Annotated in this window: 176 protein-coding genes, 4 tRNA genes, 1 other RNA gene and 1 pseudogene; 84 read left to right on the forward strand and 98 right to left on the reverse strand. The window is 73.0% G+C overall.

What is annotated here, in order from left to right:
• Together ACZ3YL_RS07855 and pulA are read right to left on the reverse strand one after the other, a co-directional pair.
• The coding region (locus ACZ3YL_RS07855) for a M4 family metallopeptidase (RefSeq protein WP_465656123.1) at positions 1 to 1931 on the reverse strand (1931 nt) is incomplete at its 3' end.
• 557 nt (positions 1932 to 2488) lie between these two features.
• Positions 2489 to 8029 (reverse strand): pullulanase-type alpha-1,6-glucosidase, encoded by a 5541-nt coding sequence (pulA, locus tag ACZ3YL_RS07860; protein ID WP_465656125.1) that lies wholly within the window; start codon positions 8027 to 8029, stop codon positions 2489 to 2491.
• 317 nt (positions 8030 to 8346) lie between these two features.
• Between pulA and ACZ3YL_RS07865 the strand changes: the two genes are divergently transcribed.
• Positions 8347 to 9312 carry a phosphatase PAP2 family protein gene (locus tag ACZ3YL_RS07865; RefSeq protein WP_465656127.1) on the forward strand — a complete coding sequence of 322 codons (966 nt, stop codon included), beginning with the start codon at positions 8347 to 8349 and terminating at the stop codon, positions 9310 to 9312.
• A gap of 55 nt (positions 9313 to 9367) precedes the next feature.
• Here ACZ3YL_RS07865 and ACZ3YL_RS07870 read toward each other — a convergent pair whose 3' ends face one another.
• Both ACZ3YL_RS07870 and ACZ3YL_RS07875 read right to left on the reverse strand, forming a co-directional pair.
• Positions 9368 to 12388, reverse strand: a complete 3021-nt coding sequence (locus ACZ3YL_RS07870) for a bifunctional [glutamine synthetase] adenylyltransferase/[glutamine synthetase]-adenylyl-L-tyrosine phosphorylase (RefSeq protein WP_465656129.1) — start codon at positions 12386 to 12388, stop codon at positions 9368 to 9370.
• 118 nt (positions 12389 to 12506) lie between these two features.
• Complete coding sequence (locus tag ACZ3YL_RS07875; protein ID WP_188302579.1) at positions 12507 to 13733, reverse strand: glycosyltransferase family 2 protein; 1227 nt, start codon at positions 13731 to 13733, stop codon at positions 12507 to 12509.
• A gap of 338 nt (positions 13734 to 14071) precedes the next feature.
• Between ACZ3YL_RS07875 and ACZ3YL_RS07880 the strand changes: the two genes are divergently transcribed.
• Complete coding sequence (locus ACZ3YL_RS07880; RefSeq protein WP_188302578.1) at positions 14072 to 14863, forward strand: LamG domain-containing protein; 792 nt, start codon at positions 14072 to 14074, stop codon at positions 14861 to 14863.
• A 38-nt stretch (positions 14864 to 14901) separates the two neighbouring features.
• On the opposite strand, the gene ACZ3YL_RS07885 is transcribed toward ACZ3YL_RS07880, so the two are convergent.
• Together ACZ3YL_RS07885 and glnA are read right to left on the reverse strand one after the other, a co-directional pair.
• The gene (locus ACZ3YL_RS07885; protein WP_465656132.1) at positions 14902 to 15618 is read right to left on the reverse strand and encodes a class E sortase; all 717 of its coding nucleotides are present in this window, start codon (positions 15616 to 15618) and stop codon (positions 14902 to 14904) included.
• Positions 15619 to 15758: 140 nt separating this feature from the next.
• The gene (gene glnA, locus ACZ3YL_RS07890) at positions 15759 to 17120 is read right to left on the reverse strand and encodes a type I glutamate--ammonia ligase (protein WP_188302577.1); all 1362 of its coding nucleotides are present in this window, start codon (positions 17118 to 17120) and stop codon (positions 15759 to 15761) included.
• Between the two features lie 175 nt (positions 17121 to 17295).
• Between glnA and ACZ3YL_RS07895 the strand changes: the two genes are divergently transcribed.
• Positions 17296 to 19050, forward strand: coding sequence for an NAD+ synthase (locus tag ACZ3YL_RS07895; protein ID WP_188302576.1), 1755 nt, complete (start codon positions 17296 to 17298; stop codon positions 19048 to 19050).
• Positions 19051 to 19101: 51 nt separating this feature from the next.
• Here the strand turns inward: ACZ3YL_RS07895 and ACZ3YL_RS07900 are convergent, their stop codons facing one another.
• From ACZ3YL_RS07900 to ACZ3YL_RS07910, 3 genes are all read right to left on the reverse strand, one after another.
• Positions 19102 to 20145: an endonuclease/exonuclease/phosphatase family protein gene (locus tag ACZ3YL_RS07900; protein WP_465656134.1), complete on the reverse strand. Its 1044-nt coding sequence runs from the start codon at positions 20143 to 20145 to the stop codon at positions 19102 to 19104.
• Positions 20146 to 20349: 204 nt separating this feature from the next.
• Positions 20350 to 20976 (reverse strand): TetR/AcrR family transcriptional regulator, encoded by a 627-nt coding sequence (locus ACZ3YL_RS07905; protein ID WP_188302574.1) that lies wholly within the window; start codon positions 20974 to 20976, stop codon positions 20350 to 20352.
• Positions 20977 to 21169: 193 nt separating this feature from the next.
• A complete protein-coding gene (locus ACZ3YL_RS07910) occupies positions 21170 to 22786 on the reverse strand; it encodes a DHA2 family efflux MFS transporter permease subunit (RefSeq protein WP_188302573.1) in 1617 nt (538 codons plus the stop codon).
• Between the two features lie 279 nt (positions 22787 to 23065).
• Here ACZ3YL_RS07910 and panB point away from each other — a divergent pair, with 279 nt between their 5' ends.
• Complete coding sequence (panB, locus tag ACZ3YL_RS07915; RefSeq protein WP_188302572.1) at positions 23066 to 23935, forward strand: 3-methyl-2-oxobutanoate hydroxymethyltransferase; 870 nt, start codon at positions 23066 to 23068, stop codon at positions 23933 to 23935.
• Between the two features lie 1026 nt (positions 23936 to 24961).
• Here panB and ACZ3YL_RS07920 read toward each other — a convergent pair.
• The 5 genes from ACZ3YL_RS07920 to ACZ3YL_RS07940 all read right to left on the reverse strand — a co-directional run bounded on the left by ACZ3YL_RS07920 (position 24962) and on the right by ACZ3YL_RS07940 (position 28972).
• Entirely contained in the window at positions 24962 to 25807 is an 846-nt protein-coding gene (locus ACZ3YL_RS07920; RefSeq protein WP_465656137.1) for a GNAT family N-acetyltransferase, read from the reverse strand.
• 165 nt (positions 25808 to 25972) lie between these two features.
• Positions 25973 to 26518 carry an HAD domain-containing protein gene (locus ACZ3YL_RS07925; protein WP_465656138.1) on the reverse strand — a complete coding sequence of 182 codons (546 nt, stop codon included), beginning with the start codon at positions 26516 to 26518 and terminating at the stop codon, positions 25973 to 25975.
• A 27-nt stretch (positions 26519 to 26545) separates the two neighbouring features.
• A complete protein-coding gene (locus ACZ3YL_RS07930; protein WP_465656140.1) occupies positions 26546 to 27220 on the reverse strand; it encodes a class I SAM-dependent methyltransferase in 675 nt (224 codons plus the stop codon).
• Positions 27217 to 28131, reverse strand: coding sequence for an aminoglycoside phosphotransferase/kinase family protein (locus ACZ3YL_RS07935; RefSeq protein WP_465656142.1), 915 nt, complete (start codon positions 28129 to 28131; stop codon positions 27217 to 27219). Before ACZ3YL_RS07935 ends, ACZ3YL_RS07930 begins: the two co-directional genes overlap by 4 nt.
• Before the next feature lie 94 nt (positions 28132 to 28225).
• On the reverse strand, positions 28226 to 28972 hold the full coding sequence (locus ACZ3YL_RS07940; protein ID WP_465656144.1) for a hypothetical protein: 747 nt from the start codon (positions 28970 to 28972) through the stop codon (positions 28226 to 28228).
• Positions 28973 to 29503: 531 nt separating this feature from the next.
• On the opposite strand from ACZ3YL_RS07940, the gene ACZ3YL_RS07945 reads away from it, so the two are divergent.
• Both ACZ3YL_RS07945 and ACZ3YL_RS07950 read left to right on the forward strand, forming a co-directional pair.
• Positions 29504 to 30841, forward strand: a complete 1338-nt coding sequence (locus ACZ3YL_RS07945; RefSeq protein WP_465656145.1) for a helix-turn-helix domain-containing protein — start codon at positions 29504 to 29506, stop codon at positions 30839 to 30841.
• A gap of 57 nt (positions 30842 to 30898) precedes the next feature.
• Positions 30899 to 32080 (forward strand): helix-turn-helix domain-containing protein, encoded by a 1182-nt coding sequence (locus ACZ3YL_RS07950; protein ID WP_465656147.1) that lies wholly within the window; start codon positions 30899 to 30901, stop codon positions 32078 to 32080.
• A gap of 139 nt (positions 32081 to 32219) precedes the next feature.
• Here ACZ3YL_RS07950 and ACZ3YL_RS07955 read toward each other — a convergent pair whose 3' ends face one another.
• Complete coding sequence (locus tag ACZ3YL_RS07955) at positions 32220 to 32627, reverse strand: ATP-binding protein (protein ID WP_465656148.1); 408 nt, start codon at positions 32625 to 32627, stop codon at positions 32220 to 32222.
• 228 nt (positions 32628 to 32855) lie between these two features.
• Between ACZ3YL_RS07955 and ACZ3YL_RS07960 the strand changes: the two genes are divergently transcribed.
• The 4 genes from ACZ3YL_RS07960 to ACZ3YL_RS07975 all read left to right on the forward strand — a co-directional run bounded on the left by ACZ3YL_RS07960 (position 32856) and on the right by ACZ3YL_RS07975 (position 36456).
• Complete coding sequence (locus ACZ3YL_RS07960; protein ID WP_465656150.1) at positions 32856 to 33725, forward strand: helix-turn-helix domain-containing protein; 870 nt, start codon at positions 32856 to 32858, stop codon at positions 33723 to 33725.
• Entirely contained in the window at positions 33718 to 34008 is a 291-nt protein-coding gene (locus ACZ3YL_RS07965) for a DUF397 domain-containing protein (RefSeq protein ID WP_465656152.1), read from the forward strand. The genes ACZ3YL_RS07960 and ACZ3YL_RS07965 overlap by 8 nt, the downstream gene beginning before the upstream one ends.
• A gap of 595 nt (positions 34009 to 34603) precedes the next feature.
• Positions 34604 to 35629: an ATP-binding cassette domain-containing protein gene (locus ACZ3YL_RS07970; RefSeq protein ID WP_188302571.1), complete on the forward strand. Its 1026-nt coding sequence runs from the start codon at positions 34604 to 34606 to the stop codon at positions 35627 to 35629.
• A complete protein-coding gene (locus ACZ3YL_RS07975; RefSeq protein WP_465656154.1) occupies positions 35626 to 36456 on the forward strand; it encodes an ABC transporter permease in 831 nt (276 codons plus the stop codon). The genes ACZ3YL_RS07970 and ACZ3YL_RS07975 overlap by 4 nt, the downstream gene beginning before the upstream one ends.
• A gap of 105 nt (positions 36457 to 36561) precedes the next feature.
• On the opposite strand, the gene ACZ3YL_RS07980 is transcribed toward ACZ3YL_RS07975, so the two are convergent.
• Positions 36562 to 40029: an AfsR/SARP family transcriptional regulator gene (locus tag ACZ3YL_RS07980; protein ID WP_465656156.1), complete on the reverse strand. Its 3468-nt coding sequence runs from the start codon at positions 40027 to 40029 to the stop codon at positions 36562 to 36564.
• A 192-nt stretch (positions 40030 to 40221) separates the two neighbouring features.
• Here ACZ3YL_RS07980 and ACZ3YL_RS07985 point away from each other — a divergent pair, with 192 nt between their 5' ends.
• On the forward strand, positions 40222 to 41037 hold the full coding sequence (locus ACZ3YL_RS07985) for a site-2 protease family protein (RefSeq protein ID WP_188302568.1): 816 nt from the start codon (positions 40222 to 40224) through the stop codon (positions 41035 to 41037).
• A gap of 24 nt (positions 41038 to 41061) precedes the next feature.
• Here ACZ3YL_RS07985 and ACZ3YL_RS07990 read toward each other — a convergent pair whose 3' ends face one another.
• Both ACZ3YL_RS07990 and npdG read right to left on the reverse strand, forming a co-directional pair.
• Entirely contained in the window at positions 41062 to 41253 is a 192-nt protein-coding gene (locus ACZ3YL_RS07990; RefSeq protein WP_188302567.1) for a hypothetical protein, read from the reverse strand.
• 145 nt (positions 41254 to 41398) lie between these two features.
• Positions 41399 to 42091 carry an NADPH-dependent F420 reductase gene (gene npdG, locus ACZ3YL_RS07995; protein WP_465656159.1) on the reverse strand — a complete coding sequence of 231 codons (693 nt, stop codon included), beginning with the start codon at positions 42089 to 42091 and terminating at the stop codon, positions 41399 to 41401.
• Positions 42092 to 42138: 47 nt separating this feature from the next.
• Between npdG and ACZ3YL_RS08000 the strand changes: the two genes are divergently transcribed.
• Positions 42139 to 42828, forward strand: coding sequence for a hypothetical protein (locus tag ACZ3YL_RS08000; RefSeq protein ID WP_465656160.1), 690 nt, complete (start codon positions 42139 to 42141; stop codon positions 42826 to 42828).
• 46 nt (positions 42829 to 42874) lie between these two features.
• Complete coding sequence (locus ACZ3YL_RS08005) at positions 42875 to 44203, forward strand: MFS transporter (protein ID WP_465656162.1); 1329 nt, start codon at positions 42875 to 42877, stop codon at positions 44201 to 44203.
• A gap of 32 nt (positions 44204 to 44235) precedes the next feature.
• Here the strand turns inward: ACZ3YL_RS08005 and ACZ3YL_RS08010 are convergent, their stop codons facing one another.
• From ACZ3YL_RS08010 to ACZ3YL_RS08020, 3 genes are all read right to left on the reverse strand, one after another.
• The gene (locus tag ACZ3YL_RS08010) at positions 44236 to 44499 is read right to left on the reverse strand and encodes a type II toxin-antitoxin system RelE family toxin (RefSeq protein WP_465656164.1); all 264 of its coding nucleotides are present in this window, start codon (positions 44497 to 44499) and stop codon (positions 44236 to 44238) included.
• The gene (locus tag ACZ3YL_RS08015; RefSeq protein WP_188302563.1) at positions 44492 to 44761 is read right to left on the reverse strand and encodes a type II toxin-antitoxin system Phd/YefM family antitoxin; all 270 of its coding nucleotides are present in this window, start codon (positions 44759 to 44761) and stop codon (positions 44492 to 44494) included. Before ACZ3YL_RS08015 ends, ACZ3YL_RS08010 begins: the two co-directional genes overlap by 8 nt.
• 66 nt (positions 44762 to 44827) lie before the next feature.
• Positions 44828 to 45058 carry a hypothetical protein gene (locus ACZ3YL_RS08020; RefSeq protein ID WP_188302562.1) on the reverse strand — a complete coding sequence of 77 codons (231 nt, stop codon included), beginning with the start codon at positions 45056 to 45058 and terminating at the stop codon, positions 44828 to 44830.
• Between the two features lie 116 nt (positions 45059 to 45174).
• On the opposite strand from ACZ3YL_RS08020, the gene map reads away from it, so the two are divergent.
• A complete protein-coding gene (gene map / locus ACZ3YL_RS08025) occupies positions 45175 to 46020 on the forward strand; it encodes a type I methionyl aminopeptidase (protein ID WP_465656167.1) in 846 nt (281 codons plus the stop codon).
• 407 nt (positions 46021 to 46427) lie between these two features.
• Here the strand turns inward: map and ACZ3YL_RS08030 are convergent, their stop codons facing one another.
• The gene (locus tag ACZ3YL_RS08030; protein ID WP_188302560.1) at positions 46428 to 47126 is read right to left on the reverse strand and encodes a bifunctional DNA primase/polymerase; all 699 of its coding nucleotides are present in this window, start codon (positions 47124 to 47126) and stop codon (positions 46428 to 46430) included.
• Positions 47127 to 47555: 429 nt separating this feature from the next.
• Between ACZ3YL_RS08030 and ACZ3YL_RS08035 the strand changes: the two genes are divergently transcribed.
• Together ACZ3YL_RS08035 and ACZ3YL_RS08040 are read left to right on the forward strand one after the other, a co-directional pair.
• Entirely contained in the window at positions 47556 to 47786 is a 231-nt protein-coding gene (locus tag ACZ3YL_RS08035) for a hypothetical protein (protein ID WP_188302559.1), read from the forward strand.
• A gap of 42 nt (positions 47787 to 47828) precedes the next feature.
• Positions 47829 to 48038: a hypothetical protein gene (locus ACZ3YL_RS08040; protein ID WP_188302583.1), complete on the forward strand. Its 210-nt coding sequence runs from the start codon at positions 47829 to 47831 to the stop codon at positions 48036 to 48038.
• A gap of 73 nt (positions 48039 to 48111) precedes the next feature.
• On the opposite strand, the gene ACZ3YL_RS08045 is transcribed toward ACZ3YL_RS08040, so the two are convergent.
• Positions 48112 to 48786 (reverse strand): PadR family transcriptional regulator, encoded by a 675-nt coding sequence (locus tag ACZ3YL_RS08045; protein WP_465656170.1) that lies wholly within the window; start codon positions 48784 to 48786, stop codon positions 48112 to 48114.
• 157 nt (positions 48787 to 48943) lie between these two features.
• Here ACZ3YL_RS08045 and ACZ3YL_RS08050 point away from each other — a divergent pair, with 157 nt between their 5' ends.
• On the forward strand, positions 48944 to 49342 hold the full coding sequence (locus ACZ3YL_RS08050; RefSeq protein WP_465656172.1) for an ACT domain-containing protein: 399 nt from the start codon (positions 48944 to 48946) through the stop codon (positions 49340 to 49342).
• Between the two features lie 154 nt (positions 49343 to 49496).
• Positions 49497 to 49754: a Prokaryotic metallothionein gene (locus tag ACZ3YL_RS08055; RefSeq protein ID WP_188306583.1), complete on the forward strand. Its 258-nt coding sequence runs from the start codon at positions 49497 to 49499 to the stop codon at positions 49752 to 49754.
• An 85-nt stretch (positions 49755 to 49839) separates the two neighbouring features.
• Here ACZ3YL_RS08055 and rnpB read toward each other — a convergent pair.
• The 5 genes from rnpB to ACZ3YL_RS08080 all read right to left on the reverse strand — a co-directional run bounded on the left by rnpB (position 49840) and on the right by ACZ3YL_RS08080 (position 54204).
• Positions 49840 to 50237, reverse strand: an RNA gene (gene rnpB, locus ACZ3YL_RS08060) — RNase P RNA component class A.
• 13 nt (positions 50238 to 50250) lie between these two features.
• The gene (locus ACZ3YL_RS08065) at positions 50251 to 51744 is read right to left on the reverse strand and encodes an MFS transporter (RefSeq protein ID WP_188306589.1); all 1494 of its coding nucleotides are present in this window, start codon (positions 51742 to 51744) and stop codon (positions 50251 to 50253) included.
• A gap of 179 nt (positions 51745 to 51923) precedes the next feature.
• Complete coding sequence (locus tag ACZ3YL_RS08070) at positions 51924 to 53399, reverse strand: RNB domain-containing ribonuclease (protein ID WP_465656174.1); 1476 nt, start codon at positions 53397 to 53399, stop codon at positions 51924 to 51926.
• A gap of 95 nt (positions 53400 to 53494) precedes the next feature.
• Positions 53495 to 53869 carry a type II toxin-antitoxin system death-on-curing family toxin gene (locus tag ACZ3YL_RS08075; RefSeq protein ID WP_465656176.1) on the reverse strand — a complete coding sequence of 125 codons (375 nt, stop codon included), beginning with the start codon at positions 53867 to 53869 and terminating at the stop codon, positions 53495 to 53497.
• Positions 53866 to 54204 carry a hypothetical protein gene (locus tag ACZ3YL_RS08080; RefSeq protein WP_188306507.1) on the reverse strand — a complete coding sequence of 113 codons (339 nt, stop codon included), beginning with the start codon at positions 54202 to 54204 and terminating at the stop codon, positions 53866 to 53868. The genes ACZ3YL_RS08075 and ACZ3YL_RS08080 overlap by 4 nt, the downstream gene beginning before the upstream one ends.
• 284 nt (positions 54205 to 54488) lie before the next feature.
• On the opposite strand from ACZ3YL_RS08080, the gene ACZ3YL_RS08085 reads away from it, so the two are divergent.
• Together ACZ3YL_RS08085 and yaaA are read left to right on the forward strand one after the other, a co-directional pair.
• Entirely contained in the window at positions 54489 to 54974 is a 486-nt protein-coding gene (locus ACZ3YL_RS08085) for a DUF3995 domain-containing protein (protein ID WP_465656179.1), read from the forward strand.
• Between the two features lie 10 nt (positions 54975 to 54984).
• Positions 54985 to 55770, forward strand: a complete 786-nt coding sequence (yaaA, locus tag ACZ3YL_RS08090) for a peroxide stress protein YaaA (protein WP_188306505.1) — start codon at positions 54985 to 54987, stop codon at positions 55768 to 55770.
• Positions 55771 to 55800: 30 nt separating this feature from the next.
• Here yaaA and ACZ3YL_RS08095 read toward each other — a convergent pair whose 3' ends face one another.
• Genes ACZ3YL_RS08095 through ACZ3YL_RS08105 form a run of 3 tightly spaced genes read right to left on the reverse strand, consistent with a single transcriptional unit; the run spans position 55801 to position 58557 of the window.
• A complete protein-coding gene (locus ACZ3YL_RS08095; protein WP_465656181.1) occupies positions 55801 to 56949 on the reverse strand; it encodes a bifunctional RNase H/acid phosphatase in 1149 nt (382 codons plus the stop codon).
• 4 nt (positions 56950 to 56953) lie between these two features.
• Positions 56954 to 57697: a zinc ribbon domain-containing protein gene (locus tag ACZ3YL_RS08100; protein WP_188306503.1), complete on the reverse strand. Its 744-nt coding sequence runs from the start codon at positions 57695 to 57697 to the stop codon at positions 56954 to 56956.
• A 23-nt stretch (positions 57698 to 57720) separates the two neighbouring features.
• The gene (locus tag ACZ3YL_RS08105) at positions 57721 to 58557 is read right to left on the reverse strand and encodes a Nif3-like dinuclear metal center hexameric protein (RefSeq protein WP_465656184.1); all 837 of its coding nucleotides are present in this window, start codon (positions 58555 to 58557) and stop codon (positions 57721 to 57723) included.
• A 555-nt stretch (positions 58558 to 59112) separates the two neighbouring features.
• On the opposite strand from ACZ3YL_RS08105, the gene ACZ3YL_RS08110 reads away from it, so the two are divergent.
• The 3 genes from ACZ3YL_RS08110 to ACZ3YL_RS08120 all read left to right on the forward strand — a co-directional run bounded on the left by ACZ3YL_RS08110 (position 59113) and on the right by ACZ3YL_RS08120 (position 63808).
• Positions 59113 to 61203 (forward strand): class III lanthionine synthetase LanKC N-terminal domain-containing protein, encoded by a 2091-nt coding sequence (locus tag ACZ3YL_RS08110; protein WP_465656186.1) that lies wholly within the window; start codon positions 59113 to 59115, stop codon positions 61201 to 61203.
• Entirely contained in the window at positions 61200 to 63191 is a 1992-nt protein-coding gene (locus ACZ3YL_RS08115) for an alpha/beta hydrolase family protein (RefSeq protein ID WP_465656188.1), read from the forward strand. Before ACZ3YL_RS08110 ends, ACZ3YL_RS08115 begins: the two co-directional genes overlap by 4 nt.
• A 443-nt stretch (positions 63192 to 63634) precedes the next feature.
• Positions 63635 to 63808: a hypothetical protein gene (locus ACZ3YL_RS08120; protein WP_188307354.1), complete on the forward strand. Its 174-nt coding sequence runs from the start codon at positions 63635 to 63637 to the stop codon at positions 63806 to 63808.
• Positions 63809 to 63874: 66 nt separating this feature from the next.
• Here ACZ3YL_RS08120 and ACZ3YL_RS08125 read toward each other — a convergent pair whose 3' ends face one another.
• Positions 63875 to 64960, reverse strand: coding sequence for an alcohol dehydrogenase catalytic domain-containing protein (locus ACZ3YL_RS08125; protein WP_465656189.1), 1086 nt, complete (start codon positions 64958 to 64960; stop codon positions 63875 to 63877).
• Positions 64961 to 65149: 189 nt separating this feature from the next.
• On the opposite strand from ACZ3YL_RS08125, the gene ACZ3YL_RS08130 reads away from it, so the two are divergent.
• The 4 genes from ACZ3YL_RS08130 (at position 65150) to ACZ3YL_RS08145 (ending at position 69401) form a co-directional block, all read left to right on the forward strand.
• A complete protein-coding gene (locus tag ACZ3YL_RS08130; protein ID WP_188307351.1) occupies positions 65150 to 65803 on the forward strand; it encodes a class I SAM-dependent methyltransferase in 654 nt (217 codons plus the stop codon).
• Between the two features lie 184 nt (positions 65804 to 65987).
• Entirely contained in the window at positions 65988 to 67241 is a 1254-nt protein-coding gene (locus ACZ3YL_RS08135) for a hypothetical protein (protein ID WP_465656191.1), read from the forward strand.
• A gap of 7 nt (positions 67242 to 67248) precedes the next feature.
• A complete protein-coding gene (locus tag ACZ3YL_RS08140; RefSeq protein ID WP_317621176.1) occupies positions 67249 to 68256 on the forward strand; it encodes an N-acetylmuramoyl-L-alanine amidase in 1008 nt (335 codons plus the stop codon).
• Positions 68257 to 68465: 209 nt separating this feature from the next.
• On the forward strand, positions 68466 to 69401 hold the full coding sequence (locus ACZ3YL_RS08145; protein ID WP_188306152.1) for a hypothetical protein: 936 nt from the start codon (positions 68466 to 68468) through the stop codon (positions 69399 to 69401).
• 85 nt (positions 69402 to 69486) lie between these two features.
• On the opposite strand, the gene ACZ3YL_RS08150 is transcribed toward ACZ3YL_RS08145, so the two are convergent.
• The 3 genes from ACZ3YL_RS08150 to ACZ3YL_RS08160 form a co-directional block, all read right to left on the reverse strand.
• Positions 69487 to 70548, reverse strand: coding sequence for a prenyltransferase/squalene oxidase repeat-containing protein (locus tag ACZ3YL_RS08150; RefSeq protein ID WP_188306151.1), 1062 nt, complete (start codon positions 70546 to 70548; stop codon positions 69487 to 69489).
• Positions 70545 to 71294 carry a class I SAM-dependent methyltransferase gene (locus ACZ3YL_RS08155; protein ID WP_188306150.1) on the reverse strand — a complete coding sequence of 250 codons (750 nt, stop codon included), beginning with the start codon at positions 71292 to 71294 and terminating at the stop codon, positions 70545 to 70547. The genes ACZ3YL_RS08150 and ACZ3YL_RS08155 overlap by 4 nt, the downstream gene beginning before the upstream one ends.
• A 172-nt stretch (positions 71295 to 71466) precedes the next feature.
• Positions 71467 to 72777 (reverse strand): glycosyltransferase family 4 protein, encoded by a 1311-nt coding sequence (locus ACZ3YL_RS08160; RefSeq protein WP_188306149.1) that lies wholly within the window; start codon positions 72775 to 72777, stop codon positions 71467 to 71469.
• 291 nt (positions 72778 to 73068) lie between these two features.
• On the opposite strand from ACZ3YL_RS08160, the gene ACZ3YL_RS08165 reads away from it, so the two are divergent.
• The 8 genes from ACZ3YL_RS08165 (at position 73069) to ACZ3YL_RS08200 (ending at position 81331) form a co-directional block, all read left to right on the forward strand.
• Positions 73069 to 73668 carry a TetR family transcriptional regulator gene (locus ACZ3YL_RS08165; RefSeq protein ID WP_188306148.1) on the forward strand — a complete coding sequence of 200 codons (600 nt, stop codon included), beginning with the start codon at positions 73069 to 73071 and terminating at the stop codon, positions 73666 to 73668.
• 324 nt (positions 73669 to 73992) lie between these two features.
• Positions 73993 to 75237 (forward strand): prenyltransferase/squalene oxidase repeat-containing protein, encoded by a 1245-nt coding sequence (locus ACZ3YL_RS08170; RefSeq protein WP_188306147.1) that lies wholly within the window; start codon positions 73993 to 73995, stop codon positions 75235 to 75237.
• Positions 75237 to 75938 (forward strand): SCO2322 family protein, encoded by a 702-nt coding sequence (locus tag ACZ3YL_RS08175; protein ID WP_465656195.1) that lies wholly within the window; start codon positions 75237 to 75239, stop codon positions 75936 to 75938. The genes ACZ3YL_RS08170 and ACZ3YL_RS08175 overlap by 1 nt, the downstream gene beginning before the upstream one ends.
• 91 nt (positions 75939 to 76029) lie before the next feature.
• Positions 76030 to 77136, forward strand: a complete 1107-nt coding sequence (locus ACZ3YL_RS08180; protein WP_465656197.1) for an energy-coupling factor transporter transmembrane component T — start codon at positions 76030 to 76032, stop codon at positions 77134 to 77136.
• The gene (locus ACZ3YL_RS08185) at positions 77133 to 78734 is read left to right on the forward strand and encodes an ABC transporter ATP-binding protein (RefSeq protein ID WP_188303740.1); all 1602 of its coding nucleotides are present in this window, start codon (positions 77133 to 77135) and stop codon (positions 78732 to 78734) included. The genes ACZ3YL_RS08180 and ACZ3YL_RS08185 overlap by 4 nt, the downstream gene beginning before the upstream one ends.
• Entirely contained in the window at positions 78731 to 79570 is an 840-nt protein-coding gene (locus ACZ3YL_RS08190; protein ID WP_188303741.1) for an ECF transporter S component, read from the forward strand. Before ACZ3YL_RS08185 ends, ACZ3YL_RS08190 begins: the two co-directional genes overlap by 4 nt.
• Before the next feature lie 53 nt (positions 79571 to 79623).
• On the forward strand, positions 79624 to 80610 hold the full coding sequence (locus ACZ3YL_RS08195; protein WP_188303742.1) for an RICIN domain-containing protein: 987 nt from the start codon (positions 79624 to 79626) through the stop codon (positions 80608 to 80610).
• A gap of 58 nt (positions 80611 to 80668) precedes the next feature.
• Positions 80669 to 81331 carry a hypothetical protein gene (locus ACZ3YL_RS08200; RefSeq protein ID WP_188303743.1) on the forward strand — a complete coding sequence of 221 codons (663 nt, stop codon included), beginning with the start codon at positions 80669 to 80671 and terminating at the stop codon, positions 81329 to 81331.
• Positions 81332 to 81416: 85 nt separating this feature from the next.
• On the opposite strand, the gene ACZ3YL_RS08205 is transcribed toward ACZ3YL_RS08200, so the two are convergent.
• The gene (locus tag ACZ3YL_RS08205; protein WP_188303744.1) at positions 81417 to 81722 is read right to left on the reverse strand and encodes a putative quinol monooxygenase; all 306 of its coding nucleotides are present in this window, start codon (positions 81720 to 81722) and stop codon (positions 81417 to 81419) included.
• Positions 81723 to 81863: 141 nt separating this feature from the next.
• Positions 81864 to 82310, reverse strand: coding sequence for a hypothetical protein (locus ACZ3YL_RS08210; RefSeq protein ID WP_188303745.1), 447 nt, complete (start codon positions 82308 to 82310; stop codon positions 81864 to 81866).
• Between the two features lie 358 nt (positions 82311 to 82668).
• On the opposite strand from ACZ3YL_RS08210, the gene ACZ3YL_RS08215 reads away from it, so the two are divergent.
• Together ACZ3YL_RS08215 and ACZ3YL_RS08220 are read left to right on the forward strand one after the other, a co-directional pair.
• Positions 82669 to 83547 carry a LysR family transcriptional regulator gene (locus tag ACZ3YL_RS08215; protein ID WP_465656203.1) on the forward strand — a complete coding sequence of 293 codons (879 nt, stop codon included), beginning with the start codon at positions 82669 to 82671 and terminating at the stop codon, positions 83545 to 83547.
• Positions 83548 to 83615: 68 nt separating this feature from the next.
• Positions 83616 to 83795, forward strand: a complete 180-nt coding sequence (locus ACZ3YL_RS08220; protein WP_465656204.1) for a hypothetical protein — start codon at positions 83616 to 83618, stop codon at positions 83793 to 83795.
• Between the two features lie 69 nt (positions 83796 to 83864).
• On the opposite strand, the gene ACZ3YL_RS08225 is transcribed toward ACZ3YL_RS08220, so the two are convergent.
• On the reverse strand, positions 83865 to 84191 hold the full coding sequence (locus ACZ3YL_RS08225; protein ID WP_188303748.1) for an antibiotic biosynthesis monooxygenase family protein: 327 nt from the start codon (positions 84189 to 84191) through the stop codon (positions 83865 to 83867).
• Between the two features lie 99 nt (positions 84192 to 84290).
• A complete protein-coding gene (locus ACZ3YL_RS08230) occupies positions 84291 to 84701 on the reverse strand; it encodes a cupin domain-containing protein (RefSeq protein ID WP_188303749.1) in 411 nt (136 codons plus the stop codon).
• 62 nt (positions 84702 to 84763) lie between these two features.
• Here ACZ3YL_RS08230 and ACZ3YL_RS08235 point away from each other — a divergent pair, with 62 nt between their 5' ends.
• Positions 84764 to 85240 carry a MarR family winged helix-turn-helix transcriptional regulator gene (locus ACZ3YL_RS08235; protein ID WP_317620964.1) on the forward strand — a complete coding sequence of 159 codons (477 nt, stop codon included), beginning with the start codon at positions 84764 to 84766 and terminating at the stop codon, positions 85238 to 85240.
• 55 nt (positions 85241 to 85295) lie between these two features.
• Here ACZ3YL_RS08235 and ACZ3YL_RS08240 read toward each other — a convergent pair whose 3' ends face one another.
• The gene (locus ACZ3YL_RS08240; RefSeq protein ID WP_465656205.1) at positions 85296 to 87398 is read right to left on the reverse strand and encodes an MDR family MFS transporter; all 2103 of its coding nucleotides are present in this window, start codon (positions 87396 to 87398) and stop codon (positions 85296 to 85298) included.
• Positions 87399 to 87724: 326 nt separating this feature from the next.
• On the opposite strand from ACZ3YL_RS08240, the gene ACZ3YL_RS08245 reads away from it, so the two are divergent.
• Positions 87725 to 88807 (forward strand): peptidoglycan-binding domain-containing protein, encoded by a 1083-nt coding sequence (locus ACZ3YL_RS08245; protein ID WP_465656207.1) that lies wholly within the window; start codon positions 87725 to 87727, stop codon positions 88805 to 88807.
• A 100-nt stretch (positions 88808 to 88907) separates the two neighbouring features.
• Here ACZ3YL_RS08245 and ACZ3YL_RS08250 read toward each other — a convergent pair whose 3' ends face one another.
• The 4 genes from ACZ3YL_RS08250 to ACZ3YL_RS08265 form a co-directional block, all read right to left on the reverse strand.
• A complete protein-coding gene (locus tag ACZ3YL_RS08250; protein WP_465656209.1) occupies positions 88908 to 89492 on the reverse strand; it encodes a TMEM165/GDT1 family protein in 585 nt (194 codons plus the stop codon).
• 205 nt (positions 89493 to 89697) lie between these two features.
• Positions 89698 to 90480 carry an ABC transporter permease gene (locus ACZ3YL_RS08255; protein ID WP_188303792.1) on the reverse strand — a complete coding sequence of 261 codons (783 nt, stop codon included), beginning with the start codon at positions 90478 to 90480 and terminating at the stop codon, positions 89698 to 89700.
• On the reverse strand, positions 90480 to 92099 hold the full coding sequence (locus tag ACZ3YL_RS08260; RefSeq protein ID WP_465656210.1) for a dolichyl-phosphate-mannose--protein mannosyltransferase: 1620 nt from the start codon (positions 92097 to 92099) through the stop codon (positions 90480 to 90482). The genes ACZ3YL_RS08255 and ACZ3YL_RS08260 overlap by 1 nt, the downstream gene beginning before the upstream one ends.
• Before the next feature lie 201 nt (positions 92100 to 92300).
• The gene (locus tag ACZ3YL_RS08265) at positions 92301 to 93596 is read right to left on the reverse strand and encodes an MFS transporter (protein WP_317620965.1); all 1296 of its coding nucleotides are present in this window, start codon (positions 93594 to 93596) and stop codon (positions 92301 to 92303) included.
• A 155-nt stretch (positions 93597 to 93751) separates the two neighbouring features.
• Between ACZ3YL_RS08265 and ACZ3YL_RS08270 the strand changes: the two genes are divergently transcribed.
• On the forward strand, positions 93752 to 94336 hold the full coding sequence (locus ACZ3YL_RS08270; protein ID WP_188303756.1) for a MarR family winged helix-turn-helix transcriptional regulator: 585 nt from the start codon (positions 93752 to 93754) through the stop codon (positions 94334 to 94336).
• A 179-nt stretch (positions 94337 to 94515) separates the two neighbouring features.
• On the opposite strand, the gene ACZ3YL_RS08275 is transcribed toward ACZ3YL_RS08270, so the two are convergent.
• The 3 genes from ACZ3YL_RS08275 to ACZ3YL_RS08285 form a co-directional block, all read right to left on the reverse strand.
• On the reverse strand, positions 94516 to 96333 hold the full coding sequence (locus ACZ3YL_RS08275; protein WP_188303757.1) for a glycosyl hydrolase family 18 protein: 1818 nt from the start codon (positions 96331 to 96333) through the stop codon (positions 94516 to 94518).
• Positions 96334 to 96661: 328 nt separating this feature from the next.
• On the reverse strand, positions 96662 to 97270 hold the full coding sequence (locus ACZ3YL_RS08280) for a hypothetical protein (RefSeq protein ID WP_223241973.1): 609 nt from the start codon (positions 97268 to 97270) through the stop codon (positions 96662 to 96664).
• Positions 97271 to 97390: 120 nt separating this feature from the next.
• Positions 97391 to 97951, reverse strand: a complete 561-nt coding sequence (locus tag ACZ3YL_RS08285; RefSeq protein WP_188303758.1) for a DoxX family protein — start codon at positions 97949 to 97951, stop codon at positions 97391 to 97393.
• Positions 97952 to 98189: 238 nt separating this feature from the next.
• Here ACZ3YL_RS08285 and ACZ3YL_RS08290 point away from each other — a divergent pair, with 238 nt between their 5' ends.
• Positions 98190 to 98825 carry a MarC family protein gene (locus ACZ3YL_RS08290; protein ID WP_188303759.1) on the forward strand — a complete coding sequence of 212 codons (636 nt, stop codon included), beginning with the start codon at positions 98190 to 98192 and terminating at the stop codon, positions 98823 to 98825.
• A 54-nt stretch (positions 98826 to 98879) separates the two neighbouring features.
• Here the strand turns inward: ACZ3YL_RS08290 and ACZ3YL_RS08295 are convergent, their stop codons facing one another.
• Entirely contained in the window at positions 98880 to 99434 is a 555-nt protein-coding gene (locus ACZ3YL_RS08295; protein WP_465656214.1) for an NADPH-dependent FMN reductase, read from the reverse strand.
• A gap of 94 nt (positions 99435 to 99528) precedes the next feature.
• Positions 99529 to 99963: an Lrp/AsnC family transcriptional regulator gene (locus ACZ3YL_RS08300; RefSeq protein WP_188303761.1), complete on the reverse strand. Its 435-nt coding sequence runs from the start codon at positions 99961 to 99963 to the stop codon at positions 99529 to 99531.
• Between the two features lie 219 nt (positions 99964 to 100182).
• Here ACZ3YL_RS08300 and ACZ3YL_RS08305 point away from each other — a divergent pair, with 219 nt between their 5' ends.
• From ACZ3YL_RS08305 to ACZ3YL_RS08320, 4 genes and pseudogenes are all read left to right on the forward strand, one after another.
• The gene (locus ACZ3YL_RS08305) at positions 100183 to 101013 is read left to right on the forward strand and encodes a tryptophan 2,3-dioxygenase (RefSeq protein ID WP_465656217.1); all 831 of its coding nucleotides are present in this window, start codon (positions 100183 to 100185) and stop codon (positions 101011 to 101013) included.
• 35 nt (positions 101014 to 101048) lie between these two features.
• Positions 101049 to 102281, forward strand: a complete 1233-nt coding sequence (gene kynU / locus ACZ3YL_RS08310; RefSeq protein WP_188303763.1) for a kynureninase — start codon at positions 101049 to 101051, stop codon at positions 102279 to 102281.
• 325 nt (positions 102282 to 102606) lie between these two features.
• Positions 102607 to 102834 (forward strand): annotated as a pseudogene (locus tag ACZ3YL_RS08315) (SDR family NAD(P)-dependent oxidoreductase); the annotation flags it as partial.
• A gap of 111 nt (positions 102835 to 102945) precedes the next feature.
• Positions 102946 to 103449, forward strand: coding sequence for a F0F1 ATP synthase subunit B family protein (locus ACZ3YL_RS08320; RefSeq protein WP_465656219.1), 504 nt, complete (start codon positions 102946 to 102948; stop codon positions 103447 to 103449).
• An 89-nt stretch (positions 103450 to 103538) separates the two neighbouring features.
• Here ACZ3YL_RS08320 and ACZ3YL_RS08325 read toward each other — a convergent pair whose 3' ends face one another.
• Positions 103539 to 104981: a choice-of-anchor A family protein gene (locus ACZ3YL_RS08325; protein WP_465656222.1), complete on the reverse strand. Its 1443-nt coding sequence runs from the start codon at positions 104979 to 104981 to the stop codon at positions 103539 to 103541.
• 312 nt (positions 104982 to 105293) lie between these two features.
• On the opposite strand from ACZ3YL_RS08325, the gene ACZ3YL_RS08330 reads away from it, so the two are divergent.
• The 3 genes from ACZ3YL_RS08330 (at position 105294) to ACZ3YL_RS08340 (ending at position 107568) form a co-directional block, all read left to right on the forward strand.
• Entirely contained in the window at positions 105294 to 106001 is a 708-nt protein-coding gene (locus ACZ3YL_RS08330; RefSeq protein ID WP_188303766.1) for a 4'-phosphopantetheinyl transferase family protein, read from the forward strand.
• Positions 106002 to 106183: 182 nt separating this feature from the next.
• Positions 106184 to 106666: a DUF2269 family protein gene (locus ACZ3YL_RS08335; protein ID WP_188303767.1), complete on the forward strand. Its 483-nt coding sequence runs from the start codon at positions 106184 to 106186 to the stop codon at positions 106664 to 106666.
• Positions 106667 to 106740: 74 nt separating this feature from the next.
• Entirely contained in the window at positions 106741 to 107568 is an 828-nt protein-coding gene (locus ACZ3YL_RS08340; RefSeq protein ID WP_465656223.1) for a helix-turn-helix domain-containing protein, read from the forward strand.
• 23 nt (positions 107569 to 107591) lie between these two features.
• Here ACZ3YL_RS08340 and ACZ3YL_RS08345 read toward each other — a convergent pair whose 3' ends face one another.
• Together ACZ3YL_RS08345 and ACZ3YL_RS08350 are read right to left on the reverse strand one after the other, a co-directional pair.
• Positions 107592 to 108020, reverse strand: coding sequence for a hypothetical protein (locus tag ACZ3YL_RS08345; protein ID WP_465656225.1), 429 nt, complete (start codon positions 108018 to 108020; stop codon positions 107592 to 107594).
• A gap of 190 nt (positions 108021 to 108210) precedes the next feature.
• The gene (locus ACZ3YL_RS08350) at positions 108211 to 109200 is read right to left on the reverse strand and encodes an Lrp/AsnC family transcriptional regulator (protein WP_465656226.1); all 990 of its coding nucleotides are present in this window, start codon (positions 109198 to 109200) and stop codon (positions 108211 to 108213) included.
• Positions 109201 to 109314: 114 nt separating this feature from the next.
• On the opposite strand from ACZ3YL_RS08350, the gene ACZ3YL_RS08355 reads away from it, so the two are divergent.
• Positions 109315 to 110127, forward strand: coding sequence for an inositol monophosphatase family protein (locus ACZ3YL_RS08355; RefSeq protein WP_465656228.1), 813 nt, complete (start codon positions 109315 to 109317; stop codon positions 110125 to 110127).
• Here ACZ3YL_RS08355 and ACZ3YL_RS08360 read toward each other — a convergent pair.
• The 6 genes from ACZ3YL_RS08360 to ACZ3YL_RS08385 form a co-directional block, all read right to left on the reverse strand.
• Positions 110120 to 111022, reverse strand: coding sequence for an amidohydrolase family protein (locus tag ACZ3YL_RS08360; RefSeq protein WP_465656229.1), 903 nt, complete (start codon positions 111020 to 111022; stop codon positions 110120 to 110122). The genes ACZ3YL_RS08355 and ACZ3YL_RS08360 overlap by 8 nt on opposite strands.
• Before the next feature lie 17 nt (positions 111023 to 111039).
• Positions 111040 to 112674: an acyl-CoA dehydrogenase family protein gene (locus tag ACZ3YL_RS08365; RefSeq protein ID WP_465656230.1), complete on the reverse strand. Its 1635-nt coding sequence runs from the start codon at positions 112672 to 112674 to the stop codon at positions 111040 to 111042.
• Complete coding sequence (locus tag ACZ3YL_RS08370) at positions 112658 to 113374, reverse strand: TetR/AcrR family transcriptional regulator (RefSeq protein WP_465656232.1); 717 nt, start codon at positions 113372 to 113374, stop codon at positions 112658 to 112660. Before ACZ3YL_RS08370 ends, ACZ3YL_RS08365 begins: the two co-directional genes overlap by 17 nt.
• Before the next feature lie 191 nt (positions 113375 to 113565).
• On the reverse strand, positions 113566 to 115059 hold the full coding sequence (locus tag ACZ3YL_RS08375; protein WP_465656234.1) for a S28 family serine protease: 1494 nt from the start codon (positions 115057 to 115059) through the stop codon (positions 113566 to 113568).
• Between the two features lie 293 nt (positions 115060 to 115352).
• Positions 115353 to 116240 (reverse strand): S1 family peptidase, encoded by an 888-nt coding sequence (locus tag ACZ3YL_RS08380; RefSeq protein WP_465656236.1) that lies wholly within the window; start codon positions 116238 to 116240, stop codon positions 115353 to 115355.
• Between the two features lie 163 nt (positions 116241 to 116403).
• Positions 116404 to 117033 (reverse strand): TetR family transcriptional regulator, encoded by a 630-nt coding sequence (locus ACZ3YL_RS08385; protein WP_465656238.1) that lies wholly within the window; start codon positions 117031 to 117033, stop codon positions 116404 to 116406.
• Between the two features lie 120 nt (positions 117034 to 117153).
• On the opposite strand from ACZ3YL_RS08385, the gene ACZ3YL_RS08390 reads away from it, so the two are divergent.
• The 3 genes from ACZ3YL_RS08390 (at position 117154) to ACZ3YL_RS08400 (ending at position 118801) form a co-directional block, all read left to right on the forward strand.
• Positions 117154 to 117309: a hypothetical protein gene (locus ACZ3YL_RS08390; protein WP_188303803.1), complete on the forward strand. Its 156-nt coding sequence runs from the start codon at positions 117154 to 117156 to the stop codon at positions 117307 to 117309.
• 102 nt (positions 117310 to 117411) lie between these two features.
• Complete coding sequence (locus ACZ3YL_RS08395; RefSeq protein ID WP_465656240.1) at positions 117412 to 117795, forward strand: DUF4190 domain-containing protein; 384 nt, start codon at positions 117412 to 117414, stop codon at positions 117793 to 117795.
• Positions 117796 to 117910: 115 nt separating this feature from the next.
• Complete coding sequence (locus tag ACZ3YL_RS08400; RefSeq protein ID WP_317620966.1) at positions 117911 to 118801, forward strand: metallophosphoesterase family protein; 891 nt, start codon at positions 117911 to 117913, stop codon at positions 118799 to 118801.
• Between the two features lie 93 nt (positions 118802 to 118894).
• On the opposite strand, the gene ACZ3YL_RS08405 is transcribed toward ACZ3YL_RS08400, so the two are convergent.
• The 6 genes from ACZ3YL_RS08405 to ACZ3YL_RS08430 all read right to left on the reverse strand — a co-directional run bounded on the left by ACZ3YL_RS08405 (position 118895) and on the right by ACZ3YL_RS08430 (position 125484).
• Positions 118895 to 119116, reverse strand: a complete 222-nt coding sequence (locus ACZ3YL_RS08405; RefSeq protein ID WP_465656242.1) for an SHOCT domain-containing protein — start codon at positions 119114 to 119116, stop codon at positions 118895 to 118897.
• A 340-nt stretch (positions 119117 to 119456) separates the two neighbouring features.
• Positions 119457 to 120134 (reverse strand): response regulator, encoded by a 678-nt coding sequence (locus ACZ3YL_RS08410; protein WP_465656244.1) that lies wholly within the window; start codon positions 120132 to 120134, stop codon positions 119457 to 119459.
• Positions 120131 to 121258, reverse strand: a complete 1128-nt coding sequence (locus tag ACZ3YL_RS08415; protein WP_465656246.1) for a sensor histidine kinase — start codon at positions 121256 to 121258, stop codon at positions 120131 to 120133. The genes ACZ3YL_RS08410 and ACZ3YL_RS08415 overlap by 4 nt, the downstream gene beginning before the upstream one ends.
• A gap of 325 nt (positions 121259 to 121583) precedes the next feature.
• Complete coding sequence (locus ACZ3YL_RS08420; protein WP_465656454.1) at positions 121584 to 124157, reverse strand: ATP-dependent Clp protease ATP-binding subunit; 2574 nt, start codon at positions 124155 to 124157, stop codon at positions 121584 to 121586.
• A gap of 122 nt (positions 124158 to 124279) precedes the next feature.
• A complete protein-coding gene (locus ACZ3YL_RS08425) occupies positions 124280 to 124984 on the reverse strand; it encodes a VIT1/CCC1 transporter family protein (RefSeq protein WP_188303778.1) in 705 nt (234 codons plus the stop codon).
• Between the two features lie 428 nt (positions 124985 to 125412).
• Positions 125413 to 125484, reverse strand: a tRNA-Val gene (locus ACZ3YL_RS08430).
• 148 nt (positions 125485 to 125632) lie between these two features.
• Between ACZ3YL_RS08430 and ACZ3YL_RS08435 the strand changes: the two genes are divergently transcribed.
• Both ACZ3YL_RS08435 and ACZ3YL_RS08440 read left to right on the forward strand, forming a co-directional pair.
• Entirely contained in the window at positions 125633 to 127003 is a 1371-nt protein-coding gene (locus ACZ3YL_RS08435) for a coiled-coil domain-containing protein (RefSeq protein ID WP_317620968.1), read from the forward strand.
• Between the two features lie 32 nt (positions 127004 to 127035).
• Positions 127036 to 127251 (forward strand): FmdB family zinc ribbon protein, encoded by a 216-nt coding sequence (locus ACZ3YL_RS08440; protein ID WP_188303787.1) that lies wholly within the window; start codon positions 127036 to 127038, stop codon positions 127249 to 127251.
• Between the two features lie 11 nt (positions 127252 to 127262).
• Here ACZ3YL_RS08440 and ACZ3YL_RS08445 read toward each other — a convergent pair whose 3' ends face one another.
• The 3 genes from ACZ3YL_RS08445 to ACZ3YL_RS08455 all read right to left on the reverse strand — a co-directional run bounded on the left by ACZ3YL_RS08445 (position 127263) and on the right by ACZ3YL_RS08455 (position 132219).
• Positions 127263 to 128111, reverse strand: a complete 849-nt coding sequence (locus tag ACZ3YL_RS08445) for an HAD family hydrolase (RefSeq protein WP_465656248.1) — start codon at positions 128109 to 128111, stop codon at positions 127263 to 127265.
• A gap of 107 nt (positions 128112 to 128218) precedes the next feature.
• A complete protein-coding gene (locus tag ACZ3YL_RS08450) occupies positions 128219 to 130804 on the reverse strand; it encodes a phosphoribosyltransferase (protein ID WP_465656250.1) in 2586 nt (861 codons plus the stop codon).
• 221 nt (positions 130805 to 131025) lie between these two features.
• On the reverse strand, positions 131026 to 132219 hold the full coding sequence (locus ACZ3YL_RS08455) for an HpcH/HpaI aldolase/citrate lyase family protein (RefSeq protein WP_465656456.1): 1194 nt from the start codon (positions 132217 to 132219) through the stop codon (positions 131026 to 131028).
• 387 nt (positions 132220 to 132606) lie between these two features.
• Between ACZ3YL_RS08455 and ACZ3YL_RS08460 the strand changes: the two genes are divergently transcribed.
• The gene (locus ACZ3YL_RS08460) at positions 132607 to 133875 is read left to right on the forward strand and encodes a TerD family protein (protein ID WP_465656251.1); all 1269 of its coding nucleotides are present in this window, start codon (positions 132607 to 132609) and stop codon (positions 133873 to 133875) included.
• Positions 133876 to 134011: 136 nt separating this feature from the next.
• On the opposite strand, the gene ACZ3YL_RS08465 is transcribed toward ACZ3YL_RS08460, so the two are convergent.
• Entirely contained in the window at positions 134012 to 134767 is a 756-nt protein-coding gene (locus ACZ3YL_RS08465; RefSeq protein WP_188302460.1) for a Tellurium resistance, read from the reverse strand.
• A gap of 396 nt (positions 134768 to 135163) precedes the next feature.
• On the opposite strand from ACZ3YL_RS08465, the gene ACZ3YL_RS08470 reads away from it, so the two are divergent.
• A complete protein-coding gene (locus tag ACZ3YL_RS08470) occupies positions 135164 to 136336 on the forward strand; it encodes a DUF2637 domain-containing protein (protein WP_465656252.1) in 1173 nt (390 codons plus the stop codon).
• 113 nt (positions 136337 to 136449) lie between these two features.
• Here the strand turns inward: ACZ3YL_RS08470 and ACZ3YL_RS08475 are convergent, their stop codons facing one another.
• The 5 genes from ACZ3YL_RS08475 to ACZ3YL_RS08495 all read right to left on the reverse strand — a co-directional run bounded on the left by ACZ3YL_RS08475 (position 136450) and on the right by ACZ3YL_RS08495 (position 140495).
• Complete coding sequence (locus ACZ3YL_RS08475; RefSeq protein ID WP_188302462.1) at positions 136450 to 137544, reverse strand: DUF475 domain-containing protein; 1095 nt, start codon at positions 137542 to 137544, stop codon at positions 136450 to 136452.
• A gap of 175 nt (positions 137545 to 137719) precedes the next feature.
• Entirely contained in the window at positions 137720 to 138298 is a 579-nt protein-coding gene (locus ACZ3YL_RS08480; protein ID WP_188302463.1) for a TerD family protein, read from the reverse strand.
• A gap of 206 nt (positions 138299 to 138504) precedes the next feature.
• Positions 138505 to 139080 (reverse strand): TerD family protein, encoded by a 576-nt coding sequence (locus tag ACZ3YL_RS08485; protein WP_188302464.1) that lies wholly within the window; start codon positions 139078 to 139080, stop codon positions 138505 to 138507.
• 207 nt (positions 139081 to 139287) lie between these two features.
• On the reverse strand, positions 139288 to 139746 hold the full coding sequence (locus ACZ3YL_RS08490; RefSeq protein ID WP_188302482.1) for a peroxiredoxin: 459 nt from the start codon (positions 139744 to 139746) through the stop codon (positions 139288 to 139290).
• Positions 139747 to 140054: 308 nt separating this feature from the next.
• Positions 140055 to 140495, reverse strand: coding sequence for a DUF3052 domain-containing protein (locus ACZ3YL_RS08495; protein ID WP_188302465.1), 441 nt, complete (start codon positions 140493 to 140495; stop codon positions 140055 to 140057).
• 519 nt (positions 140496 to 141014) lie between these two features.
• Between ACZ3YL_RS08495 and aceE the strand changes: the two genes are divergently transcribed.
• Both aceE and ACZ3YL_RS08505 read left to right on the forward strand, forming a co-directional pair.
• A complete protein-coding gene (gene aceE / locus ACZ3YL_RS08500) occupies positions 141015 to 143765 on the forward strand; it encodes a pyruvate dehydrogenase (acetyl-transferring), homodimeric type (protein WP_188302466.1) in 2751 nt (916 codons plus the stop codon).
• A 105-nt stretch (positions 143766 to 143870) separates the two neighbouring features.
• Positions 143871 to 144020 carry a hypothetical protein gene (locus tag ACZ3YL_RS08505; protein ID WP_188302467.1) on the forward strand — a complete coding sequence of 50 codons (150 nt, stop codon included), beginning with the start codon at positions 143871 to 143873 and terminating at the stop codon, positions 144018 to 144020.
• 56 nt (positions 144021 to 144076) lie between these two features.
• On the opposite strand, the gene ACZ3YL_RS08510 is transcribed toward ACZ3YL_RS08505, so the two are convergent.
• Entirely contained in the window at positions 144077 to 145681 is a 1605-nt protein-coding gene (locus tag ACZ3YL_RS08510; RefSeq protein WP_465656256.1) for an MFS transporter, read from the reverse strand.
• Between the two features lie 216 nt (positions 145682 to 145897).
• Here ACZ3YL_RS08510 and ACZ3YL_RS08515 point away from each other — a divergent pair, with 216 nt between their 5' ends.
• The 9 genes from ACZ3YL_RS08515 (at position 145898) to ACZ3YL_RS08555 (ending at position 157733) form a co-directional block, all read left to right on the forward strand.
• Complete coding sequence (locus ACZ3YL_RS08515; RefSeq protein ID WP_188302469.1) at positions 145898 to 146572, forward strand: TetR/AcrR family transcriptional regulator; 675 nt, start codon at positions 145898 to 145900, stop codon at positions 146570 to 146572.
• A gap of 116 nt (positions 146573 to 146688) precedes the next feature.
• The gene (locus tag ACZ3YL_RS08520) at positions 146689 to 147993 is read left to right on the forward strand and encodes a sensor histidine kinase (protein ID WP_188302470.1); all 1305 of its coding nucleotides are present in this window, start codon (positions 146689 to 146691) and stop codon (positions 147991 to 147993) included.
• The gene (locus ACZ3YL_RS08525; RefSeq protein ID WP_188302471.1) at positions 147990 to 148664 is read left to right on the forward strand and encodes a response regulator; all 675 of its coding nucleotides are present in this window, start codon (positions 147990 to 147992) and stop codon (positions 148662 to 148664) included. The genes ACZ3YL_RS08520 and ACZ3YL_RS08525 overlap by 4 nt, the downstream gene beginning before the upstream one ends.
• Positions 148665 to 148838: 174 nt before the next feature.
• A complete protein-coding gene (locus ACZ3YL_RS08530) occupies positions 148839 to 149963 on the forward strand; it encodes an alpha/beta hydrolase (protein WP_465656258.1) in 1125 nt (374 codons plus the stop codon).
• Between the two features lie 42 nt (positions 149964 to 150005).
• The gene (locus ACZ3YL_RS08535; RefSeq protein ID WP_465656260.1) at positions 150006 to 151235 is read left to right on the forward strand and encodes an acyltransferase family protein; all 1230 of its coding nucleotides are present in this window, start codon (positions 150006 to 150008) and stop codon (positions 151233 to 151235) included.
• Between the two features lie 271 nt (positions 151236 to 151506).
• On the forward strand, positions 151507 to 153417 hold the full coding sequence (locus ACZ3YL_RS08540; protein WP_465656262.1) for a galactose oxidase-like domain-containing protein: 1911 nt from the start codon (positions 151507 to 151509) through the stop codon (positions 153415 to 153417).
• A gap of 32 nt (positions 153418 to 153449) precedes the next feature.
• Entirely contained in the window at positions 153450 to 155858 is a 2409-nt protein-coding gene (locus ACZ3YL_RS08545; RefSeq protein WP_465656265.1) for a Dyp-type peroxidase, read from the forward strand.
• 125 nt (positions 155859 to 155983) lie between these two features.
• Positions 155984 to 156331: an MmcQ/YjbR family DNA-binding protein gene (locus ACZ3YL_RS08550; RefSeq protein ID WP_465656267.1), complete on the forward strand. Its 348-nt coding sequence runs from the start codon at positions 155984 to 155986 to the stop codon at positions 156329 to 156331.
• Between the two features lie 187 nt (positions 156332 to 156518).
• The gene (locus ACZ3YL_RS08555; protein ID WP_317620868.1) at positions 156519 to 157733 is read left to right on the forward strand and encodes an alpha/beta hydrolase; all 1215 of its coding nucleotides are present in this window, start codon (positions 156519 to 156521) and stop codon (positions 157731 to 157733) included.
• 31 nt (positions 157734 to 157764) lie between these two features.
• Here the strand turns inward: ACZ3YL_RS08555 and ACZ3YL_RS08560 are convergent, their stop codons facing one another.
• Complete coding sequence (locus ACZ3YL_RS08560) at positions 157765 to 158754, reverse strand: helix-turn-helix transcriptional regulator (RefSeq protein WP_465656271.1); 990 nt, start codon at positions 158752 to 158754, stop codon at positions 157765 to 157767.
• A 110-nt stretch (positions 158755 to 158864) separates the two neighbouring features.
• Between ACZ3YL_RS08560 and ACZ3YL_RS08565 the strand changes: the two genes are divergently transcribed.
• On the forward strand, positions 158865 to 159443 hold the full coding sequence (locus ACZ3YL_RS08565) for a TIGR03086 family metal-binding protein (RefSeq protein ID WP_465656273.1): 579 nt from the start codon (positions 158865 to 158867) through the stop codon (positions 159441 to 159443).
• A gap of 64 nt (positions 159444 to 159507) precedes the next feature.
• Here the strand turns inward: ACZ3YL_RS08565 and ACZ3YL_RS08570 are convergent, their stop codons facing one another.
• Together ACZ3YL_RS08570 and ACZ3YL_RS08575 are read right to left on the reverse strand one after the other, a co-directional pair.
• The gene (locus ACZ3YL_RS08570; RefSeq protein WP_188302479.1) at positions 159508 to 160521 is read right to left on the reverse strand and encodes an aldo/keto reductase; all 1014 of its coding nucleotides are present in this window, start codon (positions 160519 to 160521) and stop codon (positions 159508 to 159510) included.
• Positions 160518 to 161021 (reverse strand): MerR family transcriptional regulator, encoded by a 504-nt coding sequence (locus ACZ3YL_RS08575; protein WP_188302480.1) that lies wholly within the window; start codon positions 161019 to 161021, stop codon positions 160518 to 160520. Before ACZ3YL_RS08575 ends, ACZ3YL_RS08570 begins: the two co-directional genes overlap by 4 nt.
• Positions 161022 to 161139: 118 nt before the next feature.
• On the opposite strand from ACZ3YL_RS08575, the gene ACZ3YL_RS08580 reads away from it, so the two are divergent.
• Positions 161140 to 161973, forward strand: a complete 834-nt coding sequence (locus tag ACZ3YL_RS08580) for a serine hydrolase domain-containing protein (protein ID WP_465656277.1) — start codon at positions 161140 to 161142, stop codon at positions 161971 to 161973.
• Between the two features lie 27 nt (positions 161974 to 162000).
• On the opposite strand, the gene ACZ3YL_RS08585 is transcribed toward ACZ3YL_RS08580, so the two are convergent.
• Positions 162001 to 162777, reverse strand: coding sequence for a pirin family protein (locus ACZ3YL_RS08585; protein ID WP_465656279.1), 777 nt, complete (start codon positions 162775 to 162777; stop codon positions 162001 to 162003).
• Positions 162778 to 163030: 253 nt separating this feature from the next.
• Between ACZ3YL_RS08585 and ACZ3YL_RS08590 the strand changes: the two genes are divergently transcribed.
• The 5 genes from ACZ3YL_RS08590 to fabF all read left to right on the forward strand — a co-directional run bounded on the left by ACZ3YL_RS08590 (position 163031) and on the right by fabF (position 168086).
• Positions 163031 to 164227, forward strand: coding sequence for a PucR family transcriptional regulator (locus ACZ3YL_RS08590; protein WP_188304323.1), 1197 nt, complete (start codon positions 163031 to 163033; stop codon positions 164225 to 164227).
• Positions 164228 to 164318: 91 nt separating this feature from the next.
• Complete coding sequence (locus tag ACZ3YL_RS08595) at positions 164319 to 165278, forward strand: ACP S-malonyltransferase (RefSeq protein WP_188304321.1); 960 nt, start codon at positions 164319 to 164321, stop codon at positions 165276 to 165278.
• A complete protein-coding gene (locus ACZ3YL_RS08600) occupies positions 165275 to 166318 on the forward strand; it encodes a beta-ketoacyl-ACP synthase III (RefSeq protein WP_188304320.1) in 1044 nt (347 codons plus the stop codon). Before ACZ3YL_RS08595 ends, ACZ3YL_RS08600 begins: the two co-directional genes overlap by 4 nt.
• A gap of 80 nt (positions 166319 to 166398) precedes the next feature.
• Positions 166399 to 166647 (forward strand): acyl carrier protein, encoded by a 249-nt coding sequence (locus ACZ3YL_RS08605; protein ID WP_188304319.1) that lies wholly within the window; start codon positions 166399 to 166401, stop codon positions 166645 to 166647.
• Between the two features lie 176 nt (positions 166648 to 166823).
• Positions 166824 to 168086 carry a beta-ketoacyl-ACP synthase II gene (fabF, locus tag ACZ3YL_RS08610; RefSeq protein WP_188304318.1) on the forward strand — a complete coding sequence of 421 codons (1263 nt, stop codon included), beginning with the start codon at positions 166824 to 166826 and terminating at the stop codon, positions 168084 to 168086.
• Positions 168087 to 168166: 80 nt separating this feature from the next.
• Here the strand turns inward: fabF and ACZ3YL_RS08615 are convergent, their stop codons facing one another.
• Together ACZ3YL_RS08615 and ACZ3YL_RS08620 are read right to left on the reverse strand one after the other, a co-directional pair.
• A complete protein-coding gene (locus ACZ3YL_RS08615; RefSeq protein WP_188304317.1) occupies positions 168167 to 168661 on the reverse strand; it encodes a DUF3145 domain-containing protein in 495 nt (164 codons plus the stop codon).
• 352 nt (positions 168662 to 169013) lie between these two features.
• Complete coding sequence (locus ACZ3YL_RS08620) at positions 169014 to 170039, reverse strand: NADP-dependent oxidoreductase (RefSeq protein WP_465656283.1); 1026 nt, start codon at positions 170037 to 170039, stop codon at positions 169014 to 169016.
• A gap of 108 nt (positions 170040 to 170147) precedes the next feature.
• On the opposite strand from ACZ3YL_RS08620, the gene ACZ3YL_RS08625 reads away from it, so the two are divergent.
• Together ACZ3YL_RS08625 and ACZ3YL_RS08630 are read left to right on the forward strand one after the other, a co-directional pair.
• Positions 170148 to 170612, forward strand: coding sequence for a MarR family winged helix-turn-helix transcriptional regulator (locus tag ACZ3YL_RS08625; RefSeq protein ID WP_188304315.1), 465 nt, complete (start codon positions 170148 to 170150; stop codon positions 170610 to 170612).
• A gap of 120 nt (positions 170613 to 170732) precedes the next feature.
• A complete protein-coding gene (locus ACZ3YL_RS08630; protein WP_188304314.1) occupies positions 170733 to 172232 on the forward strand; it encodes an LCP family protein in 1500 nt (499 codons plus the stop codon).
• 58 nt (positions 172233 to 172290) lie between these two features.
• On the opposite strand, the gene ACZ3YL_RS08635 is transcribed toward ACZ3YL_RS08630, so the two are convergent.
• The 7 genes from ACZ3YL_RS08635 to ACZ3YL_RS08665 all read right to left on the reverse strand — a co-directional run bounded on the left by ACZ3YL_RS08635 (position 172291) and on the right by ACZ3YL_RS08665 (position 177686).
• The gene (locus ACZ3YL_RS08635) at positions 172291 to 173199 is read right to left on the reverse strand and encodes a 1-aminocyclopropane-1-carboxylate deaminase/D-cysteine desulfhydrase (protein WP_465656286.1); all 909 of its coding nucleotides are present in this window, start codon (positions 173197 to 173199) and stop codon (positions 172291 to 172293) included.
• Positions 173200 to 173275: 76 nt separating this feature from the next.
• The gene (locus ACZ3YL_RS08640; protein ID WP_188304312.1) at positions 173276 to 173944 is read right to left on the reverse strand and encodes a GOLPH3/VPS74 family protein; all 669 of its coding nucleotides are present in this window, start codon (positions 173942 to 173944) and stop codon (positions 173276 to 173278) included.
• A gap of 51 nt (positions 173945 to 173995) precedes the next feature.
• Positions 173996 to 174223 carry a type II toxin-antitoxin system antitoxin gene (locus tag ACZ3YL_RS08645; RefSeq protein WP_188304311.1) on the reverse strand — a complete coding sequence of 76 codons (228 nt, stop codon included), beginning with the start codon at positions 174221 to 174223 and terminating at the stop codon, positions 173996 to 173998.
• Positions 174224 to 174233: 10 nt separating this feature from the next.
• The gene (locus tag ACZ3YL_RS08650; RefSeq protein ID WP_465656288.1) at positions 174234 to 175181 is read right to left on the reverse strand and encodes an SPFH domain-containing protein; all 948 of its coding nucleotides are present in this window, start codon (positions 175179 to 175181) and stop codon (positions 174234 to 174236) included.
• 178 nt (positions 175182 to 175359) lie between these two features.
• Positions 175360 to 176109: a hypothetical protein gene (locus ACZ3YL_RS08655; protein WP_188304309.1), complete on the reverse strand. Its 750-nt coding sequence runs from the start codon at positions 176107 to 176109 to the stop codon at positions 175360 to 175362.
• Between the two features lie 115 nt (positions 176110 to 176224).
• Positions 176225 to 176644 (reverse strand): hypothetical protein, encoded by a 420-nt coding sequence (locus ACZ3YL_RS08660; RefSeq protein ID WP_465656290.1) that lies wholly within the window; start codon positions 176642 to 176644, stop codon positions 176225 to 176227.
• Positions 176645 to 177612: 968 nt separating this feature from the next.
• A tRNA-Ile gene (locus ACZ3YL_RS08665) sits at positions 177613 to 177686 on the reverse strand.
• A 190-nt stretch (positions 177687 to 177876) separates the two neighbouring features.
• On the opposite strand from ACZ3YL_RS08665, the gene ACZ3YL_RS08670 reads away from it, so the two are divergent.
• Positions 177877 to 178728, forward strand: a complete 852-nt coding sequence (locus tag ACZ3YL_RS08670; RefSeq protein WP_188304307.1) for a trypsin-like serine peptidase — start codon at positions 177877 to 177879, stop codon at positions 178726 to 178728.
• A gap of 142 nt (positions 178729 to 178870) precedes the next feature.
• Positions 178871 to 179620, forward strand: coding sequence for a trypsin-like serine peptidase (locus ACZ3YL_RS08675; protein ID WP_188304306.1), 750 nt, complete (start codon positions 178871 to 178873; stop codon positions 179618 to 179620).
• 118 nt (positions 179621 to 179738) lie between these two features.
• Here the strand turns inward: ACZ3YL_RS08675 and ACZ3YL_RS08680 are convergent.
• Positions 179739 to 179811 (reverse strand) — tRNA-Asn (locus ACZ3YL_RS08680).
• 62 nt (positions 179812 to 179873) lie between these two features.
• Positions 179874 to 179946 (reverse strand) — tRNA-Asn (locus ACZ3YL_RS08685).
• Between the two features lie 244 nt (positions 179947 to 180190).
• Here ACZ3YL_RS08685 and ACZ3YL_RS08690 point away from each other — a divergent pair.
• The 4 genes from ACZ3YL_RS08690 (at position 180191) to ACZ3YL_RS08705 (ending at position 185114) form a co-directional block, all read left to right on the forward strand.
• Entirely contained in the window at positions 180191 to 180484 is a 294-nt protein-coding gene (locus ACZ3YL_RS08690; protein WP_223242116.1) for a hypothetical protein, read from the forward strand.
• A 133-nt stretch (positions 180485 to 180617) separates the two neighbouring features.
• Positions 180618 to 182054, forward strand: a complete 1437-nt coding sequence (locus ACZ3YL_RS08695) for an FGGY family carbohydrate kinase (protein ID WP_465656293.1) — start codon at positions 180618 to 180620, stop codon at positions 182052 to 182054.
• Positions 182055 to 182171: 117 nt separating this feature from the next.
• The gene (locus tag ACZ3YL_RS08700; RefSeq protein WP_465656295.1) at positions 182172 to 183575 is read left to right on the forward strand and encodes a glutamate decarboxylase; all 1404 of its coding nucleotides are present in this window, start codon (positions 182172 to 182174) and stop codon (positions 183573 to 183575) included.
• Positions 183576 to 183992: 417 nt separating this feature from the next.
• Positions 183993 to 185114 carry a helix-turn-helix domain-containing protein gene (locus ACZ3YL_RS08705; protein ID WP_465656297.1) on the forward strand — a complete coding sequence of 374 codons (1122 nt, stop codon included), beginning with the start codon at positions 183993 to 183995 and terminating at the stop codon, positions 185112 to 185114.
• A gap of 7 nt (positions 185115 to 185121) precedes the next feature.
• On the opposite strand, the gene ACZ3YL_RS08710 is transcribed toward ACZ3YL_RS08705, so the two are convergent.
• The 5 genes from ACZ3YL_RS08710 to ACZ3YL_RS08730 all read right to left on the reverse strand — a co-directional run bounded on the left by ACZ3YL_RS08710 (position 185122) and on the right by ACZ3YL_RS08730 (position 191988).
• A complete protein-coding gene (locus ACZ3YL_RS08710) occupies positions 185122 to 186291 on the reverse strand; it encodes an RNA polymerase sigma factor (RefSeq protein ID WP_223242622.1) in 1170 nt (389 codons plus the stop codon).
• A gap of 144 nt (positions 186292 to 186435) precedes the next feature.
• Complete coding sequence (gene dnaG, locus ACZ3YL_RS08715) at positions 186436 to 188352, reverse strand: DNA primase (RefSeq protein WP_188306286.1); 1917 nt, start codon at positions 188350 to 188352, stop codon at positions 186436 to 186438.
• A 58-nt stretch (positions 188353 to 188410) separates the two neighbouring features.
• Positions 188411 to 189721, reverse strand: a complete 1311-nt coding sequence (locus ACZ3YL_RS08720) for a deoxyguanosinetriphosphate triphosphohydrolase (protein ID WP_188306287.1) — start codon at positions 189719 to 189721, stop codon at positions 188411 to 188413.
• A gap of 180 nt (positions 189722 to 189901) precedes the next feature.
• Positions 189902 to 190915, reverse strand: coding sequence for an SGNH/GDSL hydrolase family protein (locus ACZ3YL_RS08725; protein WP_465656300.1), 1014 nt, complete (start codon positions 190913 to 190915; stop codon positions 189902 to 189904).
• Positions 190916 to 191043: 128 nt separating this feature from the next.
• On the reverse strand, positions 191044 to 191988 hold the full coding sequence (locus ACZ3YL_RS08730) for a PAC2 family protein (protein ID WP_188305258.1): 945 nt from the start codon (positions 191986 to 191988) through the stop codon (positions 191044 to 191046).
• Positions 191989 to 192662: 674 nt separating this feature from the next.
• Between ACZ3YL_RS08730 and ACZ3YL_RS08735 the strand changes: the two genes are divergently transcribed.
• Positions 192663 to 193397, forward strand: coding sequence for a GNAT family N-acetyltransferase (locus tag ACZ3YL_RS08735; RefSeq protein WP_188305257.1), 735 nt, complete (start codon positions 192663 to 192665; stop codon positions 193395 to 193397).
• A 4-nt stretch (positions 193398 to 193401) separates the two neighbouring features.
• Here the strand turns inward: ACZ3YL_RS08735 and ACZ3YL_RS08740 are convergent, their stop codons facing one another.
• Positions 193402 to 194652 (reverse strand): ADP-ribosylglycohydrolase family protein, encoded by a 1251-nt coding sequence (locus tag ACZ3YL_RS08740; RefSeq protein ID WP_465656302.1) that lies wholly within the window; start codon positions 194650 to 194652, stop codon positions 193402 to 193404.
• A 112-nt stretch (positions 194653 to 194764) separates the two neighbouring features.
• Between ACZ3YL_RS08740 and ACZ3YL_RS08745 the strand changes: the two genes are divergently transcribed.
• Positions 194765 to 195760: a hypothetical protein gene (locus tag ACZ3YL_RS08745; RefSeq protein WP_465656304.1), complete on the forward strand. Its 996-nt coding sequence runs from the start codon at positions 194765 to 194767 to the stop codon at positions 195758 to 195760.
• 12 nt (positions 195761 to 195772) lie between these two features.
• On the opposite strand, the gene ACZ3YL_RS08750 is transcribed toward ACZ3YL_RS08745, so the two are convergent.
• The 3 genes from ACZ3YL_RS08750 to ACZ3YL_RS08760 all read right to left on the reverse strand — a co-directional run bounded on the left by ACZ3YL_RS08750 (position 195773) and on the right by ACZ3YL_RS08760 (position 197143).
• Positions 195773 to 196084, reverse strand: a complete 312-nt coding sequence (locus ACZ3YL_RS08750; RefSeq protein WP_465656306.1) for a transcriptional regulator — start codon at positions 196082 to 196084, stop codon at positions 195773 to 195775.
• Complete coding sequence (locus tag ACZ3YL_RS08755; RefSeq protein ID WP_188305253.1) at positions 196084 to 196557, reverse strand: hypothetical protein; 474 nt, start codon at positions 196555 to 196557, stop codon at positions 196084 to 196086. The genes ACZ3YL_RS08750 and ACZ3YL_RS08755 overlap by 1 nt, the downstream gene beginning before the upstream one ends.
• Positions 196558 to 196651: 94 nt before the next feature.
• Entirely contained in the window at positions 196652 to 197143 is a 492-nt protein-coding gene (locus tag ACZ3YL_RS08760; protein WP_188305252.1) for a ribonuclease, read from the reverse strand.
• Positions 197144 to 197347 lie beyond the last annotated feature (204 nt).

Here is a 197347-nt window from a genome sequence, read left to right on the forward strand (position 1 = left end):
GCCGCCGAACCGGTCTCGAAGCCCGCGTTGCCGAGCAGCTGCGCCGGGGTGCAGGACCCGCCACCACCACCGGTGACCGTCCAACCGAAGCTGGTCGTGCCGGACTTGCCGGCCGAGTCCTTCACCGTGACCGTCACGTTGGAGCTGCCCGCGGCGGTCGGGGAGCCGGTGATCACGCCGGTGCCGGCGTTGATCGCCAGGCCGGCCGGCAGCCCGCTGGCCGAGTAGGACAGCGGGGCCGTCCCTCCCGAGGCCTTGATCTGCAGGTTGACCGAACCGCCCACCGCGGTGGACTGGTTGCCCGGGCTGGTGACGCTGACCCCGCCCGGGTTGGGCAGCGAGCCGACGTTGACGGCGGCCCAGGCGGTGGCGACCGCGTTGTACTCGGCGCTGTTGGCGCCGTACAGGTCGGTGGCCGCGCTCAGGGTCGCGGTGCGGGCCGCGGCGTAGTCGGTGGTGGAGGTCATGTAGGCGGTCAGCGCCTTGTACCAGACCTGCAGCGCCTTGTCCCGGCCGATGCCGGAGACGGTGATGTTGTTGACCGTCGGGCTGTTGTAGTTGAAGCCGTTGATGGTCTTCGCACCGCTGCCCTCGGACAGCAGGTAGAAGAAGTGGTTGGCCACGCCGGACGAGTAGTGGACGTCCAGGTTGCCGACGCCCGAGTACCAGGAGTCGGCCGAGGTGCCGTCCTTGGAGGGCTTGTCCATGTAGCGCAGCGGCGTGCCGTTGCCGTTGATGTCGATCAGCTCGCCGATCAGGTAGTTCGGCGGGTTGGCGGGCAGGTTGGCGTAGAACTCGACGCCGGTGCCCATGATGTCGGAGGTCGCCTCGTTGAGGCCGCCGGACTCACCCGAGTAGTTCAGGTTGGCGGTGGCCGAGGTGACGCCGTGGCTCATCTCGTGGCCGGAGACGTCGAGTTCGGTGAGCGGGTGGGTGTCGCCGCTGCCGTCGCCGTACGTCATGCAGAAGCAGCTGTCGTCCCAGAAGGCGTTGACGTAGCCGGTGTCGTAGTGCACCCGGCTCATCGCGCCGACGCCGTCGTTCTTGATGCCGTTGCGGCCGAAGTTGTTCTTGTAGAAGTCCCAGGTGACGGCCGCGCCGTACTGGGCGTCGACGGCCGCCGACTCACGGTTGCTGGCCTGGCCGTTGCCCCAGGTGTCGGAGGACTTGGAGAACAGCGTGCCGTTGCCGGAGGTGCCGTTCTTCATGTCGGTGGTGTACTGGCCGCCGCGGGTGGCGTCCTTGAGCGAGTAGGTGGAGCCGCTCTGGGTGGTGGTCAGCGGGACGGTGCCGACGAAGACGCCGGTGCCGCTGCCGCGCTTGATGCCGTCGGCCCTGCTGAGCACGGTGCCGGTCTTGGCGTCGGTGACGACGTGCAGCTTGCTCGGGGTGCCGTCCGACTCGCGGCCGTTGACCACCGTCTCCCAGGCGAGCTTCGGGGTGCCGTCGGCGGCCCAGACGACCAGCCGGGGCGCGCCGTCGACGGTGCCCTGCTCGGCGGCGAGGGCGGCCTCCTGGGCCTTCGGCGCGGCCAGCGCGGGGGTGGTGTCCACGCCGGCGAGGTTGGCCTCGCTGGCCTTGGTCACGCTCTTGGTGGCGCCGGCGGCGTCCTGGTGGACGATCAGGTCGCCACCGAGGACGGGGAGTCCGGCGTAGGTGCGCTCGTAGCGCAGGTGGCGACCACCGTTGGCGTCCTGGACGACGTCCTTGGTGACCAGCTGCTCCTTGCCGCTCAGGCCGAGCGCCTGGGCCAGGGAGGTGGTCTGCTGGTTCGCCGAGGCGATCAGCGCGGCCCGGCTCGCCTGCTGGCTGGCGACGGCGGTCGGCGCGTCCGGGGCGGCCTGTGCCATCACCGGTATGCCGGTGACCAGCAGCGCCGTGGTGGCGGCCATGACGACTGCCGCCTTCCGGACGTGAGCGTGACGTGACATGCGGACTCCTTTTCCGACCGGCGCGGGTGCGCGCACGGTGGAGAGAACCTGGGCCGCGGGGTTGCGGCGCAGTGGGGGCCCCCGTCGGGTGCGACGGGGGTGCGATGGCAGTGCTCACGAGTCGTGCGGGGTTTCTCTGCAGGTTGGGACGCGCTGCACCTGAACTGGAGCTGCTGCACCGGGGGGTGGGGCCCCCTCGTCTGCAGCCGGAGGAATCGTGGCAGCAAACGCGCCGTTAATGACAGATGCATGCCACCGATTGGCCGATTATTTACCGAAACCGTATGCACGACGTTCCGTCAGTTGTGTTACGTCATGACGAAGTCTTGAACACGGTTTTCATGCCCCCGGAAAAGTTCGATCACCACCGGAGGTGACTGACCAGCACTCAGGCCCGCCACCCGCCCCGCCGGGGCACGGCCGGCACCGGACCGGACCGGCACGTCACAGTTCCGGCCGTGCCACCACCGGATTCCGGCCATACTCCGCCCGGAACGGAACCGGGCCCCGCACCGCCCGAACGGCGATGCGGGGCCCGGGAGTCGGGGCCGACGGAATCAGCCCTGCACGAACACCGCCACGGTACGACCCGGCACGGTGAAGGTGCCGGTCGCGGCGTCGAAGCCGGACTGCTTCACCACCCCGTCCACCCCGCCCGCCTGGACGGGGTGCAGCGCCTGGCTCGTCCCCTTCAGGGCCGCCACGGTCTGTGCCTGCGCGGTGGGCGTGGCGTTGAACACCACGGTGACGCCCTTCTGGGCCCCCGCCAGCCCGGTGCCGTCCAGGTGCAGGGTGATCACCCCGGGCGTCTCACCGGGCGTGCCGGAGAGCGGGTACGACAGCCGCTGCTGGACGTCGGCCAGGGTCGGCAGCGAGAACAGCGGCGAGGACTGCTTGATCCGCAGGAAGTCCTGGAACTGCGCGCTGGTCGCCCGGATGTCGGCCGCGCCGACGGTCAGCCGCGGGTCGGCCAGCAGGGACTTGGCGGCCGGCCAGAGCTCCTGGTTGTCCTTCGCCATCGGCAGGCCGCGGCCCCAGCCGTTGCCGTCCGACGCCCCTGTCGACGGGTCGGGCCAGTGGATCGCGTTGAACCAGTCCCCCGAGTCGTAGGAGTTGGAGTCCAGCGACTTGGAGCGCAGCAGGTCGCTGCCGGCCTGGGCGAAGCCCGCACCCTGGGTGAGCGCGGTCAGCGACAGCCCGAGCGCCTGCATCCGGCCCCGGTCGGCGGGCGAGGTGCCGGTCGGCAGCTTGTACGCGAGCGCGTCGAACAGATCGGTGTTGTCGTGGGCGTCCACGTACTCCACCGCCTCGCCCGGCTTGGCCGCGTACCCGGTCGGGGCGCCGTTGTAGTCGACCTGGGCGCCGGTGACGGCCTTCCCCGCGCTGTCGGTGAAGGAGTACCCGGCCAGGTTGCCGGTCAGTCCGACCTGCAGCTGGTCCATCTGGTGCAGCAGCCGGGCCTTCTGCTCCGCCGGACTGCCGTTCGCGGCCGAGCCGTTGGGGTCGGTGTACAGGCCCGAGGCGAAGCCCTGCTGGGGCGCGGAGCTCAGCATGAAGTTGCCACCGCGGGCGGCGTCGCGGATCCGGTCGTCGAAGGTGGCGATGCCGGTGCCGGCCATGGTGGCCTGGGTGGCCTGCTCGAACCGGGCGTTGTTCGCGACGGTGCCGAAGTTCCAGCCCTCGCCGTAGAGGAAGACGTTCTTGCCGTCCACGCCGTCGGATTCGGGCGTCATCTTCCGCAGTGCGGCCTGCACGTCCATCATGGTGGACTTCGGGTCCAGGCCCATCAGGTCGAAGCGGAAGCCGTCGACCTGGTACTCGCGGGCCCACAGCGTCACCGAGTCGACCACCAGCCGGTTCATCATGGCGTGTTCGGGCGCGGTGTCGGCGCAGCAGCTGTCCGTGGTCACCTTGCCGTCGGCGTCCAGCCGCTGGTAGTAGCCGGGCACCACCTTGTCCAGGACGGAGTGCTCGGCCTGGCCGGCGGCCGCGGTGTGGTTGTAGACCACGTCCAGCACCACCCGCAGCCCGGCGGCGTGCATCGCCTGGACCATCTGCCGGAACTGCACGGTACGGGCCGTGCCGTTCGGGTCGGTCGCGTACGAGCCCTCCGGCACGTTGTAGTGCAGCGGGTCGTAGCCCCAGTTGTAGGCGTCGTCGGCGGCGACGGCCGCCACGCACTCCTGTTGCTTCGGGCCGTCCGGGGGAAGGGACTTGAGGTCGCAGGCGGGCAGCTTCTGGTCCGCCCGGTTCTCGTGGACGGTGGCGATGTCGAAGGTCGGCAGCAGGTGGACGGTGGTCACGCCGGCCTTGGCGAGGTCCCGCAGGTGCTGCATCCCGGCCGAGTTCGACTCGGTGAAGGCCAGGTAGGTGCCGCGCTCGGCGGCCGGGACGCTGGTGTCCTCCACCGAGAAGTCCCGGACGTGGAGTTCCTGGATCTGCTGCTGCGCGGGCGGGACGGCCTTCGGGCGGGCCTGGTCGTCCCAGCCCGCCGGCTTGAGCTCCTTGGCGTCGAGGTCGGCGACCAGGCTGCGCTTGGAGTCGGTGGACAGCGCGACCGAATACGGGTCGGTGACGGTGTTGACCACCAGCTGCTGCACCGAGGGCGCCCAGACCTTCACCTGGTACAGGTAGTACGCGCCGTCCAACTCCTTCCTGTCCCGGACGACTTCCCACACGCCGGTCTCGTCGTCCAGCTTCATCGGCAGCGTCCTCGGGTTGCCCCCGGTGGCGCTGTCGAAGACCTGGACGGACACCTGCTGGGCGGTCGGTGCCCAGAGCGAGAGCGCGACCTTGCCGTCGTAGTACGCCGGGCCGAAGTCCACCTTTCCGGTCCGGCGGGCGTACAAGTCGTCCAGCACGCCCGGGGTCTGGACTCCGGTGCCGGCCGACACCGCGCCGCTGGGCAGGTGTTCGGTGAACAGCAGCTGGCCGCGCAGCGCGGCCGGGACGCGGGCGGTGTCCCGGGCGTCCACGGTGAAGGCCCGGTATCCGGCCAGATGGGGGTACTTGGCCTTCTGGGCGTCGGTGAGCCCGCCCGCGACGGGGGTGAGCCGGATCCACCGGCCCGGCTTGGTCAGCACGCCCTTGTCGGCGCGGATGCCGCCCTCCGGGTCGTAGACCAGCTGGGCGCTGGTGCCGCCGGCCAGGGCGGCGTCACCCGCGCCGTAGCCGGCGGGGACGACGACGGTCTTCGCGTCGATCCACTGGGCCTTGGCGCTGCCGAGGTCCAACTGCGAGGAGGCGGCGGGGTTCTGCGGCAGCAGGTAGCCCTCGCGGCCGCCGAGGATCCACACCTCCTTGCCGTTGACGGCGAAGTCCAGCGACTGGTCGGCGGGCAGGTCCTTGTCGTTGCCGTGGTGGAGGATGTAGCTGAGGCTGGTCGCCCCGGGGGCGAGCGGCACCTCGAAGACGGCGCCGAAGGCGTCGCGGCGCACCGGCGTCAGCGGCTTGCCCCAGTCGGTGGGGGTGGCGGCGCCGGTCCAGTCGTGCAGGCCCCAGCCGTCGTAATCACCGTCGGCCCGGTTGTAGTGGATGACGGCCGTGTCGGCGGGCTGGCTGTTCGCCGGGCCGGGGTCGGCCGTACGGACGGTGGCGTCGCCCTGCTTCAGCCAGACCTCGCCGGTGGCGCCGACGTCGACGTGGCGGTCGGCGTCCACATCCTTGACGCCGTTCTTCTCCACGATGAAGCCGACGTCCGAGGCGCCGGGCTTGAGCCGCACGTACGCGAAGGCGCCGTACGCGTCCCGCCCGGTGAAGGCGTGCCCGGCGGGCCACTGGGTGCCCTCGCCGTCGGCGAGGTCGCCCCAGGCGTAGAGGTTCCAGCCGTCGTAGTCGCCGTCCGGACGGTTGTAGTGGACGACGGCGTACGGGCGGGCGCCGGCGGTGGGCACCGGCTTGGGCGCGGGGGTGCCGGTGGTGAAGCTCGCGGTGGCGGAGCGCAGGTGGCCGCTGGAGTCCTGGACGACGGCCTTGTAGCGCACCACCGTGCCGGGGGCGACGGCGCTCAGGTCCTGGGTCACCGCGAAGAGTCGTTGGCCGTCGGAGCCGGACGTGCCGGTGTCGGCCGTGCCCAGCGTCTGCCAGGGCCCGTTGCCGGTCTGGGCGGCGAAGCTCACCCGGTTGAAGCCGCCGTCCGTCCTGGCGCCGATGGTGACCGGCCCGGTGGACCCGTCCGCGGGCGGCCGCACCGACAGCTGCGGCGCGGCGGCCACCGGGGCGAGCCGGGCCCCGGCCTTGAACACCACGGAGGACAGCGCCGGCACGGTCACCGTGACCTTGCGGTCGGCGCCGCTGGTGATCCGCGCGCCCGTCGACGGGTAGACGGAGTCGAAGCCCATGCCCGCCGAGAAGGTGTCCAGGGTGGCGGTCTTCGCCTCGGTGGCGTTGTTGACCGCGACCAGGTACTCGACCTGCTGCCCGGCGTCGATCCGGGAGAAGGCGTACACGCCCGCGCCGTCGGCGGCGTAGCGCTCGATCTGCGCGCCGTCGGCCAGCGCCGGGTTGTCGCGGCGCAGCTTGGCCAGGCCGGCGATGCCCTGGTAGAGCTCGCCGCCCTGCCCGTAGCGGTCGGCGGGGCCGGAGGGGCCGCCGAGCACCCGGTCGCCGTTGTACGAGGCCGTCCTGGAGGCGAACATGTCCTGCCGGGCGTCCTTGTCGCCGCCCGCGCCGGTGAAGCCCTGCTCGTCGCCGTAGTAGACGACGGGCTGGCCTCGGGTGAGGAACTGCAGCTCGTTGCCGAGCCGGTCCTTCTTCAGCAGGGTGGCGTCGTCGGCGCCCGGGTTGTCGGCGAGCAGGAAGGAGCCGAAGCGGCCCATGTCGTGGTTGCCGAGGAAGGTCGGCAGCTCGTAGGCGTCGGTGTCGGCGCTGGTGTAGCGGTAGTCCTGGCCGTAGACGTCGGCGAGGTTCCTGGCCGAGCCGCCCTGGGAGACGTAGGAGCGGGCCGCGCCCTGGAACGGGAAGTCCAGGGTGGCCTGGAGCTTGCCCTTGGTGACGTAGGGCGAGGTGACGGCCGGGTCCCCGGAGTAGACCTCGCCGAACATGAAGAACCGCTTGTTGCCCTGCTTGGCGGCGAAGTCCTTGAGCGCGGGCGCCCACTGCTGCCAGAACGCCATGTCGACGTGCTTGACGGTGTCGATCCGGAAGCCGTCCACCCCGGTGTCCTTGACCCACTGCTGGTAGACCTGCTCGAAGCCCTGGACCACCCGGGGGTTCTGGGTGTCGAGGTCGTCCAGGCCGTTGAAGTCGCCCTCGGTGGCGGACTCGCCGACGAAGGTGGAGTCGCCCCGGTTGTGGTAGAGCGCCGGGTCGTTGAGCCAGGACGGGCTCTTGGCCTTGGCGTCGGCCGGGGTGCGGAAGACCGGGGTGTAGGGGAAGGAGTCCTTGGTGATCTTCGGCCAGGGGGCTCGGGCGTCGGCGATCGCGGTCTCGTCGACCGGGTTGCCGTCCACGTCGAGGGTCGGGTAGGCGCCGGTGGAGCGGTAGCCGTGCTGCTGCTCGGCGTCGTCGATGACGTCGGCGGTGTGGTTGGTGATGACGTCGAAGAAGACCTTGATGCCGCGCGCGTGCGCCTTGGCTATCAGCTCCTTGAGCTGCTCGTTGGTGCCGAAGTGCGGGTCGACCTGGGTGAAGTCGGTGATCCAGTAGCCGTGGTAGCCGGCCGAGGCGTCGGCCCCGCTGCCCTGCACCGGCTCGTTCTTGAAGATCGGGGCCATCCAGATCGCGGTGGTGCCGAGGTTCTGGATGTAGTCGAGCTTCTGGATCAGGCCGGCCAGGTCACCGCCGTGGTAGAAGCCCTTGTCGCTCGGGTCGAAGCCGTTGTCCAGCCGTCCGCCGGTGATGCCGCCGGTGTCGTTGCCGGTGTCGCCGTTGGCGAAGCGGTCGGGCAGGACGAAGTAGTACTGCTCGCGGGTGAGGTCGTGCCGCCCGGCGGTGGCCGCCAGTGCGGCGTCCGAGGGCGGGGCCGGCGGGGCGGCGGCGAGGGCCGCGGGGGCGCCGCCGAGGGTGGCGGCGGTCAGCGCGGCGGCCAGCAGGGCGGCCGTGCGGCCGGGTCTGCGTCGGATACGGCTCCGTCGGGGGCGGAGCGCGGCATCGGTCACTGAGGGGCTCCCTTAGGGGAAGGGGCGATCGATTTCCCAGGAAGCTAGCGGCCTGCAATATGTTTCAGCAAGATGCAGAAAGGGTTTCGTGCCGGGAAAATCCAGGTCGACGACCCTCCCGGCCACCCCGGTTACGTCCCAACGGCGGACAGCGTGACAATGGGACGTATGTCCGTCCCACCGGTAAGCACCAGACTCGATCGCACCCCCTACCCCGGTGGGATCCGCCCCCTACCCCTGGAGGGGGACATCCGGTGAAGAATCCACTTCCAGAGGATGAGCAGACGGCTACGAGCGGTCTGGCAGACTTCTCGTCCATGGGGGAACCGACCGAGATCCAGCGAGGCGACGCCGGGCGCGCCGACGCGGCCCACGGTGGCGGTTCCGAGGCAGCCAGGGCCACTTCGGCCCGGCAGCCCGAAGGAGCCACCCGTGCCGCCCAGTCCCGCACCGCCGCCCTGCGCAACCGCATCCGGAACCAGCGCCGCTCACCGGCCCGGCCGCGGATCTGGATCGAACTCGCGCTGATCGGCATCAGCTACTGGATCTACTCGATCGTCCGCAACGCCGTCCCCGAGCAGGAGGCGGTGGCGCAGCGGAACGCGCGCTGGATCTGGGAGTTGGAGCAGCACCTCGGCATCGCCGTCGAGCGCTCGATCAACCACGCCATGGACAGCGTCGGGTGGCTCATCACGGGGATGAACTACTACTACGCGACGCTGCACTTCATCATCACGATCGGCGTGCTGATCTGGCTCTACCGCTGGCACCCCGGCCGCTACGTCGCGGCCCGCACGGTGCTGTTCGTCACCACCGGGATCGCCCTGGTCGGCTTCTACTTCTTCCCGCTGGCCCCGCCCCGGCTGATGACCGACGGCGGCTTCATCGACACCGTGAAGGCCCACGGCACCTGGGGGTCGTTCGCCTCCGGTCCGGCCGCGCACGTCTCCAACCTGTACGCGGCGATGCCCTCGATGCACATCGGCTGGTCGATGTGGTGCGGCCTGGCGATCTTCTTCCTGGCCCGCCGGACGTGGGTCAGGGCGCTCGGCCTGATGTACCCGCTGGCCACCCTGACGGTCATCATCTCGACCGCCAACCACTTCTGGATGGACGCCGTGGGCGGCGAGATCTGCCTCACGGTCGGCTTCCTGACCGCCCGCTGGCTCTACCACGAGTGGGTGTACAAGCTGCCCCAGGTGCCCGCCCGGGAGGCTTCCGAGGAGCCGGTCACCGTCCCCGAGCAGTGGAGCGAGCCGGCCGTCAGCAGCGCCCGCCGCTAGGACCTGGCCGCGACGAGGGGCCCCCGCGGGGCCCCTTTCGCATGGCCGCGCAGGCTCAGCCCGTCCCGTAGAACAACCGGTCCACCACCGCCCGGGCCCGCCGGGTGGTGCGCCGGTAGTCGTCCACCAGCTCCCCGCTGTGCCCGGCGCCGTACCCGAGGTAGCGGGCCACCCCGGCCAGCTCCCGGGCCTCCCCGGGGAAGCTGTCCCCCGGCCGCCCGCGCACCAGCATCACCGCGGAGCGCACCCGGGAGGCCAGCACCCAGGCCGCCTCCAGCACCTCCGCGTCGGCGGGCTCCACCAGCCCGGCCCCGGCGGCGGCCGCCAGCGCGGCCCTGGTCCGGGTGGTGCGCAGGTTCGGCACCTCGTGCCCGTGCTGGAGCTGGAGCAGCTGCACCGTCCACTCCACGTCCGCCAGCCCGCCCCGGCCGATCTTGGTGTGGGTGGTCGGGTCGGCGCCGCGCGGCAGCCGCTCGGCCTCGATCCGCGCCTTGATCCGGCGGATCTCCATCAGGTCCCGCTCCGGCACCCCGGCGCCCGGGTAGCGCAGCGGATCGATCAGCTGCCGGAACCGCGCGCCCAGCTCCTGGTCCCCGGCCACCGGCTCGGCCCGCAGCAGCGCCTGGCTCTCCCACGCGTGCGACCAGCGCCGGTAGTACGCGGCGTACGAGGCCAGGGTGCGCACCAGCGGGCCGCTGCGCCCCTCGGGCCGCAGGTCGGCGTCGACCAGCAGCGGCGGCTCGGTGGAGGGCGCGGCCAGCAGGGTGCGCAGTTCGTTGCAGATCGCCTGGGCGGCCCTGGCCGCCTCCTGCTCCAGCGAGCCGAGCAGCGGCTCATGGACGAAGAGCACGTCCGCGTCCGAACCGTAGCCCAGTTCGTGCCCGCCGAAGCGGCCCATCGCGATCACCGCGATCCGGGTGGGCAGGTCCCCGTTCTCGGCCTCCCAGCCGGCCGTGCAGGCGCGCAGCGCGCCCTGGAGGGTGGCGGCGTTGAGGGCGGTGAGCGCCTCCCCGGCGACGTCCAGCGCCTCGGCCGGGTGCTCCCCGAGGCGGCCGAGCACGTCGGCGGCAGCCGTCCGGAACAGCTCCCGGCGGCGCACCGAGCGGGCGGCGGCCACCGCGGCGCCGGTCGAGCCGGCCCGGCCGACGGCGGCCAGTATCTCCGACTGCAGGGCCGCCCGGCCGCGCGGCGCCAGGCCCTGGGGGTCGCCGAGCATGGCCACCGCCTCGGGGGCGCGCAGCAGCAGGTCGGGGGCGAGCCGGCCGGCCGACAGCACCCGGGCCAGCTGCTCGGCGGCGGCGCTCTCGTCGCGCAGCAGCCGCAGGTACCAGGGGGTGCGGCCGAGCGCGTCGGAGACCTGGCGGAAGTTGAGCAGCCCGGCGTCCGGGTCGGCGGATTCGGCGAACCAGCCGAGCAGCACCGGCAGCAGGGTGCGCTGGATCGCGGCCTTGCGGCTGACCCCGGAGGCGAGCGCGCTGATGTGCCGCAGCGCGGCGGCCGGGTCGGCGTAGCCGAGCGCCTCCAGCCGGGCCCGGGCCGCATCCGGGGTCAACCCGGCGGCGCCGGGCGGCAGTTCGGCGACGGCGTCGAGCAGCGGCCGGTAGAACAGCTTCTCGTGCAGCCGCCGGACCTCCACCGCGTGCCGCTTCCACTCGCGCTGCAGGGCGGCCACCGGGTCGGAGCGGGTGTCGTCGTTGATCAGCGTGGCGAGCGAGCGGGCGAGGCGGCGCTGGTCCTCCTCGGCGGTGGGCATCAGGTGGGTGCGGCGCAGCCGGTGCAGCTGGATGCGGTGCTCCAGCGAACGCAGGAAGCGGTACGCGGTGTCCAGCGAGACGGCGTCGGCCCGGCCGACGTACCCGCCGCGGGAGAGCGCGGCCAGCGCCTCCAGGGTGTTGCCGCTGCGCAGCGCCGGGTCGGTGCGGCCGTGCACCAGCTGGAGCAGCTGGACGGAGAACTCGACGTCGCGCAGCCCGCCGGGGCCGAGTTTGAGCTGGCGGTCCAGTTCGGGGGCCGGGATGGAGTCGATCACCCGGCGGCGCATCTGCTGCACGTCGGTGACGAAGTTCTCCCGGGCGGCGGCCTGCCAGACCATCGGGGCGAGCGCCTCGACGTAGGCGGCGCCGAGTTCGGCGTCCCCGGCGACCGGGCGGGCCTTGAGCAGCGCCTGGAACTCCCAGGTCTTGGCCCAGCGCTGGTAGTAGGCGAGGTGGCTGGCCAGGGTGCGCACCAGTGGCCCGTTGCGGCCCTCGGGGCGCAGGTTGGCGTCCACCGGCCAGATGGTGCCCTCGCCGGTGGTGTCCGAGCACAGCCGGGTGAGCGCGGCGGCCAGCCGGGTGGCGGCCTGGACCGCCTCGTGCTCGGCCACGCCCTCGCGCGGCTCGGCGACGAAGATGACGTCCACGTCGGAGACGTAGTTGAGTTCGCGGCCGCCGCACTTGCCCATCCCGATCACCGCGAGCCGGCAGGCCGCGGCGGCCTCCGGGTCCTGGTCGGCGGCGAGGTCCAGGGCGGTCTGCAGGGTGGCGCCGGCCAGGTCGGCGAGTTCGGCGGCGGTCTGGGCGAGGTCGGTGGTGCCGGTGAGGTCGCGGGCGGCGATGGCCAGCAGGCAGCGGCGGTAGGCGACCCGCAGCGCGTTCTCCGGGTGGTGCTGGGCGCCTTGGACGCCCTCGGCGAGGGCGCGGCGGAAGTCCGCCGGGCCGGGGTGCATGTCGCGCAGTTCGAAGGTGACCAGCACGTGCCAGTCGTGCGGGTGCCGGGCCAGGTGGTCGGCGAGCGCGGTGGAGACGCCGAGCACGCCGAGCAGCCGGTCGCGCAGCGGTTTGGAGGTGGTGAGGGTGTCGCGCAGGGTGTGTCGTTCGGCGTCGTCGGCGGCCTCCAGCAGCCGGGCCAGGCCCAGCAGTGCGAGGTCGGGGTCGGCGGTGGCGCCGAGCGCGTCCAGCAGCACCGGATCGTCGGCCAGGCCCTCCAGTCCGGGGCCGTCCAGCAGCCCTACGGCCTTCGCGGGATCGGTGAACCCGCGCCGGACCAGCCTGATCTCGGGCCGGCTGACCCGGCTCCCGGCTCGCTGCTCCTCCACGCCATCGCCCTCCCAGCACGCCCGGCGGCCCGCGCACGTGCCCGGGCCCTGGACCTACCTTCCCAGGAGCCGGTCCGCCCGCGCCACGGGGGCCGTGGCGCGGGCGGCCGTAACGGTGTCAGGCCCGCTCCGGCATCCGGTTCACCAGGTGCCAGAGCAGCGCCGACAGCAGTACCGAACCGGTCGCGGCGGTGCCCGTCAGCAGCAGGGACTCCCGGTCGAGCAGGCTGCCGGAGACCGCGCCGAGCACGCCCAACCCGGCACCCGTCAGGGCGAGGCCGAGTCGCCGTCGTTCCGACATCCGGGTGATGACGCCCCGGCGTCCTTGACGGCCGGTCCAGGACGTCAGATGCCGGCCCAGCACCCATTCCCGGAACATCACCCAGAGGGAAACGACGGTGCCCATGGTGCCCACCACGAGATAGGCCGGATAGCAGCTGAGCGTCCGCCGGATCCCGATTTGCAGGGCCGCCGTTCCGAAGGTCAGCGCCACCATCATCAAGAACCACACACCCATCCAGCGGAAGGCGTCGAAATGGGCGAACCTGGTGACCAGCTGATAAAGCAGCGAGACGTATCCGGAGGCCATCAGGACACTGTCCACGAGCATCGCACCGAATACCCGGGTGAATCCCCAGTTGCGGAAGAACAGACCGCGGTGCTTGTACAGCGCCTGCGCCCAGCCCGCCGCCCACCGGTGGGTCTGCGCCCAGTAGACGGACCAGCTGCCCGGGTCGCGCACGCACACGTACGCGCCGGGCACGAATCCCGCCTTCCGCCCCGCCCGGTTCATCTTGAGCGCCAGTTCGACGTCCTCGCAGAGGCTGTCGGTGGACCAGCCGCCGACCGCCCGGACCGCCTCCGTGCGGTAGACGCCCGCACAGCCGGACAGTACGGCGACCCAGCCGTGCCAGGACTCGACCGTCCGGGACATCCGGTGGGCCGCCGCCCACTCGATCACGCGCGAGCGCTGGAACACGCCCTTGACGGCGTGCGGCGTGACGGACATGCAGACGCCGCCGTAGTCCTTGGCGCAGATCCGTTCCAGGCACATCTCCAACGCCCCGTCGGAGGCGAAGTAGCCATCCGCGTCGAGCAGGGCGACGAACTCGGTGGTCACCTCCGCGAGGGCGAGGTTGAGCGACTCCGGCTTGCTCCTCCGGTCGACCTCCAGCACGTCGGCGCCGCACCGCCGGGCGATCGCCACCGTGTCGTCGGTACAGGAGTCCGCGATGACCAGCACGGTGCGCGGCCGCGCCGTCTGACCGAAGGCGGACTCCACCGCGGACGCGATGAAGTCCGCCTCGTTGTGTGCCGGAATCAGCACGGTCAGCGACTCGGTCACCGCCGGGCGAACCACTTCACAGCCGCACCGATCGCGGCGGCGGCTCCGCCGGTCGCCAGCAGCGCCAGGGAGGCGACGCCAGTATGCGCGAGTCCGTACATGATTATTCCTCACTGACTGGTCCGACTTCTTGTCCGGTGAATTCATGCGCAAATCCGAAGGAATCGGCGAGCATCGGGCCACCGCCATAAAACCCACGCGAGATCTATCACGAACCGGCCGATGCGCCTCAATAACACACCAATCCGGGGCACGCGATCCGGGGTGCTGGTACGAAATTCATCCGGACGGCTCCGTCTGATGCGCGGAGTGACCGCGCGCCCCGGATGCTGGGCGTCATGGCAATGCGACTCCTGCTGGCAATGGCGGTGACGGCCGTCGCTGCGGTGACCGGCGCCCCCGCGTCAGCCGCGCCCGCCGCCCCGCTCGCCCGGGACACCTCCGTGCTGCTGGAACGGTTCGAGACCCTGGATCTGGGCCCGGGTCACCGGTGGGGCTGGCAAACCGCCGCGTACGCGGACTGCACCGAGAACCCGGACAGCTGGAAGCTCGACCGGTTGACCACCGACGCGCTGAGCACCGCCGACGGACGCCTGACCATCACCGCCACCCACCGCCCGGACGGCGCCTGGGACACCGGCCTGCTGACCACCGGCGACTCCTGCGACTCCGGTGGTTCCGGAGTCCAGGTCCGCACCGGCGACCTGGTCACGGTGCACGTCCGGCTGCCCGCCGCGAACACCGGCGCCTGGCCGTGCCTGTGGACCTGGCGCGACGGCGGCAACGAACTCGACCTGTTCGAGTGGTACGCCGACCACCCGGACCGGATCGAGTTCGTCAACCACGTGCGCTCGGGCAGCACCGTCTACTCCGGCCCGGAGATCGGCCCCGAACGCTGGGTGTACGTGGCAGTGCGCCTCGGCGACCAGAACGACACCTGGTACGTCGGGCCGTCCCAGGACGAGATGACGCCGGTCTGGTCCGACGGGACCGGCGTCGGGCCGGACTTCGCCGCCTACCTGATCCTCAACCTCTCGATCGGCGACGGGACCTTCCACGACCCGCCGTCGCGCACCGACCCGGTCACCATGCAGGTCGACCTGCTGAGCATCGACCGTCCCAGGCGGTAGGCGGGCCCGGCCGCCGGACGCTCCGGGCGGGCGGCCGCTCAGCGCAGCTCCGGCGGCGGCACCCGCCCGGGCGTCATCGCCTCCTCCCGGACCAGGCTCCCCCAGACCACCAGCCGGTAGAGCGAGGTGTACGCCGGTGTGCACGTCGTCAGGGTGATGTAGCGCCCCGGCGAGCGGTACGGCGAGCCGACGGGGACGGGTGCGATCACGCCCACGTCGTCGGGAGAGGTCTCCGGCAGCACGCCGTCGACCCGGTAGACGTACCAGCGGTCCCTGGTCTCGACCACCAGGGGGTCCCCCGGGCCCACCTGGTCCAGGTCGTGGAACTTCGCACCGTGGCCGTCCCGGTGCGCCGCCAGGGCGAAATTGCCCGCACCCTCCCAGGGCGGCACCGAGCGGTACGGCCACGTGTACACGCCGGCCACTCCCGCCGCCAGGGTCTCGTCGTCCGTGCCGAGCCTGATCAGCACCTGGTAGTCCCGGCCCATGGCGGGCACGTGCAGGAAACCGAGGTCCGCCCCGCCCAGCCCGGCAACCGGCGCCGAGGGCTCCGCAGTCGGCGCCGGGGCGGCGACCGACCAGCTGTCACGCAGCCGCCCGGCGGCCCGGCCCGCCTCCCGGTCGGACACCACGTTGCTCCACCAGAGCGAGTACGCCGCGAAGAGGGCCACCAGGAGGCCGAACGTCAACAGCACGTCCCCGAAACCCCGGGCGGCCGCCCGCACCACCATGCCGATCCGCTGCCGCTGCGCCACCCCGGTCCTCCTCACCACGGCTCAGGCGGCAACTCCAGCGCTCCGCCCGACCCGTGGCAAGCCAACACACTCCGGCGCGGCGCTCCTCCCCCGAACGGAGTAGGGCCGCGGCCCGCGCCGGAACCCCCGCCGCACGCCCCCTACAGCACCTGGAGGTTCTTGCGCAGCTCGAACGGGGTGACCTCGGAGCGGTACTCCTCCCACTCCTGGCGCTTGTTGCGCAGGAAGAAGTCGAAGACGTGCTCGCCCAGGGTCTCGGCGACCAGTTCGCTGCGCTGCATCAGGTCGATGGCCTCGCCCAGGTTCTGCGGCATCGGCTGGATGCCGAGGGCGCGGCGCTCGGAGTCGGACAGCGCCCACACGTCGTCGTCGGCGCCGGGCGGCAGCTCGTAGCCCTCCTCGATGCCCTTGAGGCCGGCCGCGAGGGTGACGGCGTAGGCGAGGTAGGGGTTGCAGCCGGTGTCCAGCGAGCGGACCTCGATCCGGGTGGAGCCCTGCTTGCCCGGCTTGTACATCGGCACCCGGATCAGCGCCGAGCGGTTGTTGTGGCCCCAGCAGATGTACGAGGGGGCCTCGCCGCCGGCGCCGGCGGTGCGCTGGGAACCGCCCCAGATGCGCTTGTAGGAGTTCACCCACTGGTTGGTGACGGCGGCCGTCTCGGCGGCGTGCCGCAGCAGGCCGGCGATGAACGATCTGCCGACCTTGGAGAGCTGGTACTCGGCGCCGGACTCGTGGAAGGCGTTGCGGTCACCCTCGAACAGCGAGAGGTGGGTGTGCATCCCGCTGCCGGGGTGCTCGGAGAACGGCTTGGGCATGAAGCTCGCGTGCACGCCCTGCTCCAGCGCGACCTCCTTCATGACCAGCCGGAAGGTCATGATGTTGTCCGCGGTGGACAGCGCGTCGGCGTAGCGCAGGTCGATCTCCTGCTGGCCGGGGGCGCCCTCGTGGTGCGAGAACTCGACCGAGATGCCCATCGACTCCAGCATGGTGATCGCCTGGCGGCGGAAGTCGTGGCCCACCCCGCGCGGGGTGTGGTCGAAGTAGCCGGACTGGTCGGCGGGGATCGGCGGGGTGCCGTCGCCGGGCAGGTTCTTCAGCAGGAAGAACTCGATCTCGGGGTGGGTGTAGAAGGTGAAGCCCTGGTCGGAGGCCTTCTCCAGGGTGCGCTTGAGCACGAATCTCGGGTCGGCGTAGGAGGGCGAGCCGTCCGGCATCAGGATGTCGCAGAACATCCGCGCGGTGCCCGGGGTCTCCGAGCGCCACGGCAGGATCTGGAAGGTGGTCGGATCCGGCTTGGCGATCATGTCGGACTCGTACACCCGGGCGAATCCCTCGATCGCCGAGCCGTCGAACCCGATGCCCTCCTCGAAGGCCTGTTCCAGTTCGGCCGGCGCCACCGCGACCGACTTCAGGAAGCCGAGCACATCGGTGAACCACAGCCGGACGAACCGGATGTCACGCTCTTCGAGCGTCCGAAGCACGAACTGCTGCTGCTTGCCCATGGGGACAGTCTCACCTCTGCTCTTTACGCTCGTGTTACGCCCGGGAGGCCCCCGAAAGACCACGTAAAGCGATTGCCCCCATCATGGCCGATCCCCGCCCGGCGCGGCAGGGCCGACCCCCGGTCCGATCGCCCGCACGGGACATCGCGTCAGTTAGACGATTAGACTTCGGGGCATGCCCAATCTCCGTCTCGCCCTGAGCCAGATCGACCCCTGGGTCGGTGACCTCGCCCGCAACAGCGCTGAGGTGGTGCGCTGGACCAAGCAGGCCGTGGAGGCCGGCGCCCAGCTGGTCGCGTTCCCCGAGATGGCCCTGACCGGCTACCCGGTCGAGGACCTCGCGCTGCGCCGCTCCTTCGTGGAGGCCTCGCGCGGCGCCCTGGTCGAGCTGGCGGGCCGGCTGGCCGACGACGGACTGGGCGAGGTGCCGGTGGTGGTCGGCTACCTCGGGCGCTCCGAGCACGCCTCGCCGCGGTTCGGCCGCCCCGCGGGCTCGCCGCAGAACTGCGCCGCCGTGCTGCACCGGGGCGAGGTGCTCACCCGCTTCGCCAAGCACCACCTGCCCAACTACGGCGTCTTCGACGAGTACCGCTGGTTCGTCCCCGGCGACCAGCTGCCGGTGCTGCGGCTGCACGGGGTGGACGTCGCGCTGGCGATCTGCGAGGACATCTGGCAGGACGGCGGCCGGGTCACCGCCGCCCGCGAGGCCGGGGCCGGACTGCTGCTGGTGGTCAACGGCTCGCCGTACGAGCGGAACAAGGACGACCAGCGGCTGGAGCTGGTGCGGCGCCGGGCGGCCGAGGCGGACTGCGCCCTGGCGTACGTCAACATGGTCGGCGGCCAGGACGAGCTGGTCTTCGACGGAGACTCGATCGTGGTCGGCGCGGACGGCGAAGTCCTCGCCCGAGCACCGCAGTTCGAGGAGCACCTGCTGGTCCTGGACCTCGACCTGCCAGCCGCGAGCAGCGACCACACCGACGGCCTGCTGCTGAGCGACGGGCTGCACCTGGTCCGCACCGAGCTGAGCGACCGGCCCGCCCCGGCCCCGGCCGGGAAGCCCGCCGCCGGCATCGCGCCGCGACTGTCCGACGAGGCCGAGATCTGGGCCGCGCTGGTCGCCGGCACCCGGGCGTACGTGGCCAAGAACGGCTTCCGGTCCGTGCTGATCGGCCTCTCCGGCGGCATCGACTCGGCGCTGGTCGCCGCGATCGCGGTGGACGCGGTCGGCGCCGACAACGTGCACTGCGTCTCGATGCCCAGCCGCTACTCCTCCCAGCACTCCCGGGACGACGCGGCCGAACTGGCCCGCCGCACCGGGCTGCACTTCCGGACGGTCTCCATCGCCCCGATGTTCGACGCCTACCTCGGCGCCGTCGAACTGACCGGCCTGGCCGAGGAGAACCTCCAGTCCCGGCTGCGCGGCACCCTGCTGATGGCGATCTCCAACCAGGAGGGGCACATCGTGCTCGCGCCCGGCAACAAGAGCGAGCTGGCGGTCGGCTACTCGACCCTGTACGGGGACTCGGTGGGCGCGTACGGCCCGATCAAGGACGTCTACAAGTCGCTGGTCTTCCGCCTCGCCCACTGGCGCAACGAGGAGGCCGAGCGGCGCGGCGAGGTGCCGCCGATCCCGGAGAACACCATCACCAAGCCGCCGTCCGCCGAGCTGCGGCCGGACCAGGTGGACAGCGACTCGCTGCCGGACTACGACCTGCTGGACACCGTGCTGGCCCGGTACATCGAGGACGACGAGGGCCGGGACGCGATCGTCGCGGCCGGCTTCGACCCGGCCGTGGTGGACCGGGTGGTCCGACTGGTCGACACCGCCGAGTACAAGCGGCGCCAGTACCCGCCGGGCCCGAAGATCTCGGTCAAGAACTTCGGCCGGGACCGCCGGCTGCCGATCACCAACCGCTGGCGGCGCGGCTAGCCGAACTCGGTCCGGCCGCACCCGGCCGCACCCGGCCCAACTGCGCTCTGCCTAGCCGAACTTGTAGGCGGCGACCACCGCGAGGTGGTCGCTGCCGTCCCGGGGCAGGGTGCGCGAGTCCACCGGCCGGAGCCCGCCCTTGCTCATGATCTGGTCGATCCGCGCCATCGGGAAGGCCGCGGGCCAGCTGAAGCCGAAGCCGTCCCCGGCCGCGCCCTGGGCCGAGCGCATCTGCGAGGTGACGGGCGCCAGGCTGCGGTCGTTCATGGTGCCGTTGAGGTCGCCGAGCAGCAGCACCTTCTTCACCGGCTCGGCCTGGATCGCGTCGCCCAGCGCCTGGGCGCTGACGTCCCGCTGGTTGACGGTGAAGCCGCCCTCGGCCTTGAGCCGCACGGACGGCAGGTGGGCGACGTACACCGCGACCGGGCCCTGCGGGGTGGTGACCTGGGCGCGGAACGCCCTGGTCCAGCCCATCTTCAGGTCCACCGGAGAGACGTCGCCGATCGGGTACTTCGACCAGAGCCCGACCGTCCCCTCCACGGTGTGGTGCGGGTACGTCCCGGCGAGCCCGGTCTCGTACTCCCGCAGCTGTGGGCCGGCCAGCTCCTGCAGGGCGACGATCTCGGCGCCGGAGGCGACGAGGCCGCGGACGGTGCCCGGCACGTCGGTGTTGCCGGCGGCGACGTTGTGGCTGACCACCGTCCAGTCGCCCTTGCCGCCGCTCTTGTCGGACACCAGCCCGCCGAACAGGTTGACCCAGAGCACGGTGGGCAGCAGCAGGACGATCAGCGCGGTGGCGGAGCGGCGCAGCAGCGCGGGCACCAGCAGCACCGGGACGGCCAGGCCCACCCAGGGCAGGAAGGTCTCCAGCAGGCTGCCGAGGTTGCCGACGCTGTTGGGCACCTCGGCGTGGAAGGCCAGCAGCACCGCGGTGAGCAGGGCCAGCAGGGCGGTCAGCAGCCCGCGTCGCCAGGTGTTGGCACCGCGGGCGTCCCGGCCCCAGTGCCGCAGGCCGAGGAAGCCGCCGGTACGGCCGGTCGCCGCGCTCGCACCGCCACGGGCCGTGGTCCGTTCGGTGCTGTCCGCCTGCGCCATGCCGTGGCTCCCGTCGCTCGTGCCGTCGCCGGTCCGGCGTCCGGTCCGTACGGGTACGGGTGCGGCGCCGGACTGGTGCCGGTTTGATCGGATACCCGGCTCAGCCTATGCCGGGACAGACGCGCGGCCCGGAGAGCGGGTTCCGGCGTGGCCCGCTTTGGTGAGCCAGGCCACGTCCGGGCACGAAGCAGTGGGCCACCGGCCCTAGCGGGGCGCGAGGCCGTCGAGCACGGCGTCGACCATCTTGCGGGCGAGGTCCGGGTCCTCCAGGTCGGAGTCGTCCCACAGGATGCTGCGGTAGAGGATCGGGCCCATCAGCAGGTCGCCGAGCAGGTCGAGGTCGACGTCGTCGCGGATCACGCCCGCGGCCACGGCCTGGCGGATCAGGCAGAACCCGGCCTCCCGGCGCGGCCTGATCACCCGCTCCCGGTAGGCGGCGGCCAGCTCGGGGAGGGTCTGCATCTGGCCGAGGGCGGCCTTGAGCACCCAGCGGGTGCGCTTGGCGAGGCCGCGTCGGCGGACGTGGTCGACCATCGCGATCAGGTCGTCCCGGGCGGCGCCGGACGGCTCCGGCATCGGCACCTCCAGCCGGCTGACCACGTCGACCAGCAGGGCCTCCTTGTTGGGCCAGCGCCGGTAGATGGTGGCCTTGCCGACGCCGGCGGCGGTGGCGATGCCCTCGACGGTGAGCTCGGAGAGCGCGGTGCCGGCGGCCATCATCTCCTCGACGGCGGTGAAGATGGCCTGCTCGGCGGCCTCGCTGCGGGGTCTGCCGCGGCGTACCGCCGCGCAGGGCTGCCCGGTGTCGGCGCTCGGCGTGTCCGTCCTCATCCCCGCCGTCTCTCCCTCGGTGGTCCCGGCGCGCGGGCGCCGTCGGTGGTTCCGTCGGTCCGGCCCCGGGGCGGGTCTCCCCCACCCCGGACCGGGGCCCTGCCGGTCGGATTCACCGGCCGACAGGGCCATTGTCGCTCAGCCGACCCCTGGTCAGGCGCCCGCGGGTCGAGCGGGCAGCGGCGGGCAGCGGTCAGGCGGCCGCGGCCTCGTGCGCCTGGTCCTGCTGCTCGGGCGCCTTCCCGCCGCGGACGCCCGGCCCGCCGGGGGCGGCGGTGCGACGCGGGAGCAGGAACCAGGCGACCAGCGCGCCGACCAGCGAGATGCCGACGGAGAGCGAGGCCACCACGTGCATGGCGTGGATGAAGGCGTCGTTCGCCGGGGCGATCAGCGCCTGCCCCTTGCCGTCGGGGATCCGGCCGGCGATGGCCAGGGTGGCCTCCAGTGACTCGCCCGCCTTGTCGCGCAGGTTCTCCGGCAGGTGGGTGAGGGTGTCGGCCATGCCGTCGCGGTACACGGTGGAGAGCACCGCGCCGAGCACGGCGACCCCGAGCGAGCCGCCGACCTGGCGGAAGGTGTTGTTGACGGCCGAACCGGCGCCGGCCTTCTCGCGGGGCAGCGAGCCCATGATCGCGACGGTGACCGGCGGCATGACGTGCGCCATGCCCGTACCCATCACCAGGCCGAGCACGATCAGCACCCAGATCGGGCTGGTCGCGGTCAGCACGGTGTAGCCGACGAAGCCGAGCGCGACCAGCACCATGCCGCCGGCGGCGGTGGCGGCGACGCCGAGGCGGTCGACCACCAGCCGGGCCCGCGGGGCGAACATCAGCTGGGCGACGGCCAGCGGCAGCATCAGCAGACCGGCCTGCAGCGCGCTGTAGCCGCGCACGCTCTGGATGTAGAAGACGCCGAAGAAGGAGACGCCCATCAGCGCGAAGAAGATCACGCCGACCACCACCACGGAGGCGCTGAACACCTTGTTGCGGAACCAGGTGACGTCCAGCGCGGGGAACGGGATGCGGCGCTCGTAGAGGACGAAGGAGACCAGGGCGACCACGCCGAGCAGGGTCGGCCCCCAGGCGGCGAAGGCGGTGAAGTCGGCCAGCTCGCCGCCCTTGATGATGCCGTAGATCAGCGCGACCAGGCCGACGATGGACAGCAGCACGCCGACCGGGTCGAGCGCGCCCGGGCTGGGGTCCTTGGACTCGGGGACCAGGATCGCCATCGCGATCACCGCGACGATCACGATCGGGACGTTGATCAGGAAGACCGAGCCCCACCAGAAGTGCTCGATCAGCACGCCGCCGGTGATCGGGCCGATGGCGATGGCCAGGCCGACCGCACCGGCCCAGATGCCGATCGCCTTGGGCTGCTCCTCGCGCTCGAAGACGTTCATGATGATCGCCAGCGTGGCGGGCATCGCGAGCGCGGCGCCGACGCCCATCAGGCCGCGGTAGCCGATGAGTTCACCGGGCGAGCCGGACATCGAGGACAGCAGCGAGGCGATGCCGAAGACCACCATGCCGATCAGCAGCGCGAGCTTGCGGCCGAAGCGGTCGCCGAGCAGGCCCGAGGTGAAGAGCAGCCCGGCGAACACCAGGGTGTAGGAGTTGATCGCCCATTCCAGGTCACTCTGGGTGGCGCCCAGTCCGACCGGGGCGGGGGTCGCGATGGTCTTCATCGCGACGTTGAGGATCGAGTTGTCGAGCACGACGACGAGCAGGGCGAGCACCAGGGTGCACAGGATCGCCCAGCGCCTGCGGTGGATGGCTTCCGGCACACGGGGTGGCGCGGCTGCGGTGGTCATTGGTCTTCCCGTCCGTGTTGGCGTGGCACTGGCGGGCATTTGCGAGTCGCGGACGTCTCGTAACCCCCCGGGAACAGATTAGCGGCCCATACGATACGAGACGTGGCCGTTTCGTAAAATCGAGGCAAAGCCCGGACCGGCCCCAGGGGCCCGTGTGGCGTGGATCGCACCCCGGCGACCGCACCCCTCTTTGCGCTCACGCCGGGGCGTGCAAGCATGGAGGTGATCCGGGGACGCCGTACGGCGCCACGAGACGACAACCCTTCAGGAGCCCGTTCGATGAACGCTTCTTCGCCTTCGCCTGCCCAGAACCAGGCGTCGACCGCCACCCTCTACGGCGGGGTCACCAACCGCCGTATCACCGTCCGCGACCTCGCCGGCGCCAAGCAGCGCGGCGAGAAGTGGGCGATGCTCACCGCCTACGACGCCCTGACCGCGGGCGTGTTCGACGAGGCCGGGATCCCCGTCCTGCTCGTCGGCGACTCGGCCGGCAACTGCCACCTCGGCTACGAGACCACCGTGCCGGTGACCATGGATCAGATGGTGATGCTCTCCGCCGCCGTCGTCCGCGGCACCCAGCGCGCCATGATCGTCGCCGACCTGCCGTTCGGCTCGTACCAGGAGTCGCCCGCCCAGGCCATGCACAACGCGGCCCGGCTGATGAAGGAGGCCGGGGTCGGCGCGGTCAAGCTGGAGGGCGGCGAGCGCAGCGCCCGCTCGATCGAGCTGCTGGTCGAGGCCGGCATCCCGGTGATGGCCCACATCGGCCTCACCCCGCAGTCGGTGCACGCCTTCGGCGGCTACCCCGTCCAGGGCCGCGGCGACGAGGCGGCCCACCAGCTGCTCCGCGACGCCAAGGCCGTCCAGCAGGCCGGCGCCTTCTCGGTGGTGCTGGAGGCCGTCCCGGCCGAGCTCGCCGCCCAGGTCACCGAGCAGCTGGCGATCCCGACCGTCGGCATCGGCGGCGGCCCGGAGACCGACGCCCAGGTGCTGGTCTGGACCGACATGGCCGGCATGACGGCGGGCCGGGTGCCCAAGTTCGTCAAGAAGTACGCCGACCTGCGCGGCGTCCTCGGCGAGGCCGCCCGCGAGTTCGCGGCCGAGGTCCGCAGCGGCGCCTTCCCGGCGGAGGAGCACAGCTTCCACTGACACCCGCCCGTCGCATCCCGTCGCTGCTTCGGCACCGCCGAAGCGGCGACGGGCCCCAGGCTTAATGCGATAAACGCCTTTACCCGAAAAGGCAGTTGCGTCGATAGCCGTCGTGCTACGTTCTGTGCTCAAACAGAAAAAGGCGACCCCGGCGGTGCTACCAACACCCCGGGGCCCGGCACCAGGAGCAGGACTCCCGATGCGCGTCCATCGTACCGAACACGCACGCCACTTCACCGTGTTGCCCAATGCCGTTCTGCAGTACCGGAAGTTGAGCTACACCGCCCGAGGCCTCCTCGCCGACCTCCTCTCCCGCCCGGACGGCTGGCGCGAGGACGGCCGACACATGGCCGACACCAGTCCCCAGGGCCGGGGAGCAATTCGCAAGGCCCTCAAGGAACTCACCGACGCCGGCTTCTACCGCGTCGAGACGATCCGGATGCCCGACGGCACCGTCCGCACCGAGAACCACGTCTACGACGCCCCCTGGCCGAGGACACCGGCTGTCACCCGTCCGGCGCCCGGTGAACCGGCCACCAGGCGCGCAGACCTCCCAGTAGTAAAGAAACCGGGCCAAGAAACCACCCTCCCTCCTGCGCTGGACGAACAGCTCCGGGAAGCGGTGGCCACCCTGTTCCGGGTGATCCGTCCCGAACCCCGCCTGCACCTGGGCCAATCCGAGGCCGAAGAGCTGGCGCCCTTGGTGGCCCAATGGCTGCAACGCGGCAGCACCCCGACGGATCTGGCCCAATCCCTGCTCCCCGGCCTGCCCACCCCCATGTACTCGGCTGCGGCCGTGCTCGGCTACCGCCTGCGCCACAAGATGCTGCCTCCCCGCAATCCGGCGAGCCCTCCCGCTACCCGGTACACCGAGTGCACGGAATGCCGCGATCCCGTTCCCCGACCAGGCACCTGCCGCGCCTGCGCCAGCCCCGCGAAGTGGCCTGCCACCAACGGCTGCGCCGCTCCCGTAGCGATCAGAGGCGCCAGCCGTGCTCGTAGCGCCCTGCGGACGGGTCGATCTGCTCAGGCGTCCGACGTGCAGACGAAACCGAGGTCGACCAGCCCCTCGCTCCGGCAGAGGCGGTCGGACGCTCCGCCGACCGTGGTCTGCAGCAGCTGGTAGTCGGCGCCGTGCTCCTGGCCCCAGTGCATGGCAGCACGCCAGAGTCGGCGCCCGAGTCCGAGCCCTCGGTACTCCGGCAGGACTCCGAAGTATTGGGGCAGGAGCCGGACTTGCCCGATCGGGTCGGGCATCGTCTCCATCGGGCCGATGGCACCAGCCACCTGCCCGTCCCGCACGGCGACCAGGACGGGCCCGACGGTGTCGAGCCTGGAGTTCAGGAAGGCGAATCCTTCGCCGGCCAGCTTCTCTGCGAAAATCTCGAAGGACTCTGCCACCTGTGCGGGCGACTCGGACAGAACGTCGACCCCGTCCACGGCAGGAGCGGGGCGATCGAAGGTCCTGAGCTGGACCCGGTTGAATCCGGCAGAGGCGTCCGGGAGATCCTGGAACCATACGACGCGGGCCTTCGCGGCTTCGTGGAGAGCGGCGAGCTCAGCGGCTGCCTCCCGGGCTTCGGGCAGGTGCTCCGCTGCCCCGTAGAGGTGCACCCGTAGGATTCCACGGCCGGTGATCGTCGGGATCAGAGTCCGGTCCCGATCCTGGACGATGTCGTCCACCACGACCCACTCGTCCTTGCGGTACGCCCATCGCCGGTCCTTGTCGTGGGGCAGAAGGCCACCGGTGCCGGCCACGGCGAACACGTCCTCCAACAGCTCCGGGCCCATCACATCAGGGTGAAGGGGGCCAAGCGTCGGCAGGTACGGCACGGAGATGCGGGAGCGCATCCAGTCCCAGCGGAATCCCATGCACGCACGCTACTCGGCTGCCACACCGGGCTCAGGCCCTGACTCGAACCGTGTCAGGGCCTGGGCGTTGCTGACCGATCGCGATCAGTGCGGGTTGTCGTCGCCCGCAGAGCACGAGCACGTAGCCGAGCTGGCCCTTCTCCGGTGCTGTATGTCGGGCGGGCATCAGGCCGCCCGAGCCGTTGGAGTGAGAGCGGAGGCCCATTCCAAGGCGGTCATGATGTGTTCGGGCTGGATGCCGGCGTGCGGATCGGGCTCGATCAGCAGGGTGGGGTTGCCGAAGGCCGTGCGGTCGGCGGCCCACCTGTGGTCGAGGGGCGTGAAGTCGTCATCGATCCAGATGGCCGGGGAACCGACGAGCCAGTCCGCGACGTGGTTGCGCTTCCACAGGTAGCCGTCGGGGTGGCTGGTGGTAATGGGCAGATTGGGAAGCTCGATGTGGTCGAAGTCGGGAACGCCCAGCAGCGGTGCGACGATGCGGCGAGCGTCTAAGCGCCAGCTCGTGCACCAGACCGGCCGCACGAGGTCGGTCTGGATGGCGTCGGTGATCAGCTTGCCGTGGGCCGGGTTGAGCCAGATCCGGAACGGCTCGGCGACGGCATCAGTGCGCACCTGGTGGCCGGCATGGCTGGCGGGGGTGCTGCCGTCGGCGGCCGGGAACGGGATGAGGACGCCGTCTATGTCCAGGAGCAGGAACGGGGCGTTGTGCATCGGTGCCTCCCGGGAGGTAGTCGGGTGTCAGGGCTTCCGTGCGGTAATGAGAAGTGTGGTCGGCCAGCGTGCATCGGCTGGCGCGAAGAGGTTGTGTACGCCGGTGACGAGCAAGCCGGCGCGGTTGAGCGCCCGTACCCAAGAGGCCGGGTCGATGTCCCAGCGCTGCACCACGATTGGGGCGCCGTTGGGCAGGGACACCTGGGTGCGGGTTCGAGGGCGGGCGGGGATCGTGCCGGTCCGTTGGGGATGCGGGACGGAGAAGGCGAGGACGCCCCTGCGGGCAAGTCGGCGAGAGCAGGAGCAGAGGAGCTGGGATGGTTCAGTCAGGCCGATCGCGCCGAAGACGGACACGATGGTGTCCAACTGCTCGCGTTCGCGGTTGAGGTAGGCGCTCGCGGTGGAGCTGACGAACGAGGCTCCGGTGTGCGCGTAGTGGGCCGTCGCGCGGTGGATCTGACCACGGGAGCTGTCGATCCCGGTGACGCGGGCGCCGAGGCTGGCCAGGTGGGCGGCATTGTGCCCAGGACCGCAGCCCAGTTCGACGGTTCGCCGTTCGACCAGGTCCTCACCCAGCAACTCGGCGCCGGGGCCGACGCCGAGTTGCTGGGTCCACTCCATTCGGTGTGGCGGTTCCAGCTGCTGGGGCTGGCCGTCTGCCAGGCGTTGGGCGGCGTGGGCGTCCCAAAGGTTCACCGTCACGCTTCCAGGAGCCGGACGGCCGTAGTCAGGTGGCGGCGGACGACCTTGATGTAGACCGGGTCGTCCTCGAGGTTGTTGATCCACTTGATGGCCTGCTCCATGAACCACTCGCTGGCCCAGACACGGTGCCAGCCGAGTGCCCACTGTTCGGCGGGCAGGCCGCCTCGTTCGGCGAGCGCGTCCTTCGCCCCACCGGCGGCGACGTACGCCTCGATGAACGCCCGCAGGCGGGCCGGGTCGGGGGCGTCGACGGTGCCGTGCCAGGAGGCGAGGTCGAGCAGGCCGGGGCCGGTGAAGGCTCGGGCGAAATCGAGCAGGCACCAGCCGCCCTCGCCCATGTGCAGGCTGGTGGGGTGAAACTCGGAGTGCACCCAGCCGAACGGGGCCAGCTCGGTACCGACGGCGCGCTTCGAGGCCGCATCGGCGAGCGCCTCCAGCATCGCGGCGATGTCCGCGGCGTCCTCCGTCCAGCGGCCGACCGCGCGCAGGTGGCGAAGGTGCCCGAGCGCCAGCTTCGGCAGGGCGGTGAGCGCGTCCTCCTCCATCACAGGCAGCGATGCGTCGGCGGGTGCCTCGTGGAGGGCGACGGCAGCCACGACTCCGTCCGTGTCGCCCGCTTCGCGGGCCGGCTCTCCGAGGTCTTCGATGATCATGCCGAGAGCGCCTTCGCGGGCCTTTGAGGCGATGACCTGCGGCACCCGAATCCCAGCGCGGTTGGCGGCCTTGAGGATCCGGTCCTCGCTGTCGAACGGCTCGACCGCGTACTTGTAGATCACCGTACGGTCGGTGTCGAAGCGCAGGCGCTCGACACCGGACATGCCCCACACCCGGATCGGCTCGCGGATGGGCTGGGAGTCGCCGGTGTCGGTGAGGAGGCTGGTGAGGATGGCGGTGACGAGGGTGCTGTCCACGGGGAGGAGTTCCGTTCGTTCGATCTTGTCAGCGGGGGGCGGGGGTCCGGGGCGGCGGCGCGCTTGCCGCCCCGGACGGATGTCAACGCGAGGCTCAGACCGCAGTCACCCGGTAGGAGTTGACCTGCTCGATCCACTCTGCCTTCATGCCTGACAGCTCTTCGCGGAAGCGGGACATGGAGGCACCGTAGGGGGCGACGACGCCGCCGGACTGGTCCGGGACGGACTGGCAGCCGTGGACCAGCCGACCGCCGAGGGCGGTGTGGGCCTTGATGCCCTCGATCCGGCGGTGCTCGTTGAACCAGCCGCCGTGGTAGACCTCGTCCAGCATCTGGCCGTCCTCCTCGGAGAGGTCGAAGACCACGCCGGTGGCGGACGGGAAGAACCAGCACGGGCCGACGTTGCTGATGTGACCGTTGAGCTCGACCTTGTTGAGGGCCATGAGCGTGGCGGCCTCGCGGAGCATCTTCAGGTGCTCGACGGTGACCTTCGGCAGACCCAGGGTGGCCAGGTGCTCGTTGCGGAACAGGTACGAGTAGACCTGGTAGGCGATGGCCAGGACCTCACCCGCGTCGCTGGTCGAGCGGCTGTGGGACTTGATGAACTCCAGTGCCATCTGCTCTACGGCGGACTCCTCGGTCTCGTCCACGTCCAGCAGGCCGTCCTTCACGGTCTGCCAGTCGATGACGAGCCAGGAGTTGGCCTCGAACCGGAAGAAGTACTTCTCCGGGTCGAGGGTGATCTTCTTGCCGTTCACGGTGATGCCGGGCAGGCGGTTCCAGCGCGGGTCGAACGCCTCGGGCAGTTCGACCGCGATCGTCGCGGTTTCGACGGTGGTCACTGTGTCTCCATTCCGGGTCGCGGCACCCTGACGGGTGCCGATCGGCTTGGCCGGCCGCCTGGAGCGCGAAGGAAGCGGCTGCCCAGGCGGCCAGTAACTACGGTGGCCGCCCGGCCCCGTTGCTTCCATGCCGGACCGGGGTGCCCCGTATACGTGCGATACATAGATCGCCGGACACCGATCGTGGCGGTTCATATACTGCTCGTCAGGTTGAGGTCTCGGTCGAGCGGACCAGGGGCGACGGTGTCAGTTGGGCAAGGGTCAGCGTTCACGTGTCGCCGGTGTGGCGCACGGCTGGCCGTGGACCAGCGAGGCACCCTGTGCTCGCCGTGTCGATCAGCAGGTCGATCACAGACGGTCGACCAACCCCCGGAGGTCCCACCAGAGTTCTGGAGTTCGCGGGAATTTGTCTCAGCCTTCGGAGAGCGCCACATCGGTCGCATCGTGCGGGCCTACCGGTTTCACCCCTACCACCGAGTTGAGTTCGGGCCGCGAGGAATCCCGCAGAGCACCGTTGGCCGGTGGCTGGGCTTGACTCAGGCTCAGATCAGCAGAATTGAGACCGGACCGCCTGTTACCGATCTCATCTCCCTGATCCACTATGCCCGGGTGCTGGGTGCGCCGGCGGAGCGCCTGTGGTTCAGCATCCCGGGAGCGGTGTCGCCTCAGCATGTCGAGCGACCTCCGAGTTCCGAGTTCAGCTCAACCGTCAATGAAGTGACTGACAGTCAAAATGCTTGGCGAAACGTACGCCGCTACCTCAACACCCACCGGAGTGAGCTTTCTCGCGCGGCCAGCGCGCTCTACCCGATCGAGATCCATGTCCCCGGTACGGCACTTCTGATGCCGCCCGAATGGTCGCCATCGGCACCGGTGGAGATCGAGCGCGTGCGTCTCAGGTGGATGGGCGGCGCTACGACGAAGGTTCCCCTGGTCGACGGAAGCGAGCCCGAAGCGCGTCAGATCCTGCCGATGTACAGCCCCAGCCGTTCGTTCGATCGATACACCCAGGCAATCCGGTACATCGACTCGCCGTCGCTCTTCGAGAATCGGCCGAGCTATCGACTGACCGGGGTTGAGTGGGGCCGGGATGGAGACGGCAAGCTCTCCTTCGGCCTGGCCACCTATTTCGACAAGCTCGACGTCTCCGAGGCCCTCGGTCATGAATTTGCGGCCGTTACGACCGAGGGGCTCGCGAACTGGGCCCGGCTGCCCCTCCGGCGACTGGTGAGTGATCCGTTCGACATGGATCTGCGCGCAGTCGTGCCGGCTATCACCACCTTGCTGATCCGAGTCCGAACCTCCGGCGAGGCGACCTTTCTGCTGCACTGGCGCGATCCAGGCAAGGTGGCCACCGCCGGCGGCCTTTACGACACCATTCCGGCCGGGGAATTCCAGCCGAGCGCCATCGCCAGCGACCCTGCGGGCAGCGACTTCGACCTGTGGCACAACATCGTCAGAGAGCTCAACGAGGAACTGCTGGGCGCGCCTGAGTACGACGGTTCCGGGAGCCGGCCGCTGGATTACGATCGATGGCCGCTCTACCGTGCGCTTGAGCGAGCCCGGCGAACCCGGAGGATCCGGTTGTACTGCTTCGGCGTGGGCTGTGACGCGCTCACGTTGGCGGCAACCATCCCGACAGCGCTCGTGATCGAGGATGAGGTCTTCGAGGAGTTGTTCGGCGAGGTCGTGAAGACCAACGCCGAGGGGGTGACCGTCACAGAGTGGAGCGGCCAGGACACCTCTGCCGGTATTCCGTTCACTGAACAGAACATCCTACAGTTCATCAGGAATGAACCCATGGCGCCGCCGGGCGCGGCATGCTTGGCTCTGGCCTGGAAGTACCGCGACCTGCTGCTCGGCTCGTAGCCGCGTACAGGGCGTCTCGCCCACATGCAAAGAAGGAGCATCGTGCCCAGCGCGCCCGTGGCAGATGAGCAGCCCACCCCATATGACAGTGGAGAGCAGTGGCGACGGGTACGCGGCTTCCTGAACGATCACCGTTTCGCGTTGACTGCTCGGATTCTGGCCGAGCACACGCCCGAGAATCTCGTTCCGGGGACGCCTCTTCTGGCTCGACAGCACTGGATTCCGGAGCAGCCGGTGCCACTGGAGCACGTCCGGCTGAGCTGGAAGCCAGACGCGCCCGCAGCGCCGTTGAACGGCAGTGAGCCCGAGCTCGATCACATCCGACCCCACCGGGAGGACGGGAGCGTCTACCGAAGCTATGCGGACGCAGTTCGGGATCTCGCCAAACCAAGGCTGTTCGAGAACCGAAGCTGCTACCGCCTGCTCGATGTTGAGGCATCTGCCGCCGGTCCGATGCTGACCTTCGGCCGTGGCCAGTACTTCGATGTCATCAACATCTGCGAGGCCGCCGCGCACGAGTACGCTGCGGCAGTCCTGGCTAGCTCGGACAAGCCGGTGGATCCTTCGACAACGCCCTTCCGCGCATCCATCGCCGATCCGACCGACCTCGCCCGTCGGCCCGTCATGGCGGCCACCAGCACGCTGACCATCCGGAACGATCGAACAACCGGCGAAGCCGAGTTCGTGCTGCACTGGCGCGACCCTGAAAAGGTCGCCAGCGGTGGAGGCCTCTACCAGGTCATGCCTGTCGGGATGTTCCAGGCGTCACACGACGCACCATGGAATGAGGGGAACGACTTCGATCTCTGGCGAGCGATCCTCAGGGAGCTGAGCGAGGAACTCCTCGGTGACACCGAGGACTACGGAAGCGACAGGGCGCCTATCGACTACGCGGCCTGGCCGCTCAACAAGACGCTCACCGCTGCTCGCGAGGACGGGAGACTACAGGTCTTCTGGCTGGGTCTCGGCATGGATCCGCTGACCTTCGTCACCGACATGCTGACCGTGGCCGTGTTCGACGCCGACTTGTTCGACGAGACGTTCCAAGGGATCGTCTCCACCAACAACGAAGGTCACCGCGTCGGGCAGGAGGACGCGACCGGGCGATCGACCGGGATTCCCTTCACCGCTGAGCAGGTAGACCGCCTCACGAGCGCGGAACCGATGCAGCCCGCCGGCGCGGCCCTTCTGCGGCTCGCCTGGCGGCACCGGCATGCTTTGCTGGGCGGTTCCTTCTAATAGTGCGCCTCTGCTTCACGAATGCCCTGGCCACTCCTGTGAAGCGGCCAGGGCATTCGTTGGCTCGCTGTGGCCCTCTCGTCAGGGGCAGCTACGCGGAGCCGCCGGGTCACGGCCCGGCGGCTCCGGTCGTCACAAGCTAAGCAACTTCCTTCGGGGTGAAACAGAGAACCTTGCCGTTCGCCCGCTTCTCCATGTGGTGGTGGGCCAGCTCGTTGATCAGGAGAAGCCCGCGGCCGTGTTCGCTCTCGGCACCGGATTCTCGCCGCACCGGCAACTCCGGCGAGTAGTCCAGCACTTCGACACGTATGCGTCCGGGTTCCCACTCCACGCAGGTCACCACGCAGTCGGTGCCCGCGTGAACGACCGAGTTACTGACGGCCTCCGAGACCAGAAGCTCCAGGACTTCGGCATCCACACCGATGGCCACGCACGCCAGGCGCACCTGTCGGCGTGCCATGGCAACGGCTGTGGGCTCGGGGGAGAACCGCCGGGAGACGGTCAGTCCGGTTGTCTCCCCGCAGGCGTGTTCGTGAACGGGTTGCACGACTCCTCCAAAGGCGGCAAGGCGGGGCCTGGCCGCGTAAGGGGCGAGAACGACACGTACAGCGACACCAGCGCTGCATCGTGCGAATGCCTAGAGTGTGATGCGCGCGCAGTTGCGCGCGCAAGCCAATCGTGATGATCCATCAGGAATCACTCTTTGGGGGGTATGCGTCCGGATCCCGGGCGCTACGCTGCGCAGAAGCCGACGTGTCGTGGAGAAGGAGTGACTGTGGCCGTAGACGCGCGGGAGGCCCGATCCCTGCGGTCCTTCGGCAGGATGCTTGCCGAGGCTCGCAAGGCCGCGCCCACCAGGCCCACACAGAAGGACGTTGGCATCGCATTGGGGAGGCCTCGGGACCTGGTGTCGTTGTTTGAGCGCGGAGGCCAACGTCCGGATCTCGATCAACTCACCATCATGCTGGACCTCTTCCAGGTCACCCCGGAGCAACGGGCCGGCATCATGGCGCTCTTTCATGCGGCCAGGGAGGCTGCGGATCTCTGGTGGATGGCCTACCGGGATCTGCCGAAACCTCTCGTGAAGCTCATCGAATACGAGGATGTCGCCGAGAGGATCCGGATGTACGCCAGTGGGTCGGTACCTGGCCTCCTGCAGACCTCGGACTACATCAACGCGATCTTCGGGTTCGGCATGCAGGAGTACGGGCGTAGCCACATGGATGTCATGGCTCAGGTGAGACTGCGTCGGGGCGAGGTTCTGGTCCGGAGTGAGCGTCCGCCGGCCCTCGATGTGGTCATCGCCGAAGGTGTGCTGCGCGAGCACACGGGCGGCCGCGAGACCATGACCCGTCAGCTGCGCCATCTCGCCGAGATGGCGCAGCGGTCCAACGTCGACATTCGCATCATTCCGAAGGAAGCGGAAGTCGCCGCTGGAAGCATCCCAAATTTCACCATCTTCGAATTTCAACGCGATCCGAGCGTTCGGAGCTCGGACAGTTGGGATGGCATCTCTTTCGCCGACGATCCCAAGGCGCTTCGATCCTCACGCCGCCTGCATGAGTATCTGGCCGGATACGCTCTGAGCGCACCAAAATCGGCAGAATTTATCGAATCAGTGATCGAGGAGATGGCACATGGTTGACCGGCGGAGTTCTGATTCCTTCAAAATATCCGCGAAGGAATCACTTCGAGCGACTGATCTCTCCGGGAATATCTGGGCGAAGTCTGATCTCAGTGGTGGCGGTGGCGCAAGTAGTGACTGTATTGAGGTGACCAGGGTCCTCGTAGATGGAGTTGTCCTCGGTTATGTCATGCGAGACTCGACTGACCCCGGTGGCCCCAAACTGTATTGGACTCCAAGCGAGTACAGGGCGTTCACCGAGGGTGTCCTAGCAGGTCAGGAGGGGCTGCTCCCCATTGATTAGCGGGAGTTGCCCCCAGGGCCCTCAGCTGTGCCGCTCGGCTGGCCGAGGGGCACAGCTGCTAATCGATTGAAATTCTTGTGGCTCCTTATAGTGGCGGCCTCCTCATCGGAGGAGGCCGCCACCTTCTACATTCCCCTGCCTGTATTCTTTCCCATCCCTCCGCCCCACCGCCCCAGGTGGGGTGGAGGGATGGAGCCAAGGCTTTTCCTTCTTCTCGAATATTGACCAGAGCGTCCTTGTGGCGGCTCCCCTTCGGCATCGCCGAGGGGAGCCGAAATCCTTGCCCTGGCGACTGCTCTCTAATTTCGGCGCGGTCCTCCTCCGCAGAGGAGGACCGCGCCGGAATTTCTCTGCTCCGACATCTCCACATCGCCAGAAGCTTCCCCGGTAGGCCGCGAGTCTCTTTTCAAGCCTGACCCCTCGGGTCACCGAGGGGTCAGGCTCAATCTTTCCCTGTCTGTTCAAATTATTCTTTCAGCACCTTTTCTACGTGTAGGCCCACACCCGTACGCGGTGACAGCCCGGTGACAGCGGGCTGACAGTAGAGGCGGGCGGGCGACAGGGGGGTGACAGGCGGGGCGGACAGCCTGGGGGCATGACAGGAATCGCCACCGCCCCGAACACGCGGGGAACAGTCGGGAACGCCGTCGAGGTGCACGGCATCGTCAAGCACTTCGGCGACACCAAGGCCCTCGACGGCGTCGACCTCACCGTCCGCGAGGGCACCGTCCTCGCCCTGCTCGGCCCCAACGGCGCCGGCAAGACCACCCTGGTGCGGGTGCTCTCCACGCTGATCAAGCCGGACGCGGGCACCGCGTTCGTCGGCGGCTACGACGTCCTGCGCCAGCCCAAGCAGCTGCGCCGCACCATCGGCCTGACCGGCCAGTACGCGTCCGTGGACGAGCTGCTCTCCGGTTACGAGAACCTCTACCTGATCGGCCGGCTGCTCGACCTCTCCAGCCGCGACGCCAAGGCCAGGGCCACCGAGCTGCTGGAGCGCTTCTCGCTCACCGAGGCCGCCAAGCGGATCGCCAAGACCTACTCCGGCGGCATGCGCCGGCGCCTCGACCTGGCCGCCAGCATGATGGGCCGCCCCCGGGTGCTCTACCTGGACGAGCCCACCACCGGCCTGGACCCGCGCACCCGCAACGAGGTCTGGGACGAGGTGCAGCGGATGGTCGCCGAGGGCAGCACCGTGCTGCTGACCACCCAGTACATGGAGGAGGCCGAGCAGCTCGCCGACGAGCTGACCGTCATCGACCGGGGCAAGGTGATCGCCAGCGGCGGCGTCGCCGAGCTCAAGGCCAAGGTCGGCGGCCAGATCCTCCAGGTCCGCCCGGCCCACCCGGCCGAGCTGGCGGAGATGGCCCGCTGCCTCCACGAGGCCGGGATCGCCGCCGCCACCATCTCCCCCGACGAGGGCCTGCTCGCGGTGCCGATCACCGGCGAGGAGCAGCTCACCGCCGTGATCGGGGTGCTCGGCGGACGCGGCTTCGCGATCGCCGGGATCGACACCAAGGTCCCCAGCCTGGACGAGGTCTTCCTCGCCATCACCGGCAAGCCCACCGCCGGCGCGGCCGACGCGCCCGCCGACGCCCTCGTCAAGGAGCCCGTCGCATGACCACCGCCACGCTCACCCCCGCCCGGGCCGAGGGCTCCCCGGCCGACGACACCCGGATCGGCCTGGCCGGCACCCTGCGCCACATCGGCGCGCTGACCCGCCGCAACCTGATGCGGATCAAGGCCGACCCGGAGTCGATGTTCGACGCCGTGCTGATGCCGATCGTCTTCACCGTGCTGTTCGTCTACGTCTTCGGCGGCGCCATGTTCGCCGGGGACCAGGACAAGTACAAGCAGTTCATGATCCCCGGCCTGCTTGGCCAGACCGGCATGACGCTGGCGCTGGCCGTCGGCACCGGTCTGAACAGCGACTTCCAGTCCGGGGTGATGGACCGTTTCCGCACCCTGCCGATCGGACGGGCCTCCGTCCTGCTCTCCAAGATCGTCGCCGAGACCCTGCGCGCCCTGCTCTCCTCCGCGATCCTGCTGACCTTCGCCTTCATCCTCGGCTTCGAGCTGAAGACCGGCGTGCCGGAGCTGCTCGCCGCGGTCGGTCTGTCGCTGGTGTTCGGCATGTCGATCGTCTGGATCTCGATGCTGCTGGGCATGTCGATGAAGAGCGCCCAGGCCGTCCAGGGCGTCTCCATGCTGGTCCTGATGCCGATGCAGTTCGGCAGCTCGATCTTCGCGCCGACCGACACCATGCCGGGCTGGCTGCAGGCCTTCACCAAGGTCAATCCGCTGTCCGCGCTGGCCGACGCCTCCCGCGCGCTGCTCAACGGCCAGGGCGCGGTGGCCCACCCGGTGATGATCGTGCTGATCTGGTCAGCCGTCTCGACCGCGATCTTCGCCCCGCTCGCGGTGGCCCGCTTCCGCAAGCGGACCTGAGCGAGCCGGGGACGAGGTCCGGCCGGCGGCCGTGGACAGGACGCCGGCCGGTACGAAGGGCCGGTCGTACGGGTGACCAGGGGACGGGCACCCGTACGACCGGCCTCAACCGATCAACTCCCCGAGCATCTCCTGGGTCTGCCGCTGGTTCAGTTCCTCGCCGGCGGCGTGCGCCGCCGCGTAGTCGGCCGCCCCCAGCATCTCCCGCAGGACGGCTTCCGAGCGCTCGCGCTCCACCCGGTCCAGGTAGCCGCCCTTCGGGCCGTTCAGCCGCTTGTGCGCGCCGATCAGCACGGCCGCCTGCCGACCCCGCTCCAGGTCGCCGTCCCGCTCCGCGAAGGCCCGCAGCACCCCGACCACGGCTGGCACCACCATGACCGTCATCTGCTCGGCGAACCCGCTCGCGGCCGTCATCGAGACCAGCAGCCGGCGGCCCTCGCGCAGCAGGGCGAGGCCCTCGTCCGGGTCCCCCGCCCGGGCGACTATCCAGCCCCGGGCGCTGAGCAGCATCCCGCGCACGATGCCAGGCACGAACCCGCCTGTGGTGATCGCGTCGAGTGCCTCCAGCCCCGCCAGGGCCTGCGGGTACTCGCCGCGCTGGGCGTGGAGGCCGCAGAGCGTCAGGTGGCCGAACAGCAGGGCGCCGGTGGTGGCCTGGTCGAGGCCCGGGCCGTCGATGGCGGCCAGCGCCTCCCGGATGATCCGCTCGCCGCGCTCCAGGTCCTGTTCCAGCAGGGCGCTGCCGAGGTTCACCTGCAGCATCGGCACCTCCTGCGGTGCGCCCAGCTCCTCGGCCAGTTCGATCGCCCGCGCGTACGCGGCGGCGGCGCCTTCGGCGTCGCCCCGGTTGGCCAACGACTCGCCGCGGGCCGTCAGCGCCTGGGACACCCCCCAGAGGTCGCCGGCCTGCTCGAACAGCTCCAGGGAGCGCACGCCGTCCCGGATGCTCTGCTCCTCGCCGTCCGGCCAGTCGTTCAGCATCCTGGCCCGGAGCTGCAGGGCGAACGCCAGGTCGTTCGGATCGCCGTGCACCTCGCAGCCGCGGACCGCGTCGTCCACCAGCTCCCGCATCGCCTCCAGCCGGCCGGCCAGGAAGGCGCCGAACACCCGCATCAGCGCCGGGAAGCGGTAGGCCTGCGGGAGGTCCGGGGTGTAGGTGTCCAGCAGCACCTCCGCGGTCCGGACCGCGTCCGCGTTGCCGAGCACGTCGAGGTTCCCCTCGAACAACCCCATCAGCCGGAACATCGCGACCAGTCGGCGGGCCTCCTCGACCACCCCCTGGGGCATCGGGACGCCGTACGCGAGCACGTTGCGCTCCAGCGGCACCGGTCGCGGGGCGCCCGGGCCGAACGGGTCCGGGCCGAGCGCGCCGATCGCGGTGTACCAGCCGCGGGCCTCCATGCTGTAGCCGCGCAGCGACCAGTACCAGCCCATGCCGACGGCGATGACCAGCGCCTGCTCCTCGTCCGCCCGGTCGACCGCGCGGCGCAGCGCGGCCCGGATGTTGTCCTGCTCGCGCTCCAGCACGGTCAGCCAGTGCAGCTGCTGCGGGCCGTGGATGTTCAGGTCGGCGGTGGCGACCAGCGCGCGGAAGTGTGCCAGGTGGCGGGCCTCGGCGGCGTCGCGCTCGGCGGCGGACTCGGCCAGGCGCTCGGTGGCGTACTCGTGGATGGTCTCCAGCATCCGGTAGCGCGGCAGGCCGCCGTCGTCGGCGAGGTCGGCCACCAGCAGGGACTTGTCGACCAGGGAGAGCAGCAGGTCGGCGACCTCCGGACCGACCACCGCGGTGCCGTCGGCGCAGATCGCCTCGGCGTCCTCCAGCTGCCAGCCGCCCGCGAACACCGAGAGCCGGCTCAGCACCGCCCGTTCGCGCTTGCCCAGCAGCTCCCAGCTCCAGTCGACCACCGCGCGCAGCGTCTGCTGGCGCGGCAGCAGGGTGCGGCTGCCGGCGGTGAGCAGGGCGAACCGGCCGTCCAGGCGGTCGGCGATCTGCCGGGCCGTCATCACCCGCAGCCGGGCGGCGGCCAGTTCGATGGCCAGCGGCAGGCCGTCCAGGCGGCGGCAGATCTCGGCGCAGGCCTCCGGGTCGCTCTGCGGGTCGAAGCCGGGGCGGGCGGCGGCGGCCCGCTCGGTGAGCAGCCGCAGCGCCACCGGGTCGGGCAGCGGCTCGACCGGCAGGACGGTCTCGCCGGGCACGCCCAGCGGCTCGCGGCTGGTGGCGATCACGGTCAGCCCGGGGCACTCGGCGAGCAGCGTGTCGACGAGGTCGGCGGCGGCCTGGATCAGGTGCTCGCAGTTGTCCAGGACGAGCAGCATCCGGCGGTGGCCGCAGTGCTCGACCAGTCGGCGCAGCGGGTCCTCGGCGCGCTTCTCCAGCACCTCGGCGACCATGCCGCCGCTGTGCAGCACGATCTCGCGCAGGCCGAGCGCGGAGACCACGGCGGCGGGGACGGCCTCCGGGCTCTCCAGCGGGGCGAGTTCGGCCAGCCAGACGCCGTCCGGCCAGTGCCCGGCGGACTGTTCGGCGCGGCCGGCCTCGACCGACAGCCGGGTCTTGCCGGAGCCGCCGGGGCCGATCAGGGTGATCAGTCGACGGTCCGCCATCAGCTCGCGCAGGGCGGCGAGATCGCCTTCCCGACCGACGAAGCTGGTCAGCCGGCCGCGCAGATTGCCCGTGGTGCGCGGGAGTTGGGCGGTGGGCGGGGGTGCGGGAGCGGCGGGCGCGGCGGGTGCGGGCGCGGGTGCGGGTGCGGGTGCGGCGGCGGGCTCTGCCGGTACGGCGGGTGCGGATGGGTCGGATGGAGCGGATACGGCGGGTGCGGGCGGCGTCGGCTCGGCTGCCGACACCGGCGCTATCTCCTCCGACTTGAGCAACTCGGCGTGGAACGACCGGAGTTGCCGGCCAGGGTCGGCGCCGAGTTCGTCCGCCAGGGCGCGCCTGGTGCGCTCGTAGTGGCGCAGCGCCTCGGCGGTGCGGCCGCTCCCGTGCAGGGCCCGCAGCATCAGCAGTTGCAGGGGCTCGTCCAGCGGCTGCCGTTCGCAGAGTTCGGCGAGTTCGGCGACCAGTTCGCCGGCCCGGCCGAGTCCGAGGTCGGCGGTGATCCGGTGGCGGCGGGCCTCGTCCCGCTGGGACTCCAGCCGGGCGGCCGGTCCGATGCGGTCCGGCAGGTCGGCCAGGGCGGGGCCGCGCCACAGTGCCAGGGCGGCGCGCAGCCGTTCGGCGGCCAGCACGTGGTCGCCGGTGTCGAGGGCGCGGCGGCCCTCGGTGCTCAGCCGGTGGAAGTCGGCGAGGTCGGTGGCCGGGTCGGTCAGCCAGTAGCCGGCCGGGCCGGAGCCGATCCGCTCCCGCCCGATGGTGCGGCGCAGCCGGCCGACCAGGGTCTGCAGCGCGGCCGAGGAGTCCTGCGGTGGCTCGGCGTCCCACACCTCGTCCACCAGCAGGTCGGCCGGGACCGGCCGGCCCTGCCGCAGGGCCAGCGCGGTCAGCAGCGCCCGCAGCCGGGCACCGCCGAGCGGGACCGGCGTGCCGTCGTCGTGGTGGGCCGTGGTGGTTCCGAGGATGCCGTAGTGCACCGGTCCATTCTGATCGATCGGCGGCGGCGTGGGCGCACAATTGTGCTGACCCCCACCGGGCACCGCCGCCCGAAGGAACCGGGCACCGCCCCTCGGGCGTTCACCCTGGGCGGCTTGTCCGGCCACCGGCCCGCCCGGCATGATCGGTCCCTGCCGGTAGTCCCCCGTCCCTCTGTCACGGAGCACCCACAGATGACCTTCGCCGCCACGCCGCGCACCCGCAGCGAGGACCGCCGGATCAGCCCGGTGTTCTGGGTGCTGCTCGCCACCCTCGGCACCTCCGCCTGGGCGGTGTACTCCGGCTACGGCAACGCCCGGTTCGGGGTGTTCCTGTTCGTGGTGTCGGGCTGGATGGTCTCGCTCTGCCTGCACGAGTACGCCCACGCGCGCACCGCGCTGCACGGCGGCGACATCACCGTCGGTGCCAAGGGCTACCTCACGCTCAACCCGCTGAAGTACACCAATGTGCTGCTCAGCTTCGTGCTGCCGATCGTCTTCGTGATCCTCGGCGGCATCGGCCTTCCGGGTGGCTCGGTGTGGATCGAGCGCAGCCGGATCCAGGGCCGACTCAAGCACAGCCTGATCTCGGCGGCCGGGCCGCTGGTGAACCTGGTGTTCGCGGCGGCGCTGCTGATCCCGGTCGGCGCGGGCTGGCTGGACGGCTCCGACCTGCACGCCTCGTACTACGGCTACGAGCTGAACGTCTCCCCGTTCGCCTGCGCCCTCGGCTTCCTCGGCCTGCTGCAGCTCAGCGCGGCGCTGCTGAACCTGCTGCCGGTGCCCGGCCTGGACGGCTACGGGATCGTCGAGCCCTGGCTCTCGGCCAAGACCCGGCGCTCGGTCGAGCCCTTCGCCCCGTACGGGATGCTGGCGGTGTTCGCGCTGCTGTGGCAGCCCCAGGTGAACTCGTTCTTCTTCGGGATCGTCCACGACCTGATGAGCCTGTTCGGCGTGGACACCGACTACGCGACGGTCGGCCGGTACCTGTTCAGCTTCTGGAAGAGCTGAGGCTCCGGAGGGACCGCCCGCCGCTCAGCCCTGCTGGGCGGCGGCCGCCGCCTCGGCCAGCTTCGCCTTGCGCCGGTTCAGCCACAGCACATTGCTCGCCACACCGGCGAGCGGGAGCCAGATCAGCCCGATCCAGAAGCCCTCGATCATCGAGACCACGGCGGCCACCAGCGCGAGGACGACGACGAGCAGGGCGAAGAGGGACGTGCGAGGCATGGCGCGGGGCTCCTAGGACCGGGTACGGACGGCCGGGTTGCGGCCGGCCCCCATTGTCGCCGACCTCACCCCCGGACGACTCCAGGGGTGAGGCCGAAGGGGTGAGGCCGACACGACGTCGATCACTACACGTCACTACACGTCACTACACGTCGGTGATCCGCAGGCCCGCGTGGGCCTTGTAGCGGCGGTTGACCGAGATCAGGTTGGCCACCAGCGCCTCCACCTGGTGGGCGTTGCGCAGCCGGCCCGAGTAGATGCCGCGCATGCCGGGGATCAGGCTCGCCAGTGCCCGGACCACGTCGGTGGCCTCCCGGTCGTCGCCGAGCACCATGACGTCGGTGTCGATCCGCTCGACCGACTCGTCCTGCAGCAGCACCGCCGAGAGGTGGTGGAAGGCGGCGGTGACCCGGGAGTCCGGCAGCAGGACGGCGGCCTGCTCGGCGGCGCTGCCCTCCTCCGGCTTGAGCGCGTAGGCGCCCTGCTTGTCGAAGCCGAGCGGGTTGACGCAGTCGACGACGATCTTGCCGGCCAGTTCCCCGCGCAGCGCGGTCAGGGTGGCGGCGTGGCCGTCCCACGGGACGGCCACGATCACCACGTCGCTCTCCCGGGCGACGGTGGCGTTGTCCGCGCCGCGCACGCCGAGGCCCAGCTCGGCGGCCGAGGCCTCGGCCCGGGCGGCGTCGCGGGAGCCGATGATCACCTGCTGGCCGGCCTTGGCCAGCCGCAGGGCCAGGCCGCGCCCCTGGTCGCCGGTGCCGCCGAGGACGCCGACCACCAACTGCGAGACGTCCGGCAGCTCGTGGGCCGGGTTTGTCGCTGAATCGAGGGAAGTCATGGGCCGATCTTCCCAAATCGCGGGCCCGGCGCGACATCCTGGCCCGCATGGACGCAGTGAGAGTTTCGGCACTCCGGGAACGGCTCGCGGGCACCGGGTGGCTGGAGGCGGTCGGCGGCTTCGCCGGCGCGCTGCGGCGCTCGGTGGAGCGGCGCGGGGCGGGCGAGCTGCTGCTGGTCGGCACCGAGGGGTACGAGCCCTGGCACCTGGCCGCCCATCTGGAGGACGAGGCCGCCTGGTCGGCCGTCCCCCGACTGGCACCCACCCTGCTGCGGCACGCACCGCCCGCCGCGGCCCCGGCCCACCTGGCCCACGACCTGCGGCGGCTCAGCGAGGCCGGGCGCGGCGCCACCGTGCTGGTGGTGGCACCCGGGGCGGCCGGCGTCCCGCTGCTGGAGCGGGTGCAGGACGCCCGCCGGCACGGCGCGACGGTGCTGGCGCTGGACGGCGGCGCCGCCGACGGCACTCCAGGCGGCCTCGACGGCCCCACCGACGTCACCGACGTCACCGACGTCACCGGCCTCGCCGATCTCGCCGATCTCGCCGACGTCACCGACCTCGCCGGTCTCGCGCACGAGCGGCTCGGCGTCGGCACCGCCGCCGAGGAGCCCTTCGACCTCGCCCAGCACCTGGTCAGCGCCGCCGCCGGGCAACCGCCCCGCCGCCGCTCCACCCTGGACCGGCTGGCCGGACTCGCCGGGCGGCTGACCTCGGGGCCCGTGTTCAACCGCTGGTGAAAAACCCGTTGCCGACAGGGAACCGGCCGTCCCAGGATGGTGGTTCGTGAACGATGACGAACCACCGCATACCGGTCGACCGCGCACCCTACTGCGCTCGCTGACGCCCGATCTGACGCCCTGGCGCGCCTCCCGCGACTTCCGCTACCTGTGGACGAGCGGCTGCGTCACCAGCTTCGGCAGCTTCCTGACGTACGTCGCCGTACCGATGCAGATCAAGGAACTCACCGACTCCTCCTTCGCGGTGGGCCTGATCGGCGCCGTCGAACTCGTTCCGCTGATCGCCTTCGGCCTCTGGGGCGGCGCCCTCGCCGACGCCCTGGACCGCCGCCGGCTGGTGCTGCGCTCCGAGGCCGGACTCGGCCTGCTCGCCGGGCTGCTGCTGCTCAACGCCCTGCTGCCGCACCCGGTGCTCTGGCCGATCTACCTGGTCGCCGCGCTGGTCGCGGCCTGCGACGGCCTGCAGCGCCCGGCGCTGGACTCGCTGCTGCCGCGGATCGTCCCGCACCAGCACCTGACGGCCGCCTTCGCCCTCAAGTCCCTGTACCACAACGTCGCTTCGGTGGCCGGGCCGGCACTGGCCGGTGTCGTGGTGGCCTTCTCCGGGGTGCAGACCGCGTACGCGCTGGACGTGCTGACCTTCGCCGTCTCGCTGCTGCTGCTCGTCCGGATCAGGGCGGTGCCGCCGCCCATCGGCGCCGAACGACCGTCCGTGCGAGCGGTGTTGACGGGTGTGCGGTACGCGTGGAGCCGCAAGGACCTGCTGGGCACCTACGCGATCGACCTCTGCGCCATGCTGTTCGCCTTCCCGGTGGCCGTCTTCCCGTTCCTGGCATCGGAGTTGGGCGCGGACTGGGCGCTCGGCCCGATGTACGCGGCCTCCGCCGCCGGCGCCCTGCTGGTCGGCGCGACCAGCGGCTGGGCGTCCCGGATCCACCGGCACGGGCGGCTACTGGTGGCCGCCGCGGTCGGCTGGGGCGCGGCCATGACGCTGGCCGGGCTGTCCGGGAACGTCTGGGTGGTGCTGCTCGGGCTGGCGCTGGCCGGCGGCGCGGACGAGATCAGCGGACTCGCCCGCTCCACCATGTGGAACCAGTCCATCCCGGACGAGGTCCGCGGCCGGATGGCCGGCGTCGAGCTGCTGAGCTTCTCCGTCGGCCCCCAGCTCGGCCAGGTCCGGGCCGGCACCATGGCCGGCCTGCTCGGGGCCCGCGCGGCCGTCTGGACCGGCGGCCTGGCCTGCGTCGCCGCCGTGCTCGCGGTCGCCGCCGCCCTGCCGCGGCTGCTCGCCTACGACGACCGCACCGACCCGCACACCGCGGCCGTGCGGGCCGAGCACGAACGCACCGCCCGCGAGGCCGCCGCCCCGGCGTGACGCCGGGGCGGGGGCGGCGGGGCGGCGTTCCGTCAGGTGCCGTAGACCGTGGAGCGGTGGCCGACGTGGACGACCCACACCACCAGCTGTCCGTTGTCGATCGTGTAGACGATGCGGTAGTCGCCGACGCGCAGGCGCCGGCGATCGGGCTGCGACACGAGTGCGGTGGTGTTGAAGCCGAGCGGATCGCTCTCCAACTCGGTCAGCTTGGCCAGGATGCGGAGCGCCGTGTCACGGGGGAGCTTCCGGAGTTCGTCCCGCGCCTCGGGCCGGAAGACGGTGCGGTACTCACTCACTGCGGGCCAACGTCTCCCTCATGACATCCTCGATGGGGACGCCGGGCGAGGAGTCGGCCATCCGCTCGTCGATGATCCGGTTGATCTCGCGCTCTTCCCACTCCTGGTACTTCCGCAGGACATCGATCGACACGACGGCGGCGACCTCCTTGCCACGGCGCGTGATCACGGTGGGCACGTCGTCCCGATCGGCCCGCTCGACGACCTCGGCGAGGTGCGCGCGGACATCGCGGATCGACTCTACGGGCAACGGCTGCGTCATGCGCCCAAGAGTACCCGATGCCCCAGGTGTACACACGGGCCCGATCGCAGCGCCCGCGCGGTCCGGCTACTCGGCTCCCTCGTCCTTGGGCTGGTCGCTCCAGCGCGGATCGTTGCGCCACTCCCGGTTGCGCTCGTCCGCGATCCGCAGCGCCTGGGCGGCCTCCTCGGGGCTGGCATACGGGCCGAGGCGGTCCTTGGCCGGGCACTCCGGGCCCTCCTCGACCTTGCCGTGCTTGATGCAGTAGAACCACTCGCCGGGCTTGCCGGTCGGCTTGCGGTTGAATCCGAGGGGCATGGCCTTCTCCGTCCAGACATCAGGGGTCGGTACCGATCATTCCCCGGGCCGGGCCGCCGTGCACACCGCACGGGGACCCGCCGGGTGGGGGCGGGAGCGCGACTAGACTCGCCGCCATGGCTCTCGTACCCGGCATCCAGTCCCCCACCCGCAAGGTCCCGGCGAACATCGCGCGCCCCGAGTACGTCGGGAAGCCCGCCCCGACGCCGTACACCGGGCCCGAGGTGCAGACCGCCGAGACGATCGAGAAGATGCGGATCGCGGGCGGGATCGCCGCCCGGGCGATGGCGCAGGCCGCCAAGCTGATCGCCCCCGGCGTCACCACCGACGAGCTGGACGCCGTCGCCCACGCGTACATGTGCGACCACGGGGCCTACCCCTCCGACCTCGGCTACCGCGGCTTCCCCAAGTCCGTCTGCACCTCGATCAACGAGGTGATCTGCCACGGCATCCCGGACTCGACCGTGCTGCAGGACGGCGACATCGTCAACATCGACGCCACCGCGTACATCCACGGAGTGCACGGCGACCTCAACGCCACCTACCTGGTCGGCGACGTGGACGAGGAGTCCCGGCTGCTGGTCGAGCGCACCCGGGAGTCGCTCGACCGGGCGATCAAGGCGGTCAAGCCGGGCCGTCAGGTCAACGTCATCGGACGGGTCATCGAGTCCTACGCCAAGCGCTTCGACTACGGCGTGGTGCGGGACTTCACCGGACACGGCATCAACACGTCGTTCCACTCGGGCCTGATCATCCCGCACTACGACAGCGAGCGGGCCACCGAGGTCATCAAGCCCGGCATGACCTTCACCATCGAGCCGATGCTCACCCTCGGCACCTACGACTACGAGATCTGGCCGGACGGCTGGACGGTCGTCACCAAGGACCGCAAGCGCACCGCCCAGTTCGAGCACACCCTGGTGGTCACGGCGGACGGCGCGGAGATCCTCACCCTGCCGTAGGACCTGTCGCGACCGCCCCGGCGCGCTCCGAGCCGAAGGGGCGCGCCGGTGCCGAAAGGGAGAAGCGACCAGCGGGGTACGAGCACTGGAGCCCCGACCGTCGGCGCCGGTTCCGAGCGGCCCGGAGGCGAGCGGGCGAGTCCCCGCCCCGAACCGAAGGGACGCGCCGGTGCCGAAAGGGAGAAGGGCCCAGCCGCCGACGAAGGAGGTGGCGCAGCGCCCGCCGACCGTCGGCGCCGGACCCGAGCGACCCGGAGGCGAGCGGGCGAGCCCCGCCCCGAGCCGAAGGGCCGCGCCGGTGCCGAAAGGGAGAAGGGCCCAGCCGCCGACGTAGGAGGTGGCGCAGCGCCCGCCGACCGTCGGCGCCGGGTCCGAGCGGCCCGGAGGCGAGCGGGCGAGTAACAGCCTCAGCCGATCAGCCACTGCTCCTCGGCGACGGCGCCCACCTCGGTGCAGGCGTCGGTGAGCACGTCCAGGACGCGCAGCGGGTCCGGCAGCGGCAGTTCGGGCCCGCGCAGCCACCGCACCTCGGAGCCGTCCGGCAGCGCGGCCGGCGGGAGCAGGGTGTACGAGCCCCGGCAGTGCCAGCGCAGGCCGGGGTGCTCGGACACGGTGTCAGGGGTGGAGTCGAGCGCGCTGTCCCACCACTCGTCCTCGTCCTGGGGGGTGCCCCGGGTGGCGGTGAAGAACAGGTAGCGGTCCTCGCCGACGGCGGCGACCGGGCCCTCGACGCCCAGTGCGGTCAGCCGTTCCAGGGCCAGCCGGCCGGCCTCGGCCGGGACGTCCAGCACGTCGTGCACCCGGCCGGTGGCGGTGACGAAGTTGGCCTGGGGGTCGCGGGAGAGCCAGCGGGAGAGCTGTTCGGGGTCGGTGGTGGCCTGGGTCTGCCAGGCGAAGGAGACCGGGTGCTGGGCCGGGGCCGGACAGGCCACCCGGTCGCAGGAACACCGGTAGCCGGCCGGGTGGGCGGCGGGTGCCAGGGGGAATCCGGCGCGTACCGCGCCGAGCAGCTGATCGAGTCTGGCGGCCGGGTCCGCGCCCCCCGGGCGGGTCCGCTGTCGGTCACGCTTCTGCCACCAGGTCGTCCACCTGCCGCCGGCTTCCATCGGGCCCCTTCCGCGCAACTGCCGTGCCTGGTGCGGCACAGCGTTCGACGTACCACTCCGACGCAACGCACGGCGCCCCCCGCTGCTTCCCCGGGGCGGTGCTCGGCCCTGCTGTCCCGCGCCCCGTCGACCGCGGCCCGGGGTCACCGGACGGCCGACGCCGGGTCTCGGTACGCCTGTCGCGGCAGCACGCTGTCCGCGCCGGTGACGGCCGGAGGGCGCGCTGACACGCGCCCCGCCCGGCCCGTACGGGCCCGCTGACCCGGGGTGGACCCCGAGGGCGTAACAGGAAGGATAAGGGTGCGCGGGGCCTCCGGATGACCGGGGGCGGTGCCTCTCCGGTCACACTCCGGGCACTCGGCCCTCACCGGGCCTGCGCCCCGGGGTGCTCCCGCCGTGGCCGCCGCGTGGAGGTGAGACCCTGGAGGGGTGAAGAGCGCGGACACCGAATTCGTCGGCGGCCCCCTGGACGGGAGGATCCTCCCGATCCCGCTGGGGCCGATGCTCGGCGTGCCCAAGAAGTACAAGGTCCCGGTCCCCGCGCAGGGTGACTTCCCCGCGCGCACACTGGTGTACGTCCGGAGCAAGCAGGTGCGGGGGCTGAGCTGGTTCTGGCGCTACGAGTACGACGAGGCGGCCTCCACCGGACCCTCGGACTGATCCGGCCGCCCGTTCCCTCCTTCGCCTCCCCGGGAGGTCGGCATGGCCAGGACGGTACGGCACCCCGTACGGCGTTCCAGGAGCCGCGCGCAGGCGGCCGCCCACCACAACCGGCAGGTCGCCGGGGTGACGGGGGTGCTGCTGCTGGTGGTGTGCCTCTACAGCGTGACGATCGGCCCGGACGGCTGGCTCTGGTTCGGCTGGGCGGTGCTGCTGCTCGCCTGCGTGGCCCTGTTCCAGGTCCGCCCCTGAGCAGCGGCACCACCCCTGGGCAGCCGCACCGCCCGTGTCACCGGCTGCCGCCGGGACCGGCCCCCCGTACCGGTCAGTCATCCTCGGCGAGGATGAGGTAGAGCTTCTTGCGGGCCTCGGTCAGCACCGCCAGGCCCTTGGCGCGCTGCGCCTCGGTGCCCGTCCGCATGACCTGCTGGACCGCCTGCTCGACCGCGCCGAGCGCCTGTCCGACCTCCTGGACGGCCTCCCAGTCGACCTCCCGGCCGGCCTCGGCCCACGGCTCGGCGGGCCCGGCCTCGGCCTCGGCGCGGCCCGCCTCGGTGAGCGAGACCAGTCGCTTGCCGCCGACCTCCTCCGCCGTGATCAGGCCCTCCTCCTCCAGCAGTTGGAGGTTCGGGTAGATCGAGCCGGGGCTGGGCCGCCAGGCCCCGTTGGTCCGCTCGGCGATCTCGGCGATCATCTCGTAACCGTGCATCGGCCGCTCCTTGAGCAGCGCCAGCAGCGAGGCCTTGACGTCGCCGCGCCGGGCCCGGCCGCCGCGCCGCCCGTGCGGGCCACCGCGCCGGCCGCCGTGGCCGCCGAAGCCGTGCCCGAACGGGCCGCCCATCGACCGGCCGGGGCCACCGCCGCCGAACGGCGGGCCGAAGCCGCCGAAGGCCTCCCGCCCCTCGAAGCCGCCCCCGGGCATCCCCCGGAACTCCGGGCCCGGCCCACGGCGCCCGCCGCCGCGCGGGCCCTCTCCGCGAAATCGCATTCCTGAGCGCATGGCGCCCACCTCCTTGAGGTTCCATCTGGTTCTCCGAGACAGTCGAGTCACTGTCTCGATAGTTCGACGATATATCGGTGACTGTCGCTCGTCAACGGGTACCGACACGGCTCCGCCGGACGGCACGGGCCCAGGACGAACCGATACGGTGACGGGCATGGCCGGTGAACGAGACCTTGCGACCCTGCTCCGCGGGATGCGCCCGCAGCTCAACCCGGGGCGGTACGTCTACTGCACCCTCCCCGCGAAGGTGCCCGCCGGAATGCGGCCGGTGGTGACCGTCGCCGAACCCGAAGGGGTGACGGTGGTCGTCACCCAGGACGAGGCGGACGCGCTCGGGCTGCGCTACGAGTACGTGGCGGCCTGGATCACCCTGCAGATCCACTCCGCGCTGGAAGCCGTCGGACTGACCGCGGCCGTCGCCACCCGGCTCGCCGAGCAGGGCATCAGCTGCAACGTGGTGGCCGGCTTCCACCACGACCACCTGTTCGTCGCCGCCGACGACGCCGAGGACGCCGTCCGGGCCCTGGAGCAGCTCTCCGCCGACTCCGCCTGAGGGGCCCGCCCGCCCCGGCCGACCACCCTGACCGCACACCCCGGCCGACCGTCCCGCCGGACGGGCCCGCCGGGTGGCCACCGCCCGGCGGCCCTTCGACACTGGAAGGAGCCGCCCCGCCAGGGCCGGCCCCCACCGGAAGGAGACGGCCGCCATGGCCATCTGCGTCACCTGCGGCAACGACTACTGGCTCGCCTTCGAGATCAAGACCGTCACCGGCGACACCTACACCTTCGACAGCTTCGAGTGCGCGATGGAGAAGCTCGCCCCCCGCTGCGAACAGTGCACCGTGCGCATCGTCGGCCACGGCGTCGAGGTGGCCGGCATGTTCTTCTGCTGCGCCAACTGCGCCCGCGTCAACGGCGGCCTCGGCGAACAGATCCGCGACGCCGTCGGCGCCCACCCGGCCTGAGCCCCGCCCCTCCGGGGCCGGAACGCACGAAGGCCCTCCGGCCCGCGCTATTCGCGCGGGCCGGAGGGCCTTCGACGGTCAGGGGCGGAAGAGTCGGCCTGTACGCCGGGTTCTGTCGCCCGGGTTGCTTGCGCGGCCCGGGGAGACGGCCATCCATCTAGGGCTGCCGTTGCCGACAGCCTCGTGCGGTCTACCCGCGAGCTCGGGCGAGCAGCCCTCGAACACTCGCGCACGGCGCCCGAAGGCACCGATCTTGACCTTGCTCCAGGTGGGGTTTACCTAGCCGGCCGGGTCACCCCGGTCGCTGGTGGTCTCTTACACCACCGTTTCACCCTTACCCACGCGCCGAAGCGGTGGGCGGTCTGTTTTCTGTGGCACTGTCCCGCGGGTCACCCCGGGTGGGCGTTACCCACCACCCTGCTCTGTGGAGCCCGGACGTTCCTCGGCGGGTCTGGGACCCGTCGCGACCGCCCGGCCGACTCTTCCGCCGTAGTGGTCATGGTAGCCGCTCGGACGCGGCCTCCCGCACACCGGACCGGGCCACCGGCGGCTCCGCACCGAGGCGGGCGGCCACCCGGGCGGCCGTACCGGTGGCCCAGGCGCCGGTGGTGAGCACCCCCAGGGCGAGGATCGCCCCACCGAGGCCGACCAGGATCCACCAGCCGGCGTGACTGGCCGGGGCGAAGCCGGTCGCCACCGGGCCCACCACGGCCGAGGTGACGACCGTACCGATCACCGCGACGCCCAGCGACTGGCCGACCTGGCGGCTGGTCGAGGCGACGGCCGCGGCCACGCCCGCCTGGGCCCGCGGCATGCCGGAGACGGCCGCGTTGGTGATCGGCGCGTTCACCATGCCGAAGCCGAAGCCGAACAGCGCGTACGCGACCAGCAGCAGCGCCGCCGGGGAGTCCGCGGTCAGCCGGGTCAGCAGCAGCCCGCTCGCGGCCAGCCCCAGCCCGGCCATCACCAGCGGCAGCCGCGGCCCCCGGCTGCCGACGATCCGTCCGGACAACGGCGCGCAGACCAGCATCAGCCCGGCCATCGGCAGCGTCCACAGGCCCGCCTCGACCGGGCCGTAGTGCCGGACGTCCTGCAGGTAGAGGGTGTTGAGGAAGAGGAAGCCGCCGAGCGCGGCGAACGCGCAGACCGCGGTGACGGTGGCGCCGGTGAACGGCGCGCTGGCGAAGAACCGCGGGTCCACCAGCGGCTCGGCGACCCGCCGCTCCCACAACGGGAAGGCGATCAGCGCGGCCAGCGCGGCCGAGGCCAGGGCCAGGATCATCGGGGACGTCCAGCCGCTGCCCGGGCCCTCGATGATCGCGGCGGTGCCGCAGCCCAGCAGGACGACCATCAGCAGCTGCCCCACCGGGTCGAGCCGCCGCGGTCGCGGCGCGCGCGACTCGGGGACGTAACGGACGGTCAGCAGTATCGCCAGCAGCGCCACCGGAACGTTGATCAGGAAGATCGACGGCCAGCCGGCACCGTCCACCAGGAAGCCGCCGAGCAGCGGGCCGAGCGCCATCGAGATGCCGACCACCCCGCCCCAGACGCCGATCGCCCGGGCCCGCTCCTTCGGATCGGTGAAGGTGTTGGTGATGATCGACATCGCCACCGGGTTCAGCATCGAACCACCCACCGCCTGCAGCGCCCGGAAGGCCACCAGCCACTCCAGGCTCGGCGCCAGGCTGCACAGCAGCGATCCCAGCGCGAAGCAGGTCAGCCCGATCTGGAACACCCGGCGGCGGCCGAAGCGGTCGGCCACCGAGCCGAACAGCATCAGCAGCGAGGCCAGCACCAGGGTGTAGGCGTCGATGATCCACTGCAGGCCGGAGGCCGGGGCGTCCAGGTCCTTCTGGATCACCGGGAGCGCGATGTTCACCACGGTGTTGTCCAGGCCGACGATGAACAGGCTCAGGCAGCAGATCGCGAGGACGAGCAGACGGCGGCGGCGCCCGGCGTCGGGGGCGGCGGGGGGCTGGGGATCGGGCACGGACCGATCCTCCCACCACCGGGCCGGGGCGGCGGTGCGAACGGTCACCCGGACGGACGCTCGGGTGGGGCGTTCGGATGGCCGCTCGGACGGGCACTCGACGGTTACTCAGGCCATCGCTCGGACCGCCCCGGAGCCACCGCTCAGGCCACCGCTCGGACCGCCGCTCAGGACTCCACTCAGACCGCCTCGAAGCGGACCGTCCGGGTGGCCGGGTCGGCCCTGGTGAGCCGGACGTCGATCTCCCGGCCCAGCGGCAGCCCGACGGGCACCCCGCCGGACGAGCCGTTCACGGCCGCGTCGCAGCGGGCCCGGACGGCGGGCTCGCGCAGCTGGACGGTGCCCGAGCCGGGGCGCTTCCCGTCCACATCGATGACCACCGCCGGGAAGTCCTCGCCCTCCCGGCCGACCAGCAGCTCCGCCTCCACCAGGTCCACACAGGCCCGTTCGACCTCGGCCGCCCGCCGGTCCCCGCTCGCCATCAGCGCCGGCACGGCCGGCAGCGCCTCCCGCGCCCAGTCCGGCACGTCCTCGCCCGCCGCCACCGCCGCGCACACCTCCTGGGCGAAGCGGTCCCCGAGCCGGCGCAGCGGCGCGGTGCAGTGCGCGTACGGGGCGGCCAGCGCGGCGTGCCCCGGCTCGGCGGGGGCCGGCCGGCCGCGGGACTCGTCGAAGGCGTGGTAGCCCGCGCCGCGCAGCAGACCGGTGCAGGCGTTCAGGAAGGCGGCGTTCAACGGCACCTCCGGATCCAGCGATCGGATCAGCTCCGGGTACGGGACGGCCTGCGGCCAGTCCACGTCCAGCGCGGCGGCGATCCGGCGCAGCCGCTCGTACGCGGCGGCGGGCGCGGCTGGCAGGGTGCGCAGCAGGCCGACGCCCGCGTCCAGCATCAGCTCGGCCGCGGCCATGCCGGTGAGCAGCGAGATCTGGGCGTTCCAGCCGTCGGCCGGGCCGAGCGCGCGGTAGCCGAGGACGTAGCCGTGCAGGGTCTCCGCGACCTCCTGCTCGGGCACCGGCAGGCTGATCCCGCCCCGTGCGCGCTCCTGCTCCTCGCGCAGCCGGCCGACGGTGGCGAGCAGGGCGAGCTGCTCGTCGGCACCACCGAGGTCCACGGCGCGCTGGACGGCGGCGTAGTCCAGGCGGCGGTGCGAACGCACCAGGGCGCGGCGGACGTCCGCCAGCACGACGGCGCCGTCGGCGTCCAGGTCCAGCTGCCAGAGCAGGGCCGGGCGGGGTTCGCCGGGCAGCAGGCTGGCGGCGTCCTCGGAGATCCGGGCCGGGTGCAGCGGGACGCGGTGGTCCGGGAAGTAGAGGGTCTCGACCCGGCGGCGGGCCTCGGCGTCGATGGCGCCGCCGGGGCGGACGAAGGCGGCGACGTCGGCGATCGCGTAGTGCACCCGGTAGCCGCCGCCGGGGCGGTGGGTGAGGTGCATGGCCTGGTCGAGGTCGCGGGAGCCGGGCGGGTCGACGGTGAACAGCGGCAGGTCGGTGGCGTCGTGCTCCGGCAGCCGGGGCCGCTCGGCCGCCTCCTCCGCCTCGGCGAGCACCGCCTCGGGCCACTCGGTGTGGATCTCCAGGCGGGTGCGGAGTTCGGTCAGCTCGGTGTTGATCCGGGCGGAGTCGACGGCCTTGACGCGCAGTTTTCGGCGAGGCATGCAGGCCAGCGTAGGGCGAATCGGGTGATTCCGGACGGAGGCCCCCGGCGCGTCCGCCGGGGGCCTCCGTCCCTCGGGGCTCGACAGGTCGGGCCTCAGCGCCCCAGCAGGGACCTGAGGTCCTTGGCGGCGAGGGCGATCGCGTCGTCGTAGCCGCCGGTGGCGAGCCGCAGCATGAAGGCCACGGCGTCGTCCGGGTGCGGGTCGCTGTAGGGCTCGGCGTTGTAGTCCAGGAACAGCAGCATCGCCTCGAAGGCGGTGCGCTTGTTCCGGTCGACCAGCGGGTGGTTGCGGGCCAGGCTCTGGCCGAGGGCGACCGCCTTCGTCCAGAGGTCCAGGTAGGCGTCGTCGCCGAACAGGCTCGCCTGCGGGCGGGCGATCGCCGAGAGCAGCCCGCCCAGGTCGCGGACGTTCTGCGGGCCCCCGGCGAGGTAGGTGACGTCGTCGAGGTCCAGGTACTCGGTGGTCACAGGTCCTTCAGCCTCTCCAGCGTCTCCGCGTTCGCGGCCCGGATCCGGGCCACCATGGCGGCCCGGCGCTCGGCCTTGCCCTGCGGGGCCTGCTCGGTGAGCGCCTCCGGGACCTCCGACTGGCGGACCTCGAAGGCCAGTTCGGCGGTGTCCGACCCGGCGGCCGACTCCGTCACGCGTACCCGCCCGGCCATCACGGCCTCGGCCGCCGCCCGCACCGCGAACTCCAGCGCCTGCCGCGTCTCCGCCGGCAGGCCCACCGGCAGCCGTACGGACAGGGACTCCTCCACGGCATCGCCGTCGCCGGGCACCAGGTCCAGGGGTCGCATGGTCATCTCGCTCACTCTCCTTCGCCACTCACGGTAGTGGGGAACGCCGGCCGTTCCCACCGATTTGCCCGTGCCCCCGGGACCACCCGGTCCCCGGACCTGCGACGATCGCGCCCGGCCCCGGTTCGTCCGACGGCGCCTCGCGGGCCGCCCGCGAGGCGGCGGAGACGCGGGTGCGGACGCTCGGGCACCGTCCGCCGGCCCGCGGGATGCGGGCGCAGCACGACCGGAGCGGCGGGCGGCGGGTCGGGGTGGGGTGAGGGCTCGTACGGTGGGGGGAAGGGCGGGTCGTGGAAGGGGTGCGGGTGGTGGGTGCGGTGCGGGTGGTGGGTGCGGTGCGGGTGGTCGGGGCCGGGGTGACGGCCGGGCTGGCGGTGGCGGGGGCGCTGCACGTGGTGTGGGCGGTGACGCCGTGGCCGTTGCGGACGGCGGAGGAGTTCGCGGACACCGTGGTGGGGGCGGGTGCGGGGGTGCCGCCGGCGGGTGCCTGTCTGGCGGTGGCGGGGTTGCTGGGGACGGCCTCGTACCTGGTGGCGGCGGAGGCCGGGGTGGCGGCGCCGGTGGGGCCGCCGGGGTCGCGGCGGGCCGGGGTGCGGGCGGTGGCCGGGGTGCTGCTGGCGCGCGGGCTGGCCGGGCCGATGGTGTTCGGGCGGTCAAGCGGGCGCTCGGCGCGGTTCCGGCGGCTGAACGTCCGGTACTACTCGCCCCTGTGCGTGGCGTTGGGGGCCGGAGCGGCCGCAGTAGGGTGGCGGGGTTCGTCCGCCACAAACTGTTGAGGAGTCCGCTGTGCTGGTGCTGTTGCCGCCCTCGGAGGGCAAGGCCGCGTCCGGGGACGGCGAGCCGGTCGCGCTCGACCGGCTGTCGCTGCCGGGGCTGACGGCGGCGCGCGGTGCGGTGCTGGACGCGCTGGTCGGTCTGTGCCGGGGCGACGAGGACACGGCCGCCGAGGTGCTCGGGCTGACCCCCGGCCTGCGCGGCGAGATCGCCAAGAACGCGGCCCTGCCCAGCGCCGGGGCCCGTCCGGCGGCCGAGGTGTACACCGGGGTGCTGTTCGACAACCTGGGCCTGGCCACCCTGGACGCCGCCGCGTACGCCCGCGCCGAGCGCTCGCTGCTGGTGTTCTCCGGTCTGTGGGGCGCGGTGCGGATCTCCGACCGGATCCCGTCCTACCGCTGCTCGATGGGTGTGAAACTCCCGGAGCTGGGGGCGCTCGGTGCGTACTGGCGGGGCGCGACGGCCGCCGCACTCCCGGAGGTGGCGGACGGGCTGGTGCTGGACCTGCGCAGTTCCGCGTACGCGGCGGCCTGGAAGCCGGCCGGCGAGGTGGCCTCCCGTACGGCGACCGTCCGGGTGCTGCAGGAGCGGAACGGCAAGCGCACGGTGGTCAGCCACTTCAACAAGGCGACCAAGGGCCGGCTGGTGCGGGACCTGCTGGTCGCCGGGGCGGAGCCGAAGACGCCGGGCGAGCTGATGGACGCGCTGCGGGAGCTGGGCCACCGGGTCGAGCCGGCCGCCGAGGGCACGGCGCGCAAGCCGTGGCAGCTGGACGTGGTGGTCACCGAGGTGCACTGAGCCGGGCCCGGCGCACCCCGGTGGGGAGGGTCAGCGCAGGTGGGAGCCGTCGTTGAGCAGCCGCACCGAGGCGTTGCCGTCCGCGTAGTACTGGACGGCGCAGATCGAGGCGGCGGACAGCTCCATCCGGTACATCGAGTCCGGCGGGGCGCCGAGCGCGAGCCGGACCAGCGTCTTGATCGGGCTGACGTGCGAGACCACCAGCACCGTCTTCCCCGCGTACCGGGCGAGGATCCTGTCCCGGGCGGCGCCGGCCCGGTGGGTGAGGGTGGTGAAGCTCTCGCCGCTGCCGGTCGGCTTGGCCTTGGCGGAGCCCAGCCAGGCCGACAGGTCGTCCGGGTAACGCTCCTGCACCTCGGCGAAGGTCAGGCCCTCCCAGGCGCCGAAGTCGACCTCGCGCAGCCCGTCCTCGTACCGGACCTCCAGGCCGAGCCGGGCGGTGACGATCTCGGCGGTCTGCCGGGTGCGGCGCATCGGGGAGGCGACGACCGCCTGGATGCTGCCGCGCGCGGCCAGCGCCTCGGCGGCCCGCTCGGCCTGCCAGCGGCCCTTGTCGGACAGCTCCGGGTCGGTGCCGCCGCTGCCGGAGAAGCGCTTCTCCGGGGTGAGCGGGGTCTCGCCGTGGCGCAGCAGGACGAAGGTGGTCGGGGTGCCGAGGTCGGCGGGGGCGGCCCAGCCGGCCTTGGGGGCGGGGGGCTTCGGCAGCGGCTCGGCGGCCGCCTGCCCGGCGACGGCCTCGGCGGGCTTCCGGGGCTCCCACTGACGCCCGTCGCGGTCGGCGTCCATCGCCTCGTTGGCCAGCCGGTCGGCGTCCTTGTTCCGCTCGCGCGGGATCCAGGTGTACGTGACCCGGCCGCGCGGGAGGACGGTGCGCGCCTCGGCGGCGAGCGGCTGCATGTCGGGGTGCTTGATCTTCCAGCGCCCGGACATCTGCTCGACGACCAGCTTGGAGTCCATCCGGACGTCCACCGAGGCGTCCGGGTCGAGGTCGCGGACGGCCTTGAGTCCGGCGATCAGGCCCTTGTACTCGGCCACGTTGTTGGTGGCGTGGCCGATGAACTCGGCGGCCTCGGCGACGAGCTGCCCGGTGTCGGCGTCCCGGACCACCGCGCCGTAGCCGGCCGGCCCCGGGTTGCCCCGGGACCCGCCGTCCGCTTCGACGATGAAGCGCGCCGCCACCGGGTCAGACGCCCGAGTCGGCGGTGCGGACCAGGATCCGCGAGCAGTTCTCGCAGCGGACGACCTTGTCGGCCGGCTCGGCCTTGATGGCGTTCAGCTCGGTGATCGAGAACTCGGTGCGGCAGCCCTCGCAGCGGCGCTGGAAGAGGCGGGCCGCGCCGACGCCGCCCTGGGTCTCGCGCAGCTTGGTGTACACCTTCAGCAGGTCGGCCGGGATGACGGCGGCGACGGTCTCGCGGTCGCGCTTGACCTTGTCGGCCTCGCGGTCGATCTCGGCGAAGGCGGCGTCGCGGCGGCTCTCGGCCTCGGTGAGGACGACGGTGGAGTGCTCCAGGCGGGCGGACAGCTCCTCGACCCGGCTCTTGGCGCTCTCCTGGCGCTCCATGATCTCCAGCACGACGTCTTCCAGGTCGCTCTGGCGCTTGGCCAGCGAGCCGATCTCGTGCTGGAGGTTCTCCAGGTCCTTCGGCGAGGTGATCGCGCCGGAGTCCAGACGCTGCTGGTTGCGTGCGGCACGGGCGCGGACCTGCTCGACGTCCTGCTCGGCCTTGGTCAGCTCGCGGGCGGTGTCGCCCTTCTGGGCCTCGGCGGCGACGACGAGGTCCTTGAGCGCGGTGTGGTCGGCGGTGGCCTTGTCGATCTCGGCGTGCTCGGGCAGACCCCGGCGCCGGTGGGCCAGCTGGTCGAGCTTCGAGTCGAAGGCCTGGAGGTCGAGCAGGCGGATCTGGTCGGCGGGCGCGGCGTTCAAGGGGAAAGCTCCTGTGAATCGGGTCAGGCGGTGAAGGACATGGGGGCGTGCGCGGTCCACGGGTCGGTGACCCGGTGGGAGACCTTGGTCTGCACGGCCCAGCCGTGCTGGTCGGCGGCGGCCCGCAGGGCGCGCTCGGCCAGGCCGAGCCAGGGCCACTCGGTGGCCCAGTGGGCGGCGTCGACCAGCGCGACCGGCGCGGCCTCGGTGGCCTCGGAGGCCGGGTGGTGGCGCAGGTCGGCGGTCACGTAGGCGTCCACCCCGGCCGCCCGTACGTCGGCGAGGAAGCCGTCGCCCGAGCCGCCGCACACCGCCACCCGGCTCAGCAGCCGGTTCGGGTCGCCGGAGACGCGCACGCCGGCGGCGGTCGCGGGCAGGCCCGCGGCGACCTGCGCGGCGAAGGCCGACAGTGTCAGAGGGGGCTCCAGCAGACCGATCCGGCCGGTGCCGCGACGGCCCAGCGGGTCGGTCGGGTCCGGCACCAGCGGGCCGGTGACCTTGAGGCCGACCGCCTCCGCCAGCGCGTCCGAGACGCCGGGGTCGGCGTGGTCGGCGTTGGTGTGGGCGACGTGCAGCGCGATGCCGTTGCTGATCAGCGTGTGCACCACCCGGCCCTTGAAGGTGGTGGCGGCGACGCTGGTGGTGCCGCGCAGGTACAGCGGGTGGTGGGTGACCACGAGGTCGGCGCCCCACTCCACGGCCTCGTCGACGACCGCCTGGACGGGGTCGACGGCGAAGAGCACGCGGCTGACCTCGGCCTGAGGGTCCCCGCAGACCAGGCCGACGGCGTCCCAGGACTCCGCCCACTGCGGGGGGTAGACCTCTTCGAGCGCGGTGATGACGTCGGACAGTTTCGGCACCTGTCGAGACTACCGTGCGCGCGGGGGCGGTCGGGCCTCGGCCGATCGGGGGACGGGGGTGGGGACAGGGGATGGGGACGGGGGTGAGGACAGGGGCTGGGGCCGGGGACGGGGGTGGAACGTGACTGGGGGACGTGACTGGGGGGCGGGGGTGGGGGCGTTCGGGCGCGGGCGCCGGGGGCGTACAGGTGCGCGTCAACCTGCTGCTGGGGCGCGTGTCCGGGCTCGCGCGCGTCGTACGCGCTCGGGGCGCCGGGCGCCCGTTACTCACAGCAGTGTTCTCGTACGAATTCGAAACCGCCACTGGATCATCCTTACGAGTGAAGTGACCGGCTCGGCGTTGAGGCTTCGGTTTTCTCGAAACTAACTTCAGTCCTGCGAACGGGAGTTGCCCCGGCCGCCCCGACCGATCGGTCGACGGCCCGGTTGAGGACTCCCGTCCAGGAGCGGGACTCCCGCTCCTTTCGAGGAAACCGATCAGGCCGGGCCATCGCGCCGCGGATGCCGAGCAGGGCACCCGCGGCCGGGAGCCGAGACGAAGGGGTGTGGCGGCGGATGAGGGCGAGCACATCCCTCCGTACGGCCGGGGGCCGGGGATCGGCGGGGCATGGACCGGAGGCGACCGGTGCGTGGCCGGAGACGACGCGGGCGGCGCCGGCCGGCGCCGGAGGCCGGGGAGGCGGAAGCGACTGGGAGGTCACCGTCGGGGGCTTCTGGTGCACGGCCCGGCCGTCCGCGTCCGCACCCTTCTCCTCGCCCTTACCGGTTCCGCTCCAGGGGTGGAAGCTGCACGTCAGTGCGGCCTCGATGGTGGGTGGGGAGGTACTCGCGGCAGTGGTCCGGGTGCTCGCCGCGGACCCGTGCGGCTTCACGTTCGCCGCCACGGAGCAGCGGCTGCGTGAGCTCAACTCCCGTAACAGCGACCGGGGCTCCGCGGGGAAGTTCATCACCGTCCACCCGGCGGACGACGCGCAGTTCCAGCGGCCGGCGGCCGAACTGGACCGGGCCACGGCCGGACTGCCCGGGCCGGTGGTGCTGTCCGACCGGCCGTACCGGCCCGGCAGCCGGGTGCACTACCGCTACGGCGCGTTCGCGGCGCGGGCGGAACTGGGCACCGACGGGGAGTACCGCTCGGTGCTGCGCGGGCCCGGCGGGGAACGGGCCGAGGACGGGCGCGGCGGGTCGTTCCGGGCGCCGGGGTGGGTGCGGGATCCGTCCGCTGCTTCTGCTGCTGCTGCCCGGAGTCGCGGGGCCCGTGGGGTCCTGCCGGCCGGGCGCTACGCGGTGACCGCCGCCGTGCGGCACGGCGCCAAGGCGGGCGTGTTCCTCGGGCGGGAGGCGGCGAGCGGCACGGAGGTCGTGGTCAAGCAGGCCCGGGCGCACATCGAGGTCGACCGCGCCGGGACGGACGCCCGCGACGCGCTGCGGCGCGAGGCCGAACTGCTCGCCCGGCTGGACGGCCAGGAGCTGGCGCCGCGCGCCGTCGAACTGATCGAGCAGGACGACTCCGTCTTCCTGGTGCAGGAACGAATCGCCGGACAGCCGCTGGGCGCCTGGGTCGCCGCCCGGCTACGGCGCGACGGCAGCCCGGACGTCGACTGGGCCGAGGCCGGACCCGTGGTGCACGGGCTGCTCGACCTGGTCGAACGGGTGCACGACCAGGGGCTGGTACTGCGCGACCTCTCCCCCGGCAATGTGATGGTCCGCCCGGACGGCGGCCTGCGCCTGGTCGACCTCGAACTCGCCACCGAGACCGGCCGGGCGGCCGGAACCGCCGGCACCCCCGGCTACCGCGCCCCCGAACAGGGGCGGCTCGCCCTCGCGGGCACCAGCGTCGCCGACCCGGCCGTCGACCTGTACGCCCTCGGCGGGCTGCTCTTCCTGCTCGCCACCGGGCACGACCCGCTGCTGCCGGAGGACCTGCCGCACGCCCGACCGGTCACCGAACGCCTCGGCCGCTGGCTCGCCCTCGCGGCCCGCTCGGGCGCGACGGCGCGACGGCTGGCGCCCGTGGTGCTGGGGCTGCGGGCGGAGGAGCCGGAGCTGCGGTGGGGGGTGGCGCGGGTGCGGGAGGCGCTGGGCGGGCGGGACGGCAACGGGTTCGGCGCGCGCGACGGCGGCGGGCGGCAGGGCAGTGGGTGGCAGGGCAGTGGGCGCCAGGGCAGTGGGTGGCAGGGCAGTGGGTGGCAGGGCGGCGGCCTTGCGCGGCGGCCCGCGACCGCGTCCGCCGTCGTCGCTCCGCTGTGGCGCGCCGCCGGCGACACCGACGCGCTCGACCTCGCCCGGGCCGCCGCTCGGGCCGTACCGGCCGGCCGCTGGCACAGCGGGGTGAGCGCCTGCCACGGCCTGGCCGGCGACGGCGAGTACCTGCTGGACCTCGCCGAGGCCACCGACGATCCCGAATTCCTCGCCGGGGCCCACGAGTCGGGCCGCCTGATCGCCGCCCGCGCCGCCCTGCGCGACGGCCTGCCGACCCTCCCCGACGAGACGGGTACGGGCTGCGCCGCGGCCTACGGCACCGGCACCGCAGGGCCGTTGGCCTTCCTGCTCCGACTCCGTCACGGCGGCCCCCGGCTCCGGCTGGACCCGGTCTCCCCCGGCATTCGTCAACTCCCTTTCCGCACCACCGGGGTGAGCGAGGCATGAACGTGGCCACCCGCACCACCACCCGGGCACTGCGCCGGCTGAGCTTCTCCTTCTCCGCCGACGGCGGCCACGCGGCCTGCCTGGCCGCGGCCGCCGACAGCGGCTGGTACGTGGAGAGTTGGCGGCTTCCCGCAGACGGCTCGCCGGCCGCGCCGACCGCGCTGCCGCTGTCCGGCAACCGGTCGGAGCAACTGCGCTCACAGCTGGTCGCCCTGCCCGACGGTTCGGTCCTGGTCTGCCGGCACGACGGCGAACGGCACGACCTGGTCCGCCTCTCGTACGGCGAGAACGGCACCGTGGAACAGCAGTTGACCACACTCCGGATGCCCGGACTGCGGCTGCTGCCGCTCCCCGTACCACCCGGCGCCGACCCGCACAGCCCGGTGGCGATCGCCCTCGGCACCGACACCCGCCCGGCGACCAAAGCCTGGCTGGTCCGGGCCGACGGCAGCGAGCCCGTCCAGGTCGCTGAGATCCCCGGCCTGCACGGCGGCGGCGCCTGGCTGGACCACGCGGGCGCGCTGCTCGCGCTGGACCGGGTGGCCGGCGGGCTCGTCCGCAGCGTCGCCCTGGACCTGCGCAGCGGCACCACCACCCCGCTGCTGGAGATCGGCGAGCACAGCAACGACCGGCTGGTGCTGTTCGACCCGGACAGCCGCTTCGCGATGGTGCGCAGCGACGCACCCGGCACCGACCGGCTCGGCTGGGGCGTGCTGGGCGGCGGGGAGCCGCTGCGGTTCCCGGAATGCCTGCACGTCACGGGCATGGTCCTGCGCCCGGTCGCGCTGCGGCAGGCGGCGGACGGCCCCCGGGTCGCGGTGCAGATCGACCACGGCGCCGGGTCGGCGCTCGCCCTGTGGCGGCCCGCCGTCGGGCGACTGGACCCGCTGCCCGTCCCGCCCGGGCGGCTCGGCGCGGTCGGCCACTGGGACGGAGCGGGGCTGCGGCTCCCGTACTCCTCACCCGACCACCCGGCGGCACTGGCCACCCTGGACGTGGACGCCCTGCTGGCCCACGGCCCGGCCCCGACCGGCTCCACCCCGATTCCACTGCCGCTCCAACTCGCGCCCCTGGGCTCGGGGCTGCCCGGCCCGTGGCGGGACACCGCCCTGCCCTGGCAGCCCGGCGCGCAGCGCGCCCCCCGCACCCAGCCCGCCGGCTGGCGCCTGGACGGCAGCACCCCACCCGGCGACGGCGGCCGCTGGCAGCCCGCGCAGAGCCTCGAACTCGCCGGACCGGCCGGCCCGTTGGAGGCCGTGGTGTACGGCGGGGACGCCTGGCTGAGCAGCCCGCACCTGGTGCTCGCCCTGCACGGCGGCCCGGCCGACGCCTGGCGGCTGGAGTTCGACCCGGCCCTCCAGCGGATGGCCGCCGAGGGCCTGGCCGTGGTCGCCCCCAACCAACGCGGCTCCACCGGCTACGGGGTGCCGCACGCACTGGCCATCCGCGGCGCCTGGGGCGGACCCGACCTGGACGACGTGCTGTACCTGCTGGAAGGCATCGCCGGCCAACGGGCCGCGCTCGGCCTGGAACCACCCGCCCTGTTCGGGGTGAGCTACGGCGCGTTCCTGGCGCTCCTGGCGGCCGCGCACGCACCGGCCGAGCAGGTCGCCCGCTGCGCGGTGGTCGCACCGTTCCTGTCCGGCGCCCGACTGCTGGCCGAAGCGGCCACCCCCGTACGGGCGTTGACCACCCGGCTCGGCGGCGGCGAACCGATCCTGGACGCCCGCGGACCGCGCGACGTGCTCCAGCTCGCCCACCGGCTGAGCGCACCGCTGCTGGTGGTGCACGGCAACCGGGACGAGGTCGTACCGGTGAGCCAATCCCGTTCGCTGCGCCACGAGTTGCTACGGATCGGACGGGTCGAGGGCACGGACTTCCGGTACGTGGAGGCGGCCGGCTCCGGGCACGAGGTCCTGGCCGAGGAGGGCGCCGCGGTGCTGCACGAACTGCTGGCCGCGTTCCTGCGGACCGGCCGGCCGGGCTGACCCGCCCGACGCCCCCGGATCCCCAGTGGATCCCCAGTGGATCCGCTGCGGGCTCTCTCGGATCCGTTGACGGATCCCTCGCAGTTCCCAGACTCCCGGGCCCGTCACGGCCCGGGGCACCACCCCCGGTGCGGGCGGACCGGGTGCTGGTGTTGGACGGCGGGCGGGGGGGTGTCGGCGCGGCACGGCGATCTGCAGGTGCTGTCCCCGTTCTACCGCGAACTCGTGGGCCACTGGTTGGGTTCGACGCCGCCGGGCGGGGCGGGGCCCGCCTCGTGAGGTCGATAGGATCTCGTCGGTCCCGGCCGTTATGGTGGCCGGGGCACGGGCCGCGATCACCGGCTGTGGGCGCGTACCGGGCGCCCGATCGGGGACCCGACCGTGTGCCGCAGGCGCCGGACGGGCGCCGATGACCTGCACCCTCGCACGGAAGACGATCTCTCATGTCCGACACCCTCACCGACACCACCGGACCCGCGGTCAACGGGACCGACGCCGACGAGATGACGGCCGAGGACGCCGCGTCGCACGGCCGCCACCGGGGTGGCTCCGCCGCCGACGACTCCCCCGGGTCGGGCCCGCACGGCCGGCACCGCGCGGGCGGCGCCCGGGGCTGAGCCCGGCGGATCAGAACCGCGAGGGCCCGCCGGGGGCACACACCCCGGCGGGCCCTCGCGCGTCGGTCACGAGTCCAGCGAGACCACCGTCCGCAGTGCCTCGCCGCTGCGCATCTGCTCGATGGCCCGGTTCACGTCGGCGAGCCCGACCCGGTGGGTGATCATGCCGTCGAGGTCGATCCGCCCGGCCCGCCACAGGTCGACGACGAGGCCGATGGTGCGCGCCACCGGCGCCCCGCCGTACAGCGAGGGCAGTAGCCGCTTCTCGTTGAAGAACAGTTCTCCCATGGTGAATTGGGCGAGGTCGTCCTGGGCGCCGGCGCCGATGACGACGACCGCGCCGCCGCGCCGGGCCGCGTCGTAGCCGGCCCGGACGGTGGCCGCGCGGCCGACCGCTTCGAAGACGTAGTCGAAGCCGCCGCCGGGCAGGCCCTTGGCGAAGGGCTTGAGTTCCTCGGGGGCGATCGCCTCGGTGGCGCCGAAGGCGAGCGCCCGTTCGCGGCGGGAGGCCACCGGGTCGACGACGGTGATCCGGGCGGCGCCGCAGACCCGGGCGCCCTGGACGGTGGCCACGCCGACCCCGCCCGCGCCGATCACCGCGACCGAGGAGCCGGGCTCGACCCGGGCGGTGTTGACGGCGGCGCCGATGCCGGTGGTCACGCCGCAGCCGATGAGCGCGGCGGCCTCGTACGGCAGGTCGGCCGGCACCTTGATCACGGCGTCGGCGGTGACCACCACCTCCTCGGCGAAGGCACCGGTGCCGTAGAAGCCGGAGGCCTCGGTGCCGTCGCCGGCGAGCCGGAAGCCGGGGGCGCCGAGCCGCCGCAGGCTGGCGATGCAGAGGTGGCCGCGGCCGCGCTCGCAGTGGGCGCAGCGGCCGCAGGGGGCCATCCAGCAGAGCACCACACGGCCCCCGGGCTCGACGCCGCTCACGCCCTCGCCGACCTCGACGATGTCGCCGGCCCCCTCGTGCCCGGGGACGAACGGCGCGGGCTGCGGCAGTACGCCGTTCATCGCGGAGAGGTCCGAGTGGCAGAGGCTGGCGGCGCGCATCCGGACCCGCACGGTGCCCGGTCCGAAGCCGACCGCCGTGACGTCCTCGCGGACGTCGAGGGTGTCCTGGCCGGTCTTGTGCAGGACGGCTGCGCGCATGGGGCTGCTCCCGGTGTGCCTCGGGTCAAGGGTCGGGCCGATTCTGGCACGGCCGCCGGCACCCGACGAGAACGCGTTCCAGAACGGCCGAACGGGCAGGTGGGGCAGGAGGGGGACGGCGGCCGGCCCGCTACCGTCGAGTAGGGTCCGAGCACGTCCCGTCCGTCGTCCGAGCCCGAGGAGCACCGCATGTCCGACCTGCTGGAGGGCGCCCGACCGGCGCCGGAGGTACTGGCGGCGTTCGAGGCGGCCACCGGGTTCATGCCGGTGGACGAGGGCCTCGCGCTGTACGGGGCGGCGGTGGCGGCGGCGCGGCGCACCGGGCTGCCGGTGCTGGAGATCGGCACCTACTGCGGCCGCTCGGCGGTGCTGCTGGCCGCCGCGGCGCGGGAGGCCGGGACGGTGGCGCTGACCGTGGACCACCACCGCGGCTCGGAGGAGCAGCAGCCCGGCTGGGAGTACCACGACCCGACCCTGGTGGACCCGGAGGTCGGGCGGATGGACACCCTGCCCCGGTTCCGCCGCACCCTGCACGCCGCCGGGCTGGAGGAGCACGTGGTCGCGCTGGTCGGCCGCTCGCCGCAGATCGCCGCGCTGTGGGGCCGGCCGCTGGCCCTGGTGTTCATCGACGGCGGGCACACCGACGAGCACGCGACCGGCGACTACGAGGGCTGGGCGCCGCACCTGGCGCCGGAGGGCCTGCTGGTGGTGCACGACGTGTTCCCGGATCCGGCGGACGGCGGCCAGGCGCCGTACCGGGTGTACCTGCGGGCGCTGGCCGAGGGCTTCGAGGAGGTCTCGGTGACCGGCTCGCTGCGCGTCCTGCGCCGGGCCGCCGCGTAACGGACCGGGCAGCCGCGGGATCGCCCCCACCGCCCGGCCAGGATGCTCTAACGTCGTGCCGGGGCCGTCGGGCGGGGCTCGAACGGTACGGTGTCCGCGCGGCACCAGGCAGAGCACGGGACCAGGCAGAGCACGGCGCCAGGCAGAGCGCGGCGCATCGGCGGACGGTGGGGGCTAGCGGCACATGACGGACCAGCACAACACCGCTCCGGCGGTCTGGGACCCGACCGCGCGCGGCGGCGGCGGCGGCTGGGTCCGCAATCCGCAGCACCCGGACGCCGAGTCCGCCCCCGGCGCGCCGACCGCGCCCCCCGCCGCGGGCGCGGTCGGCGACCAGGGCCCGCCGCTGGGCGGCCGCCCGTACCTGTCCACCGCCCCGGGCTTCGGCCCGCCGCCGGACATGTCGGCGGCGGCCCCCGGACCGGCCGCCGGCCCCGGGGCGCCGACCACGGCCCTCCCCCGGGTCACCCCGCCGCCCCCGGGCGCGCCGCCGGCGGCCACGGCGTTCCCCACCCACGCGACCCCGCAGGACCGGGGCTCCCAGGGCGGGCCGCTCCCCGGCCCGGGGTACGTCTACCCGCCGCCGCCCCAGGCCGGCCCGTACCCGCAGGCCCCGAACCCGCACGCCCCGAACCCCCAGGGCGGCTACGGGTACCCCCCGCCCCCGTACCGGACCCAGCCGGACCACCCGACGGCCCACCCGGTCGACGGCGGGGACGACGAGGACCGCCCGGCCAACCGCAGGGCCCCGCTGCTGATCGGCTTCGCCGTGCTGCTGGTGCTGGCGGTCGGCGGCGGCCTGCTGTACGCGACCCAGGGCGGCGACAAGAACGGCCAGGCCGCGCCCGCCCCTTCGGCCGCCACCGCGACCGGCTCCGGCAATCCGCAGCCCGCCCCGGCGCCCACCGGTACGGACGCCGGGCCGAGCACCGCCGCGCCCACCGACTCGCCCGCCCCGACCGCGACCACCGCCGGTCCCGACGCCAAGGCCCAGGCGCAGGCGCTGGACGCGCTGCTGACCGAGGGCGGGAACGCCAGGACGCAGATCGGCAACGCGGTCGCCAAGGTGTCCAGTTGCCCCGCGAAGACCGACATCGACAGCGCGGTGCAGGTCTTCGACAGCGGGGCCAAGCAGCGCGACGGCCTGCTGACCAAGCTCTCCAAGCTGAGCGTCACCGACCTGCCGGGCGGCGCGGACGCGGTGAACTCGCTCAAGTCCGCCTGGCAGTTGTCCGCCGACATCGACCGGGCGTACGCGAGCTGGGGGCGTGCGGTCGCCGGCCAGGGCTGCTCCGGCAACGCGCCCACCACGGCGGACAAGAAGCACGCGGACGAGCTCAACCCGCAGGCCACCCAGGCGAAGAACGACTTCCTGACCAAGTGGAAGCCGATCGCCACGACGTACGGTCTCACCCCGCCCACCTCGGACAGGATCTGAACCACCCGTGACCGGCCCCACCTCCCGCACCCCCCGCCGTTCCGCCCTGCTGCGCGCCGCCACCGCGGTGGCCGTGGCCGTTCCGCTCTGCACGGCGGGCTGGCTGGGCTGGCACGCCCTGGACGACTCCGGCCCGGTGGGCGCCGCGACCTCCGCGTCGCCCACCACCGCCCAGTCCACCACCGCCCAGTCCACCGGCGTCCAGTCCACCGCCGTGACGCCCACCCAGCCCGCCACCCAGCCCACCGGCCAGGCCCCGGCCACCCCGGAGGCCCCGCCCACCGGCAGCACACCCACTGGCGGCGCCGCGACGACCACCCCCACCCCGGAGAGCTCGGCCGCCGACCTCACCGGCCGCACCGTCGTGATCGACCCCGGCCACAACCCCGGCAACGCCGCCCACCCCACCGAGATCAACCGTCAGGTGGACGTCGGCAACGGCCGCAAGGAGTGCGACACCACCGGCACCGAGACCAACGCGGGCTACACCGAGGCCGACTACACCCTGGACGTCAGCCGCCGGGCCCGGGCCCTGCTGGCCGCCCGGGGCGCCAAGGTGGTGCTGGTGCAGGACGGCGACCGCCCCTGGGGCCCGTGCGTCGACGAGCGCGCCCGGGCGGGCGCGGACGCGCACGCCGACGTCGCGGTCTCGGTGCACGGCGACGGCGGCCCGGCGAGCGGCAGCGGCTTCCACGTGATCATGCCCGCCAAGGTGGTGGCCGGAAAGGCGGACAACTCGGCGATCGTCGAGCCCTCGCACCGGCTGGGCCTGTTGCTGCGCGAGCACTTCCACGCCGCGACCGGCGAGCCCTACGCCGACTACATCGCGAACGACGGCCTGGACACCCGCTCCGACCTGGGCGGCCTCAACCTCTCCGCGGTTCCCAAGGTGTTCATCGAGTGCGGTAACATGCGCAACTCCGCGGACGCCGGACGGATGACGGACCCTCAGTGGCGCCAGCAGGCCGCCCAGGGGATCGCCGATGCGCTGGCCGCCTTCCTGACCACTCACTGAGTGGGCCCGGCAAGGGAGTTGGGACGTACGAGCCCGGTGGACGACAGCCCACCGCGTCCGCACGGTTTGCAACGACTTCGACCCATTGCCGAGCCCGCCGTGCACCGGCGGGACGGTTGGGCCTAGGCTTCTGGTCCGTTCGGGAGTTTCGGCCGGTCAGCACGACCGCGCGAAGCACCGTCCACGACACGTCAACGAGGGGAACGTAAGTGAATCTGCGCGCTCTCACCAGGGGAGACGCCGCCGTCGCAGGCGGGGCCGTCCTGCTCTTCATCGCCTCCTTCCTGCCCTACTGGACCGTCGACTGCAGCGGCCGGTACTGCGGGAACACCTCGCAGAACGCGTGGAGCACCGAGCTGTTCCCCATCCTGCCCTCGATCTACCTGCTGGGCATCGCCGCGGCCGTGCTGATCCTGGTGCAGCGTTTCCAGGGCCCGGCCGGCGCCAACCGCCAGGTGCTCGGCCTGCGGCTGGACCAGTGGGGCATCGCGTTCGCCGTGGCGGCGCTGTGGACCTCGCTCTGGGCGCTGGGCGGCGGCCCGTCCGCCGGCAGCATCAGCCACGGCTTCGGTGCCTGGCTCGGTCTGATCTCGCTGATCGTGCTGGCGGGTGCGGCCGCGGCCGCTCCGCTGGTGCCGGCGCTGAAGGCCCCGCTGGTCAGCGACCGCCCGGCGGCCGTCCCCTACCAGGGCGGCTACCCGATGCCGGGTCAGCCCGGCCACCCCGGCGCCCCCGGTCAGCCCGGCCCCGGCCAGTACGGCTACCCGGGCCAGGCCCACGACCCGGCCTTCGGCGGCCAGCCGGCCGGTGGCTACGGCTACCCGGCCGCCGGCCAGCCGCAGCCCGGCCAGATGCAGCCCGGTCAGCCGGCGCAGCCGCAGGACGCCGGTGTCCCGGCCCCGCAGCCGATCCCGGCCGCCCAGCAGCAGGCCGCCCCGGCGGCGGACTTCCAGCCGTTCTGGTTCGCCGTGCCGGCCCCGCGCCAGCTGGCCCCGAAGGACAACCCGGCCGGTGCCCCGGTCGGCGAGGTCGTGCCGGGCACCTGGTACCTGGCCGTCGAGCAGCGCGGCGCGGCCCTGGTCGCCCAGCTGCCGGACGGCAGCCAGGGCGTGCTGGCCGACACCGCGGGCATCCAGCGCGGCTGACGCCGTCGTCCGACGGACGTCCGGACATGACGAAGGGGCGGGACCGGTGATCCGGTCCCGCCCCTTCGTCATGCTCCGGAGGCCCTCAGCAGCAGTCCTGGACCACCAGCCCGGCGGGCAGCTGCTCCCCGCCGAAGACCGCGACGGTCGCCGGGTCCCCGCCGAGCGCGGCCACCGCGAGCAGCAGCGCCCCGGCCGTCCAGGTGGTGCGCTCCTCGGGCCAGATCGCGTCGTCCTCGAAGACGTACCCGGTCCAGTACGAGCCGTCCTCGTGCCGCAGGTGCCGCTGGATCCAGCGCAGGATGTCCACCGCGCGGTCGGACTGGCCGATCGCCCAGAGCGCGAGGGCCAGCTCGGCGCTCTCGCCGCCGGTCACCCACGGGCGGTCGCTGACGCAGCGCACGCCGAGGCCGGGGACGACGAAGCGCTCCCAGTCCCGCTCGATCCGCGCCACCGCCGCGTCGCCGCGCAGGCCGGTGCCGAGCACCGGGTAGTACCAGTCCATCGAGTAGCGGCCCTTGTCGAGGAACCGCTCGGGGTGGTGGGCGACGGCGTGCCCCAGCCGGCCGGCCGCGAGCTCCCAGTCGGGCTGGGGCTCCTCCAGGTAGTCGGCGACGGCCAGCCCGCAGCGCAGCGCGTGCAGGATGCTGGACGAGCCGGTGAGCAGCGCCTCCTGGGTGGCGGCGCCGTCCTCGTCGACCCGCCAGGCGATCGGGCCGCCGGTCAGCCGCAGGCCGACGATGAAGTCCAGCGCCCGCCGGACCACCGGCCAGATCCACTCCAGGAAGGCGTCGTCGCCGGTGCTGAGGTGGTGGTGCCAGACCCCGACCGCGATGTACGCGCAGAAGTTGCTCTCCTTGGCGTGGTCGGTGACCTCGCCGTCGGTGTACGCGGCGTACCAGGAGCCGTCCGGGTTCTGCCGGGCGGCGAGCCAGCGGTAGGCGGCCTCGGCCGCGGCGTGCTCGCCGGCGGTGTCGAGGGCCATCGCGGCCTCGGTGTGGTCCCAGGGGTCGAGGTGGTGGCCGGCGAACCAGGGGATGGCGCCGTCGGGGCGCTGCTCGGCGAGGATGCTGCGGACGGTGTCGGCCGCCTGCTCGGCGTCCAGCACCCCGTCGAGCAGCAGCACCTCGGGGACGGCGGCGGTCATGCGCCCGACCGACCGGACTCGGCGCGGTGCGGCTTCGTGGCGTAGGCGACGAAGCTCTTGCCGATGACCGGGTTGAGCGCCTTCTCGGCGGCCTTGGTGATCGAGCTGATCACCGGGGTGCCGACGATGTCCCAGACCAGTAGCTGGTGGTAGGCCTTGACCGGCAGCGCCTTGTCGTTGTCCACGCCGAGGGCGCACTTGATCCACCAGTACGGCGAGTGCAGCGCGTGCGCGTGGTGGGTGCCGTACGGCTCCAGGCCGGCGTCCTTGAGCTTGCCGAGCAGTTCGTCGCCCCGGTAGATCCGGATGTGGCCGCCCTCGACCTCGTGGTACTCGTCGGACAGCGCCCAGCAGATCTTCTCCGGCAGCCAGCGCGGCACGGTGACGGCGAGCAGGCCGCCCGGCTTGAGGACCCGGAACATCTCGTTGAGCACGCCCTTGTCATCGGGTATGTGCTCCATCACCTCGGAGATGATGATCTTGTCGAAGTAGTCGTCCTCGAACGGCAGCGCCAGCGCGTTGCCCTCCATCGCGACCGCCGACGCGCCCTCGGGGGCCTCGCCGGCCAGCTCCATCGCGGCGAACCACTTCTTGACCTCGGCGATCTCCTCGGCGTTCTGGTCGAGGGCGATCACGTTGGCGCCGCGGCGGTAGCACTCGAACGCGTGCCGGCCCCCGCCGCAGCCCAGGTCGAGCACCCGGTCGCCGGGGGCGAGCGGGAAGCGCGAGAAATCGACGGTCAGCACTGCAGGGCTCCCATTCCTATTGCTACCAAGCGATCCTGACGCTTCGTCAGACCGCTTCGTCAGGTCAACGCTCCGCCGGTCCGGCGCCTCTCGCCCGGGCTCGGCCTCGGAGCCGCGCCCGACTTCGACACCACGCCCGGCCTCCACACCGCGCCCGGCCTCGACACCGGGCTCAGGGCACGTACCGCCAGCCCGGCCCGGAGCGGGCCCGGGCACCGACGCCGGTGGCGATCGCCGCGCGGTACGCCTCGGCGGTCAGCTCGGCGGCCCGCTCCCAGGTGAACCGGGCCAGCACCCGCTCCCGGCCGGCCGCGCCGAGCTCGGCGCGCAGCTCCGGGTCGTCCAGCAGCCGGCCGAGCGCGGCGGCCAGCGCGTCCGCCTCCCCCGGCGGCACGGCCAGGCAGGTCTCACCGTCCGGCCCGGCCACCTCGGGGATCGCCCCGCCGGTGGTCGCGACCAGCGGGGTGCCGGTGGCCATCGCCTCGGCGGCGGGCAGCGAGAAACCCTCGTACAGCGACGGGACGCAGGCCACCTCGGCCGAGCGGTAGAGGTCGACCAGCTCCTGGTCGCTCAGGCCGGTGCGGAACTCGATGTGCTCCGCCAGCCCGAAGCGGCGCACCGCCTCGGCCACCGGCCCGTCCTCCTTCTGCGGCTTGCCGACCACCACCAGGTGGGCCTCCCGCTCGGTGCGGACCTTGGCCAGCGCCTCGACCAGGAACACCAGGCCCTTGAGCGGCACGTCCGCGCTGGAGGTGGTGACGATCCGGCCGGGGACCCGCTCGATCTCCGACGAGGGCGACCAGAGCCGGGTGTCGGCGCCGATCGGCACCACCGAGATCGCGCGGGGGGCGGCGCCCAGGTGCTCGGCGATCTCGCGCTGCGAGGTGCCGGAGACGGTGATCACGTGGTCCAGCCGGGCCGTGACCCGGCGCTGCATCCGGGTGAAGGCGTACCAGCGGCGCAGCGAGAGCCGCTTGACCCGGGTGGTCGCCGCGTCCAGCTCCAACTGCCGGTCCACGGTGATCGGGTGGTGGATCGTGGTGACCAGCGGGAAGCCGTGCCGGGCCAGACCGAGCAGTCCGTAGCCGAGGGTCTGGTTGTCGTGCACCACGTCGTAGCGGCCCTTGTGCCGGGCCAGGTACCGGCGGGCGCGCAGCGAGAAGGTGAGCGGCTCGGGGAAGCCGCCGGTGCGCATGGTGGCGAACTCCAGCACGTCCACCGGCCCGCGGAACTCGTCGCGGGCGGGCGTGCGGAACGGGTCGTCGGCGCGGTAGAGGTCCAGGCTGGGCAGCTCCACCAGGCGGACCGTGCCCGGGCCCTCGACCTCGTCCAGCACGGGGTAGGGCTGGGCGCCGATCACGTCCACGTGATGGCCGAGCCGGGCCAGCTCACGGGCGAGGTGCCGTACGTACACGCCCTGACCGCCGCAGAACGGGTCCCCGCGGTATGACAGCAGGGCAATCCGCAGCGGCTGCGCGGTCATCCTCGGCCCTCATCTCTGGCTGCTATCGGTGCGAGCGGCGCCAACGGCGACGCTGGTCGCTAAAGTAGATCAGGTTTCAGTGGCGGTGGAACTCGTCATCGACCGTGTGAACAATGAGAGACCTCGAAGATACCGGCCCGTAGCTTTCGCTCAGGAGCCAGGGCTGGTGATTCCCGCCACGCCGGGCCCGACCGACCGCGACCGACCGCCGGCCGCTCCGGGCCGACCTTTCTGGAGCACGCCGCCACCCACGCGCCCCCGGGAGCACCCTTGCCGTCGCCGACCACGCCCGTGAGTCCCGCCACCCCTCCGCAGGGCGAGCCGCCGCTGTCCGCGCGCCAGGCCGAGCGGCGCCGGCGCATCCTGCGCGCCGCCACCGCGCTGGCCGCCCGCGGCGGGTACGAGGCCGTGCAGATGCGGGAGGTCGCGGAGAGCGCGCAGGTCGCCCTCGGAACGCTGTACCGGTACTTCCCGTCCAAGGTCCACCTGCTGGTCGCGGTCATGCTGGAGCAGTTGCAGGAGCTCCAGGAGCACATCCGGCGGCACCCGCCGGCCGGCCCGGAACCCGCGCCCAGGGTCGCCGACACCCTCACCCGGGCCTTCCACGCGCTGCAGCGCGAGCCGCTGCTGGCCGAGGCGATGGTCCGCGCGATGTGCTTCGCGGACCGCTCGGTCGGTGCCGAGGTGGACCTGGTCAGCGCCGCCACCGGACAGCTCATCCTGGACGCGATCGGGCAGTCCGGCCCACCCAGCGACAGCCAGCGCGCGGCCGTCCGGGTGATCGAGCACACCTGGCACTCGGCCCTGGTCGCCTGGCTCTCCGGGCGCGCCTCGATCGCCGAGGTCCGGGCCGACCTGCACACCGCCGCCCGGCTGCTCACCCTGCCCTGACCCCGCGCCGAGGAGCCCGGCCGGCGGCCGATTACTGGAACCTGTTCCTGTCCCCGCCCGCTCCCGCGACCCGCGCGCCGCGACCCGGCGGCTAGAGTCGACGGGCAGCACAACTCCATCCCGCTCCTCCCCCGGGGAAAGCCGGTGCGAATCCGGCGCTGACCCGCAACCGTGAACCCGAGCGCGCCCCCGCGCGCCGGACGAGCCGGAACACCCGGGGAGGGACGAGCGGCGAGCCGGACGCCCACGCGCCCGGCACCCGTCGAGGACTACGGAACGGCCCCGCCCGGGCCCCCACCGCTCACCGAAAGGCACACCCGCACCATGCTGACCGCCGCCCGCCTGGGCGCCGCCGCCCTGTCCGCCGCGCTGCTCACCGGCCTCGCCGCCGCACCGGCCCTCGCCGACGCCGCCCCGCCCACCGTCCCGGACGGCCTGTACGGCAAGAGCGACCCGACGTACGACGGCGTCTGGCGGCAGTCCCTCGCGCTCACCGCGCTGACGACCGCCAAGATCACCCCCGCCGACTCCGCCGTCGGCTGGCTCACCGGGCAGCAGTGCGAGGACGGCGGCTGGCCCTCCTACCGGGCCCCCGGCGCCGCCTGCGACGCCAAGTCCGAGGACAGCAACGCCACCGCCGTCGCCATCCAGGCCCTGGTCGCCCTCGGCGGGCACCAGCCCGCCGTCGACAAGGGCGTCCAGTGGCTCAAGGCCAACCAGAACACCGACGGCAGCTGGGCCTACAACCCCGGCAGCCCGGGCGACGCCAACTCCACCGGACTCGTCGTCAACGCCCTGTTCGCCGCCCGGACCGACCCGGCCGGCGTCGCCAGGCCCGGCAACGGCGGCGCCGGCAAGAACGCCTTCGACGGCCTCGCCCGCTTCCAGCTCGGCTGTACCGCCCCCGCCGACCAGCGCGGCGCCTTCGCCTACCAGCCCGACCCGGCCGCCGGCACCCTCGCCCCCAACACCCTCGCCAGCGCCCAGGCCGCCCTCGCCGCCGCCGGCGGACACCTGCCGGTCGCCGGCTCGGTGCGCGCCGACGCCACCGCCAAGCCCCTCGCCTGCGCCGACGGCTCCGCGCCCGCCACCATCCCGCACGCCGAGGCCGGCGAGGCCGTCAGCGCCTACCTCTCCACCCAGCTCGAGGCCGGCGGCGACCACCTCACCCTCACCACCCCGGGCGCCGACCCCAAGCCCGACTACACGGCCACCGCCTGGGCCGCCCTCGCCCTCACCCAGAGCGGCCACCCCGACCAGGCCACCGCCGCCGTCGGCTGGCTGGAGGGGCAGGGCGCCACCTGGACCAAGAACGGCACCGACGCCGGAGCCACCGCCACCCTGCTCCTGGTCTCCCAGGCCGCCCACCACGAGGACGCCGCCCTCACCGGCCAGCTCACCGCCCTCGGCCCGGCCCCCAAGGCCAACGCCGCCGCCGCGGACACCGCCCCGGCGCAGAAGAAGGACGAGGGCTTCGGCAAGCTCTGGCTGATCGTCGTCGGCGCCCTCATCGGCATCGGCGGCGGCCTGCTGCTCAGCCTCCAGCGCAAGCGCAACCCCAACCTCTGATGGGTCACCTCCCCGACGCCCCGCCGGCCGGGGCCCCGGCCCGCCGCCCCGCGCGGCGGGCCCTGGCCGCCGTACTGCTGCCGCTGGTCGGGGCGCTGGTGCTGCTCGCCGCCGCCGCGCCCGCGCAGGCCGCCGGGTACCGGTACTGGTCGTTCTGGCACGGGGCCGACGGCGGGGCGTGGACGTACCAGCAGCAGGGGCCGGCGATCGCCGTGCCGCCGGACGGCTCGGTGGACGGCTGGCGGTTCGCCGTCAGCCCGGACGGCGGGCAGGACGCCGCGAAGCCGCGCACGGCGGCCCGGTTCGACGAGATCTGCGCCGCCACGCCCGCCCAGGACGGCCGCAAGCGGGTCGCCGTGGTGCTGGACTTCGGGACGGCCGAGGACGCCGGCGCGTCCGCCGCGCAGCCGCCCGAGCAGCGGACCGCCTGCGCCAGCCTGGCACCGCGCGCCACCTCGGCCGAGCTGCTGGCCGCCGTCGCCCCGCCGCTGCGCTACGAGTCCAACGGCATGCTGTGCGCCATCGCCGGCTACCCCACGGCGGGTTGCGGCGACCAGCTCGGCGCGCCGGCCGCCCAGCCGGACGGTCCGAAGGGCGCGGCCGGCGGCGGCCCGGACCTCGGCCTGGTCGCCGGTGGCGCGCTGGTCGTCGTCCTCGCCGGTGGCGCCGTCTGGCAGGCGCGCCGCCGCCGCTCCTCCTAGGGAGTGTCCTGTGGACCTTTGCCGGGTCCGCGACGCCCTGCGCCGACGAGATCCACGAGACACTCCCCGACCCCGTTCCCAGGACAGATCCGTGAGCAGCCCCACCCGTAGCACGCGCCCACCCGTCGGCCCGCGCCAACTGCACCCCGGGGCCTGGTGGTTGTGGGCGCTCGGGCTGGGCGCGGCGGCGACCCGCACCACCAACCCGGTGATCCTGCTGCTGCTCGCCGCGACCGCCGGGTACGTGGTCGCGGCGCGCCGCGGCGACGCGCCCTGGTCGCGTTCGTACGGGGCGTTCCTGCGGCTCGGCCTGCTGGTGCTCGGCATCCGGCTGGTCTTCGCGGTGCTGCTGGGCTCGCCGATCCCCGGCACCCATGTGCTGTTCACGCTGCCCGAACTCCCGCTGCCCGCCTGGGCGCAGGGGGTGCGGATCGGCGGGCGGGTGACGCTCGAAGGGCTGCTGTCGGCCCTGTACGACGGGCTACGGCTGGCCACCCTGCTGGTCTGCGTCGGCGCCGCCAACTCCCTGGCCAGTCCAGCCCGGCTGCTGCGCGCCCTGCCGGGCGCGCTCTACGAGGCGGGGGTGGCCGTGGTGGTGGCGATGACCTTCGCGCCGAACCTGGTCGCCGACGTCCGCCGGCTGCGCGCCGCCCGGCGGCTGCGCGGCCGTACCGACCGGGGCGTCGCGGCCGTACTGAGCGTCGGACTCCCCGTCCTGGAAGGCGCGTTGGAGCGGTCGATCGCCCTGGCGGCGGCGATGGACACCCGCGGCTTCGGCCGCACCGCCGACGTCCCGCGCCGACTGGCCCGGGCCACCGCCGCGCTCACCCTGGCCGGACTGCTCGGGGTCTGCCTGGCCGCGTACGGGCTGCTGACCGCCGGGGGCGCCGGCTGGGCGCTGTCGGTGCTGCTGCTCGGCCTGGCCGCGGCCTTCGCCGGACTGCTGCTCGGCAACCGGCGGTCCGTCAGATCACGCTACCGGCCGGACCCCTGGGCACTGCCGGAGTGGCTGACCGCCGGCTCCGGCGCGGCCGTGGCGGCCCTCGTCACCCACCTGGCCTCGCGGGATCCGGCCGCCTTCGCCCCCACCGTCGTCCCGCCGACCGTCCCCGCGCTGCCGCTGGCCGCCGTCCTGGCCGTACTCCTCGGCCTGGTACCGGCGTTCGCCGCCCCGACCCCGCCCCGGAGGGCCTCGTGATCACCTTCGAGCAGGTCTCCGTCCGGTACGCGGACGCCGCCGCACCCGTGCTCTCGAACCTCGACCTCACCGTCCCCGAGGGTGAACTCTGCCTGCTGGTGGGCCCGTCGGGCTCCGGCAAGTCCACCCTGCTGGGGACGGTCAGCGGCCTGGTGCCGCACTTCACCGGCGGGGTGCTGCACGGCCGGGTCACCGTCGGCGGCCGGGACACCCGCGAACACCGGCCTCGCGAACTCGCCGACCTGGTCGGCACGGTGGGCCAGGACCCGCTGGCGCACTTCGTCACCGACACCGTCGAGGACGAACTCGCCTACGGCATGGAGTCCCTGGGCCTGCCGGGCGACGTCATGCGGCGCCGGGTCGAGGAGACCCTCGACCTGCTCGGCCTCGCCGACCTGCGCGACCGCGCCCTCGGCTCGCTCTCCGGCGGCCAGCAGCAGCGCGTCGCCATCGGCTCGGTGCTCACCGTGCACCCGCGCGTACTCGTCCTGGACGAGCCCACCTCGGCGCTCGACCCGGGCGCGGCCGAGGAGGTGCTGGCCGTGCTGCAGCGGCTCGTGCACGACCTGGGCACCACCGTACTGATGGCCGAGCACCGGCTGGAGCGGGTCGTCCAGTACGCCGACCAGGTGCTGCTGCTGACCCCGGGCGAAGCACCCGTACTCGGCGAACCGGCCGAGGTGATGGCCCACTCCCCCGTGCACCCGCCGGTGGTCGGCCTCGGCCGACTCGCGGGCTGGCGGCCGCTGCCGCTGTCCGTCCGCGACGCCCGGCGCAAGGCTTCGTCGTTGCGTGCCGAGCTGGACGGGCGGGCGCCCGCCGCCGTCGGCGCCCCGAGCGGTGCCCCGATCGCCGCCACCGACCGCCTCGCCGTCCGGCGCGGCACGGTCCAGGCCCTGCGCGGGATCGACCTCACGCTGCGCCCCGGCGAGATCGCCGCCCTGATGGGCCGCAACGGCGCGGGCAAGTCCACCCTGCTCGGCAGCCTGGTCGGCCTGCACGCCCCCACCTCCGGCACCGTCACCGTCGGCGGCCGCGCCCCGCACCGCACCCGCCCGGCCGAACTGATCCGCCACGTCGGCCTCGTCCCCCAGGACCCGCGCGACCTGCTGTACGGCGAGAGCGTCACCGCCGAGTGCGCCGCCGCCGACGCGGACGCGGGCGCCGTCCCGGGCACCTGCCGCGCCCTGGTCGAACGGCTGCTGCCCGGCATCGCCGACACCACCCACCCCCGCGACCTCTCCGAGGGCCAGCGCCTCACCCTCGCCCTCGCCGTCGTCCTCACCGCCCGGCCCCCGCTGCTGCTCCTGGACGAGCCGACCCGCGGCCTGGACTACGCCGCCAAGGCCCGGCTGGTGCGGATCCTGCGCACGCTGGCGGCCGAGGGGCACGCCGTCCTGCTGGCCACCCACGACGTCGAGCTGGCTGCCGAACTCGCCCACCGCACCCTGATCCTGGCCGAGGGCGAGATCGTCGCGGACGGCCCCACGGCGTCGGTGGTGGTCTCCTCGCCCGCGTTCGCGCCCCAGGTGTCGAAGGTGCTGACGCCCGGGCCGTGGCTCACCGTCCAGCAGGTCGCGGAGGCGCTGAGCGCATGAACAGCCGTCCCGTCCCGCTCGGCCGCCGCTCCGCCGCCGCCCTGCTGCTGGTCTCCCTCGTCGGCGTGACGGCCTTCGGCTGGCCGCTGCTCGCCTCCACCGGGTCCGCGCTGGTCGGCCACTCCGCCGACGCGCCCTGGCTGTTCGCGCTGCTGCTGCCGCTGCTGCTGGCCGTCGTCATCGCCCAGATCTCCGAAGGACGTTCGGCGGGCGGCGGCGCACCCGGGCTGGACGCCAAGTCCGTCGCCCTGCTGGGCGTGCTGGCGGCGGCCGGTGCGGCCCTGCGCCCACTCGGGGCGGGGACGGCGGGCCTGGAGCCGATGTTCTTCCTGATGGTGCTGTCCGGGCGGGTGCTGGGGCCGGGGTTCGGCTTCGTCCTCGGCTCGCTGTCGATGTTCGCCTCCGCGCTGCTCACCGGCGGGGTCGGGCCCTGGCTGCCGTTCCAGATGCTCGCCATGGGCTGGGTCTGCCTCGGCGCGGGCCTGCTGCCGGGATCGGCCACGCTGCGCGGGCGGCGCGAACTCCTGCTGCTGGCCGGGTACGGGGCGCTGGCCTCGGTGGTGTACGGCACGATCATGAACCTCCAGGGCTGGCCGTACATCGGCGGGCTGGCCGGCTCCATCTCCTTCCACCCCGGCGACCCGCTGCCCGCCAACCTGGTCCGCTTCGCCGCCTACTGCCTGACCACGTCGCTGGGTTGGGACCTGCCGCGCGCCGCGCTCACCGTCGTGCTCTGCCTCACCCTCGGCACGCCGGTGCTGCGCGCCCTGCGCCGGACGACCCGGCGGGCGGCCTTCGACGCGCCGGTCGACTTCCGTCCGCCGCCGGCCGGGTGAACACTCCGCGCCGCACACCGCCCCGATGCCGTTCGTCCACGATCATCGCGACCGTGATCCGAACCCTCGCCCGCACCACCGCCGTCACCGCGACGGCCCTCGCCCTGGCCGTCGCGCTCGCCTCCCCGGCCGCCGCCGTCACCTTCATCGGCCGCGACGTCCCCCGGCCCGCCACCATCGCCCCCGGCCGGAGCGCGCCCGTACCGTGGACGTACCAGAACACCGGCGGCACCGGCCTGCTCCCGCCCGCGGGCATGACCGCCGTCTTCACCGCCCCCCACGGCACCACCTTCGCCCCGCAGACCACCGTCCCCACCGAGTACGCCGGCGACGGCCACTCATGGACCGGCAACAACGTCGGCCTGCGCAACTGCGCGCTCAGCAACGGCAACCAGACCCTCAGCTGCGAGGGCTACGGCCGCAACGGCGGCAACAGCGGCTGGCCGGCCAACGGCTACTTCCGCTTCTCACCGACCGTCACCGTCGACCCGTACACCCCGTACGACACCTCGCTCCCCCGGGGCACCGGCAGCTTCCGCTACGCCCGCCCCGACAACGGGACGATCTACACCATCGACGACGGCACCCTCAACGTCCACACCCCGCCCCTGGCCACCACCGCCAAGTGCCTGGACGTCGGCAACGCCCGCTACAACGCCGACGACGTCCGCATCTGGCAGTGCCTCGACCACACCAACCAGCGCTTCGTCCTGGACGAGGGCCGGGTGAAGGTCGCCGACACGGTGGGCACGGCACAGGAGATGTGCCTCGACGCCGACTACACCGGTGAGAACGGCGACAACGTCCGGATCTGGGCCTGCGAGTACACCCAGGCCGGCCGCGCCAACCAGACCTGGCTGCTGCGCGCGGGCTCCTTCGTCCTGCAACGCACCGTCGGCACCGCCGACGAGATGTGCATCGACGTCGGAGCCGACCGCGACGACGGCGACACCGCCTTCCTCGCCACCTGCGGCGCCACCGACCCCGACCAGAAGTTCGTGGTGGAACGCGGCTACATCAGGGTCCGCGACACCCTCTGAGCGGGCCCGGCACTAGGGTGAACGTTCGAACCGCCAGCCAGAACGGGAGTTCACCCCAGTGCCCGACGAGCCCCTCGACCTCGACCTCGACGAAGACGAAGACGAAAACGACGAGGACGAGGACGCATACGAGGACGATCCCTGGATCGTCGCGTACTGCCCCGTCGGTCCCGAACTCGCCGCGCAGCTCGTCGAGATGGCGGAACTCGACTGGACGGACGACGACGCCGGCCGGCAGGCCCTGACCGACGCCGGCTGGCGCTCCCGCCCCCTCCCGGACGACCTCGACGGGACGGCCTACACGCCCGCCGGCCACGTCGGGTACGGCGACGACTGCCTCTTCCTGCCCTTCGCGTACGAGTACTACGTGCACCCCGCCGGGGCGATGGCAGAGGACTTCTGGGGCACCCTCCCCGGCTGGCAGCGCAGCACCGACCAGGAGACCGACACCTTCAACGACCAACTGGACGCGGTCGCCGCCCAGTTCACCACCCTGCTCGGCCCGCCCGACCACGACGTCAGCCACGACCGACGACCGCACTCCAACGGCGTCTGGCGCTACCGCGTCTGGCGCCGCGGCTCCAACGCCCTGGTGGTGGCCCCGGGCCTGGACCCCTTCTCGTACTCCCAGTTCGAGCACGCCTTCATCCAGATCCGCCCCCTCCCGGCCGACGCCCCGCTGCCGCCCGCCGACGAGCTGCCCGACTTCTTCATCTGGTAACCGCCCGGCGGCCGCCGCGCGCTCGCCCGGCCCTCGCGCGGGAAGTCGGCCGGGCCGACTTCCCGCACAACGGGAACGGCACCGGTCAGACGAGGCCCTTGGCCGGCTCGCCGGCCGGGAAGGCGTCGAGGACGGCGACGTCGGCGGGCTCGGCGAGGGCGGCGGCGAGGACGGCGCCGAGGGCCGCCAGCGGAGCGCCGGCGCTGTGGGCGTCGAGGGTGGCCTGGTCGCTCCACTTCTCGACCACGGTGACGCGGTCGGGGCCGGCGTGGACGGCGTAGAGCTCACAGCCGGGCTCGGCATGGATGGCCGGGGTGTGCTGCTCGAAGGCCGCGAGGACTTCGTCGCGGTGGCCGGGCTTGGTCCTGAGGGTGGCGATGACGATGGGCATGTGGCTCTCCTCCTGGGTCAGGTGATCACACTAACGAGGGCGATCGGCGCCGTTCTGGCGGCCCGGCGGCGGTCGGAACCGCGCCGGCCACCCCGTACGGCTGCGACGGCCCCGACGGCCCCGGGCGGCAGCCGTAGCGCCTCACCAGTCCAGGGCGGACCGGGCAAGGGCCGTCAGCGCGAGCGAGGCCGGGAGTTCGACGAGCAGGGCCATCGCGAGGGCGGTGTACCAGGCGCCGCCGCCCTCGGCGGTCATCACGTCGAACCAGGCGTCGAGCAGGAGCAGGGTGGCGGCCGCGGCGGCGGCCAGGGCGGTGAGACGGGAGCGCCGGACGAGCAGTCGGCCGGTGGCGACCAGCCCGGCGACCTGGAGGACGTCCAGGCCGACCCACGCCGTGGACCAGTTCCTGACCTCGGCCTGCCCCCGAGTGATCGATCCGAGCACCAGGATCCAGGCGAAGAGCAGGGCCGAGACGGCGAGCAGGGCTCCGGCGAGGAGTCTGCGCGTGCGGTCGGCCGCCGGGTGTTCCGATCCCACGTGGCCGAGCGCCGCGCGCAGCGACCGGCCGTCCCCCGTTGATGCTTTCATGATCCAAAATCTACCCACCTCCCCCGCGACACGCGACGGGCAGGGCGCACCGAGGGCCGGATCCGCGAGTCACAGTGACGTTCGGCCGCGAACGACGCCCACTCCGCGCCGCCGCCCGGAATCCGCTCCACCGGGGTTCCTCACGAACCGTTCGGATTACCCGAACGCAGCCGTACGCTGTCCCGCAACACCGGCAGCATCATCGCGAACACAACAACGCCCTGACGCACCACACGACAACGCACCACACGACAACGCGACACATCGACACGAGCCGCACCACGAACCGCAAGCGGGCCGGGCGCGCCGAGCGAGCCATCCGACCACAGGCGGGCGTTTCGGGGAACCGGAGAAACCAGTGGAACTTCGTCAGTTGCGGGTCTTCGAAGCCGTGGCCACCCACCGCACCGTCACCGCCGCCGCCGTGGCGCTCGGCCTCGCCCCCTCCTCGGTCTCCGAGCAGATCCGCACCCTCGAACACAGCCTGGCCGTCGAGCTGTTCGACCGGGCCCCGCACGGCATGCCCCTCACCGCGGCCGGCGAACGGCTGCTGCCCTGGTCCCGCAGACTGCTCGACCAGGCCGAACTGGCCCGCCGCGAGGTGACCGCCGACCGCGCCCGGCTCCGGCTCGGCGCGCTGGAGACCATAGCGGCGACCCACGTACCGGCCGTGCTGGCCCGGCTCGCCGAACGCCGCCCCGACCTCGACGTCTCCCTGCACACCGACACCGCCCGGGACGGTCTGCTCGGCGGCGTCGCGGCCGGGGCCCTGGCGGCCGCGCTCATCCTGGACAGCGCCGGCCCGCTCGGCGAACTCGGCTTCTACCTGCCGCCCGCCCCGCTCGACCACCTCGACCTCAAGGAAGTCCCGCTCGCCCTGGTCGTCGCCCCGACCCACCCGCTCGGCGGCGCCACCACCCTCACCCGCGAGGACCTGCGCGGCCGGCGCCTCCTGGTGAACGCCCCCGCCTGCTCCTTCCGGCTCGCCGGCGAACGCCTGCTCGGCAACGACGTCGAACGCGTCCGCACCGGCGGCATCGCCGTCACCCGCGCCTGCGCCGAACAGGGCCTCGGCGTCGCCCTGCTCCCCGACTTCGCCGTCCAGGACGCCCTGACCGCCGGCACCCTCGTCCGTCTCCCGCTCGCTCCCCCACCCCTCCGCCTCCGCCTCGTCTGGCGCGCCGACCGCGACACCGTCCCCGGCCTACGCGAGGCCCTCTACGCCGCCGCGGCCTGAACTCCCGTGCCCGACGGGCAGGTTGGTGGCATGCTGGACGAACGACCAACGGGGGAAGGGGAACCAGCATGAAGCGCACCATCGCCGGGACGCTCGCCGCCGCAGCGCTGGCGGCACTCGGAGCACTCCTGCTCGGCGGGGCCGCCGTCGCCGACACCGGCGAGTACGTCCACCAGAACGCCTGGATGGGTTCGCCGTTCAGGGCGCACCCGGTCGGCCCGGACGGGATCGAGTGGCCCGACGACTGACGGACCGGACGGCGAACGGCGCGCCCCGCAACCCCGGGACGCGCCGTTCATCAAGCCCGGCCCGCCGGATCAGGCCTTCGGGCCCGCCGACTGGACGACCTCGAAGGACCACAGCGTGGACCCGGAGGCGGCCGGCCGCTTCGGGGCCTCGCCACCCTCACCGCCACCGCGGTGGGCGGCCTGCATCGGGCCCTCCATCCAGGCCTTGAAGTCCTCCTCGCTGCGCCAGCGGGTGTAGACCAGGTACTGGTCGGTCCCCTCGACCGGACGCAGCAGCTCGAACCACTCGAAGCCGTCGGAGTTCTCCACCGCGCCGGCCCGCGAGGCGAAGCGCTGCTCCAGCACCTCGCGCTGCTCGGCGGGCACCGTCAGTACGTTGATCTTGACGACGGACATGCCGCTCCTCACTGATCCGCCGGGGCCCGTACGGCCGTCGGCTCGGTTGCTCCCGAGCAGTCTGCTACACCTCACGCGCTGCACCTCACGCGCTGCGGCTCAGGCGATCCACGGCGGGAGGAGGCGGTCGGCGTCGCGCGGGGCGAGGGCACAGGCGTCGGCGGGGGTGCGGGCGTCGGGGTTGTAGGCGTGGGACGGGGAGGGGGAGGCGACGAGGGCGGTGAAGCCTTCCGCGGTGGTGAGGCGGCGGGGGGCGTCGGCGGGGAGGACGAGGGTGTCGCCGGCGGTGACGGTGAGGACTTCACCGGCCAGGTGGACGTCGGCCGAGCCGGCGAGGAGGGTCCAGATCTGCTCGGTGTCCATGGCGTGCAGCGGGCCCTGCCGGTCGGCGGGCATCTCGACCCGCCACTGGGCGAGGGCGGTCGCGCCCTGGGTGGGCGAGGCGAGGGTGGTCATGACGGCGTTCGGGGTCTCGGTGCGACGGGCGTCGGCGGAGCGGATCACGGGCATGGTGAAGGAACCCCTTAAGATGGACAATGTCGTTGTCTATATGGTCAATGAGGTTGTCTATCGTGTCAAGTGACCCCGCCCCGCCCGGCTTCGAGCTGCCGCTGCGCCTGCTGCTCGCCTTCCGGACGATCATCGACGAGCTGCACGAGCGCATCGCCCGCGAGGGACACCCCGACCTGCGCCCGATGCACGGCTTCGTCTTCCAGGCCATCGGCCCCCAGGGCACCACTGCCGTCGAGCTCGGCCGCCGGCTCGGCGTCTCCAAGCAGGCTGCGGGCAAGACCATCGACAACCTGGAGCAGCTCGGCTACGTCGAACGCGGCAGCGACCCGGGCGACGCCCGGCGCAAGGTGGTCCGGCTCACCGACCGGGGCGTGGACTGCCTGGTGCGCTCGGCCCGGATCTTCGACGAGCTGCGCGCCGAGTGGTCCGCCACCCTCGGCGAGGAACAGCTCCGCCGGATCGAGGACGGCCTGCGGCAGCTCGCCCCCGGGGACCCGTTCCGGCTCGACACCCCGCGCTGGTTCGGCGGCCCCTGAGCGGCGACCCGCGAACGGCGGCCCCTGAGCGGCGGCCCGCGAACGGCGCCCAGGGCTAGAACGACCGCCCCTCCCCCCGGTACGGCGGCTGGGGGCCGAGCGGCGGGTCCGGCCGGTCGCGCCGGTCGGCGCAGAGCGCGGAGCTGAGCCGGGTGAGCAGGGCGGCGAGGTCGTCGTACTGCTGCTCGTCCCAGTCCCCCAGCAGGTCGGCGAGCTGGGCGCGCCGGGCCGCGACCAGGCGCAGCGCCGTCTCCTCCCCCGGCTCGGTGAGCCGCAGCGGCAGGCCGCCGGAGCGGGCGGCGAGGCCGCGGCCCTCCACCTCCCGGACGGCCTCCTCGACGACCGCGACCGGGACGATCCGCCGCTCGGCCAGTTCGGCGGGCTCCACCGAACCGTGGTGGTGCATCTGCAGCAGCAGCCAGCTGGAGGCCGGCAGCAGGTCGAGTCCGGCGGTGGCGGTGATCCGCCGGAAGAGGTCGCGCCGGGCCTCCCGGGTGCTCAGTACGGACAGGGCGCGGGCGATCTCGTCCAGGGAGGAGCGCTCGACGGGGTTGATCCCGATGGACTCGCTCAGGTCGGGCGCGGTCACCGTGGAGCGCAGTTTCTGCTCGCGCAGGAACAGCGACAGCACGAAGGCGACCACCGCGACGGGCACCGCGTAGAGGAACACCCGGGTGATCGACTCGGCGTACGCGTGGTGGACGCCGGCCTGGGCGGCGGCGGGCAGCCGGGTGATCAGGCGGGGGTCGGCGGTGATCGCCTCCGCCCGGAAGCCCGGTGGCAGCGGCTGCCCGGCCAGGGCGTCGGCGAGCCGGGAGCGCAGGCCACTGGCGAAGACCGTCCCGAAGATGGAGACGCCGAAGGAGGCGCCGATGGAGCGGAAGAAGGTGACGCCGGCGGTGGCCACGCCGAGGTCCTCGTAGCCGACCGAGTTCTGCACGATCAGCACCAGCACCTGCATCACCAGGCCCAGTCCGAGGCCGAAGACCAGGAAGTAGAGGCTCATCTCGGCGGTGCTGCTGTGCTCGTCCAGCCGGGAGAGCAGCAGCAGCCCGACCGTGGTGACGGCCGTCCCGGCGATCGGGAAGATCCGGTAGTGACCGGTGCGGGCGACGATCTGGCCGGAGCCGATCGAGGTGAGCAGCATGCCGAGCACCATCGGCAGCATGTGGATGCCGGACATGGTGGGCGAGACCTGCTGGACCACCTGGAGGAAGGTCGGCAGGTAGGTGAGGGCGCCGAACATCGCGAAGCCGACCACGAAGGAGATCACCGCGACCAGGCTGAAGGTCCGTGAGCGGAACAGCCGCAGCGGCAGGACCGGCTCGGGGGCCGACCGCTCCACCTGGATGAAGACGACCAGCAGCACCAGGCCGAGCACGCCCAGGCCGACGACCTGCCAGGAGTTCCATGCCCAGGTGGTGCCGCCGAGCGAGGTCATCAGCACCAGGCAGGTGGCGACGGCGGCGATCAGCGCGGTGCCCAGGTAGTCGATCCGGTGCTCGCGCCGGACCTCCACGCCGTGCAGCACCGCGGCGATCACCACCAGGGCGACGACGCCGATCGGCAGGTTGACGTAGAAGACCCAGCGCCAGCTGAGGTGATCGACGAACAGGCCGCCGAGCAGCGGTCCGAGCACGCTGGTGACGCCGAAGACGGCACCGAAGAGGCCCTGGTACTTGCCGCGGTCCCGGGGGGCGACGAGGTCGCCGACGATCGCCTGGGAGAGCACCATCAACCCGCCGCCGCCGAGGCCCTGGAGAGCCCGGAAGGCGATCAACTCGCCCATGTTCTGGGCGATTCCGCAGAGCACCGAGCCGATCAGGAAGATCACGATCGAGGCCTGGAAGAACCGCTTCCGGCCGTACATGTCGCCGAGCTTGCCCCAGAGCGGGGTGGCGGCCGTGGAGGCCAGCAGGTAGGCGGTGACCACCCAGGACAGGTGGTCCAGGCCGCCGAGGTCGCTGACGATGGTGGGCAGCGCGGTGGAGACGATGGTCTGGTCGAGGGCGGCGAGCAGCATCGCCAGCAGCAGGGCGCCGATGGGCACCCACAGGTTGGGGACGGTGACCTCGGGCGGGCCGGGCTCGTGCGCCGGGCTCCGGTCGGGCGCGGAACGGGGGTACCCCGGGCCGGAGGTTGGGGGAGGGTCCGTCATGGCGTCTCCGTAGGGTCGCGGGGTCGCGGGGCTGCGGGGTCACGGGGCTGCGGGGCTGCGGGGCTGCGGGGCCGGACGGCCGGACGCCCGGTGGATGATCACTCCCGGTTCCCCATGCTGGCAGATATATCCCGTTTTGCGCCGCCCGGTTGAGCCGAACGTAAGCACCCGGCCCGTCCCACGCATTCCAGCGGTTTCCCCGGGTGCCAACCGCCACCAACCGGCACAACAGCCCCGCCGGGAGCCGGACGCCCCTGTCCACCCTCCGGGACGTCCTGCATAATCAGGCCCGATCCCGCGACCCGAGAACCGAGGAGGACCGGCCGATGCCGGACCAGCACTGCCCGACGTGCGGCACCGCCCGCTCCACCGGGTGCGGCTGCCTCCCCGACCGGAGCCTCGACGAGACTGCCGTCCTCCCGCACCTGGAGGGCCCGCCGCTGGTCCGCCCGTACGTGCCGCAGGCGCCCGACCAGGTCGCGGACGAGCCGCCGCCGGCCACCGACCCGTTCGCGACCACCGTCCTGCCGCCCGTTCAGCCGGGCTCCCAGGGCAGACCGGGCACGCCCCCGCTCGGGCCGGACGCGGACGCCTACGCGACGACCGTGCTGCCGCCCGTCCCGGGCCCCGCCCCGGACGCGTACGCCACCAGCGTCCTGCCACCGGTCCAGCCGGGCCCGCCGCTCCAGTCGGGCCAGCACGCCCCGCCCGGCACCGGGGACGACCTCGGCTACTTCCCCTTCGACAACGGCGCGCCCGAGCCCGGTGCCGCCCCCGCCACCGGACGGGCCGCGCGCCGAGCCGCCGAGCAGGCCGGGCGCAGCCCGTTCGCCGGGCGCAAGGGGCTGATCGCGGGCGTCGGCGCCGGACTGCTGGCGCTCACCGTGGGCCTCGCGTACGCCGTGACACCCTCCTCCGAGCCGACCGGCCGGGCCGCACCGGCGCCCACCACCTCGCTCGCCCCCGCCCCGGTGGACCCGCCGACCCTGGCCGCCCCGCCGACCGGCTCCCCCGCGCCGACCACCGAGGCGCCCAGCCCGACCCCGACACCGACACCGACCCGCAAGCCGAGCCCGACGCGGACGGTCACCCCGACACCGACCCCCACGCCGACGCCCACCCCCACCCCGACGCCCACACCGACCCCGACGCCGACCCCGACACCCACGGCCACGCAGACCCCGCGGCTGCTCCAGATGGGCATGAGCGGGCCCGACGTCAAGGCGATGCAACAACTGCTCGTCAACGCCGAGTGCGGATACGTCGACAAGTCGCTCGTCACCGGCACCTTCGACTCCTGGACCCGGTCGACATTGCAGGACTACCAGAGCCAGAACCGCATCAAGGGCGAGAACGGCGTCTACGGCCCCAAGACCCAGGCCGTCCTCACCGCCGACCCCGGCTGCTGATTCCCCCTGCCGACCAGCGCCCACCACAGGCGACCGCAGGCGACCACCGCCCACCACCCACCGCCGACCGCCGACCGCCGGCGACCGCAGACGCCCCGCGTCAGCCGGTGATCGCCCCGAAGATGCTGACCCCGGCCAGCACCACCATGATCGCCGCCGCCATCCGGATGATCAGCTTCATCGGCACGTACTTGAGCAGCTTCTGCCCGCCCACGATGGCGATCCCGCCGACCGCGCACAGCGCCAACCAGGAGCCGAGGCCGACGGCCAGCGGATCGGCGTACTTGGCGGCCAGGTTGGCGGTCATGATCTGGGTCAGGTCGCCGAACTCGGCAACCGCGACGACCACGAAGCTGGTCCCGGCCACCTTCCAGAAGCGGTTCGAGGACGGCTCCTTGGCGGCGTGCTCCTCCTCGTCCTCGCCGCCGTGGAACAGCAGCATCGCCGCACCGACCAGGAACAGCACGCCGGTGACGCCCTCCACCCAGCGGTGCGGCAGCAGCGAGAGCAGGTGCCCGGCGACCAGCGCCAGCACCACCTGGACCAGCATGGCGGCGGCGACGCCCGCGAAGACGTAGCCGGCCCGGTACTTGGTGCCGAGCACCAGGCTGGCCAGCGCGGTCTTGTCCGGCAGTTCGGCCAGGAAGATGATGCCGAACGTCAACGCGGCAACGGTCAAACTCATCGGAGGAATCCCTCGGTCGGGCTGTCCGGCCTCCGCAGGTCCGTCAGGGGACGCTTCGGCCCGACAGCACTGGAAACGGTCACAGCACTGCGGCCGAAGGTCTCGCCGGCAGCCGCCAACCGCGCGGTGCCCCGGGCGCCGGGCCCGTGGGGGCCAGTATGTCGACGGTCCGGTGGAGGGCTACTCCCCTTCAACGGGCCCCAGCCTACCCGACGCCGTCGACCGCCCCCGCCGTCACCAGACCCCGCCCGACCAGCTCCAGCACCACCACGATCGCCACCGACTCCACCGCCAGCAGCGCGATCAGCACGAACAGCTGCACCGTCCCCGCCTGGACCGGCGAGGCGCCGCCGAGCAGCATGCCGACGAACGCGCCGGGCAGGGTGACCAGGCCGACCGTACGGGTCTGGTCCAGCGCCGGGACGAGTGAGGTCGCGGCGGCCGGGCGGCAGATCTCCAGCCGGGCGTCCCGCTCCTCGAAGCCGAGCGCCAGCGCCGCCTCCACCTCGCCGCGCCGCTGCCGCAGCTCGTCCAGGGCGCGCCGCCCGGCGAGCGAGGTGGCGGTGAGACCGCCGCCGATCAGGATGCCGGCGACGGGGATCACCGAGAGGCCCTTGGGCGGCAGCAGTCCGACGCCCAGCAGCAGGGCCAGCACCGGCAGCACCCCGGCACCGATCGGGGCCGCCGCCCAGACCCAGCCGGGGCCCGGGGTCATCCGCCGCCCGGCGGTGCGCACCGCGACGGTGAACATCAGCAGCACGAACAGCGCCGACCACCACAGCGAGGCGACCACCCAGGAGATCACCGCGGCGACTGCGGCCAGCTGGACGACCGCGCGCAGTCCGGCCCGCGCCACCGCCCGCCCGTGACCGAGCAGCCCCCAGCCGGCCACCGCCACGGCGGCCAGCAGCAGCACCGCGGTGACCACCCCGAGCACCGGGGTGACCGGCAGCAGCTGTCCGCCGGACGCCGCCGACGGCACCGGCATCAGATCCAGCTGGTGAACCACATCCGGTCCTGCCAGGACGACATCGGGATCACCTCCGCCGTGTACAGCGGATAGAAGAAGGCGAAGCAGCCGACGATCGCGAGCACGATCAGCCCGGCCGCCACGGCCCCGTACCGGCGGCGCTCGGGAGTGCAGCCCACCGGGCCGAGGATCGCGCCGAGCATCTGGGCGACGGCCAGGCACAGGAACGGCACCAGCACGACCATGTAGAAGGAGAAGATCGTCCGCTCCTGGTACTGGAACCAGGGCAGGTAGATCGCGGCCACCGCGCACAGCACGGCGCCCGAGCGCCAGTCCCGGCGGAAGAACCAGCGCCACAGCAGGTAGACCAGCGCGAAGCAGGCCGCCCACCACAGGAAGGGGGTGCCCAGGCCGAGGATCTGGGACGCGCAGCCGCCGGAGGAGGTGCAGCCGCGGGTCCCGCCCTGCGCCGGCTCCCAGTACATCGAGACCGGGCGGCCGTCGACCAGCCAGGCGAAGGGGTTGGACTGGTAGGTGTGCGGGGTGCTCAGGCCGGTGTTGAAGTCGTACATCTGCGCGTGGTAGTGCCACAGGCTGCGCAGCGGCGCGGGCACCCAGCTCATCGAGACCTGCGGCAGCGGGATGCCGAAGGCGTGGTCCGGGGAGAGTCCGGCGCGGCCCTCGGCCCAGTGCCGGTCGTAGCCGCCACCGCCGTTCGCGCCGCTCGCGAGCCAGCCGCTCCAGGCGCCGACGTACACCACCACGGCGGAGCCGACCATGGCGAGGAAGGCGGGTACGGCGTCCCGGCGCAGCATGGAGCGCCAGGGGTGGCGGGCTCCGGCGCCGCGGCGGCCGGACTGGTCCCACAGCACGGTCAGCACGCCGAAGGCGGCGAGGATCGGGGCGCCGTTCCACTTGACCGCGCAGGCGGCCCCGATGAGCACCCCGGCGGCGATCCGCCAGGGGCGCGCTCCGAGCCGCACGGTGTCGCCGTCGGTCGCGGCGGCCAGCCGGGCGCGGGCGTGGTCGCGGTCGACCAGCAGGGCGCCGAAGGAGGCGAGCACGAAGAACATCTGGATGCCGTCGAGCAGGCCGACCCGGCTCATCACCAGCTGGAGGCCGTCGACGGACATCAGCAGGGCGGCGGTGCAGCCGATCAGGGTGGAGCCGAAGAGCCGGCGGCCGATCCGGGCCAGCATCAGCACCGCGAGGGTGCCGAGCAGGGCGGTCATGAACCGCCAGCCGACGGGGTGCAGCCCGAACAGCTGCTCGCCGACCGCCATCACCCATTTGCCGAGCGGCGGGTGGGCGATGAACTCGGGCGCGGAGCCGAGCGGGACGGACTGCGGGACGGCCAGGATGTCGGCGTTGGCGTGGTCGGGCCAGGTGCCCTCGTAGCCCTGCTGGAGCAGGGACCAGGCGTCCTTGGGGTAGTACGTCTCGTCGAAGACGAAGGCGTTGGGGTAGCCGAGGTTCCAGAACCGCAACAGGCCCGCGAAGACCGCGACGCCGATCGGGCCGAGCCAGCCGGAGTGGTCGGCCGCCCCGCGGAGCAGACCCCCGCGCGGGGCCGGTGCCGGGTCCGGGTCGGCGGTGGCCCGGGCCGCCGGGGGGTGCGTGAGCGCCGCTTGCGTCATAGCCTCGCCGATTTCGCCTGTCTGCGGGGCCCTCGGCTGCTGCGCCGGGCCCGGGTCCGCTGCCCTGGCCGGGGCCGGGCGGTCAACAGCCACTGACACTATGTGGCGGTGCCCGGGAAGCCAAGCGCGACGGGCGCCGACCAGGTGACCTGGCCGGCGCCCGCCTCGAACGCCCTTGCGTGACCGCGGAGCGCGGGCCCGTCAGGCGGCGGTCTGCAGTTCCCGGACCGGGGCCGGGGTGCGGACCACGGCCGGGGCCGCGTTGTCCTGCTCGGCCGTGAGGTACGGGCGCAGCCGCAGCGCCAGCAGGACGATCAGCAGCGTCGAGCCCGTCATGGCCGCGAGGTAGAGCGGCCAGGTGCCGGAGCCGACCAGCAGCACGCCGACGGCCGGGCCGACCGCGATCGCGATCTGCTTCACCAGGGCGTACCCGGCGTTGTAGGTGCCGAGCAGCCGGGCCGGGGCGAGCTCCGCGACCATCGGGCCCATGGTGGGCGCGAGCAGCGACTCGCCGACGCCGAACAGGGCGTAGATCGAGACGATGGCGACCGTGGCGGCCATGGTCTCGGTCCGGATCAGGCCGGCCACCAGGGCCATCGCCCAGGCGCCCAGCCAGACCAGGCCGGCCGCGGCCATCGCGGTGGTGCGGCGGCGGCGCGCGGTGATCCGCACCATGAACATCTGCAGCACCACGATGGTCACCGCGTTGGCGCCGATCGCGAGGCCCAGGGTGGACGGCGCGGTGCCGACGGTGTCGGTGGCGAAGGCCGCGACGCCGGACTCGAACTGGCCGTAGCAGGTGAAGAAGATCAGCCCGGCGAGGATGCAGAGCCGCACCATCGCCTTGTCGGCGAGCAGGGCGCGCAGGCCGGTCGGGCCGTCGTTCCGCCCCTGGACGGCGCTCAGCTGGGCCTTCGGTATCCGGGCGGTGCCGGTGACCAGGGCCAGGCCGAGGAAGGTGACCGCCTCGATGGTGAACAGCCGGGTGAGGCTGGCCGGGTCGGCGACGTTCACGATCTGCCCCCCGACCAGCGCGCCGATGCCCATGCCCAGGTTGACCAGGGTGAACTGCAGCGCGAAGGCGTGCGAGCGGGTCGCCGCGGTGGAGCAGCGGACGATCATCGTGGCGAGCGCCGGCTGGCAGGTGGTGACACCCGCGCCGAACAGGAACGAGGAGACCAGCAGGGCCGGGGTGCCGGTGGCGTGGCCGAACGCGAACGCGCCGGTGGCGGCCAGGGCCGCACCCGCCAGCAGCACCGGACGGGGACCGTAGCGGTCGATGCCGCGCCCGGTGAACGGGAGCACCGCGAGCGCCGCCAGCGCGAAGACGGTGAACACCATCCCGGCCGCCAGCGAACCCAGGCCGCGCACCTGGTCCACGTACACGAACATGTACGGCATCGTGAACCCGCTGCCGAACGCACTGAGCGCGTTGCCGATCTGGACGCGGCGCAGCGGGCCGCCCGTCCCACGTCGCTGCTGCCTCTGCTGCTTCACCGTGCCGGTCACCGTGCACATCCCTTCCCTGTTTCGACTGGAACTCTTAAGCCCAGAAGATTTCAGACCTAAACTGTGACGAGATAAAGTCTTAGCACCGGAAGACTGCGGAGTCAAAGGCTTAAGGAGTGCACGCCCGTGCGACACTGGTCCGCATGACTACGGACAAGCCGTCGCCGGCTGCCGACAAGCCTTCGCGGGCCACCCCCCTGGAGCTCGGCATCGCCGAGCAAGTGGCCCTCTACCAGCGGGAGTTCCCCACCGTCGACCCTCAGGTCGAGACGATCGTGCAGACCCTCAACCGGGTCTCCCGGCGGATGGGCGTGGCGTACGACCGGCAGCTGACTGTGCTCGGAATCACCTCCGCCGAGTGGGAGGTGCTCAAGGCGCTGGTGGTGAGCGGCAGCCCCTACCAGCTGGGGCCGGGCGAGCTGGCCAAGCGGCTGGGGCTCACCCCGGCGGCGATGACCCACCGGATCGACCGGATGGTCGCCGAGGACCTGGTCACCCGGGAGCGGGACGAGTCCAACCGGGTGCGGGTGATCATCGAGCTGACCGAGAACGGCCGCGACAAGTGGCTGGAGTCGATGCGGATGGCGGCGGTGTTCGAGGAGGAGCTGCTGCAGGACATCGCGGGCGAGGAGCGCACCGCGCTCTCCGCCCTGCTGGCCCGGATGCTGCGGCGGATCGAGGAGAGCCAGCCGGACGCGCTCGGGCGCACGGCCGACCTGGCGCCGTGAGCCGGGGCGGGTGAAACGACGGGTCCGGCCCGCCGGGGGAGGTGCTCCCCCGGCGGGCCGGACCCGTTCAGGTACTGCGACTTCGGGTACCGCGAGTTCAGGTACTGCGGCTTCGGGCACCGCGAGGCCCGTCAGGCGCTCGGGCGGCCAGCAGATCAGCAGATCGGCAGGTCAGCCGCTCAGCAGGGACCGTTGTCGGTCCAGACGCCCCACTGGCCGCTCTGGGTCGGGTCGTCGCCCTTGGTCCACCACTTGTTGGTGTAGTAGTGGCCCTTCCACGAGACCTTGGTGCCGCCGGCCGCGTAGGTGGCGTTCGCGTCCCAGCTCGGGGCGGCCGGGCAGGTGGCCGGCGAGGACGGGGTGCCGGTGGGCGTACCCGTCGGGGTCCCGGTGGGCGTGCCGGTCGGCGTGCCCGTGGGGGTGCCGGTCGGGGTCTGGGTCGGGGTCGGGGTGCCGGTCGGCGGGGCCGGGCAGCCGGCCGCGGAGCCGTTGGTGGCGTTCACCATCGTGTCGAACAGGGTGGTGTTGGTGCCCAGGTCGTACAGCGAGAAGGCGAAGGAGCCGCCGAGGCCGTTGCAGTGCGCGTAGTCGAGCTTGGCCTGGATGGACTTGGCGTTCTCACCGCTCCAGAAGGTGTTGCCGTCGTAGAAGTAGGCGGCCTTGGCGTCGTCGTCCCAGTAGGTCTTGGACGGGTTGTCGACGAAGCCGGCCAGCTCCTTGTACATCTGGATGCCCGCGACGTTGCCGGACATCGCGGCGCCGGTGGCCGGAGCGGTGGCGGGCTGGAAGAGGCCGTTCTTGCCGTTGTTCTGGACGCCGGTCCAGCCGCGGTAGTAGAACGGCACACCCATGTTGATCTTGTTGGCCGGGAAGCCGCCGGGGATGCCGTACTGGGCGTCGCCGACCGTCCACGCCTTGACGGCGTTGTCGATCGAGTACTTGCCGTTGCCCGGCTTGGCCGGGGTCGACGGGTCGTTCGGGCCGGAGTACAGCGGGGCCTGGTGGTTGGTCGGCCCCTGAGGGTCCCAACCGCCGTGCATGTCGTAGGTCATGACATCGAGGAAGGTCAGGTACTGACCGATCTTGTCGGTCTCGACGTTCATGATCTTGTCCTGGCCGGCGCCGACCGCCGCCGACAGGGCGTAGGTCTTGTTGTCGGCCTTGCCCTGGGCGTTCAGCTGGTTGCGGAACTCCTGCAGCAGCAGGGTGAAGTTCTGCTTGTCGGCCGGGCTGGAGATGTTGCCGGTGTGGCCGCCGCCGCCCGGGTACTCCCAGTCGATGTCGATGCCGTCGAAGATGCCGGCGCCCGTGCCCGGACCGCCGTAGCCCGCGTCGGACGGGAGGTTGCCCTTGATGAACATGTCGAGGCAGGACGAGACCAGGTGCTTGCGCGAGGCGTCCGTGGCGGCCGCCGACGAGAAGTACTTGGAGTAGGTCCAACCACCGATCGAGAGCAGGATCTTGAGGTTGGGGTTCTTCGCCTTCAGCTTCTTCAGCTGGTTGAAGTTGCCCGCGATCGGCTGGTTCCAGACGTCGCCGACGCCGTCCACCGAGATGTCCGCGCCGAAGCTCTTCTGGTAGTCCGCGAACGCGTCGGCCGCGCCGTCACCGGCGTTGGGGTTGTTGTCGTTGGTGTCGGCGGCCTTGGTCGCCTCGAAACAGCCCAGGTCGGTCGGGGAGATGTTGGCGAAGTCGTAGATCAGGTAGTCCAGCTTCCCGGCCACGCCGGTGTCCTGGATCGTCTTCGGGTAGTACGCGTTGGCGTAGACCGACCACTGGTCGTAGTAGGCGACCTTGATGCCGCCGCTGGTGGCGGCCGCGCCGGTGGAGTTGGTGGTCGCGGCGTTGGCCGCGCCGCCGCCGGTCAGCGCGAGGCCCGCGCCGAGCAGCAGGGAGGCGGCGGTGCCGGCCGCGATGGCGGCCAGGCTCTTCGGGCGGCGCCGGCGGGGCCCGTCCGGAGCCGGGGTCCCGGCCCTTTCAATGCGTGAGCGCAGCATGGGTGCGTGACTCCTGGGTGTGGGGGGGTTCCGTCGCCCGGTGGGGTGGCACATCCGGGGTGGGGCCGGACGACCGGGACATGACAGACAGGGGGTGGGAATCGAGCGGGCAGGCCTTTGACGGACACCGGGATGCGCCGAACCGGCGCCCCCGGCGCGAGGCCGGTGACGCCGGTTCAGGGGCTCCCTGCACCTGGGCAATAAAAATGGACTAGACCAACTCGCCCGTCAAGGGGTGCTGTTGGGCCTTGAGACCCGCTTAAGGTTCCGCCCCCGCCCGCACACCCACCCGCACCCCGGCCCCGGACCGGGCCTGAGCTGCGGCGGTTCAGTAGCGGACGGCGTTGGCCACCTCCGCCTTGACCGTGCCGGTGAGGTCCCGATTGGCATGCGCGGTGGCCTGGGAATTCCCACCCGCGGCCACGTCGTCGACCGTCACCGCGGTCGCGTCCAGCAGCTTGCCGCTGCCGTCGGTGAAGTTCACCTGCACCACGTACTTGTACGACTGCTGCCCGTGGTTGGTGACGGTCAGCTGCACCTGCGGCTTGCCGTCCGAACCGGTCGACACCGACCCGACCGACACGTCCCCCTTGGCGTCCAGCCCGCCCTTGATCCCGGCGACCGCCGAGGCGGCCGAGGAGATCGCCGACGAAGCCTCCGCCTCCGCCGAGGAGATCGCCCCGCCCACCCCGCCGGCCGCCGAGGCCAGCGCCGACGCGGCGGAGGCCGCAGCGCTCGCCAGCTTCTGCGCCTCCCCGGCCGCCGAGGAGGCCGCACTGCTCGCGCTCTTGCCGGAGGAGCAGCCGGCCAGCGCCACCGAACCCAGTACGGCGGCGGCCAACACGCCTGCGGCAAGCCGGTGTCGACGCCTCACCGGTGCGGTGGGGCGCGGCCCGGAGGCGGCGCGGGTGGGCGGCTGGCGGTCCGTGCGGTCCATGGGAGTCCCTCGTTCCTTGCCGGCGCCGGACTGCCCGGCACACCTCCCCGCCCACCCTCCGAGCCGCCCGCCACCCCCGCCAGCAGGGGTGCTGCCTCCGGGTGACGCCCAGGCCACGCGCTACGACAGCCCGGAGCCCTCCTGCTCGTCCGCCTCCACGGCCGCCCGCTCCTCGCGCAGCCGCACCAGGTGACGGCGCCGCGCCACCACCCCGTACGCGCCCGCCGCGCTCGCCACGAAGGCCAGCGCACCGACCCACGGCCGGTCGAAGACGTGCCCGGTGAAGTGGTCCAGCGAGTACCGCCCCGAGCCGGCCAGACCGATCGCCAGCCCGGTCGCACCGAGGAACGCCGGGTACTCGTAGCCGCCGCCGGTCATGAAGAAGCCTGCCGGGGCGTGCACCGACACGGCTCCGGCCATCGTCCCGGCCACCACCGCGCCGGCCGCCGGGGTGGCCAGCCCGGCCACCAGCAGCGCCCCGCCGCCCGCCTCGCCGAGACCCGCCGCGATGGCGCTCTCCCGGGCCGGGTGGAAGCCCATGTGGTCCATCGCCTGGGTGGTCGCCTCCAGCCCACCGCCACCGAACCAGCCGAACAGCTTCTGGGTGCCGTGCGCGATCAGCACCCCACCGACCGCACTGCGCAGGGCCAGCAGGCCCAGGTCCCTACGGTTCAGGCACATGTCGCATCCTCGTTTCCGCCAAGGAGTCTCCGCCAAGGAGCGGTCGTACCGCCACGGAGTGGTCGTACGTACTTCCATGGCACCCGAGAGCGCGCACCTGTTCGAGCCGGGACCGCCATCCGGGCGAATCCGCCCGTGGCGAGGAATGAACCGGCGGGCCGGGGATCCCCGCCGCGCCCGACCGCGGAGCGTGGCGTGGCGGGCCGGTCGCACCGGGCACCGCGGTCATGCTGGGCCCATGTTCGTCTTCAACCTGAGCAGCGCGTTCATCACCTTCTTCGCCGTGGTCGGCCCGCCCAAGACCCTGCTGACCTTCGCCCAGCTGGCCGCCGACCGGAGCGACCGGGAACTGCGCCGGCTGGCGGCCTGGAGCACGCTGATCTCGGCGCTGATCGGCCTGGTGCTCGGCTTCGGGGCGGACGCGGTCACCACGCTCTTCCACATCAGCGACGAGTCGCTGCGGCTCGCGGGCGGGGCGATCTTCTTCTTCTACGCGGTCGCACTGGTCTTCGGCATCCACCTCGGCCGGGACGACGACGGCGACGAGGGGCACCTGGCGAACCCGCTGGCCGAAGGCATCCGCGAACTGCTGCTGCCGTACATCGCCAGCCCGCTCGCGGTCAGCGCCGTCCTGGTCGCCTCGCTGAACCGGGACGACGTGGGCTGGAAGGCGGCCGTCGCCGGGGCGTACGTGGCTGTGGTGGTACTCAACTACGTCTGCGTGGCCGTGCTCGCGCCGCTGCTGCGGCGCACCCACCAGACCTTGCTGGAGGTGCTGTCCCGACTGCTCGGGCTGCTGCTCGCGGCGGTCGGCATCGAGCTGTTCCTGGAGGGCCTGGCCGGGCTCGGGGTACACCTGACCTCGGTGCACTAGGAGGGCTGGGCTCAGGGGGCTGGGCTCAGGAGGGCTGGGCTCAGGGGGCTGGGCTCAGGAGGGCTGGGCCCCGCCCGCAGCCAGGCGGGTCAGCACCTCGCCGATCCGCCCGCGCACCAGCGGATCGGCGACCAGCCCGTCCGGACCGACCGCGCCGCGCTCCAGCGGGATCCGGACGCAGGCCTGCGCCACGACCGCCGCGCCGGTGTAGCCGAGCACGGTGCGCAGGGTGGCCTCGGCGCCCTGGCCGCGGCCGGGCCCGGCGCAGTTGATCCAGGCCGCGGGCTTGTCCGAGATCTCGACCCCGCCGACCGTCCAGTCCAGCAGGTTCTTGAAGGCGCCGGGCAGCGTCCCGGCGTACTCGGGGGTGCAGACCAGCAGTGCGTCGGCCGCCTCGATCGCCGCCCGCAGCGCGGCCACCGGCTCCGGCACCGGGTCGGTGTCGTGGTCCGGGTTGAAGTGCGGCAGCCCGGCGAGGCCCCGGTAGTACGTGGTCCGGACGCCGGGCAGGGTGTCGGCCACCGCGGCGGCGGTGCGCAGCACGGCCTCGTTGGCGGAGCCGGCCCGCAGGCTCCCGGGCAGCAGCAGGATGTGGCGCTCGTTCGGCATGCCGAGGAACCTACTCCTTGACGTGCGCGTCAACGCACGGCCGTCGGTGCCGCACGGCGATCAGTGCGGCACCGACGCCGGTGCCGCGGGGCGGTCAGTTCGGCAGCAGCGGCCGCCAGGGCACCGGGCTGGAGAGGATCATCGAGCTGGACGGCGGCCCGTACCCGCCGAGCCGGTCGCAGAGCGCCTCGAACCCGGCCATCGTCGACACCGCGACCAGCAGCACGCAGCACGCCCCGCCGGTGACCCGGTGCAGCTGCAGCACCTCCGGCCAGGTCGCCACCTCGGGGTCGCGCAGCACGCAGCGCGGGCCGTAGCACTGGACCTGGACCAGCGCGGTGATCGGCAGTCCGGCCCGGGTGGGGTCGACGTGGGCGTGGTAGCCGCTGATCACCCCGTCCGCCTCCAGGCGGCGGACCCGTTCGGCCACCGCGGGTGCGGACAGGCTCACCCGGCGCGAGAGTTCGTTGTACGAGAGCCTGGCGTCGGCCTGGAGTTCGGCCAGCAGGCGGCGGTCTACGGCGTCCATGACGGCTCCCGGGATCCGTTGCGATCAGCGGTTTTACATTCACAAAGCAGATCGACCGAACGCCTCGCGAACGACAACCCGAAGCACGGTTGCGGTGCTCATCGGCCATTCAACCGGGGGGCCACGGCGCCGCACAATGGGCTCCCCGGTGGAACCAGGACGTCCGTCCGCTCCGCCGGCCCCGGGCCACGAGGCCCGGACGGATCAGGAGGGATCGGGATGGGGCACGACACGGTGGAGACACCCAACCTGTCGTTCGGTCGGGGCGGCCGGCCGGGTCGGGGCACCCCGTACGCGCAGTACGCGCGCCTGGAGGAGTTGCACAGCCTCCAGCACCCGCTCAGCAAGGAGCCGGCCGAGCTGTCGTTCATCGTCACCACCCAGGTGATGGAGCTGCTCTTCGACCTGCTGCGGCACGAGTGGACGATCGCCCGGCAGGCGCTGCGCGAGGACGACCTGACCGCCGCGCTGGCCGCACTGCGCCGCGGCACCCACGTGCAGGACGTGCTGGTGGAGTCCTGGGAGCTGCTGGCCACCATGACGCCGCAGGAGTTCAACTCCTTCCGCGCCCTGTTCGGCGAGGCCTCCGGCTTCCAGTCCTCGGCCTTCCTGCACCTGGAGTTCCTGCTCGGCAACAAGAACGCCGCGCTGCTGAACATGTACGCGCAGGTGCCGGAGATCCAGGCCGAGCTGACCGAAGCACTGCGCTCCCCCGGCCTGTACGACGAGGCCGTCGGCCTGCTGGCCCGGCGCGGCCTGGCGGTGCGCGCGGAGGTCTCGGAGCAGCGCTACCGCCCCTCCGAGGAGGTCGCCGCGGCCTGGCGGCGGGTCTACACGGAGCCGGAGCTCGCGGACCTGCAGCCGCTCGGCGAGGCGCTGTTGGACGTGGCCGAGCGGGTCACCCGCTGGCGCCAGCGGCACCTGACCTCGGTCAAGCGGACCATGGGCGGCAAGCCCGGCTCGGGCGGTTCCAGCGGGCTGACCTGGCTGCGCAAGGCGGCCGAGCAGGACGTGTTCCCGGAGCTGTGGACGATCCGGGACGAGCTGTGAGCAGACCAGCGGTGAACAGGGGCGACGAACGAGGGATGGGCATGATCACGCGCGAGGAGTGCGCGGCGCTGGACGCCGTCGACCCGCTGGCGGCGTTCCGCGAGGAGTTCACCCTGCCGGACGGGGTGATCTACCTGGACGGCAACTCGCTGGGCGCGCTGCCGGTGCGCACCCCGGAGCGGGTGGCCCGGGTGGTCGAGCAGGAGTGGGGCCGGGAGCTGATCCGCAGCTGGAACGACGCCGGCTGGTTCGAGCAGCCGTACCGGCTGGGGCGGCGGATCGCGCCGCTGATCGGGGCCGATCCGGCGGAGGTGGTCGTCTGCGACACCACCTCGGTGAACCTGTTCAAGGTGCTCGCGGCCGCGCTGCGGCTGCGCCCGGAGCGGCGCACGGTGCTCGGCGACGTCGAGGCCTTCCCGACCGACCTGTACATCGCCGAGGGCGTGACCGGCCTGGTCGAGGGCGGGCGCAGCGTGCTGATCCACCCCGAGGAGCTGGACCGGCACCTGGACGGCGACGTCGCCGTGGTGGTGCTGTCGCACGTGGACTACCGCACTGGCGAGCTGCTGGACATGCCCGGGATCACCGCCCGCGTGCAGGCCGCGGGCGCCCTGATGATCTGGGACGTGTGCCACTCGGTGGGCGCGCTGCCGATCGAACTCGGCGCCGCGAACGCGGACTTCGCGGTCGGCTGCACCTACAAGTACCTGAACTCCGGCCCCGGCTCGCCGGCCTTCCTGTACGTCGCCGAGCGGCACCTGGCGGCCGCCCCGCGGCAGCCGCTGAGCGGCTGGTTCGGGCACGCCCGCCCGTTCGCCTTCGAGCCCGGGTACGACCCGAAGCCGGGCATCGGGCGCTTTCTGACCAGCTCGCCCTCGCTGCTCGGCCAGGCCTCACTGGAGGTCTCCCTGGACATCTGGGAGCGGGCCGACCTGGCCGCCGTCCGGGCGAAGAGCCTGGCGCTGACCGACCTGTTCGTCTCGCTGGTCGAGGGCCTGGACGGGGTCGAGGTGGTGACCCCGCGCGAGCACGCCCGGCGGGGCAGCCAGGTCGCGCTGCGGCACGCGGACGGCTACCCGGTGGTGCAGGCGCTGATCGCCCGCGGGGTGATCGGGGACTTCCGCGCACCGGACCTGATGCGCTTCGGCTTCACTCCGCTCTACCTCTCGTACACCGAGGTGTGGGACGCGGCCCGGCAGCTGGCCGAGGTGCTGGCGAGCGGTGAGTGGCGGGAGGACCGTTTCTCCCGCCGGGGCGAGGTGACGTAGCCGGGCCACGGGGGTCGGTCGGCCCTCAATGATGCGCAGCATTGATCTGGTGCGGGCGCAGGGCAAGGACACCGGCGGGCCATCGAGCTGATCGAGGAGCGGATCACCGCACTGCCGGAGCCGATCCGGCTGGAACGGATCGACCTGGTCCTCACCCTGATCGGCGCGGCCCTGCCCGACCGGGCGCGGCAGTACCTCACCGGGTCCACCCCCCTCACGGACGGGGAGACCTTCCTCGCCGACCTGGTGACGGTGTCCGCCGCCATGCTCTGCGCCCCCACCCCCGAAAGAGCACGTCGGGAACGACCCCACCGGCAGGACCGCCATCATCACCGGCGGCGCCCGCGGCCTCGGCGCCGAGGCCGCCCGGCTCGCCGTCGCGGCCGGCGCCAACGTGGTGATCACCGACGTCCTGACAGACGACGGCAGGGCCACCGCCGCCGAACTCGGCGAGCGGGCCCGGTTCATCCGGCACGACGTGACCTCCGAGGCGGACTGGCAGCAGGTGGTGGACTTCGCGACCGCGGAGTTCGGCGCACGTCATGGGGCAGTGACGCCTCAGGACCCGTGACGTGACGCAGGTCATGGCCGGGCCGGAGTTCGACCGCCATCACCCCAGGAAAACCTCCTATTTGACGATCCGTCATACCACGGGGAGGTTGACGTGCACATCGAACTCGGTCCGCTCAAGCCCGATCCCTCCATGCTGGTCCTCGGCCTGACCCTGCTCTTCCTGCTGATGTTCGTGCTCGGCGTCCTGCTGTTGCCGCGCGTCGAGCGGATCCAGGCCCAACGGTGGGACGCGACCGAGGGCCGCACCGAACGGGCGGAGGCCGTCCTCGCCGAGGCCGAGGCGGTCCGGGACGCCGCCCTGCACGAGATCACCGAGGCCCGGCACGAGGCCGCCCGGATCCGCCAGGAGTACACCGAGCGGGGCTCGGCGGCGATCGCCTCGGCCCGCGCCGACGGCGCCCGCGACCGCGACCTGCTCCTGCGCACCGGCCGCGCCCGGATCGTGGCCGACCGGGCCGAGGCCGCCCACGTCCTGCGGCAGGACGTCGGCGACCTGGCCGTCACCCTGGCCGGCCGGGTGATGGGGGAACCGGTGCACACCGTCGCCGCCGAACGCCGCACGGTGGAACGGTTCTTCGCCTCGGCGTCCGACTGACGCCCCGTCACCTCAGCCTCCGTTCACCGCCGACGACGAAGGCCGCCCGGGTCGATCCGACCGGGGCGGCCTTCGCATCGGCACGACCGTCAGCTGTGGCGGCCCCGGCGACGGCGGGCGGCCAGGACGGCGAGACCGCCCAGTCCGAGCAGGCCGACACCGGCCAGCCCGAGGACCACCGGCGCGTCACCCGCACCGGTCGAGGGCAACTCACCACCGCCACCGGGGTGATGGCCGGTCGGGTACCCGGACGGGTGGTGGCTGGTCGGAGCGGGGCCCCCGCTCGACGTGGACGCGCCGGCCGACGGCGAGGTGGTGCTCGCGCTCGGGGACATCGGGGAGGGGGACGTCGGCGACGGAGAAGTGGGCGGCGGGGACGTCGGGGAGGGCAACGTCGGCGACGGGGAGGTGGGCGACGGAGAGGTGGGACTCGGCGAGGGCGAGGTCGGCGAGGGGCTCGGGGTCACCTTGCAGTCCGGCAGGTCCCCGTCGAACGGGTAGCTGTGGAGCTCGTAGCCGCCCGTACCGGTGTGGATCAGGTTGCCCGCGAGGTACACCCGGCCGTTCATGCCCGGCTGGGCCAGGGTGGTGGTCCCGCCCGGGTTGCCGGCCAGGACCGAGCCCTGGAACTGGGCGCTGCCGAGGATCTGGGCGTTGGTCGCGGTCGGGAAGTTGTACATCAGCTTGGAGCGCATGTCGGTGGTCCGGTCGCCCGCCAGGCCGGTGCCCGTGTAGGTGTTGATGATCGGGCTGTCCCCGAGCATGTTCACCACCACGGTGGCCCCGGCCGGGATGTTGTCGAAGACCAGGCCGATCTGGCCTCCGCTCGGCGAGGCGAGGTTCTGGGAGACGTTGAAGACCTGCTTCATGCTGGTCCCGTCACCGGTGAAGGTGGCCTGGCTGGAGGAGACGTCGACGGTGCCGGTCGCGGTGGCCCGCCCGACGCAGTCGGAGACCTCCTCGATCCGGGTCAGCACGTCCTGGTACGGCGCGGCCGCGTTCGGGTCCTGGATCGCCTGGCCGGTGGGGTCGATGGCGACGGTGCCGGTGACGCCGCCCGCGTGGCGCAGGTTGCCGAAGGCCGGGCCGTGGGAGTCGCTGCCGCCGATCAGGATCGAGTTGCCGCCCTTCACGTCGACGTCGCCGCCGGTGGTGACGAAGTCGCTGCCGTTCGGCGGCACCACGCGCGAGCCGACGCCCACGACGCCCATGTTGTAGACGCCGCCGCCGTTCTTGTCCACGGTCAGCTTCCCCAGCGTGACGATCTTGCCCTCGGCCTCGGCCGCGCGACCGTTGACGGTGTAGTCGCCACCGGTGAAGACGTTGATGGTGGCGTCCCGCCCGGTGAAGTCACCGTTGTTCGGCGACGGCCAGGTGGAGGGGCAGTCGGGCCCGGAGCAGGCACCCAGCGGCGGGGCCAGCGGAGCAGCCGAACCGACCGTCAGCACGGCGGCCAGCGGCACCGCCGCGACGGCGGTGGCCACGGCGATCCGGACGGCCCGGCGCCGTCCACTGGCGGGCGTTCTTCTCACGGCGGTCGTTCGGTGATCCGGCGAACCGGCGGCCTGACCCATCGACAATTCCTCCGCGCATAGAAAAAGGACAGGCCCGGAGGACCTGCCGCGTTCCGTGTCATTGCTGGCGATCCCACAGATCCGTGGCATCCAACCTTAAAGCGGACTATTCACACCCTATAGACCATCAGGTCCGATCCGAAAACCATTCGAACGGCGCAGGATCCCGACCTGCCCGCCCAGCCGCCCCGCCCTCGGCCCGCTCCCCGAGGTCCGGCTCCGCGAGGTCCGGCTCCCCGCCCGGTCACCGGGCGGGCTAGGTTGGAGGACATGACCACCGAGGCCCAGGAGCAGGACGCACCGCTCGTCGCCGTCGCGTCCGCAGACGCCGTACTGCGGCACCCCGAGGTGGGCGAGCACCTGCTCACCGACATCGAACGGGCCCGCGCCGCACGCTTCCGCCATGAGTCCGGACGGGCCGACTTCGTCGCCGGGCACGTCCTGGTCCGGCTCTGCGCCGCCCGGCTGCTCGGCGTCCCCACCGCCGGACTGGTCCTCGCCCAGCAGTGCCCGGACTGCGGCCTCGCCGACCACGGCAAGCCCTATCTGCCCGACCATCCCGGGGTGGAGGTGAGCCTGTCCCACACCCGGGGCGTGGTCGCTGCCGGGGCGGGCCGCCGGCCGGTCGGCGTGGACGTGGAACTCGCCGCCCGGGGCGGCTCGCTGCGCGCGGTCGCCCGCCGGGTGCTCACCCCGGCCGAGCTGGCCCTGGTCGAGGCGGCGCCGGAGCCGGACCGGGCGTTCCTGCGGCAGTGGGTGCGCAAGGAGTCGCTGATCAAGATCGGGCGCGCCACCCTGGACACCCTCGGGCAGGTCGACCTCTCCGCCCTGCCGCTGGACGTCCCGCCCGGCGCCCCGCTGCGCGGCCGCTTCGAGGACCTCTACCTGCTCGACTGGACCGACCCCGGGCACGGCGCCGCCGTCGCGGCCGTCAGCACCGCCCCGCCCCGCCTGGTGGAGCTGCTCCCGGCGGACTGAGTTCCGGGCGGGCTCTCGGCTTCGGCCGGTTCCGGGCAGGCGGGCCGCCCGGCGGGCCGAGCGGGGGCCACCCGAGCGCGGGGCCGGTGAATAAGCGGTGTTAGCGTGCCTGGTCGTGGGCACGCCGACCGCGCACGCCCGCCGACTCCCAGCTGCCCACCGGATTCAAAGGGTGCCCCGCCATGGCCAAGTTCCTGCTGAGCCTGCACGTCCTCGCGTCGGTCCTGTTCATAGGCCCGGTCGCGGTGGCCGTCAGCATGTTCCCGCGCCGGGCGAAGGCCGCCCTGGCCGGCGGGCCGGACCAGGCCTCGGACGCGGGCGTGCTGCGCGTCCTGCACCGGATCACCCAGGTCTACGCGCTGCTCGGCGTCGCGGTGCCGGTGCTGGGCATCGGTGTGGCCCAGGTGATGGACGTGCTGAGCCAGTCCTGGCTGATCGCCTCGATGGTGCTCACCGCGATCGCCGCGCTCTCCCTGCTGCTCTTCGTGCTGCCCGGCCAGCAGGCCGCCGTGGACGCGCTCGGCCTCGACCCGGCGGACGAGAAGCACACCAAGGCCGTCAGCGGCCTGCGGATGCTGCCGATGACCGCCGGGGTGTTCAACCTGCTGTGGGCCGTGGTCGTGGTGCTGATGGTGATCCGCCCGGGCTCGACCACCGGCGCCTGATCGACGTCTGATCGATGCCCGGTCCCCGAGGCCCCCTGCCGCGGGCCCGGCTCGTTCGAGTACCGTCCTTGCCCATGACGATCGTGGCGGGCATGGGCAGCCCCACCGGGACCGGCGTCGGCCCGCTGATCCGCGGCTGGCGGGAACGCCGACAGCTCAGCCAGCTGCAACTGGCCCTGCGGGCGGACTCCTCGGCCCGGCACCTCAGCTTCGTCGAGAACGGCCGCGCCCGGCCGGGCCGGGACCTGCTGCTGCGACTGGCCGAACAGCTGGACGTCCCGGTGCGCGAACGCAACTCCCTTCTGCTGGCGGCCGGTTACGCCCCGCACTACCCCGAGACACCACTGGACGACCCGTCCATGGAGGCGCTGCGCGGCGGCGTCGAGCGGCTGCTCGCCGCACACGACCCGTACCCGGCGGTGGTGGTCGACGGGACCTTCCAGGTGCTGGCGGCCAACCGCTCACTCACCCTGCTGCTGGACGGCGTCGACCCGCAGCTGGTCCGGCCGCCGTTCAACGCCGTCCGGGTCGCCCTGCACCCGGGCGGGCTGGCGCCGCACATCGTCAACTTCCGGCAGTGGCGGGGGCACCTGCTGGCACGGCTGGAACACCGGCTGGAGCTGGTCCGCGCGGAGCCGCTGCGGCGGCTGTACGAGGAGGTCCGCGGCTACCCCGAACCGGCGCAGGAGGGACCGGCCGGGGACACCGCCGAGTACGGGCACCCCTTCGCGCTGCCGCTGCGGGTCCGGCACGACGGACGGGTGCTCTCCTTCCTGTCCACCATCGCCACCTTCAACACGCCGCTGGACGTGACCGTCTCCGAACTCGCCATGGAGACCTTCCTGCCCGCCGACCGGGAGACCGTCCGCTACCTCCAGTCCGTGGTCGGCCCGGAACGGTAGTCGGCTGCCGGCGGGCCCGGGCGCTAACCCCGGCCTCCGCCGCGGCGCAGCGCGGCGAGCTGGAGGACCACGAACAGGGCCACGGCGGCGGCCTGCAACGGGATCCAGACCGCACCGACCGCGGTCGGCTCGAACCACACCGCGAGCGCGCCCAGGCTGAGCGCGACCCAGGCCGCGTTGACGCCCACCACCACCTCCACTGCGGCGCGCGGGGGACGGCGGGCGGCCAGCGCGCCGACCACGAGGCCGTGGCCGGCGAGGAGCAGCCCGAGCAGCAGCAGGGTGACGCGGCCGACCCCGAGCAGCCGGCCGAGCGGTCCGGCGAGGACCAGGTAGGCCAGGCCGTTGCCGGCGGTGACAACCGCGTCCAGGGCGAGGACCCCGCGGACCGTCCACGGGGAGAACACCGGACCGGGCCGGTCGGGGGTGCCGGTGTACGCGTTCGCGGGCATGCGGATCGCCTCCTGAGCGGGGTGGTGGTGGCCCGGTGGCGCCGACGGCCCTGACCGGACGGCTCCACCCTGCCGGGCGCGGCGCCGGGCGTCGATTACCTCGCGGGTAAGGGCCCCGCCGGCCTCGCGGGGCAAGGACCCCGGGGAACCGCCACGCAGGCAAGGGCCCGCGCCGCCCGGGCCCGGCCGCTCACGGCCTGCGGGGCCGCCCGAGCAGCACACCCGCCCGCTTCACCGCGCGGGCGGTGATCGTGGTCTCGGCGCGGGTGACGCCGAGCGGGCCGAGGGTGTCGGTGAGGAAGCGGTAGAGGCCGCCGTGGTCGGGGCAGAACAGCGTGGCCAGCAGGTTGGTCGGGCCGCTGGTGGCGAAGACGCCGTGCACCTGGGGATGGCGGCCCAGTTCGGCGCCGACCTCGGCGAGCCGGCCGGGCGGCACGTCCAGCCAGAGGTTGGCGTCCACGGCCATGCCGAGCAGCTGCGGGTCCACGGTGGCGTGGGTGCGCAGCAGCCCGAGCCCGTCCAGCCGGTGCAGGCGGCGCCGGACGGTCGACTCGGGGGCGCTGGCCGCCGCGGCCAGTACGGCATGGGACTGCCGGGCGTCCTCCTCCAGCCGGTCCAGCAGCGCGCGGTCGAGACCGTCCAGCGGCGGGGGTGTGGCCGGGCGCGGGACGAGGGGCCGGGCGAGCGCGGCGGCCTCCTGGTCGGTCAGCGAGCCGGCCCGCCACTGCCCGGCATCCGCGAAGGCGTGCAGCACGGCATGGGTGGTGGTCTCGGTGACGGCGTCGGTCGCGGGCAACTGCCCGTACAGCAGGCGGTCGCGGGCGCCGGCGTCGCTCAGCATCACGGCGCCGACCTCGTGGCCGCCGAGCATGATGTCGACGAACGGGACGTCTGGCCGGTCGGCCAGCGCCCGGGCGATGGCGTCCACCCGGCCGCGCAGCACCCGGACCCGCAGCAGCAGCGCGCCCACGGCGGCGTCCTCGACATCGGGCATCCGGACCACCCGCAGGACCCCGGCCTGCCGCATCCGGCCCAGCCGGCGGGTGACCGTCCGGGCGGAGACCCCCAGCACCTCGGCGATCCGGCCGGGCTCGGCCCGTCCGTCCACCTGGAGGGCGCCGACCAGGCGGCGGTCGAGGGCGTCCAGCACGGTGTCCGGATCGTTCGTGGCGAGGTCCATGGTGTCCGATCTCCGTCGTTCAAGGCTAATTGAGCGTCCTGTTCGGCAGCCCTGACGGTACTCCTTGTCCTGTTCGGCCGGAGCGGACCGGCCACCGGGGAGAGGGAGAGCGCGATGACGACGACGGAGCTGTGGACGCTGGCGGAGGCCGTGGAGGCGGCGGTGCGGGAGGTCGGCGCGAAGCTGGCCGCGAACCGGCCCGCCGAGCCGACCCCGGCGCGGACCGTCGACGAGGCGATGGCACGGTTCGCCGAACTGGACGGCCCGGCCGCCACCGACCTGCGTGAGCGACTGACCGCGCTGCGCCCGCAGGCCGGCTGGCTGCCGGAGGAACTGGACGGCTCGGTGCCCGCCGAGGGCGAGTGGTGGGTGTGCGACGCGACCGACGGCGCGGTGCAGTACCTGCTCGGGCAGCCGCACTGGGCGGTGACGGCGGCCCTGGTACGCGACGGCGTGGCGGTGCTGGCCGTGGTGCACGCCCCGCAGCTGTTCGGCGCGGGCCGCACCTACCGGGCGGTGCTGGGCGGCGGGGCGCAGTTGGACGGGCGGCCGGTCGCGCCGCTGGAGCGGGAGTTGGCGGCCACCGTGGCCGCCACCAGCCAGCCGCCGCTGGTGGCCGCCGACCCGGTGGCGCTGCGCCGGGCCGGCGAGTCGCTGTCCGCGATGGCCGGCGCGGTGCTGGCGGTGCGCAACCTCGGCCCGACCGCGCTGCAGGTGGCGCAGGTCGGCTCCGGGCACCTGGCGCTGTTCTGGGAGTACGGGCGGGACGCGGGCAACCTGCTGCCCGGCGCCCTGATCGCGAGCGAGGCGGGCGCGACGGTGACGGACGCCGCCGGGGCGGCCTGGACGGCCGGCTCGGACAGCTTCCTCGCCGCCGCGCCCGGACTGCACCGGGACGCGGTGGGGGTGCTGGGCGCCGTCAGCTGAGGCCGAACAGCGCGGCCGCGTTGTCGTGGCAGACCGCCCGCAGCCACTCCTCCCCCAGCCCCAGCCCGGCCAGCGCCTCCAGCTGGTGGACGTACCGGTACGGGATGTTGGGGAAGTCACTGCCCAGCAGGACGCGCTCGCCCAGCCCGCGCAGCCGCGGCAGCTCCTCGCGCGGGAACGGGACGTCGGCCTCGGCGAAGTCGGTGAACGCGATGGTGGTGTCCAGTCGGACGGCCGGGTGGCGTTCGGCCAGGTCGAGGAAGTCGCGGTACTCGGGCATGCCGAGGTGGGCGACCACCAGGACCAGGCCCGGGTGCCGGTCCAGCACCGCGCCGATCGGGCCGGGGCCGGTGAACTTGCCCGGCATTGGCCCGGATCCGCAGTGGGTGACCACCGGGGTGCCGGTGTCGGCCAGCAGCCCCCAGACCTTGTCCAGCCGGGCGTCCGTCGGGTCGTAGCCGCCGACCTGGAGGTGCGCCTTGAACACCCGGGCGCCGTCCTCGATCGCCCGCGCCACGTAACCGGCCGCCTCCGGCTCGGGGAAGAAGGTCGCGGTGTGCAGGCAGTCCGGGGTGCGGGCGGCGAACTCGGCCGCCCAGGCGTTCAGCCAGCCGGCCATGCCCGGCTTGTGCGGGTAGAGCATCGAGGTGAACGCCCGGACGCCGAAGTCCCGCAGCCGCTGGACGCGCTGCTCCTCGGCCTCGCGGTAGGTGATCGGCCAGGGGCGGTTCACCAGCGGGCCGGCCGCGTCGAAGTACGCCCACACCTTGTCGAGGACGTTCTTCGGCATGAAGTGGGTGTGCACGTCGATCAGTCCGGGCAGGCCGAGGGCCTGCCAGAACTCCCGTACGCTCCGGGCTTCCTGGCCGTCCGCGCGGGCCTGTTCGTCGTTCACGCGGGCCCCTCGGTCGTTCACGCGGGCACCGGGCGGGCGCGGTCGATGATCTCCGTGGTGTCGACGCCGGAGGGCAGGGTGCCGAAGGCGGCGCCGTGGTCGCCGCCGAGCCGGCTCGCACAGAAGGCGTCGGCCACCGCCGGGCTGCCGTACCGAACCAGCAGCGAGCCCTGGAAGGCCAGCGCCATCGACTCGACCAGCCGCCGGGTGCGGTACTCCAGGTCGCTCACGTCGCTGAGCTGCTTGCGCAGTTCGGCGACGGCCGCGTCCAGCCGGCGGTCCACCCCGGCGGCCGCGTCCAGTTCGCCGAGGAAGGCCTCGACCGTCTCCGGGCGCTTGGCCATGGCGCGCAGGGCGTCCAGCGCGGCGACGTTGCCGGAGCCCTCCCAGATCGACACCAGCGGCGCCTCGCGGTAGAGCCGGGGCATCCCGGACTCCTCGACGTAGCCGTTGCCGCCCAGGCACTCCAGCGCCTCGGCGGAGTGCGCCGGACCGCGCTTGCACACCCAGTACTTGGCCACGGCCAGGCCCAACCGCCGTACCAGCGCCTCGGTTTCGTCCCCGGCCAGGGCGAGGTCGGTGGCCCGGGCCAGCCGCATCGCCACGGTGGTGGCCGCCTCGGACTCCACCACCAGGTCGGCCAGCACGTTGCGCATCAGCGGCTGGTCGACCAGCGCCTTGCCGAAGGCCCGCCGGTGCAGGGCGTGGTGGACCGCCCGGGTGGCGCCGTAGCGCATCCCGGAGGCGGCCCCGACGGTGCAGTCCAGGCGGGTCATGTTGACCATCTCGATGATGGTCTGCACACCCCGGCCCTCCCCGCCGACCAGCAGGCCCACCGCGCCGTCGTACTCCAGCTCGGCGGAGGCGTTGGACTTGTTGCCGAGCTTGTCCTTGAGCCGCATCAGGCGCAGCCGGTTGCGGCTGCCGTCCGGGAGGACGCGCGGCAGCACGAAGCAGCTCAGCCCGCCCGGGGCCTGGGCGAGGGTCAGGAAGAGGTCGGACATGGGCGCCGAGGTGAACCACTTGTGGCCGGTGAGCCGGTAGCTGCCGTCCGACTGCGGGACCGCCGTGGTGGTGTTGGTGCGGACGTCCGAGCCGCCCTGCTTCTCGGTCATCGACATGCCCGCGATCAGTCCGCGCTTGGTGTGCGGCTCGCGCAGCCCGTAGTCGTACTCGGTGGCGGCCAGCAGCGGCTCCAACTCGGCGGCCAGGTCCGGGCTCTGGCGCAGCGCCGGGACGGCGGCGTAGGTCATCGAGATCGGGCAGGTGTGGCCGGCCTCGACCTGGCCCCAGACGAAGAACTTGGCGGCGCGGGCGGAGTGGGCGCCGGGCCGGTCGTCCCGCCAGGGCGCGGCGTGCAGGCCGTACGAGACGGCGGTGCGCATCAGCTCGTGCCAGTACGGGTGGAACTCGACCTCGTCGATCCGGTGGCCGAAGCGGTCGTGGGTGCGCAGCACGGGCGGGTTCTCGTTGGCCAGCCGGCCCCAGTCAGCGGCCTGCTCGGAGCCCGCCAGGCGGCCGAGTTCGCGCAGTTCCGGCTCGGCCCAGCCGGCGCCGGCCCGGTGCAGGGCGGCGAGCAGGGTCGGGTCGGCGGCGGTGTCGTGGCCGTACGGCAGGGGCACCTGGTTGGTGACCTCATGCGTCGCTGTCATCGCGTCCTCCCAGGGCACGCAGGGTGAAGGAGACCAGGGCGGGAACCACCTCGGCGGTGGCCCGCTGGGGGTCGGAGGGTTCGGCCGTCTCGGCCGTCTCGGCTGTATCGGCCTTTTCGGCTGCCTCGGTCGGCTCGGCTGGTGCGGCCGTCTCGACCGGTGCGGCAGGTGCGGCCGCGAGCGGGCCGGCCAGCGCCTCGCCGACCGCGCCGACCAGGGCGGCGGCGGTCAGCACCGGGTCCTGCGCGGGAAGTTCGCCGGCCGCCACGGCGGCGGCGATCTCGGTGGCGATCACGTCCCGGAACGCCCGCCGGAAGACCAGGCGCTCGCCGTCCACCACCGCGTCGGCAGGCTCGACCAGCAGCGCGTACGCCAGCCGGGGCGCGCGCAGGGCGCGGGCCGCGAAGGTCTCGACCACGGCGGCGATCCGCCGCTGCGGGGTGTCCCGGAGGGCGACGGCGGTGTTCACCGCGGCCATCTCCCGGGTGACCACCCGGCGGAACAACTCCACCGACAGCTCGGCCTTGTTGGCGAAGTGCTGGTAGACGCTGCCGGTGGCGATCCCGGCGCGGTCCGCCACGGCGGCCATGGTGCAGCCACCGTAGCCGCGCTCGGCGAGCAGGCCGACCGCCGACTGCAGCACCGCCTCGCGCTGGGCGTCCAGGCGGGCTTGGACGGCGGGGGTACGACGGTAGGCCATGGAAGCATTGAAGCACTGATTCACTGCTTCGGGGAGGGGGCGGCGTCTCACCGCTCGTACCGCTCGGTCGGCCCGTTCCGCTCGGTCCGCCCCTTCCGTGCGAACGACGGGAGGCCGCCCCGGGCGGGGCGGCCTCCTGGTCCTGCTGGTCCTACTGATCTTGCTGGTCCTGCTGGTCCTGCTGCGGGGCGTTACAGCGGGCGGCGCTCCTGCTCCAGCCGCTGACCCTCGATGTCGAGCGGGCCGAAGGGCGCCCCCGTCTGCGGGGACTTGGCCAGCGAACGGGCGTCGCCCTGGTCGCCCAGACCGGCCCACTCCAGCACCTTGGCGGTGGCCTCCCCCGACTGCGCGGCCGGCAGCTTGCCGATGTTGGAGCCGTGGTTGCCGCCGGGCACCACGTAGACGTAGCTGTCGTCACTGCCCCGGCCGAGGTGGAACGGCTTGGCGCCCCACGGGTCGTTGCCGCCGTAGACGAACATGATCCGCTCGCCCTCGCGCTTCACCCAGCGGTCGATGTCGGGCATCGCGTGCGGGTTGAAGACGGTCGGGATCTCCTTCGGCACGTAGGAACGGGCCGAGTAGAGCTCCTTGTAGTCGTAGTGCAGCTGGTCCTTCAGGTACGAGACGTCGAAGTACGGCGCACCCAGCTCGGTGGCGGCCTGGTAGTAGTACGCGGTGTACTTCGCCAGCGACTGGTCGCTGTTGCCGGTGATGCCCGACTGGGCGTCGTACCACGCGTACAGCTCGTCGTCGGTCGCGGTGGCGGCCACCGGGACCTTCGCGCAGTCCGACTCCAGGCTGTACTGCCAGAACGCCCAGACCACGTCGAGCACACCGGCCTCGTAGGCGCGGTCCGGGGTGCCGAGGGTGTTGAAGGTGGAACCCGCCGCCTTGTTGTCGGCGATGTAGCGGGGCTCCAGACGGTCACGGCGCACCAGCAGTTCGCGCTGGGCGGCGTTCAGCTTGGCGCGGCACTCGGGGGTGCCGACGGTGCGGAAGAAGTCGGTGTAGGCCGAGTAGTCGCTGACATCGGTGTTGTTCGGCGCGACGTAGGCGATCGTGCCCGCCACGTCGTCCGGGTAGAAGCGCCGGTAGAAGGTGGAGGACATGCCGCCCTTGCTGGCGCCGGTGGAGAGCCACTCCTGCTGGTAGATCCGCTTGAGCGCGGTCACCAGCTTGTGGGAGTCGGCGGCCTGCTGGCGGATGCCCGCCTTGGACCAGTCGGCCGGCTCGGGGCGGGAGGGGGTGAAGAACCGGTACTCGATGGAGACCTGGTTGCCGTCCACCAGCCGGGTCGGCTCGGTGCGGGACGGCGTGGTGCCCAGCGTGTAGCCGTTGGTGTAGAAGACCGTCGGGCGGTCATAGCCCCGGTGCAGCACGCTGAAGCGCTGCTGGAAGGTGCCCAGCCAGGGGCGGAAGTGGTCGATCGGCTGGGTGTAGGTGGCCAGGAAGTAGCGGTGGCCGGTGGTGGTGGGCTGCTCATCGGTGATCGTCACGCCGGGGATCGCCGCCAGGCGGTCCTTGATGTCGGCGGTCGGGTCGTCGGCGGGGCTCCGGCCGTGCGCGGCCTCGGCCGCCTCGGCCCCCTGCCCGGTGGCGGCCGAGGCCGGGGCGGCCAGGACACCGATCGCGAACATCGGTATCAGCAGGACGGAAACCAACAGCCTCTTCAGCTTGGTGGTCATCAACTCTCCATCTGGTCAACGAACATGACAGCTGCCTCATCGGCACAACACTGCGGTGCGGATGGTGCGGCGGCCGCCCGGTGGACGGCCGAATGGGCCACCCGCCTGGTCGCGGGTGGCCCATCGGGGGAAGGTGCTGGTCAGGGGGCTTGCCTCGGTTCCGTCGGCGGCTCGGGCGGTCGCCCGCCGAGGGGGTGCGGCGCGGACGGACCGGGGCTCAGGAGTGGGCTGGGGCTCAGGAGTGGGCTGGGGCTCAGGAGTGGGCTGGGCTGGTCAGGACAGGCCGATGAGGCCTACGGGCGGGGCAGGGTGCAGCCCGCCAGGGTGAGGTCGAGGCGATTGCCGGGTGCGAAGCAGGCGGGGATGCCGTAGGTCTCCTGGGCGTAGCCGATGCCCTGGTGCACCGTGACCGCGCCGGTCTCGTCGACCTCGCACGGGTTGTCGAGGGTGCAGGACTCGCCGCTCTCGTTGATCGTGTTGTTCACCGCGACGAGCTGACCGGTCGAGGCGTCGACCACCGGCGAGCCGGAGGTTCCGCCGATGACGTTGCAGCCGGAGGTGTAGCGGACCGAGTCCTTGAAGGTCCAGTCGGCCTCGTTCAGCTGGTAGGCGAAGCCGTCGATCGAGCAGGAGTAGATCTTCTTCCAGTAGCCGGAGACGACCCGGATGTCGGCACCCTGGGTGGGGTGGGTGTCGGCGATGGTCAGCGGCGAGATCCCGTACTTCGACTTGATCGAGGCGTAGCTGGTGTTCAGCTGGTAGATCGACACATCGGTGTCGGTCATGGCGCCGTAGACCACCTTGGTCGCGCGCAGTGTCGCGAGGCGGCCACCAGTGGCGCTGAGCAGGGTGAAGGTCCGGCTGGAGGACTGGTCGAGCACGACTTCACCGGGGCCGGGCATACCGGATTCCAGGCAGTGGCCGTTGGAGAGCACGAGGGCCGGGTCGGACGCGGCCGAATTCGGCATCCGTACCAGTGAGCCGGAGCAGTTGCTGAGCGCGACTGTCCCGGCGAAGGTGACGGCGGCGGCCCGGGCCTTTGCCGGGGCCGCCGGGGCGGCGGCCTGGGCCGGAGCGGCAGCCCGAGCCGGAGCGGCAGCCTGGGCCGGGAGGGCGCCGACGAGGGAGGTGGCGCCTACGGTCAGGAGCGTTGCGAGCATGCCTATGAGCGGCTTCTTCATGAGAGACCTCTCGGTGTGGGGGTCCCCCAAAACTGTCGCGGACATGACTTACTGTCAAGAGTCAAAACGAGACCAAGAAAACACCCCTGGCCACGAGGGCCGGCCCACTCCCCCGCCGAGCCCACCAGGAGCCCGCCAAGATCCCACTAGAGGCCCGGAGTGCTCAACTCCCCTGCCAGTGAAGCCGACCGAGGCTGATCAGCCGCAGTTGCAGCTGGGCAGTGGCGGCGATCCGCTGCTCGCGGGCAGGGTCCGCCTCCTGGGCCTCCAGGAAGGCGGAGGCCGTCGACACCATGTGGTCGACATACAACTCGGCGAGCATCCGCAGGTCCTGCTCGCTCCAGCCCTTCGAGACCGGCTGGAGCGCCAGGGCGGAACCGACCTCGGCGGCGAAGCGGCCGAGCTCCGCGTCGATCGCCTCGCGCACCTGCCGGACCCCGCCGTGCCGCTCGCGCGCCAGGAAGCGCACGTGCGGCCGGTGCTCTCGGACGTGCCGCCGGATCACGTCCACCGCACGGTCGATCAGCTCCTCGGCGCCGTCGGCCTCGGCCAGCACCGAGCGGATCATGACGTGCAGGCTGGCCAGCGACTCCTCGACCAGCGCGACGCCGAGGGTGGCAAGGTCGGGGAAGTGCCGGTAGAAGGCGGCCGGGGACAGCCCGGCCTCCCGGGTGACCTCGCGGACGCCCAGGCTGGCCAGGTTCTGATCGGCCAGCAGGTGCAGCCCCGCGTCCATCAAGGCCCGCCGACTCTGCTGTTTCTGGGCCTGTCTGGCCCCTACGGTGTGACTCACGCCATTCAGTAAACAGTCGTTTGCCGAAATTGGCCAGCCGGCGTACAGTGGGACCCGAAGTCAGTGAACACTTGTCAACCGAAACCGGCGCAGCACCAGCCGTAGCTGAAGGAGCCAGCCGTGATCCTGTTCTCCGCACTGGTCGCCATGGGAATCCTGATCGGCACCGCCGCCCACCTCCCCCTCCCGGTGTTCCTCGCCGCCTCCGCCGCCATCACCGCCTGGCTGCTCGCCTTCGGCGCCCGCGAGGGCATCGCCCGCCTGCGGCACCGCTGACCCGGCCGACCGTCGCAGGCCCCAGCAGGCCGCTGCAGCCCGCCACCGGTCACCAGAAGCCCCGCCGACCCGTCCACTCCCGCTGAGAGGACCGCCACCGCCATGAGCACCGCCACCAACCGTGCAGTCAACAGCCGTGCAGTCAACGGCCGCGCCTTCGCCCGTCGCGGCACCACCGACCGTGCCGCCATCGCCCACGCCATGACCGAGCGCACCGCCACCGAGCGCACCGCCGACGACCGTCAGAGCACCGCCGAGGCCGACAACCTGGCCATCGCCTCCTTCCTCCTCGGCCTCCCCGGCCTGCTGCTCTTCAACATCGTCCTGGGCCCGATCGCCATCACCCTCGCCACGCTGGCCCTGGTCCGCGGCACCGACCGCCGCATCCGCGCCTTCCTCGGCCTGGCCCTCGGCATCACCTCCCTGGTCATCCTCGCCGTCACCACCGCGACCTCCCACGGCGTGCTCATCGACCTCGGCTCCTGAACCACGCTCAACTCCCCGGCCCCCGCGCCGAACCACTGATCACCTCAACCCTGCCCACGACCCCCGCCCGCCACGTAGGGTGGCCTCATCGGCCGGGTGACCACAGGGGGCAGGAGTGAGTACCGAGATCCGCAGCGACGCACCGCCGGCGCCCATCGAGGCGGGCGGGGGCGGACGGCTGCTCGCGGTGAGCGATCTGCACATCTCCTACCAGGAGAACCGCGAACTGGTGGAGAAGCTCCGGCCCACCCACCCCGACGACTGGCTGCTCGTCGCCGGGGACGTCGCCGAGCTCACCACCAGCATCGAGTGGGCGCTCGGCCTGCTCGCCGACCGCTTCGCCCGCGTGGTGTGGGCGCCCGGCAACCACGAGCTGTGGACCCACCCCGAGGACCCGGTCCAGCTCCGCGGCGTGGCCCGCTACGACCACCTGGTGGAACTGTGCCGCGCCCTCGGCGTCGTCACCCCCGAGGACCCGTACCCGATCTGGCAGGGCGCGGGTGGCCCCGTCCGGATCGCCCCGCTCTTCCTCCTCTACGACTACTCCTTCCGTGCCCCGGGCACGACCACCAAGGAGGAGTCCCTGGCGGCCGCCTACGAGAGCGGCATCGTCTGCGCGGACGAGCGGATGCTCTACCCGGACCCGTTCCCGGACCGCGACTCCTGGTGCCGTGAGCGCGTCCGGCTGACCGAGCAGCGGCTCGCGGCCTGTGACCCGGAGGTCCCGCTGGTCCTGGTCAACCACTATCCGCTGGTCCGCCACCCCACCGAGATCCTCTGGTACCCCGAGTTCGCCCAGTGGTGCGGCACCGAGCTGACCGCCGACTGGCACCGCCGCTTCAACACCGCCGCGATGATCTACGGCCATCTGCACATCCCGCGCAAGACCAGCTACGACGGCGTCCCGTTCGAAGAGGTCTCGCTCGGATACCCGCGCGAGTGGCGCAAGCGCGGGCTGCCGGACCCGCTTCTGCGGGAGGTGTTCCCGCAGGTCACGGTGGGCTGAGCGTCGGCGCCCGGATCCCGGTGCCACCGACGCCGTGGACCTCCACGGCGTCGGCAGCCCAGGCGGCGGTGCCGCGTCCGGCGGCGAGGATGGTCACCTGGCGCCACCGCCCCGGTCGGTGTCCCTGGTCGGCTCCGTGAGCACGGCCCGCTTGGCCCGGTACTCCTCGGCGTCGATGTCGCCCTCGGCGTAACGGCGGCCCAGGACGGCGAGCGGGTGCTCCGCCGCGCCGGCGGCGCCGGCCCCGGCCGCGAAGCCGCAGGCTCCGCGCCGCCGCCAGACCGTCCGGCGCAGCAGCGCGATCACCAGGACCACCACGGCGATCCAGACCAGGGGCGCCAGCAGGATCCAGGCGCCCGGCCCGTGCCAATCTGCCAGCTGCGTGTACATCGCGCTTCATCTCCTCGCGGTCGGCTCCACACCCCCGGGGTTTCCCGAGGTGCCTTGAGCGTCCCGCCAAGGGATCTCATCGCGCGTCCTCCCAGTAGCGGCAGTTGGGCTACTCCCGCGAGAGTACGAACGCCCCACGACACGCCGGGCCGGAAGTAGCCGTCGAGGCCGGCCGCCGCCACCGAAAACAGGCCACCGAAAACAGGCCACCGGCAGCAAGCCGCCGGCAGCAGGCCGGCCGCCCGGGGAGCCGAGCCGCGGGCCGTCAGCCCAGCCAGCCCGGCCGCACCAGCCCCGACTCGTACGCCAGCACCACCAGTTGCGCCCGGTCCCGGGCCGCCAGCTTCACCATCGCCCGGCTGACGTGGGTCTTCGCCGTCAGCGGGCTGACCACCAGCCGCCGGGCGATCTCGTCGTTGGACAGCCCCATCCCGACCAGCGCCAGCACCTCGCGCTCCCGCTCGGTCAGCATCGAGATGTCCGAGAGCCCCGCCGGGGCGGCCTCGGGCCCCTTCGAGCGGGCCGCGAACTCGCCGATCAGCCGCCTGGTCACGCCCGGTGAGAGCAGCGCGTCCCCGGCGACGGCGACCCGGATCGCCCGCAACAGGTCGGCCGGCTCGGTGTCCTTGACCAGGAAGCCCGCCGCCCCCGAGCGCAGCGCCTCGAAGACGTACTCGTCCAGCTCGAAGGTGGTCAGCACGACCACCCGTACGGAGGACAGCGCCGGGTCCGCGGCGATCCTCCTGGTCGCCTCCAGCCCGTCCATCCGGGGCATCCGGACGTCCATCAGCACGACGTCCGGCACCAATTCGCGGGCGAGCCGCACCGCCGCCTCGCCGTCGTCCGCCTCGCCGACCACCGTGAGGTCGTCCTGGAGGTCCAGCAGGGCGCGGAAGCCCGCCCGGACCAGCAGTTGGTCATCCGCCAGCAGTACCCGAATCAATCGCTCTCCGCCTTCGGTGTCGGCAGCTCCGCCCGGACCCGGAAGCCGCCGTCCGGCAGCGGCCCCGCCGTGATGGTGCCACCGAACGCGGACGCCCGTTCCCGCATCCCGACCAGCCCGCTGCCCGACCCGCCGGCGTCCCCGACCACCGCCGGCCCCGGGTCCTCGACCAGCACCACCAGGACGGCGACGTCCCGCCAGTCGAGCACCACGACCGCCTCCCGGGCCACCGAGTGCCGGATGACGTTGGTCAGCGCCTCCTGGACGATCCGGAAGGCGGTGAGGTCGACGGTGGCGGACAGCGGGCGGCGCTCGCCGTCCTCGTGCACCTCGACCGCCAGGCCCACCCGGTCGGCCTGCTCGGTGAGTTCGTCCAGCCGGGCGAGCCCCGGGGCCGGCCCGCGCGGCGCCGCGTCGGGCCCGCGCAGCGTGGCGAGCACCTGGCGGACCTCGCCGAGCGCCTCCTTACTGGTCGACTTGATGGTGACCAGCGCGGTGCGGGCCTCCTCCGGCCGCCGGTCGAGCAGCGCCAGCGCGACCCCGGCCTGGATGTTGATCAGCGACAGGCTGTGCGCCAGGATGTCGTGCAACTCCCGGGCCATCTTGAGCCGTTCCTCGTTGGCCCGGCGCTGCTCCAGCTGCTGCCGGTAGGCCCGGTGGGCGGCGATCCGCTCGCGCCGGAAGCGGATCAGCTCGGCGACCGCCAGCACCAGCAACAGCCAGGCCAGCAGCCCGAGTTCGGCCTGCCAGACGAACCTGGTCGGCGCGGCGCGCTGCCAGCTGTCCGGCAGCACGAAGGTGGTCAGGACGTGCACCAGGTACACCCCGGCGACCCCCGCCCAGGCCGCCCGGCGGTGCCCGCAGCCGATCGCGAAGCAGCAGGCGATCACCCAGCTCAGGAACACCGGCCCGTACGGGTACCCGGCGGCCAGGTACCCGGCGGTGACCACCGACGTCCCCGCCACCGCCGCGACCGGGCGGCGCCCGAACAGCGCCAGCAGCGCCGGACCGAGCAGCAGCAGAACGTAGCCGAACACGTCCAGCGGGACCCGGCCGCCCTGGTGGCGCGCGGCGACCCCCGACCCGACCACCTGGACCACCGCGGCCGCCAGCGCCACCTGCACCGGCAGGCCCGACCGCGCCGACCGACCCGACCGACCCGACCGCGCCCACGGTGGGCGCCACGGCCCGGGCGGCGGCTCCGGCGCCGGGGGCGTCGCAGCGGACGGCGCAGCGGACGTCGCCGGGGGCCTCGCAGCGGACGGCGGGCCCGACGGCTCCGGGGGCTGGGACGTGGGCGGCATCATGCCCGGAAGGCTAGACCCGCGCCGCGCCCCCACGCGTCCTCCACCAGTGGCGTTCGGGCGTACTCCCGCTGGAGTACGCCCGCACCCGTCACGCCCTCGGCCACCCCGCCGACAACCCTGCCGTCCACCCCGCCGACGACGCTCAGCCCTCGGCGCCGACCGCGGCCCCGGCCGCCTGCGCCGCCTCCTCCGCCTCCCCGTGGGACACCGACGCCTCCGCCGGCCGCTTCAGCGTCACCACCAGCTCCCCTTCACGGACGTCCGCGAGCAACGTGTCCCCCTCCCGCACGGAACCGTCCAACAGCAGGTTGGAGATCCGGTTGTCCAGCTCCGACTGGATCGTCCGGCGCAGCGGCCGGGCCCCGAACTCCGGCTGGTAGCCGCGGTTGACCAGGTACTCCTTGGCCGCCTCGGTGACCTCCAGCCGCACGTCCTGGGCCCGCAGCCGCCGCCGGGTGCGCTCCAGCAGCAGGTCGACCACCGACAGCAGGTCCTTCCGGGTGAGCGCGTGGAAGACGATCACCTCGTCGATCCGGTTGAGGAACTCCGGCCGGAACTGCTGGCGCAGGTCCCGCATCAGGTCGTCCCTCAGTGCCTGGTCAGGAGCTCCGCTCCGGGCGTCGACGTTGCCCGCGCGCTCCAGGATCCGCTGCGACCCGATGTTGCTGGTCATGATCACCACGGTGTTGCGGAAGTCGACCGTACGCCCCTGGGAGTCGGTGAGCCGCCCGTCGTCCAACACCTGGAGCAGCAGGTTGAAGATGTCCGGGTGCGCCTTCTCCACCTCGTCGAAGAGCAGCACGCTGTACGGCTTGCGGCGCACCGCCTCGGTCAGCTGCCCCGCCTCCTCGTAGCCGACGTACCCGGGCGGGGAGCCGACCAGCCGGGAGACGGTGTGCTTCTCCTGGAACTCGCTCATGTCGAAGCGGATCATCCGGTCCGGGTCGCCGAACAGCAGCGCCGCCAGCGCCTTGGCCAGCTCGGTCTTGCCGACGCCGGTCGGCCCGAGGAAGAGGAAGGAGCCGGTCGGCCGGTCCGGGTCGCCCATCCCGGCCCGGCCGCGGCGCACCGCCTGGGCGACGGCGGTGACCGCCTCGTCCTGGCCGATCACTTTCTGGTGCAGGTGGTCCTCCAGCTTGAGCAGCCGCTCCTTCTCGGTCGCGTTCAGCTCCGCGACCGGGATGCCGGTCCGGGAGGACAGCACCTGCGCGATGTCGTCGGCGGTCACCTCGACGACCTCCTCGCGGGACTCCGCGATCGCCGCCAGCTCCTCCTCGGTCTGCCGCAGCTCGGTCTTCAGGTTGGCGGCCCGCACGAACTCCTCGTCCGCCACGGCCTCGTCCAACTCCCGCTTCAGCTTGGTGATCCGGTCCTGCACCGAGGTCGCCGCGGTGGAGCCGCTGAGGCTGCGCAGCCGCACCCGGGCGCCGGCCTGGTCCAGCAGGTCGATCGCCTTGTCGGGCAGGAAGCGGTCGCTGACGTACCGGTCGGAGAGCGTCGCCGCCGCGTCCAGCGCCTCGTCACTGAACCGCACCTGGTGGTGCGCCTCGTACGCGTCGCGCAGCCCGCGGAGGATCTCGACCGTCTCCTCGACGCTCGGCTCCGGCACCAGCACCGGCTGGAAGCGGCGCTCCAGCGCGGCGTCCTTCTCCACGTGCCTGCGGTACTCGTCCAGCGTGGTCGCGCCCACCACGCTCAACTCGCCGCGCGCCAGGGCCGGTTTGAGGATGTTGCCGGCGTCCATCGAACCCTCGCCGCCACCCCCCGCGCCGACCACGGTGTGCAGCTCGTCCAGGAACAGGATCACGCCCTTCTCGGCCGCCGTGACCTCGTCGATCACGCTCTTCAGCCGCTCCTCGAACTCGCCCCGGTACTTGGACCCGGCCACCAGGGCGGTCAGGTCCAGGGCGACCACCCGCTTGTCCTTGAGACTCTGCGGCACGTCCCCGGAGACGATCCGCTGCGCCAGCCCCTCGACGATCGCGGTCTTGCCGACGCCCGGCTCACCGATCAGCACCGGGTTGTTCTTGGTCCGCCGGGAGAGGATCTCCACGGTCTGCTCGATCTCCTCGGCCCGCCCCACCACCGGGTCCAGCCGGCCACCGCGCGCCGCCTCGGTGAGGTCCTGGCCGTACTCGTCCAGCGTCGGCGTCTCGCTCGGGTGGGCGCCCGAACTGCCGCGCTCGCCACCGGTACCGCGCCCGTCCAGCACCGACTTCAGCGCCTCCTGCGAGGGCGCCGCGTTGCGCAGCGCCGTGCCGGCGCCGGACCGCTCCTGCTCCAGCAGCGCACCGAGGATGTGCTCCGGGCCGATGTACGAGGCACCGGCCGCCTGCGAACGGGCGTGCGCGGCGAGCAGCGCGCGCTTGGCCGAGGGGGTCAGCGCGGGCTTCCCATCCAGCGACTCCGGGTTGCCGACGGGCAACGCGTGCTCCAGGTCCCCGGACAGCCGGTCCGGGTCGATGCCCGCCCGCTCCAGCATCCGCCGCGAGGGCTCCACCCGGGTGGCCGCCCAGGTCAGGTGCGCGGTGTCGAGGTCACTGCTGCCGTCCTCGGCCGCGCGCTGCGCGGCGAGCCCCAACAACTCCTGGGAGGACTCGCTCAGCAACCGCCCGATCGGCACCCGCTGTACGGCGGGCGGGGAGGCCAGTGGGCTCATCCCGAAGAACCGGCTGAGCAGGTCGGAGAACGGGTCGTTCGATCCGAACGGGGGCATGGTCACGGAGGTTCACCTCTCCAAGCGGTTTGCAGCCACACAAACACAGCGCGCGTGCGCCCGCCTCCCGGGCGAACCGTCCGGAGCGCGCCGGCCCTCCGGCCTCCCGGGACCCCGCCCGCTCAACCGGTGAACTGCTCCAGCACCACACCGCCGCTGTACGTCACCGCCATCGCCAGCAGCCCGCCCACGACGTTGCGCGACACCGCCCGCCCCGGCCCGGCCCCGCCCAACCGGGCACTCGTCCAGCCCGACAGGGTCAGCGCCAACACCACCGCGACCACCGTCACCCCCAGCCGCCAGGACTCCGGCGGCAGCATGACCGCCAGCAGCGGCACCAGCGCGCCCAGCGTGAACGCGGCCGCACTGGCCAGCGCCGCCTGCCACGGATTGGTCAACGCCTCCGGGTCGATGCCGAGTTCGGTCTGCGCGTGGGCCGCCAGCGCGTCCTGCGCGGTCAGCGCCGTCGCCACCTCCCGGGCCAGCCCGTCGGTCAGCCCGCTGTCCCGGTAGTAGTCGGTCAGTTCGTCGAGCTCCCCCTCCGGATCGTCCGCCAGCTCGCGCCGCTCCTTCGCCAACGCCGCCCGCTCGGTGTCCCGTTGGGTGCTGACCGAGACGTACTCGCCGGCTGCCATCGACATCGCCCCGGCCAGCAGCCCGGCCACCCCCGCCGCCAGCAGCGCGGTACGGGACCCAGCCGCGCCCGCCACTCCGGTCACGATCCCTGCGGTGGACACCACCCCGTCGTTCGCGCCCAGCACGGCCGCCCGCAGCCAGTTCAGCCGCGCCGACAGCTCCGCCCGGCTCTCCCCCGTCTGCTCCGCCATCCGCGCCACACCGCTCTCAGGGGTCCGTACGGTCCCCCCGATCCTCGCCCGCCGCCCCCGCCACCGCCACCGCCACCGCCACCCGCTCCAACGTCGCCGCCCCGGCCCCGTCGAGGAACCGGATCACACCGTCCACCTCACACCACTGCGTCGAACGCCCGGGCAGCCACCCACCTCTCCCACCACGCAAGATCACCGCCCCCGCGGCAGGAGGCCGGCGGTGACGACCGCCCGCCGTCCACCGACAGGGGCGGGGGCCCGCAGGTTCCCCTATGACCATTGAGGAGAAGTATGGGAGATCGACTTCTGCGCCGAGACTGCACCGAGGCCATCCGAGGCTGTGTCGAGACAGCGAAAACGACTGCGGCCCAAGTCGGGATCATGATCCTGACCTGGGCCGCAGTGGGCGTTCTCAACTGTTCACGGGGTGGGCGCGGACGGTTTCGAACCGCCGACATCTGCTTTGTAAGAGCAGCGCTCTACCACTGAGCTACGCGCCCCCGTTCGTGGCCGGTGGGCGCACGACGAGAGCCTAGGGTACCTGGTCCGGCGGGGTGGTGTGGTGTGGGGCGAGCCCCGGGGTCCCCGTGGGGCGGGGGGATCGGGGAGAATGGGCGCGGATCAGCGGGTCGGAGCAGGGAGCGCGCAGTGGCGGTGGCCGGCGGGAGCGGGCGGCGGGGGCGGCGTCGGGCGGGGAGTGCGCTGGGCGACGCGCTGGTGGTGCCGGTGGTGCTGGCGGGTGCGTTGGGGGCGGTCGCGCTGGCGTCGGCGGGCAGTGGTGGCTGGTGGGGTCGGCGGGGTGCCGGGGACGGGGTGCGGGCGGAGGCGCGGGAGGCGCGGGCCGCCGCGCAGGAGGCGTTCTACGAGCTGGAGGAGACGCAGCGCGAGCTGCAGTTGGCGGTGGAGACCGTCCGGGCGGCGGAGGAGGGCGCGGCGGCGCAGCGGGTGCTGGCCGAGTTGCCGGCGATCTCCGGCCGGGTCGAGCAGGTCACGGTGAACTACCTGGCCGCGCTGGACGCCCACAATCTGGACGACGAGGCGCTGGACGCCGGTTCGGTGGCCCAGGCCCGGCGTCTGCTGGCGGACGTGCAGGGCCAGCTCCGTTCGGCCCGCGCCGAGCTGACCGACTTCCTGGGCCGTCTCCAGCCGACCCTGCAGCACGCCGAGCAGCAGCTGATGCGGGTCACCCCGGCCGTGGAGCAGGCAAAGCGCGCATTGCTGCGGGCGACGACCACGCTGGACGAGGTGCGCGGCGCGGGCCTGCGGGCCGACGATCTGGCGGCCCGGCTGGCCGAGTTGGCGCCCGAGTTGGGGCGGTTGAACGAGGGCGCGGCGCGGCACGGGGTGGCGGCGACGCTGCGGCGTGCCGACGACGTGCGGCTGCGGGCGGAGGCGATCACCGCCGATGCCGCGCAGTTGCCCGAGCGGGCGCGGGAGCTGGACCGGCGGGTGTCGAGTCTGCGGACCCGGATCCAGGCGCTGGAGACCAAGGCCGGGACGGTGGATCCAGCGCTGAGCGAGCTGCGCCGCCGGTTCAGCACCGCCTGCTGGCAGGACCTCCAGCGGGTGCCCGAGCAGGTCGCCGAGGCCGGCCGGGCCGCCGAGGGCAAGCTCGCGGAGGCGTCCCGGGCGCGGGACGAGCAGCGCTGGGCGGACGCGACGGCGGCGATCGGCACCGTCCGCGCGCTGCTGGACACCGCGGACGGTTCGGTGGTGGCCGTGAACGAGCGGCTGCGGCAGTTGAACGAGGTGCAGCACGATCCGAACCGGGAGGTCGAGCGCGCCCGTTTCGCCGTACGGGACGCCCAGCGCCTGGCGATGGCGGGCCGCAGTGCGCCGGATCCGCGGCACGCCGCCCCGCTGGACGAGGCGGTGGCCCGGCTGGACCGCGCGGTGGCGACCCTCCAGGCGGCGGGCCGACACCCCGACTACTGGTTCTTCCTGACCGAGCTGGCGGCGGTGCGGGACGCGGCGGCGCGGGTGATCGGCATGATCCGCGGCGATCTCGGCCACCGGTGACGGTGCGGACCGAGCATCGGTACTCTGCGGGTATGCCACGCTACGACTTCCGCTGCCGCTCCTGCGGCGCCACCTTCGAGCTCCGCCGCCCGATGGCGCAGGCCAACGACCCCGCCGTCTGCCCGCAGGGGCACCCGGACGCGGTGAAGCTGCTGTCCACCGTCGCCGTGACCGGCGCGGCCGGCGGCGCCCCGCAGCAGGCCCCGGGCGGGGGCGGGGGCTGCTGCGGCGGCGGGTGCTGCGGCTAACCCACCGACGGCTAACCCACCGCCGGCAGCCCCGCCGACGACCCGCCGCGCGCGACCGCCAGGAACCGACGGACGATCTCCTCCCCCGCCGCCACCCCCGTCTCGGCGAGGGCGGTGACGCCGGGGGCGGCCCATCCGCTGTCGGCGAGTTCGCCGTGCCCGGGGCGCCATCCGGCGTCGGCGGCGAGCAGCAGGTCGGCGTCGAGCAGCGAGTCCCCGGCCGCCAGGACAGTGCCCGCGCCGCTGCGCCGGACGGCCTCGGCGAGCGCGGCGCTCTTGGTGAGCGGCTGCGGCACGGCGTACACCTTGCGGCCCTGCAGCGAGACCCGCCAGCCGCGTTCGGCGCACCAGCCGGTCAGCTCGGTGAGCCAGCCGTCCGGCAGCCGGTCGCGTTCGACGACGAGGTAGGCGAACTGCTCGTCGGCGATCCGCCGCTTGCGGGTCCACTCCGGGTCGGCGCAGAGTGCGAGCTGGCGCACCACCTCGGCGAGCGGCGCCGAGCCGGCCGCGATCCGGGTGGTGATCTCGTGGCGCCAGTCGTGGTCCGGCTCGCCGTCCACCAGCAGTTGCCCGCCGTTCGCGCAGATCGCGTAAGTCGGCTGTGGGCCGGGCAGGTTGACCCGCCGGTACTGCTCGACGGTCCGGGTGGTGGCGGGTACGAAGCGGGCTTCCCGGCCCAGGTCGGCGAGCAGCGCGGCGGCCCGCTCGGTCAGGAAGGACAGCGGCCGCCCGCCCAGCACCTCGACGCAGAGCAGCCGCGGCGCGCGGTGGTCCGGGCCGTCCAGTGCCAGGGCCCGGTCCGAGTAGATGAGCGTACGGTCCAGGTCGCTCGCCACCAGCACACCAGCCGTACCAGCCATACCGGCGGCACTGGCGGCGCCGGCAGAACCAGCCGTACCGGCCGCCCCGGACGCACCCATCGCACCGATCGCTCCGGACACACCCATCGCCCCGACCCCGTCGGCCATCAGGACTCCCTCCCCGTCACGGCCCGCCCGCTCGCCCCCGTCGCGCCCCGACTGTAGCGGGGGTGGATGAGGCCCACGCAGCTGTACGGCAGTCCGTCCACCTCCTCGACCGGAACGCCGCGCTGCGCGGCGAGCAGCCGCACGTGGCCGAGGTCGGCTCCGGCGCCGCGCCGGGCCAGTACCCGCCAGGGCACCCGGCGCAGCAGCACCCGGGTGGTCTCGCCGACGCCGGGCTTCACCAGGTTGACGTCGTCGATCCCGTACTCGGCGCTGATCCGCTCGACGGCGGCCCAGCCGGCCCAGTCGGGGGTGCGGTCCGGGTCGGCGGCCAGCCGTGCGGCTTCCTCGACGGCGTGGGCGCGGACGTCGCCGAAGCAGTCGGCGACCGTGGCCAGGAAGGCCTCCGACACGTCGCCGCCCGCGAGTTCGGCGTAGTGCTTGGCTCCGTGGAAGTCTCCGGGGCCGATCAGTCCGGCGCGCAGTACCGTGCGTGAAACCAGCCCGGACACCGTGGAGTTGAGGCAGGCGGAGGGGATCAGGAAGTCGTCCCGGGTGCCGTAGGTGCGGACGCAGCGGCCGGGGTCGGCGAGCACCGCGAGGTCCGGTGTGAAGGCGGTGCCGGCCAGCGCGTCGGTGAGTTCGCGGGTGATCGCGCCCTTGCCGGTCCAGCCGTCCACGAACACCACGTCCGCCGCCGGGTGGTGGGCCGCCAGGTAGCGCAGGGCGACCTGGTCGATGCCCCGGCCGCGGACGATCGACACCGCGTAGTGCGGCACGTCCAGACCGTGGGCGAAGGCCAGCCAGCGGCGGACCAGGATGCCGACCGGCGTTCCGGCCCGGGCCAGCGAGGCGAGCACCAGCCCGGGCCCGCGCTCGCGCAGCAGGGTCTCGGCGACGGTGCCGACGGCGAGGGCGATCCGGCGGGCGGAGCCGCGCAGCGCCTGGTGGAACAGCTCCTGGTAGTCGGGGCTGGGCCGGTACTCGACCGGCAGCGATTCGGCGTAGTGCGCGCCGCCCTGCTGGACGGCCTCCTCGCGCTCCTCGGTGGGGGCTTCGAGCGCCACCTCGGAGAGGTCCTTGAGCAGCCAGGCCACGTCCTCCCTGCGGTACGAGGAGAACTCCGGCCCGTACAGCGGGGTGGGCAGTGCCGGCCGGTGCGAGGGCAGCACCGCGAGGACCACCCGGTCGGTGACCTGCCGCAGCTGACGCAGCAGCGCGTACTCCCCCTGGTGTAGGGCCGGGGTGTCGGCTACGTCGTCCACCACCAGCACCACGGCGTCGAAGCGGCGGGTACCGTCCGCGCCGGGGGCGACGTTGTAGACGTAGCGCTCGCGCGAGGCGCCGTCCTGCGGATCGTCGTGGGCCGGGAAGGCCAGCCGGGTACGGATGGCGTAGCCGGGGTCGTCCACGGCGAGGACGGGCGAGCGGGTGGTGGTGGAGTAGCGGACGCGGTCGCCGCCGAGCCGCTGGGCGAGCGCCTCGGCCAGCCGCAGCGGGGCGTACATCAGCTCCTCGAAGCCGAGCACCAGCACCCGCTCCGCCGCCCCGGCCGCCACTTCCCCGCCCTCGCGCAACGCCGACGCCTCCTTGCCCTCGCGCAAAGCCGTCGTCTCCAACGCCGTTGCCCCCAGCGCCGTTGCCCCCAGCGCCGACGCCTCCAACGTCGACGCCTCCAACGCCGTCGCCAACTGCCCGGCCAGCGCGGGCAGTACGGCGTCGAGCCGCTCCCGGTCCTGCGCGGTGAAGCCGTGCCGCCCGCCGTCCGGCAGTCCGGCGGGCCAGTCCAGCTCGACCCGGACCAGCGGGGCGGGCTCGACGGCCGGGGGCAGCGCGGCCGGGGGCACCGAGGCGATCAGCCGCTCGGCCCTGGCCACGATGTCCTCGGGCAGGTCGACGCCGCCGCTCGCGGTGGCCACCACGTCCAGCCGGACGCCGAGTTCGGCGGCGGCCCCGGCGAGCCGGCGCCGGTCGTCGGCCGAGCGCAGGTCGACCAGCGCGACCACCACATAGTGCTCGCGCGGGTGGCGGCCGTGCAGTTCGCGGATGGTGTTGAGGACGGTACGGCCGGTCGAGAGTTCGTCGTCCACCAGCACCAACGGCCCGCCACCGGAAAGGAGTTCGGGGTCGGCGGGGAGCAGCAGGTGCCCGGTGGCGTGGGAGTGCTCCTCCTCGAAGCCGCCGAGCGGGGGCACGCCGGGGACGGGGCGGCGGGTGGAGTGGAGACAGGCCGCGTCGAGGCCGTCGGCGACGCTGTGGCCCAGGCCGGTGGCGGTCTCCGCGTAGCCGAGCACGACGGCCCGGGCGGCCGCCTCGGGGCCGAGCAGCGCGCGGACCCGGCGGCCGAGTTCGACTCCGGTGCCGTGCACCACGGCGGGCCGCTGCGGGACGTGCTTGCCGAGCACGCTGGAGACCAGCAGGTGGGCGCGCTTGGGATTGCCGGATCGCAGGGCCAAACCGACGAGTTCGGGCAGGCGCTCCGATCCGGTCAGCGCGATCCCGGCCCGCTCGGCGACCCAGCTCCCGGTCCACGCACCCTCCGACGCACCGGCCCGCGCACCCTCCGACGCACCGGCCCGTGCATCCACTGACGCACCGGCCCGCGCGCCCTCCGACCCGCCGCCCCGCGCACCCTGCTCCGCGCCGGTCCGCCGCTGTTCCGCTCTCATCACTGCTGGTCCCGCCTTCGGTGGTGCTGGTCGGTGGTGCTGGTCGGTCGGATCACACGTGTCGGCCGGAGGTCGCCCGGAGCTCGACCAGAGGGTCGGCCAGAAAGTCGGCCGGAGGCCGCCCAGAGCCCGGCCGGGCGTCAGCCGCACAGGCAGGCGGACAGCAGCTCCGCGAAGCTCACGTCCTCCCGGGCGACGCCGAACACCTCCGCCCGCAGCAGCACCCGCTCCGCCCAGGCGCGGTGCGGCCGAGCCTCGTTCATCTTGTTCGTGTACGCCGAGCGGAGTACCCCGCCGCCGCCCCGCTCCTGCCGGAGGATGTCGCGGGCGTCGCAGTACTCCTCGTGGGTGACCACGGAGAGGGCGTGCACGGCGGGGACATGGCCGGGGTGGATGCAGGTCTTGCCCAACAGTCCGTTGGCGCGGTCGAGTTCGACCTCGCGGATGAGCCCGTCCAGGTCGTGTTCGATGATCCGACGGCGGACCTCCTCGCCGGTGGCCCGGGCGGTGCCGGCGGTCGCGGCGAACGGGGTGCGCCGCAGCTGTGGCTTGAACATCCGCTCCTGCACCGGGAAGTACTCCCAGACCGGTCCGGTCACCGTGTACCCGGTGCCGTCGGCCCGGCCGAGCACGTTGACCACGTCCCCGATCACGGCTGCGACCAGCGCCACGTCGTAGGCGGTGAGGTCGGGCGAGCGCCGCAGCCCGTAGGCGGAGCACAGGTCGGTGACGCCGAGCCGGACGGCGAGCACCCGTTCGCGGTGGCCGGCGAGCAGGTCGGCGATGCCGAAGAGCTGGTCGCGCCTGGTCTCCAGGTGGGCGAGTTCGGGTGATTCCAGGACGGGCATGGCGAACAGTCGCCGCCCGGTGGCGGCCTCGGCGGCGGCGAGGGCGGCCAGGTAGCCGGCGCCGCTGCGCGGGGTGAACTTGGGCAGCACGAAGCCGCTCAGCAGCCCGACGGCCGGGCCGAGCCGTTCGGCCAGGTCGGGGATCTGCTCGGCGGCGCGAACCCTGATGAAGAGAAGTGGATGATCCTGTGTGTGGTCGGTGAAATCATTGACCAGGTCTGTCAGCTGTTCGACCAGGTTCCGCTCGCCCGCGCCCACCTCGTGGTCGGCGATCGCGTCCTCCAGGCAGAGCACCATCGACACCACACCGCGCGCCGCCTGTTTCCGGATGTCGGCCGCCAGCGCGGGCCTGGTGGCGGGGCTGTAGAGGGTGCCGCCGAGGGCGGTGGCGAGCACCGCCGGCTCGCTCCGCGCGGTGAACGTCCGCGGCTGCTCCAGGAACAGCCGGGCGCGGACGTCGTCGGCGAGGTGGCCGAAATGGCGCACGGTGCTCTCCTCGGGGGTGGACGGCGGGACGGACGGCGGGACGGACAGCCTCCGGCCAGCGGTTTCACCTGCACGCACCGCCGACGGACTCCCCTCGAACAGGCCCCCGGGGGCCTGTTCGAACGTCCATCGTACGGACGGATTCCGGCCGTTCCCGGCGCCGGGGCACTGAACTCACGGAACATCCCGCGCGAGCCCGGTCCGACTCCCACCGCCGCCCGCCGGCGCCCGGCCCGCCCCGGCACGCCCCCGGACCGATCACCCGACGGTCGAGGGGAGGACGCCCGCAAACCTCGATCCGGCGCAAGTCTTGGCAAAGTCCGCCCCCACGCCGACGGTCCCGGTCACGTTGTCCGAAGGGGTGGCGAACAGGCAGGATGGTCCGCTATGACGCACGTGATGGCCAAGGGCGCCAACATCGCACTGCCGGCGGCGGCGGTCCGCGCCGTGCTGCGCTGGAGCGCCACGCCCGGTGCGCCGGACGTGGACGCGTCCGCGCTGCTGCTCGGCGCCAACGGCAGGGTCCGTTCGGACGCCGACTTCGTCTTCTACAACCAGCCGCGCCACCCCTCCGGGCTGGTGCGCCACCTGCCCAAGCAGCACACCTCCGGCGGCGCCGAGATCATCGACACCATCGAGGTCGAACTCGCCAAGCTGCCCGCCGGGGTGGACCGGGTGGTGCTGGCCGGTTCCTCCGAGGGCGGCCCGTTCCGTGCCGTGCCCGGACTGCGGCTGCTGCTGTTCGACGCCGCGACCGGTGAAGGGGCCGTCCCGCTCGCCGAGTTCGCGATCGTGGACGCCGAGAGCGTCTCCGCCCTCGTCGCGGGCGAGCTCTACCGGCGCAGCGGCTCCTGGAAGTTCCGGGCGATCGGCCAGGGCTACACCTCGGGACTGATCGGCCTGGCCACCGACTTCGGCATCACCGTGGACGACGAGGCGCAGGACCAGGCCGCCCAGACCCCGCCGCCCGCGCCGGCGTCCACCGCCACCCCCGCCGGCGCGGTCGACCCGCGCGCCACCCCGCTGCCCGACCCGCGCTCCGAGGCCCGGCCCGAGCCCGGCACCTTCACCCTGACCCCGGCCGTCCCGCAGGCCCAGCCCCCGGCGCAGCCCACCGCCACCCCGGCCCCGGCCACGAACCCGGCCGCCGCGAACGGCCCGGCGGCCCAGCTGCCCGCCGCACCGCCGACCCCGCCCCCGCCGTCCCGGCCCCCGGCACCGCCCGCGACCCCGCCGACCATGACACCCCCGCCGGCGGCCCCGCCCAGCGCGCCCCCGAACGTCCCGCCGGCCCCGCCCGCACCGCCGGCCCACCACCCGGGCGTCCAGCAGCCCGGCGGCTACGGCTACCCCCAGCAGCAGCCCGGCACAGGGTACGGCTACCCGCAGCAGCAGCCCGCGACCGGCTACGGCTACCCCCAGCCCAACCAGCCGTACCCGCCGCAGCAGCAGCCGGGCGGCCAGCCGGGCACGGGGTACGGCTACCCCCAGCACCCCCAGGCCGTCCCCGCCCAGCAGCACCCCGGCGGCTACGGCTACCCGCAGCACCAGCAGCCCGGCACCGGCCAGCAGCCGCCCGTCCCGCCGCAGCCCCCGGAGGCGGCCGGCGAGGAGTTCGCGCTGCCCCCGCAGGGCCCGCAGTTCCAGCCCCACTGAGCCACCCGGCGGGGCCGCCGCACCGAACGACGCGGCCCCGTCGGCAGAGCAACTACGGCCCCACCCGGGGAAGCACCGCGGACCGCCGACGGGGAGCCTCACTGCCCCGCCCGCCAGGCACCGCGGCCGAAGGGCCTCAGTCCCGGCCCCCCGGCTGCTGCCCCTTGTACCCCCGCTGCCACTGCATCCCGAACCCGTACAGCCGGTCGATGTCCGCCTGGAACCCGTTGACGTAGCGCACCTCGCGGCGCACCGTCAGCTGGTTGTCCCCGCTGTTCTCGATCAGCACCACCGCGCAGGAGCGCGCCGCCCGGGCCCGTTCGTCCAGCTTGATCTCGATCCGCGGCCCGGTCTGCGGCACGATCGTTATCACCGCGTGGGTCTGTTCGAAGGCCGGGGTGCCGTCGTAGATGTAGACGAAGATCAGCAGCCGCTTGAACTTGTCCTTCTTCTCCAGGTTGACGTACATCGTCTCGCCGGAGGGCGCCCCGTACTGGTCGTCGCCGCTGAGCTTGATGAACGGCGGTTCCCGCAGGTCTCCGAAGAGTTCACCGAGCGGCTGCACCACGCCCCTGGTGCCGTCGGAGAGTTCGTACATGCAGGCCAGGTCGAGGTCGACGTTCACCTGCTCGTTGCTCCCCGGCGAGTCCGGCTCCAGCGGGGAGAGGATCCGCGGGCTGAAGAACCGCTTGACGGTGTCCCGGGTGCTGGGCCGGGAGGCGCCGGAGCGCGTGGTCCAGTGCAGGTTGACGTAGAGGTAGCCGGTGGTGGCGGCGGAGCCGGTGATCGCGTGCTGCGGCGCCGACTTGGTGAGCGTGACCTTGTGCTGTGCGCCCGGGTTGTCGAAGGTGTAGCTCCTGTCCCCGCGCAGGTACTCCCAGATCGAGACCATCCAGTCCTCTCCCCCTGCCTCCGCCCGGCGATCCGACGATCGGGTCCGGCCATCTGACGATCCGCCGGTCCATGATCGGGCATCGACCCGGCCGACGGATACCCGGACTTCCCTTTCCCTACCCCGCCCGGCCGTTCACGCCCACCCGTGACGCCCACCCGTGACGCGAACCGGTGGGTCGATTGGCCCGTGGAAGCCGCCCTCCCGTAACATGCCGCCCCTTCGGACGCGATATCGTCTAGCCGCACAGGTGTCCCGTCCGCCCCTGCGCGGGCACGGCGGGCACGCCGTGCGGCGACGAACGAACCGTCAGGCGATTCCCGCCCCGCGGGACCTGATCACCCGTGTCGCACCGTGAAAACCCGTCCCCTGCGGAAACCCGAGGCCCGACCCGCAATGAACCTGACCTCCATACAGCTGGTCTGGACCGTCATCGGCGGCGCAGCCCTGCTGTTCGTCTCCGTCCTGATGGCGACGCTGCGATTCAAGAGCTCGAAGAAGGACGAGTCCGGCGACTCCTGGGAGCGCAGCGAGGAGCGCCGCCGCCGCAAGGAGATGATCTACGGCATCTCCTCGTACACCCTGCTGTTCTGCTGTGCCGGCGTGGCCGCCGCGCTGTCGTTCCACGGCCTGGTGGGCTTCGGCATCGAGAACCTGGGCCTGTCCAACGGCTGGGAGTACCTCGTCCCGTTCGGCCTGGACGGCGCCGCGATGTTCTGCTCGGTGCTCGCCGTCCGCGAGGCCAGCCACGGTGACGCCGCGCTCGGTTCCCGCCTGCTGGTCTGGGTGTTCGCGATCGCCTCGGCCTGGTTCAACTGGGTGCACGCCCCGCGCGGCATGGGCCACGCCGGCGCCCCGCAGTTCTTCTCCGGCATGTCGATCTCGGCGGCGATCCTGTTCGACCGGGCGCTGAAGCAGACCCGCAAGGCCGCGCTGCGCGAGCAGGGCCTGGTGCCGCGTCCGCTGCCGCAGATCCGCATCGTCCGCTGGCTGCGCGCCCCGCGCGAGACCTACGCGGCCTGGTCGCTGATGCTGCTGGAGAACGTCCGCAGCCTGGACGAGGCGGTCGAGGAGGTGCGCGAGGAGCGCCAGGCGAAGATGGACGCCAAGGTGCGCGCCCGTTCCGCCGACCGCCGCGAGCGGGCCGAGCTGAAGGCCATCTCCCGCCAGGGCGGCATGCTCGCCCGGGCCCGCGGCGGGCGTCAGGTGCCCGCGCTCACGGCGGCCGGCGACGGCCCGAGCGCTACGGAGCCTGCCCTAGCCCCCGAGAGCGACCACGCCGCCTCGACCGCGCACGACCCGTACCTCTCGACGACTTCGTACGGCTCGTCCGCCTCGACCAGCCCGCAGGAGCGGTCCGCCCTGGACGCCGGACGCGCCCGCGCCGCCGTCGGCTCGTCCTACTCCTCCTCGGCCACCGGCTCGTCCTACTCCTCCTCGGCCACCGGCTCGACCTCGTCCTACCGCAGCTCGACCATCGACCTGACGGCCGACGACGACACCCTGTCGATGCCGAAGCTGGACTCGCTGGAGCGCAAGCTGCGCGCGATCGAGCAGCAGCTGGGCTGACCCCCGGCAGCACCCGGCCGGCTCCGACCCGGCACTGGCCCGGCACCGCAGGAGCAACGCGAACGGCCGCCCCTGGAACCCCGGGGGCGGCCGTTCACGTCAGCGGCACCGCGCTACTGGCCGGTGCCGACCAGTTCCTTGTCCTCCGACGCACCCTCGCGCTTGTTGCGGACCATCGAGGAGGCCAGGGCCAGCCCGATGAAGGCGACGCCGATCAGGCCGGTGACGATCTCCGGGATGTGGTACTTGATCCCGACCAGCAGGATCACCGACAGCGCGCCGATCGCGTAGTGCGCGCCGTGCTCCAGGTAGACGTAGTCGTCCAGGGTGCCCTTGCGAACCAGGAAGACGGTCAGCGAGCGGATGTACATCGCGCCGATGCCGAGGCCCAGGGTGATCTGGAAGATGTCGTTGGAGATGGCGAAGGCCCCGACCACGCCGTCGAAGGAGAACGACGCGTCGAGCACCTCCAGGTAGAGGAACAGGAAGAACGCGGCCTTGCCGGCGACCTGGACGACCGACTTGCCGGACTTCTCGGCCTCCTCCTCGCGCTCGGCCTCCTCCTCCAGGCCCGATTCGAAGATCGAGGAGAGGCCGTTGACGACGAGGTAGGTGATCAGGCCGAGCACACCGGCCAGCAGAACGGTTTCGGCGTGCTCCGCCGCGAGGAAGCGCGAGGCCAGCACCAGCGCGACCAGGGCGACGACGCTGGAGAGGGCGTCCAGCTTGCCCACCTTCTCCAGCGGACGCTCCAGCCAGCTCAGCCAGTTGTGCTCCTTCTCCTCGAACACGAAGTCCAGGAAGATCATGAGCAGGAAGACGCCGCCGAAGGCCGCGATGGCCGGGTTGGCGGCCTCCAGGTACTGGCCGTAGGTGAGGCCGGCGTGGGTCTTGTCGGAGTGCAGTGCGAGGTCGATCACCGTCGCCGGGCTGAGCTTCGCGGTGAGACCCACGACCAGCAACGGGAAGACCAGGCGCATCCCGAAGACGGCGATCAGCACACCGACCGTCAGGAAGATCTTCTGCCAGTACGGGTTCATCCGCTTCAACACCGTGGCGTTGACCACCGCGTTGTCGAAGGAGAGGGAGATCTCCAGGATGGAGAGGATCAGCACGATGCCGAAGCCTTGGGCTCCCCAGAGCAGTCCGGCCGCGATCAGGCCCAGTGCGGTGATCGCGAACGACCAGCCGAATGTGCGGAGGAACACGGGAGTTGGCTACCTTTCGGGTTCTGGCCGTGCCGGGGCGGCCTGGTCCCGAGCTGCCTGACCGGGCCGGGCCCGATCAGGTCACCCCCGCACTGCCCTCTGTTCTCATGATCGTTTGATCGTTCGACCGTTGATCGTGATCGTCGAATGGGTGTGATAAGTCCGTTTTACGCCCTCACTGTACGTTGACGCCGAAGTCGAGCGCGATTCCGCGCAGGCCGGAGGCGTAACCCTGGCCCACCGCGCGGAACTTCCACTCGCCCGCGTACCGGTACAGCTCGCCGAAGATCATCGCGGTCTCGCTGGACGCGTCCTCGGACAGGTCGTACCGCGCGATCTCCTCGCCGTCGACGGAGTTGACGACCCGGATGTAGGCGTTGCGCACCTGTCCGAAGTTCTGCAGCCGGGCCTCGGCCTCGTAGATCGAGACCGCGAAGACCACCTTGTCCGCCTGGGCCGGGACCAGCTCCAGGTTGACCAGGATCAGCTCGTCGTCACCCGCGTCGTCGCCGCCCACGAGGTTGTCACCCTGGTGCTCCACCGAGCCCTCGGGGCTCTTGAGGTTGTTGTAGAAGACGAAGTACTCGTCGCCGAGCACCCGTCCGCCACCGCAGAGCAGGGCGCTCGCGTCGAGGTCGAACGGTGCGCCCGTGGTCGAACGGGCGGACCAGCCGAGGCCGATCTGGACCTGCGTCAGGTTCGGTGCGGCCTTGGTGAGCGAGACGTTCCCGCCCTTGGCGAGCGTGACCACCATGGTGTTCTTCCTCCCTTGCTTCTCCCGGGGCGCCATACAGGTGTATCCCCCGTGGCCCCGGCCGGCCCGCTTCGGCCGGCTGAACTTCCTGAACTCACATCCTCGCAGCGCGGCGGACCCCGACGAAGCCGGGGCGGCCGCGGACCCGCGAAGGGTCCGGGGCCGCCCCGGGAGTCAGGCACAAGTCCCTTGCGCCGCAGGAGGACTCAGACGTTGACGCCGAAGTCCTGGGCGATGCCGCGCAGGCCGGAGGCGTAACCCTGGCCGATGGCGCGGAACTTCCACTCGGCGCCGCTGCGGTACAGCTCGCCGAAGACCATCGCGGTCTCGGTGGAGGCGTCCTCGGAGAGGTCGTAGCGGGCCAGCTCGGCGTTGTTCTCCTGGTTCACCACCCGGATGAAGGCGTTGCGCACCTGGCCGAAGTTCTGGCCGCGGTTCTCGGCGTCGTAGATCGACACCGGGAAGACGATCTTCTGCACGTCCGCCGGGACGCCGACCAGGCTGACCTTGATCGCCTCGTCGTCGCCCTCGCCCTCGCCGGTCCGGTTGTCGCCGGTGTGCTCGACCGAGCCGTCCGGGCTCTTGAGGTTGTTGAAGAAGACGAAGTTCCCGTCCGAACCGACCTTGCCCTGGTCGTTGCAGAGCAGCGCGCTGGCATCCAGGTCGAAGTCCGTGCCGGTGGTGGTCCGGACGTCCCAGCCCAGGCCGACCACGACGGCCTGGAGCCCGGGGGCCTCCTTGGTGAGCGAGACGTTGCCGCCCTTGCTGAGGCTGACTCCCACGTGTCCTCCAAGAATCGGGAGGCACGGCTGGTGCCCCCGGTGGTGCGGTTCGCGGCGTCGACCGACGAAAACGGACGTACGCCCCACCCGCCAACGGCCCGAGCGTAGTACCGGGTTCCCGTACGCACGCCCGAACGGGCGGGACCGGTGCGTCGCGACGGGCCCCGCGGAAGCCCCGGGACGGCCCGCGGGAGCGCCCCGGGGGCCTCAGAGGCCGGCCAGGACCTTCAGGTACTCCTGCTCGTCCCGGGCGTCCGGGAGGCCGTTGACGACGCTCCAGCGCACCGTACCGGCCCGGTCGATCACGAAGGTGCCGCGCAGCGGGCAGCCCTTCTCCTCGTCCAGGACGCCGTAGGCGCGGGTGACCGCGCCGTGCGGCCAGAAGTCGGCCAGCAGCGGGAACTCCAGGCCCTCCCGGTCGGCGAGGACCCGCTGGGAGAACTGCGAGTCGCAGGAGACGCCGAGCACCTGGACGTCGTCGTTCTGCAGCCCGGCCAGCTCGCGCTGGATCGCGCCCAGCTCGCCGGTGCACACGCCGGTGAAGGCGAACGGGTAGAAGACCAGGACGACGTGCTTGCGGCCGCGGAAGTCGGCCAGCCGGACCGTCTCCCCGTGCTGGGTGCGCAGCTCGAAGTCCGGAGCCGGGGTGCCGACCCCGATGGCCAGGTGCGGGACCTTCTCGACGGCCATGTGCGGGACCTTTCTGAGGCGAGCGGGCCGGGCGGCGCGCGGCCCGGCAGGCGACATCCTCGCATCCGTTGACCGGCGTTGGGCCGAACGGATGACCCGGCCTGCCGGACGGCCCAGCCCTTCCGCTCTGAGCGAACGCGGCGGGCGGTCCCGGATCCGGCACCGGACCGGCACCGGAACCCCGCCGGCTCCCCACGGAAGAACCCCCGGACCCACCCGCGAAAGCGCCGGGCCCCGCCGGAGGAGATCCTCCGACGGGGCCCGGCGAGGGGCTCACGGCCCGTTCAGCGCTGCTTGGGCTGCTTCGCCGTGGACTTGGTGGCCAGGCGGGTGGCCGCCCAGTCCTTGGCGACCGCGATCGAGCTGGTCTGCGACAGGCCGGCGGTCTTGGCCGCGTCGGCGATGTCCGAGGCCTCGATGTGGCCGTCCCGGCCCGTCTTGGGCGTCAGCAGCCAGATCAGCCCGCCCTCGGCCAGGTACTCCAGGGCGTCGACGAGGGCGTCGGTGAGGTCCCCGTCGTCGTCGCGGTGCCACAGCAGGACGGCGTCTGCGACGTCGTCGTAGTCCTCATCGACGAGTTCCGTCCCGGTGATCTCCTCGATGCCGTCGCGGAGATCCTGGTCAGTGTCTTCGTCGTACCCCAGCTCCTGGACGATCTGACCTTCCTCGAAGTTCAGACGGCTCGCCGGGTTGGACTTGTCCGCGGGGTCCGCGGTCGCGCTCACGGGAATAACCTCCAGTATTCGGCCCGGCATCCATGCCGAGGCTGTGGCCGTAGTCCACACGGGCGCGGCGGTTCGCGCAAGTACCCGACCCCCGATCCCCCCCAAAGGTTGACGTGCCACACCGGTGACACGCCGCTCGACGTGTCGCGAATCACACCGATTTGCCCTTCTCTGCGTGGGACAAGGATGCTTCGAGTGGTCCCGGCCCACAGGCCGTACGCGTGCCCGAGATGCGAACGGCATTCGGGGTCCGCGCGTACGCGGGCGTAGAGTCTCCTGTTGGCCCTCACCCCGGCCGCCCGCCATCGGGCGGACGGGACACCAGGTCGGACCACCTCTTTTCGTAACACCCGGGGGTGTACGGAACGGACGAAGACGCCCGTGCCGTGCACCACCAGACCGGCCCGCCCAGCAAGCGGAACGGTTACCGATCGGTAGAGATGACGGATCTCCGAGCGCGGTAGCACGATGGAGGCGGCGCGACACACCTCTAGTTTCGACCGACAGTGAAGGAACAGCGTGGCTTCCGGATCCGATCGCAACCCGATCATCATTGGCGGCCTTCCGAGTCAGGTCCCGGACTTCGATCCCGAGGAGACCGCGGAATGGCTGGAGTCGCTCGACGCGGCCATCGACGAGCGGGGGCGTGAGCGTGCCCGTTACCTGATGCTGCGACTGATCGAGCGCGCCCGCGAGAAGCGTGTCGCCGTGCCCGAGATGCGCAGCACGGACTACGTCAACACCATCGCGACCAAGGACGAGCCGTTCTTCCCCGGCAACGAGGAGATCGAGCGCAAGATCCTCAACGCGACCCGCTGGAACGCGGCCGTCATGGTCTCCCGGGCGCAGCGCCCGGGCATCGGCGTCGGTGGGCACATCGCCACCTTCGCCTCCTCCGCGTCGCTCTACGACGTCGGCTTCAACTACTTCTTCCGCGGCAAGGACGCCGAGGGCGAGTCCGGCGACCAGATCTTCTTCCAGGGCCACGCCTCCCCCGGCATCTACGCCCGCGCCTTCCTGCTGGACCGACTGTCCGAGCAGCAGCTCGACGCGTTCCGCCAGGAGAAGTCGAAGGCCCCGTACGGCCTGTCCAGCTACCCGCACCCGCGGCTGATGCCGGACTTCTGGGAGTTCCCGACCGTCTCGATGGGCCTCGGCCCGCTCGGCGCGATCTACCAGGCCCGGATGAACCGGTACCTGGAGCACCGGGGCATCAAGGACACCTCCGACTCGCAGGTCTACGCCTTCCTCGGCGACGGCGAGATGGACGAGCCCGAGTCGCTCGGCCAGCTCTCCCTGGCCGCCCGCGAGGGCCTGGACAACCTGACCTTCGTGGTCAACTGCAACCTGCAGCGCCTGGACGGCCCGGTCCGCGGCAACGGCAAGATCATCCAGGAGCTGGAGTCCCAGTTCCGGGGCGCCGGCTGGAACGTGATCAAGCTCATCTGGGACCGCTCCTGGGACCCGCTGCTCGCGCAGGACCGCGACGGCGTCCTGGTGAACAAGATGAACACCACGCCGGACGGCCAGTTCCAGACCTACGCCACCGAGACCGGCGACTACATCCGCGAGCACTTCTTCGGCGGCGACCTGCGCCTGCGCGCCATGGTCGAGAACATGACCGACCAGCAGATCCAGCACCTGGGTCGCGGCGGCCACGACCACAAGAAGATCTACGCGGCGTTCAAGGCGGCCCGCGAGCACAAGGGCCAGCCGACGGTCATCCTGGCCCAGACGGTCAAGGGCTGGACGCTGGGCCCCAACTTCGAGGGCCGCAACGCCACCCACCAGATGAAGAAGCTGACGGTCGAGGACCTGAAGCGCTTCCGCGACCGGCTGCACCTGCCGATCACCGACAAGCAGCTGGACGAGGGCTACCCGCCCTACTACCACCCGGGCCGCGACTCGGAGGAGATCCAGTACATGCACGACCGCCGCCAGGGTCTCGGCGGCTTCGTGCCCACCCGCAAGGTGCGCCCGCGCCAGCTGGTGCTGCCCGGCGAGGACGCGTACAAGGCGGTCAAGAAGGGCTCCGGCAACCAGACCATCGCCACCACCATGGCGTTCGTCCGGGTGCTCAAGGACCTGATGCGGGACAAGGGCATCGGCAACCGCTTCGTGCCGATCGCGCCGGACGAGTACCGCACCTTCGGCATGGACTCGCTGTTCCCGTCGGCGAAGATCTACAACCCGCTGGGCCAGACCTACGAGTCGGTCGACCGCGACCTGCTGCTGGCCTACAAGGAGTCGCCGACCGGCCAGATGCTGCACGACGGCATCTCCGAGGCCGGCTGCACCGCCTCGCTGATCGCCGCCGGTTCGTCCTACGCGACCCACGGCGAGCCGCTGATCCCGGTGTACGTCTTCTACTCGATGTTCGGGTTCCAGCGCACCGGCGACCAGTTCTGGCAGATGGCCGACCAGCTGGCCCGCGGCTTCGTGATCGGCGCCACCGCCGGCCGCACCACCCTGACCGGTGAGGGCCTGCAGCACGCCGACGGCCACTCGCACCTGCTGGCCTCGACCAACCCCGGCGTCGTCGCGTACGACCCGGCGTACGGCTTCGAGATCGCGCACATCGTCCAGGACGGTCTGCGGCGGATGTACGGCACCAGTGCCGAACACCCGCACGGCGAGGACGTGTTCTACTACATGACCGTCTACAACGAGCCGATCAAGATGCCGGCCGAGCCCGAGAACGTGGACGTCGAGGGCATCCTCAAGGGTCTGCACAAGTACGCGCCGGCCACCGCCGGCCAGATCCCGGCCCAGATCCTCGCCTCCGGCGTGGCCGTGCCGTGGGCCCTGGAGGCCCAGCGCATCCTCGCCGAGGAGTGGAACGTCAAGGCCGACGTCTGGTCCGCGACCTCCTGGAACGAGCTGCGCCGCGACGCGGTGGAGGCCGAGGAGTTCAACCTGCTGCACCCCGAGGAGCAGCAGCGGGTGCCGTACGTCACCCAGAAGCTCCAGGGCGCCGAGGGCCCGATCGTCGCCGTGTCCGACTGGATGCGCGCCGTTCCGGACCAGATCGCCCGCTGGGTGCCGGGCCAGTACCAGTCGCTGGGCGCCGACGGCTTCGGCTTCGCCGACACCCGTGGCGCGGCCCGTCGCTTCTTCCACATCGACGCCCAGTCGGTCGTGCTGGGGGTGCTCACCGAGCTCGCCAAGCAGGGCAAGGTCGACCGCTCGGTGCTGAAGGACGCGATCGACCGCTACCAGCTGCTGGACGTGGCCGCGGCCGACCCGGGCGCCGCCGGCGGCGACGCCTGATCACCCGCTGACGCCTGACGGGGCCGGACCTCCACCCGAGGTCCGGCCCCGTCGGCGTTCCCCCGGTTGACCCTCACACCGGTGTCAGGTCCCAGGCTCGACGGCATGACGAACCGGAGGACGCCCGGGGCCGCCGCCGTCGACCCGGCCGAGCACGACGCGCTCTGGGCCCGCCAGGTCGCCGCCCAGCCCCGGTTCGCCGGCTTCCGCACCACCGAGCGCACCGTCCCGCTGGTGGCGCTCGTCCGGGCCTGAACGGCGCGACGGCCCCGGACTCAGCGGAGTCCGGGGCCGTCGGGTACGGGCGTCCGTCAGATGTGCACGGCCGGGCCCGCTTCGGTCTCGCCGCGGCGGGTCAGCAGGGCCAGCAGGGCGGCGCCGAAGGCCACCACGGCGGCCACCGCGAAGGCCAGCGACATGCCGCTGACGAAGGACTGGTGCACGGCGCCGGCCATCGCGTCCACCGCCTGCTGCGGGGTGCCGGGCGGGGCCGGCGGGGCGATGCCCAGCTGGGCGGCCTGCTTGAGGCCCTCGGCCTGCGGGCCCTCGACCGGCGGCAGGCCGGCCTTGGCCCAGTTGCCGGGCAGCACGTCGCCGACCTTGGCGGCCATCAGGGCGCCCAGCACCGCGGTGCCGAGGCTGCCGCCGACCTGCATCGCGGCCTGCTGGAGGCCGCCGGCCACGCCGGACAGCTCCAGCGGGGCGTTGCCGACGATGACCTCGGTGGCGCCGACCATGACCGGGCTGATGCCGAGGCCCATCAGGACGAACCAGAGCGACATCACGCCGGTGCCGGAGCCGGTGTCCAGGGTGGACATGCCGAACATCGCGGCGGTGGTGATCAGCATCCCGGCCATGATCGGGATCCGCGGGCCGAGCTTGCCGATCGCGATGCCCGCCAGCGGCGAGCCGACGATCATCATCCCGGTCATCGGCAGCAGGTGGACGCCGGCGTCGACCGGCTTCATCCCGTGCACGTTCTGCAGGTAGAAGGTCACGAAGAAGATCGCGCCGAAGAACGCGAAGGCCATCAGCGCCATCAGCAGCACGCCGGCCGACAGCGGCACCGAACGGAACAGGCTGAGCGGGATCAGCGGCTCCTTCGCCCGGCCCTGCCAGAGCGCGAAGAGCACCATCAGCAGCACCGCGCCGCCCAGGAACAGCAGCGTCCGGGCGTCGCCCCAGCCCCACTCGGGGGCCTTGATGATGCCGAAGACCAGCGCGAACATCCCGGCCGAGAGCAGCGCGATGCCCGGCACGTCGAAGGACTTGGCGGAGTTCTCGGCCCGCACGTCCTTGAGGATCCACAGGCCGAGGGCCACCGCGATCAGGCCGACCGGGATGTTGATGAAGAACACCGACTCCCAGCTGACGTGCTCGACCAGCAGGCCGCCGACGATCGGGCCGGCCGCGGTGGAGGCGCCGATCACCCCGCCCCAGATGCCGATCGCCATGTTGAGCTTCTCGGCCGGGAAGGCCCCGCGCAGCAGGCCGAGCGCGGCCGGCTGGAGCAGCGCGCCGAACAGGCCCTGGAGGACGCGGAAGGCGATCACGGTCTGGATGTTGCCGGCGAAGCCGATCGCGGCCGAGGTGGCGGCGAAGCCGACCGCGCCGACCAGGAAGGTGCTCTTGTGGCCGAAGCGGTCGCCGATCTTGCCGGCGGTGATCAGGAAGACCGCGAGCGCCAGCAGGTAGCCGCTGGTGACCCACTGGATCTCGGAGGGCGCGGCCTTCAGCTTCTCCTGGATCACCGGGTTGGCGATGGCGACGATCGTGCCGTCCAGGGCGACCATCATCACGCCGACCGCGACGGTCAGCAGGGTCAGCCAGGGGTGTCCCTTGAGCCCTCCCCCGGGCGTCGGGGGCGGCGGTGGCGGTGCGTCCGCCTCGGAGTTCTTGACGACGGACTGACTCATCTGGGCCCTCCGGGGGCGTGACAGAGATCGGAACGTGACGGTGGCGCCGCGACGGCCCACCCGTCCCCACGAGTGCCCGGCCGACGAGCGCCACTCCGGGCAGATTATGTCAGTCACTGACAATCGGCAAACAATGACTTCTGACCTGCACTGACATTTGTCACGCCGCTAAGGTTGTGCTCCCACCCGCCCCACCAGCGCCCGGAAGGCCCCGCCATGGCCGCTCGCACCCCCCACCCCGCCCCTGCGGACGCCGACCGGGCACCCGGCCTGCGGGAGCGCAAGAAGCAGCAGACCCGGGACGCCCTGGTCCAGGCCGCCCACGTGCTCTTCCTCAGCCAGGGCTTCGCCAAGACCACCGTCGACGAGATCGCCTCCGCCGTCGACGTCTCCCAGCGCACCTTCTTCCGCTACTTCGCCAACAAGGACGAGGTCGCCCTCGCCGTGATGGCCGACGCCGAGGACTACTTCATCGAGTGCCTGCGCCACCGCCCCGCCGAGGAGACCCCGCTCCAGGCCCTGCGCGCCTCGATCGTCAAGGCCTGGCGCGACCTCGGGAACGCCCGGACCTCCGGCCCCGGCTCGATCAGCAGCGCCCTCGAACTGCTGCGGATCATCGAGGAGACCCCGCCGCTGCTCGCCGCCCACCTGCGCCGGGTCACCGAACAGGAGCGGCTGGTGGGCCAGGTGCTCGCCGAACGCGAAGGGATCGACCCGGCCCGGGACCTGCGCCCGGTCGTGCTCGCCGCCGTCTTCGGCAGCCTGCTGCGCTCCGCCCACCTGTCCTGGACCGCCGAACAGGAACCGGCCGGCCCCGAGGGCATGGTCACGGTGATCGAGCGCCACTTCGACCAGCTCGGCCCCGCGCTGGCCGGCCACTGGCGGCCGTAGCACCCTCCCGCGGCGCCCCGTCATACCCAGGTATCACCCGGTACCGGAGTAGCCCCCGGAAGTTCGCGCTCCAGTCCGACGCCCGTCGTGGGCCCGTCCTCCTAGGCTGGCCCACGATGAAGACGCCCACCACCGCCGACGCCCGCGAGTTCGCCCTACGCCAACTACGCACCCTGCGGCACCACCTGACCACCCCGAGCGACGACGGGGCCCCACTGCTCGGGGACTCCCGCCGACGATGGGTGCGCCGGGTGCCGTACGTCATCGCGCTGATTCTCCAGGCCTCGCTGATCCCCACCGGAATCGTCTGCCTGAACCACTTCTACGACATGGTGCTGCCGGTGGCCGCCGCGCTCACCATCGCGCAGACCACGCCGCTGTTCCTCGCGATCACCCGCCCCCTGGCCGCCTGGTGGATCAGCGCCGCCGCCCTGGTCACCACCGCGGCCATCACCGCCCGCCACACCCAGGTGACGGGCAGCTGGCCGTGGACGGCACCGATGGTCATCGCGTACGTCTTCCTGCTGCTCGCCCTCGCCCTGCGGGAGAGCCTGGCCACCCTGATCTCGGTCTGGATCGCCACCGTCCTGCTCACCGTACTCACCACCACCATCGGGCTGCCCCGTTCCGGCGACGGCACCACCGTGCTGCTGATCGCGCTCAGCGGCGCCGTCCTGCTGCTCGGCTGGGCCGTCCGGGACCGCGCCCTCGCCCGACGGCTGCTCACCGAGCAGGAACAGATCAGCGAGGTCGAACGCGAGCGGCGCACCCTGCTGGAGGAGCGCGCCCGGATCGCCCGGGAGTTGCACGACGTGGTGGCCCACCACATGTCGGTGATCGCGGTACAGGCCGCCAGCGCGCCGTACCGGATCGAGGACGTCCCGGCCGACGCCGCCGAGGAGTTCACCGCGATCGCCGGCACCGCGCGCGAGTCACTGTCCGAGATGCGCCGGCTGCTCGGGGTGCTGCGCAGCGAGGACACCGCCGGGGAGAAGGCCCCGCAGCCGGGTGTGGCCCAACTCGCCCAGCTGGTCGAGACGGTGGGGCGGGCCGGGGTGCCCGCCGAACTGACCGTGGACGAGGGGCTGGCCGACCGGGTGCCGCAGGCCGTCAGCCTCTCCGCCTACCGGATCGTCCAGGAGGCGCTGGCCAACGTGGTCCGGCACGCCCCCGGCGCCCGGACCTGGGTGTCGCTGTCGGCGGACGGCCCCGAACTGCGGCTCACCGTGGTCAACGCGCCCCCGCCGCAGCGCACCGAGTCGCTGGAGGCCTCGGCCGAGGGCACCGGACAGGGCCTGGTCGGAATGCGCGAACGCGTCCGGCTGGTCGATGGCAGGCTGGACACCGGCCCGCTGCCCGACGGCGGCTTCAAGGTGGCCGCCGTCCTCCCGCTCGACCCACCCCAGGAGACACCCGCATGACCATCCGCGTGATCATCGTCGACGACCAGGCCATGGTGCGGGCCGGATTCGCCGCCCTGCTCAACGCCCAGAGCGACATCGACGTGGTGGGGGACGCGGCGGACGGCGCCCAGGCCCTGGAGGTCACCGGCCGCACCCACCCCGACCTGGTCCTGATGGACGTCCGGATGCCCGTCATGGACGGCCTGGAGGCCGCCCGGCGACTGCTCGACCCGGCCGTCCCCGGCGCCCACCGGCCCAAGGTGCTGATGCTCACCACCTTCGACGTCGACGACTACGTGTACGAGGCGCTGCGCGCCGGGGCCAGCGGCTTCCTGCTCAAGGACGCCCCGCCGGCCGACCTCATCGCCGCTGTCCGGGTGGTCGCGGCCGGCGAGGCGCTGCTCGCCCCCTCCGTCACCCGGCGGCTGATCGCCGACTTCGCCCGCAACCGGCCCGCCAAGCGCCGCGACCCCAAGCTGCGGCTCAACGGCCTGACCCCGCGCGAGACCGAGGTGCTGGAGCTGATCGCCCGCGGCCTGTCCAACCAGGAGATCGCCGCCCGGCTGGTGCTCGCCGAACAGACCGTCAAGACCCACATCGGGCGCATCCTCGCCAAGCTCGACCTGCGCGACCGCGCCCAGGCGGTGGTGCTGGCCTACGAGTCCGGCCTGGTGGCACCAGGTCAGTAGTCTCGCCCGTTTCTGATACCTGGGTAGCACCCGGTACTTGGCCCCGCGGAGTGACGTCCGCGGGGCCGTCGCATTCCTACCTTCCTCCTCGTCGAAAGCCGAACCGGCTCGATGGCCGGGCCGGCTCGAGACCGAACCGGCCCGGCGGCCGAACGGACGAGGGAGAACAGGGACATGCGCAGGTTCCGGACCAAGCGGGCGATCGCCGCCGCCGCGGTGGCCCTGGCGGCGGTGCTCGGCGCGGGCGGCTGGACCGCCGACACCCAGAGCGCCGTCACCGGCCCGCCGCCCGGCAGCGCCGGCTGGACCGCCGACACCGCGCTCGGCCTCCGGCTGCCCGACCCGGCCACCAGCACGCCCGCCCAGGTCGCCGCCTTCTTCGCCGACCTGACACCGGCCCAGCAGGACGCCCTGGCCGTCCGGCACCCCCTGGTGGTCGGCAACCTGGACGGCGCCCCGGTCGGACTCCGGTACCGCGCCAACACCCTGGCCCTCACCGCCGAACACGACCGGGAACTCGCCCGGACCACCGACCCGGCCCTCACCCCGCAGGACCACCAGGCCGCCCGCACCCGCGCCGAGCGCTACCGCACCCTGCTGGACGGCGGCCGGCAGATCCTCGCCTTCGACCCGCGCGGCCGAGGCCAGGTCGCCGAGGTGTTCGGCGACCTCACCACCGCCCCCCACACCGCCGTGATCGTCCCCGGCTCGGACATCGACCTGCTCACCTTCGACCGCGCCACCGAGCCGTACGGCACCCCCGCCGGCATGGCCCGCGCCCTCCGGCAGGCCACCGACGGACGGACCGCCGTGATCGCCTGGGCCGGCTACACCACCCCGCTCGGCCTCGGCGTCGACGCCGCCACCGAGGACCTCGCCCGGGCCGGCGCCACCCGCCTCGACCGGCTGCTCGACGGACTCGCCGTCAGCACCCGCCCCGAGGCCCCGGCCACCGTGTTCTGCCACAGCTACGGCTCGGTGGTCTGCGGCCTGGCCCGCCCCACCCCGGCCCGGGCCTCCGGCCTGGTGGTGCTCGGCTCGCCCGGCATGGGCGTCGACTCGGCCGCCGACCTCGACCCGGGCGTCCCGCTCTGGGCCACCGCCCGCAACGACTCGGACTGGATCGGCGACGTGCCCAACGTGCGCTTCCTCGGCCTCGGCCACGGCGCCGACCCGACCGACCCCGGCTTCGGCGCCCGCCCGCTGCCCGCCACCGGATCCCACGGCCACACCGGCTACTTCACCCCCGGCACCGCCTCGCTCACCGCCTACGCCGCCATCGCGCTCGGCCGCGGCTGACCCGCCCCGCACCCCGTACCCCGCACCGGAAGGAGCACCGCCATGGCCCACCCGCTCACCACCCTGCGCCGCGCCGCCGAGAAGGTCGACGCGAAGACCCCCGAGAGCCGCGACCGCGCCCTGGACGGGCTGCGCGCCCTCGCCCTGCTGTCCGTCCCGATCGGCCACTGGATGCTCGGCGGCCTCACCCTCACCCCCGACGGCGCCCTGCACAACGCCAGCCCGCTCTCCTCCCTCGGGTCCCTCGCCCCGGCCAGCTGGGTGCTGCAGATGCTCGGGGTGTTCTTCCTGGTCGGCGGCCACTCCTCGGTCCGCTCGCTGGACCGGGCCCGGGAGAAGGGCCTGTCGTACGGGAGTTGGCTGCGGACCCGGACGGTGCGGCTGCTGCGCCCGGTGCTCGGGGTGACGGCGGTGTGGGCGCTGCTGATCCCGCTGCTGCCCCGGCTCGGCGTGCCCGCGGACACCCTGCGCACCGGGGCGACGCTGGTGGTGCAGCCACTCTGGTACATCGGGGTGTACCTGGCGCTGACCGCGCTGACCCCGCTCTGTGTGGCCTTCGGGCGGCGGCTCGGCGGCTGGTCGGCGGGCCTGCTGGTGGCCTCGGTCGCGCTGGTCGACCTGCTGCGGTACGGGCCGTGGGCCGACGCGGTGCCGTCCTGGCTCGGCCTGCTGAACCTGCTGCCGGGCTGGATGTTCGGCTACCAGCTGGGCGTGCTGTGGGCGCAGGGCCGGCTCGGCCGGTCGGCGGCCCGGGTGCTGCTGTTCGGCGGCGGGGCGCTGTTCGCCGTCCTGCTGGTGGTGTTCCACTACCCGGCCAGCATGGTCGGGGTGCCGGGCGTCGAGCGGACCAACTCGCACCCGCCGTCCCTGCTGGTGCTCGCCCTGGCGGCGGTGCAGTGCGGCGCCGCGGTGCTGCTGCGGGAGCGGCTGGGCCGGCTGCTGAGCCGCCGTCCGCTGCTGTGGCTGCCGGTGGTGGTGGTCAACCTGTCGGCGATGACGATCTTCTGCTGGCACCAGAGCGCGATGCTCGCGGTGGCGGTGCCCGGCGCGGCCGGCCTCGGCGCCGTCCCCGGGCTGACCACCGCCCCGGACTCGCTCGGCTGGGTGGCCGCCCGGCTGGCCCTGCTTCCGCTGTTCGGCGCCGCCCTGGTGACGATCGGGTGGTTCACCCGGCGCTTTGACGGGCCCTGGACGTCCTTCTCCCGGGTGGGCAAGGCGCTGGCCGGCGCGGCGGCGGCGCTGTTCGCCGCGTACGCGCTGGGGGTGGTGTGACCCACCCCGGCGATCACAGCACCGAAGGGGCGTGGACCGACCGGTCCGCGCCCCTTCGGTCGTTCCGCGCCCGGCTTCGGCCCGCGTGCGGGTTCGGCCGTTCCACGCGCACCCGCCGTACCGGACCGCTCCAAGAGGCCAATCCGCATGCGAAGCACCACGCACTGTGATGTCGTGTGACGGTCGGCGACCATCGCTGGACCGCCCGCCCACGGCCCGTCCGTCCGCATTCGCCCGCCCTCCGCCGAACGCCTCCCGCCCTAGGAGACCCATGCCCCCGTCCCCACCACGCCCGCGGCCCCGGGCCGGCCGCCGACTGCCCGCCGCCGTGGTCCTCGCCGTCACCGCCGGCACCCTGCTGGGCGCCGCCACCCCGGCGCTCGCCCACGGCGGGGACGACCTCGCCCCGCACGTCGACTCCCGCCGGGTCGCCGAGGAACTGCGCCAGGACGAGGTCGCCGCCCTCGGCCGGGAGCACGCCGAGGAGCACGCCCGGATGCGCGCGGCCGTCCGCGGCGTCGGCGACTACCCGCAGACCACCCGGACCAACCGGTACAACGCCCTGACGGCCTCCCAGGCCGACCGCAACAAGGCGTTCGCACCGGAGACCTGGGGCGCGTTCAAGGAGTACTTCCCCTCCCCCGACTTCGGCGACCACGTCGCCCTGCTGCCCACCGGCAAGGTGCTGCTGTTCTCCTTCGAGCGGATCGAGACCAACCCGGAGAAGGAGCCCGCCCCCACCCAGACCACCGGCAAGGAGAACGCCGGCCGGGCCTTCCTCTGGGATCCCGGCAAGGGCACCGGCAAGGAGGCGTTCAAGCAGGTCAACCCGCCGGTCTCGGACATGCCGGACGGCCTGGACGAACCCCGCCCGGTGCCGTTCTTCTGCTCCGGCCACTCCTTCCTGCCCAACGGCATGCTCGGCGTCTTCGGCGGCAACCTGGGCGGCAACGGCGGCACCGGCGCCAAGCTCTCCCTGGTCTTCGACCCCTGGACGGAGACCTGGACCCGCAACCCCGACATGTCGGTGGGCCGCTGGTACCCCTCGGTGGTGACCGGCGCCGACGGCCGGCAGCTGATCATGTCCGGCCAGTCCGAACTGGGCTACGGCACCCCGACCCCGGTGGTCGAGCGCTTCCCCGCCAAGGCCTTCCCGGTGCCGGTGAAGAAGACCGACACCCCCAAGGACACCCCGGTCGAGCGCTTCAAGGCGGACGCGCCGTTCAGCTTCGACTACCCGCACCTGTTCTCGCTCAACGACGGCAACGTCTACGGCTTCGGCCGCGCGGCCGACGAGCAGTGGAGGTTCGACCCGGTCGCCGAGACCCGCACCGACCTCACCGCCCGCCCCGACGGCCGCAAGCGCAACTACGGCTCCGCCGTGATGCTGCCCGGCGGCGCCAACGGCCCGGACTCCGCGCTGGTCCTCGGCGGTGACCGGGACAACCCGGGCACCCTGCGCTTCTCCAACGGCAGTTGGACCGCCGAGAAGTCCCGCGCCTTCGGCCGCACCCAGGACGACACCCTGCTGCTGCCCAACGGCCGGCTGATGACGGTCAACGGCGCCTACGACATCCGCGACTACGGCAACGGCCCGTACAACCCCAACGCCGACCTCAAGTACCGGCAGATCGAACTGCGCGACGACCAGGGCAACTGGCAGCTCGGCCCGGTCCAGCGGCTGCCGCGCGGCTACCACTCCAACGCGGTGGTGCTGCCGGACGGCCGGATCATGGTGACCGGCGACGAGCTCCAGCAGATGGCCAACAACACGGACATCAACGGCACGGTCAGCGGCATCCCGGGCACCTCCGGCCCGACCACCATGAACGGCACCATCGAGATCTACGAGCCGCCGTACCTGCACCAGGGGGACCGGCCCGCGCTCGCCAACGCGCCCACCGCGCCGGTCGGCTACGACAAGCGGTTCACCGTCACCAGCACCACCCCGGGCCTCGCCGCCAGGGCCGTCCTGCTGGCGCCGACCACCTCCACCCACTCGGTCAACACCAGCCAGCGGTACGTCGACCTGCGGATGACCAGCCGGGCCGGCAACCGGCTGGAGTTCCAGGCCCCGCCGGACGCCAAGGCCGCCCCGCCCGGCTGGTACCTGCTCTTCCTGCTCAGCGACAAGGGCGTGCCCAGCGTCGCGCAGTGGATCCAGCTCAATCCCTCCGCCTGATCCCCCCACCCGTCCCGAAAGGAACACCCCCCATGACAACGGCAGCGGATCCGATCCTGCGCGACAGCGAGGAGATCCAGGGCGACATCCTCGCCGGCTTCAAGAAGGACAACGTCAGCGTCCTGTTCCTCAAGTTCGAGGACGCCGCGCGGGCCCGCGACTGGCTCCGCAGGCTGACCCCGCAGATCTCCACCACCCGCGAGGTCGCCGCCTTCAACGAGAAGTTCAGCGAGGCCAGGCAGGCCTCCGGCGGCGACGACCCCAAGTCGCTGACCGCCACCTGGCTGGGCCTCAGCTTCACCTACGAGGGCCTGCGGATGCTCGCCGGGAGCGACCCGTTCCCGACCGCCCCGCCCGTCGGCAGCGGCCTGGAGGCCTTCAAGGACGGCTCGGCCCAGCGGGCCGGCGCGCTCGGTGACACCGGCGACAACTCGCCGGAGAACTGGCTGTTCGGCAACGGGAGGAACCAGCCGGTGCACGCCGTGCTGAAGATCTCCGCGGACACCGAGCGGGACCTCCAGTCGGCGGTCGAGGCGCAGCGGATCGCCGCCGCCGAGTGCCGGGTGCTGATCGTCTACCAGCAGAACGCCCAGACCCTGCTGGGCAGTCGGCGCGGCAAGGAGCACTTCGGCTTCAAGGACGGCATCAGCGAGCCCGGCATCCGGGACTTCGACCGGCCCGACCCGAACAAGCCGGACGAGGTGGACGGCCATCCGGGCACCCGGCTCGTCCCGGCCGGCGAGTTCGTCTGCGGCCTGCCCAACGACACGTTCAGCGGGCCCCCGGGCCAGTACCCCGAGTGGGCGCGCAACGGCTCCTTCCAGGTGGTCCGCCGGCTCGCCCAGGACGTCCCCGGCTGGTGGTCGCAGGTCGCGGTGAAGCTCGCAGAGCTCAAGCGGGCCAAGGCCGTGCCGGACAGCGCCACCACCGAGTGGCTGGCCGCCCGGATGGTCGGCCGCTGGCGCTCCGGCGCCCCGGTCTGCAAGCACCAGGACCGGGACGTCCCGAACAACCCCAGCGCCGCCGGCGACAACGACTTCGACTTCCGGGACGACCCGGAGGGCTTGATCACCCCGCTCTGGTCACACCTGCGCAAGACCGAGCCGCGCGCCGGTCTCCAGGAGGCCCCGGACAAGCCCCCGTTCGACGCCAAGGACCTCAACGGCCGCCGGATCATGCGCCGTGGCACCCCGTACGGGGCCCCGTTCGACCCGGCCTCCGAGGGCCCGGGCGGCCCGGACGACCCGCGCGGCCTGCTGTTCATCTGCTACCAGGCGGACCTCCAGCGGCAGTTCGAGTTCATCCAGGCCGACTGGATGGACCAGCCGAACTTCCCGCCGAACCGGGACAGCGGCGGAGCCACCCCGCCCGGGCACGCCAACCCCCGGCCCGTCCCCGGCAAGGACCCGGTCACCCAGGAGGCCCCGGACGTCGACTTCGAGCACCGGGGGCCGGACGGCCTGATCAACCACACCCCGCTGAGCTTCCAGCAGTTCGTCCGGACCACCGGCTCGGTGTACGCCTTCATGCCCTCGCTGAGCATCCTGCGCGGGCTCTGCGAGGGGCGGCTCACCCCGGTCGCCGGGCAGCCGAGTGGCCAGACCGGCACCCAGCCGGGAGGCCAGACCGGAAGCCAGCCGGGAAGCCAGACCGACGGCCGGCCGGGCGGCCAGCCCAAGCCGCAGCCGGTGAAGGCCTACCCGTGCGACGAGTTCGTCGGCGTCCCGGACCAGTACCGCAAGGGCGGCCAGAGCCAGTACTGGGCCTTCCACGGCGACCGCTGCCGGCTGATCTCGGTCGCCGACGGCTCCGCCCACACCGACCGCAAGGTCGAGGACGACACCTGGCTGACCGGCTGGACCTGCCTCCAGGGCGTCGGCCGGGTCGACTGCGTCCTGCCCGTACCGGACCAGCAGGACCCGGGCGGCAAGAGCTGGTACTGGGTGTTCCACAGCACCGGCGGCCGCCAGCAGTACCGGCTGATCTCGATCACCTGCGGCGGCGGCCGGTACACCACCGCCCTGGAGCGCACCGACCGCGACCTCACCTCCTGGGGCTCGCTCAGCGGCGTCGGCCAGGTCGACTGCTGGCTGCCGGTGCCGGACCAGCAGCGGGTCGGCGGCAAGAGCTGGTACTGGTGCTTCCACACCTCCAGCGGCCGCCAGCAGTACCGGCTGATCTCGGTCGCCGACGGCTCCGCCCACACCGACGTCCGCGAACGCACCGACCGCGAGCTCTCCCAGTGGGGCTCGCTGAACGGCCTGAGCCGGGTGGACTGCTTCCTGCCCGTGCCGGACCGCCAACGGGTCGGCGGGAACAGCGAGTTCTGGGTGTTCTGCGGCCAGAGCTACCGCCGGATCTCGATCGCCGACGGCAGCGGCCACCCGGATCGGCTGGTCGACGGCGACCGCACCTGCGACAACTGGGCCTCGCTGGGCTGAGCCCGGCCCCGGCCGCCCCGCCCGGCTCCCCACCCGGCTCCGCCCCCGACGCGCCCGACGCGCCCCCGGTGTGCCACCGCACACACCGGGGGCGCACTGTCAGCCCCCTGCCCTAACCTGCCGTCATGGTGACGTTCGACGAGTTCCGCGCGATGGCCCTGGCCCTCCCGGAGGCTGCCCAGGAGCCGACCTGGGGCATCGAGACGCTGCGGGTGCGCGGCAAGGTCTTCGCGATGGGCGCGCCCGAGGGCGACAGCATCACCCTCAAGGCCTCCCGCGAGGACCAGGCCGAACTGATCGCGGCCGAGCCCGAGGTGTTCTCCTTCGCCCGGTACGTCGGCCGGCACGGCTGGGTGAGCGTCCGGCTGGACCTGGTCGACCCGGCGGAGCTCGACGACCTGGTCACCGAGGCCTGGCGGCGGACGGCGCCCAAGCGGCTGGTCGCCGGATTCGACGCCCGGCACTCCGTTTGACGCCGCACTACCAGCTACTCGGAGACGCTGAAAAGACACCGCCGGTTCATGTGATCCATCCCACAGTTTAGGCGGGTCCGTCACCCTCCCGTGACCTCTACGCTTGCCCAGGGAAAGTTCAGCAGTCCAATCGCACCCTCCGGGCACCGCCCGAGAAACGGTGACGGGCCCCAAGGGAGTTGGTGCGGTGCGCAACCGTCGACGCTGGAAGCGTGTACTGATCGGGGCGTTCGCGGGTTGTGCCGTGCTCGCCGACGCCGGTGCCTCGGCGGCCGCGGCCGCGGTCTCCTCGGAGCAGCTGGCGATCTCCACGCCCCCGGCCGGCAGCGCCGCCTGGATCCAGGACCACACCTTCGGCCGCCTGCTGCCCGACCCGGCCACCACCAGCCCCGCCGACGCCGCCGCGTTCTTCGCCTCGCTCGCGCCCACCGAACTGGACCGGCTGGTCACCGCCTACCCGCTGGTCGTCGGCAACTACGACGGCGCCCCGCTGGACCTGCGCTACCGCGCCAACCGGATCGCCCTGGCCGACGAGCGCGACGCCGCCCGGGCCCGCGCGGCCGACCAGAGGCTGGACGCCGACACCCGCGCGCTGGCCGTCTCCCGCGCCAACGACGTCGAGCACCTGCTCTCCCCCAACCGGCAGATCCTCGCCTTCGACCCGCGCGGCCGCGGCCTGGTCAGCGAGGTCTGGGGCGACCTCGCCGACGCCGAGCGGATCTCCGTCGTCGTCCCCGGCTCGGACGCCGACCTCGGCCACTTCGACCAGGCGGCCGAACCGCTGCGCTCCCCGGCCGGCATGGCCCGCGCCCTGTACGCCGAGGAGCAGCGCCAGGCCCCGGGCACCCGGACCGCCGTGATCGCCTGGACGGGGTACGTCACCCCCTCCGGCCTCGGCCCGGACGCGGCCACCTCCCGGCTCGCCGACGTCGCCGCGCCCCGGCTGGAGCGACTGCTGGCCGGCCTCAAGGAGACCACCCGGCCGGACGCGCCCCCGTCGCTGCTCTGCCACTCGTACGGCTCGGTGGTCTGCGGCACCGCCGCCCCGAAGATCCCGCGCGCGGCCGCCTCGCCGTCCGACACCTCCGGCATCACCGACATGATGGTGTTCGGCAGCCCCGGCATGGGCGTGCAGTCCGCCGGCGAACTGGGCCGCGGCGTGCACGTGTGGGCCACCCGCAACCCCAGCGACTGGATCGGCAACGTCCCGTTCCTGGAGGTCGGCAAGCTCGGCCACGGCGCCGACCCGACCGGCAGCGGCTTCGGCGCCGAGCAGATCTCCTCCGCCCGCGCCTCCGGCCACAACGGCTACTTCACCGACGGCACCGACAGCCTGCACAACTTCGCGGCGATCTCGCTCGGGGACTACCGCGACGTGCTGCGGCCCCAGTCCGACTCCTAGGACCTGTCCGCCAGAACCCCTTCCGCGACCGTCAGTCCGGCTGCTCCTGGTACAGCCGGAGGGCCTCCGCCGCCGCCCGGGCCAGCTCGCGCCGGGCGGCCGGCGGGTCCAGCACCTCGACCTCCGCGCCGAAGGCCAGCAGCGCGCGGACGGCCGCCGCGGCCGGGAAGGCCATCGCCAGCTCGACCCACTCCTCGGCCCGTCCGGTGCCCGCCTCCGGCGGCGGCGTCGTGACCCGCCCGCCGTGGATGCGCAGGAACATGTCCAGCCGTCCGCGCCGGACCCGCACCCGGGCCGGCACGTCCTTCGGCAGCCGCTCCACCTGCTCGCGCAGCGCCGCCCACACCTCGCCGAGCGCCACCCCGGCCCGGCGGCGGACCGCCTCCTCGGTGGTCTCGGCGGCGAGCACCCGGTCGGCCCGGAACAGCCGTGGCTCGCCGCGCAGATCGGCCACCAGGTACCAGACCGCGGCCTTGCTCACCAGCCCGTACGGGTCGACGGTGTACTCGACCGGCGCGGGCGTGCCGCCGTGCCGGTAGCGCAGCCGCAGCCGCCGGTCGGCGAACACCGCGTACTGCAGCTCGCCCAGGTCCGGCCCGCTCCCGGCGCCGGTCTGGGGGTTCTGCATCCAGCGGGCCTGGTCGACCAGGATGCGCTCGCTGACCCGCTCGGCGGCCGGGCGGTGCGGGGCGGGCAGCGCGGCCATCACCTTGCGCAGCGCCGAGCCGAGGGCGCCGTCCAGCCCGAGGTCGCTGTGGGCGCCCTGGGCGGAGAGCACGAACAGCGCCCGGGCCTCGTCCGCGGTCAGCCCGGTGACGTCGGTGCGGTAGCCGGGCAGCAGGTTGATGCCGCCGTGCCGGCCGCGTTCGGTGAACACCGGCACCCCGGCGGCGGAGAGCGACTCCACGTCCCGGTAGATGGTGCGGACGGACACCTCCAGCCGTTCGGCCAGTTCGGTCGCGGGCACCCGGCCGCGGGTCTGGAGCAGCAGCAGGATCGAGAGCAGGCGGTCGGCCTTCATGACACCAGAATCCCAACAATCCTGACGGCAGTTGTCAGGTTTTACTGGGAGATTGCGTTCCGAGCCCGAAAGACCGCACCGCATCGCACCGCACAAGGAGCCGACCGCAGATGAGCACCGTCCAGGACGCCCGCCCGCAGTACCTCGCCGCCCTCGGCCAGTTGGAGAAGCTGTTCGCCGACGTCACCCCCGCCGACCTCGACCGGCCCACCCCGTGCGAGGAGTTCACGCTGCGCCGACTGCTGAACCACGTGGTCGGCGGCGTCCACCGGTTCGCCTACCTGGGCGAGGGCGGCCGCGCCGAGGACGTCGTGGCGGCCATCGAGGACCCGTCCGACGAGGGCTGGCCGGCCGCACTCGCCCGGGCCGCCGCCCGCGCCACCGCCGCCTGGGCGGACGACGCCAAGCTGGGCCGCCCGACCTTCGCCCCCTGGGGCGAGGTGCCCGGCGGGATGGTGGTCGGCGGCTACGTGATGGAGACGGTGACCCACTCCTGGGACATCGCCACCGCCCTCGGCAACGGCTTCGTCCTGGACGACGCCCTGGCGCACACCGCGCTGGCCGTCGCCGAGCTGGTCCTGCCGCCCGCGAGCCGGGTCGAGGGCGTCCCGTTCGCCGCGGTGCGGCCGGTCGCCGAGGACGCCGACGTGCACACCCGGCTGGCCGCCTGGATGGGCCGCGAGGTCTGAACCCGTACGGCCCGAACCCCCGTGCGGGCCCGGGAAGTCGGCGACTTCCCGGGCCCGGGGGGTACTACTCCCGCCCGACCGAGGTGTTGCGCATGTCCGCGTAACGGTCCCCGGCGACCTGTCCGGCCAGCGGCTCCAGCAGCGCCAGCTCCGCCGCGCTCAGCCGCAGGGCCGCCGCACCGGTGTTCTCGACCAGCCGGCTGCGCTTGCGGGTGCCGGGGATCGGCACCACGGTCAGCCCGTGCACCTGCGCCCGCTGGTGCACCCAGGCCAGCGCGACCTGGGCGAGCGTGGCGCCGTGGGCCGCGGCGATCTCCCGCATCGGCGCGAGCAGTTCGCCGTTGGCAACGGCGTTCTCGCCGGTGTAGCGGGGGTGGGTGCGGCGGAAGTCGTCCGCCGCGAGCTTCGCGGCGTCCTGGAACGCGCCGGTCAGGAAGCCGCGCCCGAGCGGCGAGTACGGCACGAAGGTGACGCCCAGCTCGGCCGCGGCGGGCACCGCCGACCGCTCGACGTCACGGGCGAACACCGACCACTCGGACTGCACCGCGGCGATCGGGTGCACGGCGTGCGCCTCGCGCAGCTCGGCCCCGGTCACCTCGGACAGGCCCAGCTGCCGGACCTTGCCGGCCCGCACCAGCTCGGCCATGGCGCCGACCGATTCGGCCAGCGGCACGTCCGGGTTGCGGCGGTGCATGTAGTAGAGGTCGATCACGTCCACGCCGAGCCGGCGCAGCGAGCCCTCCACGGCGCTGCGGATGTACGCCGGGTCGTTGCGGATGGCGCGCTTGGACGGGTCGTTCTCGTCGCGCTCGATGGCGAACTTGGTGGCGAGCACCACCTGGTCGCGGTTGGCCCGGATGAAGGGGCCGATGAACTCCTCGTTGCGGCCGGAGCCGTACATGTCCGCGGTGTCGAACAACGTGACGCCGGCCTCCAGCGCGGCGTCCAGCGTGGCGAGCGCCTCGGCGGAGTCGGTCGGGCCGTAGAACTCGCTCATGCCCATGCAGCCGAGGCCCTGGACGCCCACCAGCGGGCCGTCGGTGCCGAGGGGTGCGGTGGGAAGGACGGGGTGAGTCATGCGCTCTGCTCTTCCTCTACTCGGTGGTACTGGCATCGGACGGGGGCGCCGGTGGCGTCGGCGATCCTCCCGGCATAGAGATCGATCTTGTGGTCGAGGACGGCCAGGGTGGCCTGCAGGTCGGTGATCCGCTGCCGGACCTCCTCGCGCTGCGCCTCCAGCAGCTCCCGCCGCTCGGCGTAGGTCTCCTCGCCGCGGCGGGCCATGTCGACGTACTTGAGCATGTCCGCCACCGACATCCCGGTCAGCCGCAGCCGGCCCAGGAAGGCCAGCCGGTGCAGGTCGCCGTCGCAGTAGCGGCGCTGGCCGCCGGCCGCGCGGTCGACCGGGTCGAGCAGCCCGATCCGCTCGTACCAGCGCAGGGTGTGGGCGGTCAGCCCGCTGGCCGCGGCGACCTCGCTGATGGTGTGCCGCGGGGTGCGGTCCGGCTCGCCGACCGGGCCCTTGAACACCTCGGCGCAGCTGCGCAGACCGGCCCTGGCCCGTACGGGTGTGGCCATGATCGATTCCCCCTGTCCTGTGACGATGACGACGCTACCGAGTTGGAGTGCACTCCAAGCAAGCCGCCGAGCCGGGTGGCCCCACCACCCCGATCCGGCCCCGGCTAGAGTCGACCGCATGGAGAGCTTGCGGATGATCGACAACTGGCCCGTGCCCCACGCCGCCGCCGCGGTGGTCCGGGGGTCGGACGGCGCGGTGCTGGGCGCCCACGGTCCGCAGCAGCACCTCTTCCCGCTGGCCTCGGTGACCAAGCTGCTCACCTCCTACGCGGCCCTGGTCGCCCTGGAGGAGGGCGTGTTCGAGCTGGACGACCCGGCCGGCCCGCCCGGCTCGACCGTCCGCCACCTGCTCGCCCACACCTCCGGCCTCGGCTTCGACGAGGACCGGCTGTTCGCCGAGCCCGGCAACCGCCGGCTCTACTCCAACGCCGGTTTCGACGTGCTCGCCCGCACCCTGGCCGAGGCCGCCGGGATCGCGTTCCACCAGTACGTCGCCGAGGCGGTGTTCGAGCCGCTGGGCATGCACGACACCCTGATCAACACCACGAGCAAGTCCCCGGCCGGCGCCGGCGGCCTGTCCACGGTCGCCGACCTCACCCGGTTCGCCGCCGAGCTGCAGTCCCCCAAGCTGCTGGACCCGTCCACCCTCCACCGGGCCACCCGCGAGGTCGCCTTCCCCGGCACCAGCGGCGTGCTGCCCGGCTACGGCCACCGCCGCCCGAACGACTGGGGCCTCGGCTTCGAGATCCGCGACGGCAAGAGCCCGCACTGGACCGGCACCGCCAACTCCCCCGGGACCTTCGGCCACTTCGGCCAGTCCGGCACCTTCCTCTGGGTCGACCCGCAGGCCGGCGCGGCCTGCATCGCCCTCACCGACCGGGACTTCGGCCCCTGGGCCGTCGAGGCCTGGCCGCCGCTCTCCGACGCCGTCCTCACCGAACTGAACGGCTGAGGCGGATATCCGGCGGCCGTCCGGCCCTCAGCCGTACGAGACCGGCGAGTGCATCTCCCAGAACAGCAGCTGGGCGCCGGTCTCGCCGGCCGCCGGGTCGGCGAAGGCCTCGCCGGTGATCCGCACGCTGTCGCCGGGCACCATCGACCGGCCTGCGCCCTTGGGCCCCGGGACGGTCCGGTAGCCCAGCGAGCCGGCCGCCAGGTGCGCGTACCGCCAGGGCGCCGCCGGCAGTTCGGGCAGCGGCTGCCACGGGCCGGCGGTGGCCAGCCAGAGCGCGGCGTCACCGCGGCGCAGCCGCAGGGCGTCCGTCCCGGCGTCCCGCTCCAGCCCGGAGGCCAGCAGCGTCAACCCGCCGTCCGCCGGTTCCACCTTGCGCAGCCTGTACCCGGGGGCGGCGTCGAACTCGTCCGGCTGCAGCCACATCTGGACGAAGCGCACCGGGCCGGTGGCACCGCCGACGTTGCGCTCGGTGTGGGTGACCCCGGAGCCCGCACTCAGGTGCTGGATCATGCCCGGGCGCACCACCCCGCTGTGGCCGTGCGAGTCCCGGTGGGCGAGTGCGCCCTCCAGCACCCAGGTGAGGATCTCGGTGTCCCGGTGCTTGTGCTCCTCGAACCCGGCGCCGGGGGCGAGGAGTTCCTCGTTGCAGGCGAGCAGCGCGCCGAAGTGGGTGTTCTTCGGGTCGTAGTGGCCGGAGAAGGAGAACGCGTGCCGGGTCTCGACGCCCTCGGCGGGGGTGGAGCGGTAGCGCTCGGCGGTGCGGCGCAGGTCGGCACGGGGGCGGGCGGCGGCGTCGGTCACGGGCCCCACCGTACTGTGCCGGGCGGCCCGTCCCCGGGCGCGGGCGCGCCCCGCGCCCCGCGGGTGTGACCGGGACCGTCGCGCCCCCGTGCCGGGGGGTGTGCACGAGCAGCCACTCGCGTGAGGCAGTCTTGTCCTTGTGCCAGCCGCTTCCGCGAACTCCAAGAGCGATCCCAGTCCCGCCGCCGATCCCGCCGGGAACAGCCCGGCGCCCCGGGGCGGCCGTGACCGCCCCGGCCGCCCCGCGCCCCGGCTGACGGCCCAGGAGCGCAGAAACGCCGCCGAGCGGGCCGAGCGCCGGGCCGCGACGCTCAAGCGGCTGGAGAAGTCCTCGGGGAAGCTGGCCACCGCCGCGATCTCGCGGATGGACGACGAGCTCGGCTGGTACCGGCGGATGCCGCCGGAGCACCGTTCCTGGATCGGCCTGGTCGCCCAGGCCGGCATCGCGGCCTTCACCGAGTGGTACCGCCACCCGGAGGCCGCCCGGGCGATCTCCACCGACGTCTTCGGCACCGCCCCGCGCGAGCTGACCCGGGCGATCACGCTGCGCCAGACCGTGGAGCTGATCCGCACCACGATCGAGGTGATGGAGGAGGCCATCGAGGAGGTGGCCGCCCCCGGCGACGAGGCGGACATGCGCGAGTCCGTGCTGGTCTACGCCCGGGAGATCGCCTTCGCCACGGCCCAGGTGTACGCCCAGGCGGCCGAGGCACGCGGCGCCTGGGACGCCCGGCTGGAGGCGCTGGTGGTGAACTCCCTGCTGTCCGGCGACGCCGACGAGGGGGTGCTCTCGCGCGCCGCCGCACTGGGCTGGGGCCAGCCCAGCCAGGTCCGGGTGGTGATGGGCAGCGCCCCGGACGGGGACAGCGAGCTGGTGGTCGAGGCGATCCGCCGGGCCGCCCGGTACGCCAAGCTGAACGTGCTGACCGGGGTGCTGGGCAAGCGCCTGGTGGTCGTGGTCGGCGGTGAGAAGGAGCCGGTGCACGCCGCCCGGGCGCTGATCGGCCAGTTCGCGCCGGGCCCGGTGGTGATCGGCCCGACCGTGCCGGACCTGCTGTCGGCGACCCGCTCGGCGCACGCCGCGGCGGCCGGTCTGCGGGCCTGCGCCGCCTGGCCGGACGCCCCCCGCCCGGTGCTCGCCGACGACCTGCTGCCGGAGCGGGCGCTGGCCGGGGACCAGCCCGCCCGCCGCCAGTTGGTGGAGGAGATCTACACACCGCTGGACGAGGCCGGCTCCGCCCTGCTGGAGACGCTGAGCGTCTACCTGGAGCAGGCGTCCTCGCTGGAGGGCGCGGCCCGGATGCTCTTCGTGCACCCCAACACGGTGCGCTACCGGCTACGACGTGTGACCGACGTCACGGGGTACGCCCCCTCCGACGTACGTTCGGCGTTCACTCTGCGGATCGCACTGGCCCTCGGCCGGCTCACCGCCGCCGGAGAGCCCGGCTGAGCCGGAGTGTAGGGACCATACAATCCCGGATGGTTTTCTTCGTTACCGTCGCCTACCCGCCCCTGGGCGCCTGGCGAGAGAGGGTTGAACCGTGCTCGTAATCGTCGCCCCTGGACAGGGTGCCCAGTCCCCCGGTTTCCTCAGCCCCTGGCTGGAGCTCGACGGTGTCGCCGACCGCCTGCGCGGCTGGTCGGAGGTCGCCGGGCTCGACCTGGTGCACGCCGGGACCGAGGCGTCCGCCGAGGAGATCAAGGACACCGCCGTCGCCCAGCCGCTGCTGGTCGCGGCCGGTCTGGTGACCGCCCGTGAGCTGTTCCCGGACGAGGACGTCGCCCGCAAGCTGGTCGGCGCCGTCGCCGGTCACAGCGTCGGCGAGATCACCGCCGCCGCCGGCGCCGGGGTGCTCAGCGCCCATGACGCGCTGGCCTTCGTGCGGGAGCGCGGCCGGGCCATGGCCGAGGCCGCCACCGTCACCGAGACCGGTATGACCGCCGTGCTCGGCGGCGACCCGGAGGTCGTCGCGGCGAAGCTGGCCGAGCACGGCCTGACCGCGGCCAACAACAACGGCGGCGGCCAGATCGTCGCGGCCGGCACGCTGGCCCAGCTGGAGGCCCTGAAGGCGGACCCGCCGGCCGGCGCCAAGCTGATCGCGCTCAAGGTGGCCGGTGCCTTCCACACCGAGCACATGGCCCCCGGCGTCGAGCGGCTGGCCGCGCTGGCCCCGAGCCTGACCGTGGCCGACCCGCAGGTCCGCTACGTGTCCAACAAGGACGGCGAGGTCGTCGGTTCCGGCGCCGAGGTGCTGGCCCGTCTGGTGTCGCAGGTCTCCAACCCGGTCCGCTGGGACCTCTGCATGGAGACCCTCGGGCAGCTGGGCGCGACCGCCGTGATCGAGCTGTCCCCCGCGGGCACGCTGACCGGGCTGCTCAAGCGCAACCTGAAGGGTGTGGCCACGCTCGCCCTGAAGACCCCCGCCGATCTGGACAAGGCCCGCGAGCTCATCGCGGAGCACGGCGGTCAGGACCAGCAGGACCAGGAGGACCAGGCATGACCAAGCCGCAGATCCGACCCGCCACCGGCGCGCAGTACTCCCGCATCCAGGGGGTCGGCGGCTACCGTCCGGTCCGGGTCGTCCCCAACTCCGAGGTCCTGGAGTGGATCGACTCCTCCGACGAGTGGATCCGCACCCGCAGCGGGATCGCCGAGCGCCGCTGGGCCGGCCCGGAGGAGTCCGTCTCCGAGATGTCGGTGCAGGCCGCCGGCAAGGCGATCGCGCAGGCCGGCATCGCCCCGGAGCAGATCGGCGGCGTGATCGTCGCGACCGTCTCGCACTTCAAGCAGACCCCCGCGATCGCCACCGAGATCGCCGAGCGGCTCGGCTGCGGCACCGCCCCGGCCTTCGACATCTCGGCCGCCTGCGCCGGCTTCGGCTACGGCCTGGGCCTGGCCGACGGCATGATCCGCGGCGGCAACGCCGAGTACGTGCTGGTGATCGGCGTCGAGCGGCTCAGCGACCTGACCGACACGTCGGACCGTTCGACCGCCTTCATCTTCGGCGACGGCGCCGGCGCCGTGATCGTCGGCCCGTCCGACACCCCGGGCATCGGCAAGCTGGTCTGGGGCTCGGACGGCTCGCAGGCCGACGTCATCACCCAGACCCAGGCCTGGGACACCGCCTTCGCCAAGCCGGGCGCGATCAACGGCCAGGCCGAGGACCCGGAGCAGGGCCGCACCTGGCCGGCCCTGCGGATGGACGGCCAGCCGGTCTTCCGCTGGGCGGTCTGGGAGATGGCCAAGGTGGCCCAGCAGGCGCTGGACGCCGCCGGGATCACCGCCGACCAGCTCGGCGCCTTCATCCCGCACCAGGCCAACATGCGGATCACCGACGCCATGATCAAGGCGCTCAAGCTGCCCGCGTCGGTGCCGGTCGCCCGCGACATCGCCGAGACCGGCAACACCTCCGCTGCCTCCATCCCGCTGGCGATGGAGCGCATGCTGGAGTCCGGCGAGGCCCACAGCGGCGACCTCGCGCTGATCATCGGGTTCGGGGCGGGTCTCGTCTACGCCGCGGCGGTCGTTACGCTCCCCTAGGCGCGTTTCGCCCCATCCATCCACAAGCCCGTGTTCGGCCGACGGTCGGACACGTTCACCATCGAAGAGGAGCAGCCAGTATGGCTACCAAGGACGAGGTCCTGGAAGGTCTCGCCGAGATCGTCAACGAGATCGCCGGCATCCCGGCGGAGGACGTCCAGGAGGACAAGTCCTTCACCGACGACCTGGACGTCGACTCGCTGTCCATGGTCGAGGTCGTCGTGGCCGCCGAGGAGCGCTTCGACGTCAAGATCCCGGACGACGAGGTCAAGAACCTGAAGACGGTCGGCGACGCGGTGAACTACATCCTCACCAACGCCGGCGCCTGAGCGTTCGAGTCGCCCAGTCCGTCCGGCGTGACAACACACGCCCCGGACGGCTGACCCGTCGGCCCGGCTCCCCCGAGCCAGGCCGACCCGCCGGCCGGACGCCCCACCCGGGCGCCCGGCCGGGCCCTTCCTCGGCTCGCCGCCGACCCCGCACGAACGTGAAAGAAGAGAGACCAGTGACCGCTGAGAACCGAACCGTGGTCGTCACGGGTATCGGCGCCTTCACGCCGCTGGGCGGCGACGCCGCCACGACCTGGGAGAACCTGGTCGCCGGGCGCTCCGGAGTGGCGGCCCTCACCGAGGAGTGGGCCGCGGACCTGCCGGTCCGGATCGCCGCGCGCACCGCGGTCGAGCCGGGCGAGATCCTGCCCCGGCCGCTGGCCCGGAAGCTGGACCGCTCCGCCCAGTTCGCGCTGATCGCCGCCCGCGAGGCCTGGGCCGACGCCGGCTTCGAGACCCCGGCCACCGACGAGTCCTCCAAGCTCGCCCCCGAGCGCCTGGGCGCGGTGATCGCCTCCGGCATCGGCGGCGTGACCACCCTGCTCGACCAGTACGACGTACTGAAGGAGAAGGGCGCCCGCAAGGTCTCCCCGCACACCGTCCCGATGCTGATGCCCAACTCCCCGGCGGCCAACGTCGGTCTGGAGGTCGGCGCCCGCGCGGGTGTGCACACCCCCGTCTCCGCCTGCGCCTCCGGCGCCGAGGCGATCGGCTACGCGATCGAGATGATCCGCAGCGGCCGCGCCGACGTCGTGGTGGCCGGCGGCACCGAGGCGGCGATCCACCCGCTGCCGATCGCCGCGTTCGCCAACATGATGGCGATGTCCAAGAAGAACGACGAGCCCGAGCGCGCCTCGCGCCCGTACGACAAGGCCCGCGACGGCTTCGTGCTGGGCGAGGGTGCCGGTGTGGTCGTGCTGGAGTCGCTGGAGCACGCCGAGGCCCGCAGTGCCCGGATCTACTGCGAGGCGGTCGGCCAGGGTCTGTCCTCGGACGCCCACCACATTGCCCAGCCCGAGCCGACCGGCGCCGGTGTGGCCCGCGCGCTGGCCGACCTGTTCGACCGCAACGAGCTGGACAAGGCCGAGATCGTGCACGTCAACGCGCACGCCACCTCGACCCCGCAGGGCGACACCGCCGAGCTGAAGGCGCTGCGCAAGGAGCTGGGCGAGGACCTCGACCACATCCTGGTCTCGGCGACCAAGTCGATGACCGGTCACCTGCTGGGCGGCGCCGGCGGCATCGAGACCGTCGCCACCGTGCAGGCGCTGTACCACCGGATCGCCCCGCCGACCATCAACGTCGAGGAGCTGGACGACGAGGTGGACGCGAGGATCGTGACCGAGGCGACCCCGCTGCCCGAGGGCCGGATCGCCGCGCTGAACAACTCGTTCGGCTTCGGCGGCCACAACGTGGTGCTGGCCTTCCGCACCCGCTGACCCCGGTCCGCACCCGAAGGCCCACGACGAAGGGGCCGGCGCTCTCCGCGAGCGCCGGCCCCTTCGTCGTGGGCGCCGGCTCAGACCACCTGGTGCAGCCAGCGCACCGGCGCGCCCTCGCCCGCGTAGCGGAAGGGCTCCAGTTCGTCGTCCCAGGGCTTGCCGAGCAGCCGGGAGATCTCGGCCTCCAGGTCGGCGCCCTCGCTGCGGGCCCGCAGCAGGACGGCCCGCAGCCGGTCCTCGGGGATGAGGATGTCGCCGTGGATGCCCGTGACGGCGTGGAAGATGCCGAGCGTGGGCGTGCTGCTGTACCGCTCCCCCTCCGCCGTGGCGCAGGGCTCGCTGGTCACCTCGTACCGCATCAGCTGCCAGCCGCGCAGCGCGGAGGCGACCTTGGAGGCGGTGCCGGGCTCCCCCTGCCAGGAGAGTTCGGCGCGCCAATGCCCGGGTGCGGCCGGCTGGCGGATCCAGTCCAGGCTCACCCGCACACCGAGCACCCCCGCGACGGCCCACTCGACGTGCGGGCACAGCGCGCGGGGCGCGGAGTGGATGTAGAGAACTCCACGTGTCGTCACCGGGACCTCCAGGCTGTGGACGAGGGTCGCCTTCCCCAGCTGCCTCGTGCCTGCAGTTGATCCACAGTTACCCACGTTAGCCGACATTAAGCTACTAAATTGAGCAAAACGGACAGGCTTTCGCTCAATGCTAGTCGAATCCTCAACGAGGTCTACCCCTCGGCCGGATCTCTCCCCCGAACGGCCCCATCGCCAGGCGGGACCACCGTACCGCGCGGCGCCGCGCGATGGTTGACCCACTTTCGGATCCGGCCGGAATGCGGTAGTGCGGCCGGATCCCCAGCGCCGTGCACGCGAACCGCCCCGCGCGCCCGGTCCGGGGCGGCGGGGCGGTCCGTTCCCTGACGGGACGTCAGCCATCCAGGCGGACGACCATCTTGCCGGTGTTGACGCCGCGCAGCAGGTCGATGAAGGCCTCGGCGGCGTTCTCGAAGCCGTCCACCACGGTCTCCTCGGTGCGCAGTTCGCCGGACTTCAGCCAGCCGCCCACCTCGGTGACGAACTGCGGCTGCAGGGCGGCGTGGTCGCCCACCAGCATGCCCTCCAGGCGCAGCCGCTTGCCGATCGCCATCGCCAGGTTGCGCGGGGCGGCGGGCGCGGTGGTGTCGTTGTACTGGGCGATCGCGCCGCAGAGCACCGCCCGGCCGTGCACGCCGAGGGCGCCGATGGCGGCCTCCAGGTGGTCCCCGCCGACGTTGTCGAAGTAGAGGTCGATGCCCTCCGGGGCGGCCTTCGCGAGCTGCTCGGCGACCGGGGCGTCCTTGTAGTTGAAGGCCGCGTCGAAGCCGAACTCGTCCACCAGCTTGGCGACCTTCTCCGCCGAGCCGGCCGAGCCGACCACCAGCGAGGCGCCCTTGAGCCGGGCGATCTGGCCGACCAGCGAGCCAACGGCGCCGGCCGCGCCGGAGACGAAGACCTTGTCGCCCTCCTTGAGGCCGCCGACGGCGAGCAGCCCGGCGTAGGCGGTCATGCCGGGCATGCCGAGCACGCCGAGGTAGGCGGAGAGCGGGGCGGCGGCCGGGTCGACCTTGACGGCGCGCCCGGCGTCCAGGGTGGCGTACTCGCGCCAGCCGAGCCCGTGCAGCACGGCGTCGCCGGGGGCGAAGCCCTCGGCCTCGGACGCGACCACGTAGCCGACCGCGCCGCCGTCCATGGCCTGGCCGAGCTGGAACGGGGGCACGTACGACTTCACGTCGTTCATCCGGCCGCGCATGTACGGGTCCACCGAGAGGTGGGTGTTGCGGACCAGGATCTCGCCCGGGCCCGGGGTCCGGACCGGGGCCTCGACCAGGGCGAAGTCGGTGGGCGCCGGCCAGCCCTGGGGGCGCGCGGCGAGGTGCCATTCACGGGCGGTGGCGGGGGCGGCCTGCTCTGCCATGGGGGTGCTCCTCGGGAGGGGGGTTTCGGCAGGTGAAAGGTTGAGCAACTGAAGTAACGATGGGCATGAAAGGTTCATGTTGTCAACTTTTCAGGTAGACTCTGGGGCATGGACACTCAGCAGACCGAGGCCGCCACGCCGCAGTCCGACGAGATCACCCGCGAGGTCGTCGACCTGATGGCCAACCTGGTCGCACTGTTCCACCGCGAGTACGAGGAGGCCGCCGCCGCCCGTTCGCTCACCGGCGCCCAGGCCAAGGTGCTCGCGCTACTGCGGCGCGGCCCGCTGCCGATGCGCCACATCGCCCAGACGCTCAGCTGCGAGCCCTCCAACATCACCGGCATCGTCGACCGGCTGGAGGCCCGCGGCTTCGTGACCCGCGAGGCCGACCGGCAGGACCGCCGGGTCAAGCTGGTCGCCGCCACCGAGACCGGCGCGGCCGCCTCCGAGGAGCTGCGCGAGTCGCTCAACTTCGCCCGCGAACCGCTCGCCGCGCTCGGCCCGCAGGAGCGGACGATGCTGCGGGACCTGCTCCGGCGGATGCTCACCGGCGCGTCCGGCCCCGGAGCGTGACGAGGGTCACGCCCTCAGGGATCGATTGCCCCGCCCTCCGGGGGTAACCGAACAGCCTTCCGGAACGTCTAACGTTCGAAACACCGAACGCGAGACACCTGAAGACGGGGGGCACCGAGGATGAGCAGCAGCACGCGCCGGCGCCGGTACCTGCGGACCGCCATCGGCCTGGCCGCCGTTCTGGTGCTGTCGGTCGTGGGAGCCGGGGCCTGGTTCTACCACCGGCTGGACAGCAACATCACCACTTTCGACGCGGGCGGCGTCGCCACCGAGCGCCCGCCCGCCCCCGTCCCGGCCACCCCCGGCGCCCAGGTGCCGGTCAACGTGCTGCTGCTCGGCTCGGACACCCGGGACGACGGCAACAACGCGCTGGGCGGCGGCGACGAGGGCGTCGGCAACTCGGACACCGCGATCCTGGTGCACGTCTACGCCGACCACAAGCACGCCGTCGGCGTCTCCATACCCCGCGACACCCTGGTCACCATCCCGTCCTGCAAGCTGGCGAACGGCAGCTGGAGCAAGCCGCGCAACGACCAGATGTTCAACTCCGCGTTCAGCCTCGGCGAGCTGCCCAAGGGCAACCCGGCCTGCACCCAGAACACCGTGGAGGCGCTCACCGGGCTGCGGATCGACCACACCGTCGTGGTCGACTTCAAGGGCGCCGCCGCGATGACCGACGCGCTCGGCGGCGTGGACGCCTGTGTGCCCAACGACGTGAACGAGTACGGCATCCAGCTGAAGAAGGGGATGCAGAAGCTCTCCGGCAAGTCCGCGGTGGACTACCTGCGGGCGCGCCACGGCATCGGCGACAACTCCGACATCGGCCGGATGCGGCGCCAGCAGGCCTTCCTCTCCTCGATGATCAAGAAGGTCCAGGGCGACGGCTTCTCGCTGCCCACCCTGCTGCCGCTGGCCGACGCCGCCACCAAGTCGCTCACCGTGGACGAGGGCCTCGGCACCGCGATGAAGCTGGTGGACTTCGCCCGCTCGATGGAGGACATCAAGCTCTCCGACGTCACCTTCGTGACCGCGCCCTGGCGCTTCGCCGGGGATCGGGTGCGGCTGGTCCAGCCGGACGCCGACACCCTGTGGAAGCTGCTGAAGGAGGACCGCACCCTGGACGGGCAGAGCACCGCCGGCACCGGCGCGGCCACCGCCCCGGCCTCCGCCGGCGCCAGCCCCACCCCGAACGCGCCGCTCACCGCCGAGCAGGCCGCCGCCCCGATCACCGTCGTCAACGGCGTCGGCACCGCCGGGCTGGCCGGCTCCGGCGCCGAGACGCTCAAGGCCCGCGGCTTCCAGAACGTCACCCTCGGCGCCAACAACCCCGGCAAGCAGCACACCCAGGTCTCCTACGACCCGAGCCTGAAGGCCACCGCCGACCAGGTCACCGCCCTCTTCCCCGGCGCCGGCGCGGTCGAGGAACCGGGCTCGGGCGCGATCACCGTCACCCTCGGCGCGGACTACCGGGCGGCCGGCACCCAGCTCGACTCGGTGACCACGCCGCCGGCTTCGCCCACCGCCACCACCACCGCACCCAGCGGGGTCCCCACCGGCATAGCGGAGAACACCCGCGGCGCCGACACCGACCCCTGCGCCGATCTGACCTTCGGATCCTGACCTTCGGATCCTGAGCTTCGGGTCCTGAGCCCGGGTCCTGAGCCCGGGTCCTGACTAGCTACTCCGGATCCGGCAGGCCGGTGACGACGGCCGTCAGGCGGGTGCCGCGCTCGAAGGCACCCGCCCCGGCCAGGTCGGCCAGCGCGGCGAGCAGTTTGGCGACGTACCGGTGCTCCACCGGGATGCCGTGGCGGCGCTCGAACTCCCCGGCGAAGGCGGCCAGTTCGGCCGGGACCTTGCCGTAGCCGCCGCCGTGGTGCGCGTGGTCGATCCGCCAGTTGTCGAACTCGCGGCCGAAGCCGGCCCGGTGCAGCCGGGCGACCTCCGCCTCCAGGTAGCCCTCGCCGCCGCGCAGCACGGCCACCCCGAGCGCCCGGGCGCCCGCCGGCAGCCCCGCCGCGATGCCGGCCAGGGTGCCGCCGGTGCCGACCGGGCAGCAGACCACGTCGCGCCCGTCCAGACCGGGCAGTTCGGCCGGGATCGCGGCCGCGCCGACCGCGGCCAGGCCGTTGGAACCGCCCTCCGGGAGCACCAGGCAGGGCCCCCAGCGGCGCCGCAGTTCCGTACCGTCCTCGGCGCCGGCCCGGCCGGTGGCCTCCCGGTAGGCGGCCCGGGTGAGGAACTCCAGCCGCATCCCGGCCCGTTCGGCGGTCCGCAGCGACCAGTTGCGCGGCCGGTCGGCCAGCTCCTCGCCGCGCACCAGCCCGACGCTCTCCAGCCCGAGCGCCCCGGCGGCGACCGCGACCGCCCGCAGGTGGGTCGAGTAGGCCCCGCCGAAGGTCAGCAGCCGGGTGTGCCCCTGCTCGACGGCGGCGGCCAGATTGGGCCCGAGCTTGCGCCACTTGTTGCCGGGGACGCCGGGGTGCAGCAGGTCGTCCCGCTTGAGCCGCAGTCGGACCCCGGCCCGGGCGAACACCCCGTCGGTGCAGTCCACCAGCGGGGTCGGCAGCAGGGCGGGTTCGAGCATCCGACCACCCTACGGCCCCGGAACGCCGCGGGCCCGGCCGCCTGACCGGCGACCGGGCCCGCACTCCCCCGGGCGGTCAGCCCGCGGCCGCGGCCTCCGCCGCGTGGCCCGCCATCCGCCAGGCCAGCGCCATGCCGAGCGCGCGCGGGACGGGACCGGCCGCCGGGGCCAGCTTCCCGATCCGGCCGCGGTGCTCCCGGCGCTGCCGGGAGCTCAGGACCGACCGGAGCTTCCCCGCCGCGACCAGGGCGGTCAGCGCCGCGTCGGCCGGGTCGACCCGGCTGAGCGGGCCCTTCAGCGCCCCGGTGACGGAGGCCGCCAGCGCCTCGCGCACCCCGGGGTCGTCCAGGGTGACCAGGGTCACCGGGAACAGTCCGGCCACCCGGTGCGGCCGGAGGGTGACCAGGCCGGAGTCCGCCAGGCCGTCCCGGACCCAGCGGATCGGCTGATCCCGCCCGGTGCTCTTGGCACGGCCGACCCAGGAGCTCCAGCTGTGCGGCCGGCCTGCCCTGATCTGGCCCAACAGGCGGGCGCTGTACGGGTCCAGGCCGTCCTCGGCAGCGCCGGTGCGGACCCTGGCGACGGCCTTGCGGCCCTCCTCGTACAGCAGTCCCCGGCGGAGCAGCTCGGTCAGCGCCCCGGCCTGGAGCAGCAGGTTGAGCGAGGAGTGCTGGGTGGTGCGCCCGCGTCGCGGCTCGTAGGCGAGCAGGTAGAGCTTCTCGGGCAGATTGACGGGCAGGTCCATCTCGGTCTCCGAAGGATCTGGAACGATCTGCGGGTCGCCCGGTCGCTGCGGTCAGTCCTCGGCGGGACCACCGCTCTCCGGGCTCTCCTTGGGCGGTCGGCCGCGCCGGGGAAGCCGGGCCGCGCCGCTGGGCATCCGGCCGGCCTCGGTGAGGGCGCGGCGGAGCACGAACTCGATCTGGGCGTTGGTGCTGCGCAGTTCGTCCGCGGCCCACCTGGCCAGTGCGTCGTGAACCGAAGGATCCAGTCGCAGCAGGAGCTTCTTCCGTTCCGTCGCCAACGCCGCGCCCTTACTGGTAGAGGGAGCCCGTGTTCACGACGGGCTGGGTGCCCCGGTCGCCGCAGAGCACCACCAGGAGGTTGCTCACCATGGCAGCCTTGCGCTCCTCGTCCAACTCCACCACGTCCCGCTCGGCGAGCCGGTCCAGCGCCTCCTCGACCATACCGACGGCGCCCTCGACGATCAGCCGCCGGGCGGCCACCACGGCCCCGGCCTGCTGCCGCTGGAGCATCACCTGGGCGACCTCGGGCGCATAGGCGAGCCGGGTGATCCGGGACTCGATGACCCGCACGCCGGCCGAGGCGACCCGGGCGGAGATCTCGGCGGACAGCTTGCGGGCGATCTCCTCCGCGCCGTCGCGCAGCGACAACTGCCCCTCGTGGTGGGCGTCGTACGGGTAGCTGGTGGCGATGTGCCGGACGGCCGTCTCGGTCTGGATGGCGACGAAGTCGACGTAGTCGTCCACCTCGAAGACCGCCATCGCGGTGTCCTCGACCTGCCAGACCACCACGGCGGCCATCTCGATCGGGTTGCCGTCCGCGTCGTTGACCTTGGTGGTCTCGGTCTCGTGGTTGCGGATCCGGGTGGAGATCCGGCGGCGGCTGGTGAACGGGTTCAGCCAGGTCAGGCCGGCGGCCCGGATGCTGCCGCGGTAGCGGCCGAGCAGCTGCACCACCCGCGCCTCACCGGGCGAGACGACCGTCAGGCCGCACAGCACCAGCAGCGAACCGAGCACCAGCAGCGGCCCGACGACCACCAGCGGAATGCCCACCCCCTTGCTCCCGCCGCTGAGTTGGACCCCTCCGGCGATCAGCGCCCCGAACCCGGCGAGCACGCCGAGCAACGCGCCACCGAGCACCGGCACCCCGGCGGCTCCGGTGATGGTCCGTTCGGTGATCTTCGGAGCCGGAAGGTCGATGGCAGGGCCGTCCTCGACGGCGATGTGCGGTGCGGTCATGAGACCGACTCCCCCCTGTGCGATGTGCGCCGCGCGGATGCCCGCGGCAGCTGTCAAAGTGATATCACTTTTTTCACACAGGACGCCAGGGTCCGTACCGGAGTTCCGGTCGGACGGCGGCGCACGAGGGTCGTACGGGCGAAAGGGTGACCAGGGGCAGCGCGGGCGGGCGCGTGGATCAGCGGAAGTTCACGGCGCCGGCCGCGACGACGTCCGGCGGAAAGAGCATGTCGTCGACCAGCGCCGCCCCGGGCGCGGTGTAGACGATCACGGACGCCGCGGTCTCCCGGCGGATCCGCTGACCCCCCGGAGTGGCCAGCAGACACTGCGCGAACTCCGACGACAGCGCGTTCTCGGTCGGCGTCTGCGGCGCCGAGCACGATGTCCCACCCAGCTGACCGCACATCGACCGCAGATCCAGCTCCGACTCGGCGTTGCTGGCACCGACGACGAAGTTCATCGCCTTGAAGGCATTGGGCATCGGGAAGTAGCCCTCGAAGTACCCCGACTTGTGCGCGCCGCAGTACGCGTTGGCGGCCGCCGGAAGGAACCGGGGCGCCGCACGGTCGACCGGCGAGTTGAGCGTGATGCGTTGCCCGCCCAGCGCGACCGTCGGCTTGAACTCCCTGTCCTTGGCATAGATGCCGACCGAGAGGACCATCCCGGAGGCGTTCTCAAGAAGTTGAAGTGTCTCCCACTGGCGTTCGTACTGATGGATCGTGTTGCCCGTGGGCAGCCTGAAGGAGTAGTCGGGCCCCGTGCCGATCGCCTGCTTCAGCTTCTCGTACGTCTCACCGGGCACCACCTTCTCGACCAGAGCCTGTTCGACGCCCCTGCGGTAGTCCGGACTGGAGACATAGAGCCGGTGGGCGAAGAAGGCCACCGCCGCGACGGCCGCCAGCACCAGGACGGCGATGCCGACGACCACTTGGGACCTGCTCGACCGGTGATGATGGTGATGGTGGTTGTTCTGCGTTCCCGAGACCAGAACGGGCCCGTTGAAGGTCCCCCCTTCGATCCCCCCGGCTGCCCGACGGTCCTGATCAGCCATCGGCCCCGGAGCCGAAGTGGTTGTTCTGCGTCCCCGAGACCAGAACCGGCCCGTTGAAGGTCCCACCGCTGATCTCGACCCGGGTGCCGGAGCGATCGGGGTCAGGCGACGCCGCGTCCCGCAGCAGGGCCTGCAACTCCGCGACAGCGTGCGCGTCCCCGGCAAGGAGCCGGGTCAGGCGCGAACGCCACTCCAGCGCAACAGCCTCCCGCACGTCCGGATCGCCCTGTCGCGCGGCCTCCAACAGCACCTCACGGGACGACTCCAACTCCGCCCGGACCGCCTCCACCCGCCCCTGCCGACGGAACAGCCCCGCCACACGGTCATGGAGCTGCTCCCACCCCTCCGTGACCATCAGCCCCACCAGCGTGGTCGCGCCGGAGGTCGCGAGCGCCATCAGTTCGGCTTCCATGGTGATCTCCCCCTTCCCCTTCAACCCTAGCGGTCACCTGTGACGCCGGAGGACTCACAGGCACTGCCGTGCAGGCAGTCGCGGCAGAGGCCGGTATCGCTCCTTCAGCCTGGCAAATCGCCAGAACACTCGGTCGTCGCCGAAATTCCAGGCGACCGGGGCGGCCTCGGCCGGCTCATCACGCGGCGGCTTCCACCACCAACGGACGAACTGGTGCCCGACCCGGACTTGGGCCTCCGCCAGCCCGCTCAGGCCGTCGCCAGCCAACTCGGAAAGCCCTTTTGAGTGCGGCGCAGCACCTCTTGGGCCTGAGGTCACGTTTCCGCGGCTCTTCGCTCGGACACAAGCCGCCCGGATCAGGTGCACCGGTCGGCCCACTGGCCGGTTCGGGTGCTGGTGTCAGCCCGGCCTTGATCCATTGCCGCTTGCACTGCGGCCCGCCGCCCTCAACGGCGGCCCTGGGGCGGCGAGGGTCACACACCGGCCCCGGCCTCACCGAGAACCGCCATGGGTGTGCACCGAGGACCTCGGTGAGGCCCGCCTGGGCCGAGGAGAGCATGAGCCTGGAGCTGCGGCACAACACCGGTGACGTCGTGTTCAGGGCCTGCGAGAACACCCTGGCGGGCGAGCAGTTCAAGACGGGAAGTACGCGTCCACCCCAAGGACCCCCGGAACAAGATCACGCACATGGAGCTGATCGCCATCGACGGGAAGGCATCCGCATACCCCGGGGCACTGACCCAAGGGATTGCGCCGATTGCCCACGGGGCGGAAACCGCTCAATCCGCAGACGCGCTGCTCAGCCCCGCCGAACGTCAGCATCACGTTCACATAACGTTCCCATGCGGGTGAACATCGGCGCGTAGCCACCGTCATCCGACGGTCATTCGCCTACAGTGCTCGCAGGCGATTTTGGCGTGTCCGCAGGTCAGTGACCCACACCGCCCGACTGCGCATCAGATCATAGGTGGGGCGGGTGGGACTCGAACCCACGACCAAGGGATTATGAGTCCCCTGCTCTAACCGGCTGAGCTACCGCCCCGGTTCGCCGCGCGCGCCGGTCGTCGGCCGCGGCAGCAGCAGACGGCCCCGCGAGGCCGTCCCGGGCAGCATAGCCGGTCGATCACCCGTGGTGCGCGCCGGGGGCGCAGGTGGGTACGCGACGGCGTGCGCCGCCCCGGGCGGCGGAGCCCGGGTGGCGGCGGTGGGCTCCGGCAGGGCAGCCTGGGCTGATGACGAAGCGTGGGGCGGGAGCGGCGGCCGGGGCACTGGTGCTGGCGCTCGCGGCGGCGGGGTGCACCACCGCCGCACGGCCCGGCAGTGTCGCCCCGACGGTCACCTCGGCGCCGCCCACCGCCACCACCGCGAACGCCCACGGCTGGAACAAGCAGCGCTTCAGGGGGGCGATCGGCAGGCACACCGGGGTCACCCGGACCGCCAAGCCCACCGTGCTGAACGGACTGGTCGGCGCGGTGTTCACGCGCAACGCGAGCGGCGACCACTTCTGCACCGCGAGCGTGGTGGACAGCGCCGGCCTCAATCTGATCGTCACCGCCGCGCACTGCGTCTGGGACCCGAAGATCGGCCAGCGCAGCGACCTGGTCTTCGTCCCCGGCTACCGCAACGGCGACACCCCGAGCGGTGTCTGGCCGCTGCTGGCCGTCACCGTGGACGACGGCTGGAAGGACCACGCCGACCCGGACATGGACGTCGCCTTCGCCGTCGTGCAGGCCCAGAACGGGCAACAGGTCCAGCAGGTGCTCGGCGCCAACCACCTGGGCGTCAACCGCGGCTACCAGGTCCCGGTGCGGGTGACCGGCTACCCGGGCAGCAGCGACGTCCCGATCACCTGCGCCAACACCACCTCCGAGCAGAGCGCCACCCAACTGCGGATCGACTGCCCCGACTACACCGGCGGCACCAGCGGCAGCCCCTGGGTCACCGACTTCGACCCGGCCACCCGGACCGGCACCGTGGTCGGCGTGATCGGCGGCTACCAGGAGGGCGGGGACAGCCCGGACACCTCGTACAGCAGCTACTTCGGCGACCGGGTCCAGGCGCTCTACGACCGGGCCACCGGCTGAGCGGCCCGGGCAGGGTCCGCCGGACGGCGCCGGAGTCGGACACCCGGCATTGGCGCCGTCGGGCACGGCCTGGTAGATCTTCCTCTCGAACGGCGGAACGCACGGACCGGATGCCCGCCCCGAGGAACGAGACGGAGCCCCGATGGCCCCCGGCCCGGTACCGCCCGCGCGCGCGGCCGGAGCGACCGCACTGGCCGCCCTGCTGCTGGCCGCCGGCACCGCCTGCGGCGGTGGGCCGGACAAGGCGCCGAACGCCGAGGTCGCCCAGCAGAGCGCGACCCGGGACCGGATCGGCACCCTGTCCATCCACAACGCCCAGGGGCCCCGGACCTGCACCGCGAGCGTGGTGCGCAGCCCCGGACGCAACCTGCTGGTCACCGCCGCGCACTGCGTGCAGAACCAGCGGGTCGGGCTGCTGGACGGCCTGGTGTTCACCCCCGGCTACCGCAACGGGTACTCCCCGTACGGGACTTGGGAGGTGGACTCGATCATCGTCGACCCGCGCTGGGCCTCGGGCGACGACCCCGACTACGACGTGGCCTTCGTCACCGTCCACCCGGCCGACGGCCGGCAGATCGAGGACGCGGTCGGCGGCAACCCGATCGGCACCGGCAAGGGCGTCGGGCTGGCGGTCTCGGTGACCGGCTACCCCAACCAGAGCGACGAGCCGATCACCTGCTCGGTCCGGACCAGTGCGCAGAGCTCCACCCAGGAGCGCTTCGACTGCGGCGGCTACACCGACGGCACCAGCGGCAGCCCGTGGATGACCGGCGACGGCACGGTGGTAGGCGTGATCGGCGGCTACCAGGAGGGCGGGGACACCCCGGGCACCTCGTACAGCGTGGCCTTCGACCAGCGGGTCGCCGACCTCTACCGGCAGGCGACCGCCTGACCGTGCCCGTGCCGGAGGGGCCGGGTGACGCACGCGACACCGGCGCGGGCAACACGAAGGCCCCCCGGTCGACCGAGGGGCCTTCGCTCTGAGCAGTCACCGGGCGGACCCGGCGCAGCTCCCGCAATTGGACTCGAACCAATAACCTGCCGATTAACAGTCGGCTGCTCTGCCAATTGAGCTATGCGGGAACGCGGTACTCAACTTCCGTACCAGGTACGGGAATCGGGCTCCGAAGAGCGCTCCTCCCGAGCTCCCCCAATTGGACTCGAACCAATAACCTGCCGATTAACAGTCGGCTGCTCTGCCAATTGAGCTATGGGGGATCGGCTTCCGCTTCGGCTCCTGGTCTCCCGGGCTCCTCGGCGCTCGCTGCGGGACATACATTAGCGCACTCGGGGGGGTGGTCCGCCAATCGCTTTCCCCGGCCGCCCCGGGCCGCCGGTCCGGCGTGCCCCGCGCGCGCCCCCGACGGCACCCGGGGATGCTGGGGGACGCGGACGGTTCGCCGTCCCGAGCAACGGGTAGGGCAATGCGGCAGAAGGCCGCCAGGAGAGGGTGGGTCCGATCATGTGGAAGGTGTCGTTCGCCGTGGGTTTCGCGGCCGGCTACGTCCTCGGCTCGCGGGCCGGGCGCCAGCGCTACGAACAGATCGCCAAGGTCACCCGGCAGATCGCCCAGAACCCCGCCGTGCAGGGGGCGGCGGACCGGGCGCGGCAGCAGGCCGGCGCGGTGGCCGGGAAGGCCGCCTCCGCCGTCGCCGACCGGGTCGGGGACCGGCTGCCGAACGCGGTCACCGACCGGGTGCCGTACTTCAGCCGGTCCCGGGCGGAGGACGACGGCTGGGGCACCGTGCGGCCGTGACCGGGCGGTAGCGCCCCGGGGCCCGTCCCCCGGACGGGCCCCGGGCAAAGGGGATCCCAACCCGCGGTCCCGAACCGGCAACGGCTCACCCGGCCCGGACGCGTCCCGGGCCGGGCTGAGGCATGATCTCGACATGGCCATCGTCGCGGGGATAGACAGTTCCACCAACCGCACCCGGATCGTCGCGTGCGACGCGGACACCGGCGCCGTCCTCCGCTCCGGCAAGGCGCCCCACCCCGTCCCCGAGGACCTGGACCTGCGCCCCGGCGAGGCCGACCCGCAGGTCTGGCTGCACTCGCTCGGCGACGCCGCCGCCGACGGCCTGCTGGAGGGCGTCCGGGCGATCGGCGTCAGCGCCCAGCAGCACGGCATGATCGGCCTGGACGCGGGCGGGGTGCTGGTCCGGCCCGCGATGCTGTGGCACGACCCGCGCGCCGGCGGCGCCGCCGCCAAGCTGCTGGACGCCCTCGGCGGCCCGGCCGCCTGGACCGCCGCGATCGGCGCGGTGCCCGGCCCGACGTACACCATCGCCAAGCTGCGCTGGCTGGCCGAGTTCGAGCCCGCCAACGCCCGCCGGATCGCCGAGGTGCTGCTGCCGCACGACTGGCTGGTCTGGCAGTTGCTCGGCCACCCCAAGCGCCGCACCACCGACCGCGGCGACGCCTCCGGCACCGGCTACTGGTCCCCGATCACCGGCGAGTACCGACAGGATCTGGTCGAGCTGGCGCTCGGCCACGAACTGCGGCTGCCGGACGTACTCGGCCCCGCCGAACCCGCCGGACACACCCCCGAGGGCCTGCTGATCTCGGCCGGCACCGGCGACAACATGGCCGCCGCCCTGGGCCTGGGCCTCGGCCCGGGCGACGCGGTGGTCTCGCTCGGCAGCGCCGGCACCATCTTCGCGGTGCACGAGAAGGCCGTCGTGGACGCCTCCGGCCTGGTCTCCTCCTTCGCCGACGCCAGCGGCCGGCACCTGCCGATGGTCGCCACCCTCAACGCCGCCCAGGTGCTGCGCTCCACCGCCGCCATGCTGGGCCGGGACCTGGACGGGCTGAGCGACCTCGCCCTGCACTCCTCCCCCGGCGCCTACGGCCTGGTGCTGCTCCCCTACCTGGACGGCGAGCGCACCCCCGCGCTGCCGCACGCCGCCGGCACCCTGACCGGCCTGCGGGCCGAGGCGATGACCCCTCAGCACCTGGCCCGGGCCGCCGTCGAGGGCATGCTGTGCAACATCGCGGACGCCCTGGACGTGCTGCGCGCCCAGGGCGTCGGGATCAGGCGGGTGTTCCTGCTCGGCACGGCCGGCCGGCTGCCCGTCGTGCGGCACGTCGCCCCGATGCTCTTCGGCGTCCCGGTCGTGGTGCCGCCGCCGGGCGCGCACGCCGCCCGCGGCGCCGCCCGGCAGGCCGCCTGGGCGCTGGCCGGCACCCCCGAGCCGCCGGAGTGGACGCTGCCGGACGCCGAGACGATCGCGCCCGAGGGCGAGCAGGACCTGGCGATCGGCTCGGCGGTGCGCCGGCAGTACCGCGCGGCCCGGGACCAGATCCACCCGGAGGCCGCCTCCGCGTAGGCCCCTCCGGGTGGAGGCGGCAGTGGCCGAAGTGCGCCGACGAAGATGCGTCATCCGGCGCCCGATGGCAGCGTGGGTCGCGACACGGCCACCGAGGCGGAAGGGCGGCAGGATCCCATGGCCCTGCACAAGGGAACCGGCGGCGACCGCCGGCTGAGCGTCAGTCCGTTTCTCGGCATCGCCGACCCACTGGGCTCGATGGAGCTGGCGCCTCCGGTGCACCGGCTCGGCGAGGGCCCGGTCACGGCCGACACCGCATACCAGCTGGTCCACGACGAGCTGATGCTGGACGGCAGCGCCAAGCTCAACCTCGCGACCTTCGTCACCACCTCGATGGAGGTGCAGGCCACCCGGCTGATGACCGAGTGCCTGGACAAGAACATGATCGACAAGGACGAGTACCCGCAGACCGCCGAACTGGAGCGGCGCTGCGTGGCCATCCTCGCCGACCTCTGGCACGCCCCCGACCCGGACGCCGCGGTCGGCTGCTCCACCACCGGCTCCAGCGAGGCCTGCATGCTGGCCGGCATGGCGCTCAAGCGCCGCTGGATGCGCCGCAACGCCGAGCGCTACGCGGCCGGGGCCCGGCCCAACCTGGTGATGGGCGTCAACGTACAGGTGTGCTGGGAGAAGTTCTGCACCTTCTGGGAGATCGAGGCCCGCACCGCGCCGATGGAGGGCGAGCGCTTCCACCTCGGCCCCGAGCAGGCGGTCGCCCTGTGCGACGAGAACACCATCGGCGTGGTCGGCGTCCTCGGCTCCACCTTCGACGGGTCCTACGAGCCGATCGCGGAGATCTGCGCGGCCCTGGACGAACTCCAGCGGCGCACCGGCCTGGACGTCCCGGTGCACGTGGACGGCGCCTCCGGCGGCATGGTGGCGCCCTTCCTCGACCCGGAGCTGGTCTGGGACTTCCGGCTCCCCCGGGTGCAGTCGATCAACACCTCCGGCCACAAGTACGGCCTGGTCTACCCGGGCGTCGGCTGGGCGCTCTGGCGGGACAAGGAGGCACTGCCGGAGGAGCTGGTCTTCCGGGTCAACTACCTGGGCGGCGACATGCCGACCTTCGCGCTCAACTTCTCCCGGCCCGGCGCGCAGGTCGCGGCCCAGTACTACGTCTTCCTGCGGCTCGGCTGGGCCGGCTTCCGGGCCGTCCAGGGGGCCTGCCGGGAGGTCGCCACCTACCTGGCCGGGGAGATCGGGAAACTGGGCTGCTTCCGGCTGCTGACCAGCGGCGACCAACTCCCGGTGTTCGCCTTCACCACCACCGAGGACGTGACCTTCGACGTGTTCGACGTCTCGCGGCGACTGCGCGAGCGCGGCTGGCAGGTGCCCGCGTACACCTTCCCGGCGGACCGGGAGGACCTGTCGGTGCTCCGGGTGGTCTGCCGCAACGGCTTCTCCCGGGACCTCGCCGACCTGCTGCTGGCCGACCTCAACCGGCTGCTGCCGGAGCTGCGGCGCCAGCCCGTACCGCTGCGGGAACTGGGGGTGCCGGTCCGCACGGGGTTCCACCACTAGGCCCCGTCCACCGGCCGCGGGTGCCGCGGCCCGGAAGAGCCACGGCGGGAGGGCGCAGGGATAGCGCCCTCCCGCCGGGTGGTCCCGGTCGGTCGGGGCAGCCTCCCCCCGCGAGGCTGCCCCGACCGGTGGGGGTATCCGGGACGCCGGTCGGGCCGAACACGGCCGACCGGCCGTGGCCCGAACGAAGCGGCCGGGGCGGTGGAAACGCGCCGGCGAGGAGAACTCTGCACGAAGAACACATGACTGTTCGAGGGTTCCAGGGGGTTGTGAGACACTTCCGTCCGTCTCAACGCCATGACCTGGGGTTTGAGACGCCGGGCCACTGAGGTTGGAGATGACGCCGAGCGGCCGGACCGGGCGCGCACCTCCTGCCCGTCCACCGTTGTCCCCTCTCACGACCCATGGAGGACCGCATTGGCTTCCGCCTGGAAGGACCTGCCCGAGGAACTGTCCGAGCCCGCCCGGCTGCTGGCCGAGGAGCTCCGGACGATCAAGGACTCCGCCGGGCTCTCGCTGTCCGAGCTGGCCGCCCGGACCCACTACAGCCGGGCCTCCTGGGATCGCTGGCTGAACGGCAAGCGGGTGGTCACCGCGCAGGCGCTGGAGGCGCTGATCGGGGCGGTGGACTGCGACCCGGCCGCGCTGCGCCGGCTGTGGCGGCGGGTCGTGGAGCCCGCTGCCGACCAGCCCCCGGCCGACCAGTCGGTGGACGACCAGTCGGTGGACGAGCAGCCGGTGGCCGGGGAGCCGGACCAGCCGGCCGACCAGCTGGTGGCCGGACCGACGGACGGGCAGCCGACGGACGGGCAGCCGGCGGACGAGGAGTCGGCGCCGCCCGCCGAGCAGCCCGCCGCCGAACCCGCCGGCCCCTGGTGGCGGCGTCCGGCGGCGCTGGTCTCCGGCGCGACCGTACTGGCGCTGCTGCTACTGGTCGGTCTGCGGGTCAGCCGGCACGACGGCCAGGCCTCGGCCGCCGACGGGCCGGCCCCGACCGCGTCGGCCGGCGCCAAGCCCGCGTCCGACTCCGCCTGCCGGGCCCTCGGCTGCGCCCACAAGGACCCCAAGAACACCGGCTGCGGCAAGGACGCCCGCACCCTGCGGACCCAGGCGGTCGGCAAGGTCGTCGTCTACCTCCGGTACAGCCGGACCTGCCAGGCCGCCTGGGCGGCGATCACCGAGGGCGAGCCCAAGGACTACGCGGTGATCACCGACAGCACCGGGGACAGCGAGACCGCGATGATCCACTGGGGCTACGACAACTACTCGCAGATGCTGAACGCGGCGGACCCGTCGATCGGCTTCCAGGTCTGCGGCTTCCAGCCGGCCGAGCACAACTGCACCACGACCCTCGCCGACCTGGCCACGGTGGTGGACTCCACCCCGATCCCGATCGGCCCCGCCTCGCCGCCCCCGGGCACCGGGGCCGCGGCGGCGACGCCGAGCGACTCGGCCTCCGCCCAGACCGGCCCGGTACAGCCCGGCCCGGCCCAGGCAGCGGCGACCGACCAGGCGTCGCCGAGCCCGTCCGCGCCCTGAAACACGACTAGTCGAGGTAGCCGCGCAGCTGCGCGGCGTAGGCGTGGTCGCGGAGCTTGACCAGGGTCTTGGACTCGATCTGGCGGATCCGCTCCCTGGTCACGCCGAACACCGTGCCGATCTCCTCCAGCGTGCGCGGGCGCCCGTCGTCCAGCCCGTAGCGGAGCTGGACGACCTGGCGCTCCCGCTCGCCGAGGGTCGCCAGCACCGCGTCCAGGTGCTGGCGCAGCAGCAGGAAGGTCGCGGACTCGGCGGGCGAGGCCGCGTCGGCGTCCTCGATCAGGTCGCCGAGCGCGACGTCGTCCTCCTCGCCGACCGGGGTGTGCAGCGAGATCGGCTCCTGGGCCAGCCGGAGGAGTTCGCGCACCCGCGCCTCGGTGAGTTCCAGGGCGGCGGCGATGTCGGCCGGGGTCGGCTCCAGGCCGCGCTCCTGCAGCAGGGCGCGCTGTACCCGGACCACCCGGTTGATCAGCTCCACCACGTGCACCGGCACCCGGATCGTCCGGGCCTGGTCGGCCAGCGCCCGGCTCATCGCCTGCCGGATCCACCAGGTCGCGTAGGTGGAGAACTTGTAGCCGCGGGCGTAGTCGAACTTCTCCACGGCCCGGATCAGGCCGAGGTTGCCCTCCTGGATCAGGTCCAGCAGGGTCAGCCCGCGGCCGACGTAGCGCTTGGCGACGGACACCACCAGACGCAGGTTGGCCTCGATCACCCGGCGCTTGGCGATCCGGCCGGCGACCACCAGGGAGTCCAGTTCGCGGGCCAGCGGGTCGGGCGGCGGCGGGTCCCCGTTCAGCCGCTCCTCGGCGAACAGGCCGGCCTCGATCCGGCGGGCCAGCTCGACCTCCTCGGCGGCGGTGAGGAGTCGGATCCGGCCGATTTCGCGCAGGTACTGGCGCAGCAGGTCGGGGGCCGGGGCGGCGCTCTCGAAGCGCTCGGGCGGTCCGTCGTCGGGATCCGGCTCGGCCCGCGCGGCCGGGTCCGGGCCGTCGGGGTCCTGGTCCGGGCCGTCGGGGTGGCCCTCCGGCAGTTCCCGGGCGGCGGGCACCCGTTCGCCGCCCGGGGGCGCGGCCCCGGCCCGGCCGTGGTCCGTCTCCTGCTCCCCGTCCGGCGCTCCGGCGGGCTGGGCTCGTCTGGTGGCGGTCGTCGCTGCGGCAAGGCCTCGGTCCACGGGCATCCCTCGGGGCGGGCGCGACTCTGGCGGACCCGCGCTGTACGGAGGTGGGACGTCCTCCAGTGTGGGGTACGCCACGCTCCGTGGCCGAGACTCGTGCGCCGACTTTCTGCGCGGGACCTCTGCGGCTTCCGGGGCTCGCCGGGCCTACAGAGCCGCCGCGCCCAGGCTGCGGAGCTGCTGCCCGTACTGCTGGAGCTGCCAGAGCTCGGTCTGCACCGCGTGCAGCTGCTCGGCGTCCGCCCGGTGGCCCAGCCGCTGGAGGTAGCCGCGGACCTCGGCGATCCGGCGGTCGACGGCCAGCAGGCGCAGCTTGACCAGGAACTCGCCGGCGTAGATCGCGTCCACCTTGCGGAGCGAGCGCACCGGTTCGACGGTCAGCTCGGTCACCAGCGAGCGCACTTGGTCGTCCGGGGCCGCCTCGCGCACCGCGCTGGTGAAGTCGGGCGCGGTCGCCCCGAACGCGGCGCCGCCGGCCTTGGCGACGGCCTGCCGGACGGCAGTGTACGGCGGGGTCGGGAACTCGTCGTCGCCGTAGTGGTCGAAGGCCGGGCTGACCAGGTCCGGGTACTGGAGCGCCAGCTTGAGCAGCTCGCGTTCGACGAACTGGGCCGGGTCGCGCGGGTTGAGCCGGAAGGTCGGCTGGGCGGGGCGCGGCGCCGTGACGGGCTGCTCGGTGCGGCGCTGCTGGCCGTTGCCGCGGGGGTTCTGCTGCTTCTCCCGCTCCCAGCGGGACAGCTGGGAGATCCGGCGGACCACGAACTGCTCGTCGCCGGGGTTCACCCCGAGCATGCCGGCCAGGCGGATCGCGTAGCCGTGCCGGATCGACGGGTCCTTGATCTTGGCGACGATCAGGGCCGCCTCCTCCATCGCGGCGGCCTGCCCCTCGGGCGTCTCGACCCGGTGCTTCGACACCGCCGTGTTCAGCGCGAACTCGAACAGCGGGACGGGGTGGTCGATCAGCTGCCGGACCGCGTCGTCGCCCTGGGCCAGGCGCAGCTCGCAGGGGTCCATGCCGCCGGGGCTGACCGCGATGGAGGTCTTGGCGGCGAACTTCTGGTCGTCCTCGAAGGCGCGCAGGGCGGCCTTCTGGCCGGCCGCGTCGCCGTCGAAGGTGAAGACCGTCTCGCCGCGGTACTGCGAGGTGTCCATCAGCAGCCGACGGATGATCTTGATGTGGTCCTCGGCGAAGGCGGTGCCGCAGGTCGCCACCGCCGAGGTGACCCCGGCCAGGTGGCAGGCCATCACGTCGGTGTAGCCCTCGACCACCACCGCCCGACCCGACTTGGCGATCTCCTTCTTCGCCAGGTCGATGCCGTACAGCACGTGGGACTTCTTGTAGATCGGCGTCTCGGGGGTGTTCAGGTACTTCGGCCCGTTGTCGTCCTCGCGCAGCCGGCGGGCGCCGAACCCGACCACCTCGCCCGCGATGTCCCGGATCGGCCACACCAGCCGGCCCCGGAAGCGGTCGATCAGCCCGCCGCGCTGGCCCTGCGAGGCCAGGCCGCCCTGGAGGATCTCCTTGTCGGTGAAGCCCTTGCCGCGCAGGTAGCGGACCAGGTGCTCCCACCCGACGGGGGCGTAGCCGACGCCGAAGGTCTTGGCCGCCTCCTCGTCGAAGCCGCGCTCGGCCAGGAAGCGGCGGCCGATCTCGGCCTCCGGCGAGGCCAGCTGCTCCCGGTACCAGGCGGCGGCCACCTTGTGCGCCTCGACCAGCCGGGTGCGCTCGCCCTGCTGGTGGCGGGGGCTGTAGCCGCCCTCCTCGTAGCGCAGGGTGATGCCGGCCTGGGCGGCCATCCGCTCGACGGCCTCGGCGAAGGTGAAGTGCTCGATCTTCATCAGGAAGGCGATGGTGTCGCCGTTCTCCTGGCAGCCGAAGCAGTGGAAGACGCCCTTGGCGGGATTGACGTAGAAGGAGGCGGACTTCTCGTCGTGGAAGGGGCAGACGCCCTTGTACTCGCCACCGCCACCATTGGTCAGCTGTACGTAGTCGCCGACCACCGCGTCGATCGGCAGTGCGCTGCGCACCGCCTGTACGTCTTCGTCCCTGATCCGCCCGGCCACCCCGGAAGTCTACTGGGGCGGCCGGGGTTTCCGACCGGGAGTCGGGCCCGTCTCCCGCCTACGCCCAGGAGGCGCCGACGAGTCTGGCGTGCAGGGCCAGGGCCGAGGCGTCCGTGAGGGTGGCGATCTGGTCGATGACGGTGCGCAGGGCCGCGCGGTCGTCCTCGGCCTCGTGGTACATCGCGGCGAAGACCGGGTCCAGGCCCTCCGGGGCGCGCTGGTTCAGCACGTACGCCAGCTCGGCGATCACGATCCGCTGGCGGGCCCGCAGCTGGGCCTGCTCGTCGCGCATCATCACGTAGAGGACGGCGACCGCCTTGAGCACCGCGACCTCCAGCCGGACGTCCCGCGGCACCACCAGCTCGGCGGTGTAGCGGGTGAGCCGGCCCGGCCCGTAGCGGGCCCGGGTGGCCTGTTCGGCGGCCAGGCAGAAACGGCCGATCAGCTGGCTGGTGAAGTCCTTGAGCCCGGCCCGGGCACGCGCGGTGCCGTCGTAGCCCCGCGGCCAGAAGTCCTGGGCGAGCAGCCGGTCCAGCGCGGCGGAGAGCTCCTCCGGCTCGGCGTCGGGGGCGTAGCGCTCGGCGACCTTGAACAGGTCGGCGCGCTCGCCGGGGGCGCGCAGGGCGGCCGGGTCGATGTGGCCGGCCTGGAGGCCGTCCTCGACGTCGTGGGTGGAGTAGGCCACGTCGTCGGACCAGTCCATGACGGTGGCCTCGAAGCACTTGCGCCCGGCCGGGGAGCCGGCCCGCAGCCAGCGGAAGACCGGCAGGTCGTCGGCGTAGACGCCGTACTTGGGCGAGTCCGGGTCGGTGGGGTGGGCGCCCTTGCTCCACGGGTACTTGGTGGCGGCGTCCAGGGCGGCCCGGCTCAGGTTGAGGCCGACGCTGCGGCCCGGCCAGGGGGCGAGCCGGGCGGCGGGCTGGTCCTCCAGGGGCGCGAAGCGCTTGGGTTCGAGCCGGGTGAGGATGCGCAGTGACTGGGCGTTGCCCTCGAAGCCGCCGCAGGCCTCGGCGGCCTGGTCGAGGGCCTCCTCGCCGGTGTGGCCGAAGGGCGGGTGGCCGATGTCGTGGGCCAGGCAGCCGGCCTCCACGAGGTCCGGGTCGCAGCCGAGGGCCGCGCCCAGTTCCCGCCCGACCTGGGCGCATTCGAGCGAGTGGGTGAGCCGGGTGCGCGGGAAGTCGCTGCGCATGGGGGCGACCACCTGGGTGGTGCCGGCCAGTCGGCGCAGTGCGGCGGAGTGCAGCACCCGGGCACGGTCGCGTTGGAAGGCGGTGCGGCCGGGACGCTTGTCCGGTTCGGGGACCCAGCGGGCCTCGGCGGCGTGGTCGTACGGGATCGGGGCGGCGAGGCGGTGCGTGGTGTCATCCATATGGGTCTCACGGTACGCCGCGGCGCCGACACGCGGGGTGTGCCGCGCACGAAGTGGTGTGAGCCGGGGCGTGAACCGTGGGAGGCGCGCCGGTGTCCGCCCCGACGAATCGACCGGACCCGAACGGTCCAGTCGCCGGGCCGCCCGCGAAGGCGCCCGCGGAGCCCGCGCGGGGCCGGGTCAGCCCCCGACGGCCTTCAGCACGACGGCGGCCACCCCCTCCTCCCCCTTCGCGTTGGGGTGGACCGGGGTGAGCCCGTGGGCCGGGAAGGGCGGCTCGATCCAGCGGGCGTCCTCTCCCGCGCACATGTCGTGCCCGGCCGAGGGCCCGGCGGTGTCGACGAACACCGCCCCGGCGGCCTCCGCGCGCTGCTTGAGCATCCCGTTGAGCTGCCGCTCCTTCTCGGCGAGGAAGCCGAGGTCCGCCGCCGCGAACGTGGTGCCCAGCACCGGCACGCAAGCGGCCGGGTCGGCCGGGAGCAGCGCCGGGTAGCCGACCACGTACACCCGGGCCTGCGGAGAGCGGCGGCCGATCTCCCGCAGGGTCTCGGCGACCTTCTCGCCGGCCGCGTCCACCTTGGCCCGCACCTCGTCGGTGCCGCCGGAGGCGTAGTGGTCCCGGCAGGGCGCCGCCGAGCCGTTCTCGCCGACCAGGTCCTTCACCGCGCCCACCAGGGTGTCCCTGGCGCACTCGGTGACGACCTGCATGAAGCCGGCGTCGTTGCCGCCGATGCCCAGGGTGACCAGCCGGGTGGCCGGGGTCAGGGCGTCCAGCTGGGCCGGGTTGGCGCCGTCGTCGGTCTTCTGCGGGGCCTTCAGGTCGCCGGTGCGGGCGCCGCTGCAGCTGACGTCCCGGAACCGGTCCGGCGCCAGGGCGAGCGCCTTCGCCAGCAGGGAGGGGTAGTTGACCCCGGAGCGGGCGCAGCCGCCCGGCTCGCCGACCTGCGGGGCGATCCGGGGCCCGGCGGTGTAGGAGTCGCCGAGCGCCACGTACGGGCCGCTCGGCGGCGGGGTGGGGGTCGGCGTCGGGCTCGCGGCAGCCGGGGCGCGGCCGGGCACGGCGCCCGCGAAGCCGCGGTCCGAACCGTCCGGGCCGTCCGAACCGCCTCCGCCGCCGCATCCGGTCAGTCCTGCCAGGAGCAGGGCGGCGAGCCCGGCCGTCGCGGCGGCCGTCGGGCGTGTGGTCCTCGGCATGGCATCCCCCCGGGGTGCGGGTCACGGGCAGCTCCGTACGGGGCGACCCGTCCCCCGGGCGCCTCAGACTGCAACGTACGGGCGGCGCCGATGACTCCCGGCTCGGGCGGCCCGCTCGGCCGTACCGGCTACTCCGCGTCGCGCTCGTGCTCGGCCAGGAACTGCTCGAAGCGCCGCCCCAGCTCGTCCGCCGAGGGCAGGTCGACCGGCTCGGCCAGCAGGCTCTCCCGGCCCTCGGCGCCCGCCACCGCGTCGTACTGGCCCTCCATGCCGCGGATCGCCGAGCGCAACTCGCCGTCCCCCTGGGCCAACTGCTCCTCGATGTCGGCGTACACCTCGCCCACCCGCTCGCGCAGCTTGGTGCCGGGCAGCACCAGGCCGGTGGCCGACTGCACCGCCTCCAGGATCAGCACGGCGGCCGCCGGGTAGGCCGAACGGGCCACGTAGTGCGGGACGTGCGCGGCGAAGCCCAGCACGTCGTGCCCGGACTCGGCCAGCCGGTACTCCAGCAGCGCCTGGGCGCTGCCCGGGACCTGCGCCTGCTCGAACCACTGCGGGTAGCCCGGCGCGAGGTCCAGCCGGTTGCCGTGCGGCGTCAGGCCGACCGGGCGGGTGTGCGGCACGCCCATCGGGATGCCGTGGAAGTCCAGGCTGAGCCGGACCTCGAAGCGCTCCACCAGCGCGCGGACGGCGCGCGCGAAACGCTCCCACTCCACGTCCGGCTCCGGGCCGGTGAGCAGCAGGAACGGGGCGCCGGCGGCGTCCCGGACCAGCTGCAGCAGGATCTCCGGCGGGTCGTAGGACGACCAGTGGTCGTGGTCGAAGACCATCGCGGGGCGGCGGGCCCGGTAGTCGACCAGGCGGTCGTGGTCGAAACGGGCCACCACCTGGGGCGAGCCCGTCTCCAGCAGGTGGGCCACCACCTGGCCACCGGCCTCGCCGGCGTCCATGAAGCCCTCGAAGTGCTGGAGCAGCACCAGGCCGGCGCCGGTGTCACGCAGCTCCGCGTTGGCCGCGGCCACCGCGGCCACGCCCCGCTCATCCAGCTCGTACAGCGCCTGGAAGTCTCGCACCGCGCACCCAACCCCGTTCTCTGCTCGTCCCGACCCGACCGGCCTCTCGTCCTGTCCAGCGTGCCGGGCCGCGCCGGAATTCCCGTTCCGGCCGACCACCCGGCGGAGGACCCGGCCCGCGACACGGCCGGAGGCCGTCCCGAACCGCTCCGGACCATGATCGCACCCGACCGGAAAACCCCTGGTCACGGGGGTTCAACAGCCCCGCCCGGGGCGCGCGGTGGCGGCCCGCGCCGCCATTGGCGCGCCGCGAAGTGACGCACCGCGTTCTGGCGGGTATCGTCCTCTCGCTGCCTCGCATCGTCGCGTCGTCGTCACGTCGTCCGTAACGCCGTCGACCACGACCCGGATCGCTGCTCGGGCAGACACCCACGACGCATCTTGCCTTCACCTGGCCGCCTGCTTCCCTTCGCGCACTCGTTTCCTCTTCGGCCATTTCGCGGACGCACACTGTCCCTTCGCTCTCCCCGCCGGACCGGTCCGAGGACCCGTGTCCGTTCCGGCACCCCGCGCCGCCCGTTCCGGGCCGCCGCCCCCGCCCCGCCCGACCGGAATCCTCCGGCGCGCACGGGTACCCGGAGGCGGAACCGGACCGGGGCGAACCAGTCCCCCGCAGCCCGCGCCGCACCCCGGCGCGGACTACGCCCTACGACCGATGAAGGACAGAGGGTTCCGTGCCAGCATCTGTCATCCTCACCGGCCGCACCGTGCGGCTGGAGCCCCTCGCCGCACACCATGCCGAGGCCATCGCCGCGGCCGGCGCCGAGGACCGTACGACCTACGCCTTCACCCCCGTCCCGCACGGTCTGGAAGCGGCCCGCGACTACATCGCGCGCGCCCTCGCCGACCAGGCCGCGGGCCGGTCGGTGCCGTTCGCGACGGTGAACGTCGCCGACGGCCGGGTGGTCGGCTCCACCCGGTTCCTGGAACTCGACTACTGGCAGGGCCCGCTGGTGTGGCCGCCGGTGCCCGGCGTGCCGTTCGGCGATCCGGCGACGGCCGTCCCGGACGCCGCCGAGATCGGCAACACCTGGCTCTCCCCGCGCGCCCAGGGCACCGGCATCAACACCGAGGCCAAGCTGCTGATGCTCCGGCACGCCTTCGAGATCTGGGGCGTGCAGCGGATCTCGCTGCGCGCGGACGCCCGCAACCTGCGCTCCCGGGCCGCGATCGAGCGGCTCGGCGCGACCTCCGAGGGCGTCCGCCGGGCGCACTCGCGCGGGCTGGACGGAGTGGTGCGCTCGACCGCGTTCTACTCGATCCTGGACTCCGAGTGGCCGGCCGTCCGGGACATCATCGAGCTGCGGATCGCCGCCGCCACCTCGCCGAGCGCCCCGGATCCGGCGATCAACCAGGAGTGCCTTAGACAGGGCGGCAGCGGCGCCGGGCAGCTGATGATCACCGCCTGAGGGGTCACCTCGGGCCGTAACCCCCGACGGCCACCCCGAGAACGGGCTCCAGCCACTGCGGATCGGGCCTCGGGCGCTCGCGGTGGGTCTCCGCGAGCCCGGACACCGGCCGCCAGCCGCCCCTCACCCGGGCGACCCGGATGCTCCAGACCTCGCAGCCGGTCCAGCTGCGATGCAGGTGCAGCACGCCCTCGGAGGTGTAGGACACCCAGCTGTCCTCCATCTCGCGGGGGCGCAGTCCGGAGCGGATCAGCTGCCACTGCCCGTCGGTCCAGAACAGGTCCGGTACCGGGCAGGCGCGGGGCCGCAGCATCGGCTTGAGCCGGTCCGCCGCCCACTCGGGATCGGGCGGCACGCTGCCCGGCTCGGGGAACGCCCAGCCGGGCAGCGGTTCACGGGTGGCCATCCAGGTGGCGGGGATGCCCTCGGTGCCGGTGTGCGCGGCCACCACCGCGCCGGTGATCGCGGCCACGGTGTCCATGTCGCCGCCGGCCGCGATCGCCTCCCACACGGCGGCCCGGTAGTCGGTGAGGTTCCGGGCGGCGCACCACAGGGCGTACGGGACGGTGTCGGCGGCCGAGGTCCGGCTGCCGTTGCCGAGCAGCCGGGCGACGGCCCGCGCATCCGGTTCGGCGAGCAGCCGGACGGCGTCGGCGACGGCCTCGCGCACCACCCCGTTCGGGGTGTACTCGACCACCGCTCCCAGGAAGGCCGCCGGCGCCATCGGTTCGGTCCGGGCCCGGACCGCGTACGCGGCGGCCACCGCGACCGCGATCGCGCCGTCCACCGCCTGCGGGTGGGTGTGGGTGATCACCGCCGTGCGGGCGGCCAGCCGGACGGCCTCGTCCAGGTCCCGCGCGTACGCCGCCCCCAGTGGAGCGACCCGCATCGCGGCGCCGTTGCCGTACGAGCCCTGGCCGTCGAAGAGTTCGGCGCCCAGCGCCCTGGCGTCGCCGCCCTCGCGGACCAGTCGGAGCAGCCGGTTGGCGGCCGGGCCGTAGCCGCGGTCGAAGTCGTGCCGGAGGGCGAAGGCGTGGGTGAGGTCGAAGGTGTCGATCGTGCCGCGTTCGCGCTGGGCGGCGTACACCGAGCAGGCCATCTCGGTGTCGTCGGTCCACGGCCAGGGGCCGGACGGTTCGGCGCGGGAGGCGTGGTGGGCCCGGGCGGTTTCCGGGACGAAGAACTGGGCGCCGAGGGCGTCACCGACGGAGAGGCCGTTGAGCGCGTCGAGCGCGGGGCCGTTGGGTTCGGTCATCATGTGCCACCCAGCACACCGGCTCGGCCGCCGCTTCGTCAACACCGTTGCGCGAAAGCCCCTGACGAGGGATGTTTCGCATACCTCCGATCCGGGCGGGCAGCACCCGGGCATGACCCGCGCGCATCCGCTCGACCCCGTCACCCTGCTCGGCGCCGACCAGCAGCACATCGCCACCCGGGCGCAGCTGCGCCGGCTCGGGGTGCCCTCCGGCACGATCGCCCACCGGCTGCGGCCGGGCGGGCCCTGGCAACAGGTGCTGCCGCGGGTGATCTGCCTGCAGAGCGGACGATTGACGGCCCATCAGAGACTGCGGGCGGCGCTGGCGTACGCGGGCCCGAAGGGCCGGCAGCCACAGCCCGGGGAGGTGCTGCTGACCGGGCTCGCGGTGCTGGCCGACGCCGGGCTGCCGAGCGCCGGGCACCCCGCCGACCTGGCCGGGGTCGATGTACTGATCCCCCATCAACGCCGCATTCGGGAGCGGGAATTCGTCCGGATCCACCGGGCTTCGGGGGTGATGCCGGGCGGTTTCGAGCGGGACGACGGCCTGTGGAGCGCCACCGTGGCGCGGGCGCTGGCGGACGTGACGCCGAGGGAGGCCGGTCAGCGCCGGTTCCGGGCGCTGTGCGCCGAGGCCGTACAGCGGCGGCACTGCGAACTCGGCGAACTGCTCGACCAGTTGCTCGCCAGGCCGGGGGCGCTGACGCTGCCGCAGGTGGCCCGGGTGGTGGAGGACCTGACCGCCGGGGTGCGGTCCGTGGTGGAGGGCGAGGCCCGCGAGGTGCTCGCCCACGCGGGCCTGCCGGAGCCGCTCTGGAACCCGGTGCTGTTCCTGGACGGCCGCTTCCTCGCGGTGCCGGACGCCTACTGGCCGCACGCCTGCGTGGCCCTGGAGATCGACTCGCGCGCCTACCACCTGAGCCCGGCCGACCACGAACGCGGCCTGGCCCGCGCCAACCGGCTCACCTCCGCCGGCCTGCCGGTGGTCCGCACCACACCCGTCCAACTGCGCCGCGACCCCGCCCCCGTCCTGCACCAGCTCACCGCCCTGGTCACCACCGGCCCGCACGGCCCCCACGGCCGGATCAGCTGGCGGCGGGCGCGGTGAACCCGTCGGCGGTCAGGAGTGCCGGGCGCCGGCGGCCTCGGCGGCGGCGACCAGGCGCTGGAGTTCGGCGAGGTGGGCGGCGAGGGCGGCGCGGCCCTCGCGGGTGGCGGCGAGCCAGGTGCGCGGGCGCTTGCCGACGTAGCCCTTCGTCACCGTCAGGTAGCCGGCCTCCTCCAGGGCGGTGGCGGCCTTGCTGAGGACGGAGTCGGAGACCTCGCAGTGGTCCCGGACGGCGGCGAACTCGGCCTCGCGGCAGGCGCCGAGGAAGGCGAGCACGGTGAGCCGGGTGGCGTGCTGGAGCAGCGGATCGAGGGCGGGGGGCATCAGCCGGTCTCCTGCATGCGCCGGACCCGGTGGTTGAGTCGGCTGGTGCCCGCCCAGAAGGTCAGGCCGGCCGCGAGCCCGGCGGCCCCGCCGATCCAGCGCGGACCGCCGCCGGACTGCCAGGCGATCAGCATCCCGGCCGCCGAGGCCGCGCAGACCGCGAGGACCGCCAGCGCGACCGGGCCGCCGACACCGGCCGGCATGCCCCGGCGGACGATGCCGTCGCTGCGCATGGCGATCCGGCCGAGGACACCGGTCAGGGCGGCGAACCCGCCCGCGAGCCCGCCGATCATGGCGAACTGCCGGGCCTCGATGACCTGACCGATCCCCAGGCCGTAAGCGGCGAAGGCGAAGGCGAAGGCCGGCCCGTACCAGCCGGGCATCTCGCCCGGCCGCCGCGCGGCCGCGGCGGCCCGGCCGGCCAGGCGCAGCGCCTCGGCGGCGGACGGCGGGGTCGGAACGGAGTCGCTCATGGTTTCCCCCTCGGAAAGTGACGGTGGCTCCACTGTGCCACTGTCTTTCCATATTGGAAAGTACTTTCCGTGAGCCGGCCGCGCGATGCGCGGCTCAGCAGCGCGGGTCGATCTCCTGGAAGGTCGCGTAGTGGTCCGGGGACCAGTACTGCTCGCCGGAGCCGCCGGTGACCACCCGTCGGGTGCCGCGGTCGTTGGAGCCCGGGGTGACCACGGTGAACTCGTGGTAGTAGCCGTTGCCCTTCTTCGGCAGCCGGCTCTCGCGGTTCTCGAACACGATGCCGTCCCGGTTGTACGGGTAGGGGCCGCCCTTGTCGATCAGACCGAGGGTGTCCTGGGCCTGGCTGGGGAGCTTGGTGCGGCAGACGTCGGCCAGCGCCGGGTCGGCGGGCACCCAGCCGCCGGACGGCGGGGACGACTTGGGGGCCGAGGGCTTGGGGGCCTGGGTGCCCGCGGTGGCGGTGGCGCTCGCGGCGGCCTTGGGGTGACTGCCGCCGCCCTTGCCGGCGAGCAGGTACCCGACTCCGGCGAGCACGGCCAGGATCAGGACGGCCACGACGACGAGCGGGCTCTTGCTTCTGGTCATGCCGTCCAGCTTGGCAGCCGGCGGCGTCCGGCTCGGCCAGTCACACACATGACGGACACCACACGCGCGTACGGCCGGGGGGGGACGGGCGCCCGTGTCCGTTGCCGCCCCGCCGGGGGGCGGTCGCCGGGTGTGCGGCGGCGCGGGCCGGGGTAGGCCCGCCCCCCGGGGCGGGGGGCGGGGGGGGGGGCCCGCGCGGGTGGA

Source organism: Kitasatospora sp. NPDC023176 (assembly GCF_055560495.1).

Bases quoted from the DNA above. Each gene is read 5' to 3' on its own strand.
- ACZ3YL_RS07865 (WP_465656127.1), top strand. From the start codon at position 8,347: ATGGGGGAACCGACCGAGATCCAGCGAGGCGACGCCGGGCGCGCCGAC.
- ACZ3YL_RS07880 (WP_188302578.1), top strand. From the start codon at position 14,072: ATGGCAATGCGACTCCTGCTGGCAATGGCGGTGACGGCCGTCGCTGCG.
- glnA (WP_188302577.1), bottom strand. From the start codon at position 17,120: ATGGGCAAGCAGCAGCAGTTCGTGCTTCGGACGCTCGAAGAGCGTGAC.
- ACZ3YL_RS07895 (WP_188302576.1), top strand. From the start codon at position 17,296: ATGCCCAATCTCCGTCTCGCCCTGAGCCAGATCGACCCCTGGGTCGGT.
- ACZ3YL_RS07900 (WP_465656134.1), bottom strand. From the start codon at position 20,145: ATGGCGCAGGCGGACAGCACCGAACGGACCACGGCCCGTGGCGGTGCG.
- ACZ3YL_RS07905 (WP_188302574.1), bottom strand. From the start codon at position 20,976: ATGAGGACGGACACGCCGAGCGCCGACACCGGGCAGCCCTGCGCGGCG.
- ACZ3YL_RS07910 (WP_188302573.1), bottom strand. From the start codon at position 22,786: ATGACCACCGCAGCCGCGCCACCCCGTGTGCCGGAAGCCATCCACCGC.
- panB (WP_188302572.1), top strand. From the start codon at position 23,066: ATGAACGCTTCTTCGCCTTCGCCTGCCCAGAACCAGGCGTCGACCGCC.
- ACZ3YL_RS07920 (WP_465656137.1), bottom strand. From the start codon at position 25,807: ATGGGATTCCGCTGGGACTGGATGCGCTCCCGCATCTCCGTGCCGTAC.
- ACZ3YL_RS07925 (WP_465656138.1), bottom strand. From the start codon at position 26,518: ATGCACAACGCCCCGTTCCTGCTCCTGGACATAGACGGCGTCCTCATC.
- ACZ3YL_RS07965 (WP_465656152.1), top strand. From the start codon at position 33,718: ATGGTTGACCGGCGGAGTTCTGATTCCTTCAAAATATCCGCGAAGGAA.
- ACZ3YL_RS07970 (WP_188302571.1), top strand. From the start codon at position 34,604: ATGACAGGAATCGCCACCGCCCCGAACACGCGGGGAACAGTCGGGAAC.
- ACZ3YL_RS07975 (WP_465656154.1), top strand. From the start codon at position 35,626: ATGACCACCGCCACGCTCACCCCCGCCCGGGCCGAGGGCTCCCCGGCC.
- ACZ3YL_RS07985 (WP_188302568.1), top strand. From the start codon at position 40,222: ATGACCTTCGCCGCCACGCCGCGCACCCGCAGCGAGGACCGCCGGATC.
- ACZ3YL_RS07990 (WP_188302567.1), bottom strand. From the start codon at position 41,253: ATGCCTCGCACGTCCCTCTTCGCCCTGCTCGTCGTCGTCCTCGCGCTG.
- npdG (WP_465656159.1), bottom strand. From the start codon at position 42,091: ATGACTTCCCTCGATTCAGCGACAAACCCGGCCCACGAGCTGCCGGAC.
- ACZ3YL_RS08000 (WP_465656160.1), top strand. From the start codon at position 42,139: ATGGACGCAGTGAGAGTTTCGGCACTCCGGGAACGGCTCGCGGGCACC.
- ACZ3YL_RS08015 (WP_188302563.1), bottom strand. From the start codon at position 44,761: ATGACGCAGCCGTTGCCCGTAGAGTCGATCCGCGATGTCCGCGCGCAC.
- ACZ3YL_RS08020 (WP_188302562.1), bottom strand. From the start codon at position 45,058: ATGCCCCTCGGATTCAACCGCAAGCCGACCGGCAAGCCCGGCGAGTGG.
- map (WP_465656167.1), top strand. From the start codon at position 45,175: ATGGCTCTCGTACCCGGCATCCAGTCCCCCACCCGCAAGGTCCCGGCG.
- ACZ3YL_RS08030 (WP_188302560.1), bottom strand. From the start codon at position 47,126: ATGGAAGCCGGCGGCAGGTGGACGACCTGGTGGCAGAAGCGTGACCGA.
- ACZ3YL_RS08040 (WP_188302583.1), top strand. From the start codon at position 47,829: ATGGCCAGGACGGTACGGCACCCCGTACGGCGTTCCAGGAGCCGCGCG.
- ACZ3YL_RS08045 (WP_465656170.1), bottom strand. From the start codon at position 48,786: ATGCGCTCAGGAATGCGATTTCGCGGAGAGGGCCCGCGCGGCGGCGGG.
- ACZ3YL_RS08050 (WP_465656172.1), top strand. From the start codon at position 48,944: ATGGCCGGTGAACGAGACCTTGCGACCCTGCTCCGCGGGATGCGCCCG.
- ACZ3YL_RS08055 (WP_188306583.1), top strand. From the start codon at position 49,497: ATGGCCATCTGCGTCACCTGCGGCAACGACTACTGGCTCGCCTTCGAG.
- ACZ3YL_RS08070 (WP_465656174.1), bottom strand. From the start codon at position 53,399: ATGCCTCGCCGAAAACTGCGCGTCAAGGCCGTCGACTCCGCCCGGATC.
- ACZ3YL_RS08080 (WP_188306507.1), bottom strand. From the start codon at position 54,204: ATGACCATGCGACCCCTGGACCTGGTGCCCGGCGACGGCGATGCCGTG.
- ACZ3YL_RS08110 (WP_465656186.1), top strand. From the start codon at position 59,113: ATGAGGGCGAGCACATCCCTCCGTACGGCCGGGGGCCGGGGATCGGCG.
- ACZ3YL_RS08115 (WP_465656188.1), top strand. From the start codon at position 61,200: ATGAACGTGGCCACCCGCACCACCACCCGGGCACTGCGCCGGCTGAGC.
- ACZ3YL_RS08120 (WP_188307354.1), top strand. From the start codon at position 63,635: ATGTCCGACACCCTCACCGACACCACCGGACCCGCGGTCAACGGGACC.
- ACZ3YL_RS08125 (WP_465656189.1), bottom strand. From the start codon at position 64,960: ATGCGCGCAGCCGTCCTGCACAAGACCGGCCAGGACACCCTCGACGTC.
- ACZ3YL_RS08130 (WP_188307351.1), top strand. From the start codon at position 65,150: ATGTCCGACCTGCTGGAGGGCGCCCGACCGGCGCCGGAGGTACTGGCG.
- ACZ3YL_RS08135 (WP_465656191.1), top strand. From the start codon at position 65,988: ATGACGGACCAGCACAACACCGCTCCGGCGGTCTGGGACCCGACCGCG.
- ACZ3YL_RS08150 (WP_188306151.1), bottom strand. From the start codon at position 70,548: ATGACCGCCGCCGTCCCCGAGGTGCTGCTGCTCGACGGGGTGCTGGAC.
- ACZ3YL_RS08160 (WP_188306149.1), bottom strand. From the start codon at position 72,777: ATGACCGCGCAGCCGCTGCGGATTGCCCTGCTGTCATACCGCGGGGAC.
- ACZ3YL_RS08170 (WP_188306147.1), top strand. From the start codon at position 73,993: ATGCTGACCGCCGCCCGCCTGGGCGCCGCCGCCCTGTCCGCCGCGCTG.
- ACZ3YL_RS08175 (WP_465656195.1), top strand. From the start codon at position 75,237: ATGGGTCACCTCCCCGACGCCCCGCCGGCCGGGGCCCCGGCCCGCCGC.
- ACZ3YL_RS08190 (WP_188303741.1), top strand. From the start codon at position 78,731: ATGAACAGCCGTCCCGTCCCGCTCGGCCGCCGCTCCGCCGCCGCCCTG.
- ACZ3YL_RS08205 (WP_188303744.1), bottom strand. From the start codon at position 81,722: ATGCCCATCGTCATCGCCACCCTCAGGACCAAGCCCGGCCACCGCGAC.
- ACZ3YL_RS08210 (WP_188303745.1), bottom strand. From the start codon at position 82,310: ATGAAAGCATCAACGGGGGACGGCCGGTCGCTGCGCGCGGCGCTCGGC.
- ACZ3YL_RS08220 (WP_465656204.1), top strand. From the start codon at position 83,616: ATGAAGCGCACCATCGCCGGGACGCTCGCCGCCGCAGCGCTGGCGGCA.
- ACZ3YL_RS08225 (WP_188303748.1), bottom strand. From the start codon at position 84,191: ATGTCCGTCGTCAAGATCAACGTACTGACGGTGCCCGCCGAGCAGCGC.
- ACZ3YL_RS08230 (WP_188303749.1), bottom strand. From the start codon at position 84,701: ATGCCCGTGATCCGCTCCGCCGACGCCCGTCGCACCGAGACCCCGAAC.
- ACZ3YL_RS08240 (WP_465656205.1), bottom strand. From the start codon at position 87,398: ATGACGGACCCTCCCCCAACCTCCGGCCCGGGGTACCCCCGTTCCGCG.
- ACZ3YL_RS08245 (WP_465656207.1), top strand. From the start codon at position 87,725: ATGCCGGACCAGCACTGCCCGACGTGCGGCACCGCCCGCTCCACCGGG.
- ACZ3YL_RS08250 (WP_465656209.1), bottom strand. From the start codon at position 89,492: ATGAGTTTGACCGTTGCCGCGTTGACGTTCGGCATCATCTTCCTGGCC.
- ACZ3YL_RS08255 (WP_188303792.1), bottom strand. From the start codon at position 90,480: ATGCCGGTGCCGTCGGCGGCGTCCGGCGGACAGCTGCTGCCGGTCACC.
- ACZ3YL_RS08260 (WP_465656210.1), bottom strand. From the start codon at position 92,099: ATGACGCAAGCGGCGCTCACGCACCCCCCGGCGGCCCGGGCCACCGCC.
- ACZ3YL_RS08270 (WP_188303756.1), top strand. From the start codon at position 93,752: ATGACTACGGACAAGCCGTCGCCGGCTGCCGACAAGCCTTCGCGGGCC.
- ACZ3YL_RS08275 (WP_188303757.1), bottom strand. From the start codon at position 96,333: ATGCTGCGCTCACGCATTGAAAGGGCCGGGACCCCGGCTCCGGACGGG.
- ACZ3YL_RS08280 (WP_223241973.1), bottom strand. From the start codon at position 97,270: ATGGACCGCACGGACCGCCAGCCGCCCACCCGCGCCGCCTCCGGGCCG.
- ACZ3YL_RS08285 (WP_188303758.1), bottom strand. From the start codon at position 97,951: ATGTGCCTGAACCGTAGGGACCTGGGCCTGCTGGCCCTGCGCAGTGCG.
- ACZ3YL_RS08290 (WP_188303759.1), top strand. From the start codon at position 98,190: ATGTTCGTCTTCAACCTGAGCAGCGCGTTCATCACCTTCTTCGCCGTG.
- ACZ3YL_RS08295 (WP_465656214.1), bottom strand. From the start codon at position 99,434: ATGCCGAACGAGCGCCACATCCTGCTGCTGCCCGGGAGCCTGCGGGCC.
- ACZ3YL_RS08300 (WP_188303761.1), bottom strand. From the start codon at position 99,963: ATGGACGCCGTAGACCGCCGCCTGCTGGCCGAACTCCAGGCCGACGCC.
- ACZ3YL_RS08305 (WP_465656217.1), top strand. From the start codon at position 100,183: ATGGGGCACGACACGGTGGAGACACCCAACCTGTCGTTCGGTCGGGGC.
- kynU (WP_188303763.1), top strand. From the start codon at position 101,049: ATGGGCATGATCACGCGCGAGGAGTGCGCGGCGCTGGACGCCGTCGAC.
- ACZ3YL_RS08330 (WP_188303766.1), top strand. From the start codon at position 105,294: ATGACCACCGAGGCCCAGGAGCAGGACGCACCGCTCGTCGCCGTCGCG.
- ACZ3YL_RS08335 (WP_188303767.1), top strand. From the start codon at position 106,184: ATGGCCAAGTTCCTGCTGAGCCTGCACGTCCTCGCGTCGGTCCTGTTC.
- ACZ3YL_RS08340 (WP_465656223.1), top strand. From the start codon at position 106,741: ATGACGATCGTGGCGGGCATGGGCAGCCCCACCGGGACCGGCGTCGGC.
- ACZ3YL_RS08345 (WP_465656225.1), bottom strand. From the start codon at position 108,020: ATGCCCGCGAACGCGTACACCGGCACCCCCGACCGGCCCGGTCCGGTG.
- ACZ3YL_RS08350 (WP_465656226.1), bottom strand. From the start codon at position 109,200: ATGGACCTCGCCACGAACGATCCGGACACCGTGCTGGACGCCCTCGAC.
- ACZ3YL_RS08355 (WP_465656228.1), top strand. From the start codon at position 109,315: ATGACGACGACGGAGCTGTGGACGCTGGCGGAGGCCGTGGAGGCGGCG.
- ACZ3YL_RS08365 (WP_465656230.1), bottom strand. From the start codon at position 112,674: ATGACAGCGACGCATGAGGTCACCAACCAGGTGCCCCTGCCGTACGGC.
- ACZ3YL_RS08370 (WP_465656232.1), bottom strand. From the start codon at position 113,374: ATGGCCTACCGTCGTACCCCCGCCGTCCAAGCCCGCCTGGACGCCCAG.
- ACZ3YL_RS08375 (WP_465656234.1), bottom strand. From the start codon at position 115,059: ATGACCACCAAGCTGAAGAGGCTGTTGGTTTCCGTCCTGCTGATACCG.
- ACZ3YL_RS08380 (WP_465656236.1), bottom strand. From the start codon at position 116,240: ATGAAGAAGCCGCTCATAGGCATGCTCGCAACGCTCCTGACCGTAGGC.
- ACZ3YL_RS08395 (WP_465656240.1), top strand. From the start codon at position 117,412: ATGAGCACCGCCACCAACCGTGCAGTCAACAGCCGTGCAGTCAACGGC.
- ACZ3YL_RS08420 (WP_465656454.1), bottom strand. From the start codon at position 124,157: ATGCCCCCGTTCGGATCGAACGACCCGTTCTCCGACCTGCTCAGCCGG.
- ACZ3YL_RS08425 (WP_188303778.1), bottom strand. From the start codon at position 124,984: ATGGCGGAGCAGACGGGGGAGAGCCGGGCGGAGCTGTCGGCGCGGCTG.
- ACZ3YL_RS08440 (WP_188303787.1), top strand. From the start codon at position 127,036: ATGCCACGCTACGACTTCCGCTGCCGCTCCTGCGGCGCCACCTTCGAG.
- ACZ3YL_RS08445 (WP_465656248.1), bottom strand. From the start codon at position 128,111: ATGGCTGGTACGGCTGGTGTGCTGGTGGCGAGCGACCTGGACCGTACG.
- ACZ3YL_RS08460 (WP_465656251.1), top strand. From the start codon at position 132,607: ATGACGCACGTGATGGCCAAGGGCGCCAACATCGCACTGCCGGCGGCG.
- ACZ3YL_RS08465 (WP_188302460.1), bottom strand. From the start codon at position 134,767: ATGGTCTCGATCTGGGAGTACCTGCGCGGGGACAGGAGCTACACCTTC.
- ACZ3YL_RS08470 (WP_465656252.1), top strand. From the start codon at position 135,164: ATGAACCTGACCTCCATACAGCTGGTCTGGACCGTCATCGGCGGCGCA.
- ACZ3YL_RS08480 (WP_188302463.1), bottom strand. From the start codon at position 138,298: ATGGTGGTCACGCTCGCCAAGGGCGGGAACGTCTCGCTCACCAAGGCC.
- ACZ3YL_RS08505 (WP_188302467.1), top strand. From the start codon at position 143,871: ATGACGAACCGGAGGACGCCCGGGGCCGCCGCCGTCGACCCGGCCGAG.
- ACZ3YL_RS08510 (WP_465656256.1), bottom strand. From the start codon at position 145,681: ATGAGTCAGTCCGTCGTCAAGAACTCCGAGGCGGACGCACCGCCACCG.
- ACZ3YL_RS08515 (WP_188302469.1), top strand. From the start codon at position 145,898: ATGGCCGCTCGCACCCCCCACCCCGCCCCTGCGGACGCCGACCGGGCA.
- ACZ3YL_RS08520 (WP_188302470.1), top strand. From the start codon at position 146,689: ATGAAGACGCCCACCACCGCCGACGCCCGCGAGTTCGCCCTACGCCAA.
- ACZ3YL_RS08525 (WP_188302471.1), top strand. From the start codon at position 147,990: ATGACCATCCGCGTGATCATCGTCGACGACCAGGCCATGGTGCGGGCC.
- ACZ3YL_RS08530 (WP_465656258.1), top strand. From the start codon at position 148,839: ATGCGCAGGTTCCGGACCAAGCGGGCGATCGCCGCCGCCGCGGTGGCC.
- ACZ3YL_RS08535 (WP_465656260.1), top strand. From the start codon at position 150,006: ATGGCCCACCCGCTCACCACCCTGCGCCGCGCCGCCGAGAAGGTCGAC.
- ACZ3YL_RS08540 (WP_465656262.1), top strand. From the start codon at position 151,507: ATGCCCCCGTCCCCACCACGCCCGCGGCCCCGGGCCGGCCGCCGACTG.
- ACZ3YL_RS08545 (WP_465656265.1), top strand. From the start codon at position 153,450: ATGACAACGGCAGCGGATCCGATCCTGCGCGACAGCGAGGAGATCCAG.
- ACZ3YL_RS08550 (WP_465656267.1), top strand. From the start codon at position 155,984: ATGGTGACGTTCGACGAGTTCCGCGCGATGGCCCTGGCCCTCCCGGAG.
- ACZ3YL_RS08560 (WP_465656271.1), bottom strand. From the start codon at position 158,754: ATGAAGGCCGACCGCCTGCTCTCGATCCTGCTGCTGCTCCAGACCCGC.
- ACZ3YL_RS08565 (WP_465656273.1), top strand. From the start codon at position 158,865: ATGAGCACCGTCCAGGACGCCCGCCCGCAGTACCTCGCCGCCCTCGGC.
- ACZ3YL_RS08570 (WP_188302479.1), bottom strand. From the start codon at position 160,521: ATGACTCACCCCGTCCTTCCCACCGCACCCCTCGGCACCGACGGCCCG.
- ACZ3YL_RS08575 (WP_188302480.1), bottom strand. From the start codon at position 161,021: ATGGCCACACCCGTACGGGCCAGGGCCGGTCTGCGCAGCTGCGCCGAG.
- ACZ3YL_RS08580 (WP_465656277.1), top strand. From the start codon at position 161,140: ATGGAGAGCTTGCGGATGATCGACAACTGGCCCGTGCCCCACGCCGCC.
- ACZ3YL_RS08600 (WP_188304320.1), top strand. From the start codon at position 165,275: ATGACCAAGCCGCAGATCCGACCCGCCACCGGCGCGCAGTACTCCCGC.
- ACZ3YL_RS08605 (WP_188304319.1), top strand. From the start codon at position 166,399: ATGGCTACCAAGGACGAGGTCCTGGAAGGTCTCGCCGAGATCGTCAAC.
- ACZ3YL_RS08620 (WP_465656283.1), bottom strand. From the start codon at position 170,039: ATGGCAGAGCAGGCCGCCCCCGCCACCGCCCGTGAATGGCACCTCGCC.
- ACZ3YL_RS08625 (WP_188304315.1), top strand. From the start codon at position 170,148: ATGGACACTCAGCAGACCGAGGCCGCCACGCCGCAGTCCGACGAGATC.
- ACZ3YL_RS08630 (WP_188304314.1), top strand. From the start codon at position 170,733: ATGAGCAGCAGCACGCGCCGGCGCCGGTACCTGCGGACCGCCATCGGC.
- ACZ3YL_RS08635 (WP_465656286.1), bottom strand. From the start codon at position 173,199: ATGCTCGAACCCGCCCTGCTGCCGACCCCGCTGGTGGACTGCACCGAC.
- ACZ3YL_RS08640 (WP_188304312.1), bottom strand. From the start codon at position 173,944: ATGGACCTGCCCGTCAATCTGCCCGAGAAGCTCTACCTGCTCGCCTAC.
- ACZ3YL_RS08650 (WP_465656288.1), bottom strand. From the start codon at position 175,181: ATGACCGCACCGCACATCGCCGTCGAGGACGGCCCTGCCATCGACCTT.
- ACZ3YL_RS08660 (WP_465656290.1), bottom strand. From the start codon at position 176,644: ATGGAAGCCGAACTGATGGCGCTCGCGACCTCCGGCGCGACCACGCTG.
- ACZ3YL_RS08670 (WP_188304307.1), top strand. From the start codon at position 177,877: ATGACGAAGCGTGGGGCGGGAGCGGCGGCCGGGGCACTGGTGCTGGCG.
- ACZ3YL_RS08675 (WP_188304306.1), top strand. From the start codon at position 178,871: ATGGCCCCCGGCCCGGTACCGCCCGCGCGCGCGGCCGGAGCGACCGCA.
- ACZ3YL_RS08690 (WP_223242116.1), top strand. From the start codon at position 180,191: ATGTGGAAGGTGTCGTTCGCCGTGGGTTTCGCGGCCGGCTACGTCCTC.
- ACZ3YL_RS08695 (WP_465656293.1), top strand. From the start codon at position 180,618: ATGGCCATCGTCGCGGGGATAGACAGTTCCACCAACCGCACCCGGATC.
- ACZ3YL_RS08700 (WP_465656295.1), top strand. From the start codon at position 182,172: ATGGCCCTGCACAAGGGAACCGGCGGCGACCGCCGGCTGAGCGTCAGT.
- ACZ3YL_RS08710 (WP_223242622.1), bottom strand. From the start codon at position 186,291: ATGCCCGTGGACCGAGGCCTTGCCGCAGCGACGACCGCCACCAGACGA.
- ACZ3YL_RS08720 (WP_188306287.1), bottom strand. From the start codon at position 189,721: ATGGATGACACCACGCACCGCCTCGCCGCCCCGATCCCGTACGACCAC.
- ACZ3YL_RS08725 (WP_465656300.1), bottom strand. From the start codon at position 190,915: ATGCCGAGGACCACACGCCCGACGGCCGCCGCGACGGCCGGGCTCGCC.
- ACZ3YL_RS08740 (WP_465656302.1), bottom strand. From the start codon at position 194,652: ATGACCGAACCCAACGGCCCCGCGCTCGACGCGCTCAACGGCCTCTCC.
- ACZ3YL_RS08745 (WP_465656304.1), top strand. From the start codon at position 194,765: ATGACCCGCGCGCATCCGCTCGACCCCGTCACCCTGCTCGGCGCCGAC.
- ACZ3YL_RS08750 (WP_465656306.1), bottom strand. From the start codon at position 196,084: ATGCCCCCCGCCCTCGATCCGCTGCTCCAGCACGCCACCCGGCTCACC.
- ACZ3YL_RS08755 (WP_188305253.1), bottom strand. From the start codon at position 196,557: ATGAGCGACTCCGTTCCGACCCCGCCGTCCGCCGCCGAGGCGCTGCGC.
- ACZ3YL_RS08760 (WP_188305252.1), bottom strand. From the start codon at position 197,143: ATGACCAGAAGCAAGAGCCCGCTCGTCGTCGTGGCCGTCCTGATCCTG.